189 protein-coding genes, 1 tRNA gene and 1 pseudogene (2 of these 191 cut by a window edge) are annotated in these 230,686 nt (G+C 65.9%); 108 read left to right on the top strand and 83 right to left on the bottom strand.

Annotated elements, in window-relative coordinates; genetic code table 11:
• The 4 genes from extI to WQQ_RS04970 form a co-directional block, all read right to left on the bottom strand.
• On the bottom strand, positions 1 to 245 hold the start of the coding sequence (gene extI / locus WQQ_RS04985) for a selenite/tellurite reduction operon porin ExtI (RefSeq protein ID WP_007183982.1). The gene continues 940 nt to the left of window position 1, outside the view; 245 of the gene's 1,185 nt are visible here — the first part of the coding sequence; the start codon lies at positions 243 to 245; its stop codon lies beyond the left edge, outside the window.
• The gene (locus WQQ_RS04980) at positions 242 to 772 is read right to left on the bottom strand and encodes a hypothetical protein (RefSeq protein ID WP_157534507.1); all 531 of its coding nucleotides are present in this window, start codon (positions 770 to 772) and stop codon (positions 242 to 244) included. Before WQQ_RS04980 ends, extI begins: the two co-directional genes overlap by 4 nt.
• 9 nt (positions 773 to 781) lie before the next feature.
• Positions 782 to 1,081: a hypothetical protein gene (locus WQQ_RS04975; RefSeq protein WP_007183980.1), complete on the bottom strand. Its 300-nt coding sequence runs from the start codon at positions 1,079 to 1,081 to the stop codon at positions 782 to 784.
• Positions 1,082 to 1,157: 76 nt separating this feature from the next.
• Positions 1,158 to 2,633, bottom strand: a complete 1,476-nt coding sequence (locus WQQ_RS04970; protein WP_083844429.1) for a sulfurtransferase — start codon at positions 2,631 to 2,633, stop codon at positions 1,158 to 1,160.
• A 300-nt stretch (positions 2,634 to 2,933) separates the two neighbouring features.
• Here WQQ_RS04970 and WQQ_RS24825 point away from each other — a divergent pair, with 300 nt between their 5' ends.
• The 8 genes from WQQ_RS24825 to WQQ_RS24605 all read left to right on the top strand — a co-directional run bounded on the left by WQQ_RS24825 (position 2,934) and on the right by WQQ_RS24605 (position 14,133).
• Positions 2,934 to 3,347: a PaaI family thioesterase gene (locus WQQ_RS24825; protein WP_007183977.1), complete on the top strand. Its 414-nt coding sequence runs from the start codon at positions 2,934 to 2,936 to the stop codon at positions 3,345 to 3,347.
• Positions 3,348 to 3,427: 80 nt separating this feature from the next.
• Positions 3,428 to 5,350: a hydantoinase/oxoprolinase family protein gene (locus tag WQQ_RS04960; protein WP_007183976.1), complete on the top strand. Its 1,923-nt coding sequence runs from the start codon at positions 3,428 to 3,430 to the stop codon at positions 5,348 to 5,350.
• Between the two features lie 14 nt (positions 5,351 to 5,364).
• Positions 5,365 to 5,802, top strand: coding sequence for an acetone carboxylase subunit gamma (locus tag WQQ_RS04955; RefSeq protein ID WP_007183975.1), 438 nt, complete (start codon positions 5,365 to 5,367; stop codon positions 5,800 to 5,802).
• A complete protein-coding gene (locus tag WQQ_RS04950; RefSeq protein WP_007183974.1) occupies positions 5,799 to 7,934 on the top strand; it encodes a hydantoinase/oxoprolinase family protein in 2,136 nt (711 codons plus the stop codon). The genes WQQ_RS04955 and WQQ_RS04950 overlap by 4 nt, the downstream gene beginning before the upstream one ends.
• Positions 7,935 to 7,957: 23 nt before the next feature.
• A complete protein-coding gene (locus tag WQQ_RS04945) occupies positions 7,958 to 10,207 on the top strand; it encodes a hydantoinase B/oxoprolinase family protein (protein ID WP_007183973.1) in 2,250 nt (749 codons plus the stop codon).
• 34 nt (positions 10,208 to 10,241) lie between these two features.
• Positions 10,242 to 11,060 (top strand): SDR family NAD(P)-dependent oxidoreductase, encoded by an 819-nt coding sequence (locus WQQ_RS04940; protein ID WP_007183972.1) that lies wholly within the window; start codon positions 10,242 to 10,244, stop codon positions 11,058 to 11,060.
• 26 nt (positions 11,061 to 11,086) lie between these two features.
• On the top strand, positions 11,087 to 13,108 hold the full coding sequence (locus WQQ_RS04935) for an acetoacetate--CoA ligase (protein ID WP_007183971.1): 2,022 nt from the start codon (positions 11,087 to 11,089) through the stop codon (positions 13,106 to 13,108).
• A 5-nt stretch (positions 13,109 to 13,113) separates the two neighbouring features.
• Positions 13,114 to 14,133 carry a CobW family GTP-binding protein gene (locus WQQ_RS24605; protein ID WP_007183970.1) on the top strand — a complete coding sequence of 340 codons (1,020 nt, stop codon included), beginning with the start codon at positions 13,114 to 13,116 and terminating at the stop codon, positions 14,131 to 14,133.
• A 163-nt stretch (positions 14,134 to 14,296) separates the two neighbouring features.
• Here the strand turns inward: WQQ_RS24605 and WQQ_RS04925 are convergent, their stop codons facing one another.
• The 4 genes from WQQ_RS04925 to WQQ_RS04910 all read right to left on the bottom strand — a co-directional run bounded on the left by WQQ_RS04925 (position 14,297) and on the right by WQQ_RS04910 (position 22,143).
• The gene (locus WQQ_RS04925) at positions 14,297 to 16,453 is read right to left on the bottom strand and encodes a PQQ-dependent dehydrogenase, methanol/ethanol family (protein ID WP_007183969.1); all 2,157 of its coding nucleotides are present in this window, start codon (positions 16,451 to 16,453) and stop codon (positions 14,297 to 14,299) included.
• 107 nt (positions 16,454 to 16,560) lie between these two features.
• Positions 16,561 to 17,496, bottom strand: coding sequence for a LipP1 family hormone-sensitive lipase (lipP1, locus tag WQQ_RS04920; protein WP_007183968.1), 936 nt, complete (start codon positions 17,494 to 17,496; stop codon positions 16,561 to 16,563).
• A gap of 152 nt (positions 17,497 to 17,648) precedes the next feature.
• The gene (locus WQQ_RS04915) at positions 17,649 to 19,091 is read right to left on the bottom strand and encodes an aldehyde dehydrogenase (RefSeq protein WP_007183967.1); all 1,443 of its coding nucleotides are present in this window, start codon (positions 19,089 to 19,091) and stop codon (positions 17,649 to 17,651) included.
• Between the two features lie 412 nt (positions 19,092 to 19,503).
• On the bottom strand, positions 19,504 to 22,143 hold the full coding sequence (locus tag WQQ_RS04910) for a winged helix-turn-helix domain-containing protein (RefSeq protein ID WP_237715011.1): 2,640 nt from the start codon (positions 22,141 to 22,143) through the stop codon (positions 19,504 to 19,506).
• Positions 22,144 to 22,419: 276 nt separating this feature from the next.
• On the opposite strand from WQQ_RS04910, the gene WQQ_RS04905 reads away from it, so the two are divergent.
• From WQQ_RS04905 to WQQ_RS04885, 5 genes are all read left to right on the top strand, one after another.
• On the top strand, positions 22,420 to 24,039 hold the full coding sequence (locus tag WQQ_RS04905; protein ID WP_007183965.1) for a flavin-containing monooxygenase: 1,620 nt from the start codon (positions 22,420 to 22,422) through the stop codon (positions 24,037 to 24,039).
• A gap of 367 nt (positions 24,040 to 24,406) precedes the next feature.
• Entirely contained in the window at positions 24,407 to 26,857 is a 2,451-nt protein-coding gene (locus WQQ_RS04900; RefSeq protein WP_007183782.1) for an efflux RND transporter permease subunit, read from the top strand.
• Positions 26,858 to 26,940: 83 nt separating this feature from the next.
• Entirely contained in the window at positions 26,941 to 28,323 is a 1,383-nt protein-coding gene (locus WQQ_RS04895; protein ID WP_007183963.1) for a DUF1329 domain-containing protein, read from the top strand.
• Between the two features lie 162 nt (positions 28,324 to 28,485).
• Positions 28,486 to 29,511, top strand: coding sequence for a WD40/YVTN/BNR-like repeat-containing protein (locus tag WQQ_RS04890; protein WP_007183962.1), 1,026 nt, complete (start codon positions 28,486 to 28,488; stop codon positions 29,509 to 29,511).
• Positions 29,512 to 29,559: 48 nt separating this feature from the next.
• A complete protein-coding gene (locus tag WQQ_RS04885; RefSeq protein ID WP_007183961.1) occupies positions 29,560 to 31,608 on the top strand; it encodes a DUF1302 family protein in 2,049 nt (682 codons plus the stop codon).
• 277 nt (positions 31,609 to 31,885) lie between these two features.
• On the opposite strand, the gene WQQ_RS04880 is transcribed toward WQQ_RS04885, so the two are convergent.
• The 4 genes from WQQ_RS04880 to WQQ_RS04865 all read right to left on the bottom strand — a co-directional run bounded on the left by WQQ_RS04880 (position 31,886) and on the right by WQQ_RS04865 (position 36,607).
• Positions 31,886 to 33,487: an acyl-CoA synthetase gene (locus WQQ_RS04880; RefSeq protein WP_007183960.1), complete on the bottom strand. Its 1,602-nt coding sequence runs from the start codon at positions 33,485 to 33,487 to the stop codon at positions 31,886 to 31,888.
• Positions 33,488 to 33,725: 238 nt separating this feature from the next.
• The gene (locus tag WQQ_RS04875) at positions 33,726 to 34,127 is read right to left on the bottom strand and encodes a hypothetical protein (protein ID WP_007183959.1); all 402 of its coding nucleotides are present in this window, start codon (positions 34,125 to 34,127) and stop codon (positions 33,726 to 33,728) included.
• A 74-nt stretch (positions 34,128 to 34,201) separates the two neighbouring features.
• Positions 34,202 to 35,401: a CDP-glycerol glycerophosphotransferase family protein gene (locus WQQ_RS04870; protein ID WP_007183958.1), complete on the bottom strand. Its 1,200-nt coding sequence runs from the start codon at positions 35,399 to 35,401 to the stop codon at positions 34,202 to 34,204.
• A gap of 12 nt (positions 35,402 to 35,413) precedes the next feature.
• A complete protein-coding gene (locus WQQ_RS04865; protein WP_083844427.1) occupies positions 35,414 to 36,607 on the bottom strand; it encodes a glycosyltransferase in 1,194 nt (397 codons plus the stop codon).
• Positions 36,608 to 36,760: 153 nt separating this feature from the next.
• On the opposite strand from WQQ_RS04865, the gene WQQ_RS04860 reads away from it, so the two are divergent.
• The 4 genes from WQQ_RS04860 to WQQ_RS04845 are packed head-to-tail and all read left to right on the top strand — an operon-like array spanning position 36,761 to position 40,799.
• A complete protein-coding gene (locus WQQ_RS04860) occupies positions 36,761 to 37,435 on the top strand; it encodes a heavy metal response regulator transcription factor (protein WP_007183956.1) in 675 nt (224 codons plus the stop codon).
• A 4-nt stretch (positions 37,436 to 37,439) separates the two neighbouring features.
• Positions 37,440 to 38,858, top strand: coding sequence for a heavy metal sensor histidine kinase (locus WQQ_RS04855; RefSeq protein ID WP_007183955.1), 1,419 nt, complete (start codon positions 37,440 to 37,442; stop codon positions 38,856 to 38,858).
• A 34-nt stretch (positions 38,859 to 38,892) separates the two neighbouring features.
• Positions 38,893 to 39,774: a glycosyltransferase family protein gene (locus WQQ_RS04850; protein WP_007183954.1), complete on the top strand. Its 882-nt coding sequence runs from the start codon at positions 38,893 to 38,895 to the stop codon at positions 39,772 to 39,774.
• Positions 39,756 to 40,799, top strand: a complete 1,044-nt coding sequence (locus WQQ_RS04845; protein WP_007183953.1) for an ELM1/GtrOC1 family putative glycosyltransferase — start codon at positions 39,756 to 39,758, stop codon at positions 40,797 to 40,799. The genes WQQ_RS04850 and WQQ_RS04845 overlap by 19 nt, the downstream gene beginning before the upstream one ends.
• A 397-nt stretch (positions 40,800 to 41,196) precedes the next feature.
• On the opposite strand, the gene WQQ_RS04835 is transcribed toward WQQ_RS04845, so the two are convergent.
• A complete protein-coding gene (locus WQQ_RS04835; RefSeq protein WP_007183952.1) occupies positions 41,197 to 42,267 on the bottom strand; it encodes an alpha/beta hydrolase family protein in 1,071 nt (356 codons plus the stop codon).
• 474 nt (positions 42,268 to 42,741) lie between these two features.
• Here WQQ_RS04835 and WQQ_RS04825 point away from each other — a divergent pair, with 474 nt between their 5' ends.
• The 5 genes from WQQ_RS04825 (at position 42,742) to WQQ_RS04805 (ending at position 50,288) form a co-directional block, all read left to right on the top strand.
• Positions 42,742 to 43,143, top strand: a complete 402-nt coding sequence (locus WQQ_RS04825) for an HU family DNA-binding protein (RefSeq protein WP_007183950.1) — start codon at positions 42,742 to 42,744, stop codon at positions 43,141 to 43,143.
• A gap of 123 nt (positions 43,144 to 43,266) precedes the next feature.
• A complete protein-coding gene (locus tag WQQ_RS04820) occupies positions 43,267 to 47,250 on the top strand; it encodes an ATP-binding protein (RefSeq protein ID WP_007183949.1) in 3,984 nt (1,327 codons plus the stop codon).
• Between the two features lie 118 nt (positions 47,251 to 47,368).
• On the top strand, positions 47,369 to 48,751 hold the full coding sequence (locus tag WQQ_RS04815) for a TAXI family TRAP transporter solute-binding subunit (protein ID WP_007183948.1): 1,383 nt from the start codon (positions 47,369 to 47,371) through the stop codon (positions 48,749 to 48,751).
• A gap of 28 nt (positions 48,752 to 48,779) precedes the next feature.
• Positions 48,780 to 49,331, top strand: a complete 552-nt coding sequence (locus WQQ_RS04810) for a DUF4256 domain-containing protein (RefSeq protein ID WP_007183947.1) — start codon at positions 48,780 to 48,782, stop codon at positions 49,329 to 49,331.
• 90 nt (positions 49,332 to 49,421) lie between these two features.
• Positions 49,422 to 50,288, top strand: a complete 867-nt coding sequence (locus WQQ_RS04805; protein ID WP_007183946.1) for a DUF1295 domain-containing protein — start codon at positions 49,422 to 49,424, stop codon at positions 50,286 to 50,288.
• Between the two features lie 15 nt (positions 50,289 to 50,303).
• On the opposite strand, the gene WQQ_RS04800 is transcribed toward WQQ_RS04805, so the two are convergent.
• Positions 50,304 to 50,735, bottom strand: coding sequence for a secondary thiamine-phosphate synthase enzyme YjbQ (locus tag WQQ_RS04800; RefSeq protein WP_007183945.1), 432 nt, complete (start codon positions 50,733 to 50,735; stop codon positions 50,304 to 50,306).
• 492 nt (positions 50,736 to 51,227) lie between these two features.
• On the opposite strand from WQQ_RS04800, the gene WQQ_RS04795 reads away from it, so the two are divergent.
• Positions 51,228 to 53,513, top strand: a complete 2,286-nt coding sequence (locus WQQ_RS04795) for a TonB-dependent receptor (RefSeq protein WP_192812946.1) — start codon at positions 51,228 to 51,230, stop codon at positions 53,511 to 53,513.
• Positions 53,514 to 53,617: 104 nt separating this feature from the next.
• Here WQQ_RS04795 and WQQ_RS04790 read toward each other — a convergent pair whose 3' ends face one another.
• The 4 genes from WQQ_RS04790 to WQQ_RS04775 are packed head-to-tail and all read right to left on the bottom strand — an operon-like array spanning position 53,618 to position 56,721.
• Positions 53,618 to 54,385 (bottom strand): SDR family NAD(P)-dependent oxidoreductase, encoded by a 768-nt coding sequence (locus tag WQQ_RS04790; RefSeq protein ID WP_040453024.1) that lies wholly within the window; start codon positions 54,383 to 54,385, stop codon positions 53,618 to 53,620.
• Positions 54,386 to 54,398: 13 nt separating this feature from the next.
• Positions 54,399 to 55,553, bottom strand: coding sequence for an acetyl-CoA acetyltransferase (locus WQQ_RS04785; protein ID WP_007183942.1), 1,155 nt, complete (start codon positions 55,551 to 55,553; stop codon positions 54,399 to 54,401).
• Positions 55,550 to 55,948 carry a Zn-ribbon domain-containing OB-fold protein gene (locus WQQ_RS04780; RefSeq protein ID WP_007183941.1) on the bottom strand — a complete coding sequence of 133 codons (399 nt, stop codon included), beginning with the start codon at positions 55,946 to 55,948 and terminating at the stop codon, positions 55,550 to 55,552. Before WQQ_RS04780 ends, WQQ_RS04785 begins: the two co-directional genes overlap by 4 nt.
• Positions 55,949 to 55,950: 2 nt before the next feature.
• Entirely contained in the window at positions 55,951 to 56,721 is a 771-nt protein-coding gene (locus tag WQQ_RS04775) for an enoyl-CoA hydratase/isomerase family protein (RefSeq protein ID WP_007183940.1), read from the bottom strand.
• A gap of 211 nt (positions 56,722 to 56,932) precedes the next feature.
• On the opposite strand from WQQ_RS04775, the gene WQQ_RS04770 reads away from it, so the two are divergent.
• The 17 genes from WQQ_RS04770 (at position 56,933) to WQQ_RS04690 (ending at position 74,756) form a co-directional block, all read left to right on the top strand.
• Positions 56,933 to 58,486, top strand: a complete 1,554-nt coding sequence (locus tag WQQ_RS04770; RefSeq protein WP_007183939.1) for a long-chain-fatty-acid--CoA ligase — start codon at positions 56,933 to 56,935, stop codon at positions 58,484 to 58,486.
• A 16-nt stretch (positions 58,487 to 58,502) separates the two neighbouring features.
• Entirely contained in the window at positions 58,503 to 59,657 is a 1,155-nt protein-coding gene (locus WQQ_RS04765) for an acyl-CoA dehydrogenase family protein (protein WP_007183938.1), read from the top strand.
• Between the two features lie 11 nt (positions 59,658 to 59,668).
• Positions 59,669 to 60,760 carry an acyl-CoA dehydrogenase family protein gene (locus WQQ_RS04760; RefSeq protein WP_007183937.1) on the top strand — a complete coding sequence of 364 codons (1,092 nt, stop codon included), beginning with the start codon at positions 59,669 to 59,671 and terminating at the stop codon, positions 60,758 to 60,760.
• Between the two features lie 27 nt (positions 60,761 to 60,787).
• On the top strand, positions 60,788 to 61,969 hold the full coding sequence (locus WQQ_RS04755) for an acetyl-CoA C-acyltransferase (protein WP_007183936.1): 1,182 nt from the start codon (positions 60,788 to 60,790) through the stop codon (positions 61,967 to 61,969).
• 8 nt (positions 61,970 to 61,977) lie between these two features.
• Complete coding sequence (locus WQQ_RS04750; protein WP_007183935.1) at positions 61,978 to 63,144, top strand: NADH:flavin oxidoreductase/NADH oxidase; 1,167 nt, start codon at positions 61,978 to 61,980, stop codon at positions 63,142 to 63,144.
• 36 nt (positions 63,145 to 63,180) lie between these two features.
• Entirely contained in the window at positions 63,181 to 63,600 is a 420-nt protein-coding gene (locus tag WQQ_RS04745) for a Zn-ribbon domain-containing OB-fold protein (protein WP_007183934.1), read from the top strand.
• 31 nt (positions 63,601 to 63,631) lie between these two features.
• A complete protein-coding gene (locus WQQ_RS04740; RefSeq protein WP_007183933.1) occupies positions 63,632 to 64,792 on the top strand; it encodes a thiolase family protein in 1,161 nt (386 codons plus the stop codon).
• Between the two features lie 39 nt (positions 64,793 to 64,831).
• Positions 64,832 to 65,662 carry an enoyl-CoA hydratase gene (locus tag WQQ_RS04735; protein ID WP_007183932.1) on the top strand — a complete coding sequence of 277 codons (831 nt, stop codon included), beginning with the start codon at positions 64,832 to 64,834 and terminating at the stop codon, positions 65,660 to 65,662.
• An 8-nt stretch (positions 65,663 to 65,670) separates the two neighbouring features.
• Positions 65,671 to 66,693 carry a zinc-dependent alcohol dehydrogenase family protein gene (locus WQQ_RS04730; RefSeq protein WP_007183931.1) on the top strand — a complete coding sequence of 341 codons (1,023 nt, stop codon included), beginning with the start codon at positions 65,671 to 65,673 and terminating at the stop codon, positions 66,691 to 66,693.
• Positions 66,694 to 66,713: 20 nt separating this feature from the next.
• On the top strand, positions 66,714 to 67,955 hold the full coding sequence (locus WQQ_RS04725) for an acyl-CoA dehydrogenase family protein (RefSeq protein ID WP_007183930.1): 1,242 nt from the start codon (positions 66,714 to 66,716) through the stop codon (positions 67,953 to 67,955).
• 11 nt (positions 67,956 to 67,966) lie between these two features.
• On the top strand, positions 67,967 to 69,079 hold the full coding sequence (locus tag WQQ_RS04720) for an acyl-CoA dehydrogenase family protein (protein WP_007183929.1): 1,113 nt from the start codon (positions 67,967 to 67,969) through the stop codon (positions 69,077 to 69,079).
• Between the two features lie 27 nt (positions 69,080 to 69,106).
• Positions 69,107 to 70,291, top strand: a complete 1,185-nt coding sequence (locus tag WQQ_RS04715) for an acetyl-CoA C-acyltransferase (RefSeq protein WP_007183928.1) — start codon at positions 69,107 to 69,109, stop codon at positions 70,289 to 70,291.
• Complete coding sequence (locus tag WQQ_RS04710) at positions 70,291 to 71,172, top strand: MaoC/PaaZ C-terminal domain-containing protein (RefSeq protein ID WP_007183927.1); 882 nt, start codon at positions 70,291 to 70,293, stop codon at positions 71,170 to 71,172. The genes WQQ_RS04715 and WQQ_RS04710 overlap by 1 nt, the downstream gene beginning before the upstream one ends.
• Positions 71,169 to 71,621: a Zn-ribbon domain-containing OB-fold protein gene (locus WQQ_RS04705; RefSeq protein WP_007183926.1), complete on the top strand. Its 453-nt coding sequence runs from the start codon at positions 71,169 to 71,171 to the stop codon at positions 71,619 to 71,621. Before WQQ_RS04710 ends, WQQ_RS04705 begins: the two co-directional genes overlap by 4 nt.
• Positions 71,618 to 72,820 (top strand): thiolase family protein, encoded by a 1,203-nt coding sequence (locus WQQ_RS04700; protein WP_007183925.1) that lies wholly within the window; start codon positions 71,618 to 71,620, stop codon positions 72,818 to 72,820. Before WQQ_RS04705 ends, WQQ_RS04700 begins: the two co-directional genes overlap by 4 nt.
• A gap of 37 nt (positions 72,821 to 72,857) precedes the next feature.
• On the top strand, positions 72,858 to 73,703 hold the full coding sequence (locus WQQ_RS04695; protein ID WP_007183924.1) for an SDR family NAD(P)-dependent oxidoreductase: 846 nt from the start codon (positions 72,858 to 72,860) through the stop codon (positions 73,701 to 73,703).
• A gap of 246 nt (positions 73,704 to 73,949) precedes the next feature.
• On the top strand, positions 73,950 to 74,756 hold the full coding sequence (locus WQQ_RS04690) for a transglycosylase SLT domain-containing protein (RefSeq protein ID WP_050997569.1): 807 nt from the start codon (positions 73,950 to 73,952) through the stop codon (positions 74,754 to 74,756).
• Positions 74,757 to 74,787: 31 nt separating this feature from the next.
• On the opposite strand, the gene WQQ_RS04685 is transcribed toward WQQ_RS04690, so the two are convergent.
• Genes WQQ_RS04685 through WQQ_RS04665 form a run of 5 tightly spaced genes read right to left on the bottom strand, consistent with a single transcriptional unit; the run spans position 74,788 to position 79,309 of the window.
• Entirely contained in the window at positions 74,788 to 75,543 is a 756-nt protein-coding gene (locus WQQ_RS04685; protein WP_007183922.1) for a DUF2889 domain-containing protein, read from the bottom strand.
• Positions 75,540 to 76,019: a PaaI family thioesterase gene (locus tag WQQ_RS04680; protein WP_007183921.1), complete on the bottom strand. Its 480-nt coding sequence runs from the start codon at positions 76,017 to 76,019 to the stop codon at positions 75,540 to 75,542. Before WQQ_RS04680 ends, WQQ_RS04685 begins: the two co-directional genes overlap by 4 nt.
• Positions 76,016 to 76,897 (bottom strand): ATP adenylyltransferase family protein, encoded by an 882-nt coding sequence (locus WQQ_RS04675; RefSeq protein WP_007183920.1) that lies wholly within the window; start codon positions 76,895 to 76,897, stop codon positions 76,016 to 76,018. Before WQQ_RS04675 ends, WQQ_RS04680 begins: the two co-directional genes overlap by 4 nt.
• Before the next feature lie 46 nt (positions 76,898 to 76,943).
• Positions 76,944 to 78,197, bottom strand: a complete 1,254-nt coding sequence (locus WQQ_RS04670; RefSeq protein ID WP_007183919.1) for an acyl-CoA dehydrogenase family protein — start codon at positions 78,195 to 78,197, stop codon at positions 76,944 to 76,946.
• Between the two features lie 8 nt (positions 78,198 to 78,205).
• Positions 78,206 to 79,309: an acyl-CoA dehydrogenase family protein gene (locus tag WQQ_RS04665; protein ID WP_007183918.1), complete on the bottom strand. Its 1,104-nt coding sequence runs from the start codon at positions 79,307 to 79,309 to the stop codon at positions 78,206 to 78,208.
• Between the two features lie 166 nt (positions 79,310 to 79,475).
• Here WQQ_RS04665 and WQQ_RS04660 point away from each other — a divergent pair, with 166 nt between their 5' ends.
• Positions 79,476 to 80,444 (top strand): flavin reductase, encoded by a 969-nt coding sequence (locus WQQ_RS04660; RefSeq protein ID WP_007183917.1) that lies wholly within the window; start codon positions 79,476 to 79,478, stop codon positions 80,442 to 80,444.
• Positions 80,445 to 80,601: 157 nt separating this feature from the next.
• Here the strand turns inward: WQQ_RS04660 and WQQ_RS04655 are convergent, their stop codons facing one another.
• The gene (locus WQQ_RS04655) at positions 80,602 to 82,158 is read right to left on the bottom strand and encodes an AMP-binding protein (protein WP_007183916.1); all 1,557 of its coding nucleotides are present in this window, start codon (positions 82,156 to 82,158) and stop codon (positions 80,602 to 80,604) included.
• A 125-nt stretch (positions 82,159 to 82,283) separates the two neighbouring features.
• Here WQQ_RS04655 and WQQ_RS04650 point away from each other — a divergent pair, with 125 nt between their 5' ends.
• A complete protein-coding gene (locus WQQ_RS04650; protein ID WP_007183914.1) occupies positions 82,284 to 83,459 on the top strand; it encodes a thiolase C-terminal domain-containing protein in 1,176 nt (391 codons plus the stop codon).
• 7 nt (positions 83,460 to 83,466) lie between these two features.
• The gene (locus WQQ_RS04645; protein WP_007183913.1) at positions 83,467 to 84,924 is read left to right on the top strand and encodes an aldehyde dehydrogenase family protein; all 1,458 of its coding nucleotides are present in this window, start codon (positions 83,467 to 83,469) and stop codon (positions 84,922 to 84,924) included.
• A gap of 21 nt (positions 84,925 to 84,945) precedes the next feature.
• Here WQQ_RS04645 and WQQ_RS04640 read toward each other — a convergent pair whose 3' ends face one another.
• A complete protein-coding gene (locus WQQ_RS04640) occupies positions 84,946 to 85,728 on the bottom strand; it encodes an SDR family NAD(P)-dependent oxidoreductase (protein WP_007183912.1) in 783 nt (260 codons plus the stop codon).
• Between the two features lie 197 nt (positions 85,729 to 85,925).
• On the opposite strand from WQQ_RS04640, the gene WQQ_RS04635 reads away from it, so the two are divergent.
• The gene (locus tag WQQ_RS04635) at positions 85,926 to 87,149 is read left to right on the top strand and encodes a cytochrome P450 (protein ID WP_007183911.1); all 1,224 of its coding nucleotides are present in this window, start codon (positions 85,926 to 85,928) and stop codon (positions 87,147 to 87,149) included.
• Positions 87,146 to 88,312 (top strand): epoxide hydrolase family protein, encoded by a 1,167-nt coding sequence (locus WQQ_RS04630; RefSeq protein WP_007183910.1) that lies wholly within the window; start codon positions 87,146 to 87,148, stop codon positions 88,310 to 88,312. The genes WQQ_RS04635 and WQQ_RS04630 overlap by 4 nt, the downstream gene beginning before the upstream one ends.
• 4 nt (positions 88,313 to 88,316) lie before the next feature.
• Here the strand turns inward: WQQ_RS04630 and WQQ_RS04625 are convergent, their stop codons facing one another.
• The 7 genes from WQQ_RS04625 to WQQ_RS04595 all read right to left on the bottom strand — a co-directional run bounded on the left by WQQ_RS04625 (position 88,317) and on the right by WQQ_RS04595 (position 99,954).
• On the bottom strand, positions 88,317 to 89,552 hold the full coding sequence (locus WQQ_RS04625; protein WP_007183909.1) for a cytochrome P450: 1,236 nt from the start codon (positions 89,550 to 89,552) through the stop codon (positions 88,317 to 88,319).
• Between the two features lie 23 nt (positions 89,553 to 89,575).
• Positions 89,576 to 91,168, bottom strand: a complete 1,593-nt coding sequence (locus WQQ_RS04620) for a GMC family oxidoreductase (RefSeq protein ID WP_007183908.1) — start codon at positions 91,166 to 91,168, stop codon at positions 89,576 to 89,578.
• Between the two features lie 6 nt (positions 91,169 to 91,174).
• Entirely contained in the window at positions 91,175 to 92,686 is a 1,512-nt protein-coding gene (locus WQQ_RS04615; RefSeq protein ID WP_007183907.1) for an aldehyde dehydrogenase family protein, read from the bottom strand.
• Positions 92,687 to 92,709: 23 nt separating this feature from the next.
• Entirely contained in the window at positions 92,710 to 93,759 is a 1,050-nt protein-coding gene (locus WQQ_RS04610) for a spirocyclase AveC family protein (protein WP_157534504.1), read from the bottom strand.
• Between the two features lie 16 nt (positions 93,760 to 93,775).
• Complete coding sequence (locus tag WQQ_RS04605) at positions 93,776 to 96,352, bottom strand: TonB-dependent receptor (protein ID WP_157534503.1); 2,577 nt, start codon at positions 96,350 to 96,352, stop codon at positions 93,776 to 93,778.
• A 170-nt stretch (positions 96,353 to 96,522) separates the two neighbouring features.
• Positions 96,523 to 97,704, bottom strand: a complete 1,182-nt coding sequence (locus WQQ_RS04600) for a LuxR C-terminal-related transcriptional regulator (RefSeq protein WP_007183904.1) — start codon at positions 97,702 to 97,704, stop codon at positions 96,523 to 96,525.
• A 111-nt stretch (positions 97,705 to 97,815) separates the two neighbouring features.
• The gene (locus tag WQQ_RS04595; protein WP_007183903.1) at positions 97,816 to 99,954 is read right to left on the bottom strand and encodes a 3-hydroxyacyl-CoA dehydrogenase NAD-binding domain-containing protein; all 2,139 of its coding nucleotides are present in this window, start codon (positions 99,952 to 99,954) and stop codon (positions 97,816 to 97,818) included.
• A 352-nt stretch (positions 99,955 to 100,306) separates the two neighbouring features.
• Between WQQ_RS04595 and WQQ_RS04590 the strand changes: the two genes are divergently transcribed.
• The 11 genes from WQQ_RS04590 (at position 100,307) to WQQ_RS04540 (ending at position 112,713) form a co-directional block, all read left to right on the top strand.
• A complete protein-coding gene (locus WQQ_RS04590; protein WP_007183902.1) occupies positions 100,307 to 101,449 on the top strand; it encodes a LacI family DNA-binding transcriptional regulator in 1,143 nt (380 codons plus the stop codon).
• Between the two features lie 17 nt (positions 101,450 to 101,466).
• The gene (locus WQQ_RS04585) at positions 101,467 to 102,570 is read left to right on the top strand and encodes an NAD(P)/FAD-dependent oxidoreductase (RefSeq protein WP_007183901.1); all 1,104 of its coding nucleotides are present in this window, start codon (positions 101,467 to 101,469) and stop codon (positions 102,568 to 102,570) included.
• A gap of 22 nt (positions 102,571 to 102,592) precedes the next feature.
• Positions 102,593 to 104,209 (top strand): GMC family oxidoreductase, encoded by a 1,617-nt coding sequence (locus WQQ_RS04580; protein WP_007183900.1) that lies wholly within the window; start codon positions 102,593 to 102,595, stop codon positions 104,207 to 104,209.
• A 142-nt stretch (positions 104,210 to 104,351) separates the two neighbouring features.
• Positions 104,352 to 105,158, top strand: a complete 807-nt coding sequence (locus WQQ_RS04575) for a crotonase/enoyl-CoA hydratase family protein (protein WP_007183899.1) — start codon at positions 104,352 to 104,354, stop codon at positions 105,156 to 105,158.
• A gap of 41 nt (positions 105,159 to 105,199) precedes the next feature.
• The gene (locus tag WQQ_RS04570) at positions 105,200 to 105,988 is read left to right on the top strand and encodes an enoyl-CoA hydratase (protein WP_007183898.1); all 789 of its coding nucleotides are present in this window, start codon (positions 105,200 to 105,202) and stop codon (positions 105,986 to 105,988) included.
• An 18-nt stretch (positions 105,989 to 106,006) separates the two neighbouring features.
• Positions 106,007 to 107,194 (top strand): acyl-CoA dehydrogenase family protein, encoded by a 1,188-nt coding sequence (locus WQQ_RS04565; RefSeq protein ID WP_007183897.1) that lies wholly within the window; start codon positions 106,007 to 106,009, stop codon positions 107,192 to 107,194.
• A gap of 9 nt (positions 107,195 to 107,203) precedes the next feature.
• On the top strand, positions 107,204 to 108,361 hold the full coding sequence (locus WQQ_RS04560; protein ID WP_007183896.1) for an acyl-CoA dehydrogenase family protein: 1,158 nt from the start codon (positions 107,204 to 107,206) through the stop codon (positions 108,359 to 108,361).
• Positions 108,362 to 108,368: 7 nt separating this feature from the next.
• Positions 108,369 to 109,556, top strand: coding sequence for an acyl-CoA dehydrogenase family protein (locus WQQ_RS04555; RefSeq protein WP_007183895.1), 1,188 nt, complete (start codon positions 108,369 to 108,371; stop codon positions 109,554 to 109,556).
• Between the two features lies 1 nt (position 109,557).
• A complete protein-coding gene (locus WQQ_RS04550) occupies positions 109,558 to 110,673 on the top strand; it encodes an acyl-CoA dehydrogenase family protein (protein WP_007183894.1) in 1,116 nt (371 codons plus the stop codon).
• Between the two features lie 8 nt (positions 110,674 to 110,681).
• Positions 110,682 to 111,476 (top strand): enoyl-CoA hydratase/isomerase family protein, encoded by a 795-nt coding sequence (locus WQQ_RS04545; protein ID WP_007183893.1) that lies wholly within the window; start codon positions 110,682 to 110,684, stop codon positions 111,474 to 111,476.
• A 25-nt stretch (positions 111,477 to 111,501) separates the two neighbouring features.
• Positions 111,502 to 112,713, top strand: coding sequence for a CaiB/BaiF CoA transferase family protein (locus WQQ_RS04540; RefSeq protein WP_007183892.1), 1,212 nt, complete (start codon positions 111,502 to 111,504; stop codon positions 112,711 to 112,713).
• A gap of 46 nt (positions 112,714 to 112,759) precedes the next feature.
• On the opposite strand, the gene WQQ_RS04535 is transcribed toward WQQ_RS04540, so the two are convergent.
• Positions 112,760 to 113,947, bottom strand: a complete 1,188-nt coding sequence (locus tag WQQ_RS04535) for a citrate synthase (protein WP_007183891.1) — start codon at positions 113,945 to 113,947, stop codon at positions 112,760 to 112,762.
• 295 nt (positions 113,948 to 114,242) lie between these two features.
• Here WQQ_RS04535 and WQQ_RS04530 point away from each other — a divergent pair, with 295 nt between their 5' ends.
• The 6 genes from WQQ_RS04530 to WQQ_RS04505 all read left to right on the top strand — a co-directional run bounded on the left by WQQ_RS04530 (position 114,243) and on the right by WQQ_RS04505 (position 122,135).
• Positions 114,243 to 117,218 carry a TonB-dependent receptor domain-containing protein gene (locus WQQ_RS04530; protein ID WP_007183890.1) on the top strand — a complete coding sequence of 992 codons (2,976 nt, stop codon included), beginning with the start codon at positions 114,243 to 114,245 and terminating at the stop codon, positions 117,216 to 117,218.
• Positions 117,169 to 118,233 carry an amidohydrolase family protein gene (locus tag WQQ_RS04525; RefSeq protein ID WP_202800603.1) on the top strand — a complete coding sequence of 355 codons (1,065 nt, stop codon included), beginning with the start codon at positions 117,169 to 117,171 and terminating at the stop codon, positions 118,231 to 118,233. The genes WQQ_RS04530 and WQQ_RS04525 overlap by 50 nt, the downstream gene beginning before the upstream one ends.
• Before the next feature lie 8 nt (positions 118,234 to 118,241).
• Positions 118,242 to 119,585, top strand: coding sequence for a CitMHS family transporter (locus tag WQQ_RS04520; protein WP_083844508.1), 1,344 nt, complete (start codon positions 118,242 to 118,244; stop codon positions 119,583 to 119,585).
• Complete coding sequence (locus WQQ_RS04515; protein ID WP_007183887.1) at positions 119,575 to 120,936, top strand: acyclic terpene utilization AtuA family protein; 1,362 nt, start codon at positions 119,575 to 119,577, stop codon at positions 120,934 to 120,936. The genes WQQ_RS04520 and WQQ_RS04515 overlap by 11 nt, the downstream gene beginning before the upstream one ends.
• Before the next feature lie 24 nt (positions 120,937 to 120,960).
• Positions 120,961 to 121,266: a DUF4387 domain-containing protein gene (locus WQQ_RS04510; RefSeq protein WP_007183886.1), complete on the top strand. Its 306-nt coding sequence runs from the start codon at positions 120,961 to 120,963 to the stop codon at positions 121,264 to 121,266.
• A gap of 179 nt (positions 121,267 to 121,445) precedes the next feature.
• Complete coding sequence (locus WQQ_RS04505; protein ID WP_007183885.1) at positions 121,446 to 122,135, top strand: TerC family protein; 690 nt, start codon at positions 121,446 to 121,448, stop codon at positions 122,133 to 122,135.
• A gap of 117 nt (positions 122,136 to 122,252) precedes the next feature.
• Here WQQ_RS04505 and WQQ_RS04500 read toward each other — a convergent pair whose 3' ends face one another.
• On the bottom strand, positions 122,253 to 123,701 hold the full coding sequence (locus WQQ_RS04500; protein WP_007183884.1) for a FadR/GntR family transcriptional regulator: 1,449 nt from the start codon (positions 123,699 to 123,701) through the stop codon (positions 122,253 to 122,255).
• Positions 123,702 to 123,897: 196 nt separating this feature from the next.
• On the opposite strand from WQQ_RS04500, the gene WQQ_RS04495 reads away from it, so the two are divergent.
• Entirely contained in the window at positions 123,898 to 125,025 is a 1,128-nt protein-coding gene (locus WQQ_RS04495) for an amidohydrolase family protein (protein ID WP_007183883.1), read from the top strand.
• A gap of 87 nt (positions 125,026 to 125,112) precedes the next feature.
• Positions 125,113 to 126,141 carry a phytanoyl-CoA dioxygenase family protein gene (locus WQQ_RS04490; RefSeq protein ID WP_007183882.1) on the top strand — a complete coding sequence of 343 codons (1,029 nt, stop codon included), beginning with the start codon at positions 125,113 to 125,115 and terminating at the stop codon, positions 126,139 to 126,141.
• Positions 126,142 to 126,384: 243 nt separating this feature from the next.
• On the opposite strand, the gene WQQ_RS04485 is transcribed toward WQQ_RS04490, so the two are convergent.
• From WQQ_RS04485 to WQQ_RS04465, 5 genes are all read right to left on the bottom strand, one after another.
• On the bottom strand, positions 126,385 to 126,834 hold the full coding sequence (locus tag WQQ_RS04485) for an acyl-CoA thioesterase (protein ID WP_007183881.1): 450 nt from the start codon (positions 126,832 to 126,834) through the stop codon (positions 126,385 to 126,387).
• 26 nt (positions 126,835 to 126,860) lie between these two features.
• Positions 126,861 to 128,087 carry a cytochrome P450 gene (locus tag WQQ_RS24600; RefSeq protein WP_007183880.1) on the bottom strand — a complete coding sequence of 409 codons (1,227 nt, stop codon included), beginning with the start codon at positions 128,085 to 128,087 and terminating at the stop codon, positions 126,861 to 126,863.
• A 42-nt stretch (positions 128,088 to 128,129) separates the two neighbouring features.
• Positions 128,130 to 129,443 (bottom strand): spinster family MFS transporter, encoded by a 1,314-nt coding sequence (locus tag WQQ_RS04475; protein WP_007183879.1) that lies wholly within the window; start codon positions 129,441 to 129,443, stop codon positions 128,130 to 128,132.
• A gap of 226 nt (positions 129,444 to 129,669) precedes the next feature.
• A complete protein-coding gene (locus WQQ_RS04470) occupies positions 129,670 to 131,016 on the bottom strand; it encodes a hypothetical protein (RefSeq protein WP_007183878.1) in 1,347 nt (448 codons plus the stop codon).
• Between the two features lie 11 nt (positions 131,017 to 131,027).
• Complete coding sequence (locus tag WQQ_RS04465; RefSeq protein ID WP_007183877.1) at positions 131,028 to 131,879, bottom strand: oxidoreductase; 852 nt, start codon at positions 131,877 to 131,879, stop codon at positions 131,028 to 131,030.
• Positions 131,880 to 132,006: 127 nt separating this feature from the next.
• Here WQQ_RS04465 and WQQ_RS04460 point away from each other — a divergent pair, with 127 nt between their 5' ends.
• Entirely contained in the window at positions 132,007 to 133,026 is a 1,020-nt protein-coding gene (locus WQQ_RS04460; RefSeq protein WP_007183876.1) for a GlxA family transcriptional regulator, read from the top strand.
• A gap of 26 nt (positions 133,027 to 133,052) precedes the next feature.
• On the opposite strand, the gene WQQ_RS04455 is transcribed toward WQQ_RS04460, so the two are convergent.
• Positions 133,053 to 133,868: a helix-turn-helix transcriptional regulator gene (locus tag WQQ_RS04455; RefSeq protein WP_007183875.1), complete on the bottom strand. Its 816-nt coding sequence runs from the start codon at positions 133,866 to 133,868 to the stop codon at positions 133,053 to 133,055.
• Between the two features lie 125 nt (positions 133,869 to 133,993).
• Here WQQ_RS04455 and WQQ_RS04450 point away from each other — a divergent pair, with 125 nt between their 5' ends.
• Positions 133,994 to 134,881: an SDR family oxidoreductase gene (locus tag WQQ_RS04450; protein ID WP_007183874.1), complete on the top strand. Its 888-nt coding sequence runs from the start codon at positions 133,994 to 133,996 to the stop codon at positions 134,879 to 134,881.
• Between the two features lie 15 nt (positions 134,882 to 134,896).
• Here WQQ_RS04450 and WQQ_RS04445 read toward each other — a convergent pair whose 3' ends face one another.
• Genes WQQ_RS04445 through WQQ_RS04425 form a run of 5 tightly spaced genes read right to left on the bottom strand, consistent with a single transcriptional unit; the run spans position 134,897 to position 141,120 of the window.
• Complete coding sequence (locus WQQ_RS04445; protein WP_007183873.1) at positions 134,897 to 136,330, bottom strand: DUF1254 domain-containing protein; 1,434 nt, start codon at positions 136,328 to 136,330, stop codon at positions 134,897 to 134,899.
• A 12-nt stretch (positions 136,331 to 136,342) separates the two neighbouring features.
• Positions 136,343 to 137,623, bottom strand: coding sequence for a sulfotransferase family protein (locus WQQ_RS04440; protein WP_007183872.1), 1,281 nt, complete (start codon positions 137,621 to 137,623; stop codon positions 136,343 to 136,345).
• A gap of 35 nt (positions 137,624 to 137,658) precedes the next feature.
• Positions 137,659 to 138,912, bottom strand: a complete 1,254-nt coding sequence (locus tag WQQ_RS04435) for an MFS transporter (protein WP_007183871.1) — start codon at positions 138,910 to 138,912, stop codon at positions 137,659 to 137,661.
• A 43-nt stretch (positions 138,913 to 138,955) separates the two neighbouring features.
• On the bottom strand, positions 138,956 to 139,669 hold the full coding sequence (locus WQQ_RS04430; RefSeq protein WP_157534500.1) for a hypothetical protein: 714 nt from the start codon (positions 139,667 to 139,669) through the stop codon (positions 138,956 to 138,958).
• Between the two features lie 8 nt (positions 139,670 to 139,677).
• The gene (locus WQQ_RS04425; RefSeq protein ID WP_007183869.1) at positions 139,678 to 141,120 is read right to left on the bottom strand and encodes a phenylacetate--CoA ligase family protein; all 1,443 of its coding nucleotides are present in this window, start codon (positions 141,118 to 141,120) and stop codon (positions 139,678 to 139,680) included.
• Positions 141,121 to 141,263: 143 nt separating this feature from the next.
• Between WQQ_RS04425 and WQQ_RS04420 the strand changes: the two genes are divergently transcribed.
• Complete coding sequence (locus WQQ_RS04420) at positions 141,264 to 142,886, top strand: FadR/GntR family transcriptional regulator (RefSeq protein ID WP_007183867.1); 1,623 nt, start codon at positions 141,264 to 141,266, stop codon at positions 142,884 to 142,886.
• A gap of 28 nt (positions 142,887 to 142,914) precedes the next feature.
• Here the strand turns inward: WQQ_RS04420 and WQQ_RS04415 are convergent, their stop codons facing one another.
• Positions 142,915 to 143,709 carry an SDR family NAD(P)-dependent oxidoreductase gene (locus WQQ_RS04415; RefSeq protein ID WP_007183866.1) on the bottom strand — a complete coding sequence of 265 codons (795 nt, stop codon included), beginning with the start codon at positions 143,707 to 143,709 and terminating at the stop codon, positions 142,915 to 142,917.
• Between the two features lie 118 nt (positions 143,710 to 143,827).
• On the opposite strand from WQQ_RS04415, the gene WQQ_RS04410 reads away from it, so the two are divergent.
• Together WQQ_RS04410 and WQQ_RS04405 are read left to right on the top strand one after the other, a co-directional pair.
• Positions 143,828 to 144,613, top strand: a complete 786-nt coding sequence (locus tag WQQ_RS04410) for an enoyl-CoA hydratase-related protein (RefSeq protein WP_007183865.1) — start codon at positions 143,828 to 143,830, stop codon at positions 144,611 to 144,613.
• Positions 144,614 to 144,617: 4 nt separating this feature from the next.
• Complete coding sequence (locus WQQ_RS04405) at positions 144,618 to 145,826, top strand: DUF1214 domain-containing protein (protein WP_007183864.1); 1,209 nt, start codon at positions 144,618 to 144,620, stop codon at positions 145,824 to 145,826.
• Positions 145,827 to 145,837: 11 nt separating this feature from the next.
• On the opposite strand, the gene WQQ_RS04400 is transcribed toward WQQ_RS04405, so the two are convergent.
• A complete protein-coding gene (locus tag WQQ_RS04400) occupies positions 145,838 to 146,275 on the bottom strand; it encodes a PaaI family thioesterase (RefSeq protein WP_007183863.1) in 438 nt (145 codons plus the stop codon).
• Positions 146,272 to 146,697 (bottom strand): PaaI family thioesterase, encoded by a 426-nt coding sequence (locus WQQ_RS24205; RefSeq protein WP_007183862.1) that lies wholly within the window; start codon positions 146,695 to 146,697, stop codon positions 146,272 to 146,274. Before WQQ_RS24205 ends, WQQ_RS04400 begins: the two co-directional genes overlap by 4 nt.
• A gap of 234 nt (positions 146,698 to 146,931) precedes the next feature.
• Here WQQ_RS24205 and WQQ_RS24200 point away from each other — a divergent pair, with 234 nt between their 5' ends.
• The 5 genes from WQQ_RS24200 to WQQ_RS04365 all read left to right on the top strand — a co-directional run bounded on the left by WQQ_RS24200 (position 146,932) and on the right by WQQ_RS04365 (position 153,532).
• A complete protein-coding gene (locus tag WQQ_RS24200; protein WP_050997565.1) occupies positions 146,932 to 147,450 on the top strand; it encodes an RNA polymerase sigma factor in 519 nt (172 codons plus the stop codon).
• A 31-nt stretch (positions 147,451 to 147,481) separates the two neighbouring features.
• Positions 147,482 to 148,498, top strand: coding sequence for a FecR family protein (locus tag WQQ_RS04380; protein WP_040453013.1), 1,017 nt, complete (start codon positions 147,482 to 147,484; stop codon positions 148,496 to 148,498).
• 157 nt (positions 148,499 to 148,655) lie between these two features.
• Positions 148,656 to 151,265 (top strand): TonB-dependent receptor, encoded by a 2,610-nt coding sequence (locus tag WQQ_RS04375; protein WP_007183859.1) that lies wholly within the window; start codon positions 148,656 to 148,658, stop codon positions 151,263 to 151,265.
• 11 nt (positions 151,266 to 151,276) lie between these two features.
• Positions 151,277 to 152,209 carry a TauD/TfdA dioxygenase family protein gene (locus WQQ_RS04370; protein ID WP_007183858.1) on the top strand — a complete coding sequence of 311 codons (933 nt, stop codon included), beginning with the start codon at positions 151,277 to 151,279 and terminating at the stop codon, positions 152,207 to 152,209.
• A gap of 93 nt (positions 152,210 to 152,302) precedes the next feature.
• On the top strand, positions 152,303 to 153,532 hold the full coding sequence (locus tag WQQ_RS04365; protein WP_083844415.1) for an MFS transporter: 1,230 nt from the start codon (positions 152,303 to 152,305) through the stop codon (positions 153,530 to 153,532).
• Here the strand turns inward: WQQ_RS04365 and WQQ_RS04360 are convergent.
• From WQQ_RS04360 to WQQ_RS04335, 6 genes are read right to left on the bottom strand one after another with little or no spacing between them, the layout of a single operon-like run.
• Entirely contained in the window at positions 153,519 to 154,613 is a 1,095-nt protein-coding gene (locus WQQ_RS04360) for a CaiB/BaiF CoA transferase family protein (RefSeq protein WP_007183856.1), read from the bottom strand. The two genes, WQQ_RS04365 and WQQ_RS04360, sit on opposite strands and share 14 nt — an antisense overlap.
• The gene (locus WQQ_RS04355; protein ID WP_007183855.1) at positions 154,610 to 156,244 is read right to left on the bottom strand and encodes an AMP-binding protein; all 1,635 of its coding nucleotides are present in this window, start codon (positions 156,242 to 156,244) and stop codon (positions 154,610 to 154,612) included. Before WQQ_RS04355 ends, WQQ_RS04360 begins: the two co-directional genes overlap by 4 nt.
• Positions 156,241 to 157,380 (bottom strand): acyl-CoA dehydrogenase family protein, encoded by a 1,140-nt coding sequence (locus WQQ_RS04350; RefSeq protein WP_007183854.1) that lies wholly within the window; start codon positions 157,378 to 157,380, stop codon positions 156,241 to 156,243. The genes WQQ_RS04355 and WQQ_RS04350 overlap by 4 nt, the downstream gene beginning before the upstream one ends.
• Before the next feature lie 9 nt (positions 157,381 to 157,389).
• Complete coding sequence (locus WQQ_RS04345) at positions 157,390 to 158,277, bottom strand: SDR family oxidoreductase (RefSeq protein WP_007183853.1); 888 nt, start codon at positions 158,275 to 158,277, stop codon at positions 157,390 to 157,392.
• The gene (locus WQQ_RS04340; RefSeq protein WP_007183852.1) at positions 158,274 to 158,708 is read right to left on the bottom strand and encodes a PaaI family thioesterase; all 435 of its coding nucleotides are present in this window, start codon (positions 158,706 to 158,708) and stop codon (positions 158,274 to 158,276) included. The genes WQQ_RS04345 and WQQ_RS04340 overlap by 4 nt, the downstream gene beginning before the upstream one ends.
• Entirely contained in the window at positions 158,705 to 159,619 is a 915-nt protein-coding gene (locus WQQ_RS04335; RefSeq protein WP_007183851.1) for an SDR family NAD(P)-dependent oxidoreductase, read from the bottom strand. Before WQQ_RS04335 ends, WQQ_RS04340 begins: the two co-directional genes overlap by 4 nt.
• A 150-nt stretch (positions 159,620 to 159,769) precedes the next feature.
• Here WQQ_RS04335 and WQQ_RS04330 point away from each other — a divergent pair, with 150 nt between their 5' ends.
• Genes WQQ_RS04330 through WQQ_RS04305 form a run of 6 tightly spaced genes read left to right on the top strand, consistent with a single transcriptional unit; the run spans position 159,770 to position 164,965 of the window.
• On the top strand, positions 159,770 to 160,600 hold the full coding sequence (locus WQQ_RS04330; protein ID WP_007183850.1) for an SDR family NAD(P)-dependent oxidoreductase: 831 nt from the start codon (positions 159,770 to 159,772) through the stop codon (positions 160,598 to 160,600).
• Position 160,601: 1 nt separating this feature from the next.
• Positions 160,602 to 161,384: an SDR family NAD(P)-dependent oxidoreductase gene (locus WQQ_RS04325; protein ID WP_007183849.1), complete on the top strand. Its 783-nt coding sequence runs from the start codon at positions 160,602 to 160,604 to the stop codon at positions 161,382 to 161,384.
• Positions 161,381 to 162,133 (top strand): SDR family NAD(P)-dependent oxidoreductase, encoded by a 753-nt coding sequence (locus tag WQQ_RS04320; protein WP_007183848.1) that lies wholly within the window; start codon positions 161,381 to 161,383, stop codon positions 162,131 to 162,133. The genes WQQ_RS04325 and WQQ_RS04320 overlap by 4 nt, the downstream gene beginning before the upstream one ends.
• Positions 162,134 to 162,164: 31 nt before the next feature.
• Positions 162,165 to 163,331: a sulfotransferase family protein gene (locus tag WQQ_RS04315; protein ID WP_007183847.1), complete on the top strand. Its 1,167-nt coding sequence runs from the start codon at positions 162,165 to 162,167 to the stop codon at positions 163,329 to 163,331.
• Entirely contained in the window at positions 163,328 to 164,107 is a 780-nt protein-coding gene (locus tag WQQ_RS04310) for an enoyl-CoA hydratase/isomerase family protein (protein ID WP_040453008.1), read from the top strand. Before WQQ_RS04315 ends, WQQ_RS04310 begins: the two co-directional genes overlap by 4 nt.
• A gap of 9 nt (positions 164,108 to 164,116) precedes the next feature.
• The gene (locus tag WQQ_RS04305) at positions 164,117 to 164,965 is read left to right on the top strand and encodes an SDR family oxidoreductase (RefSeq protein WP_007183845.1); all 849 of its coding nucleotides are present in this window, start codon (positions 164,117 to 164,119) and stop codon (positions 164,963 to 164,965) included.
• Here WQQ_RS04305 and WQQ_RS04300 read toward each other — a convergent pair.
• From WQQ_RS04300 to WQQ_RS04285, 4 genes are all read right to left on the bottom strand, one after another.
• Positions 164,937 to 165,758, bottom strand: a complete 822-nt coding sequence (locus WQQ_RS04300) for an SDR family NAD(P)-dependent oxidoreductase (protein WP_007183844.1) — start codon at positions 165,756 to 165,758, stop codon at positions 164,937 to 164,939. The two genes, WQQ_RS04305 and WQQ_RS04300, sit on opposite strands and share 29 nt — an antisense overlap.
• Positions 165,759 to 165,900: 142 nt before the next feature.
• On the bottom strand, positions 165,901 to 166,413 hold the full coding sequence (locus tag WQQ_RS04295) for a nuclear transport factor 2 family protein (RefSeq protein ID WP_007183842.1): 513 nt from the start codon (positions 166,411 to 166,413) through the stop codon (positions 165,901 to 165,903).
• 28 nt (positions 166,414 to 166,441) lie between these two features.
• Positions 166,442 to 167,668, bottom strand: coding sequence for a hypothetical protein (locus WQQ_RS04290; protein WP_007183841.1), 1,227 nt, complete (start codon positions 167,666 to 167,668; stop codon positions 166,442 to 166,444).
• A 9-nt stretch (positions 167,669 to 167,677) separates the two neighbouring features.
• Complete coding sequence (locus WQQ_RS04285; protein WP_007183839.1) at positions 167,678 to 168,871, bottom strand: sulfotransferase family protein; 1,194 nt, start codon at positions 168,869 to 168,871, stop codon at positions 167,678 to 167,680.
• Positions 168,872 to 169,124: 253 nt separating this feature from the next.
• Here WQQ_RS04285 and WQQ_RS24195 point away from each other — a divergent pair, with 253 nt between their 5' ends.
• The 11 genes from WQQ_RS24195 to WQQ_RS04235 all read left to right on the top strand — a co-directional run bounded on the left by WQQ_RS24195 (position 169,125) and on the right by WQQ_RS04235 (position 180,724).
• A complete protein-coding gene (locus WQQ_RS24195) occupies positions 169,125 to 169,289 on the top strand; it encodes a hypothetical protein (RefSeq protein ID WP_157534498.1) in 165 nt (54 codons plus the stop codon).
• Positions 169,286 to 170,719, top strand: coding sequence for an MFS transporter (locus tag WQQ_RS04280; RefSeq protein WP_007183838.1), 1,434 nt, complete (start codon positions 169,286 to 169,288; stop codon positions 170,717 to 170,719). Before WQQ_RS24195 ends, WQQ_RS04280 begins: the two co-directional genes overlap by 4 nt.
• A 46-nt stretch (positions 170,720 to 170,765) precedes the next feature.
• Positions 170,766 to 171,533 carry an SDR family NAD(P)-dependent oxidoreductase gene (locus WQQ_RS04275; protein ID WP_007183837.1) on the top strand — a complete coding sequence of 256 codons (768 nt, stop codon included), beginning with the start codon at positions 170,766 to 170,768 and terminating at the stop codon, positions 171,531 to 171,533.
• Between the two features lie 40 nt (positions 171,534 to 171,573).
• Positions 171,574 to 172,281: an SDR family NAD(P)-dependent oxidoreductase gene (locus WQQ_RS04270; RefSeq protein WP_007183836.1), complete on the top strand. Its 708-nt coding sequence runs from the start codon at positions 171,574 to 171,576 to the stop codon at positions 172,279 to 172,281.
• 76 nt (positions 172,282 to 172,357) lie between these two features.
• Complete coding sequence (locus WQQ_RS04265) at positions 172,358 to 172,783, top strand: VOC family protein (RefSeq protein ID WP_007183835.1); 426 nt, start codon at positions 172,358 to 172,360, stop codon at positions 172,781 to 172,783.
• A 14-nt stretch (positions 172,784 to 172,797) separates the two neighbouring features.
• The gene (locus tag WQQ_RS04260; protein WP_007183834.1) at positions 172,798 to 174,288 is read left to right on the top strand and encodes a FadR/GntR family transcriptional regulator; all 1,491 of its coding nucleotides are present in this window, start codon (positions 172,798 to 172,800) and stop codon (positions 174,286 to 174,288) included.
• 162 nt (positions 174,289 to 174,450) lie between these two features.
• Positions 174,451 to 175,803 (top strand): hypothetical protein, encoded by a 1,353-nt coding sequence (locus tag WQQ_RS04255; RefSeq protein WP_007183833.1) that lies wholly within the window; start codon positions 174,451 to 174,453, stop codon positions 175,801 to 175,803.
• A gap of 115 nt (positions 175,804 to 175,918) precedes the next feature.
• Complete coding sequence (locus WQQ_RS04250) at positions 175,919 to 177,313, top strand: acyl-CoA reductase (RefSeq protein WP_007183831.1); 1,395 nt, start codon at positions 175,919 to 175,921, stop codon at positions 177,311 to 177,313.
• A gap of 10 nt (positions 177,314 to 177,323) precedes the next feature.
• Positions 177,324 to 178,118, top strand: coding sequence for a metalloregulator ArsR/SmtB family transcription factor (locus tag WQQ_RS22835; RefSeq protein WP_007183830.1), 795 nt, complete (start codon positions 177,324 to 177,326; stop codon positions 178,116 to 178,118).
• A gap of 22 nt (positions 178,119 to 178,140) precedes the next feature.
• Positions 178,141 to 179,172, top strand: a complete 1,032-nt coding sequence (locus tag WQQ_RS04240; protein ID WP_007183829.1) for an enoyl-CoA hydratase/isomerase family protein — start codon at positions 178,141 to 178,143, stop codon at positions 179,170 to 179,172.
• Positions 179,173 to 179,317: 145 nt separating this feature from the next.
• A complete protein-coding gene (locus WQQ_RS04235) occupies positions 179,318 to 180,724 on the top strand; it encodes a nicotinate phosphoribosyltransferase (RefSeq protein ID WP_007183828.1) in 1,407 nt (468 codons plus the stop codon).
• 91 nt (positions 180,725 to 180,815) lie between these two features.
• Here the strand turns inward: WQQ_RS04235 and WQQ_RS04230 are convergent, their stop codons facing one another.
• The 3 genes from WQQ_RS04230 to sigJ form a co-directional block, all read right to left on the bottom strand.
• On the bottom strand, positions 180,816 to 181,541 hold the full coding sequence (locus WQQ_RS04230) for an SDR family oxidoreductase (protein WP_202800602.1): 726 nt from the start codon (positions 181,539 to 181,541) through the stop codon (positions 180,816 to 180,818).
• Between the two features lie 64 nt (positions 181,542 to 181,605).
• Positions 181,606 to 182,187 carry a TetR/AcrR family transcriptional regulator gene (locus tag WQQ_RS04225; RefSeq protein WP_040453002.1) on the bottom strand — a complete coding sequence of 194 codons (582 nt, stop codon included), beginning with the start codon at positions 182,185 to 182,187 and terminating at the stop codon, positions 181,606 to 181,608.
• A gap of 186 nt (positions 182,188 to 182,373) precedes the next feature.
• A complete protein-coding gene (sigJ, locus tag WQQ_RS04220) occupies positions 182,374 to 183,264 on the bottom strand; it encodes an RNA polymerase sigma factor SigJ (RefSeq protein WP_007183825.1) in 891 nt (296 codons plus the stop codon).
• A gap of 185 nt (positions 183,265 to 183,449) precedes the next feature.
• Between sigJ and WQQ_RS04215 the strand changes: the two genes are divergently transcribed.
• Complete coding sequence (locus WQQ_RS04215) at positions 183,450 to 183,905, top strand: carboxymuconolactone decarboxylase family protein (protein ID WP_040453000.1); 456 nt, start codon at positions 183,450 to 183,452, stop codon at positions 183,903 to 183,905.
• An 80-nt stretch (positions 183,906 to 183,985) separates the two neighbouring features.
• On the opposite strand, the gene WQQ_RS04210 is transcribed toward WQQ_RS04215, so the two are convergent.
• Positions 183,986 to 184,567, bottom strand: coding sequence for a TetR/AcrR family transcriptional regulator (locus tag WQQ_RS04210; RefSeq protein WP_040452998.1), 582 nt, complete (start codon positions 184,565 to 184,567; stop codon positions 183,986 to 183,988).
• A gap of 113 nt (positions 184,568 to 184,680) precedes the next feature.
• Here WQQ_RS04210 and WQQ_RS04205 point away from each other — a divergent pair, with 113 nt between their 5' ends.
• Positions 184,681 to 185,586: an alpha/beta hydrolase gene (locus WQQ_RS04205; RefSeq protein ID WP_083844409.1), complete on the top strand. Its 906-nt coding sequence runs from the start codon at positions 184,681 to 184,683 to the stop codon at positions 185,584 to 185,586.
• Positions 185,587 to 185,691: 105 nt separating this feature from the next.
• Here WQQ_RS04205 and WQQ_RS04200 read toward each other — a convergent pair whose 3' ends face one another.
• Positions 185,692 to 186,117, bottom strand: coding sequence for a winged helix-turn-helix transcriptional regulator (locus tag WQQ_RS04200; RefSeq protein WP_007183821.1), 426 nt, complete (start codon positions 186,115 to 186,117; stop codon positions 185,692 to 185,694).
• A 55-nt stretch (positions 186,118 to 186,172) separates the two neighbouring features.
• Here WQQ_RS04200 and WQQ_RS04195 point away from each other — a divergent pair, with 55 nt between their 5' ends.
• A complete protein-coding gene (locus WQQ_RS04195; protein WP_007183820.1) occupies positions 186,173 to 186,502 on the top strand; it encodes a nuclear transport factor 2 family protein in 330 nt (109 codons plus the stop codon).
• The gene (locus tag WQQ_RS04190; protein ID WP_007183819.1) at positions 186,499 to 187,287 is read left to right on the top strand and encodes an SDR family oxidoreductase; all 789 of its coding nucleotides are present in this window, start codon (positions 186,499 to 186,501) and stop codon (positions 187,285 to 187,287) included. Before WQQ_RS04195 ends, WQQ_RS04190 begins: the two co-directional genes overlap by 4 nt.
• Before the next feature lie 98 nt (positions 187,288 to 187,385).
• On the opposite strand, the gene WQQ_RS04185 is transcribed toward WQQ_RS04190, so the two are convergent.
• The 16 genes and pseudogenes from WQQ_RS04185 to WQQ_RS04110 form a co-directional block, all read right to left on the bottom strand.
• Positions 187,386 to 188,750: a TolC family outer membrane protein gene (locus WQQ_RS04185; protein WP_040452995.1), complete on the bottom strand. Its 1,365-nt coding sequence runs from the start codon at positions 188,748 to 188,750 to the stop codon at positions 187,386 to 187,388.
• Between the two features lie 64 nt (positions 188,751 to 188,814).
• Complete coding sequence (locus tag WQQ_RS04180) at positions 188,815 to 190,044, bottom strand: condensation domain-containing protein (protein WP_007183817.1); 1,230 nt, start codon at positions 190,042 to 190,044, stop codon at positions 188,815 to 188,817.
• Positions 190,025 to 191,209 (bottom strand): ABC transporter permease, encoded by a 1,185-nt coding sequence (locus tag WQQ_RS04175; protein WP_007183816.1) that lies wholly within the window; start codon positions 191,207 to 191,209, stop codon positions 190,025 to 190,027. Before WQQ_RS04175 ends, WQQ_RS04180 begins: the two co-directional genes overlap by 20 nt.
• Before the next feature lies 1 nt (position 191,210).
• On the bottom strand, positions 191,211 to 192,398 hold the full coding sequence (locus tag WQQ_RS04170; RefSeq protein WP_007183815.1) for an ABC transporter permease: 1,188 nt from the start codon (positions 192,396 to 192,398) through the stop codon (positions 191,211 to 191,213).
• Positions 192,398 to 193,114, bottom strand: coding sequence for an ABC transporter ATP-binding protein (locus WQQ_RS04165; RefSeq protein ID WP_007183814.1), 717 nt, complete (start codon positions 193,112 to 193,114; stop codon positions 192,398 to 192,400). The genes WQQ_RS04170 and WQQ_RS04165 overlap by 1 nt, the downstream gene beginning before the upstream one ends.
• A gap of 17 nt (positions 193,115 to 193,131) precedes the next feature.
• Complete coding sequence (locus WQQ_RS04160; RefSeq protein ID WP_007183813.1) at positions 193,132 to 194,343, bottom strand: efflux RND transporter periplasmic adaptor subunit; 1,212 nt, start codon at positions 194,341 to 194,343, stop codon at positions 193,132 to 193,134.
• A complete protein-coding gene (locus WQQ_RS04155; RefSeq protein WP_007183812.1) occupies positions 194,340 to 195,695 on the bottom strand; it encodes a hypothetical protein in 1,356 nt (451 codons plus the stop codon). The genes WQQ_RS04160 and WQQ_RS04155 overlap by 4 nt, the downstream gene beginning before the upstream one ends.
• A gap of 2 nt (positions 195,696 to 195,697) precedes the next feature.
• Positions 195,698 to 196,471 carry an alpha/beta fold hydrolase gene (locus WQQ_RS04150; RefSeq protein WP_007183811.1) on the bottom strand — a complete coding sequence of 258 codons (774 nt, stop codon included), beginning with the start codon at positions 196,469 to 196,471 and terminating at the stop codon, positions 195,698 to 195,700.
• Entirely contained in the window at positions 196,471 to 197,676 is a 1,206-nt protein-coding gene (locus WQQ_RS04145) for a glycosyltransferase (RefSeq protein ID WP_007183810.1), read from the bottom strand. Before WQQ_RS04145 ends, WQQ_RS04150 begins: the two co-directional genes overlap by 1 nt.
• Before the next feature lie 11 nt (positions 197,677 to 197,687).
• Positions 197,688 to 197,972, bottom strand: coding sequence for a hypothetical protein (locus WQQ_RS04140; protein ID WP_007183809.1), 285 nt, complete (start codon positions 197,970 to 197,972; stop codon positions 197,688 to 197,690).
• Positions 197,969 to 200,929 carry an acyltransferase domain-containing protein gene (locus tag WQQ_RS24595; protein ID WP_192812945.1) on the bottom strand — a complete coding sequence of 987 codons (2,961 nt, stop codon included), beginning with the start codon at positions 200,927 to 200,929 and terminating at the stop codon, positions 197,969 to 197,971. Before WQQ_RS24595 ends, WQQ_RS04140 begins: the two co-directional genes overlap by 4 nt.
• A 74-nt stretch (positions 200,930 to 201,003) precedes the next feature.
• Positions 201,004 to 201,079: transfer RNA gene (locus WQQ_RS04130), tRNA-Ala, on the bottom strand.
• Positions 201,080 to 201,221: 142 nt separating this feature from the next.
• Positions 201,222 to 202,550, bottom strand: a pseudogene (locus tag WQQ_RS25195) (beta-ketoacyl [acyl carrier protein] synthase domain-containing protein); the annotation flags it as partial.
• 6 nt (positions 202,551 to 202,556) lie between these two features.
• Positions 202,557 to 209,762, bottom strand: coding sequence for a type I polyketide synthase (locus WQQ_RS04120; protein ID WP_007183807.1), 7,206 nt, complete (start codon positions 209,760 to 209,762; stop codon positions 202,557 to 202,559).
• Between the two features lie 89 nt (positions 209,763 to 209,851).
• The gene (locus WQQ_RS04115) at positions 209,852 to 210,862 is read right to left on the bottom strand and encodes an ABC transporter permease (RefSeq protein ID WP_007183806.1); all 1,011 of its coding nucleotides are present in this window, start codon (positions 210,860 to 210,862) and stop codon (positions 209,852 to 209,854) included.
• Complete coding sequence (locus WQQ_RS04110) at positions 210,859 to 211,737, bottom strand: ABC transporter ATP-binding protein (RefSeq protein WP_007183805.1); 879 nt, start codon at positions 211,735 to 211,737, stop codon at positions 210,859 to 210,861. The genes WQQ_RS04115 and WQQ_RS04110 overlap by 4 nt, the downstream gene beginning before the upstream one ends.
• A gap of 583 nt (positions 211,738 to 212,320) precedes the next feature.
• Here WQQ_RS04110 and WQQ_RS04105 point away from each other — a divergent pair.
• The 3 genes from WQQ_RS04105 (at position 212,321) to WQQ_RS04095 (ending at position 216,619) form a co-directional block, all read left to right on the top strand.
• Positions 212,321 to 212,680, top strand: a complete 360-nt coding sequence (locus tag WQQ_RS04105) for a hypothetical protein (protein WP_007183804.1) — start codon at positions 212,321 to 212,323, stop codon at positions 212,678 to 212,680.
• 288 nt (positions 212,681 to 212,968) lie between these two features.
• Positions 212,969 to 213,250: a hypothetical protein gene (locus tag WQQ_RS04100; protein WP_007183803.1), complete on the top strand. Its 282-nt coding sequence runs from the start codon at positions 212,969 to 212,971 to the stop codon at positions 213,248 to 213,250.
• A gap of 213 nt (positions 213,251 to 213,463) precedes the next feature.
• Entirely contained in the window at positions 213,464 to 216,619 is a 3,156-nt protein-coding gene (locus WQQ_RS04095; RefSeq protein WP_007183802.1) for a multidrug efflux RND transporter permease subunit, read from the top strand.
• A 46-nt stretch (positions 216,620 to 216,665) separates the two neighbouring features.
• Here WQQ_RS04095 and ilvD read toward each other — a convergent pair whose 3' ends face one another.
• The gene (gene ilvD, locus WQQ_RS04090; protein WP_007183801.1) at positions 216,666 to 218,501 is read right to left on the bottom strand and encodes a dihydroxy-acid dehydratase; all 1,836 of its coding nucleotides are present in this window, start codon (positions 218,499 to 218,501) and stop codon (positions 216,666 to 216,668) included.
• Between the two features lie 118 nt (positions 218,502 to 218,619).
• On the opposite strand from ilvD, the gene WQQ_RS04085 reads away from it, so the two are divergent.
• On the top strand, positions 218,620 to 219,507 hold the full coding sequence (locus WQQ_RS04085; protein ID WP_007183800.1) for a LysR family transcriptional regulator: 888 nt from the start codon (positions 218,620 to 218,622) through the stop codon (positions 219,505 to 219,507).
• 206 nt (positions 219,508 to 219,713) lie between these two features.
• Here the strand turns inward: WQQ_RS04085 and WQQ_RS24180 are convergent, their stop codons facing one another.
• Positions 219,714 to 220,088: a hypothetical protein gene (locus WQQ_RS24180; RefSeq protein ID WP_157534497.1), complete on the bottom strand. Its 375-nt coding sequence runs from the start codon at positions 220,086 to 220,088 to the stop codon at positions 219,714 to 219,716.
• 43 nt (positions 220,089 to 220,131) lie between these two features.
• Here WQQ_RS24180 and WQQ_RS04080 point away from each other — a divergent pair, with 43 nt between their 5' ends.
• Positions 220,132 to 220,422 (top strand): hypothetical protein, encoded by a 291-nt coding sequence (locus WQQ_RS04080; RefSeq protein ID WP_007183798.1) that lies wholly within the window; start codon positions 220,132 to 220,134, stop codon positions 220,420 to 220,422.
• On the opposite strand, the gene WQQ_RS04075 is transcribed toward WQQ_RS04080, so the two are convergent.
• Positions 220,408 to 221,322 (bottom strand): LysR family transcriptional regulator, encoded by a 915-nt coding sequence (locus tag WQQ_RS04075; protein ID WP_007183797.1) that lies wholly within the window; start codon positions 221,320 to 221,322, stop codon positions 220,408 to 220,410. The genes WQQ_RS04080 and WQQ_RS04075 overlap by 15 nt on opposite strands.
• Before the next feature lie 117 nt (positions 221,323 to 221,439).
• Between WQQ_RS04075 and WQQ_RS04070 the strand changes: the two genes are divergently transcribed.
• Both WQQ_RS04070 and WQQ_RS04065 read left to right on the top strand, forming a co-directional pair.
• Entirely contained in the window at positions 221,440 to 222,138 is a 699-nt protein-coding gene (locus WQQ_RS04070; protein WP_007183796.1) for a CoA transferase subunit A, read from the top strand.
• Positions 222,139 to 222,161: 23 nt separating this feature from the next.
• Positions 222,162 to 222,818, top strand: a complete 657-nt coding sequence (locus WQQ_RS04065; RefSeq protein WP_007183795.1) for a CoA transferase subunit B — start codon at positions 222,162 to 222,164, stop codon at positions 222,816 to 222,818.
• A 60-nt stretch (positions 222,819 to 222,878) separates the two neighbouring features.
• Here WQQ_RS04065 and WQQ_RS04060 read toward each other — a convergent pair whose 3' ends face one another.
• A complete protein-coding gene (locus WQQ_RS04060; protein WP_040452984.1) occupies positions 222,879 to 223,523 on the bottom strand; it encodes a TetR/AcrR family transcriptional regulator in 645 nt (214 codons plus the stop codon).
• Between the two features lie 208 nt (positions 223,524 to 223,731).
• Between WQQ_RS04060 and WQQ_RS04055 the strand changes: the two genes are divergently transcribed.
• The 6 genes in view from WQQ_RS04055 to WQQ_RS24685 are tightly spaced (at most 27 nt apart) and all read left to right on the top strand, a layout consistent with a single transcriptional unit that may run on beyond the window.
• Positions 223,732 to 226,182 (top strand): TonB-dependent receptor, encoded by a 2,451-nt coding sequence (locus WQQ_RS04055; protein WP_007183793.1) that lies wholly within the window; start codon positions 223,732 to 223,734, stop codon positions 226,180 to 226,182.
• Between the two features lie 25 nt (positions 226,183 to 226,207).
• Entirely contained in the window at positions 226,208 to 227,452 is a 1,245-nt protein-coding gene (locus WQQ_RS04050) for a cytochrome P450 (RefSeq protein ID WP_007183792.1), read from the top strand.
• Positions 227,453 to 227,457: 5 nt separating this feature from the next.
• Positions 227,458 to 228,651, top strand: a complete 1,194-nt coding sequence (locus tag WQQ_RS04045) for an acyl-CoA dehydrogenase family protein (RefSeq protein ID WP_007183791.1) — start codon at positions 227,458 to 227,460, stop codon at positions 228,649 to 228,651.
• Positions 228,648 to 229,718 (top strand): phosphotransferase, encoded by a 1,071-nt coding sequence (locus tag WQQ_RS04040; RefSeq protein WP_007183790.1) that lies wholly within the window; start codon positions 228,648 to 228,650, stop codon positions 229,716 to 229,718. The genes WQQ_RS04045 and WQQ_RS04040 overlap by 4 nt, the downstream gene beginning before the upstream one ends.
• A 27-nt stretch (positions 229,719 to 229,745) precedes the next feature.
• Complete coding sequence (locus WQQ_RS04035) at positions 229,746 to 230,543, top strand: enoyl-CoA hydratase/isomerase family protein (protein ID WP_007183789.1); 798 nt, start codon at positions 229,746 to 229,748, stop codon at positions 230,541 to 230,543.
• Positions 230,543 to 230,686 carry the 5' end (the start) of a helix-turn-helix transcriptional regulator gene (locus WQQ_RS24685; protein WP_007183788.1) on the top strand. 576 nt of this gene lie beyond the right edge of the window, so 144 of the gene's 720 nt are visible here — the first part of the coding sequence; its start codon is at positions 230,543 to 230,545; its stop codon lies off the right edge, out of view. The genes WQQ_RS04035 and WQQ_RS24685 overlap by 1 nt, the downstream gene beginning before the upstream one ends.

Below are 230,686 nucleotides of genomic sequence, written 5' to 3'. Positions count from 1 at the left end.
AAGGTCAGGCGGTTGCGGCGCAGATAGGTGTCGGTGCTGCTGCCTTCGTGATTGGCCGAGGTGTAGCTGCGATTCTCCGCCCACAGCTGCAAGGCGTAGTTGATCTGCAGCGAGCTCTGGTCATCCTCGCCGAAGTGGAAGACAGGACCGGCCTGTGCGACCTCGGCGAACAGACCGCAGGCCGCAGTCAGGACAGCCGCCGTTGCCGGAGCAACGCGGAAGCGGGAAACAGTAGGCACGGTCATTTACCTGTGGGACTGGCGAAGTGCTGGTAGTTGGCGTTGAGGCTCTGCACGTCACCGCTGGTGTGGCAGGTGCTGCAGCTTTTTTCGGCGTTCTCGCGCGGGTCGGAAACCAGGCCCTGGTGCGCGATCTCCTGCTTGAGGATGCGCGGATTGCCCTGGTGGCAGCCGACGCACGAGAAATTGACCTTGGCGTGATCGGCGTGCCACGGCGCGGTTTGCTTGTCGGCGCTCGGCAGTGCCGCACGTTTGCCGTTGTGGCACTTGAAGCAGCTCGACGCGCCGAGCCCGCAGGCGTTGGCCAGGGCCACGGGCGAGAAGCGCGCGGCGCCTTCCGACAAGCTCGCCAGCGCTTCGCTGCCCCAGGCATTGGCTTCGGTGTCGGCGGTCAGTTGTTGCTGCGATTGCGGAAACAGCAGCGGCAGCACGCTGGCGGTTGCCAGCAAGGCCGTGCACGCGATCGCCGCATACAGGCCAGCGCGGCTCACCCGGCCCAGCCGGGTCGATATGAAGTGGATTACCTTGTTCACGACTCTCTCTTATGGATCGGTGGACTGGGTTTGGGTGTCGGTGTCGTTCGCGCGTGGTTTGGCGGCGCGTATGTCTTTTTCGCGGAGACCGTCCGCGCACATGCAGGTCGGTCCGTTTCCACGAAAGCGCAGACGGCTCTTGGGTTTCAGCAGGCCCTGCTGCTGCGTGTCCGCTGCGTCGGCTTCCGCTGCCGGGCTTTGCTGTTCGGACTCATCGGCCTGCGCGGCAGGCGTGGCCAAAGGCGACGACAGCGCGATCAGCAGCAGCGCCAACGCAAGCCGATGTCGGCGAGTGATCGGTCGATTCATGCGATGCGATTCATGGATTCGAGTCCTGCCGCCACGCCGGGCATGGAGGCAGGGGATCGTGGTTCCTGGTTCCTGATCAGCCGCCGCAGGGGTTGGGCGGCAGGCCGGGGCCGCTGCCGCCGCCCGATCCGCCACCGCCACCGCCACCCGATCCACCGTCGTCGACGGGCGGCTGCTTGTAGGCCTTGTCGGCCTTGATGATCAGATCGGCGCTGGCCGCGTAGGCATCGACGATGCGTGGCCTCACGCTTTCCGAGGTACGCGAGGCGATGTTCGCGGGCTGGTTGAGCTTGTAGAAGCTCAGCTCGTCGGTACGCCACGGCGAGTCGTTCGGCAGGATGCGATTGCCGTCCTTGTCGGTGGTCGCGGTGAGCGAGTTCCACTCGATCATCGAGCCGTCGTACAGGCGTGTCGGCAGGCCGAGGATCACCGCGCTGACCAGCTGCGCCACCGCGGCGCGCGCGGCCGTCTCGCAGTAGATGTAGACCGTGTCGCCCGGGCGATACGCGTTGCCGGCGCCCAGGTGCTGATAGCTGCCGTCGACGAAGCCCTTGCCCGCGGCATCGACCTGGCCGTCGAGATAGGCGCGCAGTTCGGCTTTGGGCTTGAACAGGCCGCCGGTGCCGCCGTTGACCATCAGGTTGGTCCAGTTGAGCTGCGCGGCGCCACGCGGGTGGCCCTGGCGCGAGCCGCCGTTCTGGAAGCTGCGCGTGTAGTCGGCCAGCGGCGTGCCGGCTTCGGAGGTTTCGCCGGCGCTGTACTGGTCGAGGCTGCGGCCGTCCCAGATGAACACGCCGTCGGACGGATCGTTGCGGTCCGTCACCGGCAGCACGTTGATCAGATCGACGAAGGTCGCATGCAGCGCGGTGTTGTCGACCGGCAGGTCTTTCACGCTTGCGAGCGCACGGTTGATCACCGGGCTCGCGGTGTCGGTGAAATCGTCCGCCGTCCACTCGCCGCTGAGGTAATCGTTGCCGCCGTCGAGGATCGCCAGATGCGCCTGGTCCACGCCCCAGTAGCGCAGCGTGTACCAGCAGCGACCGAGGTTCATCGCGTTGCTGCCACCGCCGACACCCTGCGCGCACAGGATCAGATCCTTGCTCGGATCGATCGCATAACGACGCAGCAGCTGATCGACGCGCGCTCCAGAGAGCACGATGCCTTCGACTTCGATCACGCCGTTCGAACGCGATTCGCGCCAGTCGCTTTCGACGTAGGAGAAGACGTTCCTGTTGTCGGGCTTGATCAGGCGCTTGCCCGCGACGCCCTGCACCTGCTGGAAGATGACGAGCTTGCCGGTGATGCCGGCGGGCCGCTCGCGTTCCCAATTGTCCTTCCAGCGCTTGAGCGTCTTGCCGGTGACCAGGCCGTTGACATTGTCGTCGTAGCTCGCGGCCGATTCCTGCACGATCTTCGCAGGCGAGTTGATCTCGATGCTGGGCGCCGTGTCTTCCTCCACCGGAGCCTGGCGTTCACCACCGCAGGCGCTGAGTAGGACCGACGTAAGAAGCGCCGCGAACCGCACGGTTCTGGCGCTGAGATGCTGTTTCATGTTGCCCCCAATGTTGCGAGGCGCGGAAGCTGCCACAGCGTAATTGGGAGGCTAAAAGAACAATCCGTAATGTCGATATGTCATGCGTCGAAATCGCCCTGTTTTTCCTCTGGAGCGCAGGCGCCGAAAACGGCATGAAGATTTTTTCATGCTGTTTCCTATCGACGCGGTTTGTTTGCTGCTGCGCAAAGCGCTGCGCTTTTTCGATCAGTGGAAATACTCAAGCTGACTGATCGATCATGCGAGTGCAGGCGCGCGGCTTTACGCTCATTCAACATTCAAGAGGAGGAACTCAAGCCGATGTCCACGAACGACGACGGTTTCAACCAGCGGGGCCGTAATTCCTTGCCCGGCTATCTCGGCATCGTGTTCACGCAGGTGCAGGCGCACGAGGTGCGGGCCCATCTGCCGGTTCGCGGTGAACTCATGGCGCCGAACGGCTTTCTGCATGCGGCGACCGTGGTGGCGCTGGCCGACACCGCCTGCGGCTACGGCTGTGTCGCCAACCTGCCTTCCGGGGCCAGCGGTTTCACGACCATCGAACTGAAGTCGAATCATCTCGGCACGGCGCGCGACGGAACGATCGAATGCACGGCGACACCCGTGCATCTCGGCAAGACGACGCAGGTCTGGGATGCCACCGTCAAGCATCGGGAAAGCGGAAAAACCCTGGCGCTGTTCCGCTGCACACAGATGGTGTTGATGCCCAAGTAGGGGCCGGCCGCCATTTAGGGTGGGGACGCTTTCCACGCGCAACGACATCTTCTGCTTCTCGGCGAGACAGGAGAGGCGGGGTGGGAAAACTCATCAATATCGACAACGGCGGCACGCTGACCGACATCTGCGTGCTGGACGGGTCCACGGTCTGGCGCACCAAGACGCTGACGACGCCGTTCGACCTGTCGCGCTGTTTCATCGACGGGCTGACCAAGGCATCGAAGGCCATCTACGGCCACGAGGATCTGGTGGCGCTGCTGGCCTCCACCGATCACATCCGCTATTCGACGACGCAGGGCACCAATGCGCTGGTCGAGCGCAAGGGCCAGCGCCTCGGGTTGCTGCTTACGGGCAGCCTGAGCCGCGAGTCGCTGCGGCATGCGGAAAACGCGGCCGGTCTGTTCGATGCGCTGGTCGGCGACCGCTGCGTCACGCTCGACCTGTCCCAGGATGCCGAAGCGCTGGAGATGGCGGCGGTCCGCGCGATCAACACGCTGGCCTCATCGGGTGCGCATCGCGTGGTGGTCGCACACGGCGGCGCGGAGCGCCTGGCCCAGGAGACGCGGCTCAAGAGAATATTCCTGCGCAAGTTTCCGCAGCATCTGCTCGGCGCGGTGCCGCTGCTGTATTCGCACGAGGTGGTGCAGGACGAGGATGACGTGCGGCGCACCTGGACGGCCTTGTTCAACGCCTTCCTGCATCCGGCGATGGAGCGCTTTCTCTACAACGCCGAACACAAGCTGCGCCTGGCCAAGACGCGCAACCCGCTGCTGATCTTCCGCAACGACGGGCACTCGGCGCGCGTCGCCAAGACCATCGCGCTGAAGACCTACAGCTCGGGCCCGCGCGGCGGCATGGAAGGCTCGCGCGCACTCGCGCAGCACTACGGCTTCGAGCACCTGGTGTCGATCGACATCGGCGGCACCACCACCGACATCGGCGAAGTGGCCAGCGGTGGCGTTCGCGAGGAACGTCGCGGGCGCGTCGAGAACGTCGAGGTCTCGTTTCCGCTCTGCAACGTCGTCAGCGTGGGCGTCGGCGGCAGCTCGATCATCCAGTGCCGCGATGGCCGCAACATCGAGGTCGGCCCGCAAAGCGTCGGCAGCGCGCCGGGACCGGCCGCGTTCGGCCTGGGCGGAACGCAAGCCACCATCACCGATGCCTTCGTGCTCACCGGCCTGCTCGATCCCGCGACCTTCTTCGGCGGCGATCTGCGGCTCGACGTGGAGCGGGCACGCGCCGCGATCGCGCAGAACGTGGCGCAGCCGCTCGGCGTGAGCGAGGAGCTCGCCGCCGCCCGCATGGAGGCGGCCTGGGTCGACAAGGTCGCGCAGAGCATCCACGCCTTCACGAAGGTGACGCCGCAGACCACGCTCGCGGCCTTCGGCGGTGCCGGCCCGTTCGTGGTCTGTCGCATCGCCGAGGCGGCGGGCATCGACCGCGTGCTGATTCCGGGCCTTGCGGCGGTGTTCTCCGCGTTCGGCCTGGGCTTCTCCGACATCGAGCATCGCTACGAGGCGCCGCTGGCCGGCGCGGACGATCTGCCCGCCACGCTCGATGAGCTCACGCGCCGTGCGCGCCGCGGCATGCACGCCGAAGGCTTCGCGCTCGAAGACTGCGTCGTCGAGCGCAGGCTGGCGATCAGCGGTGCGGGGCGCGACGAAGAACTGCCGTTGCCGGAGACGCTGCCGCCGATCGCTTCGGGCGAACGCCTATCGCTGGCCTTGAACGTGCGCAAGCCGATCGCGCAGCCCGCCCTGCAAGGCCGCTTCGGCTCGGCCTCGCACGCGGCCGTCGAGGCGGGCCGGCGTCGCGTGGTGCTTGCGGACAAGAGCCAGGAACTGCCGCTGTATCGACTGGAGGATCAGCGCGCGGGCACGCGCGCCGCAGGCCCGGCCGTGCTCGAGGAAGCCTTCTTCACGTGTCGCCTCGATGCGGGCTGGCAGTTCGAATTCAACGATGCCGGCGACGTGCTGCTGAGTCGCAGCGGCCGGGCTTGAGGAGAGAGATCGCGATGAAAAAAGTGTTGATCACCGAGAACCTGCGCATCGACCTGGACAGCGAGCAATGGGAATGCCGTGCCTGCGGCGCCGAGCTGATCGGGGCACGTGAAAACTACAAGCGCGGCCTGCTGGTCTACGACCGCGATCCGCGCGAGATCCACAAGCCCCTGCTCGATCCGGATCACTACGAGTTCACCTACGCGCCGAATCCGCAGTGGTGCCGCATCCTCGAATACTACTGCCCGCGGTGCGGCTCGATGATCGAGACCGAATACCTGCCGCCCGGACATCCGCCGATACACGACATCGAGCTCGACATCGAGGCGCTCAAGCGGCAGTGGAAGGACAGGCCCGAAGTGCAGGAGGCTGCCGTGGGGCAGGAGTATCCGCGCCCGGTCGCGCACGGCGGCCCGCGCGCCGCGCGCCTGTACACCGGAGAAGGCGCATGAAGCGCGTTTCGGTCGACATCGGCGGCACCTTCACCGATTGCTTCGTCGCCTGGGGCGATCGCTACATCGAATCCAAGGCGCTCACCACGCATCAGAACCTCGCGCTGGGCTTCAACGAGGCGCTGAAGACCGCCTGCCGCCAGCTGGATATCAGCGAGCGCGAGCTGCTGTCGCAGGTCGATTCGGTGCGCTACGCCACCACGCTCGGAACCAATGCGCTGATCGAGCGCAAGGGGCCGCGCCTGGGCCTGCTGACGACGGACGGTTTCCGCTCGTCGGTTCCGCTGACGCGCGCCAAGGGCTATGGCACCGGCCTGCCGCACAAGCAGCAGATGGACGTGCCCAACGCGCAGCGCCCCGACCCCATCGTGCCGATCCCGATGATCCTCGAAGTGCGCGAGCGCGTGGATTACGCGGGCGCCGTGGTCATGCCGCTCGACGAAGACCAGCTGCGCGATCGCCTGCGCGAGCTCGTCGATCTCGGCGCCGAGGCCATCGTCGTGGTGCTCGCCAACTCGGTGGTCAACCCGGTGCACGAGCTGCGCATCCGCGAAATCTTCCTCGAGGAATATCCGGGCCACATGCTCGGTGCGATTCCGATGCTGTTGTCGCACCAGGTGGTCGGTCGCAAGGGCGAATACGTGCGTGCCATGTCGACGATCATCGATGGCTTCCTGCACCAGGTGATGTACCACGGGCTCGGCACGCTGGAGCTCAATCTGCGCAACGCCGGCTACGACAAGCCGATGCTGTGCAACCACAACTCGGGCGGCATGGCGCAGCTCAATTCCACCGATGCGCTGCAGACCGTGCATTCGGGGCCGGTGTCGGGCATCGCGGCCAGCGAGCACCTGGCGCTGCAGACCGGGCTCGGCAACATCGTCGCCACCGACATGGGCGGCACCAGCTTCGACATCGGCATCGTCGTCGAAGGTGGCATCAAGCACTACGATTTCAATCCGGTCATCGAGCGCTGGATGGTCAGCGTGCCGATGGTGCACCTGGTGACGCTCGGCGCGGGCGGCGGCTCGATCTGCCACTACGACCGCATGTTCCAGACCGTGCAGGTGGGCCCGGAATCCGCGGGCTCCGATCCGGGCCCGGCCTGCTACGACCGCGGCGGCATGAAGCCCACGGTGACCGACGCCGATCTGCTGCTCGGGTATCTGGATCCGGCCAATTACGCGGGCGGTCACATCAAGCTCAATCCGCGTCGCTCGAAGCAGGCGATCGAAGCGCATCTGGCCGACGAGATGGACGAGAGCGTGGTGGACTGCGCCAAGCTCATCAAGCGCACGGTCGACGCCAACATGGCCAACGGCATCGCGCGCGAGCTGCGCACGCGCGGCTACGAGCCCGAGCATTTCACGATTCTCGCCTACGGCGGCAACGGACCGCTGCACGCCTGCGGCATCGCGCGCGCGCTCGGCGTGAAGACCATTCTCGCGCCGCCGTTCGCCTCGGTGTTCTCGGCCTGCGGCGCCGGCAACATGAGCCAGCTGCACATCCACGAGATGAGCACCTGGACCACGCTGTTCGACGCCAATCGCCAGGCCTTCTTCAGCGACTACGACCGCTTCAACGGTGTCGTCGAAGAGCTCGAGCGACGCGGTCGCGAGGACCTGCTGCGCCAGGGCTTCGAGCCCGCGCAGGTGCGCTATCGCCTCGAGCTCGACATGCGCTACGGCAACCAGCGCGTCGAGACCGCGGTGGTCACCGACCTGAATCGGGTGACCGCGCCGGAGCACGTGCTCAAGCTGATCGAGCAGTTCCACGAGCGCTACGGCGAGCGCTTCGGCGCGGGCAGCCAGACGCCCGAGGCCGGCGTGCGCATCAACACGATCCGCGTGTGCTCGTACATCGAGCATCCGGGCATCCGCTTCCGCAGCATCAGGCCGCCCGAGAAGCTGCTGCCGGCACCGCCGCCGATCGGGACGCGCGACTGCCACTTCGTCGGCGTGGACGGCGCGCGCAAGACCGCGATCTACGGCGAGGCCGCACTGACGCCCGGAACACGGATCGACGGCCCCGCGATCGTGGTCACGCGGGCTACCACTTACCTGATCGAACCGGGCTGGCGCTATACCGCGGCGGACCAGAACGCCGTGTGGTTCACCCGGCTCGACGCCTGAGACGGCAGAGGAATAAAGCGCTCATGAACGACAACAACATCACGCCCGACCAGCAGGCGATGCTCGACCGCTTCGTGCGGCAGAACAAGCTGTTCTACGCGCCGGACCCGGCGATCATGGAGAACCATCGCATCGATCCGCGCAGCGAGATCGAACAGCGGCTGCTGTCGGGCGAAGTGGACCCGCACAAGATCAACGAGGTTCGCGGCCTGATCATCTCGGCGCTCGACGAATCGAACACCATGATCGAGCAGATGGGTGCCGCGCCCGGTGCGAAGTGGGGCGACATGACCACGGGCATCTTCACGGCGGCCGGCGATCTGTCGATGATCGCGCCGCATGGCGTCGGCGGCTTCGCCGCCGCGGTGTTCTACCCGATCAAGTTCATCAACAAGTACTGGACCGACGAACCGACCGTCGGCGTGCGCGAGGGCGACGGCTTCATCCACAACGACGCGCGCTACGGCGGCATCCACAACACCGACCAGTCGATGATGATGCCGGTGTTCTGGGACGGGCAGCTGGTGTGCTGGGTGTCGGCCACCATCCACGAGGGCGAGAACGGCGCCACCGAGCCCGGCGGCATGCCGGCCGCGGCCGAGAGCAAGTTCGACGAAGGCCTGAAGATGTCGCCGTTCAAGGTGGTGGAGAACTTCGAGCTCAAGCGCGATCTGGTCACCTTCCTGCAGAACTCGGTGCGCGATCCCAAGCTGCAGCTCGAAGACATGAAGGTGCGCCTGCATTCCTGTCTGCGCCTGCGCGAGCGCGTGGTCAAGCTGCTCGAGGAGCATGGCGCCGAAGCGCTCATCATGACCTTGCGCAAGCACATCGAGGATGTCGTCGACGAAGTTCGGCGGCGCATCCTCGAGCTGCCGGACGGCACCATGCGCACGGTGTCCTTCGCCGATTCCACGCTGCGCGAGAGCGCGCTGCTCAAGCTCAACATGGCGATCACGGTCAAGGGCGACAAGCTGACCGTGGACATGCGCGGCTCGTCGCCCGAGCTGGTCAATCGCTCGATCAACACCTGCCAGGCCTCGTTCAAGACGATGCTCTACAGCGGCTGGATGCAGAACGTGTGGCCGGACCTGCCGTTCACGATGGCGGTGTTCACGCCGTTCGATTTCGTGTTCGACGAAAAATCCATCGTCAACGGCTCGTTCGACACGCCGCAGGCCATGAGCCTGATTCCGCTGTTCAAGACCATGACCATCGCCAGCATTCCGATGGCCAAGTTCAACTACAGCCTGCCGAACCGCTACACCGCGATGGTCGCGCCGCAATACGACCAGCCGGCCACGCTGATCTACGGCGGCATCACCCAGCACAACGAGTTCACGGGCAATTTCTGCGCGGACATCAACGGCATGGGGCAGGGCGGCCGCAGCCATCGCGACGGCGAGCATTCGGTGTCGCCGCCGTTCGCGGCGCATTGCGACCTCGGCGAAATCGAGCTCATGGAAGAAGACCTGCCGCTCGTGCGCCTGGGCGCCTTCACGCTGACCAAGGATCGCGCCGGCTTCGGCAAGCAGCGCAGCGGCCTGGGCTACGAGCAGATCCACACCTTCCGCGGCTCGGCGCTGTGGGGCTACATGACCGGCTGCACCGGCTCGCTGTTCCCGTCCGCGCAACCCTTGTTCGGCGGCTACGCGTCGCCCGCGTATCCGCTGTGCAAGATCAAGGGCATCAACGTCTTCGACGAACTGCAGAAGAATCCGGAGCGCGTGCCGTTCGACATCGTCAGGCTCATGAACGAGCGCGCCATCGAGGGCGCGACGTATTCGACGCATCCGTCGGCGATGACCTTCGAGCTGGCGCAGCCCGGCGAGGTCTACATGCTGTGCCAGGGCGCGGGCGGCGGTTACGGCGATGTGCTGCAGCGCGACCCGGCGCTGGTGATGAAGGATCTCGAGGAGCAGCTGATCTCCGACGACACCGCGCGCGACATCTTCAAGGTGGCTTACGACAGCGCCTCGCGCCTCGTCGACGAGCAGGGCACGCGCGCGCTGCGCGAGCAGGAGCGCAGGGCGCGCATCGCGCGCGGCAAGCCCTTCGACGAGTTCGTGAAGACCTGGAGCACGCCGGAGCCACCCGCGCATCTGCCGTACATGGGGTGCTGGGGCGCGGACGTGAACACCGTCTACGGCATCATGATGGGCGAGCGCGTGAAGATGAGCGCAACGGCCTTGCAGAGCCAGTTCATGCTCAACCCCAAGGACGTGCGCATCGCGCAGCTCGAAGCCGAAGTCGCGGCGCTCAAGCGTGCGGGATAGCGAACATGGCCATGACTCGCAAAGAGAGCCGCGAATGACCGACTACGCGCGGATGTTCCGGCTCGACGGCAAGGTCGCCGTGGTGACGGGGGGCGCGCAGGGCATCGGCGCCGAAACCGGCCGCGCGCTCGCGCAGGTCGGCGCGGCGGTGCTGCTCACCGACGTGAACGATGTGGCCGGCAACGAGACCGCGGAGCGCATCCGCGCGCAGGGCGGCCAGGCCGAATTCCTGCGTCAGGACGTCACCGACGAAGCCCAGTGGGAGGCGGTGATCGCCCAGGCGAAATCGCGCTTCGGCGGCCTCGACATCCTGGTCAACAACGCCGGCATCGAGCGCATGGGCCTGCTCGGTGATGTGGAGGTCGAGACCTTTCGCGAAGTGCTCGACACCAACGTGGTGGGCGTCTTCCTGGGTTGCAAGCATGCGATGCGCGCGATGCGGCGCGACGGTGGCGCGGGACGTGGCGGCTCCATCATCAACATTTCGTCGGTTGCGGGCTTGATCGGCGTGACGGCGCTGGGCGCCTACAACGCCTCCAAGGGCGCGGTGCGCCTGCTGACCAAGTCGGTCGCGGTGGAATGCGCGCAGTTCAAGACCGGCATCCGCTGCAACTCGATTCATCCGGGTGTGATCCACACGGACATGGGACAGAAGTTCCTGCAGAACTTCGTGGACCTGGGACTGACGCCGGATGTGCCGACCATCGATGCGGCGTTCAAGGCGGTGATTCCGTACGGCGAATACGGCGAGGTCCGGGATATCGCGTGTGCCGCGCTGTACCTGGCGACCGATGCGTCGCGTTACATGAGCGGCGCCGAGATCGTCGTCGACGGCGGCTGGACGGCGACCTGAGCGAAAAGGGGATCGAGATGGCCGTGATGGAAGGTGAAGCGCTCTGGTCGCCTGGGCCCGAGTATGTGGCGCGCTCGCAGATCGCGCGGTTCATGCAGTGGCTGCAGCAGCACCGCGGGCTGCATTTCGAAGACTACGAGGCCCTGCATCGCTGGTCGGTGGACGACATCGAGGCGTTCTGGGCGGCCTTGTGGGATTACTTCGAGATCCAGTCCGACTGCCCGCCGACGCGAGTGCTCGAAGCCAGCGGCATGTTCGGCGCGCAGTGGTTTTCGGGCACGCGGGTCAACTACGCCGAGCATCTGCTGCGATACGAGGCGCGCGCGGCGGAAGACGAAACCGCGATCCATCACCTGACCGAGAACCGGCCGCTGGCCCGCATGAGCTGGCAGGAGCTCGGACGCCAGGTGCGCATCCTCGCCACGCGGCTGCGCGCGCTCGGCATCGCGCCGGGCGACCGCATCGTTTCGTACATGCCCAACGTGCCTGAAACCACGGTGGCGATGCTCGCGAGCATGGCGGTCGGCGCGGTGTGGTCTTCGGCCGCGCCGGAGTTCGGCACGCGCACCGTCGTCGACCGGCTCGTGCAGATCGAGCCGAAGCTGATCTTCGTCTGCGACGGCTATCGCTTCGGCGGCAAGGACTACGAGCGAGCGGACGAGGTGCGGCAGATCGTCGGCAGCCTGCCGACGCTGCGGCAGGTGATCTGGCTGCCGTACCTGAGGCCGGAACGAAGCGAGCCGGCGGTCGCCGGGGCGATGGCCTGGAGCGAGGCGCTCGCCGGCCCCGACGTGCCGCGCGTAGCCTTCCGCTACGAGCGCGTCGACAACCGCCATCCGCTCTGGGTGATGTTCTCCTCGGGCACCACGGGCTTGCCGAAGGCGATCACGCACAACCACGTCGGCCAGCTCGTCGAGCACCTGAAGCTCACCGCGTTTCACTTCAACCTCGCGCCGGGCGGCGTGATGTTCTTCTACAGCACCACGGGCTGGACGATGTACAACCTGCTGGTGTCCGCGCTGCTGAGCGGCGCGGCCATCGTGCAATACGACGGCAGCCCGGTGCATCCGGGGCTCGACTTCTTGTGGTCGCTCGCCGCGGACACGCGCGCGACCAACTTCGGCGCGAGCCCGACCTTCGTGCAGATGATGGAGAAAGCCGGGCTGCGCCCGCGCGAACACTTCGACCTGTCCGCGCTCGAAGCGGTGCTGGTGGCCGGAGCGCCGAGCACGCCCGAAACCTTCCAGTGGTTCTACGACAACGTGAAGCAGAACCTCTGGGTCACTTCGCAATCGGGCGGCACCGAAGTGGGCAGCGCCTTCGTCGGCGCATCGCCGACCTTGCCGGTGCACGCCGGCGAGATCCAGTGCCGTTGCCTGGGCATGGACATCCAGGCCTGGAGCGAGGACGGCAAGCCGCTGGTCGATGAAGTGGGCGAGCTGGTTTGCGTAAAACCGTTTCCGTCGATGCCGATCCACTTCTGGAACGACCCCGGCGACAAGCGCTACCACGAGGCTTATTTCGAGCACTTTCCGGGCGTCTGGCGACACGGCGATTTCATCAAGATCAATGCGCGCGGCGGCTGCTACATCTACGGTCGCAGCGATTCCACGCTCAACCGCTACGGCGTGCGCATCGGCGCGGCGGAGGTTTATCGCGTGGTCGAGCAGGTGGAGGAAGTGGCCGACAGCCTGGTGGTCTGCTGCGAGCTCGACGCGGGCCGGTTCTTCATGCCGCTGTTTCTCAAGCTCAAGCCCGGCATCGCCTTGAGCGAGGCCCTGGCCGACAAGATCGCCGCCAGGCTGCGCGTGGACTGCAGCCCGCGCCACGTGCCGGATCGCATGTACGCGGTCGGGCAGATTCCGTACACGCTCACGGGCAAGAAGATGGAAGTGCCGGTGCGCAAGCTGCTCATGGGCTGGGCGGTAGACAAGGCCGCCAGCCGCGACGCGATGATGAATCCGGCGAGCCTCGACTGGTTCGTCGAATTCGTCGCCACCACGAGCGACTATGCGCGGCCTTCGCAACTCAAGTCCGTGAGCCGCTAGGCGCCGTGCTCAAGCCACTCGATCGCTATCCCGAAGCGCAGCTCGCCGCCGGACGCAGCGCGCTGCCGGTGACCTTGATCGGCGGCTTCCTCGGCGCGGGCAAGACCACGCTGCTCAACAGCCTGCTGACGCAGGGCGATGGCCGCCGGCTCGCGGTGCTGGTCAACGACTTCGGCGAGCTGAACATCGATGCGCGGCTGATCGTGAAGATCGAAGGCCAGCAGGTGGAGCTCGCCAACGGCTGCATCTGCTGCTCGATCCGCGACGATCTCGTCGCCGGCGTCGAAACCCTGCTGGCCTCCGATCCGGCGCCCGAGCAGTTGCTGATCGAAACCAGCGGCGTGTCGGACCCGATCAACATTCTCTGCACGCTGAACCAGTCCAAGCTGCGGCGCCGCATTTTTCTCGAAAACGTGGTGACGGTGGTCGATGCCGTGCATGCGCTCGATGCGCGCGCGAGCGAATACGCCGGGCTGTTCGAGCGCCAGGTTCGCGGCGCGTACATGATCGTGCTCAATCGAGCCGGCGCGGCGGGGGCCGAGCGGCTCCGCGAGCTGCGCGAGGCGATCGGCGGGCTGCTGCCGGGCGCCGCGATCATCGAGACCGAAGACGGCACCGCGCCATTGGCGCTGCTGCTCGGCGACACGCGTGTCGGCCAATCGGCGTTTCGCCCGGAGCCGGTGCCGGACCCGCGCTCGCATCCGTTCGCGAGCATGGTCTGGCGCAGCGACCGGCCGCTGCAGCGCGCCGAGTTCATGCGCACGATGAAGGCGCTGTCCGACCGCGTGTACCGCGCCAAGGGCTTCGTGAATTTTCGGCACTACCCGCTGGCGACGCTGTACCAGAAAGTCGGCAGCTTCGAATCCTGCATCGATGGCGGCGCCTGGGGGCGGACGCGGCCGCATTCCGAGCTCGTGCTGATCGGCTTGAACTCCGCTTTCGATCGGCAGCGGATCGGCCTTGCGCTGGATGCCTGTACGGATTCCGTCGCGCGCCCGGCGTCGGGCCTCGTCGACGGCCCATAAAAAACCCCTTCCGGCCTGGCGACGGAAGGGGGTGAGAGAGAAGCGCCACAAGCGGCCCTTCGGTAGCGGAGCACTCGTCCGAGCCTTGGATCGAGCTTGCCCTTATTGGAAAACGGGCCGGGTGCGGCCGCTCATCGAAGCGGCCGCGCCCGGCAGGAGCCGATCAAGGCTTGGCTTCGGCCTTCGCAGTCGAGGCCTTGGCCAGATCGGCCTTGAGGTCGTGCGCGCGCTTGATCACGTACTGGTGAATCGCATCGACTTGTTCGGCCGACAAGGTGCCGGTGAACGACGGCATGCCCTTGGCCGCGTAAGCACCCGCGACGATGCCGTTGAACAGCGAATGCTTCTCGGGCGTCAGGTAGCGCAGGTCGGGCAGCACCGAGCCGGCGATCGCGGAGATACCGTGGCAGACGCCGCAATGGCCGTTGTAGAGATCGCGGCCTTGCGCCACTTCGCTTTCGCTACCCGTGAGCTCGGGCGGCTCGGGAAGGTTCGCGGCCACCGGCTGCAACGCCGGCAGCGAGGCCGTGCCGCCGATCTTGTAGGTCAGCACGCGGGCGCTCGCGCGCACCTTCGCGGGCTCCGACAGGCCGCCGAGCACCAGCGGGAAGGCGCCGCCCCAGCCGGCTGCGACCGTCACGTACTGCTCGCCGTTGATCTCGTAGGTCATCGGAGCCGCCATCACGCCGGTGTTGGCCGGCGTTTCCCAGAGCTTTTCGCCCTTGTCGGCCGAGTAGGCGACGAAGCGGCCATCGGCCGTGCCCTGGAACACCAGGCCGCCCGCGGTGCTCAGCGTGCCGCCGTTCCAGACGGTGACGTGGTCCTGCCGCCAGACTTCCTTGCGCGCGATCGGATCCCAGGCGATCAGATGGCCCTTGTGCAGCGCGGCGATGCCGGCGAGCTCTTCGGGGTTTTCGGGCAGGGCCAGCGGCTGCGAGCCCATGTGCCAGGTGCCTTTTCCGCTGAAGGTCTGCTTGGGGTCGGGCACGTAGGCGCCGAGGGCTTCCTGCATCGGAATGTAGACGTAGCCGGTCTGCGGGTTGAACGACATCGGCTGCCAGTTGTGCGCTCCGAGCGGGCCGGGCGAGATGACCTGCATCTTGCCGCTCCAGTCGGCGACCTCGGATTCGACCGGGCGTCCGGTCGCCATGTCGACGTGCGTGGCCCAGTTGGCCGGCGCGTACTTGTCGGCCGACAGCAGCTTGCCGGTGGCGCGATCGAGCACGTAGAAGAAGCCGTTCTTCGGCGCCTGCATGAGCACCTTGCGCTTCTCGCCGCCGATCGTCAGGTCGGCCAGCATGATGTGCTGCGTCGCGGTGTAGTCCCAGCTGTCGCCCGGCGTGGTCTGGTAGTGCCAGACGTATTCGCCGCTGTCGGGCTTGAGCGCGACGATCGACGACAGGAACAGGTTGTCGCCGCCGCCCGGGCTGCGCACCTGGCGGTTCCAGGTCGAGCCGTTGCCGGTGCCGATGTAGAGCAGATCGAGATCGGGGTCGTAGGCCATCGCGTCCCAGACCGTGCCACCGCCACCGAACTTCCAGTAGGTGTCGCCGCTCCAGGTCTTGCGCGCCATCTCCATCGCCTTGTCTTCGGCCGGCTGGGACGGATCGCCCGGCACGGTGAAGAAGCGCCACAGCAGCTTGCCGCTGTCCGCATCGTAGGCGCCGACGTAGCCGCGCACGCCGAGCTCGGCGCCACCGTTGCCGATGATGACCTTGCCCTTCACCACGCGCGGTGCGCCGGTGACCGTGTAGCTGCGTTCGTGATCGATGACGGTGTCGGTTTCCCAGACCTTCTGCCCGGTCTTGGAATCGAGCGCGATCAGGCGGCCGTCGTAGGCACCGACGAAGACCTTGCCCTTCCACACCGCGACGCCGCGATTGGCGACGTCGCAGCAGCCGTCGCGATCCTTGTCGCGCGGCACCTGCGGATCGAACTTCCACAGCTCCTTGCCGGTGACCGGATCGAGCGCGCTGACGATCGAGAACGCGCCGGTCACGTACATCACGCCGTCGACCACCACCGGCGTGGCTTCGGTGGCGCGATCGACGTCGAGCTTGTAGCTCCAGGCCAGGCCCAGGCCGTTGACGTTGGCGGTGCTGATTTTCTTGAGCGGGCTGAAGCGCTGCTCGTCGTAGGTGCGGCCGTAGCTCATCCACGAGCCGGGCTCGCTGTCGGCCGCGGTCAGGCGCGCGGCGTCGACACTGGCGGCGGCGCTGGCCTTGGATTCGGCCGGGCTGCCGGCGTCGCTTTGCTTCTTGCCGTTGCAGGCCGTGAGCGCGATGCCGAGCGCCATCATGCCCAGGAGATGCGTTTTCATCGTATGGACCTCATCTGCAGGGAAACGCCGGCGAGCCGAGCGCGCCGACGGTTTCGTGTCGGTATTGTCGAAAAGACTGCGGGGTACGAGCTCGATGGGCGATTTCGCTATCGCGCTCGAGCGAACTGCTGCTTGAGCCACTCGCCGGCTTCTTTCATCACGCGGCCGCTGATGTCGAAGGCCGGGAAGAAATACAGAAAGCCGTGGATCGCACCGTCGTAGCGCGAGTGATCGACCTTCACGCCGGCTTTCTTCAGCGCATCCGCATAGGCATCGCCTTCGTCGCGCAGCGGATCGAACTCGGCGGTGATGACCAGCGCCGGAGGAAGCCCCGACAGATCCTCGGCCCGGCTCAGGTTGAAGCGCGGGTTCTGGCTGTCGTGCGCGGGGCCGAGGTAGTCGCGGGTGAACCAGACCATGTCGCGCTGCGTGAGCAGATAGCCTTCGGCGTTGGCGATCATCGAGGCGCTCGGCGTGCCGACGTAGCCGGCGACCGGATAGACCAGCAACTGGGCGCAGAGCCGCCCCGGCAAGGTCTTGCGCGCCTCGATCGCGGTGACCGCCGCGAGATTGCCGCCGGCGCTGTCGCCGCCGATGGCGATGCGCTGCGGATCGCCGCCGATTTCCTCGCAATGCTCGATCAGCCAGCGCAGCGCGAAGCCGCAATCGTCGACCGCGGCCGGGAAGGGATGCTCGGGCGCCAGCCGATAGTCCACCGAGACGACGATGCAGCCGACCGCGCCGCAGAGTTCGCGGCAGATCCCATCGTAGGAGTCGAGATCGCCGATGACCCAGCCGCCGCCGTGGATGAACAGCAGGACCGGAAACGGCCCGGTTCCGTTCGGCGTGTAGATGCGGGCCGAAACGCGATCGGCCGCCAGCACGCGATCTTCGGTTCCGGCGATCGACTGCGTCGATGGAAACGACGCGAGCAGCTGCTTGAAGCCGGCGCGCGCGGTATCGACGGGCAGGGTGTTGAATTCCGGCACTCCGGCGGCCGCCAGATCGCCCAGAAACTTCTGGAGTTGCGGGTCCAAAGGCATGGTTTTCTCCTCGGTTGGTTCTTGGTTTTGTTGTTTCGATCGAGCGGGGGAAGCCGCCGGAACGCCGCACGAACATGCGACGCTCGGCGGCTTCCCCGCTGCGAGCGAGTGCTTCTACGGCAGTAGCGCCAGATCGCGGACGACGGCAGCGGCTACATCACGTAGGTCGACTTCAGCTGCCAGTAGCCGCTCAGCGCTTCGGGCCCGAGTTCGCGGCCGAGGCCGCTGGCCTTCACGCCGCCGAACGGCGAGCCCACCGACGGCGCATAGCCGTTGATGCCGATGGTGCCGGTCTGGATGCGCGAGGCGACGTTCAGTGCGCGCGCTTCGTCGCGGCTCCAGACCGTGCCGCCGAGACCGAAGGCGCTGTCGTTGGAGATGCGAACGGCCTCGGCTTCGTCGCCGTACGGAATCACGGCCAGCACCGGTCCGAAGATTTCCTCCTGGGCGATGACGGCCTTGTTGTCGACGTCGGCGAACACCGTGGGCTCGACGAACCAGCCGCGGCTGGTGTGCTTGGGCCTGCCGCCGCCGGTGACCAGGCGCGCTTCGCTGCGGCCCTTGGCGATGTACTGCTCGACGCGATCGCGATGCGCCGACGAGGCCATCGGCCCGATCTGCGTTTCGGCGTCGAGCGCCTCGCCGACCTTCAGCTGCGCGGCGACGCTCGCGACCGCGTCGACCACTTCCGCATAGCGGCTGCGCGGCGCGAGGATGCGCGTGCTCGCGAAGCAGGTCTGGCCGTTGTTGAGGAACGAGGCCATCGGCAGGTTCTGCGCGAGCTGGCCGAGATCGGCGTCTTCGAGCACCACGGCTGCGGACTTGCCGCCGAGTTCGAGCGTGACCGGGCGCAGCAGCTGGCCGCATTCGCGCGCGATGATGCGTCCCGCCGCGGTCGAGCCGGTAAACGCCACCTTGTCGACGCCCGGATGCGAGACCAGATAGGCGCCGACATCGCGATCGGCCGCGACCCAGTTGATCACGCCGGGCGGCAGCTTCGCTTCGATCGCCGCCTCCGCGAGGATGTAGCTGTCGAGCACGGTGCCCGGCGAGGGCTTGATGACGATGGTGCAGCCGGCCGCGAGCGCGGGCGCGATCTTGGTCATCGCCAGCGTCACCGGGTAATTCCACGGCACCACGGCGGCGATCACGCCGATCGGGACGCGATCGACCAGGGTCTGCTTGCCCATCTGCGAGGCGCGCGTCTCGCGCGTCTCCTGCTGCTCGGCCAGGCCGGCGTAATACTCGATCAGCGACAGCGCGACGTCGCCTTCGAAAAAGCTGCTGAGCCAGGCCGGCATGCCGTTCTGGCGCGACACGCTCTGCGCGAGCTCGGGTTTGCGGCGCTGCAGGGCCTCGCCGAAGCGCCGCAGCGCGGCCGTGCGCTCGGTCACCGGAACATCGCGCCAGCCGCTGCCGTCGAACGCCGCGCGCGCCGCCGCGACCGCGCGGTCGATGTCGGCCTTCTGTCCTTCGGGAACCGTGCCGATGACCTCTTCGGTCGATGGATTGACCAGCGTGAAAACCTGGTTCGATGAAGGCTCCACCCAACTGCCACCGATGAAAAAGCGGGAGGTGTGATTGATGCTGGTCATGCGGTTCTCCTGTCGTTATGTACTCGGCGCACAAATTGAAACGTCCAACTTCCAAGCAGCTGCGTGCCGGCTCGATGAAGCCAAGCCTGCTGCGTCATCGAGGCGGCCCACCGGGTGGCCCGGAGACAACCGATATCCGGCACCACCGTCGAAACGTCGATGCCGCCCGATACCGGCGGCGGCACGGCGAACGCGAATCCGCGAGCTACGTTAGGAGGCGCCCAGGAGGCCAGCCACTACCCGAAGCGGGTAGCAGGACGGTGCGGCGGCCGCAGGTACGCTGCGGGGCGGGGCCGGCAGGGCCACGAGCGCGCCGCAGGGGGCGGCAGCCGGCCACGGAATTCCGGGCGGCAGCCCTGGAGCCCAGCGCTTGCGGGCTCCCGATTCCGGGTCCGCGGGCGCCGGCTCGTGCTCAGTCCGACCGGATGCCGGAAATCACCGCGAAGGCTTCCGATCGGCGATTGATGCCGAGCTTTCCGAAGATCTTCTTGAGGTGGAACTTCACGGTGTTCTCGGAAATGCTGGTGGCGTCCGCGATCTCCCGGTTCGACATGCGCTGGCGCAGGCACTCGATGATCTCGCGCTCCCGCTCACTGAATGCGGCGAGGTCCGGCGCGACGTTCGAGACCGCGAGCCCGGCGGACGGGCCTCCGCCCTGGATCCGGGCCAGGGCATCGGTCGCGAAGCGACGGATCGCGGTGTCGCCGATCGCCTGGGTCGAGGCCAGAAAGCCCTCCAGCAAATGCCGGATCGACTTGCCTTCGTCGATCACCATGCGCATATAGCCGCATTCGTGCGCCATCTTGAGCGCCGTCGAGAACTGGCGCGCGGCCGGCATCGCCAGGCCGCGTGCTTCGAGCAGCAGGGCCTTGCCGAAGCCCAGCTGCGTGCTGATGAACATCGACTCCGAATGCAGCTCGTGCAGGCGTGCGATCTCGGCCGCGGCCTCCTCGAAGCGCTTGGTGCGGATGGCTTGCCGGATGTATCCGAGCTGGGGGTCCATGGCGAGCTCGCCGCAGGGCATCCAGTGGTCGGCGATGCCGAAGCGATGCTGCGGCCCGTCGCTGAGCACGCCGTGCTTCGGAGCCGCCGAACCGGTGGCGCCGAACAGACGCTCGCGCCGGATCAGCGATGCGATGCGCGGCCAGCGACCCTGAACGCACAGGACCTCGGCTTCGGATAGCAAGGTGTGCGCTTCCGCATCACGATGCAGTGCGCGCAGGCAGCGCGCCGCCGACAGCACGCCGACGGCGAAGAAATCCGGAATCGCGCACTTGAGCAGCATTTCGCGATATTCGGACAGCACCAGCTGCACGGTGTCCAAGTCGTCGGTGACGTAGAGCGCCCAGATGTAGCAAGCCGCCAGCGGAGCCGTCGCGAACGGCATGTCGAGTGCGCGGCGCTGCGATGCGAGCGAGTTGCGCAACAGATCGAGCGCGGCCTGGGTCTGGCCGTGCATCAGCAAGGTCACGCCCTTGACGCAGTCGGTGTAGCCGGAGGTGAACGAGGCATTGGCGAGCTTGTTGAAGGTTCGCGCCGCGGTGATGCGGACTTCGGATTGCTTGAAGTCTCCGATCACCAGTTGCCGGTAGGCATCGAGATTGGCCGCCGCGGCGAGCTCGAAGTTGTTGAAGCGGTCGCTGGCCCCGCTCAGAGACGAGACTTTCTCGACGCTCGAGAATGCCTTGGCCATGTCGTCGGTGCAGACGGCGGCGATCGCGACCACCGGCAGATCCTGCAGCGAGTCGCTGTCCGCATACCAGTCGGATGGATCGTCGGAGCCCATCAGCGAGAACAGCTTGTTGCGCTGGTTCAGGAACATCAGCGCCCAGGCCATGCGCCGCTTGAGCAGCGGACGCCGAATGACTTCGGCCTGCGGAATGCAATCGAGCCAGCGCTCGGCGATCGTCATTTCGCCGTCGGAAACCAGCCTTTCGGACCAGGTTTCGAAGATGTCGGCTGCAAGCGAGTAATCCGAGGCAGCGACCGCGTGGTGCATCGCGTCCTCGAACAGTCCGTTCTGGTAGAACCAGTCCGAGGCCTGGCGATGCAGCGAGCGGAACTTGGCGTGATGCTGGTTGAGCAATTGCTCGCGCAGATGCGTCGCGAGCAGGGTGTGATAGCGAAACCAGACGTGATGATCGTCGAGCGGGCTCACGAACAGCCCCAGCTTCTCGAGCCGCAGCAGCTGCTGCATCGAATCCGACCGTCCGGTCAGCGCGTTGCAGACCTGCGCGCCGAGGCGATTGAGGATGCAGGTGCGTTCGAGAAAGCGCATCGTGTCGGGCGACAGGCCCTCGAGCACACATTCGGTCAGATAGTCCGCGAGTTCGCGCGGACGGTACTGATCGATCCGGCGCAGCGCATCGGACGGCAGCCGGCGCGACAGTCCCAGGCGGAACAGCTGGATCGCTGCGGGCCATCCTTCGGTGCAGCGATGCACGGCTTCGAGATCGCCGTCCTGCATCGACAGGATGCCTGCCGACGAGAAGAAGCGCTGCACTTCGTCCAGCGAGAACGAAAGGTCGGCGGCGTGCAGGACCAGTACCCGGTTGGCGACGGTCAGCCGTGGAATGCCGATGTCGGGCAGCGTCCTGCTGGCGATGAAGACGCGAACATGCGCCGGCAGCTTGAGCAGGAAATCGCGCCAGAACGACAGGATCGCGCGATTCGACAGCACTTCGAACTCATCGACGAACAAGGTGATCGGGCTCTTGTCGCCGTCGAGCTTTTCGACGAACCAGTCGCTGCGCTCCTGATGCCGCGAGGCGGCGGCACCGGCCTCCAGGTGGCCGAGTGCGACCTGGCCGCGGGCATCGAAGATCTGCGCGAGCAATTTCTGCAGATGCGTGGCATGCCGTGTCGAGTCGTTGTCCGATTCGTCCAGGCTGAGCCAGCCGCAACGGATGCCGCGCGATGTGCTCTCGCTGCGGATTTGTTGCAGTGCGGTGGATTTGCCGTGCCCGGCAGGCGCCTGCAGGACCACGATCGGCTCGAACGCGGCATCGAACACGCGGCTCAAAATGTCTTCGCGCAGGATGCGCTGACTCATCATCGCAGGCACCAGCGAGGTGTAGCGGCCCGTATAGGGGCCCGAAGTTCCGCCCGAGGGTTCATTTGGCAAACCGCTCGAAGGATCGTGCGATGCTGGGGCCGCAAGGCGGCTGAGCTTGTTCATCGACCGCATACCCGTAGTTTTAATGTTTTCTCCTGGTACGGACCATATCGCAGTGGGGCCGGGTGAAGCCCTACCCGAAGCGGGTAGTAGTGGCTGGCTAGGCCCCTCAATAGTGTTCGCCGACCAATGTCACCGTTAAGTGGGAAGGCCATGGCCGACGATCTGAACAACACCCCCCCCCGCGCAGACTTCGATGTCGTGATCGTGGGAGCCGGCTGGTCCGGCATGTACATGCTCCATCAATGCCGCCAGCTCGGGCTCTCGGCGCACATCCTCGAAGCCGGGCCGTCCGTGGGCGGAACCTGGTACTGGAACCGCTACCCGGGCCTGCGTTGCGACGTCGAGAGCGTGCAGTACTCGTTCTCGTTCGATGCTGCCCTGCAGCAGGAATGGACCTGGACCGAACGCTACGCGACCCAGCCCGAGATTCTCGAATACGCCAACCACGTCGCGCAGCGCTTCGATCTGCTGCGGGACATCTCCTTCGATTCGAAAGTCTCGGCCGCGCGCTTCGACGACCGGGCCGGCATCTGGAACATCGAGACCCGGCAGGGACGCAAGGTCTCCGGGCGTTTCGTGGTGATGGCGACCGGGTGCCTCACGGTGCCCAAGGACGTGATCATTCCGGGCATGGGCGATTTCAAGGGCGAGGTCTACCACACCGCGCGCTGGCCGAAGACGCCGGTCGATTTCAGCGGCAAGCGCGTCGGCGTGATCGGCACCGGCTCGTCGGGCATCCAGGCGATTCCGCTCATCGCCGAACAGGCCGAGCATCTCTACGTGTTCCAGCGCACGCCGAGCTACAGCCTGCCGGCGAAGAACCGCGAACTCACGCCCGACTACGTGGCCGAGGTGAAGCGCAATTACGAAACGCTGCGCAACGAGGCGCGTGCGCATCTGGTCGGCATTCCGGCGCCGACGTATGCCGCCTCGGTGTTCGACGTCAGCGACGAAGAGCGGCGCGAAATCTACGCCTCCAAGTACGACAACGGCCTGCCGTTCGCGCTGATGGTGTCGTTCGGCGATCTGCTGATGGACGAGAAGGCCAACAAGACGGCACAGGAGTATCTGGCCGAGCGCATTCGCGAGAAGGTCGAGGATCCGGAGATCGCCGAGCAGCTGATCCCGAAGGAACAGTTCGTCGGCACGCGCCGTCTGTGCCTCGACACCAATTACTACGAAACCTTCAACCGTCCCAACGTGACGCTGAAGAACATCGCCAAGAAGCCGATCGATCAGATCACCGAGACCGGTGTCCGCATGGGCGACGAACTCGTCGAAGTCGATTGCCTGGTCTTTGCGACCGGCTACGACGCCATGACCGGTCCGCTGCTGGCTTTCGAGATCGAAGGCAAGGGCGGCATCAAGCTCAAGGACGCCTGGGCCGAAGGCCCGAAGTCCCTGCTCGGGCTGATGGTGAGCGGTTTCCCGAACCTGTTCACGATCACCGGCCCGGGCAGCCCGTCGGTGCTCAGCAACATGTTCTGTTCGATCGAACAGCACGTGGAATGGGTCAGCCGCCTGCTCGGTCATCTGCAACAGCAGAAACTGACGCGCGTCGAGGCGAAGCCGGAAGCCCAGGAAAACTGGGTCGCGCACGTCAACGAGGTCGCCAATTCGACCCTGTTCCCGCGCGGGAACACCTGGTACATGGGCGCGAACGTGCCCGGAAAGCCGCGCGTCTTCATGCCGTATCTGGGCGTGGGTCCGTATCGCCAGATCTGCGATGAAGTCGAGAAGGACGGCTACCGGGGTTTTGCGATTTCGTGAGTGTCGTTCGTCGTGACGATGAATCGATCCGCTACCCGTTTCGTGTAGTTGTTGGGTAGCGAACGAAGATCGATAGTCGATTTATAACAATTGCCGCGTCGGTCGTAAGGGATGCGGAAGCGAATGCGATGAGAGAGACCAAGCCATCATGAACCTTGCGATAAGTCGGTAGCGCCGGAACACGATGTGTCACCGGATCGCATCAAGGTGCGACCGGTGACGATCGGCCAGCAGCGCCTGTCGATCAGGCCAGGCGCCGACCCGCAGACCGCATCGGTCTAACGAATATCAGTGCTGAATGCGTACGGCAGTGAACGCGCCGCGAGGAGGCGTTTGCCTGCACGTCACGCAGTAAACGAGGAAAGCCATGTACTCCCTGCGTCAACGTCTCGCGATGTGGATCATTGGTCACCAGAAGACCAGCTGGGCGGTGTTCATCGTGATCACCGCGTTCTTTGCGGTGGGGCTGAGGAATGTCGAGCTCAAGACGATCTTCTCGGACCTGCTGCCGAAGGACGATCCGTTCGTGCAGGTGTTCAAGGATCACCCGAACTTCGGCAACCCGCTGACCGTCACCCTGATGGTCAAGCGCAAGAACGGCGACATCTTCAATGCCGAGACCCTGAACAAGGTCTGGCAGATGACGCGCGACATCGACCTGGCGCCGGGCGTCGACCACGACCAGATCCTGTCGATCGCGACCGAGAAGGCGCGCTATGCCGAGGCGACGCCCTACGGTATCGACATGCGGCCGCTGATGGGTGATTCGGTGCCCAAGACGCAGGAAGACATCGATGCCTTCCGCAACAACCTCGACAAATCGCCGAACGCGCGCACCTTCCTGGTCTCGCAGGACCAGAGCAGCACGCTGATCAACGCCACCTTCATCGAATCGCGGCTCGACTACGGCGAAGCGTTCCAGTACGTGCAGAACCTCGTTAACAAGAACCGCGACGCCGACCACGACATCTACCTGGCGGGCCAGCCGGCGCTGACAGGCTGGGTCTACGAATACGAAAGCCAGATGATCGGCATCTTCGCGGTCACGCTGAGCCTGCTCGTGATCGCATTGACGCTGTACATGCGCAACGTGGTCGGCGTGGTGACGCCGATCGTGACGAGCCTGGTGGCGGCGGTGTGGGGTTTCGGATTCGTCGGCTGGCTCAAGTCGCCGATCGAACCGCTGCTGATGATCGTGCCGCTGCTGCTGGTGGCGCGCAGCTTTTCCCACTGCGTGCAGTTCACCGAGCGGTACTACGAAATCTACGCGCACGTGCGCGACAAGCAGAAGGCAGCCGAGATCACCATGGGCGTGATGATGGCGCCGTCGGTGCTCGGCATCTTCACCGACATCGTCGGCATCTTCCTGATCGCGCTGGCGCCGATTCCGGCGATGGAGCGCTTCGCGCTGTTCTGCGGCTTCTGGGCGATCTGGCTGATCCCGACCGGCGTGGTGCTGATCTCGCTGCTGCTGGCGGCGCTGCCGGCACCGAAGAATATCGAGAAGCTGGTGGGTGCCGAAGCGGCGCAGACGCCGTTCAACCGCGGGTTCAAGAAGCTGCTCGAATCGATCGCCAACGTCACCTACGGCAAGCGCGGCAAGGTCACCGCGGTGATCGTGGCGGTGTGCGGAGCGGCGGCGATCATCACCGGCCTGCAGATCAAGATCGGCAACCCGGTGGAGGGCAGCAACCTGCTCTGGGACGATTCGGAATACAACGAAGCGGTGCGCCAGATCAACGGCAATTTCCCGGGTGTGAACACACTGGAGATCGTGCTCGAAGCCAAGGACCAGCGAAACCCGGATCGCGTCGGCCGCCAGGCCGAGACGATCATGACGATGCTGCAGCTGCAGAACATCATGGAGAACGGCGGCGAGCCGCCGCGCGCGACGCTGTCGTTCGCGGATTATTTGATGGAAGGCAACCGCCTGTTCTCGGGCGGCAACCCGAAGTGGCTGCCGCTGGACCCGACCAATGAAATGGTCGGAGCGGCCTCGATCGCGGTGATGCTCGGCTCGAGCCCGAAAGCGTTCTCGCACGTCATCAACTTCGACATCCAGAACGGCACCGTCTCGCTCTGGTACAAGGACAACAAGCAGGAGACGGTCGATTCGGCGCTCGCCGCAGCCAAGAAAGCGGTCGAAACCGTCGGCGCCGATCACGACGCGTTCACGGTGCGCCTGGGCACCGGCACCATCGCGCTGCAGCAGGCGATGAACGACGTGGTCGAGCGCTACCACTGGGTCATCATCGGCCTGCTGAATTTCACGATCCTGCTGGGCTGCAGCTACGCATACAAATCGATCGTGGCCGGCCTGATCCTGCTGGTGCCGGTGAACCTGTCGAACTTCGTGCTGCTGTCCTCGATGCATTTGATGGGCATCGGCCTGGACATCAACTCGCTGATGGTGGCGTCGATCGGCGTCGGCGTGGGCATCGACTACGGCATCTACCTGCTGAGCCGCATCTGCGAGGAGTATCACGCGCAGGGCCGCGACATCGGACGCGCGAACACGGCGGCGCTGAGCACGACGGGCAAGGCGATCATGTTCACGGCGTCGATCATGCTGCTGGGGATCACGCCCTGGTACTTCCTGTCGGACCTGAAGTTTTTGGCCGACATGGGCCTGCTGCTCGACCTGCTGATGCTGATCAACATGGTGCTGGCGCTGGTGGTGCTGCCGCTGCTGGTCTGGCTGATCAATCCGCGCTTCCTGCGACGCGAAGACCTGCTGGTAGGCGAAGGCGTCGATCTGTCGCAGTACACGGCCAGCCATGGCGCAGGTCACGGTAATTCGTTGGCCGGCGCAACCTGAAGTCCTACTCGTTTCAATCAACCATGAAAGCGGCAGGGCGAGTCGCTACGGCGATGGGCTATCCGCACCAGAGGAGATGACCGATGCATATCCGCAAGTTCGATTTCAATTACAGCCGCCGCATGTTCCTCGAGAAGACCATGATGGGAGCTGCGACGGCCGGCGTACTCGCGCCGATGTGGCCGGAGCTGGCGCACTCGGCCGATGTGTCGAAGGCCTATCCGGACGAGCTGCTGTCGATCGAGATGTACACCAAGGGCAAGATCAAGCCCGGTGACGTGCTGACGGCCGACAACGTCGACGCGGTGAAGGATCTGCTCGATCCGGTCACCTACAAGCAGGTCAAGACGATGAGCCGGCGCATCAACATCGTCGAATCGACTCGCGATGTCACCAAGCTCTATCCGGCCTCCTATCTTGAAACCACGCTGAAGAACAAAGGCAAGGCCAAGTTCGGACCGGACGGCAACGTCTACAACGCCGACGGCAAGCCGTGGATCGGCGGCAGCCCGTTCCCGGATGCCAAGGAAGCCAACGAATTCACCGCGAACCTCACGCTGAGCTGGGGCCGCCACGACTATTCGCAGTACGCGGTGCGCGACTGGGACATCGGTCCCGACGGTGAAGTCTCCTACCAGTACGACTTCGTCTGGGCCGAGCTCAATGCGACCGCGCGCGTCGACGGCACGACCTGGAACAACCGTGCCGACCTGCTGCGCCTGCAGTCGGTCTGGTTCACCTCGCCGAACGACGTGAAGGGCAGCTCGTTCCTGAACACCTGGTACTATGACCAGCGCAAGTTCCCGGACCTGATCGGCTATCTGCCTGCGTTCAAGCGCGTGCGCCAGTTCCCGACCAACCAGCGCTTCGAGCCGCTGGTGCCGGGCATCACGCTGTTCCTGTCGGACGCCTGGGCGGCCGGCGACCCGATGCAGACCTGGGGCAACTACAAGATCGTCGGTCGTGGCCCAATGCTCGGTGCCATCGGCAACAAGAACTTCATGGGCGGCTCGCATCCGAACTACGAGCGTCCGGTGCATGGCGGCCCGAAGGGCAAGAGCTTCCACGATACCTACATGGAGCTGATCCCCGAGTGCGTGATCATCGAAGCCGAGCCGACGGGTTATCCGCGTGCGCCGGTGGGCAAGAAGCGCACCTGCATCGACGTGCGCAACGGCATGTACGTGTCTTACGTGACCTATGACCGTCGCGGCGAAATCTGGAAGTCGTTCGAGCCGGCTTACGCGCAGTACAGCAACGACAAGCTGACGATCAAGGATGTCGACGGCAAGCCGGCGTGGTCGTGGGTGGCGGTGATCTGCCACGACGTGCAGTCGAACCGTTTGTCGCGCTTCGTGCAGGCCAAGGAAGTGACCGGCGGCTACAAGTCGACGTACAGCGAAGGCGGCATCGACGTCTACAACAAGTACCTGACGCCGCAGGCCATCGGCCGACTCGGCGCGTAAGGAATGGAGATGCCTTCTCCCGCCGGGAGAAGGTGTCGACAGGGCGGATGAGGGACTCGCAGGGATAGCGAAGTCTGGCTATCGCGGCGAGTCCTTCATCCCCGCCTTCTCCCGCAGGAGAGGGACAAAAATGCAGTGCAAATGCAGTGCAGGAGAGAATTCGTGAGCGTCATCGAACGCGGCGTGCGCGCCGCTTGCATCACGCTGGGCATCGCCGGACTGATGTCCGCCGCCTACGCCAATACACCCGCCGCCACGCCGCCGACGGGCGCTGCGCCGGTTGCGAACACACCGGCACCGGCAAGCTCATCGAACAACCCGGTCGTGCTGCAGGGCACGGCGCATCAGGCGCTGTTCAGCGTCGCCTTCGACGGTGATCGTGGCGTCGCGGTCGGCGCGATGGGCGAACTGCTCGAATCGAGCGATGGCGGCAAGAGCTGGAAGGCGACGGCCAAGGGCATCACGCCGCTGTCGCTGCTCGGCGTCGGCCTGCAGGGGGCGCATCGCATCGCGGTGGGCCAGCAGGGCCTGATCCTGCGCAGCGAAGGCGACGCCGCCTGGAGCAAAGTTGAAAGCGGCAGCGAGCAGCGCCTGCTCGCGGTCAGCGTCAACCAAGCGGGGCTGGCGGCCAGCGTCGGCTCGTTCGGCGCGATCCTGGTTTCGGAGAACGGCGGTGCGAGCTGGCAGCCGGTCGTGGTCGATTGGACGCGCTATCTCGAAGAGCCGGTCGACCCGCATCTCTACGACGTCGCGGTCAGCGACGGCGGCGTCATCACCATCGCGGGCGAATACGGGCTGATTTTGCGCTCGGCCGATCATGGCAAGACCTGGGTGTCCGTGCATCGCGGCGAAGCCTCGATCTTCGACATCGCGATGCGGCCCGACGGCGTCGGCTACGCGGTCGGACAGAACGGCCTGGTCATGACCTCGTCGGATGGCGGCAACACCTGGCGCGATCTGCCGACGGGCTCCGAAGCCGTGCTGCTGGGTGTGTGGTCCGCGCCGGATGGCCGCGTGATCGTCGCCGGCATGCGCGAAACCCTGGAGAGCAGAGATGCCGGTGCGACCTGGAAGCGTCGCACCGACGGTGACTTCGGCACCGCCTGGTATTCGAGTATTGCCGCACCGGCGAGTGGTGGCGTGGTGCTGGTCGGGCATACGGGGCGAATTATCAGGATCGATAGCTAGATCAGTTTCGAGCGGTTCATAAAAAAGACAATTGGAGGGAGTCGAATAATGATTGGAAAAAAGCTCAAAAGAAGCGTCTACAAAATCTTGGGTGGAGTGGGGATCGCGGCTCTTCTGGGAGTGGCGGCACCTGCGTATTCGCAGGCCGTCGAAGAGATGCCGGCCGCAGCCGATAGCGCGAGCGCCGGCGGCGGTTTCGATTCAAGCAGCGACGCCTCCTCCCCCGAAATCGAAGGCGGCGGCTGGTTCAGCGGCGTCGGCTTCTCGTTCAGCGGCTTCTCGCGCATCGAAACCGCGATCCGCATGACCGGTGAAGAGAACCCGTTCAACCAGCGCGGCAACCTGTTCAACGGTGTGCCGACGGCGCGCTGCGGCGGCGTACCGCCGACACCGGTCTGCATCTCGCCCGACGTGGCGACGCGCAACGGCCAGAAGGCCAACAACCAGTTCAACCTGCAGCAGTTCCGCACGCACCTCGATTTCCAGGCCACCTTCAACGAAAACTGGTCCGCCCGCGCACTCGTGCGCGGCATCTACGAACTCGGTGAGTACGACAACTTCAGCCGCGATGCAGTCGGCAGCAACGCCGACGGCTACCTGTACGGCAAGCCGAACTTCTTCGAGTACGACAACTACCGCAAGGGCGGCTGCCAGAACCGGCTCGAAGTCTGCGGCCGCAACTACATGGTCGACCTGCCGAACTTCACGGTCGACTACCAGAACGGACCGCTGCTGATCCGCGCCGGCAACCAGCAGATCGCCTGGGGCCAGGCGCTGTTCTTCCGCGTGCTCGACGTACCCAACGGCCTCGACCTGCGTCGCCACCTGTTCCTCGACTACACGCCCGAGGAATACGCCGACGAACGCATTTCCTCGCCGGCCATCCGCGCCTCGTACCAGATCAACAACGAGTGGGAAGCGGACAGCTACGTGCAGATGTTCCAGCCGACGATCTACTCGAACCCGAACACGCCATACAACGTGATCGCCTCGCAGTTCACGGTCCATGACCGCTTCAACCAGGTCGACGACAAGCTCAACTACGGCCTGCGCCTGCGCGGCAGCGTCGCCAACGTGGGCCTGCAGTTCGTCTACGCCAACCGCCTGAATCCGGACGGCGTGTTCCGCTGGACCGAATCGGGCGTCAATCGCGGCCTGCCGGGCGCGCTGCCGAACGTCGTTCCGGGGCTCACCGACACGGTGTCGCAGCTGCTGGGCCTGGCGCTCGACCCGATCGGCGGCGGCATTCCGCTCACCGGCGCGATCCTGGCGCGCACGCCGTTCGAAGTCGATCCGACGGGCGTGGTCTCGGCGACCGAATGGTTCACCTACGCCGGCATGGCGCGGCTGTCGGCCGTCGAAGGGCTCAATGCCTCGATCACCGATTTCCCGGCCACCGCCCTGCTGCTGGCCAACCCGGTCGACTCCAACGAAGCGGCGATGCGCGAACTCGACCTGTTCTTCCAGCTCTCGGGCGGCCTGCGCGGCCACATCGAGCGGCAGTACAAGCGCGAGAACAACATCGGCTTCGGTACCAGTTACGTGATCGAAGCCGAACCGGGCTCGCTGCTCGATCAGCTGATCGTCAACTTCGAAGCGATGTACACGCCGGACCGCACGTTCACCGCACCGTCGCTGGGTGCCGGCTACGACGAGCGCGAAGAATGGGTGACGGCCCTGGTGATGGAGAAGTACCACCGCTTCTCCGACGCGTTCCCGGCGACGTACATGGTGTTCCAGTGGGAACACCGCACCGAGAGCGATCTGTACGGACGCCTGCTCGACGGCATGAACGGCGATTCGCGCAATACCGCGGGCGGCATCGGCGGCAAGTGGAACGGCTGGGATGGCCTGGTGTTCGCGTTCCAGCAGCCGTTCCCGAACCTGGTCTATCGCGTCGACGCCGCGGTGCTGTACGACACGCGCGGCGGCCTGCTGGCACAGCTGGGCCTGCGCTGGAAGCCGAGCGGCCCGCTGTCGGCCGAGGTGTACTACACCTACCTCAACGGCGGCCTCGGCGGAAACGACAACGACAACATCATCTCGACGATCGACTATGCCGACGAACTCGGCATCCGCCTGGGTTATCAGTTCTGATGAGGGACTGATGCCGAGGTGAGGTCATACGTCGCAGTCTCCAGGTTTCTCCTCTGATGTCGTTTTGGCTCCTGCCGGCATGGCTCCTCCAGCTTGCCGGCAGCTTTTTTTGTCTGGCCGGTCGTTAGGACGGGGCCTTGCTCGATCCGCGGTCGTTCGAGGGGAGGGTCGCGGACAGCCGATCGCGCCACGCAGCAGGCAGTGCGCGGAGCGATCGGAGCGGTAGTGGATGAAGGACCGGCGCAGCGCTTGCGCCGGTCCTTTTATTGCCTGGGCACTAAGCGCCCAGGCCGTTGCCTCGATCGGAGAAGCGCTCGCGCAGTTCACGCTTGAGGATCTTGCCACTCGCGTTCTTCGGCAGTGCTTCGATCACTTCGACGAGCTTGGGCGCCTTGTAGCCGGCCATGCGTTCGCGGCAGAACTGCAGCACCTCTTCGGCGCTGACGCTGTGGCCCGGACGCGGCACGACGACCGCCATCACCGCTTCGATCCAGCGCGGATGCGGCACGCCGAAGACGGCCACTTCGGAAACGCTCGCGTGCGTGAAGATCATTTCTTCGACTTCGCGGCTCGCCACGTTCTCGCCGCCGGTCTTGATCATGTCCTTCTTGCGATCGACGACGCTCAGGTAGCCTTCTTCGTCCATCACGCCGAGATCGCCGCTGTGGAACCAGCCGTTGCGGAAAGCCTCCGCGGTTTTCTCGGGGTTCTTCCAATAACCGAGCGTGACGTGCGGCCCGCGATGCACGATCTCGCCGATCACGCCGACGGGCACCGGACGATCCTCATCGTCGACGACGCAGGTCTCGACGTTGATCGCGGGACGGCCGGCCGAGCCGAGCTTGCGCATCTGGTCCTCGGGCTTGAGGATCGTGGCGACCGGCGACATTTCGGTCTGTCCGTAGAAGTTGAACAGGCGGATTCCGGGCAGGCGTGCGCTGAGTTCCTTGATGACTTCCACCGGCATGATCGAGGCACCGTAGTAGCCCTTCTTCAGCGAGGACAGATCGGTCTTGCCGAAATCGGGATGACGCAGCAGCGCAATCCACACGGTTGGCGGGCAGAACAGCTTGGTGACGCGCTCGGCCTGGATCGTGCGCAGCAGGCTGCCGGCTTCGGGTGCCGGCAGCACGATGCTGGTGGCCCCGAGGTAGAGATCGGGCGTCAGGAAGCAGTCGAGCTGCGCGCAGTGATACAGCGGCAGCGAATGCACTTCGATATCGTCGCTGCTCATCTCGCCATCGACGATGCAGCTGGTGTAGTGCGAGTAGAGGCAGCGGGCCGACAGCAGGGCACCCTTGGGGCGCGATTCGGTGCCGCTGGTGTAGAGCATCTGCACGGGCTCGTCGTCGCCGACCTCGACATCGGGCGCGGTGGCGTTACGGTGCTCCATCCAGTCCTGAACGCACTCCCAGCCGCTGGGCGTGGTCTGGCTCTTTTCGCGAATCGCGCCCTTGAGCTTCAGCTCGAGCCTGGCTTCGGCGATCGCCGCATCGGCGGTGGCGGCCAGCGCATCCTCGACGATCAGGCCGCTCGCTTCCGCGTTGTCGAGGATGTAGGCGACCTCGCTGGCGTTGAGCATGAAATTGATCGGCACCATCACCGCGCCGAGGCGCGCGAGCGCGAAGCGGATCACGACGAAGGCGTGGTTGTTGTGCGACAGCAGGGCGATGTGATCGCCCTTGCGCACTCCGCGATCGGCCAGCGAATTCGCGGTCCGGTTCACGACCTCGTCGAGTTCGGAGAAGGTCTGGCGAAGGCCGCCGTAGACGATGGCCGTCTTCTTCGGTGAGCGAGCCGCGCTACGCCAGAGCAGATCGCCGAGGCGATGGCGGCGGGCGCTGTTGAGCAGGCTTTGGGTGTTGGGCGAGGTGTTCATCGGCTGTCCTTGATCGTCCGTTTCGCGAGCGTTGCGGCCCGGTAGGGCCGTTCGTCCAGGAGTCGTCGGGTGCGGAATGCTCGCTGCGAGCGCAAGCCGAGCGACGATGGCATGAGCTGATCTGGGCCAGCCTGATTGCCTTCTCCTGGGCTGCACACTACCCGAGATCGACCGACGGAGGCGCTACCCGAAATGGGTAGCGCCGGGCGCCGGTGTGCGCGCCTGCGCGACGCCGGGTTCAAAGTGCCCGCAGCACCCGTTTCAGCGATTGCAGGTCGCGGCGAACCAGCTCCGCGTCACGCTCGAACATGGCGTCGTCCATGTCCGGCTGGCGCAGCAGCGTGAACAGCACCTCGGTGCCGTCACCGTTGCGAACCATGCGCAGCGGAATGTCGATCGGCGGCTTTCCGTGCAGGCAGACGCGATGGTCCAGCACGCCGTAGGCGTTGGGTGCGGAGAACTCGACCTTCGCGGGCCCTTCGGGAGTATCGGCGACCCAGCCGTCGCCGCTGCGATGCAGGCTCGCGGCCAGTCCGGCCGCCCAGGCCGTGAAGTGTTCGGGTTTCTGGGCATAGCCGTAGGCGCGATCGAACGGAACGTCGATGCTGATGCTCAGGTGCAGCGCGGCGAGCGTAGGCATGGGGCTCTCCAGGTGTCGGGCCTCAAGCCTAGACCAGGATCAACGGCCGCGATCCGAAGCGGCTCCGGTCGGGCTCACGAGCGGGTGAAGGGCGATGCGGCCGTATCCCGGGACAGCGGCGCCACACGGGGCCAGCGCGACGAACGATTCACGAAGCCGAAGATGGCATCGGCGGCACGCGCCGACGACGGAATCTCGTGGGCGCCGCCCTGGCCGATGAGGCCGAAGGTCTCGTCGCGGTAGGCTTCCTGCAGGGCGAGAAAATCCGGATGCGAAGCCACTGCAATGTCGAGCGTCGCTTCGAGTGCGGCCACGTCGTCGAGCACCGGGCCCAGGTTCCACTGCTGGTAGCACGCGTCGGCCTGCCAATGCGCTTTCATCGGATTCAGGAACACGCAGGGCCTCGGGCGCACGAGAAATTCGGCGAGCTGGCTGCTGACGTCTCCAAGGTAGACGTCGGCGGCGAGCGTATAGCTCATGTCGGTCGATCGTTCGCTGCCGAGATCGATATGGAAATGCGGCAGCCCGCGGTAACGCTCGATGAACGCCAGATCGGTCCTGCACAAGCCTTCGCGCAGCCGGATGTGGGGCGCGAAGATGAGGTTGTAGCGCGATGAACTGGCGAACGCCTCGAGCACCGCGCGTCCCGCCGCGGTCCATGACGACAGGCCGCAGCGGAAATGCGGGTTGTAGAGCACCGTGATGCGGCCGTTGTCGAAGAACGGCCGTTGATTGCAATTGCGCCGCTTGAGCCAGTCGAACTTGGCGTAGATGCCGGTGCTGTACTGCCCGATACGGATCAGCTTTTTATCCAGCAGCCGGCGCGCGATCTTGTCGCCGGCCATCAGCACGTAGTCGAAATTTTGCGTGCGTGACGCGAAGCCCGAGGCGCGATCACCGGCGCCGTGGCGCGTCCAGACGAACTTGGGGCGTGCAACGAAGCGCTTGAGCCAGAGCGTGGTCTGTTCGGGCGCGACGATGGCGTCGAAGCTTCCCAGATACGCGCGATTGACGAACAGCGCGAGCTGCTTCCACGGCGTCCAGCCGGATTCCATCCGCCAGCGCTCGAGCGCCGGCAGCCGCAGGCGCCTGAAATGCAGCGGGGCCGCCGCGCTGTATTCGCACAGCAGCCGGCGTGCGAACCGCTCCTGCTCTTCGTTGATGAAGCACACATGCACTTCGGCTTCGGGATAGCGATCGGCCAGTTCGGCCGCGATCGGCAATGCATGCGGAATCTGATGAATGTGTCCGATGAACGGAAAGACGAAGCGCATCGCAGGCTCCGTTCAGACCGAGACCGGGGCTTGCGCCGCGACCCGCTGCGGGCGCCAGAGCGCGAGGTAGTGGTCGACGGCGCGATCCACCGAAAAATGCCGGGCGCGGCGCGCGAGTTCGTCGCGATCGACGTCGGCCGCCTTCAGCGTGGTGCGAATCGCCTCGGCCATGGCAAGCACGTCGCCGACCTCGACGAGCGTTCCCCAGCGGCCGTCGCCGAGAATTTCGTCGGGACCGGAAGGGCAACGGGTCGACACGATCGGCAGCCCGGCGGCGAGCGCCTCGACGAGCACGTTGCCGAAGCCCTCCCGACGCGACGACAGCACGAACATCCGGGCGTGGGCGAACCACGGGGCGATGTCGTTCACTCGCCCGGGCAGGGCCACGCTGCCGTTGAGGCCGAGCTCCTTGACGAGCGCCTGCAGTGAGCGCTCCTCCGGCCCGGCGCCCAGGATGACGAGGCGCACCGGCTGCTCGCGCCTGACGATCGCGAACGCGCGCAGCAGGTCGTCGTAGCCTTTCACCGGATGCAGTCGCCCGGCCGACACGATGACCGGACAGCTGCCGTCGCGCAGCCACGGATGCGGTGGCGGACGATCGGCGTTGCGCATGAACGAAGGCAGATACGCAGGGTTGTGGATCACGTGCAGCCGATCCTGCGGAACGCCCCAGTTCCGGACCAGATCGTCGGCCACGCCATGGCTCACGGCGACCACCGAATCGGCACGCTTCCACAGCAGCCTGACCGAGCGCGTGTTGATCCAGAACTGGCGTGCCGATTTCCACTGGGCATCGGCGCTCAGGTGTTCGTGCTGCGTGACCGTGAGCCGCACGCGATCGCCGAACAGCCACTTCAGCAGCGCGCCCCAGTTGTTGTAGCGGTTCAGCGCAGTGACGAGCCGGACCCCGGGGTTCCGATGGAGATAGGCGGCGAGCCGCAGTTTGGCGGCGAGCCCGGTACCGAGTATCACGCGGCCGGCTTTCGGCGAAAGACCGGGCTCGTCGCGAAAGCGCTTGGCGGGCGCCTCGGTCAGCACGTCGACGTGGTGGCCTCGCTCGATCAGCTCGTTGACCAGGCGCAGGGTCCACGGCCGGACTCCACCACTCGACGGCTTGGGCCAGGCCATCAGGCTGCAGTAGAACGCGATGTGGAGGGGCGGCTCGGACGAAGACGGCTTCGGGGACGGCGCTTGCGCTGACAGCATGTTCCGATGGGAAGGCGTGATCGTGGCCCGACTATAGGAACGCGCTTCCAACCCAACCGTGACCAAAACATTACCGATTTGTCATCCGGTCTGGCGTTAGCGCCGCTGGCGGCACTCGCGCTAATGTGCGCCGCCCATGGACCGTGGACCGCAATGCGCATCCTGATCATCGAAGACGAGGACAAGACGGCGTCGTTTCTCGCCAAGGGCCTCGGTGAATCGGGCTATGTCGTCGACCGCACCGGGAACGGCGAACACGGTTTGATGCTCGCGCTCGACATGGTCTACGACCTCGTCATCCTCGACGTGATGCTGCCGAACCTCGACGGCTGGTCGGTGCTCAAGGAACTGCGCGCCCGCGGCCGTCAGGTGCCGGTGCTGTTCCTCACCGCCCGCGACGCGGTCGACGATCGTGTGCGCGGCCTGGAATCCGGCGCCGACGATTACCTGGTCAAGCCGTTCGCGTTCTCCGAAGTGCTCGCGCGCGTGCGCACGCTGCTGCGTCGTCCGCCGATCCAGACCCGCGAGGATTTGCGGATCGCCGACCTGGAGATCGATTTCATGCGCCAGCGGGCCTCGCGCGGCGGCGCCAGGCTCGATCTCACGGCCAAGGAATTCGCCCTGCTGAGCCTGCTGATCCGCAGGAAGGGCGAGGTGCTGTCGCGCCTCTTCATCGCCGAGCAGGTCTGGGACTACAACTTCGACAGCGACGCGAACGTCGTCGACGTGGCCATTCGCCGGCTGCGTCGCAAGCTCGACGATCCTTACGCGCTCAAGCTGATCCACACCGTGCGCGGCTCCGGCTACGTGCTGGAAGATCGAGGCTGATGCGGTGAACGATCCCATGTCCGATGCCTTGCCGGCGCGTGCCAAGCCTTCGATCGCTTCGCGTCTGACGCTCGGTTACACCTTGTGGGCGCTGGTGATCCTGGTCGCGAGTACCACGGTGCTGTACGCCTTGCTCGCGCACGCGCTCGATCGCGAGAACCGCGATCTGGTCAGAACGCTGCTCAGCGTGCTGACCGAAGATGCCGAGGAGGAGGATTCGCACTTTCTGCTGCCGGGCATGCTGTCCGCCAAGCAGCCGTATCAGCTGCGCGTATTCGACGAACACATGCAGCCGCTCGCCGCGAGCACGGCGATGGAATTCATTCCGGTTCCCGAACGCTCGGCGAGGGCCGACACCATTCTCGAATGGGACATTCCGGCCGGCTACTACATGTCGGCCGCCGGCTGGACACGCGATGCGCCGGGTGTTCCGCGTCGCATGGTGCAGGTCGCGGTCGAGGTGTCGGACGATCGGGAGCTGCTGTCGCGCTATCGCATCGGCACCGTGCTGGTGTTGCTGATCGGGCTCGGAGCCTGTGCGCTGACGAGCTTCGTCATCGTGCGTCGCGGGCTGCGTCCGCTGCAGGAGGTCATGGAGACCACCGAACGCATCACCGTGAACCAGTTGCACGAGCGGCTCGTCGCCACGCAGTGGCCCAAGGAGCTCGTCGAGCTGGCGACCTCTTTCAACTTCATGCTCGCGCGCCTGGATCGCGCGTTCCAGCGAGTCTCGCGAGCCTCGTCGACGCTCGCCCACCAGCTGCGCACGCCCGTCAACAACCTGATCGGCGAGGCCGACGTGGCGCTGTCGCGCGCACGCTCCCCCGAGGAATACCGCGCGGTGCTGGAATCCGCGATGGAAGAGTATCTGCGGCTGTCGAAGATCATCGACACCTTGCTGTTCTTCACGCGCATCGACAATCCGCATCACAAGCTCAAGCTCGAGCGCTTCGACGGCCATGCCGAAGTGCAGAAGATCCTCGATTTCTTCGAGCCGCTGGCGCTCGAGGCCGAAGTCGATCTGGTCCACGCCGGCACCGCGCTGGTCACGGCCAACCAGACACTGTTCGGCCAGGCACTCGGCAATCTGGTCAGCAACGCCTTGCAGCACACGCCGCCGGGCGGACGCGTGTCGGTCCAGGTGGAGGACACCGAACAGGCCGCGGTCATCTCGGTCCGCGATTCGGGCCATGGCATCGCCGCGGACGATCTGCCTTACGTCACCGAGCCGTTCTATCGCTCGGAAGGTTCGCGCTCGACACGCAAGGCCGGCATGGGGCTGGGACTTTCGATCGTACGGTCGATCGTCGAATGGCATGACGGACAAGTGAGGATCGAGTCGACCGAAGGCGTCGGCACCACGGTCACGCTGTGGTTTCCGCACGATGCCGAAAAGCCGAACGCCCCTCACCTTCGTCCCTGATGTTTGCCCGGTTCATTCCCTGGAGTCGCTCAACATGAGTTCGCGGCCTGATTCGTCCTCGGTGATCCGCATCTTCGTCGGCTGCGATCCGAACGATTGCGATCTCGAACAGATGATGGTGCTCGAGCATTCGCTGCGCGCGCATGCCTCGCTGCCGATCGAGTTGCACTGGATGCGGCTGTCGCGCGACCCCGAGAGCCTTTGGTATTCGAACCCGGAAACGGGCGCCGGCTGGCGCACCGAACGCTGGGCGACGCCGTTCTCGGGTTTTCGCTGGGCCGTGCCGGCTGCCTGCGGCTATCGCGGACGTGCCCTCTACATGGATGCCGATACGCTCGTGCTGTCGGACATCGCGCGTTTGTGGAATGCGCCGTTGCATGGAGAGGCGATCGCCATCGCGCGTCCGCAGGCCGGTTTTCCGCGCTTTTGCGTGTCGCTGTGGGATTGCGAGCGGGCCGAGCGGCATCTTCCGGATATCGAGCGTCTGCGGGCCGATCCGCAAGCGCACGCGGATTGCCTGCGCTACTTCAAGCAGCATCCCGAGCTGATCGAGCCGATCGATCCGGCGTTCAACAACATCGATGGCGAGAACCAGCCGGTCGAGCGCATCGCGATTTTGCATTACTCCGACATGGGCACGCAGTTCTCGCATCGTCTGGCCGTGCCACGCGTCGCGAGCGAGGGCCGGCGTCACTGGTTCGACGGTGACATCCTGCCGCATCCACGGCAGGACCTGGCCGCGTTGTTCGACCAGCGTTACAAGGACGCCATGGACAGCGGTCGCAGCCTCGATGAGTATCGCGGCGCGAGCCGCTTCGGCGATTTTCCGAAGAAATCCGAACGGCATTACGCCGGCAACCCGATAACGAGATCGACAATGGGGCGCTTATGGAGGCGATGGCGGTTCGGAATCTGAGTGAGCCTGCCGAGGAGCAGGAACCCTCGGCGGCGGCTCCGGTCTGGCTGCTGACCGGCAACCGTCCCGGTGAAGTCTCGCAGCAGCGGGCGCTCGCCGAAGCGATCGGCGTGCCGTTCCAGGAGATCCAGGTCGCCACGCTGGCCGCTGCGGGCGGACGCGCGCGCTTCGATGATTCGGCGCTGCATCCGCCGTGGCCCCGGCTCGCCATCTCGTTCGGCAAGACGCTGCCGATGGCGCTCGCCCTGCGCAAGCTCAGCAAAGGCGTCACCAGGATCGTGCAGCTCGGACGCCCACGTGGCGTGCACCGAAACGAGATCGATCTGATCGTGCCGATGCCGCAGGACGTCATGCGCGATGCGCCGAACGTCCATCGCATCCGCATGCCGTTCAACGGCGTGCGCCGTCATGCGCGAACCGACGAAGTCGAGCGGCGCCTGCTCGCCGCTGGATTCGCGCGGCCGTACTCGACGCTGATCATCGGTGGCCGCACGCGCCAGCACGCCTTCGCCGAGCACGAGATCACCGAACTGGCCGACCGGATCGGCGAGCGCGTGCGCGAGCGTGGCGGCAGCCTGCTCGTGAGCACGAGCCCGCGCACTTCGGCCGAGACGATCGCGTCGTTCCGCCAGCGGCTTCGCGTGCCGGCGCTGATCTACGAATTCGTGCCCGATGATCGTGACAATCCGCTCGGAGCCTACATGCAGCTGGCCGACGAGCTCGTCGTCACGGGCGATTCGGCGTCGATGATCGCCGAGTGCTGGCGCAGCGGCCGCCCGCTGCTCGTGGCGCCGATGCGCACCAGTTTCAGGTATCGGCTCGTTCGCCGCATGCGCTCGCTGGTGCCGTGGCTGGTCGAGCGCGGCCAGGTGCCGGCCAGCGTCGATATCGAGCGCTGGATACTGCAGCTCGAGCGCCAGGGCGATGTCGGCGTGCTCGGGCGTTCGGAGCCTCGGCGTGCGTACGATGCGCAGCGCGACGACGATCTGCAGCGAACCGCGCAGCGGATCCGTTGCCTGCTTTGAGCGCGCGTTGCGCGGCGGGGACGCAGCCGCGATGGGCGTCTGGCCGCTGCCACGATGCGATGCCGGAATTGATCCCGGTCAATGCGCATGCGCCGGTACGCCGCCAGCATCGAGGCCGCCGGATTCGACCCCGGCCATCCCAGCAACCTACTGGGCGCCTCAAAAAAGGCGGGCTGCGGCCCGCCTTTTCTTTCGCCCCGCGAGGAAAGCCACGGCCAATCCCGGTGTTCGCACACCATCGCCATCGCGGCGGCGCTGCTGCCCGCGGTCGAGGACGTGCTCGGCGATGCGGTCGACGAGCGCACGCTGGCCGCCTGGGGAGAGGCCTTGCTGGTTTCTCGCCGACATCCTCAAGGGCCGCGAAGCCGAACTCCACGTACGGCGTGGCTGAGCGCGTTCACGGTGCCAGCGGGTGCTCGCGCAGGAACTGCAGCATCCGCGCCGTCCACTGGTCCGGCCATTCGTTGTGCCCGGCGGTGCCGGTCAGCCGCGCCTTGAGGTTGAACGCCGAGCCGTTGACCTCGGTGCCACAGGCGCGATCGCAGTTCTGCAGGGGCTGCTGCGCGCGGTCGAGCATCTGCGTGCGCGCGTCGGCGGTGCCCGACTGGATCAGCTGCTCCTGCATCGCCTGCATGTTCGGGCAGCTGCCGTAGACGTCGCAATCGCGGTGCAGAAGGAAGACCGGCGCATCGGTGCGCGTCACCGCGAGCTCGCCATCGTCGGCCGCGGCGACCGCGACCGGGCGCTGCGGACAGGCATCGTCGAGGAAGGCATAAGGATTCGGGCCCGAGTATGTCGCGGCCGCCGCGATGCGGGGCCGGTGCTGCACGTATTCCACGGTCATCGACGCGCCGTTGGAATAGCCGACGATGAAGATCCGTCGTCCGTCCACGCGGCCGCTACGGACCACGCGGTCGATGAAGTGATCGATCGCGGCGAAGTCGACGTTGGGCGCGTAGCGCAGGCCCGCGACTTCGCGCGCACTGGCCGCGAACTGCCGGTACCAGACGTCCCAACCGAGCGAAAAGCCGTTCGGCAGCGGATAGAAGTGCGTGGTGAAACGCGGCATCGGCGCCAGCAGCAGGAAGCCGGGCCGCTGCGGATCGCCGCTCAGATCGGCCGTGAGCCGATGATCGACGAGCCCGGTCTTGGCGAGCTGCCCGTCGAGCGGAGCGAACGAGGCCTGCAGGAACACCACGAGCGGCAGCGGATGCGCGCTGCTTGCATCGGGGTGATCGTAAAAGCAGGCCTGGCGCGGCGTGCCGTTGTCGTCCGTGTAGTCCGCGAGCCGGCTGCCGCCCTTGCAGCGCACGAGCGAGTAGCCGGCCCGGGTCATCATGGCGTTGTGCGGTCTCGGCGTGTTGCCGAAGGCACTGCAAGCCTGCGCCTGTGCGGGCGTCGACAGGCTTTGCGCGCACAGCAGCAACGCAGCCGCGAACGCGGCCGCGCCGACGGATGATCGGCTCATCGGTTTCTCCTCCCGGCATTTCTTCGGCACCGCTCTGCGGCGGTGTGGCCGGAAGTCTAAGGCGCGGTGTTTTCGGCACGAGCCGTCCGTTCGGACGGCGCCTTGCCGGTCATCCGATGTGCGGCTTCGGGCAAGGCCGGTCGCGAAACGGGACAGGCGCGATGCGCGCGAAGCCACCAGGCTCCGTTGGTCACGCGCACCCCGTAGAAACCGCTGTAGCCGTCGCTGTACCGGATTTCCTTGCGATCGGGCGCGAACGCCGGGCTCGACAGCGCCGGCGATCGTCCTGGAGGTCGCAGACATCGACGGCTCCAGATGCCCGGACAGGCGCTCGGCGATCGGCTCGATCGGCGGTTGCGCGGGCGAGCGCTTCGGTGGCGCCAATCGAGCGAAGGTTGGCGCATCGCCGGACTTGGCTTACATTCCACCGCGTCGCCGATTCCCGGCACGAAAAAAGGTCAGCGAAGGGACGATATGGCTAAGAAGACGGCAGCAAAGAAGGCAGCACCCGCGAAGAAGAAAGCGACGACCAAGACGGCAGCCAAGGCTGCTGCCGCGCCGAAGACGATCAAGGCGGCGCTCAGCAAGTCCGCGCTCGTCGCGCATCTCGCAGAAGCCAGCGGCGTCGTCGTCAAGGACGTTCGCTCGATCCTGCAGGCGCTCGAGCATGCGGTCGCCGGTTCGGTGAGCAAGAAGGGCGCGCAGTCGTTCACGCTGCCGGGCCTGCTCAAGATCAGCGTCGTGAACGTGCCCGCCAAGCCCCGCCGCAAAGGCATCAATCCGTTCACCAAGGAAGAGCAGTGGTTCGCCGCCAAGCCGGCCACCGTCAAGCTCAAGGTGCGCCCGCTCAAGAAGCTCAAGGATTTCGCCGCCTAAACGCTCCGCGTCGGCTTGCGATGAGAAAGCCCGGGCCCGTCCCGGGCTTTCTTTTTGGCTCTCGCCCGCGGTTCATCATCGGCTCGCTACTCTGCGCGATCGATGGGTGCAGGGAGGACGTCGATGGGCACGACAGAGAGCATGGAGGCGAAAGATTCGCGGTGGCTGGAGGGCGGTGAAGCCGGGGCGCTGATCCGCGATTTCGACTGGGCGAGCACACCACTCGGACAGGCTGCGCACTGGCCGCACAGCCTGCGTACGGCGGTGAACCTCATGCTCAACTCGCGCCATCCGATGTGGATCGGCTGGGGGCCGGAGGCGAGCTTCCTGTACAACGACGCCTACCTGTCGGTGCTCGGCCAGGCCAAGCATCCGTGGGCGCTCGGCCGCCCGGCGGCCGAAGTCTGGGCCGAGATCTGGGACGTTTGCGGGCCGCTGGCCGACAAGGTGTTCCAGCGCGGCGAAGCGAGCTTCGTCGACGACGTGCGCCTGCTGATGTGGCGCGGCGACTTTCTCGAAGAAACCTTCTACTCGTTCTCGTACAGCCCGATCCGCGACGAAAGCGGGCAGGTGGCCGGCCTGTTCTGCCCATCGACCGAAACCACCGACAAGATCCTCAACGCGCGCCGGCTCGCGACGCTGTCGAGCCTGGCCGCCAAGGCCACCGTCGAGGCGACCACGCTCGGCGCCTGCAACACCGCGATGCGCATCGTCGGCGAGAACCCGGACGACATCCCGTTCGCGCTGCTGTACCTGCTCGAGAACGATCGCCTGGTGTTGCAGCGCAGCGTCGGCCTCGATGCGCAGCCGCAGGCGTTTCGTCCGGCCTGCATCGAGCCCGGCGCGGACGCCGATGCCGCGCCGGTCTGGCCGCTGGCCGAGGTGATCGCGCACGGCCAGCCGCTGACCTGCGCGCTTGCGCAGGGGCTGACGGTGATCGGCATCGGCGACCAGCCGGTGCGCGAGGCGATCGTGCTGCCGGTGGCTTCGAGCTCGCAGGACAAGCCCATTGGCGTGCTCGTGGCCGGCATCAGTCCGGCGCGCAGGCTCGATGCCGAGTACCGCACCTTCTTCACGCTGGTGGCCGGGCAGATCGCCACCGCGCTCGTCAATTCGCAGGCCTACGAAACCGAGCGCCGCCGCGCCGAGGCGCTCGCCGAGCTCGATCGCGCCAAGACCCGGTTCTTCTCGAACGTGAGCCATGAGCTGCGCACGCCGCTCACGCTGCTGCTGAGTCCGCTCGACGACGTGCTCGAGGGCGACATCGAGCCCGCGCAGCGCGAGCGCCTGCTGATGGCGCGGCGCAACGCGCACCGGCTGCAGAAGCTCGTCAACACGCTGCTCGATTTCTCGCGCATCGAAGCCGGCCGCACCCAGGCGCTCTACGAGCCCACCGATCTGGCGCTGCTGACCGCGCAGCTCGCGAGCAGCTTCCGCTCCACCGTCGAACGCGCGGGCCTGCGGCTGACGGTCGATTGCGAGCCGCTGGGCGAGCCGGTCTACGTCGATCGCGACATGTGGGAAAAGGTGGTGCTGAATCTGCTGTCGAACGCCTTCAAGTTCACGTTCGACGGCGAGATCCGGCTGACGCTGCGCAACCGCGGATCGGCCGCCGAGCTCGTCGTCAGCGATACCGGCGTCGGCATTCCGGCGGCGGAGATTCCGCGCCTGTTCGAGCGCTTCTTCCGCGTCGAAGGCACGCGCGCGCGCACCCACGAAGGCTCGGGCATCGGCCTGGCGCTGGTGCGCGAGCTCGTCAAGCTGCACGGCGGCAGCATCGAGGTCGACAGCGTCGAGAGCTACGGAAGCACGTTCACGATCCGCCTGCCGACCGGCAGCGCGCATCTGCCGGCCGAGCATCTCGGCGGGCGTCGCGGCGACAGGGCCGACACGGCGGCGCGCGTCGAGACGTTCGTCGACGAAGCGCGGCTGTGGATCGGCGCGCCGCCGGCGCCGGCCGCGCCGGTGCAGGAACAACAGCGGCAGGCCCGACGTGCGCGCGTGCTGCTCGCCGACGACAACGCCGACATGCGCGAGTACGTGCACAGCCTGCTGAGCGCGCAGCACGAGGTGAGCTGCGTGGCCGACGGGCTCGCCGCCTGGCAGGCGCTGCAGGGCGAGCCGCCCGATCTGCTGCTGACCGACGTGATGATGCCGGGGCTCGACGGCTTCGGCCTGCTGCGCCGGGTTCGCGGCGATGCGCGGCTGCGCGAGCTTCCGGTGGTGCTGCTGTCTGCGCGCGCGGGCGAGGAATCGCGCGTCGAAGGACTCAACGCGGGCGCCGACGACTACCTCGTCAAGCCGTTCGCGGCCAAGGAGCTGCTCGCGCGCGTCGAATCGCAGATCACGCTGGCCCGGCTGCGCCGCGAGGCCCGCGTCGAGGCCGAGACGATCAACGAAGTGTCGCGCAGCCTCGTCGAGCTCGACATGCAGGTGCTCGTGCAGAAGATCACCGACGCCGGCACCGAGCTCACCGGCGCGCGCTTCGGCGCGTTCTTCTACAACATGATCGACGAGAACGGCGCCGCGTATCAGCTCTACACGCTGTCGGGCGCACCGCGCGAGGCTTTCGAGAACTTCGGCCATCCGCGGGCGACGCCGGTGTTCGCGCCGACCTTCAACGGCGAGGGCGTGATCCGCAGCGACGACATCACCCAGGATCCGCGCTACGGCCGCTGGGGGCCGCATTTCGGCCAGCCCAAGGGCCATCTGCCGGTGCGCAGCTATCTCGCGGTGCCGGTGGTGTCGCGCAGCGGCACGGTCATCGGCGGCCTGTTCTTCGGCCATCCCGAGCCCGGCGTCTTCGACGAGCGCAGCGAGCGCCTGATCGCCGGCATCGCGGGACAGGCCTCGGCGGCGCTCGACAACGCGCGGATGTTCGACGAGGTGCAGCGCGCCGCCAGGGAGCGCGAGCGCCTGCTGCAGAGCGAGCGCCTGGCGCGCGGCGAGGCCGAGCGGCTCAGCGCGATCAAGGACGAGTTCCTCGCCACGCTGTCGCACGAGCTGCGCACCCCGCTCAACGCCATCCTCGGCTGGGCGCAGATCCTGTCCAGCCGCAACGCCCGCAGCGACGACCTGCAGCGCGGGGCCGAGGCGATCTATCGCAACGCGCGCGCCCAGGCGATGCTGATCGAAGACCTGCTCGACATGAGTCGCATCACTTCGGGCAAGCTCAGGCTCGACGTGCAGACGGTGGTGCCGATGTCGTTCATCGAGGCGGCGACCGAAGCGGTGCGCCCGGCGGCCGATGCCAAGAACATCCGCATCGAGATGATCGTCGATCCGCTCGCCGGCCCGGTGTCGGGCGATGCCGGACGATTGCAGCAAGTGATCTGGAACCTGCTCTCGAACGCCGTCAAGTACACGCCCAAGGGCGGCAAGGTGCAGGTGCTGCTCGAACGCGTCAACTCGCATATCGAGATCAGCGTCGCCGATACCGGCATCGGCATCGAGCCGGAGTTCCTGCCTCACGTGTTCGAGCGCTTCCGCCAGGCCGATGCCTCGACCACGCGCCGCTTCGGCGGCCTGGGCCTGGGCCTTTCGATCGTCAGGCATCTGGTCGAGCTGCACGGCGGCACCGTGCAGGCGCGCAGCGCGGGCGCCGACCAGGGGGCGACCTTCACGGTCTGCCTGCCGCTGTCGGTGCTGCATCGCCCGGCCGAAGCCGAGCGCGTGCATCCGCGCGCGAGCGTGGCCGAGCCGGTGGACGTGCGCGCGGTCGATCTGAGCGGGCTGCGCGTGCTGGTGGTCGACGACGACCGCGATGCGCGCGAGCTCATCGAACACGCGCTCGCCGATTGCGGCGCCGAGGTGCTCAGCGTCGATTCGGGCGCCGAAGCCCTGCGCGTGATCGAAGAGCAGCGGCCGCAGCTGCTGATCAGCGACATCGGCATGCCCGGCATGGACGGCTACGAGCTGCTCAGGCGCGTGCGGGCGATGCCCGAAGTCATGGCCAAGCTGCGTCCGATCGCGCTGACGGCGTTCGCGCGCACCGAGGACCGCACGCGGGCGATGCTCGCGGGCTTCCACATGCATCTGTCCAAGCCGGTGGAGCCGGCCGAGCTCATCGCCACGGTCGCGGCGATGGCCGGCCGCGCGCAGCTCTAGCCCACATTTTTCACAGGTCGCTCGATCCCCTGTGAGCAATGCGGGCTGGCCCGCATTCCAGTCCCCCGAACGGCGATCTGGTACAAGCTGCGCTGGATCGATCGGGGGACGGGGACGGGTGAGCAAGAGCACAGAGTCGAAAGCCGCGCGGGGCCTGCTGGGCCTGCGCCCGGTGTCGCTGGTGTCGTGGCGCGATGCCTTCGCCACGCTCGCGCCGATCGTGCTGATCAGCGCGGCCGCCATCTTCGCCGCGCTGCACTTCATCCGCCCGGCGCCGCCCGATTCGCTGACCATCGCCGGTGGCCCGGCCGGCAGCAACTTCCAGGCGGTGGCGGAGCAGTACCGCGGCATCCTCGCGCGCAACGGCGTGGAACTCACGGTGCTGCCGTCGCTGGGCTCGGCCGACAATCTCGACCGCATCAGCCAGGGCGAGGTCGATCTGGCGCTCGTGCAATCGGGCGTCACGCGCGAAGGCGGCACCGACGACCTGGTTTCGCTGGGCACCATGTTCCGGCAGCCGGTGTTCATCTTCTACCGCGCCGCCAAGCCGATCGCGCTGCTGTCGGAGCTGGCCGGCAAGCGCGTGGCCGTGGGCCGCGAGGGCAGCGGCACGCACTTTCTGGCGCTGGCCCTGCTCGACGGCAACGGCATCGAGCCCGGCGGCCCGACCACGCTGCTCGATCTCGAAGGCGAGGGCGCCAAGCTCGCGCTGCTCGAGCGCAAGGTCGATGCGATCTTCCTGTCGGGCGATTCGGCGAGCATCGGTACCGTGCGCGACCTCATGCATGCCGAAGGCGTGCAGCTCTACGACTTCACGCAGGGCGAAGCCTACGAGCGTCGCTTTCGCTATCTGAACCGGCTCGACCTGCCGCCCGGCGCCTTCGATCTCGGCAACAACTTGCCCGATCACCGCATCACCCTGATGGCGCCGACCGTGGAGTTGCTCGCGCACAACGACCTCCATCCGGCGCTGTCGGACCTGCTCATCGAAGCTGCAAACGAAGTGCACAACCGCGGCACGCTGCTGCAGAACCCGGGCGAGTTTCCGCACCCGATCGAACACGATTACCCGATGAGCGGCGATGCCACGCGCTACTACAAATCGGGCAAGGGACTGGCGTACCGCTACCTGCCGTTCTGGCTCGCGAGCCTGGTCAACCGCGCGCTCGTGGTGCTGCTGCCGCTGATCGTCGTGGTGATTCCGGCGCTGCGCTTCGCGCCGAACCTGTACGGCTGGCGCATCAAGCGGCGCATCTACAAGCGCTATGGCGAGCTCATGGAATTCGAACGCGGCGCGCTCGAGACGATGACGCCCGAGCGTCGCGACGAACTGCTCGCCAAGCTCGACGAGATCGAGAAATCCATCATCAGCGCGAAGATTCCGGGCATGTTCGCCGACCGGCTCTACATTTTGCGCCGCCACATCCAGTGGGTACGTGAGAGCCTGTCGGCGGGCACGGTGGCGCCGAAGGAGAATCGGGCGACGGTGCTGCTGAACTGAATCCCGAGGGCCACAGGAGTTCGCTGCCATGAGCGTGACGAAGAAACGGGCCGACGAGCTGCTTGGCCTGCTGAAATCGCGGTTCGAGCAAAACCCCGCGCGGCATCCCGGAATCGACTGGGCGCAGGTGCAGGCGCGTTTGGATTGCTATCCCCGGAAATTGCGCGCGCTTGACGAAATGGAAGCCAGCGGCGGTGAGCCCGATGTGATCGGACAGGACGCCGAGACCGGCGAGCTGATCTTTTGCGATTGCTCGGCCGAGAGCCCCGCGGGCCGACGCAGCGTTTGCTACGACCGCGAGGGCCTGGAATCGCGCAAGGAGCATCGTCCGGCCGATAGCGCCGTCGACAGGGCCGCGGCGATGGGCGTCGAGCTGCTCACGGAAGCCGAATACCGGCAGCTGCAGACGCTCGGCTGCTTCGACGCCAAGACCTCGAGCTGGGTGCGGACGCCGGCCGCGATTCGCGCGCTCGGCGGGGCGCTGTTCTGCGACCGGCGCTACGACACGGTCTTCGTCTACCACAATGGGGCGCAGTCGTATTACGCGGCGAGGGGTTTTCGCGCTTCGCTGCGCGTCTGAGCGCGCCGTCTCGTCCGCATAGGGGAGGCTCGCGCTCCCGATGCTGCGCATAGTCGTTCATTGATCGGCTGGCGATCGGGAGGCGGCAGCGTGAAGGCAGGCAAGGATTTCATTCCGATCGTGATCGCGTATCTGCTCTGCATCGCGGCGGGATACGCGGTGCTCGGATACGCGGGGCTGCCGCAGCCCTGGGACGCGTTCGCGGCCGACATCGTCGCCACGCTGGTGATCTTCGCCTTCAGCGTCGCCTTTCGGAACTCGAGTTTCTACGACGCCTACTGGAGCGTGATTCCACCGCTGCTGGCGCTCTGGTGGATGCAGTCGCACACCGGCATGAGCGGCGATGCGCGCGCGATCATCGTGATGGCGCTCGTCTGCGTGTGGGCGATCCGCCTGACGACCAACTGGGCGGCGCACTGGGGCGGCTTGAATCACGAGGACTGGCGCTATCCGCTGGTCCGGGCGCGCGCGGGCAAGGCGGCGCTGCTCGCCGATCTGTTCGGCATTCACCTGTTTCCGACCGTGCAGGTCTTCCTGGGCTGCCTGCCGATCTACGCGGTCATGAGCCGCGGCGGCGCGCCGCTGGGCTGGCTCGATGCGCTGGCCTTCGCGGTCACGCTCGGCGCGATCCTGATCGAAACCATCGCCGATCTGCAGCTGCATGCTTTCGTCGCGCGGCGTGAACCGGGCGCCTTCATGCGCTCGGGATTGTGGGCGTGGTCGCGGCATCCGAATTATTTCGGCGAGCTGGGCTTCTGGTGCGGGCTCGCGCTGTTCGGGCTCGCCGCCGCGCCATCGCAATGGTGGTGGCTGACGCCCGGAGCGCTCGCGATGGCGGCGATGTTCGTTTTTGCGAGCATTCCGTTCATGGATCGTCGCAGCCTCGAGCGCAGGCCCGCGTATGCCGACTACATGCGCCAGACCTCGGCGCTCGTGCCGCTGCCGCCGCGCCGTTGAGGCGACGTCGTCGCGCTATGAGCCTCGCGGCTCTCCGTTGATCGTCGCGATGACGAGCCTGGCGCCGCCGTGGTCGCGGTGCTCGCCCAGGTAGATTCCCTGCCAGGTTCCGAGGCGCAGGCGTCCGGCGGCGATCGGCAAGCTCAGCTGGCAGCCCAGCAGGCCGCTCTTGAGGTGCGCGGGCATGTCGTCGCCGCCTTCGTCGACATGCCGGAAATAAGCGGCGCCATCCGGAACGGCCCGATCGAACCAGCGCCCGAAATCGCCGCGCACGGCCGGATCGGCGTTCTCGTTGAGGCTCAGCGAGGCGGAGGTGTGCTGGAGCAGCAGATGCAGCAGGCCGATCTCGATTGCGCGCAGCTCGGGCAGCTGTGCCTGGATCTCGTCGGTCACCAGATGAAAGCCGCGCGGACGCGGCTTCAAGCGAATTTCGATCTGCTTCCACATGCGGGCAGCATAAACACTCCGTCTCCAGGGACGCGATGAGAGCCGCCGTCGGCGCGCGTCCCCGGCTTCGCGCAGCCTGCCTCGATTTCTCCCGCGGGAACTGACACACGCTTCAGGCTCGAGGGGATGTCGGGCGGTCTGCCGTCTCCCCGAATGACATATTTGAAGCGCTTCAATAAAGGCTCAATGTTTCTTGACAAAGAGTACCCTATCGATCAGTCTTAACTCCGCGACTATAAATATTCCGGGCAATCGCCCGACTGCGGATGGAGGAGAAAGGTGCAAAAAAGCTCGCTAATTAAAGCGGTTACGGGGGTCGTCGGCTTGCTCGCGACCTTGCCGGCGATGGCGCAGGTAGAAGCGCCAATGCCCGAGGCTGCTCCCGGGACCCAAAATGAAAGCGCTATCGATCAGCTGGCTCCGGCTGCCGCCGGGGACCGCGCTGCCCAGCCGGGTGAGGCGACCGCCAGTTTCGGTATCGAAGAGATCATCGTGACCTCGCGCAAGCGCGCCGAATCGATCCAGTCGGTTCCGCTCGCGGTCTCGGCGGTCAGCGGCGATGCGCTCGAACGCGCCAACGTCAGCGACGTCAGCCAGCTGTCGACGCAGGTGCCCAGCCTCACGATCGTGCCGGGCTCTTCCGGCAGCAAGGCGATTCCGACCTTCGCGATCCGCGGCCAGAGCCAGCAGGAGCTCACGATTCTGGCCGATCCGTCGGTGCCGATCTACATCAACGACATGGTGATCGAACGCCAGCAGGGCGTGAACCAGACGCTGTTCGATCTCGAATCGGTCGAAGTGCTCAAGGGTCCGCAGGGCACGCTGTTCGGCCGCAATTCCACGGGCGGCGCGATCAACATCAAGGCCAACCGTCCGTCGAAGATTTCCGAAGGCTACGTCGGCGCCACCTTCGGCAACTTCGGTCGCTTCAACACCACCGGCATGGTCAACGTGCCGATCACCGATTGGGCGCAGCTGCGCGTGGCCGGACAGACCACCGACAGCGACGGCTACATCAAGGACGTGGTGCTCGACGAGAACATCAACCACGAGCACACCAAGGCAGCGCGCGTGTCGCTGGCCCTGCAGCCGGCCGAAGGGCTCGATTCGCTGTTCACGTACAGCCGTTTCATCGAGGACGACGGCGGCACGGGCGTGTTCATCCAGAAGCTGGCTCCGGGGTCGGCTGCGTATTCCACGAGCCCATACGCGACGGCGCTCGGCTATCAGGGCGCGCTCAGCGGCGAGCAGATGCTGGCCGACCAGCAGGCACGCGGCATCTACAAGACCGCCAGCGGCGCCGACCAGTACACCAAGATTTCGACCTGGGACATCGCCAACACGACGACCTACGAGCTCAACGACAATCTGTCGGTGAAGAACATCGCGGGTTATCGCCGGGTGACCGGCGGCAACTTCGACGACATCGACGGCATGCCGATTCCGTTCTTCCAGATCGCGCGCGACTACGACTTCAAGCAGTGGTCGGAAGAATTCCAGCTGTCCGGCAACACCGAGACGCTGAACTGGATCGTCGGTGCGTACTACTTCAACGAGAAGGGCGGCACCAAGGACTACAGCATCACGCTGAAGCCGGCCACCACCTCGCCGGGCAACCAGATTCCGCAGCCGCATCCGAATCGTTTTCCGGGCTGGTCGCTGACCTGGCCGACGGGCGAGAACACCAGCAAGTCGGTGTTCGCGCAGGCCACGCAGAAACTCGATCCGCTGCTCGAAGGCCTGGCGCTGACCGTTGGTGCGCGCTACACCTGGGACGAGCGCATCGCGCGCGTTCGCAACCGCAGCGGCAATTCGACCAATCCGGACGGACCCGAGGTCTGCCGCTTCTCGCGTGACCTGGACGGCGATGGCACGGACGAAACGCCGGCCGGCCAGGTGCCGATCGCCGATTGCGACGTCTCGTTCAAGAAGGACTTCAGCGAGCCGACGTACAACATCAGCCTCGATTACCAGGTCACCAAGCAGAACCTCGTGTACCTGGCGCATCGTCGCGGCTATCGCACCGGCGGCTTCGGTGCACGTGCGGCGACGCAATCGGCGCTGTCGGAAACCTACGATGCCGAAATCGTCACCGACTTCGAGCTCGGAACGAAGAACGACTTCACCGTCGCCGGTCGTCCGCTGCGTGTGAACCTTGCGGCCTTCTATTCGGACTACAAGGACATCCAGCGCCTGCTGACCGATCCAAACACGAATCCGCCGCAGACCGTTCCGGTCAACGCGGGCAAGGCGACGATCAAGGGTGGCGAGCTCGAACTGACCTTCATGCCGACGGATCATCTGACGCTGTCGGGCTTCTACTCCTACGTCAATGCGGGTTACGACGAGTTCCTCGACTGCGGCGTCGATGCCGATCCGAACACGCCCGGCGTTCAGTGCACCGATCGCAAGGACCAGCCGTTCGCCCGTGCGCCGAAGAACATCTACAGCATCACGGCCCGCTACGACCTTCCGGTCGATTCCAGGATCGGTGCTCCGGGTGTCCAGCTGAACTACTACCACACGGATGGGTTCTCCTCGAACGACAGCTACCACCCCGAGCAGGCCGTCAGCGGCTGGAATCTCATGAACCTGCGTGCCGACTGGACGAGCGTGATGGGTTCGAGCTGGAACGTCGGCATGTCGGTCAACAACCTGCTCGACAAGGAGTACGTGCTGCCGGTCGGCGACGTGTACACCAGCTCGATCATCGGTGTCGTCAGCCGCACGCCGGGTGCACCACGCACCTATCTGTTCGACGTGCGCTACAACTTCTGAACCGGAAGTCGAAGCAAACAAAAAAACCCTCGCATCGCGAGGGTTTTTTGTTGGGGTCGCTATTTAGAAAAACAGCGAGCGAAGCGCGCTGGACAAGGTCCCGCTTAAAGCGAGCTCACCAGATGTCCGCCATCGACGGCGAGGATTTCACCGGTGATATAGCTGCCGGCGTCCGAGGCCAGCAACAGCAAGGGACCATCGAGCTGATCGAGCCTGCCGAAGCGGCGCTGCGGCACGCGCGACATGAGCTTCTGCCCGGGCTCGCTGAGCAGGAAATCCTGGTTCAGGTCGGTGACGAAATAACCCGGTGCGAGCGCGTTGACGCGAATGCCGTAGCGGGCCCACTCGAGCGCGAGCGATCTGCTCAGCTGCAGCACGCCGGCTTTCGATGCGGCGTACGGAGCGACGGCGCCGGCGACGCGCAGCGCGAGGATCGAGGCGATGTTGACGATCGCGCCGGGCTTTTTCGCGGCGACGAGCCGCTTGCCGGCTTCCTGCGCCACGCGCCAGACGCCACCGAGATTGGTGCCGACGACCATTTCCCAATCGTCTTCGGTCTGTTGCAGCGCGGGCTTCGAAGTCGTGGTGCCCGCGTTGTTGACGATGATGTCGGCGACGCCGCCCTGCGCTTCGATCGCATCGAAGCCGGCCTTCACCGATTCCGCATCGGTCACGTCGAGCGCAACCGCATGCGCCTTGCCGCCGGCGGCGACGATCTCGTCGACGAGTGTTTGCAGCTTGTCCGCACGCCTGGCGGCGACGATGAGTTCCGCGCCGTGACGCGCGAGCGTCAGCGCGAAGTGGTGTCCCAGTCCGCTCGAGGCACCGGTGACGAGCGCGCGACGGCCGCTCAGATCGAACATCGAAGTCATTCGTGGATTCTCTTCAGTCGATGGAAAGAATGGCGGTCGCCTGGCTCGACAGCAGTCCGCCGTTCGCGTGCGCGAGTGCGAGCCTGGCGTCGGATACTTGCCGCGCTCCGCATTCGCCGCGCAGCTGGCGCACCGACTCGACGAGCAGGAACAGTCCGAACATGCCCGGGTGGCAATACGAAAGCCCGCCGCCGCTCGTGTTCACCGCGAGCTTGCCGCCCGGCGCGATCGCGCCGCCCTCGACGAAACGTCCGCCTTCGCCTTTGGGGCAGAAGCCGAGGTCTTCGAGAAACAGCAGGGTGTTGATCGTGAAGGCGTCGTAAACCTGCACGACGTCGATGTCGGCGGCTGTGACGCCGGCCTGCGCATACGCGCGCGCGCCGGATTCGACTGCGCCGGTCACGGTCAGGTCGGGCATCGACGAGATGTCCGCGTGCGTGACCGCACTCGCGGCAGCGAGCACCGACACGGGCTTGCGTCTGCAGTCGCGTGCACGATCGGCGCGCGTCAGCACGATCGCGGCGGCCCCGTCGGTGACGAGGCAGCAATCGCGCAGGCCGAGCGGATCGGAAACCAGGCGCGCGTTGACGACATCGTCGATCGACAACTCATCGCGTGCGCAAGCCTCGGGATTGAGCTGGGCCCAGCGGCGAGCGGCAACGGCCACTTCCGCCAGCTGGCGCTTGCTGGTGCCGTACTCGTGCATGTGGCGCGCGGCCGCGAGCGCGTAGGCCGAGATCGGCCGCAGCGGCTTGTACTGCGCATCCCAGAACGCGTTCTTCGAGGTCTGCACGAGCGCACCGCTCGCGGTCGCCTGGTTGCTGCCGTAGCAGATCAGGGCCACGTCGCAATAACCCGCCGCAAGCGCAAGCGCCGCGTGTTCGAGATGCAGCAGAAACGCCGAGCCTCCGCTGCGATTGTTGTCGGTGAGCTTGGGCCGTATGCCGAGATACTCCGGCAGGCTCAGGCCCGACAGCGTGTCCTGCGGCTGGGCGACGAACAGCGCATCGACGTCCGACAGCGCGAGCCCCGCGTCGTCGAGTGCAAGCAGGGCGGCGCGTGCGGTCAGGTCGATCGACTCGAAGCCCGGCGATTTGCCGACGCCGAAGGTCGCAGCGCCGACGATCGCCACCTGGCCGCCCGGAAAGCCGTTGCGGTAGGCGCTCATGTGTTCACCTCGGCAGTCGACTCGAATACGACCAGCGGCGAGCCGTTGTCGTCGATGATCTTCGCCTTCACGGCCATGCCGATGCGCACCCGCTCGGCCGGAATGCCGACCACGCGCGACATCATGCGCGGGCCCTCGGCGAGATCGATCAGGGCGACGTTGTAGCTCGGCTCCGGCGGCTTCTTGCGGACGACGGTCGACGAATAGACCACACCGGCTCCGCTGGCTTCGACCCACTCGAGACCGGTGTCGCCGGTCCCGGGCTCGGCGACGCGCGGGTAGAACACGTAGCGGCCGCTGGCCTTCGCGCGCTGGATCATGAAGCGGCCCTGCGCGAGAAAGGCCTTGAACTGCGCTTCCGGGTGGATCGCGGTCGCGGTGCGTTCGTCGCTCATCTTCAGTTGCCGGTGAACTTCGGAGCGCGCTTCTCGAGGAAGGCGCGGGTGCCTTCCTTGAAGTCTTCGGACTGCGCGAGCAGCGGCACCGTGGTGCCTTCGAAATCCATGAACTGATCGAGCGTCATCGTCGATGCCACGTCGAACATCTGCTTGGCGAGGCCGAGCGCGAGCGTCGGTGCCTCGACATAGGTCCTGGCGAGCGCGATGGCTTCGTTCATGAGCGCATCGTCGGCGACGATGCGCGTGATCAGCCCCAGTTCGAGCGCCTCTTTGGCGCCGAACATGCGCGCCGAATAGACCAGTTCCTTGGCCTTGGCCACGCCCAGATAGCGATTGAGGAACCAGACGTTGCCGGCGTCGGGCGACAGGCCGATCTTGCGCTGCACGCAGCCCATGCGCAGCGACTCGGTCGCCAGGATCGTGTCGCAGGCCAGCGCCATCGACAGTCCCATGCCCACGGCCACGCCGCGGATCGCGCCGATGATCGGCTTGTTGACGCGGCCGAGGCCCTTGATCGCCTTCTGCATGTGGCGGGCCTTGAGCAGCGAGCCGTTGATGCCGCCCTTGGCCATTTCGCTGACGTCCGCGCCGGCGCAGAAATCGGTGCCCGCGCCGGTGAGGATCACCACGCGCACTTCGGAATCGTCGTTGATCTGCTCGGCGATCTCGGCGATGCGGTCGCGCATCGCCAGCAACATCGCGTTCTTCTTGTCGGGGCGGTTCAGCGTGATGGTGGCGATGCCGTCCTGGACGGCGTAATCGATCGACATGATGCAGTGACCTCGTCGTGAAAGAGGGAAACAAATGCTTCCGGATCCAGGAATGCCGGCTCGCTGGCGTTCGTGGTTTCGTTCTATTAGGATACCATTTAACAAACCTCAGGAAACCAGACCGGCAGGCTTCGAGGAAGGCACCGTCGGCAGAGCTCGGAAATCCGGGCCGCCGCGTCTTCTGTCCAGCTTCGCTCCGCATCAGAAACGCATGGTCACACTCGGCCACATCATCGAACGCAACGAACGCCTGTTTCCCGAGCGCCCGGCGCTCGTGTTCCAGGATCGTTCCGGCGACCGTCGCAGCACGCACGCGCAATTCGCGCAGCGTGCGCGCCGCCTGGCGTCCGCGCTCGAGCGTCGTGGCCTGCGCCGGCAGGATCGCTTCTCGGTGCTCGCGATGAACTGCGCCGAATACGTCGAGGCCTATGCGGCGGCCGAGTGGGCCGGCTTCCTGATCAATACGGTCAACTTCCGCCTGGCCGCGGCCGAGATCGCCTGGGTGGTTCGCGATGCGGCTCCGAAGCTGCTGATCTTCGAAGAACAGTACACTGAAGTCGTGGCAAGCCTGCGCGAGCAGTTCGACAGCGTCGAACGCTACGTCTGCATCGGCGAGGCGCCGGCCTGGGCGGAGAACTTCGAGGCCCTGATCGAAAGCGGCGACGTGAACGGCTCCTCGTTCCGCTCGCAGGCCGACGATTACCTCTGCCTCATGTATACCAGCGGCACCACCGGCAAGCCCAAAGGCGTGGTGCACCGGCAGAGCTCCTGCCTGCGCATCGCCGAAGTGCTGTCGAGCGAGCTGGGCTTCAACTCGGATTGCCGCCTGCTCGCGATCGCGCCGATGTTTCACATGGGCGCGCGCACGCTCGCGCAGTCCTCGTACTTTCGCGGCGGCTGCATCGTCCTGCATCGCGGCTTCGACGCACAGGACGTGAATCGCTGCTTCGAGCGGGAGCGCATCACCGCCGTGCATCTGGTGCCGACGATGGTGCAGTCGATACTCGATGCTCCGAACTTCGGCCAGCATGATGTTTCGAGCCTCGAAATGCTCATGTACGCGGCGGCGCCGATGCCGGTACCGCTGCTGCGTCGCACGGTTGAGGCCTTTGGCCCGATCACCGTCAACGGCTACGGGCAGACCGAAGTCAACGGCATCAGCTTCCTGCATCCGCACCAGCATGTACTCGACGGGGATGACCGGCAGATGCGCCGTCTCGCCTCGGTCGGACAGGCGCATTGGCAGTGCGAGCTGCGCATCGTCGACGAAGCCGGAAACGAGCTTCCGCGCGGGCAGATCGGCGAAGTCTGCGCCCGTTCGCAGACCGCGATGGCCGGCTACTGGAACAACACGCGCGCGACCATCGAAACCCTGCGCGACGGCTGGGTCCACACGGGCGATCTCGGCTATCTCGACGACGAGGACTATCTGTTCCTGGTCGATCGCAAGAAGGACATGATCATCAGCGGCGGCGAGAACGTGTACTCGCGCGAGGTCGAAGAAGCGCTCGTCGCGCACGAAGCCGTGCTCGAAGCCGCCGTCATCGGCGTGCCCGACTCGCGCTGGGGCGAGGCGGTAAACGCCGTGGTCGTGCTCAAGCATGGATGCACGCTCGAAGCCGAAACCCTGATCGCGTTCTGCAAGACGCGGATCGCCTCCTACAAATGCCCGAAGAGCGTGGCGTTCGTCGCCGAACTGCCGCGGCTCAACACCGGCAAGATCAACAAGGTGGAGCTGCGCATGCAGTTCTCGCCCCAGCACTAAGAGCACCCGGCTCATCATGCAAAGCTTCAGCTTCGATTCCGTCGAGCTCCCCGGCAGCATCCCCGCACTGCGTTCCGAAGTGCGGGCTTTCCTTGCGCAGGAGCGTGATCGCTGGCCGGCCGAGCGCCGCGCCAATTCCTGGGCCGTGTTCGACGCCGATTTTTCCAGGCGCCTCGCAGCACAGGGCTGGGTCGGCATGATCTGGCCCAAGCAGTACGGCGGGCACGAGCGCAACAGCATCGAGCGCTACGTGGTGCTCGAAGAACTGCTCGCCGCCGGAGCGCCGGTCGGCGCGCACTGGATCGCCGATCGCCAGTCCGGCCCTGCGATCCTGCGCTTCGGCAGCGAAGCCCAGCGCGAGCGTTATCTGCCCGGCATGGCACGCGGCGAAATCTATTGCTGCATCGGCATGAGCGAGCCGAACGCCGGCTCCGATCTCGCCTCGGTGCGCACGCGCGCCGAGCGCTTGCCCGACGGCCGCTGGAAGATCAACGGCCAGAAGATCTGGACCACGCAGGCGCAGCGCTGCAGGCTCATCATCGCGCTGGTGCGCACGAGCCCGGTCGACGACAAGAATCGCCAGGCCGGTCTTTCGCAATTCCTCATCGAGCTCGACACGCCGGGCGTGCAGATACGCCCGATTCCGGATCTCGTCGGCGATGTGCATTTCAACGAAGTGTTCTTCGAGGACTGCATCGTCGATGCCGAATGCCTGCTCGGCACCGAAGGCGAGGGCTGGAAGCAGGTCACCGGCGAGCTCTCGCTCGAACGCAGCGGGCCCGAGCGCTACATGTCGAGCCTCGCGCTGCATCTCGAGCTGCTCCGCGCGGCCGGGCCGAATCCATCCGGGATTCTGCGACAGGCCATCGGCCGCACGGCGGCCGAACTGTGGACCTTGCGCCAGATGTCGCTCTCGGTCGCGGGCCAGCTCGCGGCGGGCCGCGATCCGAGCATCGAAGCCGCGATCGTCAAGGACCTCGGCAACAGCTTCGAGCAGGCGCTGCCGGCGCTCGTGCAATCCATCGTGGACGAAGGCGTAAGGCTCGAGGCCGATAGCGATCTGTCGCGCGTGCTCGCGTTTCTGCTGCAGACCTCGCCCTCGTTCTCGCTGCGTGGCGGCACGCGCGAAATCCTGCGCGGCATCATCGCGCGCGGCCTCGGCCTGCGTTGAAAGGAAAGCCCATGAGCGAACAAAGCCAGATGCTCGCCGACACCGTGACGCGCTTGTTGCGCGACACGCCCATGCACGAAGCCGCTGTCAACGAATCGATTTCTGGAGAAGCCGGCGGTGTCGTCTCCCCCGCATGGCATGCCGGGCTGTGGGCTCAGGTCGTCGACCTGGGCCTGACTTTGTTGCTCGTCTCCGATGAACGAGGCGGTGTCGGCGGCGATTGGGAGGACGCGCTCGCGGTGCTGCAGCCGCTCGGCTACTACGCGGCCCCGATTCCGGTCGGCGAAGCGATGCTCGCCAATCGTCTGCTCGCCGATGCAGGGCTCGATCTCGCCGAAGGCGTGACGACGCTCGCGGTCCAGGTGGAAGGCAGCTTGCAGAAGCGCGGCGATGGCTACGTTTTCAGTGGCGCGCTCATCGGCGTTCCGTGGGGGCGCCAGGCCGAAACCGTCGTGACGGTCGTATCGATCGACGGTCGGCCGCACGTCGTCGCGCTGAGTCGCGAACATGCATCCGCGATCACGCAGGCGCAGAACCTCGCATTCGAGCCGCGCGACGATCTGCGTTTCGACGACACCGGCGTGCAAGCCGCCGCGATCGACACTCGCGAAGCCAGGGCGCTGTTCGACTACGCCGCGCTGCTGCGGCTCGCGCAGATCACCGGAGCGCTCGAAGCGGCGCTGCATCGCTCGATCGACTACGCCAAGGAGCGCAAGCAGTTCGGCCGCGCGATCGGCCAGTTCCAGGCGGTGCAGCAGCAGCTCGCACTGTTCGGCGTCGAGGCCGCGGCCGTGGCCTGCGCGGCACGCTCGGCATTCCGCGCTGCGGCAAGAGGCGACGCGGCCTTCGCGATCGCCGCGGCCAAGCTGCGCGCGAACATGGCCATCGGCGTCGCCACCGCGACCGCGCATCAGGTGCATGCGGCGATCGGCTTCACCTGGGAATACGCACTGAGGCAATCGACGCAGCGCCTGTGGTCCTGGCGCAGCGAATTCGGCAACGACCGCTACTGGGCCGATCGCATCGGTAGCGCAGTCGCCGCACGCGGCGCCGATCACTTCTGGTCCGACCTCACGTCGCGCGACGACGCCGTCGCCGTCTGACCGCCAACGAACTCAAAGAGAATTCACATGCAGGACGCTGTCATCGTTTCCGTCGCCCGCACCGGCATCGGCAAGGCCTTTCGCGGAGCGCTCAACAACACGCACGGAGCCACCATGGGCGGCTTCGTGATCGAGCAGGCCGTGCGCCGCGCGCGGCTCGAAGGTGGCGAGGTCGATGACGTCCTGCTCGGCTGCGCCTGGCAGGAAGGCGCAACGGGCTCGAACATCGCGCGCCAGGCCGCCTTGCGCGCGGGCCTGCCGGTGAGCGTTGCGGCCGCGACGGTCGATCGCAAGTGCAGCTCGGGCCTCAACACGATCGCGATGGCGGCGGCGCGCATCATGGCCGGCGAAGCCGAGGTCATCGTCGCCGGCGGCGTCGAATCGGTGTCGCTCGTGCAGGATCATCGCAACACGTTTCGCGGTCGCGAAGACTGGGTGGCCGAACATCGGCCGGGCGTCTACGCGACGATGATCGCGACGGCCGAAAACGTCGCGAGCCGCTACGGCGTCTCGCGCGAAGCCAGCGATGCGTTTTCGCTGCAGAGCCAGCAGCGCACGGCCGCCGCGCAGGCCGCGGGCCGTTTCGACGACGAGATCGTCGCGTTCGCGACGACCCGCCAGCTCAAGGACAAGCAAGGCCAGGTCACCGGCGAAGAAGCCGTCACGCTGACGCGCGACGAAGGCAATCGCCCGGAGACGAATGCAGAAGGCCTCGCCAAGCTCAAGCCGGTGATGGGCGAGGGCTACACGGTGACCGCGGGCAACTCGAGCCAGCTGTCCGATGGCGCTGCCGCCGTCGTGCTCATGAGCGCGAGCGAAGCCGCGCGTCGCGGGCTGCAGCCGCTCGGTGTGTATCGCGGCTTTCAGGTCGCCGGCTGCGAACCCGACGAGATGGGCGTCGGCCCGGTCTACGCGGTGCCCAAGCTGTTGCAGCGCGCAGGCCTGCGCGTGAGCGACATCGACCTGTGGGAACTCAACGAAGCCTTCGCGGTGCAGGCCGTCTACTGCCGAGACCAGCTCGGCATCGATCCTTCCAGGCTCAACGTCGATGGCGGCGCGATCTCGATCGGCCATCCGTTCGGTGTTTCCGGTACGCGTCTCGCGGGCCACGCGCTGATCGAAGGCCGCCGTCGCAAGGCCAGGTACGCGGTCGTGACGATGTGCGTCGGCGGCGGCATGGGCGCCGCGGCGCTGTTCGAGATCGCCTGAGCCTGGTCATGACATCGGCTTCGTCATCAGCCCTGTTCTCATCGTTCGCCTTGCGCGGACTGACGCTGCGCAATCGCATCGTCGTGTCGCCGATGTGTCAGAACAGTGCGGTCGATGGCCTGCCGACTCCCTGGCATGCGATGCATCTCGGCTCGCTCGCGGTGTCCGGCGCGGGCCTGCTGATCCTCGAAGCCACGGCTGTCGAAGCCGATGGCCGCATCACCATCGACGATCTCGGGCTCTACAACGACGCGCAGGAAGCCGCGCTGAGCAAGCTCGTCGCCGACATTCGCAGCTACTCCGACATTCCGCTCGGCATCCAGCTCGGTCATGCGGGACGCAAGGCGTCGACCAAGTCTCCGAACGACGGACGCTTTCGCACGCTCGTGCTCGGCGAAGGCGAAGCCTGGCAGACCTGGGCGCCTTCTTCGATCGCCTTCGGCGAAGGCTGGCCGACCCCGCGCGAACTCGATGCAAGCGGGCTCGCTCGCATTCGCGCAGCCTACGTGCAGGCGGCGAAGCGCGCCGAGCGTATCGGCTTCGAGCTGCTCGAATTCCATGCGGCACACGGCTATCTGCTGTCGCAGTTCCTGTCGCCGCTGACGAACCAGCGCAAGGATGGCTACGGCGGCAGCCTCGAAAACCGCATGCGCTTTCCGCTCGAATGCCTGAGCGCGGTGCGCGAAGCCTGGCCTGCGCACAAGCCGATCGGCGTGCGCATCAACGGGTCGGATTTCACCGACGGCGGACTCACGCCGGACGAGGCCACGATCTACGCGCAGGCGCTGCGCGAACACGGCGCGGACTACGTCACCACCTCGGCCGGCATGGTCACGCCCGAGAGCCGCTTTCCGCGCGTGGAGCCCGGCTATCTGCTGCCGCTCGCCAGGCCGCTGCGCGAGCGGGGCATCGTCACGATGGGCGTCGGCATGATCCTGACGCCGCGACAGGCCGAGCAGGTCATCGCCGAAGGCCAGGCCGATCTCGTCGCGCTCGCCCGCGCGCTGCTCGACGATCCGCGCTGGGTCTGGCATGCGGCCGAAGCCCTGGGCGCCGAGCCTTCGAATTCGCCAACGCCATCGGTGATCCCGCATCGCTACTTCTACGCCCACCCGCGCAAGTGGGCGGGTTATCGCATCGTCCATCCGCCTGCGCAAAGCACCGCGCAGGCCTGAATCAACACGCATCACGAGAACGAGAGCACCACACCTATGGGCAAGCAGATTCCGATCAAGGAAGACCTCTTCACCTGGCCTTCCGATGCGCCGCAGCTGATCGGCGGCAAGTGTCCCGAATGCGGTGAGCATCACTTTCCGCTGCAGCAGAACTGCCCGAGCTGCGCGAGCCGCCGCATCGACGCGGTGAAGCTGAGCCGCCGCGGAAAATTGTGGACCTGGACCACGCAGACCTTCGTTCCGCCGGTGCCTCCGTACACGGGGCCGATCGAGAACTTCAAGCCGTTCGGCGTCGGCTACATCGAGCTGCCCGAAGGGCTTTGCGTCGAAGGCCGCCTGACCACGGCCGACATCGACAAGCTCAAGATCGGCATGGAAGTGGAACTCGTCGTCGAGACCTTCAGGACGGACGAGCAGGGCAACGACATTCTCAGCTACGCCTTCGCTCCGGTTTGAGCGCGACGGACAGACAACACTAGAGACAGCAATGGCAAACGATATTGATATCGCCATCATCGGCGTCGGCCTCTACGGCTTCGGCCGCCACCCGGAAGTTTCGGCGATCCAGATGGGCGTCGAAGCCGCGAACAAGGCGATGGACGACGCGGGGCTGGGCTGGCGCGACGTGCAGGTGGGCTACGTCGGCAGCCTGTCGGTGATGATGCCGGAGACGATGACGAAGTTCTTCGGCTACACCGGTATGGCGATGAGCAAGATGTTCAACGGCTGCGCCACCGGCGGCAACCTGCTGCTCAACACGGCCAACGCGATTCGTGCGGGCCGCGGCGACATCGGCATCTGCATCGGGCTCGACAAGCATCCCAAGGGCGCGTTCTCGGCCGGCGAAAGCATGGACTCCACCGCGCTGCCGCAGTGGTATGGCGACATCGGCCTGACCGTGAACCCGCAGTTCTTCGCGATGAAGATCCAGCGCTACATGCACGACTACGGCATCAGCCCGGCGACGCTCACGCGCACCGCGGTCAAGGCGTTCCAGAACGGCGCGCTCAATCCGGCGGCCTGGCGTCGCAGCGCGCTGACGGCCGAGCAGATCGACAGCTCGCAGATGGTCTGCGATCCGCTGCGCAAGTATCACTTCTGCTCGCCGAGCGACGGCGCGGCCGCGGCCATCGTCTGCCGCGCGGATATCGCGCATCGCTTCCCGGGCACGCCGATCTATCTGCGCGCCGCCGAGTTCCGCACGCGCGAATACGGCAGCATCGACGTGCAGGCCACGTCGTTCTCGACCAAGGCCACGGTCGGTGCGAGCGAAGCAGCGGCCAAGGCGGCGTTCGAGGCGGCCGGCATCGGTCCGGACGAAATCGACATCGTGCAGTGCCAGGACACCGAAGTCGGCCACGAGATCATGCATCTCGCCGAACTCGGCCTGGTCCGGCATGGCGAACAGGAAGGCCTGATTCGCGATGGCGGCACGTCGCTCACCGGCCGTCTGCCGACGAACACCGACGGCGGCTTGCTTGCGAACGGCGAGCCGATCGGGGCTTCGGGTCTGCGCCAGGTGCACGAGATCGTGCGCCAGCTGCGCGGCGTCGCCGGGCCTCATCAGGTTCAGCGCGAGCTCAAGACGGGTATCACGCACGTCTACGGTTTCCCGGGTTCCAGCTGCGTGACGATCCTGTCGAAGTGATCCGACGTTGATGACGTTGATTCGGCCAGGAGCGCGCGCATGAACGAAAACACCTCCGCATCCATTCGCTACGGGCAGATCCGCTACGAGCAGATCGGTGCGGTCGTGCGCGTGCTGCACGACAGGCCCGAGCGTGCGAACGCCGAAAGCGAAGCGTTGCTCGCCGAACTCGACGCCGCGCTCGAACGCGCCAAGCACGACGATTCCGTGCGCGTGCTGATCCTCGGCGGCACCGGCGATCACTTCTCGGCGGGCCATGACCTGCACGATGGCACCACCTCGCGCGGCGCCTACACGCCCGAGCAGCATTGGGTCTGGGAGCAGGAGCACTACTACGGCAATGCGATGCGCATCTGGGATTTTCCCAAGCCCACGATCGCGCAGGTGCAGGGCGCCTGCATCGCGGCCGGCTTCATGGTCGCGAACTCCTGCGACCTGATGGTGGCGAGCGATGACGCCTACTTCGCCGATCCGGTCGTGCACAGCCTCGGGGCCGCCGCGGTCGAAGTGCTGCTGCATCCCTGGGTGCTCGGACTGCGCAAGGCCAAGGAGTTCCTGTACACGGGCCAGCGCATCACCGCGGCCGAAGGCGAGGCCTGGGGCATGATCAATCACGTCGTGCCGCGCGATCGGCTCGAAGCCTTCACCTTGCAGCTCGCGCAACGCATCGCCGAAGCGCCGCCGATGGCGATCCGCATGCTCAAGCGCTCGCTCAATCGCAGCGCGGACATCCAGGGCTATCGCAACGCGCTCGACGCGCACTTCGATACGCACCTGCTGAGTTCTTCGACGCAGGAGTTCAAGGACATCGTCGCCAAGGGCATGCAGGCCTCGATGAGCGCGGCGAAGAAAGTGCAGGGCCGCTCATGAGCCGGACGATGAAAGCCCTGCTGCTGAGTGGAACCGGCTTCGAACACTTCGGCCTGGCCGAATGCGAGGCTCCGCGTCCGCAGGCGGGTGAAGTGCTGCTGCGCATGCGCGCGGCCGGCATCACGCTGCGGGACTACAAGGTGGTCACCGGCGCGTACGGCGCCGACGGCCAGACAAGGCCGCTGATTCCGGGTGGTGAAGGGGTTGGCGAGATCGTCGAACTCGGCGAGGGCGTGCGTGGCCTCGAGATCGGCCAGCGCGTGAGCCCCTTGTTCGTTCAAGGCTGGGTCGACGTGCATCCAAGGCGCGAGACGATCGCCGGCGGAACGCTCGGTGGCCCGCTGCTGCATGGCTGCTATGGCCAATACCTGGCCGTGCGTGCGGACAGCGTCGTCGAAGCGCCTGAGCATCTGAGCGATGCAGAGGCCGCGACGCTGCCGTTTGCCGGTGTCGCGGCCTGGCGCACGATTCACGAGCAGGGCGCGATCGGCCATGGCGATACGGTGGTGATTCAAGGTACCGGCGGCATTCCGCTGTTCGCCTTGCAGTTCGCCAAGCGGGCCGGCGCTCGCGTGATCGTTACCTCGAAGAGCGACGACAAGCTCGAACGCGCCAGGCAACTCGGCGCCGATCACGTCATCAACTACGCGAACACGCCGGATTGGGCGCAGGCCGTGCTCGATCTCACGAACGGCGAGGGCGCGCATCTGGTGCTCGATCCGGGCGGCTCGGCAACGATCGCGCAGTCGGTGCGCGCGGTGCGTCCTTGCGGGGCGATCAGCGTGTTCAACGCGCTCGGCGCGGCCGACATCGGCGTCAACCTGCCGTATCTGCTCGGCCACAACCTGCGCGTCCACGGCGTCAATGCGGGTTCGCGGATCGCGCATCGCAAGGCGGCGCTCGCGATGTCGGCCGGCAAGCTCAAACCCGTCATCGAAAACATCGTAAGCCTGGCCGAAGGCCCGCAGGCCGTGGCACACGCGCCCAAGGCCGAGCAGTTCGGCAAGGTTTGTCTGCAGTTCGACCTGTAAGCGATTCGACAAGAGATTCCATGGACTTCAACGACACTCCAGAAGAAGCCGCGTTTCGCGCCGAGGCGCGCAGCTGGCTCGCTTCGGTGGCCCGCAAGCGCACCGCGAGCAATTCGTTCGCGATCAGCCAGGAAACCGGCGACTTCGACGCCGAATTCCCGAAGCAGCGCGAATGGCAGCGGCAGAAGTACGACGCCGGATTCGGCGCGATCTATTTTCCGCAGGAGGTCGGCGGGCGCGGCGGTACCAGCCTGCAGAACATGACCTTCATGGAGGAGGAGGCGCGCTTCGACGTGCCGGTGACCGCGCATTTCATGATCGTCAATCGCGGCTGCTGCTCGCTGCTCATGCGTCACGGAACCCCCGAGCAGAAAGCGCTCATTCCGGCGACGCTGCGCAGCGATCTGATCTGGTGCCAACTGTTCTCCGAACCCGGCGCGGGCTCCGATCTCGCCGGCGTGCGCACGCGCGCCGAGCGTGACGGCGACGACTGGGTCATCAATGGCCAGAAGATCTGGACCTCCAACGCGCAGTACGCCGACTGGGGCGTGCTGATCGCGCGCACCGATCCGAGCGTGCCCAAGCACAAGGGCCTGACCTTCTTCATCGTCGACATGAAGTCCAAGGGCATCGAGCTGCGGCCGATCAAGCAGCTCACGGGCGCCTCGAACTTCAACGAGGTGTTCTTCAACGATCTGCGCATTCCGGATGCGCATCGCGTCGGCGAGGTCAACGCGGGCTGGAAAGTCACCGTGTCCTTCCTCGCGGGCGAACGCACCAACATCGCGATCAAGGAGCTCATGCCGCTGATCGGCGGCATCGTGAACCTCGCGCGCCAGGTGCAGATCAACGGCAGGCCGGCGATCGAAGACGGTGAGGTGCGCTCGAAGATCGCGAGCTTCTACATTCGCGAAGCCGGCGTGCGCTTCACCGTGCAGCGCATGCTCACGGCGCTGTCGCGCGGCGAGGAGCCCGGGCCCGAGATCACCATCGGCAAATACACGATCGCCAATCTCGTGCAGGAGATGACCGCGTTCGCGCTCGACCTGCAGCATGCCTCGGGCGCGGTGATGACGCCCGATGCGGTGCCGTTCGACGCGATCTTCCAGAGCGAATGGTTCGGCTCGGTGATCGACCGCCTTGGCGGCGGCACCGACGAGGTGCTCAAGAACGTCGTCGGTGAGCGCATTCTCGGCCTGCCCGAAGACGTGCGCGTCGACAAGACCATGCCGTTCAACCAGATCAAGGCCCTCAAGGCATAGGACGATCCGACATGGACTTCGATTTTTCGGACGAACAGAAAGTCATTCGCGACGAAGCCCGCAAGCTGCTCGCGGCCCAGTGCGATCTCAAGCGCGTGCGCCGCGTGCTCGAAGGCGAGGCGAGTTTCGATCGCGAGCTCTGGCAGACCATCGCCGAGGCCGGCTGGATCGGTTCGGCGATCGGCGAAGAACACGGCGGTCTCGGGCTGGGTCGCGTCACGCTCTGCGTGATCGCCGAAGAACTCGGCCGCGCGCTCGCGCCGGTTCCGGTGGCGGCCTCGATCTACCTCGCGGCCGAAGCGCTCGCGCTGTCGAACCACGAGGCGCTCGCCGCCGAGCTGTTGCCCAAGCTCGCATCGGGCGAGCTCATCGGCACGCTCGCGCTGACCGAAGGCGTCAAGCCCCTGCATGCACTCGACGCGATCGAGACCAAGGTGATCGATGGACGGCTCACCGGCAGCAAGCTGCCGGTGCTTTTTGGCCACATCGCCGACTTTGCGCTCGTGGCCGCGAAGAATGCGGCCGGTGTCGTCGGGCTCTATCGGCTCGATCTGAATGCGCAGGGCGTCGAGCGCACATTGCTCGACAGCATCGACCCGACCTTGCCGCTCGCGCGCATCGAGTTCACTCGAGTGGCCTGCACGCTGCTGATCGAAGATGCGACCGCGCTGCTGCCGAAGCTGCTCGATCGGGCTGCCGTGTTCCTTGCCTTCGAGCAGATCGGCGCGGCGACCGCGGCACTCGAAATGTCCTGCGACTACGCGCGCATCCGCCAGGCTTTCGGCCGGCCGATCGGCTCGTTCCAGGCGATCAAGCACAAGCTCGCCGAGATGTATACCAAGATCGAAATCGCGCGCTCGAATGCGTTCTATGCGGCCTGGGCACTCGAAGCCGATGCACCGGAGCTCGCGCTCGCGGCAGCGGCCGCGCGTCTCGCCGCGACGGATGCCTTCGAATGGACGGCCAAGGAAACCATCCAGACCCACGGCGGCATCGGTGCGACCTGGGAGGCCGATCCGCATCTGTTCTACCGGCGCTCGCGTGCACTCGCGAGCCTGCTCGACACTTCACTGGCCTGGCGCGACCGACTCGTGCACGAGCTCGAACTGCATTTCGCTGCCTAGCTCGCGGCGCGAAGAAAGGAATACAACATGCGTGAAGCCGTCATCGTCTCCACCGCGCGTACGCCGATCGGCAAGGCGTTTCGCGGTGCGCTCAACAACATCAAGTCGCCGACGCTCGCGGCGCATGCGATTCGCCATGCGGTGCGGCGCGCCGGCCTCGAAGGTGGTGAAGTCGAGGACGTGGTGCTCGGCAGCTGCCTGACCGCCGGTACGGCCGGACAGAATCTCGGCCGCATGGCCGCGCTTGCGGCCGGCCTCGGCAACTCCGCTTCGGCGCAGACGCTCGATCGCCAATGCGCCTCGGGCCTGATGGCGATCGCGACCGCGGCCAAGCAGGTCATCGTCGACGGCATGGACATCGTCGTCGGCGGCGGGCAGGAGAACATCTCCGCGCTCAATACGCCGTTCAACGATTGGGTGGCGCGCGAGAAGGACGACAACGTGCTGCGTTTCGCCGAGCACGCCTACATGCCGATGCTGCAGACCGCCGAGTTCGTCGCGAGAAAGTACGGCGTTTCGCGCGAGACGCAGGATCGCTACGCGCTGTGCTCGCAGCAGCGCACGGCCCAGGCGCAGGCCGCAGGCCGATTCGACGCCGAGATCGTGCCGATCGACGCGATCATGGCGGTCGTCGACAAGCAGACCAGGGAGACCACGTACAAGTCCGTCACGCTGTCGAAGGACGAAGGCAACCGCGCCGACACGACTTACGAGAGCCTTGCCGGGCTCAAGACCATCGTCGAGGGCGGCTGCATCACCGCGGGCAATGCTTCGCAGCTGTCCGATGGGGCGTCGGCGAGCGTGATCATGGAAGCGGGCGTCGCTGCGCGTCGCGGCTTGCAGCCGCTGGGCGTCTATCGCGGCATGGCGGTGGCCGGCTGCGCGCCCGAGGAAATGGGTATCGGCCCGATCTACGCGATTCCGAAGCTGCTCAAGCAGCATGGCCTGAAGATCGGCGACATCGGGCTGTGGGAAATCAACGAGGCCTTCGCCGTGCAGGTGCTCTATGTGCGCGATCACCTCGGCATCGATCCGTCGATCTACAACGTCGACGGCGGCGGCATTTCGATCGGCCATCCCTACGGCATGACCGGAGCCCGCGTGATCGGCCATGCGCTGCTCGAAGGCAAGCGCCGCGGCGTCAAGTACGTGGTCGCCGGCATGTGCATCGGCGGCGGCATGGGCGCTGCGGCGCTGTTCGAGATCGCCTGATGGGCCTCGACTACGACAAGGTCAAGAACTGGCCGCAGCCGCTGGTCACGCAGGAATACTCCGAGCGCGACAGCATTCTGTACGCGCTCGGCCTCGGCGCCGCGATGAGCAATCCGCCGGCCGCAGAAGACCTGCGCTATGTCTACGAAGGCGTGGCGGGCGGTGAGCTGGTGGCGCTGCCGACGATGTCCGCCGTGCTCGCGCTGCCGCACTTCTGGATGCAGGATCCCGAAGCCGGCATCGACTGGCAGAAGATATTGCACGGCGAGCAGTTTTTGCGCATGCATGCGCCGATGCCCGCGAGTGGTCGCGTGCGCTCGCAATGCCGCATCGAGGAGATCTACGACAAGGGCGCGGACAAGGGCGCGGTGCTGATCCAGACGCGCGACCTGATCGACGACGTCACCGGCACGCTGATCGCGACGATCGGCGCCTCGGTGTTCATGCGCGGCAACGGCGGCTTCGGCGGAAAGTCCGAAGGCGCGCCCAAGCCGCACACGCTGCCGGCCGATCGCGCGCCCGATGCGACGCTGGATTTGCAGACTCGTCCCGAGATGGCCGCGATCTACCGGCTCTCGGGCGACTACAACCCGCTGCACGTCGACGGCGTGGTGGCGAACAACGCCGGCTTTCCGGTGCCGATCCTGCACGGCATGGCAACCTACGGAGTGGCCGGACGCGCGATCATCAAGCTGCTGTGCGCGCATGATGCGAGCCGGCTGCGCGTGCTCAACTGCCGCTTCGCCAACCCGGTGTTTCCGGGCGAGACGATCCGCACCGAAGTCTGGCATCAGGGCGAGGGCATCGCCGGCTTTCGCTGCAAGGTGGTCGAGCGCGACCTCATCGTGCTCAACAACGGTTACGTGGAGTTTTCTTCATGAGCGAAATCACCGACGAACAGCTGCTCGAACGCTATCCGGGCGTTCGCATCGAGCACGACAACAAGGCCTTCTATCGCGGCCTGCTGAACCGGACGCTGCTGATGGACCGCTGCGGCGACTGCGCGCACTGGTTCCATCCACCGCGTCCGATCTGCCCCAAGTGCTGGTCGCGCAACATCCAGCCGACCGCCGTGAAAGGCTCGGGCACCATCCATCTGCTGATCTTCCTGCACCAGGGGCCGCCGGCTCCGGGCGTGAGCTACGACACGCCGCATCCGGTGGCGACCGTCGAACTCGACGAGCAGCCCGGCCTGCGCTTCACGAGCACGATCGTCGGCACGCCGAACGAAGAGCTGGCGATCGGCCAGCGCGTGCGCCTGGGCTGGGTCGATCGTCGCACCGGCGCCGATCCCAAGCCCGTTCCCGTCTTCGAGCGAGTCGATTCATGAGCGCGCGCCAGCCCAACCGCAACACCTATCGCATCCGGGACCAGGTCGCATTCGCGAGCGTGGCGACCACCGAGTTCTCGCGCACGCGCAACGATCGCACGCAGCTGTCGATGACCATCGACGCTTGCGTCGATGCGATTCGCGCCGCGGGTCTCACGGCCGCGGACATCGATGGCATCAGCGGCTCCGGTACTTCGCACGAAGCCAAGGTGCTGCAATCCACGCTCGGCATTCCGCGCCTGAGCTGGTGGGCGCAGCCGCCGCTCACGGGCACGTTCGCGACGACGATCTTCGAGGCCATGCATGCGATCCAGGCCGGCGCCTGCGAAACCGTGCTGTGCTACCACTCGGCTTATCGCCTGCCATGGCAATCGCGCGCCGCAGCGCTCGACCCGATGCGTCGCCGCGTCGGTGAACTCACCGGCATGATGGGCGCGGTCGAGCCCGAGACGATGAGTGGCTCGGTGGGCTATACGGCCTGGGCGAGCCGCTATCTGTATCAATATGGCCGCAAGCGCGAGGACTTCGGGCTCATCGCGATCAACAGCCGTTCGAATGCGATGCGCAACGAGCACGCGGTCATGCGCGATCCGCTGAGCATGGACGATTTCATCAAGGGCCGCATGATCCGCGATCCGCTGAGCGTCTACGACATGGACGTGGCGGTCGACGGTGCCGACGCCTTCATCGTCACCACGGCCGAGCGTGCGCGCGACCTCAAGCTCAAGCCCGTGCTGATTCACGCGCATGCCTCGGGCATGGTCGCTCCGAACGAAGAAGACCAACTGCCGGGCCTGCACGCGCACGGCCAGCAGATCGTCATCGACCTCATGAACCGGCGTAGCGAGATCGGCGTGAACGATGCCGATCTCTACTACCCCTACGATGGATTCACCTTGCTCGCGATCTCGTGGATCGAGAACTCCGGGCTCTGCAAACCCGGCGAAGGCGGAGACTTTCTGCGCGCCAACTGGAATGAGAGCGAGCAGCGTGCCCTGCTGCGCGGCCGGGTTCCGCTGAACTCGCATGGCGGCAGCCTCTGCGATGGCGCGACCCAGGGCTCGGGCCATATCCGCGAAGCGATCCTGCAGCTGCAGGGACGCGCGGGTTCGCATCAGGTTCAGGACGCGAAGTCCGCGCTGCTGCACATCGGCGGCTTCTTCTTCAACTCGCACGCACTCGCCTTGCACACGGCGTAAGCGGCGCATTCAAAGAACGGAAAATCAGGAGCGGCACATGGCGTTACTCGAAGGCAAGGTCGCGGTCATCACGGGAGCGGGCGGGGCGCTCGGCAGGGCGTATTCGCTGTTGCTCGCCAAGGAAGGGGCGAGCATCGTCGCCAACGACTACAGCGCCGAAGCGGCCGAGAAAACCGTCGCCGAAGTGCGCGCGGCCGGCGGCAAGGCGATCGCGGTGGTCGGCGATGTCGGCTCGGTGGCGAGCGGCGAAGCCGTCTGCAAGGCCGCCATCGACGCCTTCGGCGGCGTGCACATCCTCGTCAACAACGCGGGCATCCTGCGCGACAAGTCCTTTCACAACATGGACGAGTCGCTATGGGATTCGGTGATCCAGGTGCACCTCAAGGGTGCCTACGCGATGACCAAGCCGATCTTCACGTGGATGCGTGGAAACGGTGGCGGCGTGATCGTCAACACCACCTCGACCGCTGCGCTGTTCGGCAATTTCGGCCAGGCCAACTACGGCGCGGCCAAGGGCGGCATCTACACCTTCACCAAGACGCTCGCGGTCGAAGGCAAGAAGTACGGCATCCGCAGCTGGACCATCGCGCCGGCCGCGGTCAGCGCGCTGACCGGCGCAGTCGGCATGGACGAGGCGACACAGGCCGCGCTCAAGCCTGAGTACGTCGCGCCCGCACTGCTCTACATGGTCAGCTCGCTGTCGGGCGACAAGACCGGCAAGTGCCTGTACGTGTCGGGACCGAAGATCATGGAGCTCAAGCTCGAGGCCGGTCGCGGCGTGAAGGCGGCAGGGCTCACGGCGCAACAGCTCGCCGAGAACGAATCGCGCATCTTCCGCGACTCGCCGGAGCTGAGCTTCGACGACTTGAGCCGCATCGACTGATGCTGGAGCCGGCGAGCGCAGGCTTGCCGGGAATCCGCGGTTGCGCCGATGGCACAGTGCTTGCTGCCTGCGCTGCCACTACCGCGCTGTAGCGCCCGCCAGGCCCAAAGAAGGGCGCGGCGTGTCCGGACGAAGGCGTCTGGCCCGAGGAATTCCCACTCGGACCAGACGCCTTTTGTGTTTTCGGGCGGCTGTCGGCCGCCCTCGACGGCGGCACGAACGGATTCGAAGCAAGGGAGACGGGGGATGGAACCGACGATACTCGTGGGCTGCCGGTCGATGGAGCTCAGTGTCGACACCAGCGGGCGACGCCTGGTCGCGTGCACGAGCATGCTGCTGCTGATCGCCGCGTTGCTGTGCGTGCCGACGGTACGCGGTCTGGGCGGGGAGCTTTTGAAGACGGCGCGCAGCCTGTTCGAATCCGGCAGGGCCGCACCGGCCGCTGCGCCGGTCGTGCGGCGCGGTTTGCCGCGCAGCTTCGCGGGCGACATCCAACGGCTGCTGCCGCAGTATCGCGATCATTTCCACGCGGCGGCGACGCGCTCCGGCGTCGACTGGCGGCTGCTCGCTGCGATCGGCTACCAGGAGTCGCACTGGAATCCGCAGGCCGTGAGCTATACCGGCGTGCGCGGCCTGATGATGCTCACGCAGGACACCGCGGCGATACTCGACGTGTCGGATCGCGAGGATGCCGAGCAGAGCATCCACGGTGGTGCGCGCTGGTTCGCGCAGCTGCGACGCCGGCTGCCGCGCCAGATCGTCGAGCCCGATCGCACCGCGATGGCGCTCGCCGCCTACAACCAGGGCTTGGGCCACCTGCTCGACGCGCGCCAGCTCGCCGCGCAGCGTGGCGGAGACGCCAACCGCTGGTCCGACGTGCGCAGCGCCCTGCCGCTGCTGGCCCAGCCCGAATGGGCCGCCAAGACGCGCTACGGCCAGGCTCGCGGCGATGAGGCCGTGGACTTCGTCGACCGGGTGCTGCGTTATCACGAGGCGCTGCGTGCCATCGACGGTGCGGCAGGCGCCAAGCCGCAGGTGGTGGCGAGCCGCTAGCTGTGCCGGACGCGCGGCAGCGGCAGCCCCCTCAACCGAGATCGGCGAGCAGCGCGTCGGGCGTATCGGTGAAATCGCGCGTCGAGTTCGGCATGCGCAGCGCATGTTCGGCGATGCCGCTGCGGAACACGAAGCACGATCCGTTGACGTGGCCGGTTTGCGCGGCGTTCTCGAGAGGATCGAGCGTGACCGTGCGCGAGCCCGAGATCATCACCGCGCGGCGCAGCACGACGATGGCTTCGAGTTCGTCCGCATCGCTGAAAGTCTCGCGCGCCCAGGGCAGCATCTTCTGCCAGCTGCGGCCCGCGTAGGGTTCGGGTGCGAGGATGTTCTGGCCTTCGACGGTCCAGTGCAGCAGCTCGCGCCCATCGCGGGAGAGCCGCAATTCGCGCGGGCCTTCGAGCTTCCACCAGGGCGCTTCGATGTCGTACTGACGACGTGCGGTTCCGCGCGCCGCATGCGCGATCGCAAGGCCTGCGGTATCGAACATGTGCGTGCATTGTTCGCCGGCGGGCGTGTGCCGGAAGATCGCGGTCGCATCGGGCGTGAGCTTCATGCCGACCAGGCGCTTGAGCTGATGCGCGGCCGGCACGCAGAGCGTCCACGGCGTGCGGATGGTGATGCCTTCGATCGCGGTCACGCGCTCGCCGTCGTGGCGGATCTCGACGCCGTAGCGATGCGGATCGTCCTCGAGATCGGCGCGTGCCCAGCCGGGGCCGGTGACGATGCGCAGCCGGCGCCGGTAGATGCCGGACCGATGCCGGGAATAAAGCGGAGAAACGCTCATGCGGGCGGCGAGGGCGCTTCGCCGCGACGGCGAAAGCGTTCGCTGACGCCGGCCTCCGACAACACGCGGAACACCGCGTCGGAGGCGGCGATGAGCTTGCCTGCGCTCGTGAACTCCACGTCGACGAAGGCGATGCTGCGGCCCTTGCGCCGAATGCGGCCGCGCGCTTCCACCCAATCGCCGAGACGCGCCGAGGCGATCATCTGCGTCGACAGCTGCAAGGTCACGACGGTGGGCGTCGGCTCCGGGCCGGCGATCAGCGTGTAGGCTGCGGCGAAGTCGGCGAAACCCGCGATGAAGCCGCCGTGCAGCTCCTTGAACGGATTGCAGTGGTGCTCGTCGGCCCGCACGCCGAGCACCGGATAGCCGTTCTCGCGCCTGACCCAGAACGGGCCGATGCGCCCGACATAGGAGCGATTGAAAGTCGGCTCGAGCAGGCTGAAGCCTTCGGGAATATCGGGGCGTTCCGTGCTCATGCGCGGTTCTTCGGGAAGGTCACGGCGGACAAGATGCGCAGCAGGCCGGCCTCGCGCACGAGCGCGATCAGTTCGGGCTGGCGCACGAAGATCGAGCCGCCGAAGGACATCGCGTTGAGTGAGATTCGCTCGTCTCCATGCTCCCAGGTCTCCCGGCTGCGCGGAACCAGCAGCATCCAGCCGCGCATCGCGAGCAGGTTGTAGGGCGGCAGGCGTTCGCCTTCCGCGGCGCGCAGGCCGCAGAACTCGCAGGCTGCGCGATATGCCTCGTGCAGGCGCGCGCTGGCCGCTTCGAGCGAATCCGGCCAGGCGCCGTCGAGCCGCACGAAGGCATGCCGGAACGGCAGTGCATCGAGCTGCTGCACGGCGCCGCCCGCCATCGCACCCGGCAGCAGGGCCTCGATCAGCGGCGCGCTGAACGGTGCGATCTGCAGGTGCCTGTGCTGCACGCTCGCGCCGGCCGTGGTGCCCGAGTTGTAGAAGGCCAGGCCGTCGATATCCCGCATCGCCAGCGCGAGCGCGGCGAAATCCGTGCGCTGCAGCGCAAGCTCCTGATCGACGAAAGCCCGGCTGATCACCAGCACGTGATTGAGCAGCACCGGAAACTTGTTGAGCAGCAGCACGTGCTCGTCGCCGAGGTCGGCGACATGGAGCGCCGGGTCGTAGGGCAGAAACGGATTGAAGCTCGCCGAAGGCTTGGCGCCCGGCTTCGGAATGCTCGCCTGGTCCTTGCGCTCGAGCGAGGAGGCCCATTCGATGCGATACGGCAGGCCGTTGTCGCTGGCGGCTTCGCGCGCGACGTGGAAGGGAACCAGCGCGCCGCTCGCGAGCGCGCGCTGGGTGGTTTCGGCGCTGGCTTTGGCCAGATCGGGGCTCATGCGGTCTTCCGCCAAACGATCGATGGTTGGGAGTAAGCCTGGAAGACTACCGCGAGCCCGCGGGCGGTGCGCTCGGTACGTCCTTGAACGCCCCCTTGTCGACGCGGATCTCGGGCGGCAGGCCCAGCACGCGCTCGGCGAGCACGTTGCGCAGGATTTCGTCGGTGCCGCCTTCGATGCGATGCAGGGCGCCGAAGTGGAACATCCAGTGGAAGCAGTAGGCTGGGTCGTCGCCTTCGCTCCGCACGAGCGCGCGCGAGCCGAGCAGGTCGAGCCCGAAGGCCGCGATCTCCTGCGTCGTATTGGCGCCCACGAGCTTGCCGACCGAGGCTTCGGGGCCGGGCTCGCCGCCTTCAGCGAGCGCGGTCAGCAGGCGCTGTACGCCGAAGCGGACGCCGCAATCCTTCGCGTACCAGTCGGCGAGCTTGAGCCGCACGGCTTCGGAATCGATCGGCCTGGCTCCGCTCGCATCGGGCTGGTTGGCGAGTTCGAAGATCTCCTCGAAGCCCATCGGCGTGCTCGCGCCGATGGTCATGCGTTCGTTCATGAGCGTGGTCAGGGCCACTTTCCAGCCATTGTTCACGCCGCCGAGCACCTGGGCGTCGGGCACGAAGACATCGTCGAAGAACACTTCGTTGAAGTGCGCGTGCCCCGAAAGCTCGGCGATCGGCCGCACCGTGAGGCCGGGCGATTTCATGTCGAGATACAGCATGGTCAAACCCTTGTGCTTGACCGCCTCGGCATCGGTGCGCACGAGCGCCATGCCCCATTCGGCGTAATGCGCGCCGGAGGTCCAGAGCTTCTGTCCGTTGAGCTTGAAGCCGCCCTCGACCTTCTCGGCGCGCAGGCGCACGCCGGCCAGATCGGAACCCGCGGCGGGCTCGCTGAACATCTGGCACCAGACGTTCTCGCCGCGCGCGATCGCCGGCAGGAAGCGGCGCTTGTCCTCGTCGCTCGCGAAGGCCATCAAGGTCGGGGCGATGAAGCCCTGGCTGATCATGAAGGGGCCGTTGAGTTCGACGAACGGGCCTTCTTCTTCCTGGAAGATGACGTTCTCGACGGGCGTCAGTCCCCGGCCGCCGTACTCGCTCGGCCAGACCAGGCAGGCCCAGCCGGCCTCGTGCTTGGTGCGCTGCCAGCGCTTGGACAGCGCGATCCAGTCGGCCTCGTTTTCGAACGGCTTGCCGGCGAAGCGCAGCTTGCGCGCGATCGCGACCTGGTCCCAGGGCGCATGCTCGCGAATGAAGGCGCGTGCACGCGCGCGGAAGTCGGCTTGTTCGACGGTGTCGGCGAGATTCATGGGCGTTCTCAGGCGGCGCAGGCGTGCTGGCGGACGAGCAGGCTGACGAGGCGTTCCTTCCAGAACACCTGCGAGCCCGGCGAATTCGCAAGTGATTGCGCGCGCCGGTAGTAAAGGTGGGCGTCGGATTCCCAGGTCACACCGATGCCGCCGTGGATCTGCAGACACTGCTTCGCGCACAGGCGAAACGCATCGCTCGCCGAAATACGCGCGACGGCGGCCGCTTCGGCGACACGGCTTTCGTCGCTCGCGAGCGCAGCCGCGGCGAAATAGCCATTCGATCGTGCGACTTCGAGCGAAGCGAGCATGTCGGCCATGCTGTGCTTGAGCGCCTGGAACGAGCCGATCGCGCGGCCGAAGGCGTAGCGCGTGCGGCTGTAGTCGCGCGCCATCTCGAGCGCCGCTTGCGCGCCGCCGAGCTGTTCGAAGGCGGTGAAGATGGCGAAGCGATCGAGCATGCGCTGCCAAAGCGCCTGGGCCTGCGCTCCGCTCGCGAGCGATGTCGCGGGCGCGTTCGCCAGCGTGAAAGTGCCGGCCGGATGCAGCAGGTCGAGTGTCGTCTCGGGGTTGCCGATGCGGGTCGCCACCGGCAGCTCGACGAGCAGAAGATGGGCTTCGTTCCCCTCGCCGACCAGCGTGATCGCGACGTTCGCCGAAGCCGCGTCGAGAAGCGGACGGGTGCTGCCGCTCAGTTCGGCCGTTCCGGACGAAAGCCGAGGCGCTTGCTGCCAGTCCTGCGTCAGCAGCAGCAAGCCGGTCGCCGAACCCTCCGCGATTTTCGGCAGCCATGTCGCTTGTGCCTCGGGCGCGTCGCAAAGCGACAGCGCGCTCGCGAAGCCGCAGCTCGATGCGCTGAATGGAATCGCGGCGAGTGCACGGCCGCATTCCTCCGCGAGCACGCAGAGCGCGAGGTCGCCGAGTTCGCTGCCACCGAAGTTCTCGCCGACACCCGCCGCGAGCCAGCCGGTCTGCGCGAGGCGGTTCCAGAGTTCCAGATCGCGCTCGTGTCCGCGTTCGATCTGATGCAGGCCCGAGCGTGCGTCGCTCGACGCGAGCACGGTGCGGAACTCCTCGCGGATGGCGTCGATCTCGGCTGAAAAGGCCAGATGCATGGTGTGTTCTCTCCGGCTTCCCTGTGAAGCCCGAATGCGGGAATAGGGCAATGGCATGCTGCGTTTATCGAATAATAGTGTACCATTTTGACCGCCCGTTCCAGCCGGCCCGATCCGGCATCGAAATCCAAGCCAAATCGCGGGCGCAGAGCAGGAGGAGAGCGCAGTGAATCCAATCGATCCGCGGCAGTTCCGCAACGCCCTCGGCGCGTTCACGACCGGCGTCACCGTGGTGACCACGCGCGATGCGCAGGGCCAGGACGTGGGACTGACGGCGAACAGCTTCAGCTCGGTGTCGCTCGATCCGCCGATGGTGCTCTGGAGCCTGGCCAAGAACTCCAACAGCCTGCCGGCTTTCATGGGCAGCGATCACTTCGCGGTGCACATCCTGTCGACCAGGCAGCAGCCGATGTCCGATCGCTTCGCCAAGCGCGGGGCGGACAAGTTCGGCGGGCTCGACATCGCGCGCGGGCATGGCGAGGTTCCGCTGCTGAACGATTGCGCGGCCCGCTTCGAGTGCCGCATGGCATATCGCTACGAAGGCGGCGATCACATGATCTTCGTCGGCGAAGTGCTCAAGTTCGAGCACTTCAATCTGCCGTCACTGGTCTATCAGTCCGGCGGCTACGCGCTGGCGGTGAAGAAGCCGGCGGAATACGCGGCCGAGGACGCGAGCTATTCGAGCGAGAGTTTCGGGCGCAACGCGCTGACCTATCTGCTCGGGCGCGTGTATCACCAGATGCGCTTCCAGCTCAAGGCGTTTCTCGATGAGCGCGGGATCGATGACGTCGGACATCAGGTGCTCGGCATCCTCGGCATCCGCGACGGGCGCAGCATCGGCGAACTCGATGCGATGGTGCGCGTCACCGGCCCGCGTGTCGATCTCGAATCGCTGGCTTCGCTCGAAGGCCGGGGCTTGGTGAAGATCGAGGGGCAGGGCGCCGGCGCGGTCGTGCATCTGACCGATTCCGGACGCGACCTCAGCATCGAGATCGTGGCCGCCACCAAGTCGATCGAAGACGACGCGCTCGAAGTGTTCGACCCGACCGAAGTGCAGGTGATGACGCATCTCGTGCGCCGGCTCGCGCGTCGCACCTCGGTGGAAACGCCGCCGCTTTGGAAGAAGGCCGACTGAGCATCCCGAGATGCGAGGCTTCGCCCTTCTCCTTCCGGGAGAAGGTGGCGCATGGCGCCGGATGAGGGTTACTCAGTGACAGCAAGACTTGTCGATTGCTGAAGATCCCTCATCCCAACCCTCTCCCCGGGGGAGAGGGAGAAAACAGTGGCTCTCGTCACGCCCCGCGTGTCGCCCCGCCCGGATAGTTTCCGCCACCGAAGAGCTTGTCGAGCGTCGCATAATCCACCGCGCCGGCTGCCGTACGCGGCAGCTTTTCGATGAATTCGACATGGCGCGGTTTCTTGTACGAGGCGATGTGCGCGCGGCAATGCTCGATGAGCTCTTCGCGCGTCGCGCTGCTGCCGGGCTTGAGCTGCACGATCGCCTTGACGCTCTGCACCCACTTGTCGTCGGGCACGCCGATGATGCCGCAGTCGGCCACCGCCGGATGCGAGCGCAGGCAACCTTCGACTTCTGCCGGATAGATGTTCTCGGCCATCGACTTGATCATCTGCGTCTTCGGGCCGACGAAGCTCAGCGAGCCGTCGCTCTCGCGGCGGCCGAGATCGTTCGTGTAATGCCAGCCGCCGCGCTGGCGCTGCGCGTTGAGCTCGGGCCTGCGCCAGTAACCGTGCATGACGGTCGGGCCGCGAATGACGATCTCGCCGGTTTCGCCCGGCGCGACTTCGTTGTCGTCCGCATCGAGGATGCGCACCATCGCGACCGGGCCGGTGCGGCCGTTGCGCGAGGCGCATTTGCCGAAGCCGTAGTACTGCCAGACCACCGGGCCGCCGACTTCGGTCTGGCCGAAACCGAACAGGCTGCGCTCGGGCGTGACCGTGACCATCGCATCCCACTCGGGCGACAGGCTCGGCGAGCGCAGGCATTTGAGATCGTAGAGGCCGCCGCGGTTGAGTTCGACGATCTCGTGCTGGGTCTTGCCGACGAGGAAGGCGAGCGTGCAGCGATGGTTGTGGATGTGCTCGGCCACCGCGCGTGCGTCGGTGCGGCGGATGAAGACGTTGGTGCCGCCGACGTGGAACACGGCGGTGCTGACCATCAGCGTGCCGATATGGAACAGCGGGCCCGAATTCAGGAACACGGTTTCGCTGCGCAGGGCCTGGATGTCGACCAGCGAGAGGTTCTGCCAGAGCAGGGCGGTCTGGCTCATCATCGCCCCGTTCGGGCGTCCCGTGAACGCGGCCGTGTACATGATCATGCAGGGCAGCGACGGATCGCTCGTGCGCCCTTCGGCGGCCATCGCATCGAAGCGCGAACCCGAGGCGACGTAGGCGTCGTAGGAATCCGATCCGTGCGAGTCGAAGGCGACCCACACCGCGGGCTTGAAGCTCGCGGCCTCGCGCGCGGCCAGCACCGTGGCGCCGATCTCCTGGTCCTGCCAGATCGCGACCCTGGGTTCGAGGTCGTCGATCACGAAGGCGATTTCGGCTGCGGTCTGCCGCCAGTTGAGCGGGCAGAACTGGGCGCCGATGCGCGCGCAGGCGATCAGCAGTTCGAGCACCGCATGCGTGTTCTGGCCCATCCACAGCACGCGATCGCCGACGCCGACGCCCGAAGCCTGCAGTGCATTGCCGAGCTGGATCACGCGGTCTGCGAGCTGCGGGTAGGTGAACACGCGGTGCTCGAATACCGCGGCGATGCCATGGGGATGCGTGCGGCGATGCTCTTCGAGCAGGCCGTCGAGCGTGAGGGAATGCAGGACGTCGTTCATCGGAAGGACTCGGTGCGACTGCCGCGGTTGGCATGCCGTGATTTGAATAGGATACCATTTAGGTCGACAGATTCCAGAGTCCGGGGACCGTGCCCGGCACGATCGACATCACGAGGAGATTCCCAGTGTCCCAGGCCTATATCGCCGGCGTCGGCATGATTCCGTTCCTCAAGCCCGGCAAGAGCGAAACCTACGAGAAGATGGCCGAGGCGGCCGTGCGCGCGGCACTCGCCGACGCCGGCATCGACTACTCGCAGATCGAAGAAGCCGCGGTCGGCTACACGATGGGCGATTCCTGCAATGGCCAGGAGGCGTTGTACCGTCTCGGCCTCACCGGCATTCCGATCGTCAACGTCGAGAACGCCTGTGCTTCGGGTTCTTCGGCGGTGTACCTGATGCGCCGCGCGGTCGAAAGCGGCGATGCCGACATCGCGATCGCGGTCGGCTTCGAGCAGATGCCGCAGGGCTCGCCGATGAATTCCTTCGCCGATCGTCCGATGTTCTCGAAGATCAAGGAGGCGACGCGCGCGATCCAGGGCTGGGAGGAAGACACCGCGATTCCGCTGCAGGTCTTCGGCGGCGCCTACAACGAGCTCAAGCGCCAATACGGCTACCAGGACGAGACCTTCGCGATGCTGTCGGTGAAGTCGCGTGCGCATGCGCAGCACAATCCGTACGCGCTGTTCCGCGAGACCACGACGGTCGAAGCGGTGCTCAATTCCAAGCCGATCTGGGGTCCGCTGACCTTGTTCCAGTGCTCGCCTTCGACCTGCGGCGCGGCGGCGGCGATCATCGTGTCCGAGCGTGTGAAGCGTCGCCTGGGTCTCGACCGCGCGGTGCGCATCGCCGGCCAGGCGCTCGCGACCGACGTCGACGAGAGCTTCTCGTCGATGAGCATGTGCGATGTCGTCGGCGCCAAGGTTTCCGCGCGCGCCGCGGCCAAGGCCTTCGATCTCGCATCGGTGGGCCCGGAAGACATCGACGTGGTCGAGCTGCACGACTGCTTCACGTCGAACGAAATCGTCTGCTACGAAGCGCTGGGCTTCACCAAGCCCGGCGAATCCGAGAAGTTCATCGTCGAAAAGCAGAACACCTACGGCGGCCGCGTCGTCGTCAATCCTTCGGGAGGCCTGCTGTCGAAGGGACACCCGATCGGGGCGACCGGCATCGCGCAGATGTGCGAGCTGGTCTGGCAGCTGCGCGGTGAAGCCGGCAAGCGCCAGGTCGAGGGCGCGCGCGTCGCGATGCAGCACAACGTCGGTCTCGGCGGCGCGAGCGTCGTCACCATTCTGCGCAAGTGAGCACGACATGAGCTTCGAAATCGATTACCGGATCGGCGGCAACTGGGAGAAGGGCGAGGTCGGCGAGCCGATCGACGACTTGAACCCCGCCAATCAAGGCGAAGTGCTCGCCCGCTTCAGGCTCATGAGCCGCGAGCAGCTGGGCCGCGCGATGGATGCGGCCGCACGAGGTGCGGTGACCTGGCGCAAGACCTCGGCGATCGCGCGTGCCGGCGTGCTCGGCAAGGCGGCACTGAGCCTGCGCGCGCAGCGCGACGAGATCGCGCGGGTGATCTCGCTCGAAAACGGCAAGACGCTCGCCGAGGCGAGCGTCGAGGTCGAAAAGAGCGCTGATTTTCTCGACTTCTACGCAGCCACTGCGCGCTTGCCGCAGGGCGGACAGATCGCCGACGGCCGTGCCGGTACGCGCGCGATGGCGATGGTCGAGCCGATCGGCATCGTCGTCATGATCACGCCGTGGAACGATCCGATGCTGACGCCGGCGCGCAAGCTCGGTCCCGCGCTGATCAGCGGCAACTCGGTGGTGCTCAAGCCGGCGCGCGAAACGCCACTGGCCGCCTGGTATCTCGTCAAGGCGCTCGTCGATGCGGGCCTGCCCGAAGGCGTGCTCAATCTCGTCATGGCCGATCACGCGGCGCTCGACGAACTCATGCTCGGCGATGCGCGCATCGCGGCGGTGACGTTCACGGGTTCGACCGAAGTGGGTCTCGGTTTGTCGCGCAAGCTCGCCGGTCGCAACGTGCGCCTGCAGGCCGAAATGGGCGGCAAGAACGCCTCGGTGGTGCTCGCCGATGCCGATCTCGATCTCGCGGTGTCGACGATTGTCGGAGCGGGCTTCGGCCAGGCCGGACAGCGCTGCACGGCAACCAGCCGCGTCATCGTCGAAGCGTCCGTGCACGATGCCTTCGTCGCCAGGCTCGCCGATGCGCTCAAGACGCTAGCGCTTGGTGCAGGCACTCAAGCTGGAACCAAGATCGGCCCGGTCGTCAGCCGTCGGCATCAGAAGGAAGTGCTCGCGCACGTGCAAGGTGCGCGTGAATCGAATGCGACGATTCTGCTTGGCGGCAATGCGCCGCAAGGCGAGACGCTGAGCCAGGGCTGCTTCGTCGAGCCGACGCTGATCACCGGCGTGACCGACCAGATGCCGATCTGGCGCGACGAGGTGTTCGGCCCGGTCGTCGTGGTGCGCGCGGTTGCTTCGTTCGAAGAGGCCGTCGCCGCCGTCAACGACTCGCAGTACGGACTGTCGGCTGCGCTGTTCACCAACTCGCTGCGCCATGCGCAACTCTTTCTCGATGAAGCCGACACCGGGCAAGTCAGCATCAACCTGCCGACTTCGGGTTGGGACGTGCATCAGCCGTTCGGTGGCTTCAAGGACTCGGGTTCCGCGTTCAAGGAGCAGGGCCTGGAAGGCCTGCGCTTCTACACGCGCACGAAGATGGCGGCGGTACGCTTCGAGTGGTGAATCAGCAGTCGATGGCGTCTTTCAGCTGAGCAGAAAGCCGCCGTCGACCGCGAGCGCTTGGCCCGTCGTGTAAGCGCCGCCGGCGCCCGCCAGAAACAGCACGGCGGCGGCGACTTCGTCGATCGTGCCCATGCGACCGGTGATCCAGCGTTGCGGGTTTGCGGCCGGCCCGATCACCGGGGGCGCGTCCGGATCGCGTGGACCATCGCTGGCGATCGGGCCGGGCAGGATCGCGTTGACGGTGATGCCCTTGCCTGCGAACTCGAGCGCGGCACCCCGCGTGAGCGCATTCACGCCGGCTTTCGCCGCGCTGTAGTGCGCGTTCGCGATCGTCGCCGGATGCACCGAAGCGACCGATGAAATATTGATGATGCGCCCGCCGCGACCGGCTTCGAGCATGAGTTTGACGGCCTGCTGCATGCAGACGAACAGGCTGCGCAGATTGAGCTGATGCACCGCGTTCCACTGCTCGGCGGTGATCTGCAGGAAGTCGTACTTCGGATAGCTGCCCGCGTTGTTGACGAGGATGTCGACCGTGCCGAAATACCTGCGAGCCGCATCGAACATCGGCGCGATCTCGCTCTCCTGGCTCAGGTCGATGATGTAGGCACGAGCTTCGCAACCGGCCTCGCGCAGCTTCGCGACCGCGATTTCGGCAGCCTGTGCGTCGCGATCGGCGATCACGAGTCTTGCGCCCGCCAGGGCAAGTGCCCGCGCGATGCCGTAGCCCATTCCAGCGGCTCCGCCGGTCACCAGTGCCGTGCGGCCTTGCAGGCCGAAGAACGTATCGAGAATGGAATTCATGCGAAGGCTGCCGGCTTGATCGAGCGATGCGATTCGAGCCCGCAGGATGGCTGGACTCCGATTCGATAGTGCACTATATAAGAGGACAAGAAAAGCGTTGCCCGCATCGGCTGGGCCCACGCTCGAACCCGGCGCAGAACGGGCTGTTCACGATCGCATCCGCATTTAAGGCGATGCAGCACAACGAGGAGAGAAGCATGGCTGATTCATCCGTCGGAGCGGCAGCATCCAAGGTCGCCGTTCCGCCGCACGTTCCGTCGCATCTGGTGGTCGATTTCGATTACGTCAACGACCCGATGTTCAAGCAGGATCCGCGTGCGGCCTACATGCGCCTGCGTTCCGGGCCTGACATCGTCTACACGCCGCATCAGGGCGGGCACTGGATCGCGACGCGCCGCGAGATCATGAGCGAGGTGTTTCAGGATCACGATGCGTTCACCACGTTTCCATACGTGATTCCGCGCAGCGTTTCGAGCCCGACGCCGGTGCCGTTCACCGAGGTGCCGGCGCCCGAAAGCCTCAAGTATCGTCGCCTGCTGTCTCCGCTGACGACGGCCAGGCAGGTCTCGCGCTTCGAAGACTATGCGCGCGAGCTCATGCGCGAGATCCTCGACGAGGTACAGCCCAAGGGCAGCTGCGATTTCTCGGTCGAAGTGGCTCAGAAGCTGCCGATCTTCATCATCATGCGCTGGCTCGATCTGCCGTTCGAAGATCGCTTCATGCTCATGAACAACGTCGACAACGTGCTTTCGCATCCCGACCCGGCCGAGCGCAAGAAGGCGCGTGAATTCACCGTGCGCTACGTGACCGACGTCGTTGCCGAGCGCCAGCGCAACCCGGGCGAAGACCTGATCAGCCAGCTCGTCAACGGCATCGTCGACGGGCGCAAGGTGACGCTCGAAGAAGGCGTGTCGATGGCGCGCAATCTCGTGCATGGCGGGCTCGACACCGTGCGCAACGCGATGTCCTTCTTCGCCTGGTATCTCGCGCAGAACCCGCAGCAGCGGCGATTGTTGGTCGACGATCCGTCGCTGATTCCGGCGGCGGTCGAAGAGCTCATGCGCGTCTACGCGATTCCGAACATGCCGCGCAGCGTCGTGCGCGACATGGAGTTTCACGGCGTTTGGCTCAAGCAGGGCGACCAGATTCTGCTGCCGCTGGTGCTCGCCGGGCTCGACGACAAAGCCTACGACGATCCGCTCACGGTGAATTTCAAGCGCACGAACCTGCGCCATATCAGCTTCGGTCTCGGCGCGCATTCCTGCGCGGGCGCGAATCTCGCGCGCGTCGAACTGCGCGTGTTTCTCGACGAATGGATGCGCCGCATTCCGGACTTCCGGCTCGTGCCGGGCACCCAGCCGACGACGGCGGGCGGCATCATCCTGGCGGTGCGTTCGCTGCAGCTGGAATGGGACCGATGAGCGCCGGCCTCATTGCGCAACCACAGGCGTTTCGCGTCACGGTGGAGCCGGCGCAGGTCGATGATTTGCGCGCGCGACTCGCACGCACGCGCTGGCCCGATCAGCTGCCCGGCGCCGGCTGGGATTACGGTGTCGAACTCGGAGCGCTGCAATCGCTCTGCCGCTATTGGGAGCGCGATTACGACTGGCGCGGCTACGAATCCCGCTTCAACGCGCATCCGCAGTTCACGAGCGAATTCGAAGGCCAGCCTCTGCACTTCTACCTTCGGCGCTCGCCCGAGCCCGATGCCAAGCCGCTGCTGCTCGTGCATGGCTGGCCCGGTTCGGTCGTGGAGTTCCATGACGTGATCGGCCCGCTCGCCGACCCTCGTGCGCATGGCGGCGATCCGCGCAATGCGTTTCACGTCGTCGCGCCTTCGCTGCCGGGCTATGGATATTCCGGGCCGACGAGGCGTCGCGGCTACGGCGCGGACGATATCGCCAAGGCGTTCGACGCGATCATGCGATCGCTCGGCTACGCGCGCTATTTCGTGCAGGGCGGGGACTGGGGTTCGCTGATCGGCACCTTGCTCGGCGCGAACTACTCCGCGCAAGTCGAAGCCCTGCATCTGAACGTCGCAAGCGCTCCGCCGCCCGATCCCGCCGATCCGCGTGCGGGTCTCGATGCAGGCGCATTGGCCGATCTCGAGCACAACGCGCGCATCTTCAAGACCGAGATGGCGTATCGCGAGCTGCAATCGACCAAGCCGGGCTCGCTCGCGGTCGGGCTCATGGATTCACCGGCCGGAATGGCCGGCTGGCTGCTCGAAAAATTCCACGGCTGGAGTGATTGCCAGGGCGATCCCTTGAACGCATTCACGTACGACAAACTGCTCGACAACATCTCGCTGTACTGGCTGACCGGCACGATCGCTTCGTCGATGCGGCTCTACTTCGAGGATGCGCATCCGGATCGGCGGCGCACGCAGCTGCCTTCGGTGAGCATTCCGACCGGCATGGCGCGCTTTCCGGCGGAATTCCTGCGCTTTCCGCGCGCCTGGATCGAGCGCAAGTACAAGGTCGTGCACTGGAGCGAGATGCAGCGCGGCGGACACTTCGCGGCGATGGAACAGCCGCAGGCTTTCGTTGACGACTTGCGGCTGTTCTTTGCGCGTTTTCGCTGAACGCTCAGTCGAAGCGAACGTGTATCGCGGCGGGTGAGCGGATGCCGAGTCCGCGCACCTGCGGTGCCGGGTGATCAGGATCGAGTCGCAGATTCGGCAGACGGTCGAGCAGCGCATTGAGCGCACGGGTCATCTCGACGCGTGCGAGGTGCTGGCCCAGGCACACATGCGGACCGAAGCCGAAAGTCTTGTGCTTGCCGGCCGGGCGGAAGATGTCGAAACGATCGGGATCTTCGAAGCGCGAAGGGTCGCGGTTTGCCGACCCGACCACGACATCGAGCTTGGCGCCTCGCGGAATGTCGACACCGGCGATCTGCACGTCGCGTACCGGCGTGCGGGTCAAGGTCATCACCGGGCAGTTCCAGCGCAGCGCTTCTTCGATCGCCTGCGGAATCAGCGAGCGATCCAGTCGCACCGCTTCGAGCTGATCGGGATGTGTGAGCAGGCCGACGAGCAGATTGCTGGTTCCGCGGTAGGTGGTGTCGCCGCCTGCGTTCATCAGGATGCGCAGGAAGCTGATGACGATTTCGTTCGGCAACACCTCGCCATCGATTTCGACGCGGGCCAGCATGCTGATCAGATCGTCCCCATTCGATGCACGCCGCTCCTCGACGAGCAGCGCGAGGTAGTCGCCCATCTTGCGCGAAGCCTCGACCGCGTGCGGATAGTCGATGGTGATGCACATGAGACCGACTGTGAGCTTGTGGAAGATCAGCAGTTCGTCTTCGGGCAGTTCGAGCTGGCCGTAGATGAAGTGGAACGGGTAGTGCTCGGTGAACTCGGTGACGAGTTCCGCGTGGCCGCGATCGGCGAAGCGATCGATGAATCGATTGACCACGCGCGGAACCAGCGTCTCGCCCCACTTGGCGACTGCGCCTGGCAGGAAGGCTTTCTGGAACAGGCGCCGATAGCGCGTATGCTCCGGCGCGTCCATCACCGGCAGCACACGGCCGAAAGTCGGCAGCATGATGCGTTCGAACAAAGCGCTCGAATAGGTCTGGCTGTCGGACAGCACCTCATGTACCGCGTCGTAGCCGAACAGCATGTACGAGGGCAGATCGAGCATCATCTGATCGAGCGGGGCGCCGAAAGGCTGGCGCACGTCGCCGGCTTGAACTGATCCGCGTGCGCGCAGCTCGTGTAGAACCGGATAAGGATCGGCGACCACCTCTGCGCCCTGTGCGCGGTTGAAGGTGGTGAACGGATCGAAATCGGCGTCGTCGTAGTCTTGGATACGCATGAGGTCTCCTGCGCGAGCGGCTGCTAGTGGATGTCTTCGAGAATGAGGTCGGCGGCGTGCCAGGCCATCGCCATGACCGGCGCATTGGTGTTGCCCGAAACCAGCGTCGGCATCACCGAACAATCCATCACGCGTAGCCCGGCGATTCCGCGCACGCGCAGCCTGGGGTCGGTAACGGCCGATTCGCCCGTGCCCATGCGGCAAGTGCCTGCTGCGTGATAACCGCTGAGGCCGTAGCGGTGAATCGACTCGATGATCTCGTCATCGGTTTCGACGCTCGGCCCTGGAACCGTTTCGGCGCTCAGTAGCGAGGCGATCGGCGGCTGCGCGAACAGCCGGCGCAGGTAACGGAACAGGTCGATCGAGACCCGGCGGTCGTGGTCGGCCGTCAGGTAACGCGGATCGATCAGTGGGGCGACATGCGGCGAGCTCGAATCGATCAGCACGCTGCCTTCACTTTGCGGTCGCAGGCAGTAGCCGAGCGCCTGCAGCCCGGGTTGTTTTTCGAGTGCGCGCTGCTCGGTGTCGAGCTGCAGCGAGAATGGGGCCATCATGAGCTGCGCATCGGGGCGCGGTGCTTCGGGTCGCGTGCGCACGAAGGCGGCGACGTCGTAGGCCCCGCCGGCCATCGCCCCGCGCTTCGACAAGCCATAGCGCAGCACCTGCATCAGCAGGCGCCAGCCCGACAGATCGACGTTGTAGCCGACGTTCTGCTTGAGCCGGAACTGGATCGGAACGCAGCGATGCTCGCGCAGATGCAGTCCCACATGTGGTGAATGCACGACGGTTTCGATGCCGAGCGCAGCGAGTCTTTGTGCATCGCCGACGCCCGAGCGTTGCAGTAGCACCGGCGACATGAGTGCCCCGGCGCACAAGATGATTTCGCGTGCGTGATGGCGAACCGGTGCTTCGCCTTTTCGTCCGATGATCCCGACTGCGCGCGAGCCTTCGAACAGCAGGCGATCGACCTGTACATCGGTGATCACATGGAGATTGCGCCGGCTGCGCGCAGGCGCGAGAAATGCACGCGCCGCGCTCCAGCGTTCGCCGTTCCTGATCGTGCGCTGATGCAGGCCGATGCCTTGCTGATCGAGTCGGTTGAGGTCGTCGCGGCGCTCGAGTCCGAGCTGGGTTCCGGCTTCGATGGTGGCCTCGCAGATCGCATCGCCGCTACCGTCTCCGGATGTCGGATTGCTGATCGGCAGTGGCCCGCCGGAGCCGCGCAGCTCATCGGCTCCGAGGGCGTGATCCTCGATGCGCTTGAAGATCGGCCCCAGCGCATTCCAACCCCAGCCGGTGCAGCCGGCCGCCTCCCAGTCGTCGTAATCCTGCGGCTGTCCACGCACATACATCATGCCGTTGACGGCGCTCGATCCGCCTAGCGTCTTGCCGCGCACCCAGGTTTCGACCGTCGCTCCCGAAGTGCGGAAGCGCCAAGTGTGGCGCGGGTCTTCGAGCAGCTTGCCGAAACCCTTGGGCATGCGGATCAGCGGACTGCGGTCTTCGGGGCCCGCTTCGAGCAGCAGCACGCGATAGCGCGGATTCTCCGACAGCCGATTGGCGAGCACGCAGCCAGCCGAGCCGGCACCGACGATGATGAAGTCGTAGTCGCTCATCGGGACTCAGCTCACGCTGATGCCGACGCCTTTGAGGCGAATGAATTCGTCTAGACCGGCCTTGCCGCCTTCGCGGCCGAAACCCGAGAGCCCGATGCCACCGAACGGCGAGTTCGGATTCGCGCTCGGCGTGGCCCGATTGACGTAGACGGTGCCGGCCTGCAGGCGGCGCACCATGCGATGCGCGATGTTCAGATCGCGCGTCTGCACATAAGCCGCGAGCCCGTATTCGGTCGAATTGGCGAGTTGAACGGCTTCTTCTTCGTTGCGGAACTTCATGCCGACGAGCACCGGACCGAACACTTCCTGCTGCGCGATGCGGCAGTTCGGATCGATGTCGGTGAACACGGTCGGTGGTACGAACCAGCCGTTCGCGAGCGAGCCTTCGGCGCGCTGGCCTCCACAGAGCAGGCGTCCGGCGCGCTGTGCCTTGGCCTCGTCGATCATCGAGGTCACGCGCTCCCGTGCCGCCCGCGTGACCATCGGGCCGATGTAGCTGCGCGGATCGAGCGGATCACCGAGCGGTAGCGATTGCACGACCGCGGCGAGCCGTTCCATGAAGGTTTCGTAGATCGACTCATGCACGATCAGGCGTGTCGGCAAGGCGCAGCCTTCGCCATTGTTCGAGAGACCAAAGGCGGCGCAATATGCGGCGGTCTCGTCGAGATCGACGTCGGGGAAAATCAGGTTGGCCGACTTGCCGCCGAGTTCGAACAGAACGGGCTTCAAGCTCGCGGAGGCGTCGGCCATGATGCGCTTGGCCGCGATCGGGCCGCCGGTGAACGAAATCTTGTCGACACCCGGATGGCGCACGAGCGCTTCACCTGCAGAGGACAGGCCTGGCAGCACGTTGATGACGCCGGCTGGAATGCCCGCTTCGAGCGCGAGCTCGACAAAGCGCTGCGAGGAGAACGGGGTGAACTCGGCCGGTTTGACGACGACGGTATTGCCGGCCGCGATCGAAGGCATCACCTTCATCGCGAGCGAGAGCATCGGCGCGTTCCAGGTGATGATGTGGCCGATCACGCCGTAGGGTTCGGGCAACGTGAACTCGAAGCATTCCGAGGGTGGCGTCGCGGTGACGAGACCATCGAGCTTGTCGGTCCAGCCTGCGTAGTAACGGCACCAGGCGATCACGCGCGGCCGCAGGCCGATGTCGAAAGTGCCACGACAAATGCCGTTTTCCAGCGGGGTGATCGCGGTGAACTCGTCGAAGCGTGCTTCGATCAGATCGGCGAAGCGATCGAGCAGCACGCGGCGCTGCTGCGGCTTCAGGTCGCGCCAGATCGGCAAGGCAGCGCGTGCCGCCTGGACTGCCGCATCGATCTCGGCCCCGCCGGCCAGCGGCACGATCGCTTGGGCCTCGCCGGTCGAGGGATTGATATGCTCGAAGACCCCGCCGCTGCCGCTGCTCAGTTGCTTGTCGCCGATGACCAGGCGTGGCGCAGGCAGGTGTTGGGCTGCGTCACGGTGACGTTCGGGCAATACGGTGCCGCTCCACTCGGTGGAGATGTTCATCTCGGTACTCTCCGGAAAAAGAACTAAGGACGGCTTAGATTGAGATCAGGCGCCATCTGGACGGTAGGAATCGCGGCGCCCTTGGTCGGACACGGATAGCCTGTGCCTTCGCCGCAGATGCCCGAGCTGAAGTAGCTCGGCAGTTCGGGCCAGGTGTCGATGTGCGTCGAAATCAGCAGGCAGCAGAAGATGTAGAAGAACAGCGCGATGTTGATGAAGCCGCCCGCCGCGAGTACACGTAGCAGATTCTCCTTGCGCGTACTCAGTTGCAGCTTGCCGATCGAACGCTCCACCAGCGTGTGTCCGTTCGCATCGGGAAAGCAGAACAGTGCGGCGCAGGCCGTAGTGCCGATCGCCCATAGAAAGCCTTCGTAAACCGGATACTGATACTGCGTGCCCGGGAACAGGCTCCAGTCATGTACGACACCGGGATAGGCGAAGACTTCGCCGAAGACCAGCACGAGCTCGTTGAGCGTGTTGAACGCACCGCAGGCAACGAGCGCGATCAGCAGCGTGCTCGCGAGACCGAGCTGCGGACAGCGCCGCCGCAATGCGTAGATGACGCCCATCGTGAACAGCACGAGCTGCGGCTGCATGATGATGTAGCAGCCCATTTGCCAGAAGATCGGCTCGGGCATCTTCGAGCCGTTCGGGCTCATCCAGAACGGTACGAACTCCGACCACGAACCGCGATTCCAGTAGTGCGAGTTGTAGACGAAGATGGGGCGGAACAGGTTCAGCGTCGGGTCCTGCCAGGTGGCGGTCCAGGTGCCGAGCATCAGCACCTGGAAGCCGCTGAAGCGTTCGCCGCGCAGCAGGCTGCGCCCTAGATTGAACACCGCCCAGACGCCACCGATTCCGAACGATAAACAGATCAACCACTGCATGATCACGGCGACAGCCGACAGCGTGTCGGGCCCCGGATCGCTCGCGACGAATCGGCTCGACAGCATCCAGGAGCCGAGTACCCACAGCTGCAGCACGAGAAAGCAGGCGCCTAGCGTGGCCCACCAGAGGACGGGCCGCGATTCGATGGCAGTCGATGCGGATAGTGTCGAAGTTGCGTTCGTCATGGCGATCGGAACCCGCTCAGAAACCATTGTAAGAGATCGTCAGACCGACGGTGCGCGGCTCGCCTGCGTAGCGCACGATGGCGTCGCCGAGCTGGAACACGCTGATCTGCGAGAACTCGTCGAAAACGTTGCGAGCGAACAGCATCGCGCTCCAATGTCCATCGGTCGTCGTCAGGCGCAGCCGCACATTGGTGAGTCCGTAGGCGCGATGTGCGTAGCGCGGATCGCCTTCTAGCGTCGAATTGGTTTTCGACATGTAGCTGTAGTCCGCCCCGATGCCGAGGTTGAGCCGGGCTCCGATCTGGAACGAGTAATCGGCGAGTACGGAGTACTGGAAGCGAGGTGCGAAGTTGAACGGCCGGCCCGAGAAGTCGTGGTTCTCTTCGCCACTGATCGTGGTGCTGACGAACTCGTCGATGCGTGTATCGATGTACGAAGCGGCACCCGAAATGAACAGACCTTGGATCGGCGTGAGCTGCAGGTCGAGCTCCACGCCTTGTACCGTCGATTTCGGCGCATTGCGCAGGATCGGCAGCGGACCGAAGATCGGATCGGCGAAGCGGGTCAGCAGCTGCTTGTCGGTGTAGTCGTAATAGAAGGCCGCGGTGTTGACTTGCAGCACGCGCGGAATCAGCGCGGTCTTGCTGCCGATCTCGAAGGCGTCGAGACGTTCCTGCGTGACCGGTGTGTACTGAATCTGATCGGACGAGTTGGTGACCGGGAAGCCGCCCGATTTGAAACCGCGTGCATACGAGGCATAGAACAGGTAGTGATTGATCGGCGTCCAGTCGAGCACGGCGCGGCCTGACAGATTGTCTTCGTCGAGCTTGCCGTGAAATTCGTCGTTGTTGCCGTTCTCGTCCAGCGTCAGGCATTCGCCGTCTTTCACGGGAAAGCTCAGATTGCCCTTGGTCGCAGCGAGTGCATTGAACAGCAGTTCCAGGCCGATGCCTTGGCTGTCCGGCCCTTCACGCGAGCAGCCATGGAACTTGCGCGCCTCGTCGCTGTAGCGCATGCCGAGCGTGAGCTTGAGCGTGTCGGCGAAGCGCCAGTCGCCGTTGGCGAAAATGCCGAGCGTTCTCGCACGCGTGCTGCCCGCGACAGTGATGCGGCTCGCGAGCAGCGCTTGTCCGGTGATTGGATCGGGGAATAGCGCGCTCTGCGTGTCGGTGAAGATGTAGTGCGATTCGTTTCCGTCGTCGAATGCGGCGTTGACGCCGAGCAGCCAGTTATTTCCATCGCCCCACTGTCCTGCGAGCCGCGATTCGAGCGAAGTGGTGTTGATGCCGGCGGTGATGATTTGCTCGGAGTTGTAGACCGACAGTCCGGACTGCGGCAGCGACGAACCGTCCGAAGCGACCTGCGCGTACGAGGCGATCGACGTCAGCGTGGTGCTGTCGTCCAGCGTCCACTCGTTGCGCAGCGCGACGTTCCAGTAGTTGTCGTCGAGCATCCAGCGATGTTGCGGGGCCCAGTCGGCGACGCGCATGTCGTCGGTGTTTTGATCGACGGTCGGATGATTCGCGACCTGCGGGGCCAGGATCACGTTGTTGCCGAGCCGGTTGTTGAGCGTCTGCACGAGAGCGCCGACACCCGGAACTGGCGTCGTGAGGTTTTGCAGTACGTCCAGAACCTGGCCGACCGCGGCCGGGGTGTTCGGTACGATCGGGTTCTGCGGATTGATGAAGATGGCTTGCGGGGCCTGCGCATCGCTGCGATCGCTCCAGCCATCCGCGGACAGACGAAAGAACAGATCGGCATCCGGCGTCCATTCGAGAATGCCGCGGAAGGACTGCTTGTCCTTCTTGCCAAGCCGGTCGTCCGGTCGCGTCAGGCTGCGCTGCCAGCCTTCCTGCGAACGCAGATCCTTCACCGCGATGCGGCCCTTGAGGTCGTCCGTCAGCGGGCCGCTCGCATAGCCCTCGATTTCGGTCGTCTCGAAGCTGCTGTAAGTGCCCGTGAGTCCGTATTCGAAAGTGTCGGTCGGTTTGCGCGCGATATAGTTGATCGCGCCGCCGGTGGTGTTGCGGCCGTAGAGAATGCCCTGCGGTCCCTTGAGGATTTCGACGCGCTCCACATCGAGATTCGCGCCCTTGGTCATGATCGAATAGGGCAGTGGCGTTTCGTCGACGTAGACGCCGACGGTCGAGGTCGCCGTGTACGTGGTGTCGTTGAACCCGATGCCGCGCAGCGTGTAGACCGGCGTGTTGTAGCCGCTGTCTGCGGCCGTGAAACCCGGCGTGACGTTGCCGAGATCGCGCGTATCGGTCACGCCGAGCGCGGCGAGCGTATCGCCCGAGAACGCGGTGATCGAAATCGGGATGTCGTTGATCGCCTCGGCACGACGCTGCGCGGTGACGACCACTTCTTCGATGCCGAGCCCGCCGCCGCGTACGGGTGCGGCGGATGACAGCGGCTCGGGCGCAGCTTCGGCACCGACCGCGATCGTATCGAGTTCGGTCGTGGAATCGGTCGAAGGTTCTGTGGCTTGCTCGGCTACAGTCGCAACGACAGGTTCCTGTGCATGCAGATCGGCACTCACGCCGAAAGCCGCGGCTGCCACCAACGGAAGCAGCCTCTTTTTCGAGGGCATTGAATAAGCCTGAGCACACATGAGCTTTGGTCCTCTCCTCACTCGCAATGGCGCTGGCTGCGCCTTCTTGTTCGCGGCCCCGCTGCTGTCGGCAGGGTCTGCGTGCAATCAGTAGAGCGCGGTCGAGGGCAGGACCGATAGGCCCATTTGGTTCTGTATTGCGTGCCGGCTCAGCCGGCCGTGAGGAGCGAGACGCTTTGCAGCATCACGCGCACGAGATCGGCCTGCCGGCTGGTGCCGGTCTTGGCGAAGATGCGCTTGGAGTAGTTGCGTGCCGTGTGCTCGGAGATGCCCATGGTCTGCGCGGCCTGCTGCAAGGTGTGGCCGCGCGCGAGCCAGATCGCGAGCGTGGCTTCGGTGCGCGTGAGCCCGAACAGCTGGGCGACGAGCTGTGCCGGTGCGGCCTGTGCCGACGTGGTGTCCTGCAGATACACCATGATCTGCAGCGGTTGCGTGTTGTAGTAGACCGGGGCGGGTTGGATCGGCTTGAGCATCACGCGCAGGGCCTGGCCGCTACGCGAACTCAGGCGCATGGCGCGAATGCGGTTGGCGCTGCCGGGTGCGCTGAGCTGTTCGATCAGATTGCGGAATTCGGCGCTCTGTGTCCGGTCGCTGAGTTGCAGGCGACCGTCGGTGATGTGCAGCTGCTCGGCCTCGGCGAGCATGCGTTCCGCGCGCGGATTACAGCGCAGCACACGGCCGTCCTGCTCGATCAGCAGCGAGCCGACGCCGAGATTGTCGATGGTGCTCTCGAACAGATCGCGTTCGAGCTCGAGCTGCTTGAAGCGCGAGAAGTGCTGCAATGCGCGGCTCAGGTGCGGCGTCAGCGCTCGCAGCAGCTCCATGTCCTGCGTGTCGTAGGCGCCGGCCTCGCGACTGCGCACGCAGACCATGAGCCCGCCGTAGGAGCCGCCGAGCGTCTGCGGTTTGACGATCGCCAGATGATCGAAGCCATGCGGGGCCATGTAGCCGCGGAAGAACTCCGCGCCGTCGTCGCCGAGTGCCAGATAGTCAGCCTCGCTGTGGACGTGAACCGCACCTTCGGCGAGGTCTTCGTAGCGCAGCGGATCGAGCTTGCGGAAATTCTGTGCGTATTCTTCGGCGAGTTCGGCGTAATCGAGATCGTGATCGCCACTCGTGACGGTGACGGTGCCGCGATCGTCGAAGCCCGAGCCGGTGAAGAACGAGATCGAGCAGTGATGCAGGTCCAGGGTGCGACGCAGATCGTCGAGAAAGCCGCGCCAGGGGGGCTGTTCGAGTGCAGCCTGATACAGCCTCGCGATGAGGCTCGCTTCGGACGGCACATCGACCGGAGCCTTGTCCGGAGCAGCGGAAACCGGGCACTCGCGCATCGTTCTCCTCCATGTCGCTCGGCCCTGACGATCCGGCCGTCGCTGTAGAGACGCTGCCCGGCGGGTGCCGGGCAGCGTGTGATGCTTAGTCTAGCGCGACATCCGATCGATCTAGACCGCGTCCTTCCAGCTGCTCTTGCCGGCCGCAACGATCTTCTCGAGCAATTCCGCCGGCTTCCAGTTGTCACCCTGCTCGGCGTGATACGCGCGGATCTTCGCGAGCACCTTGTCTAGGCCCTGCTGCTCGGCCCAGAACATCGGTCCGCCCTGGTGGCGCGGAAAGCCGTAGCCGAACACGTAGGTGACGTCGATGTCCGACGCGCGGATCGCGATGCCTTCGCCGACGATCTTCGCGCCTTCGTTGACCATCACCGACAGCACGCGCCAGACGATCTCCTCGTCGCTGACCTTGCGGCGCTCGATGCCGAGATCCGCCGACACCTTGACGATGAGCGCTTCGATCTCCGGATCGGGCGTGGCGTTGCGGCCTTCGTACTTGTAGTAACCGGCGCCTGTCTTCTGGCCGTAGCGGCCGAGTTCGCAGATGCGGTCGCCGACCGGCGAGTAGCGCTGGTTCTTGTCGCGGAACTGCTCGCGGTACTGGCGAATGCGCCAGCCCACGTCGAGGCCGGCCATGTCGCGCATCAGGAACAGGCCCATCGGGAAACCGAAGCCCTGCAGCGCGGTGTCGATCTGCCAGGGCGTGGCGCCTTCTTCGAGCAGGAAATCGCACTCGCGGCCGTAGGCGGCGAGGATGCGATTGCCGATGAAGCCGTCGCAATTGCCCGCCAGCACCGGCACCTTGCCGATCTGCTTGGACACCGCCATCGTGCGGCCGATGATCTCGGGCGAAGTCTTGGCACCGCGCACGTTCTCGACCAGCTTCATGACGTTGGCCGGCGAGAAGAAGTGCATGCCGATGACGTCCTGCGGACGCTTCGTCACGTTGGCGATCTGGTCGATGTCGAGCGTCGAAGTGTTGGTGCCGAGGATCGCGCCTTGCTTCATCACGCCGTCGAGCGTCTTGAACACGCCCTGCTTGATTTCCATGTTCTCGAACACCGCCTCGACGACGATGTCGGCATCGCCGATCTGCGCGTAGTCGGTCGTGGTGCTGATGCGGCCCAGGCGCTCGTCCATCTGTGCCTGCGTGGTCGAGCCGCGCGAGACCGAGGTCGCGTAGTTGCCCTTGATGCGGGCGAGGCCGGCGTCGAGCGCTTCCTGCTTGAGTTCGAGAATCTTGACCGGAATGCCGGCGTTGGCGAACGACATCGCAATGCCGCCGCCCATGGTGCCGGCGCCGATGACGGCGGCCGATTTCACCGGCGCGGGCTTGAGGTCGCGCGGCACGTCCGGAATCTTGGCGGCCTCGCGTTCGGCGAAGAACATGTAGGTGAGCGCCTTGCGCTGCGGGCTCGCCTGGGTTTCGCGGTAGACCTTGAGCTCGAGCGCGGCGCCTTCGGCGAACGGCAGCGTGCAGGCGGCCTGCACGGCCTCGACGATCTTGTACGGCGACAGCAGGCCCTTCCACTTCTTCTCGTTCTTCTTGATCGCGTCGGCGAAGATCGCGGGATCGGTGTTCGCCACCTTGTCCTGCAGCTGGCTGGTTACGCGCAGCGGACGGCCTTCGGCGACGATCTTCCTGGCGAACGCGATCGCGCCGGCCAGCAGATCGCCATCGACCAGTTCATCGACGATGCCGAGTTCGAGCGCCTTGGTTCCGTTGACGGGCGTGCCGCTCAGGATCATGTCGAGCGCCTTGGCGCCGCCGACCAGGCGTGGCAGGCGCTGGGTGCCGCCGGCGCCCGGCATGATGCCGAGCGAGACTTCGGGCAGGCCGAGCTTGGCCTTGGCCACCGCCACGCGCCAGTGCGCGGCGAGCGCGATCTCGAGCCCGCCGCCGAGCGTGTTGCCGGCCAGCGCGGCGACGATCGGCTTGGGCGAGGCTTCCATCGCGCTGAGGCTTTCGATGGTGGTGGGCGGCGGCAGCGGCTTGCCGAACTCCTTGATATCGGCGCCGGCGACGAAGGTGTCGTTGGCTCCGATCAGCACGGCCGACTTCACCGAATCGTCGGCGGCCAGGCGGCCCACCGATTCGAGCAGCCCGGCGCGGATCCCCTGGTCGATCGCGTTGACGGGCGGATTGTTCAGAGTGATGACGGCGACGCCGTCGATGACGCGGTAGTCCACGGTGGACACGAGAATCTCCTCGGGGGCGGCCCGCAGCGTGCCGGCGGGCGGCGTCTGCATGGCGGTTATCTAATGGGCTATCGAAGCTTGAAGCGATGAAGCGCTTCTAAATGGGATACTAAAACAATCCGCCAGCTTTTCCCACTACGGATGGGCCGAGCCGCCTGCTTCGAGCTGAAAGTTTCAAACAGGATGCTAAAAATAGGACCGCGATCGGTGCCCGGACGATTTCTCCGGCGATCGGCGCTGTAATTTGTAAACGCTTCAAGTAAGATCGCCGTACGGCTCGGAAGACAGCGGCCAAGGCTGCGATCCAGAAGGCAAACCAGGGTGGCATCGGGCCAAATGAAACGATGATCAGATTCCGCCGCGAGGCGTTCGGGAAGAGCGGTATCAGGGAACTCGACGATATATGAAGCGCACGAAGTCATCAGGCTCGCGTACGGCGGCGGCTCCGACCCGCAAGACCAAAGCCCAGGTCGAGGCGCCGGTGGCGCCGGAGATCGACGCCAGGGCTGAGGACGGAGCAGTCGACGAATCGGCCTCCGGCCGGCCGCGGCTCATCGACGTCGCCCGACTCGCGGGCGTCTCGCTCGGCAGCGCCTCGCGCGCGCTGTCTTCGCCCGACGCGGTACGCGCCAACACCTTGCGCAAGGTGCGCGAGGCGGCCGAGCGGCTCGGCTACGTGCCCGACGGCGCCGCACGCGCGCTCGCCCTGCGCCGCAGCATGACCATCGGCGCAGTGCTGCCGACCATCAACAACCCGATCTTCTCGGACTTCGTGCAGGCCCTGCAGAAAACGCTCGGCCGTGCCGGCTATCACCTGCTGATCGCGGCGCACGAATACGATCTGAAGGAAGAAGCGGCCGTCGTCGAGCGCCTGGTGCAGCGCGGCATCGACGGCATCGTGCTGATCGGCACCGATCATCCGTCCGCGATCTTCCGGCGCATCGAGCAGGCGCGCCTGCCGTACGTCTGCGCCTGGTCGGTCGACGAGGCGCGCGCGCATCCCTGTGTCGGCATCAGCAACCGTCGCGCGATGCATCGTGTCGTGCGTCATCTGCTCGATCTCGGCCATCGCCAGTTCGCGATGGTCTCGGGCGATCCGGAGCACAACGAGCGTGCGCGTTCGCGCATCGAGGGCGTGATGGATGCTTTCGCGCTCGCCGACGTCGAATTCAAATCCGATCGCATTTACTACGGCCCGTATTCGATCGAGGCCGGGCGCGAGGCCCTGCGCAAGGCGATGGCGCTCAAGCCGCGTCCGACCGCGCTGATCTGCGCCACCGATCTGCTCGCCGCAGGCGCGCTCGCCGAGGCGCGTGCGATGGGTATTCAAGTGCCGCAGCAGTTGTCGATCTCGGGCTTCGACGACATCGAAATCGCCTCGCTGCTCGACCCGCCGCTGACCACGCTGCAGGTGCGCACGAGCGAGATCGGCCGCGCTTCGGGCGAGGCTTTGCTGGCCGCGATCAAGGGCAAGGTATCGCCCACGGTCGAGATCGAAACCACATTGAAAGTGCGCGGCAGCACCGGCCCCGCGCCGCAACGCTGACGCGACGGAGAGCGGGCTTGGATTCTGTCGACTGCATCGTCATCGGCGCCGGCGTGGTGGGGCTCGCGATCGCACGCGAGCTCGCACTGGCCGGGCACGAGACCATCATCATCGAACGCGAAAACGCGTTCGGCACCATCACGAGTTCACGCAACAGCGAGGTGATCCACGCGGGCATCTACTACCCGCGCGGCTCGCTCAAGGCACGGCTTTGCGTGCGCGGCCGCGATGCGCTCTACGACTATTGCGAGCGCTACGGCGTCGAGCATCGGCGCAGCGGCAAGCTCATCGTCGCCACGAGCGAAGCGCAGCACGGCGAGCTCGAAAAGCTGCGCCAGGCCGCGATCGGAAACGGTGTCGACGACCTACGCCTGATCGATCGCGCCGAAGCCTTGAGCCTGGAGCCCGCGCTCCATTGCACGGCCGCGCTGATCTCGCCATCGACCGGCATCATCGATTCGCACGGCTACATGCTGTCGCTGCTCGGCCAGGCCGAAGCGGCCGGCGCGATGCTCGCGTACCTGTCGCCGGTGACGCGGCTGGTGCCGACGGCCGAAGGCATCGAACTGCACGTCGGCGACGAGCCGGCCTTGCGCGCGCGTCATGTCATCAACTCGGCCGGGCTCGATGCGCCGGCCATCGCGAGTCGCGTCGAAGGCCTGGCGCCCGAGCACGTGCCGAAGGCGTATTACGCCAAGGGCTGCTACTTCACGCTCGGCGGTCGTGCGCCGTTTTCGCGGCTGATCTATCCGGTGCCCGAGCCCGGCGGGCTCGGCGTGCATCTGACGATCGACCTCGGCGGGCAGGCGCGTTTCGGGCCCGACGTCGAATGGGTTTCCGAGCCCGATTACAGCGTCGATCCGCGTCGGGCCGATCGCTTCTACGACGTGATTCGCCAGTATTGGCCGGCGCTGCAGGACGGCAGTCTGGCGCCCGGTTATGCCGGCATTCGCCCCAAGATTTCCGGTCCCGGCGAACCCGCCGCGGACTTCCGCATCGAAGCCTCCGGCACGCATGGCGTGGCCGGGCTCGTCAACCTGTTCGGCATCGAATCGCCCGGACTCACGGCCTCGCTCGCGATCGCCGAAGTCGTCGCGTCGCTGGTCGCACAGGCTGGCTGAAACGCACATTGAACAGGCGCCCATGAACGACTTCGGCAGTTTCGACTACATCATCGTCGGTGCAGGTTCCGCGGGCTGCGTGCTCGCCAATCGCCTGACCGCGGACGGCCGCCATCGCGTACTGGTGCTGGAAGCCGGCGGCCGCGACTGGAACCCGTGGATCCACGTTCCGCTCGGCTACGGCAAGCTGTTCAACGACGCCTCGGTGAACTGGCTGTATCAGACCGAGCCGCAGCAACACTTGAACGGCCGCCGCATCAGCCAGCCGCGCGGCAAGGTGCTCGGTGGATCGAGCTCGATCAACGGCCTCGTCTACATACGCGGCCAGCGCGAGGACTTCGACGACTGGCGCGACGAGGGCAACCCCGGCTGGGGCTACGACGACGTGCTGCCGTACTTCAAGCGCGCCGAAGACCAGCAGCGCGGGGCCGACGATTATCACGGCGTCGGCGGCCCGCAGGCGGTGTCCGACCAGACCGAGCCGCACGAGCTCTGCGACGCCTTCGTCGCCGCGGGGGAGCAGGTGGGGCTGCCGTTCAATCCCGATTTCAACGGAGCGAGCCAGGAAGGCGTCGGCTACTTCCAGACCACTTCGCGTCGCGGGCGTCGTTGCAGCACCGCGACGGGTTACCTGAAACCGGCGCGCAAGCGCGCGAACCTGCATGTCGAAACGCGCGCGATGACCACGCGGCTGCTGCTCGAAGGCAAGCGCGTGGTCGGCGTGGAATTTCGCGACCGGGCCGGCCAGCTGCGTACGGCGCGGGCCAGCCGCGAAGTGCTGCTGTCGGCCGGCGCGATCAACTCGCCGCAGTTGCTGATGCTGTCCGGAATCGGTTCTGGGCAAAACTTGAAGCGCTTCGAGTTGGAAGTCACACACGAATTGCCGGGTGTCGGCGAGCATCTGCAGGACCACGCGCAGGTGCGCACCACCTATCGCTGCACGCGCCCGATCACGCTCAACGACGACATGGCCAGCCTCTGGCGCCAGCTCTGGATCGGCCTGCGCTACGTGTTCCTGCGCAAGGGCCCGCTGACGGTCAGCGCGGGCTACGGCGGGGCGTTCTATCGCACCCAGCCGGAGCTCACGCGGCCGGACGTGCAGGTGCACTTCATCACGTTCAGCACCAGCAAGATGGGCGATGCGCTCGACCCGTGGTCGGGGTTCACCGCCTCGGTCTGCCAGCTGCGTCCGGAGAGCCGCGGCAGCCTGCGGCTGGCCTCGCCCGACCCGTATGTCGCGCCGCTGATCGACCCGAATTACTTCGACACCGAAACCGACCGCCGCGCCAACGTCGAGGGCCTGCGCGAGCTGCGCCGCATCATGGCCGCGCCCGCGATGGCCGCGATGATCGAATCCGAGATCGAGCCCGGTGTGAATCGCACCGACGATGCCTCGCTGCTCGAATACTGTCGCGAGCGCGCCGCCTCGATCTATCACCCGAGTTCGACCGCGCGCATGGGCAACGGCCCGCTCGACGTGGTCGACGCGCGCCTGCGGGTGCATGGCCTGGCCGGCGTACGCGTGGTCGACGCGTCGATCATGCCGGCGGTGGTCTCGGGCAACTGCAATGCGGCCGTCGTCATGATCGCCGAGAAGGCGGCCGACATGATTCTCGAGGACGCGCGCCGGCCGCTCTGAGGCGCAGCTTTCCTTCGCGAATAGCTGCCCATTTCATAACTCGGATTAAATGGGATACTATTAGTTGCATCGATAGCCGGTTTGGCGATCGTGCAGCGCCGGTCGACGATGAAACCGGCGCCACCCACGCGAGGAGAATCCGATGTCCACCCCGTTCGTGCGCTACGAAAGGAACGGCGCCATCGTGACGCTGACGATGGACCGCGCCGAGTCGCGCAATGCCATCGCCACGCATCAGGATTGCGCCGATCTGGTCGCCGCGGTTCAGCGCGCCCAGGACGACGCGAGCGTGAGCTGCGTGATCCTGACCGGCGCGGGCAGCGCGTTCTCGGCCGGCGGCAATCTCAAGGCGATGAAGGAGCGCAACGGCATCGGCCCGCTCGATGCGCCCGATGCGACGCGCGCCAATTACCGTCGCGGCGTGCAGCCGATCGCGCAGGCGCTGTGGAATTGCGAAGTGCCGATGATCGCGGCGATCAACGGACACGCCATCGGCCTCGGCCTGGACCTGGCCTGCCTCTGCGATATTCGCATCGTCGCCGAAGGCAGCAAGCTCGCCTCGAGCTTCATCAAAATGGGCATCGTGCCGGGCGACGGCGGAGCCTGGATCCTGCCGCGCGCGGTCGGCCTGTCGAAAGCCTCCGAAATGATCCTCACGGGCGACACCATCACGGCCGCCGAGGCGCTCGCTTGCGGCCTGGTTTCGCAGGTGCTGCCGGCCGATCAGTTGCTCGCTGCGGCCAACGCGCTCGCCGAGCGCATCGTCTGCAACCCGGCCAAGGCGCTGCGCCTGTCCAAGCGGCTGCTGCGCGAAGGCCAGCAGCAGCGTCTGTCCGACGTGCTCGAACTGTCCGCCGCGTTCCAGGCGCTCGCGCATGAAACGCGCGATCACGCCGAAGCCGTCGACGCCTTTCTCGAAAAACGCTCGCCTGTCTTCACGGGCAAGTGATCGCAGGCCAGTCAAAACACAAACGTCCAGCAGGAACGAACATGACCGACAAGCTCATCATCAAGAAAGAAGGCCCGATCGGCTACATGATTTTCAACAATCCCGAGAAGCTCAACGCGATCTCGCTGGATATGTGGGAAGGCATGAGCACCGGCATGAAGCAGCTCGAAGCCGATGACGAGGTCAAGGTCATCGTCATCAAGGGCAGCGGCGAAAAAGCCTTCATCGCGGGCGCCGATGTCTCCAAGTACGAAGAAGAGCGCATGGGCGACAACGCCCAGGAGCATTATGCGCAGACCGGCTGGGAGGGCATGATGGCCGTCTACAACAGCAGCAAGACCACGATCGCCGCGATCAATGGTTATTGCTACGGCGGCGGCATCTCGGTCGCGGTCTGCTGCGACATTCGCTATGGCTCGTCGACCACCCAGGTCGCGCAGCCGGCGCTGCGTTACGGCATCGGCTATCGCTACAAATCGCTGCGCCTGGTCGTCGACGTGGTGGGCGCTGCGCCGACCAAGGAGCTGCTGCTCGGCGGCGCGGTCTGGAACGCGGACGAATGCTATGACCGCGGCTTCGTTTCCAAGGTCGTGCCGGCTGGCGAAGAGTTCGACAGCTTCATCAAGAAGACCGCCGAGCGCATCGCCATCGGCGCGCCGCTGACGGCCAAGCAGGTCAAGTTCGCCATCAACCAGATCGTGCTCGACCCGGACAAGCGCGATCTCGACACCGCCGAGAAGATGTTCCTCGATTGCTATGCGAGCGACGACTACAAGGAAGGCGTGCGCGCCTTCGCCGAAAAGCGCAAGCCGGTCTTCAAGGGCCGCTGAGCCAGATCGAGACTTCGCATGGACCTGCGCTTCACCGACGAAGAAAACGCCTTCCGCGCCGAAGTGCGGGCCTTCATCCGCGCCAAGCTGCCCGCGGACATCCACGCGAAGATGCTCGAGCATCGTTCGCTGACGAAGGACGATGTCGTCACCTGGCAGCGCATCCTCAATGCGCGCGGCTGGGCCACGCCGAGCTGGCCCAAGGCCTGGGGCGGCCCGGGTTGGGATGCGGTGCAGCGCTACATCTTTCTCGATGAACTGCATCAGGCGCCGGCGCCCGAGCCCGTGAGCTTCAACGTGTCGATGATCGGTCCGGTCATCGGCACCTTCGGCAGCGAGGAGCAGAAGCAGCGCCTGCTGCCGCGCATCGCCAATCTCGACGATTGGTGGTGCCAGGGTTTCTCCGAGCCCGGTGCGGGCTCCGATCTCGCGGCGCTGTCGACCTCGGCGGTGCGCGAGGGCGACGAGTACCTCGTCAACGGAACCAAGATGTGGCAGGGCATGGGCCATCGCGCGGACTGGATGTTCACGCTCGTGCGGACCGATCCGACCGCGAAGAAGCAGGCCGGCATCACGTTTCTGCTGATCGACATGAAGTCGCCGGGCCTGTCGGTGCAGCCGATCATGACGATCGACGGACGCCACGAGGTCAACTCGGTGTTTCTCGACAAGGTGCGCGTTCCGGTCGCCAATCGCGTCGGTGACGAGAACAAGGGCTGGGACATCGCCAAGTTCCTGCTCGGCAACGAGCGCACGGGCATCGCGCGTATCGGCATGTCCAAGCAGTTGCTGCGTCGTGCGAAGAAGATCGCGGCCGAGACCGGTGCCGACGATGCGGATTTCAAGCTGCGCTGCGCCGAGATCGAAGTGGAACTCAAGGCGCTCGAGATCACGCAGATGCGCGTGCTCGCGGGCATGAAGGAGCACAGCGAGAAGCCCGATCCACGCTCGTCGATCCTGAAGGTTCGCGGCGTCGATCTGCGTCAATCCGCATCGGAGCTCATGCTGCGTGCGGCCGGACCGTATGCGCTGCCGGCCGAAGGCGAGTACGACGAGCCGAACGCCGATGCGCCGCTTGCCGGCAGCACCTGGGGCAGCACGATCGCGCCGGTGTACTACATCCTGCGCGCGGCCTCGATCTACGGCGGAGCGACCGAGGTGCAGAAGAACATCCTCGCTCAGTCCGTACTGGGCTTGCCCAAATAAGAGCCTGCAATGGACTTCAATTTCAACGAAGAGCAGGGCCTGTTCAAGGACGCGATCGACAAGTTCGTCGCCAAACAATACGGCTTCGAGCAGCGTCGCAAGCATCAGGCCGAGCCGGAAGGTTTCAGCCGCGCGATCTGGGCGCAGTTCGCCGATCAGGGTTTTCTCGCGCTGCCGTTCGATGCGGCTTACGGCGGGCTCGGTTACGGCGCGGTCGAGACGATGATCGTGATGGAGGCGATGGGCCGCGGGCTCGTCGTCGAGCCTTATTTCGCGAGTGTCGTGCTCTGCGGCAGCGCGCTGAGCGCGGGCGGCGATACGGCGCAGCTCGAAGCACTCGTGCCTGCCATCGCCGGCGGCGAAGCGGTGTTCGCGTTCGCGCATGCGGAGCGTCAGTCCCGTTATCGCCTGTCCGACGTTGCACTGCGTGCGACGCGCAAGGGCGAATCCTATCTGCTGAGCGGCGAGAAGACCGGCGTGCTCAACGGCAACGCGGCGGATCGCGTCATCGTCAGCGCGCGCACGTCGGGCGAGCGCCGGGATGCGCAAGGCATCAGCCTGTTCGTCGTCGATGCGCAGTCGGCCGGCTTGCGTCGCCGCAGCTACCGCACGCAGGACGGCTTGATGGCGGCGGATCTGCTGTTCGACGACGTCACGGTCAGCGAAGCCGATCTCGTCGGTGCGCTCGATCAGGGCTTGGCGATCGTCGAACGCGTTTCCGATTGCGCCATCGCCGCTCTCGCCGCCGAAAGCGCGGGCATCATGCAGGCCACGCTCGATCTGACCGTCGACTACCTCAAGCAGCGCAATCAGTTCGGTGGTCCGATCGGACGCTTCCAGGCCTTGCAGCATCGCGCGGCCGAAATGCTCATCGAGCTCGAACAGACGCGCAGCATGGCCTGCTACGCCGCGCTGATGCTCGACGAGCCCGATCTGGTCGAGCGCCGCAAGGCGCTGTCCGCGGTCAAGGCGCAGATCGGCAAGGCCGGCCGCATCGTCGGCCAGCTCGCGATCCAGCTGCATGGCGGCATCGGCGTGACCGAGGAGTACGCGGTCGGCCATTACTTCCGCCGGCTCTCGATGATCGAGACCAGCTTCGGTGACAGCGCCTTTCATCTGCAGCGCGTCGCCGATGCGGGCGGCTTCGTTTCCGCCGAACTGGCCTGAGCGCACCATGCATTTTCGACAAGACCCCGAAGACGAACGCTTTCGCGAAGAGGTCCGCGCCTTCCTGCGCGCCAGGCTTCCGGCGGACGTTGCCGAGCGCAATCGCCGCGGCTTTCATCCGACCAAGGAAGACGAGCTCTGGTGGACCCGCGTGCTCTACGAGCGCGGCTGGTCGGCTCCGCATTGGCCGGTCGAATACGGCGGCACCGGCTGGTCGCCGCTGCGGCGCTTCATCTTCGAGGAGGAATGCTTTCTCGCCGGGGCTCCGCCGACCTGCGCGGCCGGTTTCTCGCTGCTCGGCCCGGTGCTCTATACCTATGGCAACGAGGATCAGAAGCAGCGCTTCCTCGAGCCGACGCGTCGCGGCGACATCTTCTGGGGACAGCTGTTCTCCGAGCCCAATGCGGGCTCCGACCTCGCGTCGCTGAAGACCATCGCGGTGCTCGACGGCGATCACTACATCGTCAATGGCCAGAAGACCTGGACCACCGAAGGCCATTACGCCGACTGGCTGTTCTGCCTCGTTCGAACCGACACCGAAAGCAAGCCGCAGCGGGGCATTTCGTTTCTGATCATCGATGCGAAGGCGCCCGGCGTGACCGTGCGTCCGATCGTTTCGCTGGACGAGTCGCACAGCCTCAACGAAACCTTTCTCGACAACGTGCGCGTGCCGGCCGCCAATCGCATCGGTGAGGAGAACAAGGGCTGGTCCTACGCCAAGCTGCTGCTCGAGCACGAGCGCGCGTTCTCGGCCGAAGTGCCGCGCAACAAGCGGCTCATGGCGCAGCTCAAGCAGATCGCCAAAACCCAGCGCAGCGGAGCCGGACGGCTCATCGACGATCCGGTGTTCTCGGCGCGCATCGCCGAGGCCGAGATCGAACTGCGCGCGCTCGAATGGCTCACCCTGCGCGCGCTCGCCGACATGGATCACGGCGCCGATCCGACCAAGCCGGTCGGCTCGGTGCTCAAGGTTCGCGGCTCCGAGCTGATCCAGAAGATCGGTGCGCTGATCGTCGAAGCGCTCGGCGATCACGGGCAGGCTTTTTATCCGGAACACGGCTTCGAATCGCTGCCCGGGCCGGCCGAAGCGCCCGGGCAGGTCGCCGATTTTCTCTATCGCCGCGCGGTCACGATCTACGGCGGTACCAACGAAATCCAGCGCAACCTGATTGCGCGCGGTCTGCTGGGGCTCTGACGTGGATTTCACGCTAAGCGAAGAACAGACGATGTTGCAGGACAGCGTGCGCCGCTATGCGGAGCGCGACTGCGAGCTCGAGACGCGCCGCGACTTGATCGCCAAAGGCGGTTTCGATGCGAAACGCTGGAGCGCGATTGCGGAGATGGGCTGGCTCGCGGCCGGCTTGTCGGAACAGCACGGCGGATTCGGTGGCGGTCTGCTGGACGAGGCGGTGCTGCTCGAAGAAGTCGGTCGCGGTCTGGTGCCGGAGCCGCTGCGGGACTGCGGCCTGCTGCCCGCACGCCTGCTCGCCGCGCATGAGGACTTGCTTGCGCCGCTGCTTGCGGGCGAGGTCGTGTATGCGATCGCCCATGGCGAGGATGCAGCGCGTGGGCGCGCGTCCTGGGTCGAAGCGCGGGCCGAGCGCAGTGCCGGCAATTACCGCCTCGGCGGGCGCAAGACGCGCGTGCTCGGTGGCGCGGCAGCCCAGCGCTTCCTGGTGTCCGCGCGCGTCGCCGGCGATGCGGATGCGACCGAAGGCCTGGGCCTTTTTCTCGTCGAGCGCGGCAGCGCGGGCCTGAACGTGCGCGACTATCGTCTCGTCGACGGAACGCCGGCCTGCGATCTCGAATTCGATGCGCTGGAGCTGCCGCCAAGCGCACTGCTCGACGCCGAAGCCGGCGCTGCGATCGCCGGCCTGATGCAGGGCGCGGCGGTCGGCGCTTGCGCCGAAATGGTCGGGGCGATGGAGCAGGCCATCTGGATCGCTCGCGACTATCTGCGCACGCGCAAGCAGTTCGGCGTCGTCATCGGCAGCTTCCAGGCCTTGCAGCATCGCATGGCCGATTGCCACATGGCGCTCGAACAGGCGCGCTCGATGCTGTATCGCGCGCTGTCGTTCGTCGACGGCGATGCAAGTGCGCGCGCCGTCGCGATCAGCGCCGCGAAGGCGCAGGTCGGGCGCAGCGCCCAGTTCGTGGCGGCGCAAACCGTGCAGCTGCACGGTGGCATCGGCGTCACCGATGAGTACATCATCGGTCACTACTTCAAGCGCCTGCTCGTGCTCGAAGCCTGCTACGGAAGCAGCGCGTTTCACCTCGGCGAAGTGGCGCGCAGCCTGCGCGAGGCGGCTTAGGAGCTCGCATGTACGACCATTACCAAAGCCTCAGGATCGAGCGTCGCGGCCACGTGCTCGTGGTCACGCTCGACAATCCGCCGACCAATGCGGCCGATCTCGGCACGCATCGCGAGCTGTCGACGATCTTCGAAGACATCGCGCGCGACGAGCAGACGCGCGTCGTCGTCGTCACCGGCGCCGGCACGCGGGCGTTCTCGGCCGGTGGCGACATCGACGTGATGATCCAGCAGATCGCCGAGCCCGAAGGGCGTCGCGTGCAGATGGCCGAGGGCATTCGCATGCTGCATGCGCTGCTCGCGCTCGAGAAGCCGCTGATCGCGCGCATCAACGGCCATGCCATCGGCTTCGGCGCGACGCTCGCGGTGTTCTCGGACATCAGCTACGCCGTCGAAACCGCCAAGCTCGCCGATCCGCATGTCGGGGTCGGGCTCACGGCCGGCGACGGCGGAGCGCTGATCTGGCCGCTGCTGATCGGCTATGCACGCGCCAAGGAGCTGCTGCTGACCGGCGATGCGCTGAGCGCGAAAGAGGCGGCCGCGATCGGCCTCATCACGCGCGCGTATCCGAGCATCGAAGCGCTCGACCAGGCCGTCTATGCGATGGCCGACAGGCTCGCCAGCGGCGCGACGCGCGCGATCAATTCGACCAAGACGGCGATCAACCTGGTGCTGCGCAAGCAGATCGAATCGCTGATCGAATCGCATATCGGCTTCGAGTTCATGAGCGCCTTCAGCGAGGATCATCGCGAGGCCGCGATGGCGTTCAAGGACAAGCGCAAGCCGCAGTTCACGGGCCGCTGAACAATAGAATCACCACGAGGCATCCATGGCTTCCATCGCACTCAAAGGCGTCCGCGTACTCGATCTTTCACGCGTGCTCGCGGCTCCGCTCGCGACGCAGCTCCTCGCCGATCTCGGTGCCGAGGTCATCAAGGTCGAGCGTCCGGGCAGCGGCGACGAGGCGCGCACTTACGGGCCTCCGTTCCTGAAGACCCGCGATGGCGAAGCCACCGACATCGCCGCGTTCTACCTGGCCTGCAACCGCAACAAGCAGTCGATCACGATCAATCACGCGCTGCCCGAAGGACAGGCGCTGATCCGCAAGCTCGTCGCGCAATCCGACGTGCTCGTCGAGAACTTTCGCGGTGGCGTGCTGAAGAAATACGGGCTCGACTACGCGAGCCTGCACGAGATCAATCCGCGCCTGATTTACCTGTCGGTGACGGGCTTCGGCCAGACCGGGCCTTACCGCCATCGCCCGGGCTACGACGGTATTTTCCAGGCGATGGGCGGGCTCATGAGCGTGAGCGGCCATCCGAACGAGCCGATGAAAGTCGGCATCAGCATGGTCGACATCCTGACCAGCTTCTACGGCGCGACCGCGATTCTCGCCGCGCTGCGTCATCGCGATGCGAGCGGCGAAGGCCAGCACATCGATCTCGCCTTGCTCGATTGCGGGCTCGCCTCGCTCTCGCATTTCGCGATGAATTACCTGGTCTCCGGCACGGTGCCGACGCGTCGCGGCAACGGCGGCTTCGGCGGCATTCCGTCGCAGGCCTTCCAGTGCAGCGACAAGCCGCTGTTCATCGTCGCCGGCAACAACGCGCAGTTCAGCGCGTTCTGCCGCGTCGCCGGCCGCATGGACATCTTCGAAGACCCGCGCTTCAATTCGACGGCCGGACGCATCGCCAATCGCGAGCAGATCCTGCCGATCCTCGACGAGGTCTTCAAGACCAAGACGCGGGACGAATGGCTCGAACTACTCGACGAAGCCGACATCCCCGCGAGCCCGGTCAACGAGCTACCTGATGTCTTCGAAAACCCGCAGATCCAGCATCGCGGCATGCTCGCCGAGACCGAGCATGCGCTGGCCGGCGCGATCAAGATTCTCGCCAATCCGATCCAGTTTTCGGCCACGCCGATCGGCGATTACACCGCGCCGCCGCTGATGGGCGAGCACACCGATGCGATCCTGGCCGGCAAGCTCGGCTTGCGGGCTGGCGAGCTGGCGGATTTGCGTGCGAAGGGCGTGATTTGATGGGGCAGCATGCCTGCCTTCTCGATTGGTGTTGCGTTGTGTGCCTTCAACCCGGGCGTGGCAGTTGCCCCACGTAGTTTGCCTGCGGTGACCGCCGGGGCGACTGCCGCATTTCTTCCTGTGCATGCGCGATCCAGCCCAGCGCCCGGCCGATCATCCCGATGGCGAGCTCGTTGCCCCTCATTCCCAGCATGTGGCCCAGGAACAGGAGCGGAATGATGACTCCTGGCGCGCGTCCTGTCAGTTCGGTGGTCAGATTGAGCGCACGCATCAGGCGCTCGAACTCGGGCTCACCCTTGAACACTTGTTTGCTTGCGCTCATCAGGGCATCCGCGCGAGCGTCGCCTTGCTGATGGTTGGGCAAGGGCTCGAACCCGGGAATTTTCTCGGCCAACCGAATGCGGCCGATCACGGCTTCTTCGGGATGGTTTGATGAAGCGACTTCGGCGATGAATCGGCGCACGGCATCCACTCTGTTGAATCGAATCGACTGCCCGCCTCCTGCGACCATCCCCACGATCACCGCACCATAGGCCGTCACCCCCGTAATGGCCGCAGCTCTGACAGCCCGTGTCGTGTCGCAGAATTGCTGATCCGCTACGAGAATCATCGCGCGCCGTACAAGATCGGCGATCGCGTCGGATTTGGTCGTAGCCGATGCGACAACCTGGTGGATCGGATCGGCAGACGGCTCGCTCCGGTTGAACAGAAGGGCAGTCAGCCAGCGGACGGCGTCGGCTCCTGCTTGTGCGAATCCTGCCGCCGAAGTGTCGAACGCCCTTGGATTGGCTCGCTCGAGCAAAGGCAGGAGCGCGAGCGCGCGGTCCATGGGAAGCGCAGACGACAGGCTCGCCAGAATTTTCTTTTGATGTGGCGCCGGCTTTGGTAGGCGACCAGAGAATATTTCGGCTGGATCCGCTTGCCACAAAAGCCCCGCGACGGACTCGAGGGATTCGGTTTCGGCAAGTCCGATCACGCTTTGCCCCCGATAGTAGGTGCCGTCTTCGGTCAGAAGAGTGATCGCGGTCTGGCGTGCCTCGGCGCCGGAATCGGTTCGTGTGCCGCCCTTCGTCGCCAGAGCGATGACGTCGGCGCGCCAGTAACGGCTGGACCGTGAATCCGGAGTCTGAAACGACCGCAGCTTCTTCCGACTCACATAAGCGTAGAGCGTTGCAGGTGACACGCCCAACATCGCAGCGGCTTCGCTGGCGGAAAGGTAAAGATCGTTACTCATGGCGGTATGGCTTTTATGTTGATTGTGTAAATCAATATTGAGCTTATGGAAGTCTATTTCAGTTGCGGGAAGAAATGAAATTCATCCGATCAGCGCAGGCCTGGATACTGTCATGCTGCAATAAGGCCAGTATTTTATTGGTACAAGCTTGTCATTGATGCTGGATGCAGGCTTGAGCTACGGCGCCGAAAGTTGTCTATTGATCGTTTTTATCAAGATTGACGATGGTGAAGCGCTACATATCATCTCCTGGCGAGATTCGGCGATAGACGCCGAACGCGGGGAGAGAAAATAAATGCGTACTGCGATATCAGCTGCTGTCTATGCTTTGGGCGCTTTCACCCTGATTGCCGCCCCCGAAGGCTACACCCAGGTTCCGGATCAGACGCCGACCACCGCCGACTCCGCCGACCTGACGTCCGACGGTGAGACGGCCGGCATCGAAGAGATCGTCGTAACGGGATCGCGCATTTCGCGCCGCGATTACACGTCCGACACGCCAATCACGACGATCAGCGAGGAGTCGATTGCGTCCGCCGGTGCGCCCACATTGGAGGCGAGCCTCAATCAGCTGCCTCAGGTGGCGGCATCGGCCGGAGCACAAGCCAGTCTGTTCTCTCGCGCCGGTCAGGCCAGCATCAATCTGCGTGGCCTGGGTCAACAGCGCACCTTGGTGCTCGTCAACGGACGGCGCATGCAGCCGTCCGGAAACGACGGCAGCGTCGACTTGAATGTCATTCCGAGCTCACTGATCGAGAGTGTCGAAGTGATCACGGGCGGCGCCTCCGCCACCTATGGATCGGACGCGGTGGCGGGCGTCGTCAACCTGAAGCTGAAGAAGCACTTCAACGGAATCGAGCTCGACGTAGGGGCAGGCGAGACCGCCAAAGGCGACGGTGAAAACCAGAGCGTGTCGCTGACGATCGGCTCCGACTTCGCCGAGGATCGTGGCAACGCTTATCTGTCTCTGAGCTACGCCAATCGCGACTCGATTGCGTTTCGCGATCGCGACTATCTGCGGGGGCAGGCTTACTCGAGCAATTCACCGGGCGGGCTGATCGCGGTATCGGCCGCCAACCTTCCCACTCAGGATGCCGTGAACGCTGTCTTCGCTCGCTATGGTGTCGCCGCGGGAGCCGTGGGGCGCACTTCGGTGTTGTCGCTGAACCCTGATGGCACGCTGTTTCTGAATGCCGGCGCCGTGAACTTCAAAGGTCCGCAAAGCTCTCTTCAGAGCATCTACAACAACACCGTATTGTCGGCGACCGGTGATTACTTTCTTGCCCAGGTACCGCTCGAGCGCCATTCGATTTTCGGCCATGCCGACTACACGCTCAACGACAAGGTCTCGGTATTCGCCGAGGGTCTTTTCACCAACTACTCGGTGACGACCCAGGCCAATCCGGTGGTGGTGGGGTCGGTTTCCAGCGCGCCCCTGAGTGTTCCAGTGACCAACCCGTTCATCTCGACGGATCTGGCCCAGATCCTCGCTTCTCGCCCGAATCCGAACGCTCCCTTCAACATTGCCCAGATCATCACGCCGGTGGGCAACCGCATGGAGGAGAACCAGTACAACGTTTATCAGTTGACCGTCGGGGCCGAAGGGCGTCTCGACGTACCGGAGCTGTCCTGGAACGTCTACGGTAGCTACGGGCGAACCGAACTTCTCCAGACCGAGATCAACTTCCCGAGCACGCTTGCCTTGCAACGCCTGGCGAACGCCGCAGACGGTGGACGTAGTCTGTGTGCCGGCGGCTATGACTTCAATCGCATCGATACGCTTTCGCAGAGCTGCGTCGATTACATCCGTCGCACGGCTCGCAATACCACGGCGCTCGAACAGAAGGTCGTCGAAGCCACGGTGCAACGTCGACTTTTGACTTTGCCCGCGGGCGAAGTCCGTTTTGTCCTGGGTGCCGATTACCGTAGCAACACCTATGACTACACGCCCGACGCGCTGATCCAGACCGGTGAGTTGGCGAACTATCTTCCGATCATGCCGTCGAGCGGAGAGGCGACCGTTCGCGAATTCTTCGGCGAACTTCTGATTCCGGTTCTGACGGATGTTCCGTTCGCTCAGGATGTCTCACTCGATCTGGGTTATCGCCATTCCGATTACGACACGGTCGGTGGCGTCGATACTTACCGGGCCGACGGCTATTGGAAAGTCAACGACATCATCGGTTTTCGCGGCGGTTATGCACGGGCGGTGCGGGCACCCAGTGTCGGCGATCTTTTTGCCGCTTCCGCCAATGGACTGACCGCACTCGGCACGCCGGGCCCGATCGGATCGGGAGATCCCTGCGATGTCCGCGGCGCCTATCGCGCAGCCAGTTCTCCGAACGCCGATCAGGTTCGCGCACTCTGCCTGGAGCAGGGCGTTCCAGCCGCGGTGATCGACACCTTTACCAATACGGTCAGCCGCACGCCGTACACGACGGCCGGCAATACGGAGCTCAAGCCGGAAGTGGCCGACACCTATTCGGTCGGACTGGTGCTCAAATCGCAGTTGCAGAATGAATGGCTTTCTCGCCTCACCGCATCGGTCGACTACTACAACATCAAACTGGATGGCGCGATCGGCATGGTGACCAATACCGTTGCCGCGACACAGTGCTTCAACGCAGGGGCCAATCCCGGCTTTTCGAACAGCAACTACTACTGCGCACTGATCAGCCGCGATCCTTCAACGGGCCTGGCGGTCAACATCGGCAATCCCTTGCTGAATCTGGGCAGCTATTCGACGTCGGGCATCGACTTCCAGACGGACTGGTCTCTGCCTCTCGGGGCAGTGGGCTTGGGGGACTCTGCCGGTACGATCAGCCTCGGCGTGGTGGTCAATTACCTCGATACCTTCAAGATCCAGACCCTGCCCACCAGTCCCAAGCTGGAATATGCCGGCACCCTGGGCAATACGCAGGTCGATTTCTTCGCGACCGCCCATCCCGAATGGAAGGGCAGCGTCAATGCCGGCTGGCGGATCGGCCCCGTACAGTCCTTCCTCAAGTGGCGCTACATCGGTGAAATGGCCAACGCCAACAACGTCGGAACCGGCGGTGTCGCGCATGGCGTCCCCAGCGTGAGTTATTTCGACCTGGATTTCAGCTGGGATGTAAGCGATACGCTGCAACTGCGGACGGGCGCCGTGAACATCACCGACAAGGAGCCGCCGGTGCTGAACGACAGCCTCATCGGACAAGCGCGCTCCGATCTCTACACCTATGACCTGGCCGGCCGCCGGTTCTACGTGTCTCTCAAGGCCCGTTTCTAGTCTTCCGCAATCGGTCGATGGTGACCGCCCGCCGAATCACCGCTCCTTTCAGTCCTGGTCTCCAATGAACCTTAGTCGTCGCGCCTTCATCGAATCGCTTGGTTCCGTTGCGCTGAGCGCCATCGCGGCACCCGTCTCTGCAGGGGAGCGGACCGCGGTTCCCCATTCCGCCGGAACCGAGCGGCCGCGATCCAGGGCGCCGGCTCATGCCTGTGACGCGCATCTTCATATTGCCGACGCTCGTTTCCGGCACGACTTTCCCCAGCGGTTCGGCGGAGCCACGTTCAACGACTACCGGAAGCTGCAGCAGCGCATCGGCGTTTCCCGCGCGGTGATCGTGCAGACCAAGATTCATGGCGTGGATCACGCCTGCCTGCTCGATGCGCTGAAGCAGCTCGGACCCAATGGGCGTGGCATTGGGGTCGTGACGCCCGAGGTTGACCAGGCCGAGCTGCTTCGCCTCGATGCGGGTGGGGTTCGAGGTCTCAGGTTCAGTGTCTGGAATCCGGCCGACGCCTTCACGACGCTGGACATGGTCGAGCCGCTCGCTCGCCGTATCGCCGATCTCGGCTGGCACGTGCAGATTCATGCGATGGCAGATCAGATCGTCGATGCGGCCCCCTTGCTGAATCGGCTGCCCTGTCCGATCGTGTTCGATCACATGGGCAGGCTGCCTCCAGCCCAAGGGGCGGATCATCCGGCTTTCGGTGTGATCTGCAGGCTGATGGACCAGCGCAAAGCCTGGGTGAAACTGACCGGGGCCTACCTGAACACGACTCAGGGACCGCCCGATTATCCGGACGCCACGCGCATCGCCCGCGCCTTCGTGGCGCAGGCCCCGGATCGTCTCGTCTGGGGCAGCGACTGGCCGCATGCGACCGAAGCGACGCCACCGGACGATGCGCGGCTTTTCGATCTCCTCGGCGTCTGGGCCGGCGACGAGGCGACACGTTCGCGCATCCTGGTCGACAATCCGGTTCGCCTCTACGGCTTCGCCCGAGCGGATGCGGCATGAGCCAGTCCCTGCTCGCCGGTCTGGGATACGGCATGGTTGCCGTGTTCATGACCTTGATCATGACCAAGCGTGCTTCTGCGGTGGTCGCGCTGATCGCGGTTCCCATCGTGTTCGCGCTGGTCTCGGGGTTTGGCGCGGATCTGGGCGGCATGATCATGAAGGGCGTGCTCGCCCTGGCACCCACGGCCGTAGTGCTGTTATTCGCCGTGCTCTACTTCGGCATCATGATCGATGCGGGGCTGTTCGACCCGATGGTCCGCGCGGTCGTTCGGGCCGTCGGCAGCGATCCGCGCAGGGTTACCGTCGGTAGCGCCCTGGTGGCCTTGCTGGTTTCGCTGGATGGTGATGGCGCCACCACGGCGCTCGTGACCGTTACCGCCTTCCTGCCGATCTATCGCCGGCTCGGAATCAACCCGTTGATTCTCGGCCTGCTGCTCGGGGCCGCCAACGGACTGATCAACATCGTCCCCTGGGGAGGCCCGACGCCACGCGTGGCCGCGGCTCTCCGGGTCGATGTCAACGACATCTTTCTGCCCCTGCTCCCCGCGATCCTGATAAGCGCGACAGGAGTTCTCGCACTGGCCTGGTATCTCGGTGCCAAGGAACGCCGTCGCCTGGGTGCCGTGGCGGAACTTGCTCCCATCGAGGGCTTCGGAGGCGTGCGCGACGAGGGAACCGGCCTGGAACGCCCGCAATTCTTCTGGCTCAACCTGATCATCACGCTGGCGGTTCTCGCCGCTGCCGTCGCGCACATCCTGCCGTTGCCGGTTGTTTTCATGATCGGGCTCGTGATCGCCCTTGCCCTGAACTACCCGCAGGTCGGAATCCAGCGCATCCGCATCGCCGCTCACGGCGCCAACGTGCTGCCGATCATTCTTCTGGTTTTCGCCGCCGCGGTGTTCACCGGCATTCTGGACGGGACTGGAATGGTCAAGGCGATGGGCGCCAGCTTCGTCGGCGTGGTCCCGCCATCGATGGGACGTCATCTCGCCGTCATTACGGCAGTCGCCAGCGGGCCGCTGACGTTCGTGATGTCCAACGATGCTTATTACTTCGGCATCGTGCCGGTGATCGCCGAGGCTGCCGCGCACTACGGGGTCAGCGCCGCCGAGATCGGGCGCGCCTGCCTGCTCGGGCAGAACTTGCATGCGCTGAGCCCGCTGGTCGCGGCCGTCTATCTGGTCGTCGGCCTGCTCGATGTCGAGATCGGAGCCATGCAGCGCTTTGCACTCAAGTGGGCGGCGGCGCTCGCAGCCTTGCTGGTCCTATCCGCCGTCGTCACCGGCGCGATCCCTTTCACCGCTTCGGGCCACCCCCAGCATTCCAATCAAGGATCGTTCATTGAACACTGAAAAGTCAGCTGTCGTCGTCGTGCCGGTCGGTGCATTGGGGGCCGGCATCAAGTTCGAGCATCTCGAAGCGGGTCTCGCTGCGGGTGCGCATGCCATGGCGATGGATGCGGGTTCGACCGACAGTGGTCCTGCTGCGCTCGCCACCGGCTTGTCCAAGTACAGCCGGGATGCGGTCAAAAGCGATCTGAAGTTGCTCGTCGCCGCGCAGGCCAAATGGAAGGTGCCGTTGCTGGTCGGATCCTGCGGGACATCCGGTTGCGACATGGCTGTCGATTGGACTCTGGGGATCGTGCTTGAAATCTGCGAGGAGCTGAAGCTGGCGCCGAGGATCGCAACCCTTTATTCGGAACAGCAGCGCGGTGTGATCAGCGACCGCTTGGCGCAGGGGCGGGTTCGACCGCTGGCTCCGTCCGTTGAACTCGGCGAAGCGGTGATCGAGTCCTGCGAACACATTGTCGCACTGATGGGGCCGGAGCCCTACATCGCCGCTCTGGAGGCCGGTGCCGAGATCGTGCTCGGAGGACGCACGACCGACACCGCCGTGATCGCTGCGGTGCCCATCATGCGAGGTGCGGGGGCCGGCCCCGCATGGCATGCCGGCAAGATCGCCGAGTGCGGCGGACTTTGCACGACGAACCCGTTCGAGGGCGGAGTCGTGATTCGCGTCGAACAAGATGCCTTCGAGATCGAGCCGTTGAGCGCGACGAATCGCTGCACCCCGTACAGCGTCTCGGCGCACATGCTCTACGAGAACAGCGACCCGTATCTCCTGCACGAGCCCGGCGGAATTCTCGACGTCACGCAGGCCAGATACGAGCCCGTCAATGACCGCATCGTGCGAGTCACCGGTTCCAGGTTCATCGAAAAGCCCTACACGATGAAACTGGAAGGCGCGGCCAACGGCCCGTTCCAGACCATGATGCTGATCGGAATCACAGACCCCCAGGTTCTGGCTCAGATAGACAGCTTCCTGGCCAACATGCACGCCACCCTGATCGAACGGGTGGACGCTGTTCTGGGCGAGGCCGCCGGCCAGTACGACATTTCGTTGCGCCCATACGGGTGGAATGCGGTTTCCGGACTGCCCGTGCGCGACCAATGGCCGACCCGTGAGCTTGGCCTTCTGCTGATCGCGACAGCCGGAACTCAAGAACTGGCGCTGCAGATCGCCAAGATCTGCAACCCGTATTTCTTTCACTTCCCCCTGCGGCGCGACAAGGAATTGCCGAGCTACGGGTTCACCTTCTCACCGGCGGAAATCCAATTGGGACGGAGCTACGAGTTCGTTCTGAATCACATCGTGGAAACCGTTGACGGACTCGAACTCGTACGCATGGCGTACTGGCCTTGAATGGAAACAATGGAGCGCTCCCACATGCCCAAGCTCAATGACGTCTGCCGCTACGTGCGTTCGAAAGCAGCCGGACCATTCTGGATCACGGTCGATCTGTTCTTTGACGGCCCCGAATCCTTCGATGCCCACAAGGACAAGGCAGGCTTGACGGTCGACAGTATCGCCAAGCGGCTTCATCTGCGTCCGGAGACCGTCAAACGCATCGAGGTGCCGGAGCTGGCAGTGATCAAGTTCTCTTATCCGAGGACGCACGCTCAGGGCGGGGTGTTCGAGCGAGACATGCACGGGGGACAACAGTTCGCGCCATTGCTCGATATCGATCTTTGATGTCGGCTGGCTGTCTTGCGCAAACGCGGTCACACACGGGCTCGGTCGGGATCGGTGTCGACCCGGCGGCGCGGGGCAGCATATTGCACCGCTGGATAGTACGGGGGCATCGGAGCCGACGGATGCGGATTGCCCGGCCACGTGCGGTCTTCGTCGGACCGGCCTCATGACAAGAGCCCATGGATCAATTGACTCTGAGCCCCGAACTGCTGTTGAGCATTGCGCAGATCGTCTTCATCGACATTCTGCTGGGCGGCGATAACGCCGTTGTCATTGCGCTCGCCTGCCGCAAGCTACCGCCCGAGCTGCGAAACAAAGGCATTTTCTGGGGGCTGTTCGGGGCTATCGCCCTGCGCGTGCTGCTGATCTTCTTCGCGCTGCAATTGCTGGCGTTGCCGTTCCTGAAGATCATCGGCTCGCTGCTGCTGTTCTGGATCGGCATCAAGCTGCTCGCGACCGACGACGACGACGACGGACATGCCGCCATCGTGGGCCGCTCCCATCTGCTCGGTGCGATTCGCACTGTGATCGTCGCAGACGCGGTCATGAGCATCGACAACGTCATCGCCATCGCTGGCGCCGCGGATGGTCACATCGGTCTGGTTGCCTTCGGTATCGTCATCAGCGTTCCGATCATCGTGTGGGGCAGCAAACTTGTGCTCGCGCTGATGGATCGCTTCCCATTGGTGATGGTCTTGGGTAGCGCCTTGCTCGGCTGGGTCGGCGGAGCATTGTGGCTGGGTGATGCCTATCTGGCCCCGCGCCTCGGCCAACCACCGCAGTGGGCCCATCTTGGCTCGGCGGCGATCGGGGCGGTGCTCGTGGTGGCCATCGGAAAACTGCTCGCGCAGCATCGCGGCGGGTCGTGAGGGGCGGCGCTTCGATGCGCTGGCCCTGCTCTGGTCCGGAGAATCGTCCGAGGACCCTGAATGGTTCGCGGCTGACGTCGGTGCGTCACGGAGCCGGCATCTCTCTGCCGATTCGATTCAAGACAGCGATCCGAGCTGCAGATCCAGCATCTCCTGCAGCCATTCGAAGTGCTCGTGCGCGATGCGGTGGGCTTTGGCCTCGTCGCGTGCGACCACGGCCTGCGAAAGCTTGAAATGCCGCTGGCGCAGCAGTTCGGCGATGGCGGGAGGTACGTTCGCGTTCGGGTCTTGCGTGAGCGAAAGCAGGATGCGCAGCAGCAGCGACAGCGCACGATTGCCGCATAGCGTGCTCAGATGGCAGTGCCAGTTGACGGCCGCGGCGACCGTCTGCGAATCGTCCGATTGAGCGAGCCGTTTGCCGAGCCGCTTGAGCTCGATCATCTCTTCCTCGGTGGCGCGCGTGATCGCCAAGCCGATGGCGCCGGCTTCGAGCACGCTGCGCATGTCGAGATAGTGCGACTGGCGCAGGTGAGCGCGGCGCAGGTAGCGCCTGGCCGAGTCGATGGTGTACGCCGCATCGGGCCGCCCGATCATGAGGCCGCCGCCGCGCCCGCGGCGCGGACGCGCGATGCCATGCATTTCGAGCAGGCGAATGGCTTCGCGCCAGATCGAGCGGCTGACGCCGAAGCGATCCATGAGTTCGGCTTCGGCGCCGAAACGCTCATCGGGCCAGCCGCGCGCGGCGACGTCCTGCGCGAGCGCGAGCGCGAGGCGCTGGGCGAGCTTGTCGTCGCTGTCGGGCCTTGATGTCTTGAACCACTCGTCGACGCGCGTGCGCCGGCGCCGGCTTTCGATGAACTGCGACACCTTGATCGATCGGGCGGAGAACGCCTCGGCGGCCTTGCGCGAGGCGGCTTCGTCGCCGCGCACGATGGCCTCGACGAGCTCGCGCAGGATGTCGTTGACGAGGTGCATCTCGCGGTCGCGCAGCTCGGGCGAGCCGAGCTCGGACGGCAGGATATCGAGCGTCCAGTCGCTCAGCGCGGACGAGAACAGGCTGATCACCGGGTTGGCGGCGAGTTCGGCGATGGCCGTCGGCAGCGCGAGGTGACGGCGCGCGATTTCACGCGGGAGCGTCGATCCGCGATCGAGCTCCGCAGTCAGCTGGCGCAGTCGGGCCGCGCTGAATTCGTCCGAGCGGCGGCTCGCTTCGACGGCCGCTTCGATGTCGATGAGCGCGCGGGCTTCGACGATCTCGCTCCAGCCGATGTCGCTGAATTCGAGGTGCGCGGTGATCGCATGCACGGCGGTCTGCGAGGCGGCCGCTTCGATCACCAGCCCGCCGCCGCCGCCTCCACCGCCGCGGCGCATGCGCGCGACGCCATGGCGTTCGAGCTGGCGGATGGCGTTGCGCAGGGTCTCTCGGCTCACGCCATATTGCGCCATCAGCACGGGCTCGGTGCCGAGCGAGGCTCCGGGTTGCAGCTGCTCGCGTTCGATGCGCTGCTCGATCGCAGCGACCAGCAGTTCGGCCCGCTTCGGCGGTTTTGCGGCGGCGTCGTTCAAGTGCTGTGCAGGAGCGGTGATGGGATGTGACGAAAGTGTAGGGAAACTCACAGCCGAAAGCAGCGTGCCCGAGGCTTGACCGGCTTTTTTAAATAGGACACTATCGACGCATGCCGCACCTTTTCTGAAGGGTGCCCAACCATCGACCGAGCGCCGCACCAGAGCGCGCCGGGACAGGCAGGAGGAGAAGAAGACTATGGGTGATTTCGTATTCAGCATGGACGCGCACGTCATCGAGCCGAAGACGCTGTTCGCCGAGCGACTGCCGCAGGCGATGAAGGATCGCGGCCCGCGCACCGAGAAGAAGGACGGCTTCCTCAACATCATCTGCGACAACAAGATCGTCCATCGCATGAACATGGGCGACGGCTATCACGGCCAGGAGCGTCACGGCGGCGTGCTGCCGGATCTCAATCCGCGCTTGAAGGACATGGCGCAGGATGGCATCGACGCCGAAGTGATCTATCCGACCGCCGGCGGCGTGCCGTACCTGGTCGAAGACCCCGAGCTCAAGCTCGCCTGCGTCCAGATCTACAACGACTGGTGCCTCGAAACCTTCAAGCCGCATCCGAACCGCTTCGTGCCGACTGCGCTGCTGCCGCTGGCGCCGGGCACCGTTGCGCAGGCCGTCGCCGAACTCGAGCGCTGCGTGAAGATGGGCTACCGCTCCGCGCTGGTTCCCTGCGTGCTGCCGGAGGGCCTCAAGTACAACAGCGCCGAACTCGATCCGCTGTGGGCGGTTGCGCAGGAAGCCGGCATTCCGATCTCCTGGCACGTCGGCACCGGCTCGTCGCCGGTCTACGAGCGCGGCCCGGGCGGCGCGGTCATCAACTACGTGGAAGTGGGCAACTCGGCGCAGCGCGCGGTGTTCCAGATGGTGTGCGGCGGCACGCTCGATCGCTTCCCGAACCTGCAGATGGTGACGGTGGAAGCCGGCGCCTCATGGCTCGCCTTCCTCTGCGAGCGCATGGACGAGGTCTACAACGCGCATCAGTTCTACGTGAAGCCCAAGCTGTCGATGATGCCGAGCGAGTTTGTGAAGCGCCAGGTGAGCTGCACCTTCCAGTTCGATCGCGCCTGCATCCTGTCGCGCTCGGTCACCGGCGTGCGTCCACTCATGTGGGCCGCGGATTATCCCCACCTCGAAGGCACCTTCCCGCACTCGAAGAAAGTCATCGACGGCATCTTCGACGGCATCGAGATTTCGGCCGAAGATCGCGCCGCGATCCTCGGCGGCAACGCGGCGCGCCTGTACAAGGTCGATATCGCCAAGAGCAAGGCCGACTCCGCAGCCATGGCCGCGAAGTTCGCCGCCGCGGCCTGAGCTTTCGCTGCATCGCTTCCAACACCATAGATAACGCGTCAGCGGCCGCCGGCGGCAATGCCGGCGGGTAGCGACCGAGGAGACAGCATGAGTATTTCGTTCGCCGCGTCGATGCCCGCGGCCTATAGCCTCGACCTGCCGGAGCCGAGCTCCGACATCGAACAGAACAAGCGCAATCTCGACGAATACGGCCTGGCCGTGCACAAGGGCCTGTTCAATGCCGAACAGGTCGCCGCGATGCTCGCGCGCCTCAAGGAACAGGCCGAACTCGAAGAAGAGCAGGGCGTGGCCCAGCTCAGCGACCAGAGCTCGACGAGCAAGACCTGGATCGGCCGCGCGAGCGACGGCGAGGCGCCGCCGTGCTGGCAAGGTGTTCCGATGCTCATCAACAAGGGCCGCATCTTCATCGACCTCGGCGTGATGAACCCGGTGCTGCACCAGTACGCGAATCACTGCTTCAAGAACTATCCGATGCTGCTGTCGGGCATGACCGGGCTGATCGTCAAGAAGGGCGCGACGCCGATGGTCATCCATACCGACCAGCAGTTCGTGCCGTTCCCGACGCCGACGCCGGTGTATCTGAACATGATGGTCTGCCTGACCGATTTCACTGAGGAAATGGGCGCGACGCGCGTGGTGCCCCGCAGCCACAAGTGGGGCGTGTACCCGCGCACCGCGCTGGGTCCGAACGGCACGCCGATCAACCCGGACCCGATCAACACCGTGCCGGTGTGCTGCAAGGCCGGCGACGTGATCCTGTTCGAAAGCCGCACCTGGCATCAGTCCGGCGAATCGAGCTCCGACACCGTGCGCTATTCGTTCACGCTGCTCTGGAGTCAGTCGTGGATGCGCCCGATGGACGACATCGTGCAGAGCCTGCACCAGGACGTCTACGAATCACTGCCCAAGGAAGTGCTCTCGCTGCTGGGCTTTCGCGTCGACGCCGCGGGCCGCTTCGAGCCGCGCCATCCGGGCGATCGCCAGTCGCTCAACCGCGGCATGCCGTTCGTGCCCGAGCTCACGCGCGGCGGAACCAAGAAGGCGGTTCCGTTCGGCAATCTCAAGGCCGGCCGCACTTACGGCTACGACGACGACCAGCACAAGAAGCACGTCTGATCGAAGCGGTTCTTTCCGATGTTCCTCTCTCCCGCTCGCGGGAGAGAGTCCCCGCGCAGCGGGGGAGAGAGGGTTCCTTCAAAAAGTGCGCGCACTTTCCGAGCAGCCCCTTACCCGGTCCTTCGGACCACCCTCTCCCGCGGTCGGGAGAGGGGGCTGCGGGCAGCGAATGCGCTCCGCTTTCTCCGCAAGAAGAGACGTTTCCGCGGCTGAGCGCCGCGTCGCCGGATTGCGCGTGTGCCGCTAACCCAGCGTCAGCTCCAGCATCGCCTTGCGCACCGGTTCGACGAGCGGCAGCGGGCGACGCGTCTGCGGATCGACGAACACGTGCACGAAGTGCGCGACCGCCGCGGGCTTGTCCTCGCCTTGCTTGAACAGGGCCACTTCATAACGTAGGCTGCTGCCGCCGACGCGTCCGATGCGCAAGCCCGCTTCGACGATCTCCGGAAACGTGATCGGGGCCGAGTAGACGCACTGGCTTTCGATCACCAGGCCGATCGCGTCCCAGTGCGGGCCGCGCAGCACCTGCTTCTCGATCAGCATCGTCGTCACGACGGTATCGATGAACGAGTAGTACTGCGCGTTGTTGACGTGGCCGTAGGGATCGCCGTCCATCCAGCGCGTCGGAATCGAAAGCCAGTAACGGTAGCGATCGCGCGTCTCGGCGATCTTGTCTGCGGTCTTGTCGGTCATGGATGTTTTCGGTGGTGGCGCGCAGTTTAATCCCAGCGTACCGGCAGCTTGGTCTTGCCCCAGTGCATCCACGATTCGAAGCGCTCCGGCTGGCCGTCCAGGCGCAGCTTCGGCAGCCGCTCGATCAGCAGGCGCATCGCCACCTTGGCCTCCATGCGTGCGACCGGCGCCCCCATGCAGAAATGAACGCCGTTGCCGAACGACAGATGCGCGCGTGCCTCGGCGAGCGGACGATCGATGCGGAAGCTCTCGGGGTCGGTGAACCGCTGCGGATCGCGATTCGCGCCCGTGATGTTGAACATGAGCTTGGTGCGCTCGGGCAATTGCTTGCCGTGCATCGTCACCGGGCACAGGCTCGTGCGGAAGTGTGCGAGCACCGGCGGATCGTAGCGCAGGCTTTCCTCGACGGCCGATTCGATCAGCGACGGATCGGCCTTGAGCCGCTCCCAGCGTTCGGGAGCCTGCAGCAAGCGCCACATCAGATTGCCGATGAGCCCCGTCGTCGTCTCCTGTCCGCCGGTCAGGAAGGCCAGGCAGACGTTGAGAATTTCTTCTTCGGTCAGCGGCCGTCCCTCGACCTTGGCGACCAGCGAGCGCGAGATGTAATCGTCGGGCAGCACGGTGCCGAGCAGCTGCGGCGAGGGCTCGGCTGCGCTGGCTTCGAGCAGCTTGCGGCGCTCGGCGATGAGCCCGCGGAAATGCGGCAGGATCTGGCCGAGAATGATTTCGAACGATCCGGGCGTCGGATCGTGGAACAGCTGCAATTGCAGCTCGTCGGCCCAGTGCTTGTAGTGCAGGTAATCGCTGCGCTTGGTGCCGAGCATCACGCACATCATCTGCGCGGGCAGCGGCAAGGCGAACTCGTCGTGGAAGTCGCCGGAGCCTTTCTCGAGCATGCGATCGATCAGCTCGCCGGCGATGGTCTGGGCCTCGCGCTCGTAGCGCATCACCGCTTTCGGCAGCAGCCCCGGCTGCATCGCCGCGCGAAACGCCATGTGGAACGGCGGGTCGGTCTTGAAGCCGACTTCGCTGATCGTATCCTTGGCCGCGTTGCCGTACTTGAACGACCACACCGGATTGTCGGCGAGGATGTCGCGCTTGATCTCCTCGTAGTCGCTGGTGATGTAGAACTCGTAGTGCTCGCCCTTGTAGTGATGGAAAGGGCAGCGCTCGCGCAGCTCGGAATAGGCCGCGCCGGGGTCGGCGAGCGTCTTCGCGCTCATCGGGTCGAAACGGTAGTGGTCGCCGCTCATGACTTCATCCTCCGAAAAAAGAGCGACGACACGCAGCGTCCCTCAGACGGGCGCGGCGGCCCTCGCGAGATTGTTCTTGGTCCAGCGTGCGGCGAACAGCAGATGGCCGGTCGCCCACAGGTTGCACAGCGCGAGCGCCACCATGCCGTAGGCCAGGGCCTTGCCGCCGAACTGCGGATTCAAGCCATCGCTGAGCCAGCCGACGATCTGCGGCCCCAGGCCGTAGCCGCACATGTTGCAGAGCACTTGCAGCAGCGCCATCGTGGTGCCGCGCATGTTGGTGCGCGTGAGTTCCATGGATAGCGGATAACCGGTGGCGACGATCATCGCGTTGGCGAAGTGCTGAATCGCGAAGCCGGCCACCGTGAGCCACAGCGAGCCCGCGAGAATGCCGTAGACCGCAGCAGGCACGGTCAGAAAGGTCGCGAGTGCGGTGAGCTTGGGCAGCTGCGAGGGATCGCGCTCGCTGATGCGGCTCGCGAGCCAGCCGCCCGCGAGCGAGCCGAGCATGCCGAAGGTGGCGACACCGAACGCGAGCGAAAAGCCCGCGGTTTTGAGGTTGACGCCGTAGCTGCGAATCATCAGTGGGGCGAGCCAGGCGCTCATGCCGGCGGTCACCGCCATCGCGATGACGATGCCGATCATCGTGTGCACCTGCGCACGCTGCGACCAGATGAAGCGCAGCGTCTGCATGAACGGAGGCGGTGGCTGCATGACGCTGGCGCCCGAAGGATTGGGTGTATCGCTGGCCCCGCGACGCGGCTCGCGGATGGTGCCGAGCAACAGCAGCACGAGCAGCAGTCCCGGAATACCGGCGACGAGAAACGCGGCCCGCCAGCCGTATTGCTGCGCGACGATCGCCGCGACCGCAAAGCCCACGATGGTGCCGATCTGCGTGCCCGTGTAGTAGATGCCCATCGCCATCGGCCGCGATTTGCGATCGAAGTAATCGGCGAGCAGCGACATGTTGGTCGGCGTGCCGCCCGACTCGGCTGCGCCGATGCCGATGCGCGCGAGCACCAGCGACAGGTAGCTGTTGGCGATGCCGCAAAGCGCGGTCAGCCCGCTCCAGACGAACAGCAGCGCCGACAGCAGGCGTACGCGATGCACGCGGTCGACCAGCCAGCCGAGCGGCAGCCCGGCGAGTCCGAACGCGATCGCGTAGCTCAGGCCGGCGAGAAAGCCGAGCTGGCTGTCGGACAGCGCGAACTCGTGCTTGATCGGCTCCAGCAGCAGCGTGACGATCTGCCGGTCCATGTGATGCATCGCGTAGATCAGCACCAGCGTGCTGAGCACGTACCAGCGATAGCGTGACGGCGCGGCCGTCGATGCGGCGGGCGCTTGCGAGCTGTTCACCTTGAAGTCCTCCGGGCCGTCGACACCGCCGGCCTGCGTCTGATTGTCGAGCCGGTCTGCATGGCGACCGCTTGCGCGGGCGTCCGAAAGCGATCGCGCCCGTGACGGCGAGTATAGACGCTGGAAAACTCAAACTGAAAGCGCTTCAAATTCATATGATCGGATGATCGAACTGGATATGAAGCGATTTTCATGATGAATGGTGAAACGCTTGCAATGCGCGGGATCAGGCTTCGACGGCTCCGCGCAGATAGGCGTCGATGGTGCCCGCGCAGCCGATGTGGTCGTCCTCGCCGGGCGCCGCGAAGCGCGTGATCGGTTCGAGCAGCACCGGGCCGCGACGACCGCAGGCGCAGGTCGGCGCGAAATCGATGCGCACGCGATCGCCGCCGATCACGCCACCCCAGCGACCTTCGAACAGCAGGTCGACGAAGGCGAAGCGACCTTCGACCACGCCGTCGACCCGGCCGATCAGCTCGTCCGCATTCGCATTGACGACGAGTGGAATCAGGCCGGCTGGCACGTGATAGCGCTGGGCCTCGCAGCGCGGAAGCATCAGCGCCATCTCGGTCATGCCGTAGTTCTTCGGTCGCTTGACGTTGCCGTAGAAGCGGTTGATCTGCTGCTCGTAATCGTCGGGCAGCGCGATGCCCTTGAGCCCGCCGCCCGCGGCGACGAGGCTGTCGGGGTGGAACTCGCCGTCGCCGATGCCCATGGCGCGCGCGGTCTGCATGATGATCCAGTGCTGGGCCCACATGCCCGACAGGAAGATCGGCTCGTGCCGATGCGCGAGGATCTTCTCGACCATCTGCTGAAGCCGCACTTGCGACTGCCGGTTCTTCGCCGCGCTTTCGGCTTCGAAGTCGGCGATCTCGGTCGGAGTGGCGACGCCTTCCTTCATGCGCTTGCGCAGCGTCGCGGCACGGCTCACCTCGGAGATCTTGAGCGGCTCGTCGGAGAGAAAGTGGATGTCGCCGGGCCGCCCCCAGAGCTCCGCGTTCATCAGCGAGGACTGCACGCCGTAGTTCGGCCCGCCTTTGGGAAACAGCTGGAAAACGGGGCGGTCCTGCTTCGGCGTCAGGCCGAGAAAGCCGCCCATGACGACCTTGAAATATTCGCGAAGCTGTTCGCGATCACGCAGGCTGCGATTGAGGAACGAACACTTGCCGGAGGTGCCGCTCGTCGCCATGACCTGGTGGCCTGCAGCCCACAGACGGTCGACCCAGTCGTCGACACCGCTCACATCGCGAATGTCGGTATCGCCGAGGTTCTCCACCGACAGCGTCTGCAGCCACTGCAGCATGCGATCCCAGCGCCCTTGCTCGATGAAGGACGGCGGATACGACTTGTACGCCGTGTGCGGAAGCAGCAGCGGCAGCAGGTCGTCGAGCTTGCCGATGCGCGTGACGGCGCCGTCATCGGCGCGGCGCTTGAGCAGCGGCAATTGCTCGATGCGCTGCTCGAACAGCTCCTGCGCTGCGAGCAGCTGCATTTCGGCGATCTCGCGCGCGTCGCGCTCGTAGTGATCGGGGGCGCTGCAGAGATCGAGCAGCTGGCGTCGGACGGGCGTCATGGCGGGGAGACTCAGCGGGCGAAGTCGGTCGACAGCGTCAGCGCTTCCCAGCGCGTGAGCTCGGCCTTGAGTGCATCGATCTTCTGATGCACGCGCGGCAGCACGTCGCTGCCGAGCACGAGGCGTAGCGGAGGTTCGGGCAGCTCGACGAGTTGCACCAGCACCTGCGCCGCCTTGGCCGGATCGCCGGGCTGCTGCTTGTGGAACTTGCCGAGCATCTCGCGCATGCGTCCGGCCGTCGCCGCGTAATCGTCGATCGCCGGCTGCGAATAGGCCGAGCTGTCGCCCGCGAACTCGGTGCGGAAGCCACCCGGCTCGACGATGGTCACGCGAATGCCGAGCGGGGCGACTTCGCCGGACAGCGCTTCGGACAGGCCTTCGAGCGCGAACTTCGAGGCCGCATAGCAGCCCAGGCCCGGCGAGCCGATGCGCCCGGCCACCGAAGCGATGTTGAGGATGTGGCCCGAGCGCTGCTTGCGCATCTGCGGCAGCACCGCGCGCGTCACGCGCCAGGCGCCGAACAGATTGGTCTCCATTTGCCGATGAAACTGCGCCTCGTCGGCTTCTTCGACCGCGCCGATCAGCGCATAGCCTGCGTTGTTGACGAGCACGTCGATGCGGCCGGTGATCGCGATCGCCTGTTCGATCGCGTCCGGCACACCGTTTACATCGGTCACGTCGAGCCTGATCGCATGCGAGCGTCCGGGCGCGAGCGCCTTGAATGCGTCGATCTGCTCGGGCTTGCGCGCGGTGCCGATCACGCTGGCGCCCGCATCGAGCGCCGCTTGCGCGAAGGCCTTGCCGAATCCACTCGAAATGCCGGTGATGAGCCAGGTGCGGCCCTGCTGCGATTGCGTCGTCATCGAACTCTCCTCGTTATGCGGAGAGTCTAGAAACACGCAGCGCATGCAACCCGTTCGAATCCGCCGGATCACCATGACGAATCGGACATCGCTATAGTGCATCCGTTTCCGTCATTTCGAGCGCTCCATGAGTCGCAGCGTCGCGATCCTGATCCCGCCCCGCGCCGAGTTGTCGAGCGTCGCGCTCGCGACCGATCTGTTGCAGCTCGCCAACCGCTATTCCTGCAAACGAACCGGCGAGTTGCGCGAGCGCCCGACCCGACAGGCCAAGGCGCCGCTGCGTACGCGCTGGCTATCGCTCGACGGCGCGCCGGTACGACTCGCCTCGGGCGCTGCGCTCAACGTCGATGGCGCGATCGGCAACACGTCTTCGGCGAGCTACGACGCGGTGCTGGTCGCCGCATTCGAAACGCGTGGTGCGCGCGACTGGATCAATACGCTCGGCATGCTGTCGCCGGTCGTCGACTGGCTGCGGTTGCAGGCGAAGCGCGAAACCTGGATCGCCGCCTGCGGAGGCAGCATCGGCCTGCTCGCGGACGCCGGCCTGCTCGATGGAAAGCCGGCCTGCGTTCCCTGGTGGCTCGAAGCCGCTTTTCATCGGCGCTATCCGGCCGCCGCGCTGCAGCGATCGACCGCGCTCACGCACGCGCCGGGCGTGCTGTGCGCAGGCCCGATGAGCGCCTGGCCCGCGCTCGCGCTTCGATTGCTGCGTGAAATCACGTCGCCGAACACCGCCGACTGGGTCGAGAAGACCACGCTGATCGACGCCACCGCTCCGGCTTCGCCCGAAGCCCTGCAACTGCACGGCCTCGTCGAAACCGCGTCGCTCGATCCGCTGGTGGCGCGCGCCCAATACTGGTTGCAGCAGCGCTACTCCGAGCCCGTGCGCCTCGACGAACTCGCGGCCAGCCTCGCGGTCAGCGCACGCACCTTGCTGCGCCGCTTTCGCCAGTCCACCGGCCTTGCTCCGCAGGCTTATCTGCAGCGCCTGCGCATGGAGTCGGCGCGCCGCATGCTCGATCGCACGACCTTGCCGGTGGAGCAGATCGGCCGGCAGGTGGGCTACGACGATCCGGCGTTCTTCGCGCGCCTGTTCAAGCGTGAAAGCGGGATGACGCCGAGCGGCTGGCGCAGCAGGGCGAGCTGATTCCGCCGCTGTTGTTGTATCGCGGCTCAGCCTGCGAGCAGGCGCTCGATGGCCTGCGCGTCGGGCTGCGAGATCGGCGAGAACACGATCATGCTGAGTCCTTCGGAGCCATCGACGGCGAAGGCCGAGTATTCGAGTGTCAATGCGCCGAGCGTGGGATGCTGCAAGCGCTTGCGCCCGATGCCGTGTCCGCGCACTTCGTTCTCGGCCCACAGGCGGCGGAACTCGGCGCTGGTCTGCTGCAATTCCGCGGCAAGCGCATGGGCTTCGGCGCTGCCGCCGGTCCGCGTCACGTCGACGCGAAACACGCCGAGCACGAAGCGCGCGTTCTCTTCCCAGTCGAGCAGGCGCGTGCGTGCCTTGGGATCGCAGAACAGCATTCTGAGGACGTTGCGCGCGCGCGCGGGCAGGGCGGCGTAGTCGGTCAGGAGCCTGGTGGCGGCGCGATTCCAGGCGACCACGTCCCAGCAAGGCGTCTTCACGATCGCCGCCGTGTTGGGCATGCCATCCAGCACACGCTGCAGCGCCGGCGTGACCGTGGGCGTCGGACCCGGCGCGATCGGTGGCGGTCTTTGCTGGGCGAGGAAGAACAGCATCTCGCGGCCGACCGCATCGAGCTCGAGCGCACTCGCGAGACGTTCGAGCACTTCCTCGGACGGCGATCCGCCGCGGCCTTGCTCGAGCCAGGTGTACCAGGTGACGCTGACGGCCGCGCGTGCCGCGACTTCTTCGCGCCGCAAGCCGGGTGTCCGCCTGCGGCTCGGGGCGTTCGCGTCGGGCTGCAGGCGCGAGCGCCGGTCGCGCAGGAAGCCGCCGAGCGAAGGGCCCGACGCCGCTTGCATGAGACCCTGCGAAAGAGCCGGTGTCTGCAGAAGCCTGTTAGTCGCCATACCGGTATGCGCTCCCGGCTTTTTCCGATCGTGTGCGCTCAAGAATACTGCGCCTGACTTGAACAAGGAGTCCGGGCATGAAGGTATTGGTTACGGGAGCGACGGGATTCGTCGGCAGCGCGGTCGTCGCGGAGCTGCGCGCGGCGGGACACGAAGTGATGGGCCTGGCGCGCACGGCGGCCGCCGCCGATGCGCTGTCGGCGCTCGGAGTAGGCGCGCATCGCGGTGACCTGCAGGACTTGCGCAGCCTGCGCGAGGGCGCCGCGATGGCGGACGCGGTGATCCACACCGCATTCATTCACGACTTCACGAAGTACGCGGCCAATTGCGAGATCGATCGGCAGGCGATCGAGGCGCTCGGTACCGCGCTCGCGGCCTCCGATCGTCCGCTGGTCGTGACCTCCGCGACCGGTTTGCTGCCTGCCGGGCGGGTTTCGGACGAGCAGGCCAGGCCGGCGGGCGTGCTCCCGCGCATCGCCTCCGAGCAGGCGGCGGATGCGCTCGCGCAGCGTGGCGTTCGCGTTTCGGTCGTGCGGTTGCCGCCGTCCGTGCACGGCGACGGCGACCACGGCTTCGTGCCGATGCTGATCGACTTCGCGCGCCGAAAAGGCGTCTCGGCCTATGTCGGCGAAGGCCTCAACCGCTGGTGCGCAGTGCATCGGCTCGATGCGGCACGGGTTTATCGGCGTGTGCTCGAAACCGGCGCGCGCGAATCGCGCTATCACGCGGTCGCCGAAGAAGGCATCGCGTTTCACGAGATCGCAGCGGTGATCGGCCGGCGCCTGAACCTGCCTGTCGTCGCCCCATCGGTGGCAGAAGCCCCGGCGCATTTCGAGTGGTTCGCCCACTTCGCGCAGCTCGACAGCCCGGCTTCGAGCCGGCAGACGCGCGAATGGCTCGGTTGGTCGCCGACTCAGCCTGGCCTGCTCGCCGATATCGATCGCCCCGCTTACTTCGGCGGCTGATCGCCGCCCGCGGCTTCAGAGCTTGCGCAGGCCCGGCGGCTTGTAGCGACCATCGAGCAATTCCGCCTGCGGCCAGTAAAGCCGCGCGACGACATGAAACGGCTGCTTCGGCACCGGCAGCCAGTTGGTTTCATGGGCGCTGCCGGGTGACTCGTTCTGCACGTAGAGCGTCAGCGAGCCGTCGGGGCCGTAGCGCATCGGCATGCGGTCGCTGAGCTTGTAGCGTCCGCTCGGGTGATCGACGAGCAGGCGCGTCCTGGCGTCGTAGATCGTGTACGACCAGAAGCCCTTGACGGGCGGCGGGCGATCGAAATGCAGCACGTAGCGGTTGTTGCCGTCGAGCGTGTGGCCGTCGGCGTCGAGTGCGGCGCTCATGTAGACCACTTCGGCGGATTCCGGCCCCCAGATCGCATAGTTCGCGAGCGTGGCGCGGCGCAGGAAGGCGTCGTCGCTGCCGGCGACGAGGCTGCGCGGGCCGCGCAGGTCGAGCGGATAGACCCAGCCATTGGTGGGATCGTCGAGATGCGCGACGCGCGCATGCACGCGCGCTCGCGAAGCATCGATGCCGGCCTGCATCGCGGCGCGCTGCGATGCGCTCAGTGCACTCGCATCGAAATCCGCGCCGGGCGCGATACCGATCGCGGCGTAGCGCTGCATGAGTGCCCGCTCGCTCGGGTGAATCGTGCACAGGCCCAGCACGAAGTTCAGATAGCGAACGAACTCGGGCCTGGCGCATTCGAACCAGCGCGGCGCATCAGGCTGCAGCCAGTCGATCTTCGGCGCCGGCTTCGGCGCTGCTTGCTCGAGGTAGCTCGACAGCGGTTGCAGCGAATACCGGTCCTGCAGCTTGTGCAGGGCTTCGAAATCGTCCGGACCTTCGATGGCGATGCGCATGAAGAACTTCAGCAGCCAGGTTTCGAAGACCAGCACTTCGTCGACGCCGGCCGGCGTCTCGCCGCTCCAGCCCGGGCCCGCGAACAGATAGCGGCGCGCCGCATTGCCGTGCGTGCGCGTTCCGCGGTTCAGCACGTTGTGCGTGTACAGATCTTCCATCTGGATGTTCTGGAAGCGATGCGGCTCGAACCCGGGGCTCTCGAACACCAGCGGCTCGGCGCGCAGGTCGAGCCAGCTCGACGAATACACGGTGTCGGTTCCGACCCACGGAATGTAGTTGTTGAACGTGGGCGTGGCGACGCTGCGGAAATGCTTGAAGCGGTTGACCGGCTGGCGCTCGGCCTCGGGCGCGAGTTCGAGCTGCTGCACCATGAAGCCGTAGGCCATCAGCAGCGGATAGGCGTACAGGTAGGCCTCGGCCGCGAGCGCCTGCAGCGCGTCGCCGTCGAGCGTGATCTTCTGCGTTGAAGCCATCGTGATCTCCTGCTGCGCTTGCACGCGCATCGCGGGCAGGGCGGCGAGCGCCATCAGCAACCCGCGCCGTCTGCGATTCATGGGCTCGCGTCTTCAGTTGCGACGTTCGGCCGGCACCTGGTAACGCTGCATGTAGAACGACAGCGCGCGGTAGCGCTCGTCGAGGTCGATGCCGAAATCGTCGGCAGAATAATCGTGGCCGCCGTTCTTGTGGCGCGGATGCGCGTCCAGATACTCGCGAATGCGGGCCTCGTCTTCGGCCGCGAGCGTCTTGCCGCAGACCGCGTAGATGCGTCGCACCATCGTCAGCGGGTCGGCCATCAGTTCGCGGAACTGGATGTCGACGATCGGTTGCTGCGGATGGGCCTGGCGATACGCGTTGATGCCGTTGAGCAGGCGCTCGACCGCGGACGAGATGTAATCGCCGACGACCAGCGGGTTCGGATGATCGAAGTAATTGCGAATGCCCGTGCAGGTCAGGCTGCTCAGCGAGACCGTCGCGGTGACCGGATCGCGATGCGTCTGCACGATCACCGCATCGGGGAACACCGTCATGATCTCGTCGAGATTCTCCATGTGCATCGGCGCCTTGAGCAGCCACTGGCCGCCACCGCGCAGCCACTGCAGCGTCTGCAGCACGCGCTTGAAGTAGGCGTAGCCCTGCGTGTGATCGGCGCGCTTGTAGTAGTCGACGTACGACGGCACCGCGAACGACCACTCGAAGGCCATCGAGCAGAAGCCCAGCGACAGCAGGGCGATCTCCTCTTCGGGTTCCTCGGCCTCGATCTCGTGCATCTTCATCATTTCGGGCGCGACCTGGAACAGCCGGTCGAGCGCGGCCTGGGCCGCCGCGATGCGCGGGTCGGGCTGGGCCACCGGCGCATCGGCCTGGCCGAACGGCAGCGGGAACATGAGCTCCCAGAACGGCGACCAGCGCAAGGTCGAATCGCGTGCCATCAGGCGCTGCAGGTAGGTGGTGCCCGAACGTGGGAGGCCGACGATGAAGATCGGCGCGCTCACGGGCTGATCGAGTATCCGCGGATGGCGCGTCCACAAGTCCTGCAGGCGCAGGCGCGTGACGAGCAGGTTCATCAGGCGGCGATGCGCGTTCTCGCGGCCGGCGGCATTGAGGTCGACTTCGTCGCGCAGCGAGGCGCACAGCACGCGCAGCGGTTCGGCGAACGGCCCGGGGCCGAAGTCGTCGAGGCCGGTTTCCGCGCGGGCGAGCGTCATGAGCTGCTGCGGATCGAGCGTGTAGCGCTGCTCGGCCTCGCGTAGCGCGTTCGGATCGCCCGACTGGCTGGACGGATACGCGAAATCACGCCCGCGGGCCGTGAGCTTTTCGGGCGGCGGGATCGGAATGTTCTTCAGCATGATGACTCCTCCGGAATTCTGTTGGTCTTGTCGTTTTACGCCTGCTCCAGGGCTTCCTTGCGCCCTTTGGCCGCGGTCAGCGCGAGCGCGGTGCCGAGCATTGCGGCGATGTAGGGCAGGCGTGGATCGATCTGATGCAGGCTCATCGCTGCGAGCGGCGCGATGATGTAGCCGGCCGACCACATCGCGCTGTTGAGCCCGGCGACGGCACCTTGTTCGTCGCCGCGCACCGCGTGCGAAGCTCCGGCGACGTTGCCGAGCCGCAGCAATCCATAGCCGAAGCCGCAGAGCGCGGTCGCGATCCAGATGACGAACAGGCGATCGGCGAGAATCAGGCCCAGGAAGGCGACCGCGTTGATGCCGGCACCGAGGATTTCGAGCGTGCGCGGCATGGGGCGCAGGCTCTGGACGAATACCGTCTGCGCGAGCAGCGTCGAAATCGCCGAGAACATCAGCGCGAAGCCGACGGCGCGCGGAACCTCGGCGGTCGCGACGCCGAGATGATCCATCAGGTAGAACCCCAGCGTCTGCAGCAGCGAGGCCTGCGCGAAGCTGCCGCACAAGGCGATGAGCATGGAGCTGCGCAGCCGTGCGTCGAGCGGACTCAGGCGGCCCGCTGGCGTCGCGCCTGCGACCGGCCCTTCGCTGCGCAGGCAACCGCGAACCCAGGCCCAGATCACGAGCGCGAGCGCGGCGGTCGCGAACAGCGGCGTCAGCACGCCGAGCGCGGTCAGCAGGCCGATCACGGCCGGGCCGAGCAGATTGCCGAGATTCCACGAAGCCGTGAGCCGACCGAGCGCGGTCGCGCGCTCGGCAGGCGAAACGCGGCTGACGATATAGGCCTGCGAGGCGGGCAGCGATCCGCTCGACAGGCCGCTGTAGACCAGCCGCGAGAGCAGGATCAGCGCCCACAGCGTGCCGGCTCCGATCCAGCCGGCGTAGCCGAGCAAGGCGGCGCCCGCGAACATCAATTGCGACAGCATGAAGCCGACGATGCCGGTCAGGATCACGATGCGCCGCCCGCGGCGATCGGAGTGGCGCCCCCACCAGGTCGTCATGAACGACCAGGCGATCGCGGGCAGCACATAGATCAGGCTCACGGCCTGATCGGCGATGCCGAGATCGCGCGCGACCGCAGGCAGGATCGCGAAGATCAGCGTCTGCCCGACGCCGTGCGTGAGCATGATCAGCGTCAGCGCGATCGCATCGCGCCGCGGCAAGCCCTCGGCCTTTGAGGGCGCGAATGAGCGCAGCGCATCGGCCGCCGGCGCCGGTGTCTCTGCGATCACGGGTTGCTCCGGCGGCGGCGTCATGGCGCGCGGACGGTTGCGGCTAGTCGAAGAGCACGCGCGCTTCGCGCCTGCCGTCACGCTCGATGCGGCCGACGCGGCCGCGCTGTCCCGTGCGCAAGCGCGAGAACGGAGACATGCGGGCGCTGACCGCGGTCAGCACGAGCTCGCCGTCCAGGCTTTCGACGAGCCATTCGCTTTCGTCGTAGCGCAGACCGCTGCCGTCGGCGGCTTCGAACAGGAAGATCGGTCCGAGCAGGGCCTGCACGCGGCAGGCGATGCCGAGCGAGCGCAGCTTGATCGCGGCCTGCGGCGTCGCCGTGAGTGCCCGCAGATTGCCGAGCATGCCGTGCAGGTCGCGGCCGAGTTCGCCGAGCGCATCGAGTACCGGCAGGCTCATGCCGAGCACCGCATGCGGACGAAAGCGACGCAGCACCATGTCGCTGCGAGCGGTATCGTGAGGGCCGCCTTCGGCCTGGATCCACGGAATGCCCATTCGCATCGCCGCGTTCTCGAACGGCCACCAGACGATCTCTTCGGCGCCGTCGCCGATCATGTGCACGAGTTCGGCACGCGCCAGGCCCAGTTCGGCGAACACGCGCAGCGCATGAGCGGTATCGGCCTCGATATCGCGCTCGCTGAGCGGATACGGCAGCGAGCCTGCGGCGCTGGTCGCAAGACCGACCATCCACGGTGCATCGTCGGGACGGGAGAGGAAGCGGCTGTGCAAGGAGCCTGGGTTGCTGGAAGCGGTCATCGTCGATCTCACTGCTTGGCGGTGCGCGGCATCTTGTTGCGCGGGCCGTATTTGCCGAGCTCCGCATAGGGCAGCAATTCGAGCTCGGGCGTCACGCCGACCGCCGCCTTCACCGAGGCTTCGAGCTTGCGGCGAACCAGATCGAGATCGGGGTTGCCGCCATAGCCGACGCGCAGCCTGAGCGCCGGCAGATCGCGCGCGGGACGAATCACCTGGAACAAGCCGGCCGAACATTCCTCGACGTCCTCGACGGCGCCCCAGACGTCCATCGGCAGAATGGTGTGGCCTTCGACGACGACTTCGTCGCCGGTGCGGCCCAATGTCCAGAAGCGCGCGCCGCTGCGGCCGCAGGCGCAGGGCTCGGTCGTCAGGCGCACCATGTCACCCGAGCGATAGCGGATCAGCGGGTCGACGCCATTGACGAGCGAAGTCACGCAGAGCTCGCCGACGCCGTCGCCTTCGATGGTCTTGCCGGTTTCGGGATCGACGAGTTCGACGAGCGCGATGTCCTCGTGCGCGTGCACGCCGTCGTGCAGCGGGCATTCGTGCGCGACCGCGATGTCGCCGAACGCGGTCTGGTTGTAGATGCGGCCTTGCAGGTTCCAGCTTTCGAGCACGCGGCGCACGCGCGGGCCCATCGGCTCGCCCGCGAACATCACCGCCTTGTAGCTCGACAGCACTTCGGCCATGTCGATGCCGAGCTCGCGTTGCGCATTCTCGAGCGAGTTCACGAACGGATTGCTCGCGGTGAACAGCGCGACCGGACGATAGCGGCGCGACAGCTCGACGAAGGCATAGACGTCGTCGGGCTTGTAGCTGATCAGGATCGGCGTGATGCCGAGCCGGTCGAGGCAGCGATAGACCGGCCCGCGTATGCGCATGTTGAGCATCACGACGGAATCGCCCGGCCGCGCGCCCATGAGCCAGAGATCGCGATGCGTGTTGCTCCAGAACGCCGAAGGCCCGTCGGGATCGAATCCGCAACCGTCGGGCGCCAGGCCGTCGGCGTTCCAGCGCCAGCCGAACACGGTCGGATCGCCGGTGGTTCCGGAGCTCGAGGCGATGAAGCTCAGCTCGCGCGGATCGCAGCAGAGCAGGCCGCCGAACGGATCGTCGTGCTCGTCGCGCCAGGCGCGCGACTGGTCCTTGTCCATGAACGGAGCGAGCCGCTTGAAATCGGCGATCGAGCGAATCTGCGCCGGCGTGACGCCGGCCGCTTCCCAGTTGCACCGCACGAGCGGCGAGTGCCGATAGGCATGCTCGACCATCGCGAGCAGGCGGCGCTGCTGCAGCGCCTGCAGCTCCTCGCGCGGCAGGGTTTCGACAGCGTCGAAAAAGCGCGGCTCGCTTGCGGACGCGGCTTCGAAAGCGGTGTTGCTGGACATGAAGACGATTTCCCGATCGCCCGAACCGCCGGGCTTCTCCTCGCGAATGGTGTGGGCCCGGTTCATGGACGGGGCCGCTGGTGACGCGGTTAGCATGCCACGAATAGGACACCATTTACAGCCGTCTGTGAAACCGGCCTAAACTGGCCGTCCGGAAGAGCCGAGCTGGATTTCGGCCGATAAGAGCCAGGGGACGTTTCCACACATCTATGCCCGCCAAGACCACGCGAAAAGAACCCGCGGACGCGCGCGCCGATGCGCGTACCGATGCACGCGCCGTATCGACGCGCCGGCTCAAGGACAATGCCAGCCGCAAGCCGCGCAGCAGCGACAAGTCGGATGCCGATGCGCGCGAGCGCAAGCTCGGCGAAAAGGTGGCGTTCGCGATCAAGCGCGACATCGCCGAGGCCGGCTGGCCGGTCGGCGAGGTGCTCGGCAACCAGGGCGAGCTCATGAAGCGCTACAAGGTCAGCCGCTCGACCTTGCGCGAGGCGGTGCGCCAGGTCGAACGTCACGGCGTGGCGCGCATGCGCCGCGGCATCGGCGGCGGGCTCGTGGTGCAGCAGCCGGCGCGTGGATCGGCGGTGCTCGCGCTTGCGAGCTATCTGGAGCTCGCGGCGGTCAAGCTGTCCGAGCTGTTCGAGGCGCGCGAGCTGCTCGAAGGCCTGATGGTGGAACTCGCCTGCGAGCGCGCCACCGATGCCGACCTGGCGCGCATGCGCGCGCTCTACGACCAGCTCATGGCGGGGCCGGCGGACGATCTGGCGCAGGAGGTCAAGCATCACTTCGAGCTGCGCTCGGCGATCGCGGCGCTGCCGCGCAACCCGGCGCTCGCGCTGCTGATCGAATCGCTCTATCGCGTGACCAGCGACATGCTCACGGTCTCGGCCGACGACCCGCGCCTGCCCGAACTCGCGCGCGCGTCGCGCAAGGAAAAGCGCCTGCTCGTCGACGCGCTGCTGGCCGGCGACGTCGTCGCCGGGCGGCTCGAAGTACGTAGCACCATCAAGCGCAGCCGCAAGCTCGTCGAAGCCGAGTTGCGCGAACAGGGCCTGACGTTCGAGCAGGCGAGCGCGGTGGATCTGAGCGCCGAGGCCGATCCTTCGGGCACCAGCGGGCTCTACAAGCTCGGACACCGGGTTTCGCTGCGCATCGCGCGCGACATCGCGGCGAGCGATGCGGCGCCGGGCAGCCGGCTCGGATCCGAACCCGAGCTGCGCGAGCGCTACGGCGTCAGTCGCGCGGTGTTTCGCGAGGCGTTGCGTACGCTCGAGCTGCATTGCATCGTGCAGCTGCGCCGCGGCTACAGCGGCGGCATGGTGATCGGTGTGCCTGATCCGAGCTATACCGCCGAGCTCGCGACGATCTACTTTCAGTACGCGCGGCTCAAGCCGCGTCACTTCTACGAAATGTGGCGTTCGCTGCAGCTGGCTTCGGCGCAACTCGCGGCCCAGCGCATCACCGCCGCGGGCAAGCAGCGGCTCGAAGCCGTGATCGCGGCGCAAAAGGCAGCGACGCACGAGCAGATTCCGGCCGTGCACGGCCGCCTGCACCTGGAGATCAGCGATCTGTCGGGCAACCGCGTGCTGGCCCTGTTCACGCGCATCATGTCGGACATCGCGGCCTACTATCCGACCGATATCCCGCCCGCGGAAACCTGGCAGGTGCTGTCGGGCAGCCATGCCGAAGTCGCGGCCGCGATCGGCAAGGGCGACGCGCCGCTGTCGCGCCGGCTGATGGCCCGGCACATGAAGCTCGTCGACGCCTGGTACGGCAATACCGAGCGCGAGAACTGGCTGCACTCGCTCGAAAAAACGCCCGAATCCGCCTGAGCCGGCGCGCGCCCGGGCGCCTGGGGCGTCAGCCGCCGGCGAGTTCGCGCATGTCCGACGTGGTCGGGTTCTGGATGCCGACGCCACCGTCGACCTGGAACATCTGCCCGGTGATGTAGCCCGATTCGTCCGAGGCCAGGAATACCGCGAGGTTGCCGATGTCCTCGGGCAGGCCGAGGCGCGGAACCAGCGTGTGCTTCTTGAAAGTCTCGAGCACCGGCTTGGGCCAGTTCGGAGCGCGCGTGGTCATGATCAGGCCCGGCGCGATGGTGTTGCAGCGCACGCCCTGCTTGCCGTACTGCACGGCCACGCTGCGCGAGAAGGCCTGCACGCCACCCTTGGTCGCCGCATAGGCAGTCGGCTTGTCCATGCCTTGCACGGCCGCCATCGAGGTGGTGTTGATGATCGAGCCGCCGCCGCCTTCGATCATGATCGGCAGCACGCAGCGTGTCGGATACACCGCGCTCATCAGGTTGAGCCGCACCGCGCGGTCCCAGTAGCTCCAGTCCATTTCGGTCACCGTGGTGTCGCGCGCCGAATCGGTGAAGCCGACGTTGTTGTAGAGCACGTCGATGCGCCCATAGGTCTGGTGCGCGAGCTTGACCATGGTTTCGATCGAGGCTTCGCTCGTCGCATCGAGCTGCACGGCCAGCGCTTCGCCGCCGGCCTGCTCGATCGCGTCGACGACGGCCTGCGCGGCCGCGAGATCGAGGTCCGCGACGACCACGCGCGCGCCTTCGGCCGCCATGAGCTTGGCGCTCGCGCGGCCGATGCCGAGGGCGCCGCCCGTGACGATGCAGATTTTGTTCTGAAGTCGGTTCATTTTGTTCTCTTCCAGGGCGCACGGGTGCACGACGCGACGTGCAGCTTATAATGGTGCACTATTTAGCCGCAATCGGGCCGCAGGGCATCGTGCGGATCAGATCGACAGAGGAGATCGCATGTCGTCATCGACATCGGGAAGCGTGGCCATCCTGCGCGAGCGGCCGCACCTGGCCTGCATCGTCATCGACCGTCCGGCCGCGCGCAATGCGATCGATCCGGCGATGGCCGAGGCACTCGAAGCGGCGGCCGAAGTGGTCGAATCCGATACCGACATTCGCGCCGTCGTGCTCACCGGCGCCGGCGGGCTGGCGTTCTCGGCCGGCGCGGATCTGGCGACGCTCTCCGCCGGCCGCAGCGACGAATTGCTGCGACCGCGCGGCGGCTATCTGGGGCTTTCGTCGTTTCCGCGCCGCAAGCCGTGGATCGCGGCGATCCGCGGAGTCGCCGCGGGCGGCGGGCTCGAACTCGCGCTGTCCTGCGATCTGATCGTCGCCGGTGAAACCGCGCGCCTGGGCTTGCCCGAGACGAGCCGCGGCACCATCGCCGGCGCCTGCGGCGTCTATCGCCTGCCCAAGCGCGTGCCGCGGGCGATCGCGATCGAATGGCTGGCGACGGCCGATCTGATCGCCGCCAGGCGCTGCTACGAGGTCGGACTCGTCAATCGCCTGGTGGCCGACGAGCAGGTGATCGAAGAAGCCTATGCGCTGGCCGGGCGCATTGCGCGCAACTCGCCGGTCGCGGTGCGCGAATCGCTCGCCATCGCCCGCATCGCCGCCGAAATCAGTGAAGAAGAGGCCAGAGCCCTGACCGACGCCGCGGTGTCGCGCGTCAACGCCTCGCCCGACAACCGCGAAGGGCCGGCCGCCTTTCTCGAAAAGCGCATGCCGCGCTGGAGCGAATGACCTCATGGGCAACGACAGTTCGTCCGGGCCGCTTGCGCGCCAGACCTTGGCAGCGGCCTGGCAGTCGTTCGCGGACGACATCGCGAGCGGCGCTTCCATCGTCTCGGCAGCGCCGTTCGCGAACGATCCGCGCGATCTTGCCGAAGGCCATCGCTATCTCGCGCGGCTCATCGCGTTTGCGATCCAGGAAGAGTTCGGCTTCGCCGATCCGGAGTTTCCGGCCTTTCACCGGGGGCTCGACCCGCTGGCGCCCTGGGGCGCGCCGAACGTCGACAACATCTACCTGACCGCGACGATCGACGGCCGCAGCGACTATCGCGTCTGGGCCAACGTGAGCACGATCGACGGCTTCATCCTCAATACCAACGAGGGCGTGTTTCCGATCTTTCCGGGCTTCAAGACCACGGGAGAAACGAGTTCGCGCGACCTGGTCATTGGAGAAGACGGGCACTTCGAACTGCTGCTGAGCGCCGAACGTCCGGCCGACTGGAAAGGCAACTGGATGCGGCTGACGCCGGCCGATTCGAAGTTCAGCGTGCGCCAGTACCTGAGCGATTGGGATCGGCACCTGCCGGCCGATTTCCACATCGTCAAGCTCGGCAACGAGGGCCTGACGCCGGCGCCGCTGACGCCCGAGCGCTGCGCCAAGGCGCTCGCCGACGCGGTGCATTGGGCGAAGACGCTCGCCGCCTACTATCTCAAGCGACTCGCCAACGAACTCGCCGCGAGCCGCTACAACGAGCTGCCGGTGCCGCAGAAGCGCGTGCCGGGCTCGGAGTACGTGCACTACGGCGTGACCTTCTTCGACGTCGCCGAAGACGAGGCATTGCTGATCGAGATGCCCGACGAGCCTGCTCCCTATTGGAGCTTCCAGCTCTACAACCTGTGGAACGAATCGACCGATGCGTTTCATCGCACCACCAGCATCAATCGAATGCAGGCGCGGATCGACCCAGACGGCGTACTGCGCATCGTGATCGCGCAGCGCGATCCGGGCGTGCCGAACTGGCTCGATACCGACGGCCAGCGTCGCGGCTACCTGTGGTATCGCTGGATCTGGGCCGACAAGGTTCCGTCGCCGACGGGGCGGCTCGTCAAGCTCGCGGAACTGCGCGAGCACCTGCCGGCCTTCGTTCCGCAGATTGGTGAAGCGCAGCGCCGCGAGCAGCGCGCGCGCCGTCGCGTGCATCTGGAGACGCGGTACTACCGTTGATTTCGGGGCGCTCAGCGAGCAGGCGCGGCCATGAAATAGCTGCCGCTTGCGAGCGCGAGCTTGCGGCCCTGGCGATCGAGTGCTTCGACGCTGACGGACGACAGCCGTCCACCGAGCTTGCGCAATCGCGAGATCAGCAGCACGTCGTCGACCGGTGCGGGTTCGAGTGGATCGAAACGCAGATCGGCGATGGCACCGCCGACGCCGTCGAGGCCCAGCAGCAGATAGCCGAGCGCTGCGTTCATCGCGAAGGCGAGCGCTCCGGCATCGATTCCGTCGCGCCCGCGCTCGGTGCCGAGCTCGGCCCGCCACGGCAGGCGCAACATCAGCGTGTTCGAGGTGATCGAAAGCGCCTGCAGTCCGAGCCAACGATTGCCCGGGCTCTGTGCGATGTGCGCATTGAGCGCAGCGCAATCGAGGCGGGGAGGCGTATCGCCGCCGCCGCTCATGGCTGCGTCAGATAAACCGCGCGCCCGCTCGCCAGATGCTGGCCTCGTTCGTCGCGGATCATCACGTCGACGTTGGCGAGCGTGCGCCCGAGCTTGACCACGTGCGCGGCGACGAGCAGATCGCCGGGCTTGCCGGGCCGATGGAAATCGCAGCGCAGATCGACGGTCGGCACCGTGCGACCGAGCTTGGCCGCCACGGCATAGCAGCCGCAGGAGTTCACGAGCGCGGCGAAGATGCCGCCGTGCGCGTGTCCGGTCGCTGCTGCGCCGACAAACTCCTCGCGCCAGCGCACGCGCACGACGATGCCGTCGTCGCCGATCGACTGGACCTGCTGGCCGAGCCAGACGTTGAACGGGCTCGTCGCGATGATGGCGTCGAGCGCTTCGACGCTCAGCGTGGTGCCGATGGGGTGGGGTTGCATGCAGGTTTCCTGGACTGGGTCGCGGCCGCTGGCGCGTGTCGGAGTGTTCGCGCAAAATGGTATCCCAATAGAAGGCCGTCCGTTTGCAACGGCCTCGACGATCGCGGCGATGCCGTGTGCGATGGAGGAAGACCATGTGTTCAGCCGCTTCAGTCGGGAGAAGCTCGGGTCGTTTCGCGTCTGCGTTGCGGCCGATGTGGCGCTGAGCCGTCGGTCATCGACGCAAGACTGCGCGTGCCGGTCGCGGATGCTGTGACCGAGGCCCGGTTCTCGGCGGTGTTCAACGAGCACCGTCGCGGCCTGCTGCGCTTCCTGCGGCGTCGCGTCGGCAACGAGGAGGACGCCGCCGAGATCGCGCAGGAGGCCTATCTGCGCCTGCTGCGCTATGCCGATCAGCAAGACCCGCAGGCGCTCAAGGCGCTGCTCTACCGCATCGCCATCAACCTCGTCGGCATGCGCCAGCGCGAGGCCGGCAGCCGGCATCAATCCGAGCATCTGCCGATCGAGGATTTGCCGCTGATGTCGGACGAGGCCTCGCAGGAACAGAAGCTCGTCGATCAGCAGAACCTGCAGCTGCTCATGAGCGCGATACGCGAGCTGCCCGAGCGATGCCGCCAGGTGTTCGTGCTGAGCCGCTTCCATGAGATGAGCTATCCGCAGATCGCCGCGCACTGCGGTGTTTCGGTGAAGATGGTCGAGAAGCACATTTCCAGGGCGCTCGCGGCTTGCCGCGAAAAGCTCGGCGAGAGGTAGGTGGGGAGCCGGTTTTCGCATTGACATGAACATGGAGTCGACGACACGGCAGGATCGGGATGGGGACCGCGCGGCGCAGGAGGCGGAGCGCTGGTTCGCACGGCTGCGCGCCGGGACGGGCTTTGCGGAGCGCGCCGCGTTCGAACGCTGGCGCGAGCACCCCGCGCATGCGCGGGCCTACGCCGAGGTCGAACGGCTCTGGAGCGAGCTCGGCAAGCTGTCCGCCGAAGAGGAATTGCGGCGCTGGTCTGCGCAGGCGCTCGCCGCCGATGCGCGCAAACGCCCGCGGCTGGCCCGGCGTTCGGGATGGCGCGCCGGTATCGCGCTCGCGGCGACGATGCTCGTCGCGATCGGAGTCGGCATCGGGCTGGGTTCGACGCGAGGGCCGCGGTCCGGGCCCGAGCCGGCGGGCGAATGGTTCGAGAGCGAAGGCGGGCAGCTGCGCAGCGTCGTGCTCGCCGACGGCTCCAAGCTCACGCTCAACGCGGGCTCCGCGGTCGAAGTCAGGCTCGGCGCACGCGAGCGTCATCTGCGGTTGAGCCGGGGCGAGGCCTTGTTCGAGGTTGCGCACGATGCGCGCCGTCCATTCGTCGTCGAGGCCGGCGCCCGCGCCGTGCGGGCGCTCGGCACGCGCTTCCAGGTGCGTCGCGAGAGCGAGGCCGTGACCGTGACCCTGCTGCAGGGCAGCGTCGCGGTCGAGCACGAAGGCGACGAGGCTTTGCGTCTCGCGCCGGGCGATCAGCTCGTCTACGACGAACGCTCGATCCGCAATCGCCGTCATGTCGATCCGGACATCGCATCGAGCTGGACGCGTGGTCGCCTGATCTTCCGCTCGACGCCGCTCGCCGAGGCGCTCGCCGAAATGAATCGCTACGCGAACCCCCCGCTGCGGCTCGGCGATGCGCGGCTCGCATCGACGCCAATCAGTGGAACACTGCGCGTCGGCGACAGTGCGTCGATGGCGCTTGCCTTGAGCGCGTTGCTGCCCTTGCAGGCGCAACCGCAAGGCGACGGAACGATTTTGCTGACGCCCAAGGTAGGGGGTTGAGCGCCGCCCGCATTTCTCTCATGGACGGACGCGTGCAAAGACCGCGCGCCGCGATCACGACATCGGTGCGACCGGAGAGAAAACGATGCGAAATGCGCAGCAGCGCAAGGGGCCCGGCTTGCCCGGCGCCCATGGGAAACAGCTGGGAATCTGTCTGATGCTCGGAGCGGCCGGCGCCGCGATGGGGCCGGCTTTTGCACAGGAACCTGCCCAGGGGCCTGCACAAGCGGAACAGGCGACGACGAGTTTCGACATTCCGGCCGGCGATCTGGCCGACGCGCTCGATCGCTATGCGGAGCAGGGCGGAACGCAGATCCTCTACACGCCGGAGCTCGTCGAAGGACGGCAGGCGGCTGCCCTGTCGGGGCGCTATCGTCCCGACCAGGCTCTGCGCCTGCTGTTGCAGGGATCGGGCTTGGAAGCTCAGGCGGTCGGTGACGGCACGCTCGTCCTGCGGCGCGGCCAGACGCCCGCGCCGCGCGCGACGCAAGCCGCGCCGGCCACGATGATCGCGGCGGCGGAGCCGGCCGCCGAAGTGTCGGCGATCGAAGAAGTGATGGTCACCGCACGGCGCAAGCAGGAACGCCAGCAGGACGTGCCGCTGGCGGTGACCGCGTTGAGCGGCACGTTTCTCGAAGACAATTCGATCAACGCGCTGTCCGATCTGAACAGCCACGTGCCGGCATTGCACGTCGACAACTTCAACTCGCCGACGACGACCAACATCGGCATTCGCGCGGTGCGCAGCACCGACATCGCGCCGGGCCAGGATTCAGCGGTCGGCGTCTACGTGGCCGAAGTGAACTTCGGCTACACGATCGGCGTGAGCCAGACGATGTACGACATGCAGTCGGTCGAAGTGCTCAAGGGCCCGCAGGGCACGCTGTTCGGACGCAATACCACGGGCGGCGCGATGCTGCTGACGCCGGCCCGGCCGACCGGCGAGACCGGCTATTCGCTGAGCGCCGGAAGCAGCTTCTTCGAGGGACGCTCGGGTTACACGGGCGTCGGCGTACTCAACCTGCCGGTCAGCGACGATCTGTGGCTGCGCGCCGGCGTGAGCCTGATCAATCGCGACGGTTATCTCACCAACGTCGCGAGCCGCACCGACACCGCCGGCTACCAGATGTCGCCATCGGTCGGCATGACCAACTTCAAGCCGCTCAACGACGACCAGTCGACGAGTTGGCGGCTGTCCGCGCTGTGGCGGCCGGCGGACGCGGTCGAAAGCTATTTCCTGTATCAGGGCTCGCATCTGAATGCGAACGGCATCGGCTACTCGATCAATGCGCTGAACCCGCAGGGTTACACCGCGCTTGTGTTCAACGGCGTGACGCTGCCGTCCGCGCAGGAGGCCTACGATCGCATCCAGGCCGAGCGCGCACGCGATTTCTGGAGCACCGAGTCCAACATCAACAGCTTCAACCGGCTCGACATGCACGTGGTGTCGAACGCGACGACCTGGAACATCGACGACGGACTGCTGCTCAAGAACATCGTCGGCTACCGGCACTTCGAGCGCGACGATTCGATCGACTTCGACGGGCTGCCGCTGCAGGTGCTCGAAGTGCGCCATCCCGACAGAGGGCACGAGTTCTCCGAAGAACTGCAGATGCAGGGCAAGAGCGCGGGCGGCGCGTTCGATTGGGTCGCCGGTCTCTACTACGCGGGGCAGGTGATCGACCGGCGCAGTACCCAGGTGGTGCTCGCCGGCGCTCCGATCACGACGCCGGTCGACACCGACAACAAGACCTATGCAGCGTTCGCGCAGGCGACCTGGCGCGTGCCGTCGGTCGAGGGGCTTTCGTTGACCGGCGGCCTGCGCTACACGCGCGACGAGCGCAAGCAGGAGAACCGGCGCATCGGCGCGGATCCGAACACCTGCCTGCTCACGAGCGGTGGCCAGGCCTTGCCGGCGGACGACTGCGTGCTGCGCGGCGAGGCGGATTACGACGAGCCGACGTATTCGCTCAGCGCGGACTACAAGTTCGATCGCGACACGCTCGTCTATCTCGCGCATCGCCGCGGCTACCGCTCGGGCGGTTTCGACTACGCGGCCACCGACACCGAAACCTTCGGCCCGTTCAAGCCCGAGTTCGTCACCGACTTCGAACTCGGTCTCAAGAAGGACTGGCGCCTCGGCGACTCCCTGCTGCGCACCAACGTCGCCGCCTACACGCAGGACTACAAGGACATCCAGCGCTTCATCAGCCGCCCGGGACAGCCCGCCGTCGGTGTGACCAACGCCGCATCGGCGACGATCAGCGGCGGTGAGCTCGAGCTGACCTTCATGCCGTTCGATGGCCTGTCGCTGAGCGGCTTCTACGGCCTCGTGTTCGCCGAATACGACGACTTCCTGACCGGAGAAGGCGATTTCAGCGACAACCAGTTCGCCCAGGCTCCGCGCGAGCAGCTGTCGCTGTCGGGCGACTGGCGGCTGCCGATCGAGACGCGCTACGGCAACGTGCACCTGCGCGCCGACTGGTATCACCAGACGCGCGTGTTCTACACCGACACCGCGCAAGGCCCCGACTACGGGCCGGCCGGCAGCCAGTATCAGAAGGCCTACGGCCTGCTGAACCTGTCGCTGGCCTGGAACTCGATCGTGGGCAGCGACTTCGATCTGTCGCTGTTCGCGCGCAACGTCGGCGAGACCAAGACCAAGCCCTTCGGCGTACAGCTCTATCGCTCGCTCGGCTACAACATCTCCTCGATCGGCGATCCGCGCGTGATCGGCCTCGAGCTCAATTACCGCTTCAATCTCTGAGGAGGATCGCGATGACGCTCAACATCGTGAATCGCATGACGGTCGGGCTCGAAATCGACGCCGACCTGCGCAATCCGCTGTCGGCGCAGGATCGTGCCGAGCTGCGCGACCTGCTGCATCGGCACGGTCTGCTGCTGTTTCGCAAGCAGCGGCTGAGCCATCCGCAGCAGATCGGGATCATGGAGTGCCTGGGCCCTGTGCTGCACGCGCCCGACGGGGTCGGCTACATCTCCACCGACGCGAGCAAGGGCGGGCTCGGCACCGGCGAGCTCGCGTTCCATTCGGACCTGTCGTTCACGCCATCACCGTTCCAGGCGATCTCGCTGCATGCGGTCGATGTCGTCGACGACGGCAGCTCGACGCGCTTCGCGAACGGCATGGCCGGCTACGCCAGGCTCCCGGCCGAGCAGAAGCGGCAACTCGCCGATGCGCGCGTGCTCTGCGCGATGCCGGTCGACATGGGCACCGACCGGCTCAACGAGAGGATTCCGCCGGCGATGCCGCAGCACTGGCAGCCGGCGATCCTTGCGCATCCGCACACCGGCGAGCCGATCCTCTACGTCAACCAGCAGCACGCGGCGCGCATCGAGGGACTCGCGCCCGAGCGCAGCGCCGAGATGCTGCGCGAGCTGTTCGCGCTGCTGTATTCGGACGACAACGTCTACGAGCACCGCTGGCACAACGGCGATCTCGTGATCTGGGACAACCTCGTGCTCCAGCATGCGCGCGGCGATCTGCAGAACAGCGGGCGGCGCACACTGCAGCGCGTCGTCGTCGCCGACAAGAGCTTCTTCGACCTGTGCCCGCAGATCGACGTGCAGGATCCGGACTACCAGCGCTGGATCAAGTCCACCGATCCGGCGGCGGACCGGCATCTGATCGAAGGCGTCGTCGAACGCGGAGCCCGGCGACTCGAGCAGGGCGGAACCCGCGCAGGCGCCTGACCGACGCGCGAACCGGCGAGGGCGCACGCGGCACCGACCTCCATCTCCCCGATTCCGTTGTTGGCATCGGGGTGCTTTTTATCGAGACCTCTCATGCAAACTGCACCGCTTTCGAGTCCGTGGACCATGCTCGGCGTGGCCGCGCTGATCAGCCTCGTCAACACCGGCTTTCCGTATTTCGGTGCGAGCCTGCTCAATACGGCGATGGCGCAGCAACTCGGATTCGAGCGCAGCCTGCTCGGACTCGGCTTCACCGTCATGCTGCTGATCCAGGGCTTGTGCGGGCCATTGATCATGCTCGCGATGCAGCGCCTCGGCATCCGCGCGACGATCACGATCGGATCGCTGATTCTCTGCATCGGTGCGACGCTGATGGCGACGGTCATCGACAGCGCGATCGGCTACATCGTCGCGTTCGGGCTCGTCGTCGGCATCGGCGTCGGCGCCTCGACCTACATCCCGACGCAGACGCTCATCGCGCACTGGTTCGATCGTCATCGGGCGCTCGCGTTCTCGATCGTGATGATCGCGGGCGGCTTCGGCGGTGTACTCGCCCCGGCGCTGCTGAGCCGCATGCTCGAAACCGGCGACGGCGATTGGCGAGCGGGCTGGAAGCTCATCGCCGCCACCGTCTTCGTGATCGCGCTGATCGCCTGGCTGCTGTTGCGCGATCGGCGTTCGTCGCAGGGCGAGGCGTCGGCCGCGGATGCCGCCGTCGCGGCGCAGTGGACGACCGCGAGGCTGCTGCGCACTCCGCTGATCTGGACCATCGTGCTCGGCGAGCTCGCGGTCGGCATGCCGATCATGAGCTTCTTCGCCCACGGCATTTCGCATCTGCGCTCGCTCGGCCACGAGCCTGCGCAAGCTTCGATCGCCGTCGGCCTGCTCGCGGCGACCGGAGCGCTGGGCCAGCTCGCGGCCGGCCTGCTCGGCGACCGGGTCGATCCACGCTACGTCTGGTGCGCCGCGCTGCTCGGCGTGACGGCTGGCCTGTCACTGATGCTGCGTGCCGACAGCGTCGCTTCGATCTATGGTTTCGGCCTGCTGCTCGGTTGCGGCTACGGCGCCGGACTGATCTGCAAGTCGGCGATGATCGGCCGCTATCTCGGCCCGGCCGTGTTCGGCAAGGTCATGGGCACGATGGCGCCCGCGAGCATCGGGCTGACCGCGCTGTCCCCTTATCTGGTCGGGCTTTCGTACGATCGCAGCGGAAGCTACGTCTATGGCTTCGGTGCGCTCGCGCTGCTCGCGCTCGTCGCGGCGGTCGCGCAGTTGTTCGCGCGGCCCGCGATCGCGCCGGTGGCGGGCGCTACGCCGGCTTGAGCAGCGCGTCGTTGGCTTCGCCGAGCGCGGGTGCGGATGCGCAAGCATCGTCGCACAGCAAGCTTCGGCTCAACGGTAGCGGCAGGGCGCCCAGTGTTCGCGCGTCGAAACGCACGCTGCGATCGAACAGGTGCGCGAGCTCGGGCCCGCTCATCGCCTCGCCGACGTTGCGCACGAGCGAGCAGCAGACGTCGAGTCCGTCCAGTCGCGCTTCCCATTCGGCGCCGCTGCGCGAGGCGATGCGCTCGGCGACGGCCTGCTGCGTCGCGGCCGGATCGCGCGCATCGTCGCGAAAGCTCGCGGGCAGCCCGATCGCTTCGCAGAAGTTCCGCCAGAACTTTTCCTCGACGGCCGCGACCGCGAGATGGCGGCCGTCGAGCGTGCGGTAGAGCTGGTAGCGTGGCGAGCCACCCGTCGCCGGACTGTAGCCGGCCTTCGGTTCGACGCCGAGCGCTTGACGGTCGGCGATCGCCTCGTACAGAAACGGCAGCAGGCCGTCGCGCATCGCGATCTCGACGCGGCAGCCACGGCCGCTCGCGTCTCGCCGGCGCAATGCGAGCAGGACGTTGAGCACGGCCGGATAGCTGCCGCCCGCGATGTCGGCGACGAGCGCGGCGGGCAGCACGGGTGCGCCGTCGCCGCCGGCCGCGAGCGAGAGCAGTCCGCTCTCGGCGGCGTAGGTCAGATCGTGCCCGGGCCTGTTGGCTTCGGGACCGTCGCTACGGTAGCCGGCGATGCTCACGTAGATCAGGCGCGGATTGATCGCGGCGAGCGTCTCGTAGCCGAGGCCGAGCCTTTGCATCACGCCGGGGCGAAACTGCTCGATCAGCACGTCCGCGCTCTCGACGAGCGGCCGCAGCGCGGCTCGCGCCGTCTCGGATTTCAGGTCGAGCGCGAGGCTGCGCTTGCCACGGTTGAGCAATGCGAAATAGTGCGGATCGCGGCGCATCGCATCGCCGCCGTCCGGCCGCTCGATCTTGATGACCTCGGCGCCGGCCTCGGCGAGCATCAGCGTGGCGAGCGGCCCGGGCAGCAGCGTGCTGAAGTCGAGTACGCGCAGCCCCGCGAGCGCGGCACTCACGAAGCCGCCTCGCCGAGGATGCGCTTGCGCAGCACTTCCTTGCGCACCTTGCCCGATGCCGTGCGCGGCAGCTCGCTGACGAGTTCGAGACGTTCCGGATACTTGAACTTGGCGACCTGCCGGTCGCGCAGGAAATCGATCAGCTTCGCGAGCGTCGGCGCCGCGCCGGCGGCCGGCACCACGACCGCGCAGGCACGTTGGCCGAGGCGCTCGTCGGGCAGGCCGATCACGGCCACTTCGGCGACGCCCGGAGCCCGATAGAGCAGGTCTTCGATCTCGCGCGGGCTGATGTTCTCGCCGCCGCGAATGATGATCTCCTTGCGTCGTCCGACGATGCGCAGATAGCCGTCGGCGTCGACGATGCCGAGATCGCCGCTGCGGATGTAGCCTTCGTCGTCGAACGCCGCCGCGGTATGCCCGGCATCGAGATAGCCGAGGCAGACGTTGGGGCCGCGATAGACGATCTCCCCGGGCTCGCCGGTCGGCAGCGCCCGGCCTTCGGCGTCGACGATCCTGTAGTCGATGCCCGGATTGAAGCGGCCGTCCGAGCTTGTGATGCGCTCGATGCCGTCGTCGGCGCGATTGATGGTGATGTTTTGCCCTTCGGACTGGCCGAACGCGGCGACGAGCCGCGCCCCGAGACATTCGCGGACCCGCAGCACGAGATCGCGCGGTATCGGCGCACCGGCCGAGAACGCGTAGCGGAAGCGTGCCGGCTTCAGAGCCGAAGCCTGCGCCGCGGCGACGAGATCGGTGTAGAAGGTCGTCGCTCCCCACATCATCGTGCACTTCTCGCGCGCGATGCTCTGCAGCGCGGTCTGCGCGTTCCACTGCTCCTCGAAGACGATGCGCGCCCCGACGAACAGCGCGAGCTCGACGCCGAAGATCGCGCCGGTGCCATGGCCGACCGGGCTCGGCGTGTAGATCGCATCGTCATAGCCGAGTCCGAAGTAGTGCCGATGCAGGCGCAGCGGATAGCTCAGCGTGTTCCACGAATGCAGCACGCCCTTCGGATTCGATTCGGTTCCCGAGGTGAACAGGATCGCGCGCAGCGCATCGGCGTCGACGCGCAGCGCATCGACGACGGCTCCATGCCGTTGCTCCCAGGCCTGTTCGACGAGCGCATCGACCGCCCGCGCCCACGCGGGCACACGTTCACCGACGACGAAGATCTCGCGCAGCTTCGGCAGGCGCTCGCGCAGTTCGGCGGCCATCGCCACGTGATCGAAACCGCGATGTTCGCTCGGGATCACGAGCGCGGCCGCGTTCGCGGTCTCGAGCTGATAGTGCAGATCGCCCGCCCGCAGGTTCGGCGTCAGCGGAAGATAGGCGACGCCGATGCGCGCCGCGGCCTGCTGGAACCAGGCGAATTCGCGCTGGTTCGGCAGCTGGATCGCGAGCACGTCGCCGGGACGCAGGCCGAGCGCCCAGAGCGCGCAGGCCAGGCCTTGCACCACGCGCTCGAGTTCGTCGTAGCGCATCGAGCCGCGTCCGTCGGTGAGCGCGATGTTGCCCGGAGCCGACAGCGCGTGCCGCGTGAGCAGGCGCGGCACCGGCTGCGTGCTCCACCAGCCGGCCTGCCGATACCGTGCCGCCCGCTCGGCGTGATGCGCGGGCAGGGTGGCGCTCATCGGCCGAAGATGCCGCGCGAGATCACCAGGCGCTGGATCTCGGAAGTGCCGTCCCAGATCTCGGTGACCCGGGCTTCCCTGTACATCTGCTCGACGATGCTGCCTTTCTTCGCGCCCCAGGCGCCGAAGATCTGCAATGCCTTGTGCGTCACGCGCGTCGCCATCTCGGTCGCATAGAGCTTGGCCATCGCGGCCTGCGTTCCGAGCGGATGCCCGGCGTCGAGCTGGGCCGCGGCCTGCAGCGTGACGAGGCGCGCCGCATGCAGGTCGACGGCCATGTCCGCGCCCATGAAGGCGATGGTCTGGTGCCTGTGCAAGGCCTGGCCGAAGCTCGTGCGCGTCTTCGCGTGCTCGACCGCGGCCTCGAAGGCCGCTTGCGCGATGCCGATCGCATGCGCCGCGGTCAGCAGGCGCACGAAGTCGAGCGAATGCATCATCTGCGCGAAGCCGCGTCCGACTTCGCCGAGCAAGGCCTCGTCGGGCACGCGCACGTCGTCGAGGATGAGCTCGCCATGCACGGTGCCGCGGGCGCCGAGCTTCGAATAGATCTCGCCGGTGCGAAAGCCCGGCGCGCCCTTCTCGATCACGAAGCTCGACACGCCCTTGGAACCCGCGTCCGGGTCGGTCTTGAGCGAGACCACGGTGAGGTCGGCGCGCCCGAGATTGCCGATCCAGGCCTTCTTGCCGTTGAGCCTCCAGCCTTCGCCGTCGCGCACGGCGGTGCTGCAGATCGCGGCGGCATCCGAGCCGCAATGATCCTCGGTCAGCGCGAAGCTCAGCTTGAGCTCGCCGCGCGCGACTCCGGGCAGATATTTCCGCTTCTGCTGCGGTGTGCCGAAGCCGGCGATCGACATGACGCCGCCGGCCCAGGTCAGCAGCAGCGCGGCGGTCGACGGACAGCCGCGTGCGAGCTCCTCGACGATCAGGCAGGCGCTTGTCGAATCGGCCTGCATGCCACCGTATTCGCGCGGAACCGTGAGTCCGCAGTACCCGCTGTCGATGAGTGCTTGCAAGCCTTCTTCGGGGTAACGCTCGCGAAAGTCGACATCGTGTGCATGCGGTCGCAGGCGCTCGTCGGCGATGCGGCGGGCCTGTTCGCGAACCGCCTGTTGCCGCGGATTCAGATCGAGATTCATGGGCTCTCCTCAGCCGTCGACGCGGAACTGCTCGGGAACGCCGAGCGGCCAGTTGGTGCCCCAGCACTGCATGCCGCCGTCGACCTGCAGCACCTCGCCGGTGATGAACTTGCCGCTCGCCGCGCACAGGTAGATCACCGCTTCGGCGATGTCCCAGACGTCACCTCGCCTGCGCAGCGGGTTGCCCTTGCCTCCGCGCTCGATGGTCTCGGGCGGATACTGGTTGAGCCCTTCGGTTTCGATCGTGCCGGGCGCGATGCAATTGACGCGGATGTCGAGCGGAGCCCATTCCACCGCGACCGACTTGCTCAGGTAGGCCACGCCCGCGCGCGCCGCGGCCGTATGCGCGGACTGCGGAATGCCGCGCTTGTAGTTGGCGATGATGTTGACGACGCTGCCGGCCTGCTTGCGATCGCGCCAGCGCCTGGCGGCCGCCTGCATCATGTACCAGGTGCCGTTGAGATTGGTGTCGACGACCGCGAGCCAGCCTTTCACCGAGAAGTCGATCGCGTTCTGCGGAAACTGCCCGCCGGCGCTGTTGACGAGCGCATCGATCTGCCCGTGGCGTTCGAACAGTTCGTCCATGAGCCTGTCGACGCGCTCGGCGTCGCGGATCGTCATCGCATGGCATTCGAACGATTTGCCGAGCAGGCGCTGCGCATCTGTGCTCGCGCGCTGCAGCTTGTCCGCATCGCGTCCGCAGATGATCACGTTCGCCCCGAGGCGGGCCGCGAGAAACGCGGTGGCGCGCCCCATGCCGCTGCCGCCGCCCGAGACCAGCAGCGTGCGTCCCGCGAGCAGTCCGGGCGCATAGACGGTGGGCTGCTCGGCGAGCTGCTCTGGCGTGAAGCCCCAGGCGCGCGGAGCCATTGGCTGTACGTACTGCGTCGAGCTCATGACGAGGAATCCGGTGTGAGATAAGTGCCGGTGCCGCTCGCGAGCAGGCGCTGCTGTTCGTCGCTGACGACGATACGCACGCTCGAGAGCGGTCTTGTGGAATGAAGGATTTCGGCGCGCGCGATCGCCTCTCCCGAAACGAAGGGACGCAGGTAATCGCTGCGCAGATCGACGGTCACCGCGGGCCGGCCGTGCAGGCTCGCGAGCGCGTAGGAGCCGGCGACGTCGATCAGCGAGGCGATCGCCCCGCCGTGCACTTCGTCGCGATCGGGCCGGCCGCCGAGGTCGGACTTCCAGCGCAGGCGCAGCTCGATCGATCCGGCCTCGGCCTGCGTGACGACGAGGCCGAGCCAGGCGTTGAACGGCGAGGCGCGCAGGCGCGCATTCATCGCTTCGATCGACATCGCGCAGGGGCGACGATCGGCTTTCACGCGTTCGGCATCCGCCCCGGCCCCGGCCAGGGTTTCCATTCGGTGTAGCGCTGCAGTTCCTGGGGCTGGTTCTCGACGAGCCGTGCGGCGTCGGGGTTCATGAATTCGTCGTAGTGCCCGGCAATCGCCTCGGGCGTCGCCTGCGCATCGAACCAGCCGTGCGTGTTGAACCAGGCCGTGCGCGAGATGCGCCCGCCTCCGCAGCTGAAGACTTCGCCGCTGGCCTGCACGGCTTCGGAGAGCAGGAACAGGGCCGGAGCCGCGATCAGCGCGGGCGAAAAGCCCTGGTCTATCCAGTCACGGAAAGGCCCGGGTGGAATGCGCGCGGTCATCGCGGTGCTCGCGACCGGCAGCATCGCGTTGACCTTGATGTCGAGCTCGCGGCCTTCGCGCGCATTGTCCTTGGTCAGCGAGATGAGTCCGCCCTTGGAAGCCGCATACGCCGCGCTGCGGCCCATGCCGAGCGCCGCGTTCGAGGCGATGTTGAGAATGCGGCCGTAGCGCTGCTTGCGAAGACTCGGCCAGGCCGCGTGCGTGAGGGCGTAGGGGCCGAGCAGATTGACCTGCAAGACGCGCAGCACGTCGTCTTCCGCGATGTCGGAGAAGGCCCCGGGCGCGGAAGTGCCGGCGCAGTTGACGAGCAGATCGAGCCGGCCGAAAGCCTGCATCGCGTGATCGACGATCCTGCGTCCGGCCGCAAAATCGCCGACCGCGGTTTCGTCGCCAACCGCGACGCCGCCTGCAGCGCGTATCTCGGCGGCGGTGGCCTGCGCTTCCTGCACGTCGTTGACGAGAACCCGGGCTCCGCGAGCCGCGAGCGCCGCAGCGATCGCGCGCCCGATGCCGCTGGCCGCGCCGGTGACGATCGCGACGCGATCGCTGAAATCGATGACCCCGATGGCTGTCGTCATGTCTTGTCCGCGCCGATCTTTCGAGGCGATCGATACGTGTCGATCGTCGTATGGTGATTTCCCCTTTCAATAGTATACCATTTAGGAAGCGACCGGCGACGCGATCGCGATCGACCGAAAACACGCGCCGTGCGAGCGCGAGGAGAAAGAATGGCTTCTGGCGACATGGCCGACGATGCGATTCCGCGAGGACGCTTGCGCGGCAAGGTGGCGGTCATTACGGGCGCGAGCTACGGCATCGGTCGCGGAGTCGCACTGCGATTCGCCAGGGAAGGCGCGCGACTCGTGCTCTGTTCACGCACCGCTGCTCGCGCCAGCGACATGCTCGACGCGTTGCGTGCGATCACGCCGGCCGTGCATTACGTTCCGGCAGACGTCGGCATCCGGTCCGAGATCGAACACGTGATCGCCGAAGCGGTGCGCGTCTACGGGCGCGTCGATGCCTTGATCAACAACGCGCAAACGGTGATGCCGTGGACACCGCTGGAGGACAAGCCCGACGACGACTGGCAGCAGACGCTGCAGTCGGGCTTGCAGGCGACGCTGTGGGCGATGCGCGCCGCGTTCCCGCTCATGAAGGCGCAGGGCGGCGGACGCATCGTCAACTTCGGTTCGATCTTCGGTGTCAACGGTAGCCGTTGGGCGGCCGATTACGCGGCCTGCAAGGAGGCCATACGCGGGCTGACGCGCACGGCCGCGAACGAATGGGGCCGCCACGGCATCACCGTCAACGTGGTGTTGCCGGCTGCCGAAAGCGACGCGACGAAGTCGTTCAAGCAGAACCATCCGGCCGCATACCAGCTCATGCGTGGACGTGTTCCGTTGCATCGGCACGGCGATCCGGAAGCCGACATCGGCGGCGCGATCCTCGGCCTGGTCGCGGACGAAGGCCGCTTCATCACGGGCGAGACTTTCTTCCTCGACGGCGGACTCGGCATTTCGCGGCCGGTGCAGGCGCATCAGCCGCACCTGAGGCACTGACATGAGCGGACTGCTCGAATACAAGGTCGCGCTCGTCGTCGGCGCGGGACGTCATCCGGGGCTCGGCATCGCCCAGCGATTCGCGCGCGAGGGTGCGAAGCTGCTGCTGATCGATCGTGACGAAAGGGCCTTGAAAGCACATGCCGGGACTCTCGGCGCGAGCGTCTTCGTCGCCGCGCCGGGCGACAAGCGCGCTTTGCTCGGCGCCATCGCCGAGGCGATCGCGGTGCATGGCCGCGTCGACATTCTCGTCAACGCGGCGGCCGAAGCTCCGCGCTGGCAGCGGCTGGAAGCGATGGACGACGCCGACTACGACGCCGCATTCGCGCAAGGCTTTTCGGCCGCGCGCTGGGCCATGCTCGCGGTGCAGCCGTCCATGCGCGAACAGGGCGGCGGACGCATCCTCAATCTCGGTTCGGTCTACGGCGAAAACGTGGCCGAATACATCGGCGCCTACGCGGCCGCGGCCGAGGCCTTGCGGGCACTCACGCGCACGGCCGCGCAGGAGTGGGGCGCCGACGGCATTCTCGTCAACGTGCTGATGGCGAGCGTCGACGACGAGCGCTTTCGCGACTACGCCCAGCGTCATGCAGAGCACGTCGAGCGCAGCTTGCCACTCGTGGCCCTGCAGCGCTTCGGCGATCCCGTCGAGGACATCGGCGGCGCCGCGGTGATGCTCGCCGGCGAAGATGGCCGCTACGTCACCGGCAGCACGATTCATGCGGACGGCGGCTATCACATGGCCGGCCCGGTTTACGTTCCGATTCTGGAGACGATCCCATGACGGCAGCGCTGGCGCGGCGTTTCGAGAACAAGGTCGCGCTCGTCACTGGCGCCGGCGCGGGCATTGGACGCGCGGTCGCACTGAGGCTCGTCGAAGAAGGGGCACGGGTGTTCGCGGTGAGCCGTGGAGACAATGTCGACGAACTCGCCGCCCTGCATCCGCAGCGCATCATCGCGCACCGTGCGGACGTGGGCGTTCCCGAGCAGATCGAGGCGATGGTCGCGGCCTGCGTCGAACGCTGCGGCCGCATCGACGTGCTCTGCAACAACGCCGGAATTTCGCATGGCGGAACGCCGCTGCACGAGATCGATCTCGTGCTCTGGGACCGCATCATGGACGTGAACCTGCGCGGGGCCTTTGTCGTGCTCAAGCACGTGCTGCCGGTGATGATGCGTCAGCGCAGCGGATCGATCATCAACATGTCGTCGGTCGGCGGCATGCGTCCGGCCGTGGGCTCGGCGGCGTACATCGTCGGCAAGGCCGGGCTCAACATGCTCACCAGGATCGCGGCGCTCGAATACGTGGACCACGGCATCCGCATCAATGCGGTCGCGCCGGGCACCATCCGCACGCCACTGGTCGAACGATCGGGAGCCGCCCTGATCGAATTCAAGGAATCGGTCACGCCGATGCACAGGCTCGGAACACCCGAGGAAATCGCCGCGTTGACCGCTTTCCTGGCCTCCGACGAGGCCTCGTACATCACCGGTGCGATCTACGCGATCGACGGTGGACGCTGCGCCGAATAGGCCAGCACACGCGACTCATCCGGAGATTGGCATGACCCAGCAGAACCCGTCCTTCGTCGCCAGCGAAGCCGCCTTGCACGAAGCGGCCGCCAAGCGCAGCGGCATGCGCGATTTCGGTTCACAGGACTATCGTCTCGCGCTGCGCAAGCTGTTGCAGGCGCTCGACCAGGACACGCAGCTCACGCCCGAAGGCTGGCGCAAGTATTTCGACCGCATCGTGCAGGTGCTCGTGAGCCGGACCTGGTCGCAGAAGGGCTGGCGCGAGCATCCCGACAGCCTGTCCTACGAACTCAAGCCGCCGATCGTCATCACCGGCCTGCCGCGTACCGGCACCACCGCGCTGCATCGCGTGCTGGCCATGGACCCGCAGTTCCAGGGGCTCGAATACTGGCTCATCGACAATCCCATGCCGCGTCCGCCGCGTTCGGAGTGGGACGCGAACCCGTTGTTCAAGCGTGCGGTCGACGAACTCGAAACCCTGTATCGCGAAGTGCCGGCGATGAAAGCCGCGCATCCGATCATCGCCGACGAGGTCTACGAATGCCTGCTGCTCACGCGCCAGGATTTCCTCTCGATCGACTGGACCACGAACGCGAACATCCCGAGCTATCAGCAATGGTGGCTCGAGCAGGACACCGAGGCGATGTGGCGCCGCTACCGCGACAACCTGCGCCTGATCGGCCTGCATGAGCGCGACAAGACCTGGCTGCTCAAGAATCCGGCTTCGTTGTTCGGGCTCGCCGGATTCATGAAAGTGTTCCCGCAGGCGACGATCATCCAGACCCATCGCAACCCGATCACATCCGTGGCCTCGGGCGCGAGCCTTGCGCGCATGGCCCGCATTCCGTACGAAGGCGCGGACACGAGCCGCACCGCCGCCGCGCGTCGCGAAGTGGATCTCTGGGGCCGCGGCATCGAAATGGCGATGGAGGTGCGCAGGCAGTATCCGGACCGCTACGTCGACGTCTACTTCTCCGATTTCGCGAGCAAGCCGATGGACACGATCGAGCGCATCTACGCGGGTTGCGGACTCACGCTGAGCGATGCGGCGGCCGCGGCGATGCAGCGCTGGCTCGCCGAGAATCCGCAGAACAAGCACGGCGAGCACAAGTATTCGCTCGAAGGCACCGGTATTACGGAAGACGATATCCACCGCCGCTTCGAGCCCTACATCGATCTCTACGGGCTCGCCGCATGAGTCAGGTGCGCTGCACGATCGCGGACGGTGTTTGCGAGATCCGGCTCGATCGCCCCGAGAAGCTCAACGCGATCACGCCGGGCATGTGGATCGAGCTCAACGAAGCGCTCGATCGCGCGGAAACCGACGACCAGGTGCGCGTGATCCTGTTCAGTGCGGCCGGAAAATCGTTTTGCGTCGGCGCCGATCTGAACGCGTTCAGCGCCGACAACATGGGCGACGAAGTGCCGTCCGGACTCGACAATCCGGGAGGTCGGCTGACGGCACGGCTGCCGCAGATCGACAAGCTCGTGATGGCGGCGGTGCAAGGCCATGTGATCGGCTTCGGCGTGAGCCTGGTCTTGCAATGCGATGTCGTGCTCGCCGCACCGACGGCCCGCTTCGCCTTGCCGTTCGTGCAGCGCGGCTTCGTTCCCGAGGGCGGAAGCTCGATCTCGCTCGTGCAGCGCGTCGGCTATCTGCGCGCCGCGCAGATGATGCTCGCGGGCGAGGCCATCGACGCATCCACCGCGAAGGACTGGGCGCTGGTGACGCATATCGTCGACGAAGCGGCCTTGCGCGAACAGGCGATCGAGACGGCTCGCCGCATCGCCGGATCGCCGCCGGGCGCCTTGCGGCGCACGCGCGAACTGCTGCGCAGGCCTTCGAACGAGATCGCCGAGCAGATGCGGCGCGAGTCCGACGCGTTCACCGCGCAGCTGCGCTCGGACGAGTCCCGGGAAGCGATCGCCGCGTTCCTCGAAAAGCGCAAGCCCGATTTCTCGCGCTTTCGCTGAGGGTCATTGATGAACGCCGAGCGCAAGCGCCTCGCGCTGATCACCGGCGCAGCGAGCGGCATCGGCTACGGCATCGCGCGGGCAGCGGGGCGAGAGGGTTTTCGCATCGTGCTCGCGGACATCGACGAATCCGCTTCGAAGCGGGCGGCGGCGAGCCTCGGCGCCGAAGGCATCGAGGCGCTGCCGCTTCGGCTCGACGTCGGCAGCGACGCCGCCTGGCAGCAGGCCTCGGAGCTCGTCGAATCGCAGGCCGCCGGACTCGATCTGCTCGTCAACAACGCCGGCATCACCGGCACCGGCCGCCCGGTCGCCGAGCTCGAAGCCGCGGAATGGCGGCGCATCATCGAGGTCAATCTGACCGGGCTTTTCCTCGGCACGCGAACGATGCTGCCGCTGTTGCGCAAGCCTGCGGGCGGAGCGCACATCGTCAACACCGCGTCGATGGGCGCGCTGCTTCCGTACGCGGGCGGCGCGAGCTACACCGCGAGCAAGGCCGGGATGCTCGCCTTCAGCGAATGCCTGCGCCAGGAGCTCGAAGGCTCCGGCATCGGTGTTTCGGTGCTGTTGCCGGCGCAGGTTCGCACCCGGCTGTTCGATACGTCCGCCGGAGCGCTCGATCCGGATACCGGCGACGCGATGTCGCGCCGCGCAGCGCAGGTCGCGAGCCTGCAGCGCGATGGGCTCGATCCGCTCGTGGTCGGCGAACGGGTGATGCGCGCGGTACGCGAGCGTGAGTTCTACGTGTTCACGCATCCGGAGCTCGAACCGATCGTCACGCAACGCTTCTCGGCCATGCTGACGGCGATGCGCGATCCGCCGCGTTCGGTCGTCAGCCCGCAGGCGCCGACAAGTTCGTGAATCCACCATCGACCACGAGTTCGTGGCCGTTGACGTAGTCCGCGGCCTCGCTCGCCAGAAACAGCGCGGCATTCGCGATGTCCCAGGCGGTACCCTGGCGGCCGGTCGGCGACAGCCGATGGCGCGCCTCGGTGTAGCGTCGGACTTGCGCTTCGTCGAGCCCCGATGCGAGCAGGCTGTCGCGTACCATCGGGGTGTCGATCATGCCGGGAACGACGCTGTTGCAGCGGATGCCGTCCGCCGCGAACTCGGCCGCGAGTGTCTTCGTGAGCATGCCGAGCGCGGCCTTGGACGCCGCATAGGCGTGCGGGGGCGCAGTCGTGGTGCGCAGCGCGGCGATCGACGAGACGTTGACGATGCGGCCATGAGCCTGCCGCCGCATGATCGGAACGACCGCACGGGCGGCCACGAACACGCTGCGCACGTTGACCGAGAAGCAGCGGTCCCATTCCGCCTCGTCGGACTCGAACAGCCCGCCGCGCGAACTGATGCCGACGTTGTTGACGAGTATGTCGATGCGGCCGAAACGGGTCTCGGCGAGCCGAGTCACGCGCCGCACATCGTCGCCGTCCGCAACGTCGGCGACGAATCCTTCGGCACGCAGCCCCTCGTTGCGCAGCTTCGCGAGGCTGTTGTCGAGTGCCTGCGCATCATGATCGACGAGCAGCAGCTGCGCGCCTTCGCGCGCGAGCAGCAAAGCGATCGCCTGACCGTTGCCGAGTCCTTCACCGCGGCAGCCGGCGCCGCTGACGATGGCGACGCGGCTTTCGAGCCGCTTGCCCGAAGTGCTCATCCGAGCGCGCGATCGTGCCGCCGTCGACCGGCAGCTCGAGGCCAGTGATGAACGAGGCCGCTCGCCGTCGCGAAGGCGAGCGCGCCGACCTGGCCGACGCCCGGGCCATCGACGAGCGCGGTTCGGCCCTCGAGCGAAACCTTCATCTCAGGCGCCGGACTTGAGCGGCGAGGGCAGGGCATTGGCGAGGCCGCGCTCGAACACGCCGCGATCGCCGGTTTCGAACAGCGGGAAGAAGCCTTGCGCGGTGATCTTCCAGCCGCCGTCCTCGCCCGCAGCGCGCACGAGGCCGTCCATCGTAGATGCCGCCGCAGCTCCAGACGTCCTGCCCGATGCGATGGTTCGAGACCACGTAGGCGCGCGACTTCGCGGTGTCGCCGTCCAGCGTCACGACGACGTTGGTGACCCTGTGCTGGGTGACGTCGAAGGCGTCGACGAGGCTCTTCCAGTACGGCATCAGCGTTTCGCGATCGATGCTGCGCACTTCGTCCTTGAGCGTGCTGCTGTAGTCGATGGTGATCCGCTCGGCGTAGCGCCTGCGGTAGCGCTCCCAGTCGCCGGGCTTGCGGCTGTCGCCGAGCATCGAATTGGTGACGATGAACTCGGCCACTTCCTGGCGGTCGAGCGCGGCTTGCAGGCGGTCCTCGAGCGGCATCTCGATACTCCCGTGAGCGCGAGGCGCGCTAGTAGTGATAGCGCCGCATGATCGCGGCGCGGCGCGCATCGATGTTGCGCTTGCGCTCTTCGCGGCTCACGCGAGGTGTCGCGGCCGGCAGTTCCTGGTGCAGGTCGGCGAGCTTGACCTTGCGCACGTCGGGAACGTTGACCTTGCTGGTCTTGTACCAGCGGAACTGCGCGATGCCGTGCAGGCATCCGATCGCGTCGAGCCAGTTCGGCACGCCGGGATCCTGCGTCGACAGCACGAGCCGGGCGTGGCCGTCGGCGTCGACGTGCGCCTGCGCGCCGTTCAGGCAGCTCTGGTGCTGTAGGTAATCCGCGGTGCCGCCCCAGACATCGCCGAGATGGATGTTCCAGTACATCGTCTGCGGAATCTCGACGTCGATGATGAGCGCCTCGTCGGCCTCGATCTCGTAGGGCAGCAGCAAGTAGACCGCGACCGGATGCGAGCCGCCCTTGGTGTTGACGTTGCTCTGGTGGAATCGGTTGATGCCGGTGCGCTGCGGATTCGTCGTGATGTGCGGCTGGAAATGCTCGACGACGAAATTCATGAGCCGCAGGCAGCCATCGAGGCGGCGCTCGAGTTCGGCTTCGGGAAGAAAGCATGGGCCGGCGGGAAGACCGTCGTGGAGTTCGATGTGCAGTTCGGCGCCGCGCGTGTTGACCCAGTCGTAATGCGTGTCACGGATCAGCAGCACGTTGTTGCGTGAGCTCGGATCGAGCTTGATCCAGTGCTTGCCGGGACCGGGATCGGTCGCCGAGAGGATGTATTCGAAGTTGCCGTCCGCGTCGAGGATGCCTTCGGGCTGGTAGTTGCCGAACACGGTCGGCTCGTCGTCGCACCAGTGGCTGCGGTTGACCTGGATGTCGAGCCACAGCGTGTTGCCGCGATGTCCCCAGACCCGATACGTGCGTGTGCCGTCGATGAAGGCCCAGCGATAGTGGAAGTCAGGGTTCGGCAGCGTCCAGGTGAAGATGTTCGGCTCGAAGGTGCTGTGCACGTAGAAAGCCGGGTACGTCTGCTTGGGCGCAAAGCAAGTGGTGAACGCCGAGGCCTGCGCGTTCATCAGAAAATAGTGCGCGGCCGCGTGTGTCTCGGGGCGCCACACCATCTCGGTTGCGAAGATGCGCTGGCGCAGCGCTTCGAGGCCTTCGAGATAGCGCTTCCAGGCCGCGTCCATTGCGGGCGAGATGGCGGCGCCCTGTTGCAGCTGCGATGTCGAAGTCGGCATGGTGACGCCTCAGCGCGCGGACGGCAGGCGGAAGCTTTCGTGCTTGCGCGCGTACCAGTCGAGATAGGGCTTGAACGCGGTGTCGATCTCGTCCGCGCTGTAGCCGACATCGGCCAGCGAATGCTTGTGCTTGCCGTGGCCGTGCGTCTTCTTGGCCTCGTTGTCCGCGTAGTGCTGCAAGCCGCGCTGCGTCGCATCGGTGAACGGCAGATCGAAGCGCGCGTAGAGGCGGCGCATGGTTTCGACCGGCTGCTGGATCAGGTCCTGGAACTCGATGTCGTAGAAGTGGCTGTCGACCGCCGGATCCTTGCGCGCCTCGACCATGCGGCGAGAGCCTTCGGCTTCGGCGGCGAGAAAGCTCGCGGCGACTTCCTTGGGATCGACCTGGTCGGACCAGAGCTTGCGCAGCTCGGTGATGTTGCTCGCGAGCGAGGACATGATCTGCGCGGGCGCGCGATGCGTGTAGAGCAGGATCGCGTCCGGATAGGTGGCGAGCAGGTCGGGCAGGAAGTGCGAATGCTCGGGCGTCTTGAGCACCCAGCGTTCGCCCGCGTAGTTCGCCTGCAGGTTCTGCAGGAACTGCTGGTGGAAGCCGTAGACGCCGCGCCAGTCGGCATCGTCCATCGCGTATTTGGCGAAGGTCGGAATGTTGATGTAGGCCGGGAACACCATGCACGCGAAGGTGTGCTCGAAGATGAAGCCGCATTCCTCGGGCAGCCGCGAGTCGAACGGATGCGTGGCCTGCAGGCCTTCGGAGCCGAAGCCGTCGCTCATGAGCTGGTTCTGCACTTCGGCGATGCGCGGATCGGTCTCGTAGGTGTCGCGGCTCGGCGGCGGAACCGAGCGGAAGATTTCCCACATGCGCGGAACGCGATGCGCCGGATCGAACGACAGCAGCGACAGCAGGTTCGATGTGCCGCTGCGCGGCAGGCCGAGGATGAAGATCGGCCGCGTGATCGTCTGCTGCGCGACTTCGGGGTGCCTGGCGCGCCAGTCGTAGATGCGCAGGCGGTTGCACAGCAGGCCGTCGATGCGGCTCAGCATGCGTTCGCGACCGAGATCGGACAGCCGGGCCTCGCGCTGCATGGTGTCGAGCAGCAGCTGCAGCCCGGTGCGGAAATCCTGCTCGCCCCACTGGTTCATGCCGGTGGTTTTCTCGGCGGCGGCGATGAGGTCTTGGGCGGTGACGGTACGGCTCGACATCGAATCTCTCCTCGGAATCGGGCGGATGGATCGCTCCGGGGCGGAACGTGGCTGCCGCTCTCGATCGAGCATAAATGGTGCACTCAATGAGTGCAACGCTTGAAGCGTTTCAGTCTGTTTAGGCGTTTTAAGCGCCATGGCCTTGACAATTGGTGCACTGTTAACAATGCTGCCGAACATAAGGAGCGGTCGCGCACGATGGGGATCCGGCCCTGGCGCCGATCCGCCGCAGGTGCCCTGTGAGGAGAGCGGAATGAGTCGCTGCACCCCCGATCCGACCGTGATGCCGGTCTCTGCCTTCTCGCCCGCGCAGCTGGCCGCGGGCCGCGGACGGTCTCGCGCGGTGATGTTGCCGAGCCTCGGTGAAAGCGCTTTCAAGTGGCGCGCCGTGGCCGCTGTGACGGAGCGTGGTTCGTGATCGCAATCCAGGCGCGCAAGCCGTGGGCCTTGATCGGCCTGCTCATGTACATCGAGACGATCGCGGCCTTCGAGGTCGCGATGATCTACGGCGCCATCGGCCTGCTCTACAAACTGTTCGGCGATCCGGTGCTGGTCGGCTGGGTCATCACGATCTACCTGCTCGTCTCGGCCTGCCTGACCCCGCTGATCGCGCGCCTGGGCGATCTCTACGGGCGCAAGCTCGCCGTCAGCTGCGTGCTCGCGGTTGCGACGGTGGGTTCGCTGGTCAGCGCGATGAGCCCCGATCTCATGGGGCTGCTGATCGGTCGTGGCCTGCAGGGTTTCGCGGGCTCGCTGTTGCCGCTGTGCTTCGGCCTGCTGCGCGAGCATCTGGAGCCTTCGAAGCAGCGCATCGGCACCGGCATGATCGCGGCGACCGCGAGCATCGCTTCGGGCGTCGGCACGCTGGTCGGCGGACTCATCGTCGATCATCTGCCCTGGCATTCGATGTTCTGGTTCGCCTCGGTGGCATCGTTCATCGCGGTGCTGCTGTCGATTTTCTCGCTGCCGCCTTCCAGGCCCGCCGCGACGCCGGATCGCAGGATCGACCTGATCGGCGGCACGCTCACGGTGCCGATGATCGCGCTGGTGATCTACGCGATCGGCCAGATCAAGTACTGGGGCTTCGGCGATCCGCGCATCTGGAGCATGATCGGTATCGCGGTACTGATCGGTGCGTACTGGTTCCGTCACGAATGGAAGCGCCCCGAGCCGCTCATCGATGTGCGTCTGCTCGGCAATCGTCAGGTGCTGATCGCCAACGCGGTGATGATCATGGCCGCCTATGGGGTTTTCCAGGTCGGGCCCTTCATCAGCATGCTCTTGCAGCAGACGCCGAAGGCCGGCATCGGCTTCGGCTTGTCCCCGACGCTGTCGGGGGCTTTCTTGTTCGGAGCGCAGGTCACTGCGCTGATCGGCGGCCCCATCGCCGGTCGCATCGCCGACAGGGCCGGCCCGCGCCGGGCCTTGCAGATCGGCGCCTTCATCGCCGCGGTGGGCTGGACCGGCATGTACATGGGCCAGCACTGGCTCGAGCTGCTCGTCGTCATGCTGTTCGTGCAGGGCATCGGCTCGGTGATGATTCTCGGTGCAACGCCGATGGTGCTCGCCGACGCGGTGCCGCTGGCACGCACGAGCGAGGCCAATGGCGTGACCGCGGTGCTGCGGCAAACCAATTTCGCGATCGCCACGCAGCTCTGCGCTTTCCTGCTGAGCCTGCACACGGTCGCGGTCGGCGATGCGCATTATCCGGGCTCCATGTCGGTGGGCCTGGCGTTCTCCATGCTCACCGCTGCGACCGTGCTCGGCTTCGTGGTGTCGCTGATGTTGCCGCGCGCCGGTCGTGCGACAGCGCCGGCGGTGCATGGCATTCCCGCGCGGTGCAGCTGAGCGCGGCATCGATCGTTTGACATTCGTTGCGACAGGAAGAATCAGCGTGACTCAATTGAAAGGCAAAGTGGTGATCGTCACCGGCGGTTCCGAAGGCATCGGCTTCGGCATCGTGCAGAAGCTGACGATGGAAGGTGCCCGCGTGGTGTTCTGCTCGCGCTCCGCGGAGAAGGGCGCGAAGGCGCTGCAGCAGCTCGCCGAACTCGGACTCGAGGCCGACTACCTGCAGGCCGATGTCGGCGTGCGCGAGCGTGCCGAGAGCGTCGTCGCGACGACGATCGAGCGTTACGGTCGCGTCGACGGGCTCGTCAACAACGCGCAGGCCGAATGGAAATGGGTGCCCGTCGAGGACAAGACCGAAGACGCCTATGACAAGGCGCTGTCGTCGGGCTTTCACGCCTCGCGCTGGCTCATGAACGCGGTGTTTCCGCACTACCGCGACCAAGGCGGCGGGCGCGTGATCAACTTCGGTTCGCGTCGCGCGGTGTATGGAGCCAAGCTCAGCGCCGAATACAACTCGACCAAGGAAGCGATTCGCGGGCTCACGCTGTCCGCCGCGCGCGAATGGGGGCGGCACAACATCACCGTCAACGTGATCTGCCCGGCCTGCGAATCGGCCGCCACCGTCGAATACATGAAGAACAACCCGGAAATGGCCGCGCGCACGCTGCTCGCCATTCCGATGCGCCGGCTCGGCAAGGCCGTCGAAGACCTCGGCGCGCTCGTCGCCGGCCTGCTGACCGAGGATGCGCGATTCATCACCGGGCAGACCTTCTTCGCCGATGGCGGCCTGCATCTCAAGCGCCCCGAATGAGCGCCCGGACACAATCCAAGACTTCGTGGAGACGCTAACGATGGGACGTTTGAACGACAAGGTGGCCGTGATCTGTGCGAGCCGGCAGGACGCGCAACATGGCGTCGCGGCCGGTATCGCGCAGCGACTGCGCGACGAAGGCGCGCGCGTGGCGCTGCTGGGCTCGCCGGCCAGCAAGGCCGAAGCCGAAGCCGCGATCGCCGATGTACTGACGCGGCATGGACGCATCGACATTCTCGTCAACGGCGCGGATGAATCCACCGACTTTTCTCCGTTGGCGAGCAAGAGCCTCGCGGTTGCTCCATCGGCGCAGGCCGTGCTCTGGAGCCTGCAGGCCGCGTATCCGGCGCTGCGCGAGCGCGGTGGGCGCGTCGTCAATATCGTTGCGACGATGGGCGACAGTCTCAATCGCAAGCTCGCCGATGGCGTCGCCGCGAGCGAGGCGATCAAATCGCTCACGCGCAGCGCGGCCGAGGAATGGGGCGAGCACGGCGTGCTCGTGAATGCACTTGCGGTTGCGGCCGACACCGCCGTGTTCCGCAAGCTGCGCGAGCAAGCGCCCGAAGCGGTCGATGCACTGGTGGCGCAATCGCCGATGCAGCGCATGGGCGATTGCGAGGCCGACATCGGCGGCGCGGTGATGCTGCTCGTCAGCGAGGCCGGACGCTTCCTGACCGGGCACGTGCTCTATGCCGATGGAGGACAGCATCTGACGCCCACGCCTTTCGAGGCGATCGTGCCGATGTGAAGACAGCACTGGCCACGGCGCGCAACAAATCAGGCCAGAGCGCGCCGGGCCTCAACGAAGCGGGAAGGAGAGTTCGATGAAGTTTCTGCACGTGGGATTCGCGGTCAAGGATATCCATCGCTCGATCGGCCTGTACGCCGATCTGTTCGGCATCCGCTGGGAGCCGGTCAAGGAATACGCGATCACGACCTATGTCGAAGGCAAGGCCAATCCGACCAAGGCGCTCGTCACGCACGGGCACACGGACAACGGCTTCGAATTCGAGATGGTCGAGAACACGCAGGGCATCTCGGCGGATTCGCTGATACTCGGCGATCGCGAAGGCCTCTCGCACATGGCCTTCACGGTCAACGATCTCGCGGCCGCTCGTTCCGAGGCCGAAGGCCGCGGGCTCAGGACGGTGACCGAATTCAGCTCGCAGAAGGTGGATTTCATCTTCCTCAAGGACGAGCGGCTGGCCGGAGCGCTCGTGCAGCTCGTGAAATTCCACGGCGAACGCTGAGCGAATCGTCGACGGTGCTGCAACAGCCGGCTGCAACTGCGGTGCAAGCGCGCCTCGCCCCGCCTCGAGAGCCCAAGCTCGGCGAGATCGTCGCCTCGCGCATCAAGCAGGACATCGCCGATCTGGGCTGGCCGATCGGCCACGTGTTCGGCAGCCAGACCGAACTCATGCGGCGCTACGAGGTGAGTCGGGCAACCTTGCGCGAGGCGGTGCGCCAGGTCGAACGGCATGGCATCGCGCGCATGCATACCGGCATGGGCGGCGGACTGATCGTGCAGCAGCCGGCGCGCGAGGCCGCGGTGCTCGCGCTCGCGGCTTATCTGGAACTCGCCGCGGTGAAGCTGCACGACCTGCTCGAAGCGCGCAGCGTGCTCGAAGAGCTCATGATCACCCTGGCCTGCGAGCGCGGCGGCGAGAGCGAACTGGCGGCCTTGTCGATGCTCGTGCGCGAGCTGCGCGACGCGCCGCTGGCCAGCGTCGAGGCCGATATCGAGATGAGCCTGCGCTTCCGTCGCGCGCTCGTCTCGCTGTCGCGCAACCCGGCCCTCATGCTCATGCTCGAAGCGCTCTATCGCGTGAGCAGCGATCTGCTGAGCTCGCCGGCCGAAACGCCGCAGCTGTCCACGCTGATGCTCAGGGCTCGCCGCGAGAAGATCGCGCTCGCCGAGGCGGTGATCGAAGGTGATTCGGTGCAGGCCGGCCTGCGCGCCCGTGCCTCGCTCGAACGTGCACGCAAGGCCCTGGACGAACGCGTGCTCGAGCTCGGATTGCCGGCCGATACGGCGAGCGCGCTCGAGCTGATCGTGCAGTCGGAACGCTTCGGAGGAAGCGCTCAGCTCAAGCTCGGGCACCGCACCTCGCTGCGCATCGCGCTCGACGCCAGGCGCGCAGGGCCGGGCGGCAGGCTCGGCTCGGAGGCGCAGCTCTGCGAGCGCCACGACGTGAGTCGCGCGGTGCTGCGCGAGGCCTTGCGCACGCTCGAGCCGCAGGCCATCGTTCGCGCACAGCGCGGGGCTCGCGGCGGGCTCGTCGCCTGCGCGCCCGATTCCACGTACACGATCGAACTCACCGCGACGTATCTCGAATACGCCCGCCTGCGACCACGGCATTTCTACGAGCTCTGGCGCGCGCTGCAGATCGCCTGCACCCCGATGGCCGCCGCACGCATCGACGCTGCCGGGCGTGCGCGCATGAATCGCCTGCGCAGCGAAGAAGCCCGCCCGATGGCGCCGCAGCAGCGGTTGCCGACGCACGGCCGGCTGCATGCCCTGATCGGCGAGCTGTCGCGCAATCCGGCGCTGGCCTTGTTCATGGGCCTGCTCGATCGCGTCGGCACGCATTACCAGGCCGATCCGCCGAGCGACGAAATCTGGTCACGCATCGTCGCGAGTCATGCGGAACTCTGCGGGCTGATCGGGGCCGGCGAGGCCGCATTGGCGCGCCGGGCGATGCTGCGCCATCTCAAGCTGCTCGATGTCCGCGTCGAGCTGCTGCTCGAAGCCTGAGCGCACGCAGGCACGCGATGCGTCAGTCGCACCTGACCGGTTCCGGTGGGCTCGCTCCGGAGAAACGAGGAAATGCGGCCAGGCGGCTGCATCTTTGCCGAAGGTTTCGCGCGTTGATTAGCGTGCATTGGCGAAAAGACGCTTAAAACATCGAGGAGACCCATGAGCAGCGCACGCCAGCAATTGCTGAATCTCATCACCGATCCGGACGCCGCCTACGATCAGCCCGCGGCCGCGCTCAGGCCCTTGCAACTGCAGGCCGCGCAGGAGCTGTTCGAACAGCGCGCGACGCAGATTCCGCTCGTCAAGCGCCGCGCGGACGATGCGGCCATTACCCGCATTCGCAGCTTCGACGACCTGGTGCCGCTGCTGTTCGCGCACACGGTCTACAAGTCGTATCCGGCTTCGTTCTTCGAGCAGGGCCGCTGGGATCGCATGCTGGCCTGGCTCGACACGCTGTCGGTGGCGGATGTGAAGAACGTCGACGTCAGCGGCGTGCGCAACGTCGACGACTGGCTCGAGCGCCTGTGGGCCGCGGGCCATGCGGTCATCGCCACGAGTGGCACGACGGGCAAGTGCTCGTTTCTCAATCACACGATGGTCGATCGCGAGATGAAATCGCGCCACGCGCGCTATTCGGTCGGCTGGCCGTTCGCGCGTGCGAACGCCGATCGTCCGGTGTTCTGGCTCGGTCCGATCAAGGGCCGCCAGAGCTCGGTCGAGGCGGCGATCGCGAACGCGCAGAACTGGGGCCGTCCGGGCGCCACGTATGCGCTTTCGCAGGAGCCCCTGCTGATTTCCGAAGTCAGCGAGATGGCCGCGATGCGCAACAAGATGGTCAAGGGCACGGCGACGCCCGACGAGATCGCGGCCTTCGAAAGCAAGGGCGCGCAGAAGGGCGAGCGCATGCGCGCGAGCCTGCGCGAGTTCGCGGCGAAGATCTTCGAGCATCGTCACGAGCCGATCTTCCTGAGCGGCCTGTGGGCGCAGCACATGCTGATCATCGAGCGCGCGCGCGAACTCGGCATCGGCGATGGCGAGTTTCATCCGCAGTCGGTGGTCAGCGCGGGCGGTGGGCTCAAGGGCGTGTCGCTGCCGGACGACTACCAGCAGCGTGTCGATCGCTTCTACGGCCCGGTGCTGCGCTTCGCCGCCTACGGCATGACCGAAATGGCGCAGACCCTGCCGCGCTGCGAGGCCGGTCGTTATCACATTCCGCCGGGGCTCATCGTGTTGCCGCTCGATGCGCCGGGCGAGCAGCTCGTCAAGCCCGAGCATGCGAACGGCCAGCCGGTGGAAGCGCGATTCGCGTTTCTCGATCTGCTCTACGAAGGGCGTTGGGGCGGGCTCATCACGGGCGACAAGGTTCGCATCGATTTCGCCGATCGCTGCGCCTGCGGACGCCACGGCCCCACGCTGCTCGACAACATTTCGCGCTACACCCAGCCCGGACAGGACGATCACATCGGCTGCGCCGGAACCATCGACGCCTATATTCGTGGAGCGGTCGCATGAAGCCCGTCCTGTCCGATCCGGCTCGGCTGTTTGGCGGATCCGTCCACGGTCGCGGCAACCGCGACTGCCTACTCTTTGGCGGTCGCTCACCATCCATTCGCGGAGTGCTCCACGCATGAACGCCCCCACGCAACTCCAGTCCGTTCCGCTCTGCCACGTCGTCAAGGGGCGGACCGTCGAAGGCGCCGATCTCGAATTCGGTCCCGCGCATGCGCGCTTCACGACGCCCAGGCTCGATCTCAACGATCTGGTCTGGCCGCGCACCGAGGCCGGTCCCGCGTTCGAGACGCCGCTGTCCGAGATCATGGACGTGCTCGTCGAAACCGGCGCCTGGCTCGGCCGCGATCCGCAGGGCCTGCTCGCGCAGGCGCTCGAATACTCGATCCGCAGCAGCCCGCTGCCGGCCGCGATCCTCGAACGCTCGTACGCGGGCCTGCCGCGCCTGTTCGATCGCAAGAGCATGGAGTTCCAGCTCCAGGCCGAACTCGGCGGCGCGGATGTCGTCGACGGCTGGCGCGAGGTGATCGACGCGCCGAGCGGGCGCAGGCACCGCATTCGCGCGTTTCCGCCGCGGCTCGTGCATGTGATCGCGGGCAATTCGCCGGGCGTGGCGGCGACCACGATCGTGCGCGGGGCGCTGATCAAGGGCCTGCACCTGATCAAGATTCCGTCGAACGACTTGTTCACCGCGACCGCGATCCTGCGCGCGTTGTCGATCGTGGCGCCGAATCATCCGGTGTCGCGCTCCTTCTCCGCCGCGTATTGGCGCGGCGGCGATGCGCAGGTCGAGGGCATGCTGTTCCGCCCGCAGTTCTTCGACAAGCTCGTCGCCTGGGGTGGCGGCAGCACGATCATGAACGCGCAGAAGTACATCGGCCCGGGCTTCGAACTGGTCGCCTTCGATCCCAAGACTTCGATCTCGCTGATCGGACGCGAGGCTTTCGAATCCGACGACACCCTCGCCCAGGTCGCCGATCTCGCGGCGGCCGATTCGACGATGGTGGAGCAGCAGGCCTGCGTGTCGAGCCGCTTCCAGTTCGTCGAAGGCACGCAGGAGCAGATCGATCGCTACTGCGCGCTGCTGCAGCAGCGCATGGGCGTGGAGCGGCCGATGGCGACCGCCGCCGGCCGGCCGCTGCCGCAGGCGATGCGCGAGGAGATCGAAGGCCTGCGCGGCATGGAGGACTATTACCGCGTCTGGGGCGACTACAAGGGGCAGGGCGTGGTCATTCGCTCCGACGAGCCGGTGGAATTTCATCCGGACGGCCGCGTCGTCAACGTGCTGCCGGTGAACTCGCTCGATGAAGGCGTGCGCCATGCGAACGTCGCGACGCAAACGGTGGGCGTGTATCCGCCTTCGCGCAAGGCCGGGCTGCGCAATGCGCTCGCGGCGATGGGCGTGCAGCGCGTCGTCAACCTGGGTTCGGCCGGCGCGATCGAAGGCGGCTTGCCGCACGACGGTTTCATGCCCTTGCATCGCTTCGTGCGCTGGGTCAACGACGAAGGCTGACGCCATCACGATGAGCGTCGATGCCCTGCTCGCCGCACTGGCCGATCCCGCGCGTCGCGGCCTGTTCGAATCGCTGACCGAGCCCGCCTCGGTCAGCGATCTGGCGTCGCGGCATCCGATCACGCGCGGCGCGGTTTCGCAGCATCTCAAGGTGCTCGTCGAAGCCGGGCTCGTCGACGTGCGGCCGCAGGGCCGCATGCGCATCTACAGCCGACGACCGGAATCCCTGCGCGCCCTGGCGCAGTACGCGATTGCGATGGACAAGGTTTCCGAAGCCGGGCCGCAGGATGCAATCGCCAGCGAGCTCGGAAAGTGGCAGGCCGAAGCGCCGAACATCGATTACGGCGTGCTCGCCCTGATGATGTACTTCACGCAGATCGGCCATCACGTCGTGAGTTCGAGCGAGGCGGTGGCCGAGCGTGCCGGCCTGAGTTTCGCCGACGTGGCGCTGCTCGGCGCCCTGCGACGCCTGGGCCCGCCTTACGAGAGCACCTCGAGCCGGCTCGCGCGCACGTTCTGGATCAGCCTGCCCGGCATGACCAAGCGGCTCGGGCGGCTCGAAGCAGCGGGCTTGCTGATCCGCAGCGTCGATGCCGACGACCGGCGCAGCGCACTGCTGCGCCTGACCGACAAGGGCCTGAGCGTGTTGCGCGACCTGGTCGCCAACCAGCAGCCCGCCGAGTATCACGCGCTGCTGCAATTGAGCGCCGCCGAGCGCGAGCAGCTGTCGAGCCTGCTGCCGCGCCTGCTCGATCTGATCGACGCTCAGCATGGCCAGCGCCGGCCGGCGTATCGCGTGCGCTGATGCGACGCCCGGGATATTCAAGATGATTCACATCGAACGGTTCGACGGCGCCGCGGTGATCGCGATCGACCATCCGCCGGTCAACGCGACTTCGCAGGCGGTTCGGCAAGGCCTGCTCGATGCGCTCGCGAGCGCCATTGCGGACGACACGATCGGCGGCATCGTCATCATCGGCCGTCACGATCGCTTCAGCGCGGGCGGCGATGTGCGCGAGCTCGGCAACACCGCGCTCAACAGGCCGAGCCTGCGCGACAGCATCGCGCTGATCGAGCGCTCGCCCAAGCCGGTGGTGGCGGCGATGACCGGCGTCGCGCTCGGCGGCGGCCTGGAACTCGCGCTCGGCTGTCAAGCCCGCGTCGGCGCCGATCCGCTCAAGCTCGGGCTGCCCGAGGTCACGCTCGGCGTGATCCCGGGCGCGGGCGGAACCCAGCGCCTGCCGCGCATCGTCGGGGCGCAGGCCGCGCTCGACATCGCCACCACGGGCCGGCATTTCAGCGCGCGCGAGGCGCATGCGCTCGGCCTGCTCGACGCGCTCTGCGAGCAGGGCCGCCTGCTCGAGACCGCTTTGCTGCAACTGCGATCGGTGCGCACGAACGAGCCGGCGCCTCGGAGCGAGGTGACGGTGGATCCCGATGTGTTCGCTCGCTACCGCGAATCCAGGCGCGCGCAATGGGAAGGCCAGCTCGCGCCGTGGCTCATCGTCGATGCGATCGAATACGCCTGCACCCGCACGCCCGAACAAGGCTTCGCTTTCGAGCGCCAGGCCTACGAGCGCTGCCAGACCAGCCCGCAGCGCGCGGCGCTGGCGTATCTGTTCGCCGCTCGCCGCCGAGCGGGCAAGGACGGACTCGAGGCGAGGGCGCAGGCGATCGCGGACGGTCTTTGCGAGCACTCCGGTTCGTTCGCGGACGCGGGCGACGGCCTGATCGCAAGCGGAGTGGCGCTGAACGCCGAGGAGATCGATATCGTCGCCGTCGATCGGCTCGGCTTTGCGGCGCACCTGGGCGGCCCGATGTATCGCCGGACTCTCCTGAGGGGCGAGCTTGTCCACTGAAGCCGGTCGTCGTGTCGGCGGGCGGGTATCAGAATCGAACAGCCGTGCTCAATAAAGACCGGCCGGCCGTAACGGCGGCGCGCTCCAGCGCATCGCCCCGGGTGGAGTAGACTCGGTCGCCATTCATCAGCCCGGATGAGCGACGGTGAGCCAGCAGTATCGCAGCAGCCTCATCCTCAACACCGACAGCTACAAGCTGAGCCACTTCCTGCAATATCCGCCGGGGACTCAGTACGTCAGCAGCTATATCGAGCCGCGCGGCGGCGAGCTCGAAAGCGTGGTTTTCTTCGGCCTGCAGGCCTTCATCAAGGACGTGCTCCGCACGCCGGTGACGCAGGATCAGATCGACGAAGCCGAAACCATCGCGCAGGCGCACGTCGGGGTGTTCAATCGTGCGGGCTGGCAGCGCCTGATCGAGAAACATGGAGGGCATCTGCCCGTCGAGATCGAGGCCGTCGCCGAAGGAACCGTGCTCGGCACGCGCATTCCGCTGGTGCAGATTCGCAACACGGATGCGGAGTTCCACTGGCTCGGCGGCTATCTCGAAACCGCGCTGCTGCGCGCGGTCTGGTATCCGACGACGGTCGCCAGCCTGAGCTTCGCCTGCAAGCGGATTCTGCTGCGCTATCTGGTCGACACCGCCGAGAGCCCGGACGCGGTGCTGCCGTTCCAGCTGCACGATTTCGGCGCCCGTGGCGCCACCAGCGAGGAGTCGGCCGGGCTCGGCGGAGCGGGGCATCTGCTCAATTTCCTCGGCACCGATACGCTCTCCGCGCTGCTCGTCGCCAGGCGCCACTACCACGAGCCGATGGCGGGCTTCAGCATTCCGGCCAGCGAACACAGCACGATGACGAGCTGGGGCCGCGAGCACGAAGTCGACGCCTATCGCAACATGATCGAACGCTTCGCCGGGCCGAAGAAGATTCTGGCCTTCGTCGTCGACAGCTACGATCTCTGGCATGCCGTCGATCAGCTCGTCGGCATGGAGCTCAAGACGCTCGTCGAAAACACCGGCGGCCGTGTGGTGATACGGCCCGACAGCGGTGATCCGATCGCGGTACTGCCGCGGCTGATCGAACATCTGATGACGCGCTTCGGTCATCGCGTGAACGCGAAGGGCTATCGCGTGCTGCCCGATTTCATTCGCGTGATCCAGGGCGATGGCGTCAACCTCGACAGCCTGCCGCGCATCCTCGAATCATTGAAGATGCGCGGCCTGTCCACCGAGAACGCCGTGTTCGGAATGGGCGGCGGCCTGTTGCAGAAGCTCGATCGGGACACGATGAAGTGGGCGATGAAGGCGAGCCAGGTGGTCGTCGACGGCGAGCTTCGCGATGTCTTCAAAGACCCGGCGACCGATCCGGGCAAGCGCAGCAAGCCGGGTCGCTTGGCCGTGGTGCGCGAAGCCGATGGCAGTCATCGCGGCCTGCGTGTCGAGGAGCTCGGCGGACAGCAAAACCTGCTGCGCCCGGTGTTCCGCGATGGGCAGCTGCTCATCGACGAGGATTTCGCGACGATCAGGGCGCGTGCGGCCGAGGGTTTGCGTGTTTGATGCGGGAGAGTTGCCCGGTGCCTGATGCGAGGCACCGTCGACAGCAATATGGGTCGATGGTCGGGCTCGTGCCAGGACCGGCCGCTCTCGCTTATAAAATGAATCCGCCGTCGATCGTGAGGCTGGCGCCGGTCATGTATCCCGCCTTCTCACTGGCGATGTAAGACGCCAGTTCGCCAATCTCGGAGGGCTCGCCAATTCGTCCTAGCGGCACGATTGACTCCAGCTGCTCCGCCATTGCCGAAGTCATATCAGTGTAGGTCGGGCCGGGTTGGATGTTGTTCACCGTGATCCGTCGCGGCGCCAAATCCAGCGCCAGTCCTTTCACCATTGACGCGACAGCCGCCTTCGTCATTGCATAGACAGTTCCTTCTGGGTTTCCGGTGCGCTCAGCCGTATTGCTACCGATCGTGATTACTCGGCCTCCATCTCGCATCTGGGCAACAGCCGCCTGAATCGCTAGATAGACACCGCGAACATTCACGTCGAGAAGCAGATCCAGATCGACTTCCGACATCGTGCTGATGCTGCCCATACGCAAGACGCCTGCGTTGACGACGACGGTGTCGATAGCGCCGAGCTGTGCAACCACTTGATCGACCGCACGCCGGATCTCCGCACTGTCCACGCTGTTTGCCCGGAGAGCGAACACCTGTTTCCCATTCGATTGGAGTGCAGACACCAGTTCTTCGGACCGCTGTACATCCGACGAGTACGTAAACGCGACCGCGTAGCCGTCTGCGGCCAATCTGCGAACCAGCGCAGCGCCTATGCCCCTCGAACCGCCAAATACCATGGCAACCTTGGACTTCGTCATGTCAATCTCCTATGTGGATCGATCGGTCCATTTGCGATCAAAAAAAGGGCGGCCCATTGTCGCCCTAAGCTTTGAGTCGATCGATTGCGAAGCGCGCCATAGCGCGCAAATTCGTCGGGCTGGAGCCAGCGCGAGCGGCAAGCTGCAAGCCCGTCATCGTCAATCCGATGAAAGCAGCGGTGTCCTGCGCGTTGATTCGGGGATCGAGTTCGCCATTTTGCTGACCCTCCCGAATGCGGGCGACGAGACCGGCGTGCAGAAGCTTCGCAGCTTTTGTCCGCAGATCGGCCACATCGACATCCATTACCCCGAACTCGGACGCCGAGCTGACACCGAGACAGCCAAGCGCGCGTTCTTCGGGATCTTTCGAGATCAGGCCGAACAACAAGGCTTCGATTCCCGTCACTACTGATGAGCCACTCTTGAGGCGTCCCAGATGCTCTTCTATCGACATCCGCTGATACGCGCCCAGCGCTTCGAGATAGAGCCGCCTTTTGTCACCAAACGTGTTGTAAAGGCTCTGCCGACCAATCTCCATCGCACTCAGCAATTCATCCAGGGACGTGGCGGCGTAGCCTTTGGCCCAGAAGAGCTTCATCGCACGCCCAAGGGCGGCATCCCGATCGAACTCGCGTGTCCTGGCCATGACCCATCAGATCACGATATGGATCGATCAGTCAATTATCGGCAGCGACACCTGTGGAGTTGACGGGGAGTGCCGGCCCGTCCGCTGGGGGCTGGCCGGCGACAATCGCGGTGAGCGTCACCGAGGTGCCAAAACCCGACGTCCGCGATCGGCTACCAGCTGCGCTGCTAAGTATCTACAGGCACCTTAACGGGCTGATTGCCCTTTGAGGCTCGCCGCAGAGACATGGGACAGCTTTTCAGGATTGCGGACGATGTAAATAGTGCCGATCTTCGCGCCTCGCATACCGAGGATCATCGTTTGAAGGACGCCGTTGCCGTCGACACTGATGCATCCGGGCAGCCCATCGATTAACGCTGACCTCAGCAGAGTCGGGCGTGCACCATTCTTGCGACTCTGGCTGGCGAAAAGGCGTAGCGCACGATGAAGACCCCGGATGACTACGGGGAAAGCGATCACTTTTCCGCCTCCGTCTGCCTGAATCTCTACATCGTGGGCCAGTATCTCGGATAGCCTGGTCACGTCACCGTCGCGAGCGGCGAAAAAGAAGGCGTCTGCGATCCTTTCGGCCTCGGCTGCTTCGATGCGGTAGCGAGGGCCTGATTCTCGAAGATGTTTGCGCGCGCGTGATGCAAGCTGGCGCACGGCGGCGGGCTGCCGATCGAGAGCGACCGCTATTTCGGCAAGCGCAACGTCGAAGATATCGTGCAAAAGAAAAGCTGCGCGTTCCAGAGGTGACAGCCTTTCCATCGCGAGCATTAGCGTGAAGGTCACCTCGTCGGAAGTCTCCTCCACTTCATCGGCAGCGGAGATGAGTGGTTCGGGAAGCCATGTCCCGAGATATGTCTCGCGGCGCACACGGGCAGACTTCAGCTGGTCGAGGCACAAGCGAGTGACAACACGCGTGAGGTATGCGGCTGGGGAATCGACGCAGTCCGTGACCTCGCTCCAGCGGAGCCACGCATCCTGAACCACGTCTTCCGCCTCACCGATCGATCCGAGCATGCGATAGCCAAGGTGGACGAGGCGCTTGCGTTGCGATTCAAATTCAGCGGTCCTCTGGTCACTCGTGGGCATATGCGATTTCCATACTGAGCTCCGAAGTGTAAGGCCCTCCGGCCGGACTCTGTCTGACGAGCAAAGCCCTGCCAGTGTGACATCGAGTGGGTCAATATTTTCTCTTCGGGCCATGTCACACCCGGCCGCCCAACCTCGTCTATCTCCGGGCGTCATCGATCGACGCTAGTGACGGAGACTTAAGAATGACCAGTAGCAAACGCCTTTCTTGGCATGAAATCTCGCCGGAGGGGGCAAAGGCGCTCTTCGGAGTGCATCACTATGTCACCGCGAAAACGGACCTTCCGGACGAACTCGTCCACCTCGTGTTCCTGCGCGTGTCGCAGATCAATGGCTGTGCACATTCCATTGATCTTCACACCCGAGACCTACTCAAGACGATGCCCATCGACAAGATCGTGCTGGTACCCGTGTGGAGCGAAGTCCCTCAGCTGTTTCCTGATACGTACCGCGCCGCACTGGCGTGGGCCGAGGAAGTCACCCTGCTAAGCGATACACACGCATCGGATGAGGCCTATGCGGCCGTGGCTGCGGCTTTCGGGCCCAAGGATCTGGTCGACCTCACGATCGCGATAGCGGCGATGAACGCGTTCAATCGGCTTGGTGCGCCGTTCCGCCTTCCCGTGAAGGCCCAGGCTTGATTCTGGGTCACTGGCGGCCGGTTCATTCGTGCCAGTTCCGACTGCCGCCAGTGACGGCTTCTCGGCAACAGGAACAATCCTTAGAGACGTCGCCCGAATGTACGTGCGACAAGGTTCCCGTGCGCTGCAGCTTCGCTGACGAGTACCGAGCAAATCTCGCGCTTCTCGGCATCCGTCATCGGGTGGGCAAGCAGACCTTCTATCGTAAAGATCCAGATCTTCATCAGAGCCTTCGCCTTCTTGGGCGGAATGCCTGCCTGCCGAAGTTCGGCAAGGATCAAGTCTTCACTCAGCCTGTGGAAGCGTTCATGCCACGCGTTGATGCTGGATGACTTCAGCATCCGGGCATGGACGGTCGCCACGAGATGGCTGGCTTGCTGTAGTTGGTTCACCGCCATGAGAAGTCGTCCCAGCGGATCGGCGGCGGCTCCGGGGCGGAGTGCCGTCAGTCCCTGCTCCAGTTCCGTATCGAGGACGGCAATCAGCAGTTCGTCTTTGTCCTTGAAGTACCAGTAAATGGTATTGGCAGAGACTCCCGCGGATGTGGCGATCGCGGCCATCGAGGTCGCGTCATACCCTACCTCCATGAACAGTTTTCGGGCGACGTCCAGGATCTCCGCCCGCTTCTCGTTGGAGTCCTGCTGAACCTTGTTGCGTGGCATTCGTCGCTCATCTAGTGAGTGGCCGAAGCGCCACATGGCATTGATTATACGCTCTCTTGAACGCCATTTAAGGCGGTGATAATGTTTCTTGAACGACATTCAAGATAAGCGCCGTGGCAACCAAAACCTTCGTTACGCACTTCCAAAGCAACAACGCCCAGTGCGCCGCCACTGTTCACCTACCAGACGGAGCAGGTCCATTCCCCGCGATCCTCATGGTTCACGGCTGGGGCGGAATACAGGATGCGTTGACCTTGCCCTTCTATGCTCCGTTCAACCAAGCCGGTTTCGCCGTCATGACCTTCGATTATCCCGGCTGGGGAACGAGTGAAGGTGCGATCCGCAACGTCATCAATCCTTGGCATCGAGAGCGTGATGTTGAAAACGCCTTGGAGCATTTGCGCGCACAGCCGCAAATCGATGCACGTCGCATCGTGCTGTGGGGAACGTCTTTCGGCGGCGGACACGTCGTCAAGATCGCGGCGCGACATCCCGAACTTCTGGGGGCCATCGCCCAGGTTCCGATGCTCGACGGAATGGCGGCCGTAAAGGCAGTGCCGTTTCCACGCCTCCTGCGCTTCGGCTTGGCAGGAATTGGTGATCTGTTTCGCGGAAAACGGCCCATCTACCTTCCGGTCGTGGCGCCGCCCGGAGAGTGGTCCAGCATGGATCGGGATGGCGCGTCAGAAGCCTTGCAGAAGGGGTTGCAGGCGATGGTCGAGAGCGGTGGTCCGGAAGCGGGCAAGTACGACAACCGGGTGGCTGCCCGCTCTCTCCTCACCATGGGCCTGTACCGACCATTCAAAAGCTTGAAGGAAGTGTCCATTCCGCTTCTGATCGTAGGAGCGACACGAGATACGGTCGCGCCATTCATCGAAGAAAAAATCCGGGCTCTCAAAAACCCACGGATCAAACTCGAAACGCTGGATGCCAACCACTTCGATCCTTATTTTGAGCCGGCCCTTTCTCAAAATCTTGGCTACCAGATCGCATTCCTGAAGGCGCTGCGCAGCCTATGACAAGGTTAAGAGCACAAGCCGCTCTCACCGTCTTTTTGAATGTCGTGACCTGGCGGGCAGATCACAGTCGCCGATCGTTCGCTTCGGGCCGCAAGCGGTCCCTGACTAAAGAGGAAGCAAGTCAGCTGTCATAGCGTTGGGGTCGATGAGACGTTCCCGAACTTCGTCGGGCGCGGACTCGGCCCAGGTGAGCAGCTTGTCCAGCACGGGGCACAGGGTCTGGCCCCATTCCGTGAGGTGATATTCCACCCGGGGCGGCACTTCGGCATGGACGATACGAGTGACCACGCCATCGCCCTCAAGCTGGCGCAACTGCTGGATCAGCATCTTCTGGGAGATGCCCGGAATGGCCCGTTCGAGCTCGGAAAACCGGCGGATGTTGGCGCCGAAGAGCTGAAACAGAATGACGAGCTTCCATCGACCCTCGAGCACGCGGATCACGTTCTGCGCGCTCTGCGCGGCGGTGTGAGGCGTGTAATCGACACGCTTACCTTTTGGTGTGTACCTGACTTTTTCGTCTGTTCTTGTCATTCCTGCACCCTATCTCCAGTATCGCCGAACCGCAACGGTGCTTCGGAGAACTTTCATGGTTCCAGCATTACCCAAACCCATCGCCGACTATGTCGACGCCAACGCGAAACTCGATCTGGACGGAATGCTGAAGCCTTTCGCGGCTGATGTCGTGCTTCTCGACAACGGAAGCCGTTTCGAGGGCCATGCCGGGCTGCGAACCCTGTTCGAAGAGGCGGTGATCCCCGTCAAGGCGGTCTTCACGCCGGACGCCGTTCGCTACGAGAACGGTCAGGTGGTGGTCGAAGGCCCCGCCCATGGCGATTTCAAGGGCAGCCCAATCCGCTTCACCTACCGCTTCACGCTCGAGAACGACGCCATCAAGGCCCTGGATATCACGGCATGAACTTCAAGCCCGATCCGACCGAGTTCGCGGGAAAGCGTGTTCTCGTCAGCGGCGGCACCAAGGGTTTGGGCCGCGCTACGGTCGACCGCTTCCTTGCCGGCGGCGCCCGGGTCATCACCTCCGCCCGTGGAAACCTGGAGCTCATCGACGGCGTCGAGTTTGTCCAGGCGGACCTGACGACGGCCGAGGGTGGGGAAACCCTGGCCAAGGCGGCACTCGAACGCCTGGGCGGAATCGATATCTTGGCGCACGTTCTCGGCGGCTCGACGACACCCGGCGGCGGCTTCGTCGCCCTGACCGACGACCACTGGCTAGCCGAGTTGAACCTGAACCTGCTGGCGACCGTTCGCCTCGATCGTCTGCTGATTCCGCAGATGATCCAGCGCGGCCACGGCGCGGTCGTGCACGTGACTTCCATCCAGTCGGTCCTGCCTCTTCCCGAGGCGACCACCGCCTATGCGGCGGCCAAGGCCGCGCTCAGGACCTACAGCAAGTCCGTGTCGAAGGAACTGGGGCCCAAGGGCGTGAGGGTCAATGTCGTCTCTCCGGGCTGGATCATGACCGAGTCCTCCGTGGAGTTGTTGAAGCGCCTGCAGGCCGCCAACGGCGGCACGATCGAGGAGGCGCGGCAACTCGTCCTGGACAGCTTGGGCGGAATCCCGATCGGGCGTCCGGCCGAGCCTTCCGAGGTCGCCGACCTCATCGCCTACCTTGCATCGGATCGCGCGGCCGCGATCCACGGCGCCGAGTTCGTCATCGACGGCGGCACCGTTCAGACCGTCTGAGGTGACCGCACCGACGTCGCACCTCGCGGACGTCGGAACGGTGGCCTTGGGCCTCCACCACGCTTATCGGACCCGGCCCATAGCTAATTTGCAGAACTTCAACGCGTCGTCAGCAGCGCATCCACTTCCGCCAGGTCTTCCGGGTCGAGCTGGCCGACCGAGGCCTTGAGCCGCAGCAGCGCAACCAGATAGTCGTATCGCGAGCGCGTGAAGTTGCGCTGCGCCTGGTAGCGCTGTTGTTGCGCATTGAGCACGTCGATCGCGCTGCGCGTGCCGATCTCGAGGCCGGTCTGGCTCGCGTCGAGCGCCGACAGGCTCGAGGTCACCGCGCGCTGGAACGCCAAGCTGCGCGCGGTTCCCGACAGCACGGCCTGATACGCCACGCGCGTCGCGCGCTCGGCCTCGCGCAAGGCGGCGTCGTACTCGGCCATGCGCTCGTCGCGCAGCGCCACGGCCGAGCGCACGCCCGAGCGCGTCGCACCGCCTGCGAACAGCGGCACGGTCACGCCGACGCGGATCGCGGTGCCATCGGCGTCGGTCGGAAAGCTGCCCGATTTGGTCTTGAAGTCCTGGTAGCTCAGCGTCGCGTCGAGCCGCGGAAAGTAGCGTGCCTGCGCAACGTCGACGCCGCGCGAAGCGATGTTGTAGTTGAGTAGCGCGGCGGTGACGTCGAGGCTGCTCGGCACCAGATCGATCCAGGCTTGCAGCACGGCGGGCGCGGCCTTGGGCAGCGCGGTGCCGTCGGGCAGGCGCGCGAGCCGGCGCGGGGCGGGCGCTGGTGTGTCTTCGAGTGAAACCACCTGCACGCCGGGCTCGATCGGCTTGCGCAGCGGCTCGCGCGTGATCGCATCGAGCCCGGCAGTCGCGGCGGTGACCTGCTGCTCGGCTTCGAGTTCGCTCGCCAGGCTCAGGTCGTAGCGGGCCTGCACGTCCTGCACGTCGATGATGCTCGACTGGCCGAGCTCCAGGTTCTGCTGCGCGAGTTCGAGCTGGCTCGCGAGCGCGTCCTTCTCGGCACTTGCGAGCGCCAGGGCATCGTTGGCCGACAGCAATTGAAAGTAGACGTCGGCCGTGCGCAGCAGCAGCGCCTGCCGGCTCGCGCGGAAGTTGAGCTCGGCGAGCGCGGTCTGTTCGCCGGCCTGTTGCAGCCTGCGCCAGCTTTCGAGGTCGAACAGCGGCTGCGTGAGGCTCACGCCGAGGTTCTTGTCGGTGCCTCCGTTGTGGCGCGCGAGTTCGACCGGAATGCCGGTGGTCGGGTCTTCGAAACGCACCGTGGTGTCGGAGTCGTTGAAGGTCTGGCTATAGGTCGCCTGGACCTGCGGCAGCAGCAACGCACGCGCGGCCGGCTCCGCTTCGAGCGCGACGTCGCGCGCGTGCAGCGAGGCGTTGTACTGCGCATCGTTGCGCTGGGCCATTTCGAAGAAGCGCAGCAGATCGCCGGCCTGCGCCGCCGGGGGCAGCACGCACAGCGCGAATGGAAGACAAAGAAGAGGAAGGCGGAAGGTCATGAGGTCGGAGTCTGTTGACTCAGGCAGGAAAGCGTTCGCGCAAATGCGCTTCGATCGCGTCGAAGCGCCCATTGCTGGCGAGCACGCGTGGCAGGTTGAGTGCGAGGTCGACGCGGTCATCGACGCAGGTGAGGATCGAAAACGCGCTGCCCGCGAGCGGCAGCACGAAGAAATCCCTGAGCGTGAAGCCCGGCGCGCTGTAATGCAGCGGATCGATGCGCCCGAGATTCGAGATCACGGCAGTCTCGACTGCGCGCTTGCGATGAAAATTTTCGGGCGTGCGCGACAGCAGGCGATCGAGCCAGGGCATCGGCAGCCAGCGCACCAGATCGAGTGCGCCGGGATAGAAGGCATCGGAGCGCGAAGCGAGCAGGGCAGACAGCTTTTCGCGAAATGCATCGGCGCCTTCGCCGCGCTGCAAGGCGACGTGCAGCATGGCGCTGTAATTGCCGGTGGAGACGATGCCCGGCTGGTGACGACGCAGGTTCACCGGAACCGCGATCAGCGCGGGCAGATCGCTATGGCGATGCATGAATTCGGCGAGCGCGGCGGCGACCCGCGCGAGCTGATTGCGCCGTGGCTTGCCGAGCGCGATGCGCCTCCAGTCGTCGCCACGCTCGAGGCCGGAGGGCTCGCCGGTCAGCCACGTAGTCTTGACGTGCCTGGATTCTGACCGCGGTACGCGCTGCTCTCGCATCAGGTCGACATCGGAATAGGTGCAGTTGCTGCCCAGCAGCGGCTCCGCGCGCAGGGCGCGGAACAGCTCCTGCAGCATGTGCATCGCTCCGGCGCCATCCATGATCGCGTGATGCGTGTGCAGAACCACCAAGGTGGATTCGCCGGCGCGCGGCAGCAGCAGCAGTTCGACGTTGCAGCCCTCGCGCAGCGACAGTGGACGCTCGATCAGGAACTCGGCCCCGAACGACGAGCGGGTGTTCCATTGCCGCGCCGGCAACTGCACCACGCGCGGAGCGGGAGCGTCGCTGATCCAGCGCGTGGCGCGACGCTGGCCATGCAGGCGCAGGCGCAGCCCCGGATTCACCGCGCTCACCGCATCGAGCGCGGCTTGCCAGCGATCGATCGAAATAGCGTGATCGCCTTCGAGCACCGCCACGATCTTGCGCGCCGGCTCCAGCGTGCGCGCATGCGTGCCGATGCTCGCGTGGTAATACTCGGGCGTCGACATCGGCCGGCTCAGTGCGGCGATCGACGCGAGCGCGGGCAAGGAATCAGACCGAGCGGAGCGCATCGACGATTTCCAGGCGAGAGGCGCGTAGCGCGGGCAGGGCGCCGCCCACGGCGCCCATGAACAGCGAAAACAGCAGTACGTCGCGCACGATCTGCGGCGTCATGGTCAAACGGAACACGATCTCCGAAAACGTCTGCACGTTGGTCGTCGAGATCTCGACGAGTTGCATGAACGCCGCCGCGATCAGCCCGACCACGCCCGATACGAAGCCCAGCAGCAAGGCCTCGCGCAAGAACGCGCCCACGATGTTGCCGCGCCGGAAGCCGAGCGCGCGCAGCGTTCCGATCTCGCGCGTGCGATTGGCGACCGCCGCGTACATCGTGATCATCGCGCCGATGATCGCGCCGATCGAAAAGATGATCGTGATGGTCTTGCCGAGCACGCCGATGAAGTTGGCGAGGTTTTGCGACTGGTCGAGATAGAACAGGGTTTCGCGCTTGTGCTCGACATTGAGCTGAGGCTGGCGCGTGATGGCGTCGGAGAAGCGCTCGTAGCTGCCGCTGTCCTGCAGCTGCGCCACCACCGACGAATACGCGGGCCGGCGGAACGCCTGCATGATCTGCTCGCCGTCGGCCCAGAGCTCGGAGTCGAAGCCGCTGTCCTGCGCTTCGAACAGGCCGACGACGGTCCATTCGCGCAAGCCGAAACCGAGCTTGTCGCCGATGCGCAGGCCGAAGTCTCCGCGCGTCATGCCCGAGCCTGCGATGATCTCGGACGATCCGGGCCTGAAGCTGCGTCCTTCGACGATCTTCAGCTGCGGCCGCATGGCGATGCCGGCTTCGCTGGTGCCGCGCACGACGACGTTGGCGAGCTTTTGCGAGCCCTTGCGCGGCAGGTTCACGAGGATCAGCGCTTCGTGCGCGATGCGCGCGTGTCCGGCCGCGTCGGTCGCCAGGCCCGGCAGCGTGTCGAGCAGGCGCGCCTGCTCGCGCGAGATCGTGCTCTGCACTTCGGTTTGCGAGCCCTGGCGGATCACCACCACGTTGTCGAACGAGCCGGTGCCGCCGAGCGTCTTGCGCAGGCCCTGCGCCATCATCAACACGGTTGCGAACACGAAGACGACCAGCGCCATGCCGGTGACGGTCAGGATGGTCGTGAGCTTGCGCGCGACGAGGTTGCGCGCGACATAGGACCACGACAGTCCGCGATAGGCTGCTGCGGCCATATCAGGTCACCGCGCGCAGGCCGTCGACGATGACGAGCCGGGTGCTGTTGATCGCCGGCGCGATGCCGGCGCAGATGCCGATCAGCAGCGACGACGCGAATTGCAGCGCCATCGTCTCGGGCTCGACCTGGAAGACCACGAACAGATCGCGCGTGGCTTGGAAGAAGGCGTCCGAAACCGGAAACGTCAGCAGCATGCCGAACAGGCCGCCCGCGAGCGAGAGCGTCAGCGATTCGGCCAGGATCAGCTTCCAGACGAAGTCGTTGCCGAAGCCCAGGGCTTTGAGCGTTGCGTACTCGCGCGTGCGTTCGCGCGCGGCCATCGCCATGGTGTTCGCCATCACCGCCATGATGATCAGCACGACGACGTAGGCGACGGTCTTGATGGCGACGAGAATGGTATCGACCATCGCGATGAAGCCGAGCTGGAAGGCTTTCTGCGTCTCCGTGCGCGTTTCCGCGAGCGAGTTGCGGAACACCGAATCGATCGCGGCCGAGACTTCGGCCGAGTCATTGGAGTTGTGCAGCCCGACGATGAAGATGCCGACCGAATCGGCCATCGACGGCAGGATGGCTTTGACGCGCTCGTTGAGGTACTGCCAGTGCATCAGGAACAGGCCTTCGTCGGTCTTGTCGTCCGCGCCCGTGTAGATGCCGCGAATCACGAAGTTCCAGGTTCCCGGATAAACCGTTCCCCTGAGCGCGACGCTGTCTCCGAGCTGCCAGCCGTTCTTGTTCGCGAGCTTGCGGCCGACGATGACCGCGCGACGCTCGCGCTGGAAGGCCGACAGCTGGTCGGGCGCGATCACGTATTCGGGATACAGCCCGAAGTAGCTCGCCGCATCGATCGCGTACTGCGGAAAGAAATGCTTCTCGTCGATGTACACGCCGCCGAACCAGTTCGCCCAGGTCACCGCCGACACACCTGGAACGCGGCGGATGCGGTCCGCGTGCGTGACCGGCAGCCGGAAGCTCAGCGAGGCTTCGCTGCGCGTGATCAGGCGTCCGGCCGAACCGAGTTCGGCGCCCGCGTACCAGGAATCGACCACCGTGCGCAGCAGCCCGAACGAGACGATCGCCACCGCGATGCCGGCCATGGTCAGCAGGCTGCGCAGCCGATGCCGCAGCAGGTTCTTGCTCGCCAGCCGCAGCATGTAGACGAACTGCATTGACGACTGCGTCGACTGCATCAGTGCGCGGCCTCGTTGTCGCTGCCCAGCAGCAGGCCTTTTTCGAGATGGATGCGCGTACGCGCGCGCGCCGCGCACTTGGGATCGTGCGTGACCATCACGATGGTCTTGCCGAGCTCGCCGTTGAGCCGATCGAGCAGGTTCAGCACGTCGTCCGCGGACTGGCGATCGAGATCGCCGGTGGGTTCGTCGGCGACGATCAATGTCGGATCGGTGACGAGCGCGCGCGCGATCGCGACGCGCTGCTGCTGGCCGCCCGAGAGCTCGTTCGGATGGTGATCCATGCGATCGGCGAGGCCGACCATGGCGAGCGCGGTTTCGACGTGCTCGCGGCGCTGTGCACGGCTCAGCGTGGTGAGCAGCAGCGGCAGCTCCACGTTCTCGAAAGCGTCGAGCACCGGCATCAGGTTGTAGAACTGGAAGATGAAGCCGACGTTGGCCGCGCGCCAGGCCGCCAGATCGTTCTCGGGCAGAGCGGCAATGTCGACGCCGCCGATCAGCAGCCTGCCCGCGGTGGGCTTGTCGATGCCCGCGATCAGGTTGAGCAGCGTGCTCTTGCCCGAGCCCGACGGGCCCATCAACGACACGTAATCGCCGAGTGCGATGTCGAGATCGATGCCGAGCAGCACCGGCACCGGCTGGTTGCCGCGCTGATAGGTCTTGTTGACGCCGCGCACGCTGATCAGCGTCGGGCTGCTCGCCGAATCGAAGCTCATGTTCGTTAAATCAGTGCTCAGGTTTTGGAGCCGCGTTCGATGCGGCCGCCGTCGCGCAGCTTCTTCGGCGGTGCGAGCACCACGGTTTCACCGGCTTTTAGCGGGCCCTGGATCGCGCGCACGCTGCCGAGCGTCGCGCCGACGACCACCGGCACCGCGCGAACCTTGTCCTCGGCATCGACCGCGTAGACCAGGCTGGTGCCGTCCTGCTCGACGATGGCCTGCGGATTCACCGCGAGAACGGGCTGCTGGTCGGCCTGTGCCGGCTGCGACAGAAAGCTCACGCGAGCGCTCATGTCGGGCAGCACGGCGGAATCCTGGTCGAGGATGCGAACCTTGGTCGTCACCGTTGCGCTCGCGCGATTGATGGTCGGCACGATCACCGCCACTTCGCCGCGCAGGCGCTTGTCGGGGAACGCGTCGAGCACGATCTCGCAAGGCTGGCCGACGCGAATCTGCGACAGGGATGATTCCGACACCTCCGCTGCCACTTCGAGCGACTTCATGTCCGCCATCATCAGCACCGCGCCCTTGGCGTCGGCGGCCGAAGCGAGCGGCGTGACGATGTCGCCGACGTTGGCCGTGCGCGAAATCACCACGCCGTCGAACGGAGCGCGAATCTGCGTGTACTCGGTGTTGCGGCGGGCGAGCAGTTCGTTGGCGCGGGCTGCGTCGAGGCTGGCCTTGGCGCTCGCGACCGCGGCGTCGGCACGCGCCAGGCGCGAGCTCGCATCCTGCAGGTAGAGCTGCGAAACGAGCTTCTTCTTGAACAGCGCGTTGGCGCGATCGAGGTTGCGCTGGGAGTCGTCGAGTTCGGCCGTGGCCGTGCGCACCGATGCCGCGGCGACGTTGACGTTGGCGTTCGCGGCCAGATGGCTCGCGGCGACATCGCCGCTTTCGAGGCGGGCGAGCAGATCGCCGGCCTTCACCTCGTCGCCTTCGGCGACGCCGATCCACTCGACGCGGCCGGTGCCCTTGGGTGCGACCGAAGCCTTGCGGCTCGCGGACACGTAGCCCGTCGCGTTGAGCAGCACGAACTGCTGCGAAGGCCAGGCGCTGACGACCTGCGTGGTCTGCACCGCCGGGGCCTTGGGCCACAGCAGCGCGGCCGCGAGCAGCAGCGCCAGGCCGCCAAGCATGATTTTTCGCCAGGACAGGCCGGCACGCTTGGCCGGTGCGGCGGGGGCGCTGCGATCGACGCGCAGCTTGCTGAGATCGAGGTCTTTCACTGTGAGCTTGACGCCGTGTTGGCAACCGAAACGGTGGCCTTGTTGGGAGCGGAGAATTCCTGGATGAAGGCTTCGACGAGCGCGTCGAGCTGGCCATCCCGGCTGTAGGCGAGCGGCACCAGGAACGAGGCCGCGATGCGCGGCGGCAGCGTCTCGGTGGCCGGCAGGTTCAGGAACACCAGGTTGAGCTTGCCGACCGCGCCCGGAATGCCGCAGATGGTCGTCGCCCGAAAGCCCGGGAACGAATGCTCGTCGAGTTTCATCGCGCCCATCGAGACGATGCCGCCGCTCGGCACGCTCGGCGTCACCGTGTACAGCGCGGCCTCGGCGGCCTGGCGCATCTTGCGCAGCAGATACCAGATCGGAATCCACAGCAGCGTGCGAATGCCCGGCGTGGCGCGGCAGTCGGCGTAGTCGCGCATCTTCTGGTTGAGCTGCGAGACGAGGCTGCGCGGCGTCGCCTCGGGCGGCACGTCCAGGCGCAGGTAGCCGGTCATGTTGCCGATGCCCATTTCCTGCGTGCGCAGCCCGCGAAAATCGATCGGGATGGTGAAGCCGACGTCGCCGGCCTCGCGTTTGCGCGCCCACTGAGCGAGAAAGACGGCAGCCTTGGTGAGGAGCTGCGAGCTCGGGTTGACGAGGATCGCGCGGCGCCAGACGAAGTCCACCGGCATGCGGCCTTCGGCGGCGGGCGAGAGCACCGGGATGCAGTGCTTCGGCGGCTCCGGTGTCGCCGGCGCAGGCGTGGGCGGCAGCTTGTCCTTGTTGAGTTCCTGCACGTCGAGATCGGTGAGCCGCGAATCCGAGCCCAGCAGTGCTTCGCCGCGTGCGGCGCGGCAGACTTCGAGCATCCAGTGCATGAGCCCGCGGCCATCGATCGCCGCATGCACGCTGCGAAACACGATGCGCGTGCGTCCGTCGGCTCCGGGGACCACGAGAATGTCCGCGACCGGGCCGCCGTCGAGCGGCAACAGGCGCTCCTGCAAGAACGGCGCATTGCGTTCGCTGTTGCCGTCCCAGTTGCTCATCGGCAGCAGGCGCACGCGCGGAGACCGGCCGCTGTCGACCCAGCGGCAGAAGCCGAGGAAGCCGCGCAGGCGCACGCGGATCGCCGGATTGGCTGCGGCCGCGAGATCGACCGCCGCCTGCAGGCGAGCCGGATCGATGTCGCCGATGCCCTCGATGACGCAGTCGACGTGGTAGCGATAGGTCTCGTTGAGCCCGAGCGAAAAGCGTTCGAGCGGAGACAGCGGGCGCACGTAGCGTTTGCCCTTCTTGAGCAAGGGCTGGGCGACCGGCGCGGGTGTGGAGGGCGCGCGCTCGAAGGTGACGGCGGGCAAAGGCTGGTTCATGGTCAGGCCGCGAGGGAAGCGTCGTTGAGAGTCAGGAAGCGGGCCAGCTCCGCACGCAGATCGGCGGGCGCTTCTTCGGGAATGTAGTGGCCGCAATCGAGCGCGCTGAGTTCGGCGTTCGGCAGCAGCGCGTGCAGCCGTTCTCCTGCCGAAAAGCACGGCGACCGGCGGCCGTAGACGAGCAGCACCGGCACTTGCAGCTTGCGCAGCTGCTCGTCGGGTTCCGCATGCATCGCGAGCAGATCGGCGACGAGCGTCGAATCGAACAGCAAGGAAGACAGCCGGCGCAGCTGGCGTTCGCGGCGCCGGCCGCTGAGCTCGCCGTTCGCGCCGAAATGCTCGGCGAGCGCCTCGGGCGTCTTCGCGGTGAGCAGGCTCGGCGCGACATGATCGCAGGCCGGCATCGGCGCATCGACGAGCACCAGCCGGCGCAGGCGATGCGGATGGCGCAGCGCATAACGCAGGGCGATCAGCGCGCCCATGCTGTGGCCGACGAGATCGAAACTGTGGTCGACCCGATGATGCGCGAGCACGCGCGCGAGATCGTCGCTCTGGCTGTCGAGATCGAAGCCGCGAGTCGGCATGCTGCTGCCGCCGTGACCGCGCTGGTCGTAGAGCAGTACACGACGGTCGCTCGCGAGCGGCGTGGCGAAAGCCGAATACCAGGTCGCCATGTTGCCCGCGATGAGCCCGTGCAGCATCACGAGCGGCGTGCCCACGGCACCGCCGAGGGTGAGCGTGGAAAGTTCGGCGCCGTCGACGATCACGTTGTCCATCAGGCGACCTCGCTCAGCGTGGACGTGTGCACGGGCTTGCGCGCGAGTTCGGCGATCAGCTCGGCCGCGCCGCTTGCGCCTGGCGCCTGTGCGAGTGCCTGCTGCAAGCGCCGAGCGCCCTCGCGCAGGCTCGTGTCGCTCAGCAACTGCTCGATGAGCTTGCGTGCGGTCGGCGGCGTGACCTTGCCCTGGCGCATGAACAGGCCGGCGCCCGCGTCGATCACCTGGCGCGCGATCACCGGCTGATCGTCGCGGATCGGCGCGACGATCAGCGGCAGGCCCTGGCTCAGGCTTTCGCACACGGTGTTGTGGCCCGCGTGGCAGATCACGCCGTCGACCTTCGTCAGCAGCTCGGACTGCGGCACGTAATCGCGAACGAGCACGTTCGCGGGCGACAGTGCAGCGAGTGAGGCTGGCGCGACCATCACGGCCTGCACCTGCGGCATTTCGGACAGCGCGGCCATCATCACTTCGAAGAAACGCGTGTCGCGATCGCGGCTCACGGTGCCGAGCGAAATCAGCAGCTTCTGCTTGCCGGCTTCGAGCCAGTGCCACGGAAACTCGACGGCCCGTCGGCCCGCATCGCGCGCCGGGCCGACGAAGCGATAGGGCGCTTCGACGCGGGGATGCGCGTCGCCGACGAGTTCTTCGGCCGAGAACACGATCGCGAGCTCGGGCGAAAAATCGGGGCGTTCGACGATGGCGTTCGCAGGCAGATAACGCTGCTGCAGACCGAGATACTGCTCGGCGACCCAGGCATCGAACACCGGCGACAGCTTGAGGATCGAAGCGGTGGTGGTGATCAGGCTCGCCCAGCGCAGGCCGAGCTTGCGCGCGACGAGTGCACCGCCGAGCATTTGATGATCGACCACGAGCACGTCGGGCTTGAAATCGCGTACCGCGGCTTCGAGTGGAGCGAGCATCGCTTCGGCGAGCGGCAAGGCATAGTCCTCGAAGAACACGCGCACGCTTTCGAGTCCCCGCACCTGCGGCGTGCTGGCCGCAAGGTCGGTGTTGGGCGGCTGCGCCGCTTCAGCGACATCGAGCGGGTAGAGCCGCGCATGAGCCGGCAGCTTGGCTGCGATCTCGCGCGCATGCACGGCCCAGGCGACTTCGTGTCCGCTCGTTTCGAGCGCGTGCGCAACCGCGAGCGCCGGGTTCAGATGGCCGGTCAGCGGAGGCACGGTGAACAGGAAGCGGCTCATGGTTCCAGAACTCAGGCCGCGAGCGTCTGTTCGATGTAATCGGTCAGCACGCCGACCGACAGCCCGATCAACTCGGCGACGCTCTTGCCCGACAGCCAGCCCGCGATGTCGAGGCGATCGCCGTAGTGCGCCTGCAGCTGGTCCGCGATCTTCACGAACTCGATGCTTTCGAGTTCGAGATCGTCGTTGAAGCGCGTTTCGCTCGTGATCTCGAAGTCTGCGATCCAGTCTTCGTTGATGGTGCGGCGAATCGTGGAAACCACGAATTCGAAGGTGTCGGCGTCGGCAGCGCTCATGCAGTCAGGCTTTGAGTAGGAGAGTTGAGGAAAGCAGTGCTGGCGCTCGCATCGACCGCCAAGCTCCAGCCCACGATGGAATCACGCAGCGGATGGGTGACGACCCAATGTCCGTTGACTCGCAGGCAATCGCCTTCGCGCGCTTCGATCACGAAAGCCAGCGGCTGTCCGCCGAGCCCGGTGCCCGCAGCCTTCGCCGCGACTTCCTTGGCGACCCAGCCGCGCGTGTATTCGATGTCCGCGTTGGCGCTCGCATCGGCCAGCAACAGCTGGCATTCGTCGGGCGAAAACGCGAGTTCGACGAAGCCCGCCTCGCGCGGCTCGACGTGTTCGATGTCGATGCCGACCGGCACATCGCCGACGATCGCGGCGGCGAGCGAACCCTTGTGCGCGATCGAGATATGCAGGCCCGCATGCACCGTCGTCGTCACGTTCGGCAATGCGACCGGCGCGCCGGTTTCGAGATTGGCGATGCGCACTTCCTGCGGATAAATCGGCGCGTTCGTGCGCTGCCAAAGCAACAGACGAATCGCATCTTTCGCTGCAACGCGACCGGCCAGCCACTGGCGCTTGCGACGCGGAGACAGGCCGTCGTAGATCGCGCGCTCGGGTTCGGCGAGATAACGGCGCACCAGATAATCGCGCAGGATCGCAGTGTCGTAACGGTCTTCGAACAGGGCGACGTTCGGTGGAACCTGCTGTGAAACCGCATTCACGGAGAGCTTGCGGCTCGCCACCCAGAACGACTTGTCCATGCTGTAGCGACGCGTGCGCCAGCCGTCGATGGCGATGCGCAGCCTGCCGCTCGCATCACGCAACTCGTGGCGAGTGACGCAATTCAGCTCATCGAGTTCGTTGATGCGGATGCGCGCCTCGAGCATTTCGCCCGGTAGCGGATCGGGCGTGTGGAAGCGAATGCGATCGACGCCGATCGGCATCGCGAGGCAGTTTTCTTCCTGCTCCATGACCCAATAGCCGGCGAGCTGGCCCATGTTGTCGAGCAGCGCGCCCTTGCCCGTGGGCACGCGCAGCAGGCCGTCGATGCCGTTGTCGCCGATCGCCTGGAATTCGGCGACGCCCTGATACGCCGGGCCATGAAACATCCAGCCTTCGCTGTACAGCTCGGCAGCCGGAACCGCAGTCGCGCGCGGCTTTTGCAGCGCATTGAAGTGGGCTGCGGGCGCCGCGGGATACTCGGCCGCCACACGCAGACGAGCGCGAAAATAGCCGACGATCTCGGCTTCGATCGTCGTTGCATCGATGCCTTGCAGGCGAATCTCGACGTCGAGCGGCTCGGCGACCGCGAGCCAGCGATAGGCCTGGATCTGCTCGACTTCGATGACCTTGAGTTGCGGCAGCACTTCTTCGGCCGCCTCGCGCACGAGCATCACTTCCATCGTCAGCGGAACCACCGGATGGCGATCGGAAGCCACCGGCCAGCCCGGACGCTGCGGATACAGTTCGTGATCGCGCACGTACGGAACGTTGCGCTCGATATCGAGATGACGCGTGACGCGATGTTCGAGCTGGGCGACATTCACGCCGCCGCTTGGCATTGCGACCGCCTGCGCACTGCGCTGCGCAGGCGAGCGATGCTGCTGCCAGGCCGCGAGCACATCGCGGCCCGCTGCCTCGATGTCGGCGAGCGTCTGCTGCACGAACTGGCCGAGCGCATCGTCGCTGGCGACCGCAACGGGGGCGCGCATCGTCTGCGGCAGCAGGTTCACGGGCAGCGGTTCGGCGACGCGAATCAGCGGAACGCCGAGTGCGAGCTGGATCGTCGTCCTGGTCTTTTCGGTTTTGGCAGCTTCTACTGGCGGCGTCGTATCCGAGAGCAAACGCGTATCGAACTCCGCGCCTTCGACCCACAGCGCAGCGCAAAGCTGCTGCAGGGCGGCAAGCCCGCTGCGATCGTCGCGATTGGCCTGGATCGCCTGATGCGGACGGCCGCTCAGGGTGTCGTCGATGAAGCCGGCGAGCGAGCCGGTGCCCACTTGCACGAAGACTCGGGCGCCATCGTCATAGAGCGATTCGATCAGCGAGCGGAAGCGTACGGGTTCGAGCAGATGCGCGATCGCGAGTTGCTGCTTGTCGGCCATCGCGGCCGGGAACTTCGCGGCGGTGGTCGCGGACCAGACAGCGACCTTGGGCTCGTGCAGCGCCGCGCTTTCGAAGAACTCGCGATACGGCTGCAAATGACTCGCGAACAGCGGCGAGTGAAAGCCCGACACGATCGGCAGGGTCTGCACGAACACGCGCGCCTGCTTGAGCCTGTCGGCAACGATCTCGATCGCCGCACGACGGCCGCAGGCGATGACCTGATGCGGGCAGTTGTCGTGCGAGATCGCAACCTCGTCGAGACCTTGCATCGCATCGCGCAATTGCTGCTCGCTGCAGGATGCGGCCAGGAACAGCACGTCGGGGAAATCGACCGCGTCGACATCGAGCGCCGCGTAAGTCCGGTCGGACAGCGCCTGGTCGAGCATGCCCGAGCAGAGCATCGCGCTCCATTCGCCGACGCTGTGGCCGGCGTAGACATCGGCGTGGATGCCGAGATCGCCAAGGCGCTCGAACAGGTAGCGATTGAAGCCGAGCAGGCCGATCACGAGCTTGACGAGCGAAGCGGCTGGATCGAGCGGCTCGCAGTAACGCGGCAGCGGCAAACCGAAATACGTGGCGATGTCTTCTGCGCGCGGCTGGAACTGGCTATCGACGCCGGGGAACACGAAAGCGAGCTTGCCGCCCGCAGTGAGCAGGCCACGCGGCGAGAACCAGATTTGCTGGCGACCGTTCCAGGGCTTGCCCGAGGCGATGGCCTTGCGCGCGGTTGCGAGCTTGCGATCGTCGGGCTCGACGATCGCAAGCCGGCAGACATCGGCGCGCGGCGTGATGTCGTGCTCGCCGCGTTCGAGGCGCGCGAGCAGGTCTTGCGGTGTCGGCGCGGACAGCAGCAGCACATGCGGCAACTCTGAGGCGTTGACCTGCCTTTCCTCTCTCCCGCTTGCGGGAGAGAGTCCCCGCGTAGCGGGGGTGGTGGAGGTAAACGGGATCGAACCGATGACCTCTTGCATGCCATGCAAGCGCTCTCCCAGCTGAGCTATACCCCCCCGCCTGTAAAGCGCGCTCCCTTTCCGACCAGTCCCTCTCCCGGTCCTTCGGACCACCCTCTCCCACGAGTGGGAGAGGGGATTCAAGAGCGGGCCGTCCGCGCAAGACCAGATGGCCATTGATGCCGCCGAAACCGAACGCATTGACGGCCGCGACGCGCTGTTCACGCGCCTGGTTCCAGGGCTCGGAGCTGCCGATCACGCGAAAGCGCGTCTGCGCGAGTTTCTCGTGCGGCTCTTCGCAATGCAGCGTCGGCGGCAGCACGCCGTGATAGATCGACAGCGCGGTCTTGATCAGGCTCGCCATGCCCGAAGCCGGCATCGCGTGGCCGATCATCGATTTGACCGAGCCGATGACGGGCGTCGTGCCGTGCTCGCGCGGACCGCCGAAGAAGCGGGCCAGCGTTTCGAGTTCGGTGACGTCGCCGGCCGTGGTGCCGGTGCCGTGCGCCTCGACCAGGCCGATGTCCTCGCGCGAAATGCCGGCCTGTCCCCAGGCTTTTTCGAGCGCGAGCAGCTGGCCGGTCGCCGAGGGCGCAACGAGGCTGCTGCTGCGCCCGTCGCTCGACGAGCCGCTGCCTTCGATGACCGCATAGATGCGATCACCGTCGGCGATCGCGTCATCCAGGCGCTTGAGCATGGCGAGGCCGATGCCTTCGCCGATCAGAATGCCGTCCGCGTCCTGCGACAGCGGGCGAATCGTACCGGTGCGAGACAGCGCTCCGAGCTGGCAGAACGTGGCCCAGAACGTGAGGTCGTGCGACAGGTGCACGCCGCCGACGAGCATCGCATCGGTCTCGCGGCGAGCGAGCGAAGCGCAGGCCTGTTCGATGGCGAGCAGCGCACTCGCGCAGGCCGCATCGACCGTATAAGCCGGGCCGCGCAGATCGAGACGATTGGCGAGGCGCGAGGCGACGAAGTTCGGAATCGCGCCCGAAATGACATCGGGCCCGTAATAGCTGAGCTGCTGTTGCAGGCGCTCACGCACGATGGCGAGCGTCGATTCGGGCAGATCCGGAAACAGGTCGGTCAGCGATTGCAGCACCTGCGGCAGCACGCGCACATGCTGCTGCAAACGCAGGCCGCCCGCGGTCACGTAATTGCCGCGCGCGATGATCACGCCGGTGCGCTCGCGTGCGAACGGCCTGCCTTCGTAGCCAGCGTCGCGCAGCACCTCGTAACCGAGTTTGAGCGTCAGCAGCTGATCGGGTTCGATCGCTTCGGCCGCCTTCGGCATCACGCCGAACGGCAGCGGATCGAAGCTCGCATGCTCGTCGACGAAGCCGCCGCGCTTGCAATAGAAGCGATCGAGCGCGCTCGACTCCGGATCGTAGAAGCTCGGGTCCCAACGGCCAGCCGGAACCTCGCCGATCGCATCGACGCCCTCGACGATGTTGCGCCAGAAGCGCTCGAGATTCGGCGCTCCCGGGAACAGGCAGGACAGGCCGATAATGGCGATGGGAGTCGACATGCGGGCTCAGGCCAGCGGCGTTGCGGCGCCGAAGCTTTCGGGCTTGCCGCACATCAGCACGATCTGGCTGTCGCCGCGCGCGATCGACAACTCTCGCAGCAGTGCTTCGACGCCGGCCGCCTGCGGAATCAGGCCAATGCCCTTGCGCGCGTAATCGTTGCGCAGCGCATCGTTGACCATGCCGGTGTCGGCCCAAGGCCCCCAGTTGACCGAAATCACGCGGCCACCGATGCGCGTCTGCCAGTGATGCGCGAGCTTGTCGAGCACGTCGTTGGCCGAGGCGTAATCGACCTGGCCGCGATTGCCGAAGGCGCTCGCGACGCTCGAGAAGAACACCACGAACTTCACGTCGTCGCGAATCAGCCGGTTGAGGATCAGCGCCGAACGCACCTTGGTGTCGAACACGCGGCCGAAGCTCTCGTCGGTCTTGTCGCGCACGAGCTTGTCTTCGACCACGCCGGCACCGTGGATGACGCCGTCGATACGACCATGGCGCGAATACGTCTCGGCGATGAAGCTCGCGAAAGCCTCTTCGTCGCGCACATCGAGCGGCGTGTAGTGCACGGTGCTGCCGGCTTCGCGAACCTGTGCAAAGGTCTCGCGAACTTCGCGCTCGGCCAGCACGCGACGGGCGAGACGCTCGATCTCCGCGGGCTTGCGAGTCGGGTCTGCTTGCAGCAACAGCTGGCGCAGGCGACGCGGATCGGCAACGCCGCGCGTGAGCGCATCTTCGTCGCCCTCGGGCGCTTCGGAGCGGCCCACGAGTTCGAGCCTGCAGCGATAGCGGCGTGCGAGCGCCACCGCGATCAGCGCGGTGATGCCGCGTGCGCCGCCGGTCAGCAACACCACGCTTTCGGGCGTCAGCGGCAGGCCGTCGAGCGAGCCTTCGGTCAACGCCACCGGCACGACTTTGCGCGCATAGCGCTGGCCGTTGAGATACGCGACTTCGGCGAGCGGGTTGCCGGCAAGCAGCTCGGTTTCGAGCGCGTCGAGCAGCGCGTCCTGCGGCTCGCCCGCATGCAGATCGACCCAGTGCGCGCGCAGCTCGGGGAATTCCTTCTCGACCGTCTTGATCATGCCGGCGAAGCCGCCGCCACGATTGAAGTGCGAGCCGCCCGTTCCGCTTTGACCGAAGTCTCCACCGAGCGCGCTCGCCACGAGCAGATGACGCGCCTTGTTGAGCAGGGCTTCGCGTGCGAGTGCGAAGAAATGCTTGACCTCGATGACGAGGCTGTCCGGGTTGAGGCTCCAGAGATGGATCAGGCCGTCGACTTCCGCGAGCCCGCTTTCGGCATGGCTCGCCGAGAACTCGACGATGCGCGTGCTGGCTCCGCGTGCCTGCAGGCGCGCGGCGAGCTTGGGCGCGATGCCGAGCTTGTCGTCGGTGATCAGGAACTGCTTGTTCGCCAGATCGATGTCGCCGGCACGCGCGGGCGGAGCCGGCAGCGGACGCAGCAGATAGCGTTCGAGCGGAATGCCGGCATCCGAGTCGGCCGTCAGCTGGGCGGTCGGTTTCGCCGCCACGGGCGCGGCTTGCGGCCGCGTTGCGGGCACCGCCTGCTGCAGGTGCTCGATCATCGCCCGCAGCGTTTTCTGCGCGGACAGGCGCTCCAGCAGCGCGTCCTTGCCCTGGCTCGCATCCAGTCCGAGACCGCTCGCGAGCTGGCCGACGATTTCGAGGCGCTTGATCGAATCGATCGACAGATCGGCTTCGAGGTCGAGATCCAGGTCGAGCGCTTCGGCCGGGTAGCCGGTGCTCTGGCTGACGATGTCGAGCAGCAGTTCGGCGACCGGGCGCGGGGCCGCGACGGTGGCGGGTGCGGGTGTTGCACTGGCTGCGGTTGCGATGGTCTTCGGCAGGCTCGAAGAGAGGAAATCGAGCACCGCGCGCAGCGTCTTCTTGGCGGCGAGCTGTTCGATGAGCGCGTCGGCATTGGCACCGAAGGCTTCGCGCAGCGCGAGCTTCTGCGCGAGATCGCTGATCACTTCGAGGCGCTTGATCGAATCGATCGACAGATCGGCTTCGAGGTCCAGATCGAGATCGAGCATTTCGGATGGATAACCCGTGCGCTCGGAGACGATGCCGAGCAGCACGCTGTTCGCATTCGCGACCGTGGGTTCGGCCTGCAATGGGGCGGAAAGCGCTTGCGCGGCCGGAGCGACGGCGATGGGAGCCGATGCTTTCATCTGTGCGGACGGCGCGATCGTGATCGTCGCAGCCGCACGCGGTGCTGCAGCCGGCGCACCGAAGTAGCCGAGCAGCACGTCGCGCTGCGCGTTCACGAGATCGCGCATGTTGTGCAGATAACTCACGATCGCCTGATCGCCGGCGGCGAGCGTCGTCTGCGCAGGTGCTGCGGCGATGCTGGTGACGGCATTCGCCGTGACGACCGGTTGGAGCACGACCGCCGCCGCATGCGCGGGCGCCTTGCCGCGCAGCGGAAACGCGCGCCCGCCGTTGACGAGCCAGGTGGTTGCACCGAGCTTGCGCGGCTGCGTGAGGTCGAGCGTGCGGGCGCGATCGGCGAACAGCGTGCTCGCGTCGAAGCTGTTGCCGCGCACGGCGAGCTGGGCGACCACTTCGAGCAGGCCGGCGAGGCCGCGCTCTTCGGGATCGAGCGCGATGGCCGTGTGCGTCTGATCCTTGAGGATGCGATTGACCAGGCCCGTGAGCACGCGCTTGGGGCCGATTTCGACGAACACACGCGCGCCATCCGCGTAGAGGCGCTCGACTTCGGAGACGAAGCGCACCGGGCTGACGATGTGGCGCGCGAGGCTGTCGCGGATCGCGGCCGCGTCGTCGAGATGCGGCTCGGCGCTGATGTTCGAGTACACCGGCCAGCGCAGCGGCAGCACGGCTTCGTTCGCGAGCGTGGCCGCATAACGACGCTCGGCAGCCGCCATCAGCGGTGAGTGGAAGGCGCAATCGGTGTCGATGAGCTTGTAGCCCACCGCGTGCTGCTTGAGCAGCTCGCAGGCGGCGTTGACGTCTGCCGTCGGGCCCGAGATCACGGTCTGCACCGGGCTGTTCTGGTTCGCCATCACCACGCCCGGGAAGCCCGTCAGCAGCGGACGCAACGAGTCGACATCGAGGCGCACCGCGGCCATCGCGCCGCTGTCCTCGCCGACCGAGGCGAGAATCGCTTCGGCGCGCGAGCGCGAGAGCTTCACCAGGGTTTGCGCGTCGAAAGCGCCGGCCGCCGCGAGCGCCGCGAGTTCGCCGTAGCTGTGGCCCGCCGCCATGTCGGGCTGCAGGCCGAGGCTGTGCAGCCATTGAAAGCCCGCGAGCTCGACCAGGCCGAGCGCCGGCTGGGTCATGCGCGTGTCGGTCAGGCGCTGCTGCTGCGCCGAGCGCGTCGCGTCGTCGTAGGCGGTGGACGGATAGATGACCGGCAGCAGGTCCGGCGCGAGCGCGAGCAGTTCGCGCAGCGCGGGGAAGTAGACGAACAGCTCGCGCAGCATGCCCGGATACTGGCTGCCCTGGCCCGAGAACAGAAAGGCGATGCGCTGTGTTGCAGGAGCGTCGTCGCGCTTGTGCAGTCCGCCCGCCGGGTTCTGCTGCACCGCATGGGCGAGCTTGGCCGAGAGCTCTTCGCGGGTGCTGGCGACGAACGCGAGTTGCACGACACCCGAACCGTTCGCCCAAACCGTCGCGGCAAGATCGCGCAGTGCAAGCGGCGCATCCGATGCGGCGAGATAGTCGGCGAGTTCGCGAACACGCGGTGCGATCGCCGCCGCGCTATCGCCACGAAACGCGAACAGCTCGGCGGGCCAGTGCAGCGAGCCCTGGGTGTTCCGATGCGCCGGATAGCCCGAAAGCACCGCGTGGAAATTGGTGCCGCCGAAACCGAAGGCGCTCACCGCCGCGCGCTTCGCGCCGCTGTGCGCAAGCCAGGGCTGCGGCGTGCGATTGAGCGCGAACGGGCTCGTCGCGGCGCGATGCCAGGCGTTCGGCTGCGTGATGAGCCCGGTCGGCGGCAAAACGCCGTGATGCAGGGCCTTGGCCACCTTGATGAAGCCCGCGATGCCGGCCGCGCACTTGGTGTGGCCGATCTGGCTCTTCACCGAGCCGAGCGCGGCCTGCTGCGGCAATGCGCCGTAGGCGCTGAACACTTCGGTCAGCGTGCGCAGCTCGGTGCGATCGCCGACGACGGTGCCGGTGCCGTGCGCTTCGACGAGCCCGATTTCGGACGGCAGCACGCCGGCTTGCCAGTAGCAGCGATCGAGCGCGCGCTTCTGGCCTTCCTTGCGCGGTGCGGTCAGGCCCAGCGCCTTGCCGTCGCTGGATCCGGCGATGCCGTCGATGACCGCGTAGATGCGATCGCCATCGGCCTGTGCATCGTCGAGCCGCTTGAGCACGACGATGCCGACGCCTTCGCCCAGCGCGATGCCGTCCGCGTTGTCGTCGAACGACCGGCAGCGTCCACTCGACGACAGCGCGCCGACCGACGAAAACATCAGAAAGTCGGTGATGCCGTTGTGAAAGTCGGCGCCGCCCGCGAGCACCATTTCGCTGCTGCCCGAGCGCAGCTCCTTCACCGCGAGTTCGATGGCGGTCAGCGAGCTTGCGCAGGCCGAGTCGACCGAATAATTCACGCCGCCGAGCCCGAGGCGATTGGCGATGCGCCCCGAGATCACGTTGACGAGCACGCCCGGGAACGAATCTTCGGTCAGCGTCGGCAAAGCTTGCGCGAGTTCGGGCGGCAGGTCGCCGCAATACTGCTGGTAGAGATTGCGGAAGTTGTATTGCGCGGCCAGGTCCATGCCGCCTTCGGCGCCGAAGATCACCGAAGTGCGCTCGCGATCGAACCAGCGTCCGCCGGCCGACTGCGAGTAACCGGCGTCGCGCAAGGCCTGGTTCGCCACTTCGAGCGAGAGCAGCTGCACGGGCTCGATCGCCGCGAGCGACTGCGGCGGAATGCCGTACTGCAAGGGATCGAACGGCGTGTCGTCGAGAAAGCCGCCCCATTTGCTCACGCTCTGGTCGGGGCCGGCATCGGCACCGCGATAGTAACGCTCGGCGTTCCAGCGTTCGGCCGGCACCTCGCGCACGAGGTCGCGACCTTCGAGGATGTGACTCCAGTACGCTTCGAGATCGGGCGAGCCCGGATACAGGCAGGCCATGCCGACGACCGCGATCGGGGCTTCGCGCGCGGGCAGGCGCAAGGTCGGCAGATCGAGCGCCTGCAGATAATCGCGGGCTCCGCGCGAGGCGCGCTCATGCAGGGCCGCGATCGAAATCACCTCGTGCCGCAGCGCGATGATCTGGCCGATCATGTACATGCCTTCGGCACGCTGGCGTTGCAGGTCGACTTCGCCGAGTTTGCCGTTGCCCTGCTTGTCGTAGACGTAGTCGAGGCCTTTGGTTGCGATGCGCAGGCGGCCGACGGTCAGCGATTCGAGATCCTTCCAGGCGTCCTTGGTATCGACGCCGGCGGCTTGCAGCTCGCGCTTGCGTCGATCGAACAGGTCGACGAAGCCCGACCGCAGGCAGCGGATCGCATGGCCCGGCGCGGTTTCGACGAGCACGGTGGAATCGCCTTGCAGCGACTGGCGCTGGAAGTCTTCGAGCACCGCGCCGGCTTCGACCGCCTCATGCGTCGCGATATAGGCGGTGCCCATCAGCACGCCGATCTTCGCTCCGCGTGCCGCGAGCGGAGCCGCGAGCGCCGCGACCATCGCACTCGAGCGCTCGTCGTGGATGCCGCCTGCGAACAGCACGTGCAGGTCTTCGGCGTGTTCGACTTGCGCGAGGCGCGCGAGCGCCTGTTCCCACAATACGAAGCTGTAGCGCGGGCCGACGTGGCCGCCGCATTCGCGGCCTTCGAACACGAAATGCGTGGCACCGTCCTTCAGGAACAGATCGAGCAGGCCGGGCGAGGGCACGTGCAGATAAGTGGGAATGCCGGCTTCGATGAACGGACGCGCCTGCGACGGGCGGCCGCCCGCGAGCAGCAGCACGCTCGGCTTGATCTCGCGGATCAGCGCGAGTTGCGGATCGAGAATCTCGGGAGAGGCGAAGCCCAGCACACCGACGCCCCAGGGCTTGTCGCCGATCTGGTCGCGCGTGTTCTCGAGCAGCGTACGCGAGGCGCTCGCGTTCATGAGCGAGAGCGCGAGGAACGGCAGGCCGCCGTCTTCGGCGACCGCGACCGCGAATTCGGCGGTATCGCTGACGCGCGTCATCGGCCCCTGCGCGATCGGATAGCGGGTGCCGTGCGATCGCGCCCAGGCCGCGTTTTCGTCGAGCGGACGCAGCTCGCGCGCCTGATGCAGCTGGCCGTCGACGCGCAGGCGCAGTGTCTGCACGAGCGCTTCGAGATTCGCGCATTCGGACATCAGTACCTTGCAGAGCGCCGCATCCTGGCCGAGCGGCAACAGCGTGCGAGCCTGCAAGGCCGCACGAACCGTGTCGGCCGACAGCGCGTCGAGCGCCGCGATTTCGGCCGGTGTACGCGCATGGACCTGGTAGCCGCCGCCGACACGCGCCTCGCTGCCATCCATCGCGAGCACCTGCTGCTTGATCGCCTCGTCGAGACCGCTTTCCGGATAGGCGCTGAGCTGCGCGTCGAGCACGACGCCGAAAGCGCCGCCCGCGAAAGCGCTGGCCGCCGTGTGCAAGCCGATGCCGCCCTGGCACCACACCGGAATGCGCCCGGCCGTGAGTTCGACCAGGCGCTGCAGCAGCACGAAGCTGCTTTCGTCACCGACGCGGCCACCGCTTTCCTGGCCCTTCGCGATCAGTCCGGAAGCGCCGAAGGCGATTGCGCGCTGGGCCTCGACGACCGACACCACCTGTGCGATCCATGCGGCCTTGCGCCAGCTCGTCGGCAGGGCGCTGCCGTCGCCGTCGACGATGATGAACTCGACGCTGGCCGGCAGCGTGAGATCGGTGGGCACCTCGACGTGATCGGCCAGGCGAAGGCCGATGGAGGGCTCGCGCTGGATGCTCGCGAACAGCTCGGACCAGCGGGCCGGATCGCGTCCGAGATCGAGCGCCGTTGCGACCGTCAGCTTCCTGAGCGCTTTGGCGAGGCCGAAATCCGCTCGTTCGATCGGGGTGATCGCGAGCAGGCGAAAGCGCTGGGCCTGCTGTTCGAAGCAGGAGCCGCCGACGGACCGCGAAGTCTGGCGGGCGCGGGGCCGTGCCCGTGCTTCCGCGCGCGTGCGCGGAAGCACGGGATCGTTCGATTGAATCGTCGATGAGTCCATGGCCTTCCCTGTGAAGCGATAGATGCAACGTATGCAGTTTGAAAGCAGCGCGGGCAGCGGATCGCGCGTGCGCGCTCCGGTTCGTCGCTTCAGTCCTGGGTCCAACGGAAGCCGGCGGCTCCGATCAGCACGAACAGCGCCGTCATGCCGGCCATCGCAACGAGCGAGCCACTGACGTCCGCGAGCCCGGCTCCATCGATCATGATCGCGCGAGCGGCACCGAGCAGATGCGTGAGCGGCAACAGTTCGGATGCGGATCGAACCCAGGCGGGCGCGCCGTCGAGCGAGAAGAACACGCCCGAGAGCAGGACCATCGGCCAGGACATCAGCGTCATGATGCCGCCGGAGATCTCTTCGCTCGCGAGGCGCGCCGAAACCAGCAGGCCCATCGAGATCATCGACATCGCGCCGAAGGCGGTAACGATGAGCAGATCGAGATAGTGGCCCTCCATGCGCAGGTGCAGCACCGGCTTGCAGATCGCGTAGATCAGCGAAGACAGGCCGACGGTGAGGATCAGGCAGGCGATCAGCTGGGCGCTGACGAATTCGACCGCGGTGATCGGCGTTCCGCGCAGGCGCTTGAGATATCCGGACTTGCGATAGCGCACCACCACATGGCCGATCGCGAACAGGCAGGTGAACATGATGTTCACGCCGAGCAGGCCCGGAACCAGCCAGTCCGCATAGCGCAGCGGCTCGCCTTCGGCGCGTTGCGCGATGGCGGCTGCATCGCTTGCGTGCAGCAGGCGTTCGAGCACCAGGCTTTTGTTCGACTGCGGATTGACCCAGTAGCGAGCGGGCTGCGAACGAGGATCGAACAGCAGGTCGATGCGATGGCGCTGCAGCTTGAGCACGGCCTGCGCTTCGTCGCTTTCGCTGTGGAAATTCACCGCCTCGGTCGCGAAGAAAGCATGCGTCTGCTGCGTGAGCGGCTGTGTGCCGAGCACTCCGACTTCGAACATCGGCTGCTGGCCGCGCGACATCAGAATGGCCACGCCGATGACGAGCACCGGCGCGAGCACGAAATTCCACACCAGTGCGGTGCGATCACGCGCGACTTCGAGCAGGCGGACGCGAACCAGGGCGAGCAGGCGATTCATGCGCGCAGCTCCGCACCGGTGAGACGCAGGAACAGGTCTTCGAGCGTGCGCGGCCGGATCTTGAGCTGGGCGAGCGGAAAGCCCGCCGAGAGCAATTGTCCGAGCGTGCGATTGACGTCGGAGCTCACGATCTCCACGCAATCCTGCTTGCGCACGAGCGGCAGTTCGAGATTGCGGCCTTCGATGGCGTCGAGCGGCAGTTCGAGCACGCTGTCGCTGAAGTGTTCGTCGAGCAGCTTCTTGGCGGTTCCGCGCGCGATGATCTTGCCGTGATCCATGATCGCGATATCGTCGCTGAGCAGGTAGGCCTCTTCCATGTAGTGCGTCGTCAGCAGCACCGTCGTGCCGCGCTGCTTGATGCCGACCACCAGATCCCAGAAGTTGCGCCGTGCCTGCGGATCGAGGCCGGTGGTGGGCTCGTCGAGGAAGACGATTTCGGGTTCGTTGATGAGGGCGATCGCCAAAAGCAATCGCTGGCGCTGGCCACCCGAAAGCTTGCGGTGATCGCGATCGAGATAGTCCTCCAGATGGCAGCCGTGGATCAGTTCGTCGATCGCGGCCCTGCGCTTATATAAGGAAGAGAAGAACTGCAGGTTCTCGCGGACGGTCAGGAAGTCCTGCAGTGCGGTGGCCTGGAACTGGATGCCGACGCGCTCGCGGTAGTGCGAATCGAGCGGCTTGCCGCGAAAGCGCACGCTGCCCGAGGTGGGCTCGACGAGGCCTTCGAGGATCTCGATCGTGGTGCTTTTGCCTGCGCCGTTCGGGCCGAGCAGGCCCAGGCACATGCCTTCTTCGAGGTCCAGGCTCAGGCCGTCGACCGCGGTGACCCGCGGGTAACGTTTGACGATTCGGTCTGCTGACAGGATTGCGGGCATGGAAGGGCCATCTCGCCCTTTTTTGGGGCAAATTTAGATCAAAAAAGAGTCACTTTTATTAAGAAAGCGCGATTGAGCGCTCCGAAATAAAAACTTAATCTGGACGGTTTCTACGGAGAGAGCCCATCCTCGGAAGATATCGGGTCGGATATCCGGTAAAGAAAGGGAAAACTGCAGTTGCCCCTTCCCGCTCGAGTGTCGTCCTGTCCATGGAGTACGAGCTGCCCGGTAGCAAAAAACCTTCCTTCGATGCCCCGCTGGAGGCCCAGAAAGCTGTAAAAACTGTAGCGGAAATGAATGGTTTTCAGATACCGCAAATTTCCTACGCGGTTTGGGGATGCGGATTACATGCCGCCGATCGAAAGGTCGAAAACCGAGGGCGATAGACGCCTCTTCCGGCGCGATGAGCGGTTCGGGAATAAGCAAATCACGTCCGATTCTGATCGGCTTCCACAGCGCGGCGGGCCGCCGCGTTTGGCATAAGCAGCGGTCGCGAAAGTCTTATCGCGGGCCTGCGGCCGCGCACTAAAGTGCGGCGCACACGAGCCAATCGCCGAATCCGTTCGGCGTTATTCCGATCACCATGAAACCCGACCCCTCTCCCGCGCTTGCCCCGCGCCGCGCCGATCGCAGTTCGGTGCCGCCTTCTTCGGCGACGTCGAAAGCACTGATCCCGGCGAGCGCCCTGCTCGATCTGCTCAACGCCCATTTGAGCGTAGCCGAGGCGCAGTGCATGGATGAGATGGCGCTGACGATCACCGGTATCCGCGGCCTGGGACCGACCGAGAGAAAGGTGTTCGGACGCAATTGGGATGTCGTGCGCTTTCTCTGGGATGGTCCCGGTTCTCCGGACGAGCTGCTGTTCGCGCTCACCCATGTGATCGGCGGCCACTACGATGTCGACTGGGGACCCGCGGCGCGGTCCGAGCGCGATCTCCAGTGACGTCGCAGCCGCGTGACCCGACGCGCGCCTAGGTCGACGAATTTCGCGGTCTCCACATCACCGGCGAGCGGCGCGGTCTGCCGGCGGGTCCGCGACGCTCGCGGGCCCGCACGCAGACTCCGCCGAATGACTTCGCTCGCAGGCACGGTATCGCGACCGATTCCATCGCGTGACGAGCGCGGCCCGATTCTTGCCGTTGCGCCTTTTGCACGCTCGAAAGAGTGAACCGTCTTACGGCGGCGGAAGACCGCGGGGACGAGGCCCAAGGCAATGGCTTGAAGACCGATCATGCGCGCGCGCAAGCAAAGAAAACCGCACGAAGACTGGACCCATGGTCTCAAGACCCGGACCGCGAACGCGCTGCGGGCCCATGGTTTCCAGTCGAAAGACCAAGTCGCTGCGACGCCGATCGAAAGCCTGCTGCGCATCGAACATTTCGGCCAGGTTTCGCTCGCCGATCTGCGCACCTGGCTGTTGCGGGACGAGCGCCACGCCGGGCCCGATGCCGCGACGCGATCGAAGCAGGCGGAATCGACGCCGCGCACCGATCGGCCCTCGCCGCGGCGCTGACTCATACGCAGCAAAACGGCGTGCCTGGTTGTTGATTGCTGCGCATGCGCGCTCAGGGAGGCGTGGCCCGGCGGCGCACAATCGCCTTGCGCAACGGGGTTTGCGCAAGGCTCCTGGCCGATCTGCGTACGGGCATACTCCTTGCCCTAGAAGCGGACTTCGAATCAGAGCCGCGAACATGCAGAACATCGTGCGAGCAGTGGAGATTGCTTCATGAACGAAGGCTCGGAAGTACATTTGAGCCGCGCCCAGAGCCAGCTGAGCCGGTCGGGGCTGTCGGCCTGGTTCGTCGGGCATCCGGTGGCGACCGCGCTGCTGACCCTGGGCGTCATCCTGCTCGGCGCTCTCGCGTTTCCGCAGCTGCCGACATCGCCCTTGCCCGAAGCCGATCTGCCGACGATCCAGATCAGCGCCTCGCTGCCCGGCGCGAGTCCCGAGACGATGGCTTCGGCGGTGGCCACGCCGCTCGAAGTGCAGCTCAGCTCGGTGCCCGGCGTCATCGAGATGACCTCCGCGAGTTCGCTCGGCAACACCTCGATCAACCTGCAGTTCACGCTCGACAAGGACATCAACGAAGCCGCGCAGGAAGTGCAGTCGGCGATCAACGCGGCCGCAGGCCGCCTGCCGGCCGATCTGCCGAACCTGCCGACCTGGCGCAAGGTCAACGCGAACGACAGTCCGGTGCTGGTGCTGCGCCTGCAGTCGCCGCTGATGACGCTGACCGAGCTCTCCGACATCGCCGAAACGCTGATCGCCCGGCAGATCTCGCAGATCGACGGTGTCGCGCAGATCGACCTGAGCGGCCAGCGCAAGCCGGCGCTGCGCGTGCAGGCCTCACCCGAGAAGCTCGCCGCGCTCGGGCTCACGCTGGCCGACATTCGCAATGCCGTGCGCACCGCGAGCGTCAACCAGGCCAAGGGCGCGCTGTTCGGGCGCGACCGTGTGTCCACGCTGCAGACCAACGACCAGATCTTCGAGCCGCGCGGCTACGAGAACCTCGTCGTCAGCTATCGCGACGGAAACCCGGTGTTTCTCGGCGACGTGGCGCGCATCGGCTTCGGGGCCGAAAACGACTACGCGCAGGCCTGGCAGAACGGGGTCGCCGGCGTCGCGCTGATCGTGCGGCGCCAGCCCGGCGCGAACATCGTCGACACCGCCGAGCGCATCAAGGCGGCGATGCCGCGCTTGCGCGAGCTGCTGCCGGCGCATGTCGAGTTCGAAGTGCTCAACGACCGCACGCGCACGATCCGCGCGTCGATCCACGAAATCGAGATCACGCTGGTCGTCACCATCGGCCTCGTGGTGCTGATCATGGGCCTGTTCCTGCGACAGGTTTCGGCGACGATGATCGTCGCCTCGGTGCTGTGCGTTTCGCTGGTGGCGACGGCCGCGGCGATGTACGCACTCGGCTTCTCGATCAACAATCTCACGCTGGTTGCGGTGATCGTCGCGGTCGGCTTCGTGGTCGACGATGCGATCGTCATCGTCGAAAACATCCATCGGCATCTCGAAGCCGGCGAGGGCATGCGCGAGGCTGCGCTCAAGGGGGCCGCCGAGATCGGCTTCACCGTCGTCTCGATCAGCTTCTCGCTGGTCGCGGCCTTCATCCCGCTGCTGTTCATGGGCGGCGTGGTCGGGCGGCTGTTTCGCGAGTTTTCGCTGACCCTGACGGCCGCGGTGCTGATCTCGGTGCTCGCTTCGCTGACGCTCGCGCCGATGCTCGCCTCGCGCTTCATGCGGGCTCCCGCGCATGCCGGACACGTGGCCGGCGGGTTCTCCGATCGCTTGCTCGCTTTCTACGATCGCGGGCTGCGCTGGTCGCTGCGGCACCAGCGCCTCGTGCTGGCCGGCTTCGGGCTGACGGTCGCCGCGGCCGCGATGAGCTACGTGCTGGTGCCGAAGGGCTTCTTCCCGTTGCAGGACACCGCCTTCGTCTACGGCACTTCGCAGGCGGCCGAGGACATTTCGTTCGAGGACATGCGCGAGAAGCACCTGCAACTCGCGAAGATCGTCGGCGCCGATCCGGCCGTGCTCGGCTACAACCAGTCGATCGGCTCGAGCTTCGGCGGCGGCTCGCTGTCGAGCGGGCGCTTCTTCATCGTGCTCAAGGATCGCAACCAGCGCGACGTGTCGGCCGAAGAATTCATCGCGCGCCTGCGGCCGCAGCTCGAGGAGGTGCTCGGCATCCAGCTGTTCCTGCGCAGCGCGCAGGACATCAACCTCGGGGCGAGCTCCTCACGCGCGCAATACCTGTTCATGCTCAAGGGCCCCGACAGCACCGAGCTGGCGAGCTGGGCCGCGCGCCTGACCGACCGCCTGCGCGAGATGCCGCAGCTGCGCGACGTGTCGAGCGACCAGCAGCTCGGCGCTTCGATCACGCGCCTGACCATCGACCGCGTCGCCGCGGCGCGCTTCGGCATCAGCACGGAGGACATCGACCAGGCGCTCTACGATGCCTTCGGCCAGCGCCAGATCAGCGAGTACCAGACCGAAACCAATCAGTACAAGGTCATTCTCGAGATCGACGAGCAACAGCGCGGGCGCCGCCAGAGCCTGGATTATTTCCATCTGCGCTCGCCGCTGAGCGGGCAGATGGTGCCGCTGCCGGCGATGGTGACCAACGAGCCCGCCACCAATGGGCCGCTGTCGATCACGCACGACGGCATGTTCCCGTCGGTGAACATTTCGTTCAATCTCGCCAAGGGCGTGGCGCTCGGTGACGCGGTCGAACTCGTCGCCAGGGCCCAGGCCGATATCGGCATGCCGGGCGAATACACGGGCTCTTTCCGCGGCAACGCGCAGGCGTTCAAGGATTCGCTCGCCTCGCAACCGCTGCTGATCCTCACCGCACTGCTCGCGGTCTACATCATCCTCGGCGTGCTCTATGAAAGCTTCGTGCATCCGCTGACGATCCTGTCGACGCTGCCCTCGGCCGGCATCGGCGCGATCCTGCTGCTGTGGGCGCTCGGCTTCGAGTTCTCGATCATGGCGATGATCGGTGTCGTGCTTCTGATCGGCATCGTCAAGAAGAACGGCATCCTGATGGTGGATTTCGCGCTCGAAGCGCAGCGCAAGCAGGGCCTGTCGCCGGCCGAGGCGATCCACCAGGCCTGCCTCGTGCGCTTCCGCCCGATCATGATGACGACGCTCGCCGCGATGCTCGGCGCGGTGCCGCTGACCTTGGGCATCGGCACGGGCTCCGAGCTGCGCCAGCCGCTCGGTATCGCGGTGGTGGGCGGACTGTTGCTGAGCCAGTTGCTCACGCTGTTCACCACGCCCGTGGTCTATCTGGCACTCGACCGGCTGTTCCATCGCCAGAACAAGGCGCCAGCGGCCGCTGCGGCGACGCCGGCCCGGCTCGCGGGTTGAGCTTGCATGACCGAGTGCGATCGCATGGTTCGGAGCTTGCCGGCGCTCAGCCCTCCGGCAGCTCGCGCACGGCTCCGATATCCGCTCCGCCCGCGAGCAGCGCATAAGCCTTCAGGGCGGTGCTGAGCTTGCGCGGCCTCGGCGCGGACGGACGCCAGCCGCGCGCAACGCGCAGACGGCGTCTTTCGTCGAGCTCCGCGTCGCCGAGCTCGACGTTGATGCTGCGGCCGACGATGTCGATGCGAATGCGATCGCCGTCTTCGAGCAGCCCGATCGTGCCGTGCGCGGCTGCTTCGGGCGCGACATGGCCGATCGAAAGCCCGGCGCTCGCGCCGGAGAAGCGACCGTCGGTGATCAGCGCGCAGCGCGTCGCCAGGCCTTTGGTTTTCAGATACGTGGTCGGATACAGCATCTCCTGCATGCCAGGGCCGCCACGCGGGCCTTCGTAACGGATCACCACGACGTCGCCGGCCTTCACCTGGTCGCCAAGTATCGCGGCGCTCGCGGCATCCTGGCTTTCGAAAATGCGCGCCGGGCCTTCGAAGCGAAGCATCTGCGCGGGCACCGCGGCGGTCTTGACGATGCAGCCTTGCGTGGCGAGATTGCCGGTCAGCACGGCGAGTCCGCCATCCGGGTTGTAGGCGTGCTCGCGTGAACGGATGCAGCCGCGCTCACGATCGAGATCGAGCGATTCGTAGCGGCTGCTCTGCGAAAACGCGGTGCGGCTCGGCACGCCGGCTGCGGCCGCCGAATAGAACTCGCGCACCGCCGTGTCTTGCGCCTGACGGATGTCCCAGGCGTCGATCGCTGCGGCCAGCGAGCTTGCGTGCGTGGTCGCCACACTGCCGTCGATGAGCCCGGCGCGCTTGAGCTCGGCGAGTATCGCCATCACGCCGCCGGCGCGGTGCACGTCCTCCATGTGATAGGCGCTCGCGGGCGCGACCTTGCAGAGCGTCGGCACGAAACGCGAAATGCGATCGATGTCGGCGAGCGTGAAATCCACCGCGCCTTCGTGCGCGGCGGCCAGCAGATGCAGCACGGTGTTGGTCGAGCCGCCCATCGCGATGTCGAGCGACATCGCGTTTTCGAACGCGGCCTTGGTCGCGATCTGGCGCGGCAATGTGCGTGGATCGTCGAGTTCGTAATGACGGCGCGCGAGCTCCACGATCAGGCGCCCGGATTCGCGAAACAGGCGCTCGCGATCGGCATGCGTCGCGACGAGCGAGCCGTTGCCCGGCAAGGCGAGACCGAGCGCTTCGAGCAGGCAGTTCATCGAGTTGGCGGTGAACATGCCCGAGCAGGAGCCGCAGGTCGGGCAGGCGGCCTGCTCGATCTGCTGGCGCTCGGAGTCGGCGAGATCGGCATTCGCTCCGGCGACGATCGCGTCGACGAGGTCGAGCGGAATGACACGATCGTCCACCTTGCGCTTGCCGGCTTCCATCGGCCCGCCGGCGACGAACACGGTCGGAATGTTGAGCCGCATCGCGGCCATCAGCATGCCCGGTGTGATCTTGTCGCAATTCGAAATGCAGACGAGCGCATCGGCCGTGTGCGCGTTGACCATGTACTCGACGCTGTCCGCGATCAGCTCGCGCGAGGGCAGGCTGTAGAGCATGCCGTCGTGGCCCATGGCGATGCCGTCGTCGACCGCGATGGTGTTGAACTCGCGCGCGACGCCGCCGGCTCGCGTGATTTCACCGGCGACGAGCTGGCCGAGATCTTTCAGGTGCACGTGGCCGGGCACGAACTGCGTGAACGAGTTGGCGATGGCAATGATCGGCTTGCCGAAGTCGGAGTCGGTCATGCCGGTGGCTCGCCAGAGCGAGCGGGCGCCGGCCATCAGCGGGCCGGCGGTGCTGGTGCGGGAACGAAGGGCGGGCATCGGGGCTTCCTGTGGGCGGTGGCGGTGTGCCGAGGCCGCCATCTTCCCGATACCGCGCCATAGCGGCCAATATAATCGGCATGCGGTCGCCATATCGATCGTAAATAGTGGAGCTACGATGGACCTTCGGCAGATTCGCTACTTCATCGCCGTTGCCGACGCGCGCAACTTCTCGCGCGCGGCCGAGCGCCTGCATGTATCGCAGCCGCCGCTGTCGATCCAGATCAAGCGCCTCGAAGACGAGATCGGCGTCCGGCTGCTGAATCGCTCGCCGCGCGGAGTGGAGCTGACGCCGGCCGGAGCGCTGTTCTACGAGGACGCGAAAGGCGCGCTCGCGAGGCTCGACGGCGCGAAGAAGCGAGCGCGCCAGGCCGAGCTCGGCGAGGTCGGAACGCTGTCGATCGGCTTCGTGTCGATCGTCGACTACGGTGTGCTGCCGCCGGCGCTCAAGGACTTCCGCACGCGCTATCCGCGCATCGAAGTCGAGCTGCACGAGGCGACGACCGACCAGCAGGTGCAGGCGCTGCGCAATGGCCGCTTCGACCTGGCGCTCGCGCTCGGTCCGGTGCGGGAAGCCGATCTGAAGTTCGAGCCGCTGATCGAGGAGGAACTGCTGCTCGCGTTACCGGCGCGGCATCCGCTCGCGGGAGCGGACCGGGCGACCGACCTGCGACGCTTCAGCGAAGAGACGTTCATCGCCCCGCCGCGCGAGCTTGCGCCGGGCCTGCACGATGCGATCGTCGCGCGTTGTCGCAGCAGCGGGTTCACGCCGCGCATGGGTCAGCAGGCCCGGCAGATGCAGACGGTGGTGAGCCTGGTTGCCTGCGGGCTGGGCGTTGCGCTGGTGCCCGCTTCGATGAACAACCTCAAGCGCAAGGGGCTGATCTATCGCCGCTTGCGCGGGGCGTCGGAGGCGCTGCAGATCGGCATGCTGACGCGCGCGGGCGAGAACTCGGCGATCGTGCGGAATTTTTCGGAGGTCTTGCGGGTCAGTGCCGGCGGCTAGCTGTGGCTGAGCATTCGCCGGCCCCTCTCTCCCCTCGCTGGCGCGAGGGACTCTCTCCCGCGCGCGGGAGAGAGGAACGGCGGTGAGTGCGACGCGTCGATTGCCGTGGCGCCAACTGCTGGTCCCCTCTCCCGCTTGCGGGAGAGGGTGGTCCGAACGACCGGGAGAGGGCCTGTCGCCGAGCGCAAATTTCTCGGCCGGGCTTTCTACCGCTTGAGCTTGTGCGCCACCACCGAATCCCAGGTATCGAGCCGCCCGCCGCGATACCACGTACGGCGTGCGGTTCCTCGTACGAACGAGGAAAGAAGATCGTACCCCTGAGGCTTGTGGGCATGAACGCCGGGCCGGAGCTCGTCGATCTTGCGTTTGCCGAGCCACTTGTCGACAAAAGGTGAAGCCCCAGGCGTCGGCGGGTGAAAAGCCCTGCGGAGCGAGCGTCGGCATTCCCTTGGGAACGGCTGCGTCTTGGCCAGCACTTGGCCCTTGACCGCGCCCCGCTGCGGAACCGGGCGCTCCTCGATCGATGCCACGATTCCGTGGCGGCGCCCCTCGCATCGATAACCGTCGGTTATGCGTTCCACGCGACTCTTCATTGGTGGAGCGGGGCATGCCTGTGTGAGGCTTATGACGAATCCACCAATTGTCACACCCGATGATTACCTTTCGGCGCTCGCTCGTCATTGGATCGAACATGAAATCCACCATCGCGCGCATCGCGGTCTGGTCCACCCTGGTTCCGGCGGCGCGCAGGCGCATCCGGGTCACGAGCGGCTCGAAACCGATGCGAGCTCCAATGCCGTGTTCGGCATCGTCCAGCTGCTCGAAAACGGCCATCCGGCGCTGTGGTTGCTGCTGGTGCTGAGCGTCGTCGCAGCGGTTCGCCTGGGCATGAAGGCGCCTTCATCGGCCGCTTGACGCGGGCATCGATCCACGCTCGGCTATCGCGCCGAGCGCGACGCGCATGAGCTCATGCGCGGCCGTGGACAGCTCGGCATCGCGTCGCGTCAGCAGGCCGACACGCCTGCGCACGATCGGTCCCGAAAGGCGCAGGCAGCGCGCGCCCATGCGCTGCATCTGATCGCCGCACAGCGCCGGAACCGCGCTCACTCCGAGCCCCGCGGCGACCAGCGATCCGACCGTCGACAGCTGATGGCATTCGAGCGCCGGAGCAAAGTCGTGGCCGGCGGCCGCCAGCGACTGCTCGAGCAGATGGCGTACGGTCGAGGGGCGTTGCAGCGTGATGAAAGGCTCGGCGCTGAGCGTCTTCCAACTCACGCTGGTCTTCTGCGCGAGCGGTGAGCTGGCCGCCACGACGGCGACGAAGCGATCGTCGAACAGCGAGGTGAACCCGTAGGGCTGCATCGTCTCGGGCTCGAAGCAGAAGCCGATCTCGACGCGTCCGCTGGTGACGAGTTCGAGCACCTGTTCGTTGATGACGTCGTGAATCGTCACGTCGATTTGCGGATGTGCCTCGCGAAACCGGGTCAGCAACTCCGGCAGCCGGTTGGCCGCGAACGAGGGCATGGCGGCTACCGTCACATGGCCCTGTTGCAGCGTGAAGCGCTGGCGCAGCCGATCGGTGGTGCCTTCCCATTCGGCGAGCAGCCGCAGCGCGAGCGGCAGCAGCGTCGCGCCTTCGGGCGTCAGGCGCACGCTGCGCGTGGTCCGGCTCAGCAGGCGCCCGCCGAGCGACTCTTCGAGCCCGCGTATCGCCAGGCTCAGGGCGGGCTGCGACAGATGCAGCAGTTCACCGGCGCGGGCGAAGCTCAGGGTCTGGGCGACGCAGATGAAGGCGCGGAGCTGGCGGATGGTCATTGATAAGCTTCACAAAACAATTCTTCCAAAAAAGAAAATTAACAAATGAGGCCTGCCGGGCCAAACTGGGCCATGAGAGTCCCGATCTTCCGGGGCCAGCAGGCGACGGGGAGCTCCATGGCAGGTTTCGACAAGCGGGTCGGCAGTTACGAGCAGGCGCTCGAAGGCCTCACGGACGGCATGACCGTGCTCGCGGGCGGCTTCGGTCTCTGCGGCATTCCCGAGAACCTCATCGCGCAGATTCGCCGCATGGGCGTGAAGGACCTGACCGTGGTCTCGAACAACTGCGGCGTCGACGGCTTCGGTCTCGGCGTGCTGCTCGAGCTGCGGCAGATCAAGAAGATGATCGCGTCCTACGTCGGCGAGAACGCGGAGTTCGAACGCCAGCTGCTCTCGGGCGAGCTCGAAGTGGTGCTGACGCCGCAGGGCACGCTCGCCGAAAAGATGCGCGCGGGCGGCGCGGGCATTCCGGCCTTCTACACCGCGACGGGCTACGGCACCCAGATCGGCGAGGGCAAGGAGAGCCGCTCGTTCGGTGGCCGTCATTACATCCTCGAAGAATCGATCACGGGCGATTTCGCGATCGTCAAAGGCTGGAAGGCCGATTGGTACGGCAACGTGATCTATCGGCACACGGCGCAGAACTTCAATCCGGCCGTCGCCACCGCGGGCCGCATCACCGTGGTCGAGGTCGAGGAGATCGTGCCGCCCGGCACGCTCGATCCCGCGCAGATCCACACGCCGGGCATCTACGTCGATCGGCTGATCCAGGGCAGTTTCGAAAAGCGCATCGAAAAGCGCACGGTCCGTTCCTAACCGAAGTTCACGGAGACAACATCATGGCTTTGACCCGCGAACAAATGGCGCAGCGCGTCGCCCGCGAACTGCGCGACGGCTACTACGTGAACCTCGGCATCGGCATCCCGACGCTGGTCGCGAACTACATTCCGGACGGTATCGAGGTGATGCTGCAATCGGAGAACGGCCTGCTCGGCATGGGACCGTTCCCGACCGAATCCGAGATCGATGCGGATCTGATCAACGCCGGCAAGCAGACGGTCACCGCGCGCAAGGGCGCGTCGATCTTCTCGTCGGTCGAATCCTTCGCGATGATTCGCGGTGGCCACGTCGACCTGACTGTGCTCGGCGCCTTCGAAGTCGACGTGCACGGCAACATCGCCTCGTGGATGGTGCCCGGCAAGCTCGTCAAGGGCATGGGCGGTGCGATGGATCTGGTCGCCGGCGCCGACAACATCATCGTGACGATGACGCACGCCGGCAAGGCGGGCGACTCCAAGCTGCTGCCCGAATGCTCGCTGCCGCTGACCGGCGCCGGCTGCATCAAGCGCGTGCTGACCGACCTTGCGTATCTCGAGATCGAGAACGGAGCCTTCATTCTCAAGGAGCGCGCTCCGGGCGTCAGCGTCGACGAAATCGTCGGCAAGACGGCCGGCAAGCTGATCGTTCCGGACGAGGTGCCCGAAATGCGGTTTTGAGCTTGACGCCGCGACGACAATGAAATGAAAGGCCGGGCTCGATGTCCGGCTTTTTCGTTTCTACTTCTCGTCGGCCCTGGTCGTCGCGAGCGCATTCCAGCTGATGTGCACCCAAGCCTCGACCACGCGATCGAAGCTGCGGCCTTGCAGCATGTCGGGATGCAGGGTGGAGCAGTGATCGATCGCGAGCGTGAGGATATCGGCGATCAAATCGTCGGCCTCGGGATGCGCGCGCTTGGCCTGTCGCAGCTGTTTAACCGCCTTGCGGCTCTGCTGGCAGAGCTCTTCGCGCATCTGGCTCGATAGACGCGCGACATCTTCGTTGTTCAAAGCGGTCTGCGCCATCGCCGACAGAATGACGTGGTGTTCGCGATAGACGCCGATGATGCCGCGCAAGCTGCGCGTCATGTCGGCGCGCGTGGTCGTCGATGCATCTTCGAACCAGCTGCCGGCGGCGCTGACGATCTCGCGACGAACCTGCTCGAACAAGTGGCTGACGAGTTCGCCCTTGTCTCGAAAATGCTTGTAGAACGTGGCTCTTCCGATGCCTGCGGCTTCTGCGAGCCGCTCCACCGAAACACTCGAAAAGCTCTCGCCCTGCAACAGCAGCTTTTCCATGCCCTCGAGCAGGCGGCTGTCGACGCTCTGACGCTGGCGGAACCGCGTCTTGGGCGCTTCGACGGCTTTTTTCGTGGCTCGGGGCATCGGGAAGATCGGGCTCGAACAGGATGATGGAATCGTATCGTCGGTCGCCAATGACCAATGTGCAAGCTGCGATCGGCTGGTGGTAGACGTAATGTCTCGTGTTGTAGACACAGTGTCTCTTTGTGTGCTTGAATCGTTTCACGGGGCGAAGAACCCGAAAGGCCCGGCCACGATGCCGGGCGATCGTTCGTAGCGAGGAGAGGGGACAATGAAAAAAGTGATCGGCACGGGCGTGCCGGTGGGCTTGCTGTTGCTGGCTCTCGGTGCATCCGCACAGATCGAAGCTTCGACGGTCGAGGTGCCGACCGCCGATTCGGCTTTCGTCGCAACCCAGGAAAGCGGTCCCGCAGAACAAGCCGCGGCACCTGCACCCGATGGCGCATCCGGCCTGGACACGATCGCCGTCCAGGGTCCGCAAGACGAGGCGGCCGAGGAAACCAAGGAAGCCGGCGGGCCGCGCTCGCGACTGGTCGAAGAGATCATCGTCACCGCGCAGAAGCGTGAAGAGAATCTGCAGAGCGTTCCGATCTCGATCCAGGCGTTCAGTGGAGACAACCTCGATGCGCGCGGCGTCACCGATGCGACTTCGCTCGGGCGCATCACGCCGGGCCTGACGATCACGCAGGCCGTCGGCTTCACGCTGATCTATCTGCGCGGCGTCGGCTCGGATGCGTTCCTGCTCGGCGATCCGAGCGTCGCCTACTACATCGACAACATCTACTTTCCGTTCTCGCAGGGCCTTGCGCAGGAATTCGGCGCGGTCGATCGCATCGAAGTGCTCAAGGGGCCGCAGGGCACCCTGTTCGGGCGCAACGCCGTCGGCGGCGCGGTCAACGTGCTGACCAAGGCGCCGGACTTCAGCGAGGCGCGCACGCAGGTCGAGAGCGAGGTCGCGAATTACAACGTCCTCAAGACTCGCGTCAACACCAATATTCCGATCAGCGACGAGCTCGCATTTTCGCTGTCGGCTTTCTACAACACCCAAGAGTTCTACCAGGGCGGACGCATCAACGTCAGCGCGAACTCGAACGGCGAAAGCCTCGATCCCATCGTCAGCAAGGCGGCGCGGCTCAAAGTGCGCTGGGCTCCGACCGAGGACATCGACGCCACGCTCGCGGGCCTGCTCTATCGCTCCGACGGCGCCGGTACGCTGTTCCAGACCAATGCGTTTCCGAGCCCGCTTGCGCGCACGCTCGGCGTGACGCCGCAAACGGGCTATCGCGGCGAACTCGACGAAGGCACGGACCAGTCGATCGACAATCGCGTGGTCTACGGCGACATCAAGTGGAGCCTGCCGTGGGCGAACCTGCGCCTGCTCGGCAGCGACCAGCTCATCAAGACCGCCGCGACCTACGACTACGACGGCTCGCCGCGCCCGCTCGTCGGCTTCGAAGGGCCCAAGCTGTTCGCCGACGTGCAGTCGGCCGAGTTCCAGATCCTGTCGAACGACTCGAGCCCCGAATGGCTCAAGTGGATCATCGGCAGCTACTACTTCCGCAGCGAATCCGGCTACGACGGCGGCCTGCATCAGCGCGTATCGCTCGTCAACGACCTGCGCGGTGCCCTGCTCAACTTCGTTTCGCTCGATCAGCTGCCGAGCTTTCTGCAGACCAACCTGCCGTCCGGCAACGTCGTCGTCTACGGCACGCTCGGCACCAAGTCGATCGCCTACTTCTCGCAGGTCACGGCCGACCTGACCGACTGGATGTCGCTGACGCTCGGCGGACGCTACCAGGAGGAGAAGCGCTACATCGTCGAAGCCTACAACGGACTCGAAACCATGGACGGCGGGTCGATTCCGATCTTCCCGCTCAACCCCGACTCCAACCTGCTGAGCCATACGACCAACAGCTTCAGCCCGAAGGCCTCGATCGATTTCCACGTCTTCGACGACACGCTGATCTACGCCTCGTACCAGGAGGCGACCAAGAGCGGAACCTACAACCCGCTCAAGCTGCTGCAGGCCGTCGACTACGTGAAACCCGAGAAGACGCGTGCCTATGAAGTCGGCGTCAAGCGCAGCTTCTTCGACGGTCTGATGACCTTCGCGGGCGCGGGCTTCTACTACGACATCAGCAATCTGCAGGTGCAGTACGTCTCGCTGCTCAACGGCGGCGTGGTGACCTTCGAGACCGCGCGCGCCGCCGAAGTGAAGGGCATGGACTTCGACATCAGCGCGATCCTGTTCCCCGATCTCGTCGACGATCTCGCAGTGACGTTCAGCGGCGCCTACATCGACGCCAAGTTCACCGACTTTTCGAACGGCAGCGGCTTCAGCGAGAGCACGGGTATTTTCTCGCCCAACAACGACTTCACCGGCAACCACATCTCGCGTTCGCCCAAGTTCACCACCACGCTCACGCTCGCCAAGACCTGGCAGATTCCGGGCGGACCGCTCGAAGTCGGCGGCGACTACTACTACAACAGCGGCTTCTACTTCACCGCGCAGAACTCCGATGTCGCACGGCAGAGGAAGTACGACCTGCTCGGCGTACGCGTGAGCTATCTGTACGAGCCCTGGAACCTGCGCGCGACCGTCTACGGCAACAACATTCTCGACGAGAAATACCAGATCGGCGTGCTGCAGGCCGACTTCGGAACCAACGTCTCGCTCGGCGCCCCGGTCACCTACGGCCTGCGCCTGGCCTGGGAATTCTGATCGGCCGCCATCTGGAGAGCTCACCATGAGTCGTCGCGACAAGCTGCCGATAGCCCCGTTCGAACTCGGTGATCCCGATCTGTTCGCCAACGGATTCCCGCATGCGCTGTTTGCGGAGCTGCGCGATCGCTCGCCGGTGGTCTGGAGTGAATGGTCGGGCGGAGCGGGCTTCTGGTCGCTGCTCAAGTACGAGGACATCACGCAGGCTTCGATGAACCCGAAGCTGTTCTCGTCGGCGTCCGAAAACGGCGGTCACCGGATCTTCGAGGAAGTGGCCTCGGGCGTCGCCGGCACCGGCTCGGAAAGCCCGATCGGCATCCCGTTCATCTCGCGCGATCCGCCCAAGCAGGTGCAGCAGCGCACGATGGTCATGCAGGCGGTGACCTCGCCGCGGCTCGTCGAGATGGAAGCGCGCATCCGGGCGCGCATCGTCAAGCTGCTCGACGCGGTGCCGGACGGCGGCGTGCTCGACGTCGTCGATCGGGTTTCGGCTCCGATCCCGATCAAGACGCTCGCCGAACTGCTCGACATGCCCGAGGAGCGCGAGTCCAAGCTCTACGAATGGACCAATGCGCTGATCGGCGAGGATGATCCGGATTTCCGGCAGTCGCCCGAATACATGGGCCAGGTGCTCGGCGAACTCATGGGCTACACGGGCGAGCTGCGCGCATCCAGGGAGGGCAGCGACCGCACCGACCTGATCACGCTGATCAGCCGCGAGCGCGATGGCAGCCCGGTGCCGATGCGCGACTTCTACGCCAACGTCGTGCTCGTGCTCGTCGGTGGCAACGAGACCACGCGCAATTCGATCTCGGGCGGCCTCATCGCGCTCGCGCAGAATCCCGATCAGTGGGCCGCCCTGCGCGCCGATGCGAGCCTGATTCCGGGCGCGGTCAACGAGATCGTGCGCTGGGTCTCGCCGGTCATGCACATGCGTCGCACGGCGATGGAAGACACCGAGATTCGCGGCGTGAAGATCGCCAAGGGCGACAAGCTGCTGTTCTGGTATCCGTCCGCGAACCGCGATGTCGACATCTGGACCGATGCAAACCGCTTCGACATCACGCGGCCGATCGTCAAGCATCGTGGCTTCGGAGCCGGCGCGCATGTCTGCGCCGGCAGCCGGCTCGCCGAGATGCAGATACGCGTATTTCTCGAAGAGCTCGTGCAGCGCTACGCGCGTTTCGAGATCGCCGGTGAAGTCGCACGCATCCGCTCGAACTTCATCGACGGCATCCGCCATCTGCCGATGCGCTTCGCGAGGGCCTGATCCGCATGCGGAGCGAAGCCATCAAGCCGGCCGGTGTCAGCGACAGGGCGCAACGGATCGGCCAGCGCGTCGAGCGCTTCGTTCGCGATGTCGTCGCGCCCTACGAGCGCGATCCACGTCGAGACTCGCACGGGCCGACCGATGCGCTGGTGCACGAGTTGCGCGGACTCGCGCGAGCCGCCGACGTGATGACGCCGCACGTGCTCGAAGACGGAACGCATCTGACTCAGCGCGAAACCGCCTACGTGCTGCGCATGAGCGGCCTGTCTCCGCTCGGCCCGCTGGCCTGCAATACCGCGGCGCCGGACGAGGGCAACATGTTCCTGCTCTCCAAGGTCGGCAGCCCGCTGATCCGCGAGCGCTTCCTGCGCCCGCTGGTATCGGGCCAGGTGCGCTCCGCGTTCTTCATGACCGAGCCGGCCGCCGAAGGCGGGGCGGGCTCCGATCCTTCGATGATGAAGACGAGCTGTCGTCGGGATGGAAACGACTGGATCGTCAATGGTCGCAAGGCCTTCATCACCGGCGCGGCGGGCGCGGGCGTCGGCATCGTGATGGCCAAGTCCGACGACGGCGCCTGCATGTTCCTGGTCGAGCTGCCGCATCCGGCGATCCGCATCGAGCGCCTGCTCGACACGATCGACGATTCGATGCCGGGCGGGCACGCCGTGGTCGCGATCGAAGACCTGCGCGTGCCGCAGGAGCAGATGCTCGGCCGCAGTGGCAAAGGCTTCGCCTACGCGCAACTGCGGCTCGCACCCGCGCGCCTGTCGCACTGCATGCGCTGGCTCGGCGCCTGCACGCGCGCGAACGAGATCGCGACCGACTACGCCAATCGTCGCCAGGCTTTCGGCAAGCCACTGATCGAGCATGAAGGCGTGGGCTTCATGCTCGCGGACAATCTGATCGATCTGCGCCAGGCCGAGCTCATGATCGACTGGTGTGCCGATGTGCTCGATGCGGGCGCCAATGGAATCGCCGAAAGCTCGATGGCCAAGGTCGCGGTCTCGGAAGCGCTCATGCGCGTGGCCGATCGCTGCGTGCAGGTCATGGGCGGAACCGGTGTCAGCGGCGACACCATCGTCGAGCAGGTGTTTCGCGAGATTCGCGCGTTTCGCATCTACGACGGGCCGACCGAGGTGCACAAATGGTCGCTGGCGAAGAAGATACAGCGTGATTGGCGACGCGGGAGCGCGGCATGAGCGCAGTCGGACAGGAGGCCAACGCGGGCACGACGCCGGTGCGCGAGGCGTATCGCTTCGACCAGGCGGCGCTCGCTCGCTGGCTGCAGGCGAACGTTGCGGACTATGAAGGTCCGTTGACCGTCGAGCAGTTCAAGGGCGGGCAGTCCAACCCGACCTACAAGCTCGTCACGCCCGCGCGCAGCTACGTGATGCGTCGCAAGCCGCCTGGCGAACTGGTCAAGGGCGCGCATGCGGTCGAGCGCGAGGCCCGGGTGCTGTCGGCGTTGTCGGCAACGGGCTTTCCGGTCGCCCAGGTGCATGGCCTGTGCACGGACGCCGACGTGATCGGAACCTGGTTCTTCGTCATGGAGATGGTCGAAGGGCGCATCTTCTGGGACGCGCGCTTTCCGCAAGTGGCGCAGGCGCAAAGACCGCGCTACTTCGACGCCATGAACGAGACGCTCGCGCAGCTGCATCGCCTCGACCACGAGGCGATCGGCCTCGCCGACTACGGCAAGCCCGGCAATTATTTCGAGCGCCAGATCGCGCGCTGGTCGCGCCAGTATCTGGACGATACCGATGCCGGCCGCGACGCCGGCATGGACAGGCTGATCGAATGGCTGCCCGCCAACATCCCGCCGGGCGACGACGAAACCCGCCTGATCCACGGCGATTTTCGCTGCGACAACATGATCTTTCACCCGACCGAGCCGCGCGTGCTCGCGGTGCTCGACTGGGAGCTGTCGACGCTCGGCCATCCGCTGGCCGACTTCGCCTATCACGCGATGATGTACCGCATGCCGCCCGACATCGTCGCCGGGCTCGGCGGCACCGACGTGGAAGCGCTCGGCATTCCGTCCGAACGCGACTACGTGGCCGCGTACTGCGCACGGACCGGGCGTGCGGCGATGCCCGCTTACGACTTCTACCTGGCGTTCAATTTCTTCCGCATGGCCGCGATCTTCCATGGCATCAAGGGACGCGTGATTCGCGGCACGGCCGCATCGAAGCATGCGCAGGAGCGGGCGCGCTGCTTTCCACGCCTCGTCGCGCTGGCGTGCGGGCAGATGGACGCCTGCCGCTGAGCCAGGCGGCGCAACCGGAGCGAGCCGATGTCCGCCGAACCCGCAGCCTTGAAATTCGAACGAAACGGATCGATCGCGCGCCTCGTGCTCGATCGGCCCGCCGCCGGCAATGCGATCGATCTCGACATGGCGGCGGCCCTGCTCGATGCCGCGCAGCGCTGCGAAGCCGATGCCTCGATACGCTGCGTCATGCTGACCGGTGCGGGCCGCATGTTCTGCGCGGGCGGGGACATCACGGCTTTTTCGGCGGCTGGCGAGGCCATCCCCGAGTTCCTGCGCGAGCTCGCGACGACTTTGCACGAGGCGCTCATGCAGCTCGCACGCATGCGCAAGCCGCTGATCACCGTCGTCAACGGCCCGGCCGCCGGCGCGGGCTTGAGCCTGGCGCTCATCGGCGATCTGGTGCTCGCGGCACGCTCGGCGCATTTCAGCGCGGCTTACGGCAGCCTCGGCCTGACGCCGGATGGTGGCATGAGCTGGTGGCTGCCTCGCGTGGTGGGTCTGCGTCGAGCGCAGGAGATCATCCTGACCGGCCGGAGAGTCGGCGCCGAAGAGGCCGCAGCGCTAGGTCTGGCCACGCTCGTGGTCGATGACGCGGCGCTGGCCGAACAAGCGCAAGCCTATGCGCAGCGTCTTGCGCAGGCGCCAACCGCCGCGATCGGTGCCGCACGGCGGCTGCTCATCGAAGGCGCGACTCGCAGCCTGGGCGATCAGCTCGACGCCGAGGTCGAATCCATCGTCACCGCCGGGGCCAGCGCCGAATGCCGCGAAGGCGTGGCGGCCTTCCTGCAGAAGCGCAAGCCGGACTTTATCGGGAGCCGGTGATGAACCTGATCGTTCGCGAAGACGTGGAACTGCTGCGCAGCATCTCCGATGGAGCCGGGGCCAGCAGTGCGACGCTGTTTCTGTTCGATCGCGAAGCGCCGGTTGAGCGCACCCGCTTTCTGTTCAATCTGGGGCCGACGAAC

Source organism: Hydrocarboniphaga effusa AP103 (assembly GCF_000271305.1).
Lineage (GTDB): Bacteria > Pseudomonadota > Gammaproteobacteria > Nevskiales > Nevskiaceae > Hydrocarboniphaga > Hydrocarboniphaga effusa.
This window is presented reverse-complemented; position numbering and strand designations above follow the sequence as displayed.

Bases quoted from the DNA above. Each gene is read 5' to 3' on its own strand.
- WQQ_RS04975 (WP_007183980.1), bottom strand. From the start codon at position 1,081: ATGAATCGACCGATCACTCGCCGACATCGGCTTGCGTTGGCGCTGCTG.
- WQQ_RS04970 (WP_083844429.1), bottom strand. From the start codon at position 2,633: ATGAAACAGCATCTCAGCGCCAGAACCGTGCGGTTCGCGGCGCTTCTT.
- WQQ_RS24825 (WP_007183977.1), top strand. From the start codon at position 2,934: ATGTCCACGAACGACGACGGTTTCAACCAGCGGGGCCGTAATTCCTTG.
- WQQ_RS04955 (WP_007183975.1), top strand. From the start codon at position 5,365: ATGAAAAAAGTGTTGATCACCGAGAACCTGCGCATCGACCTGGACAGC.
- WQQ_RS04950 (WP_007183974.1), top strand. From the start codon at position 5,799: ATGAAGCGCGTTTCGGTCGACATCGGCGGCACCTTCACCGATTGCTTC.
- WQQ_RS04945 (WP_007183973.1), top strand. From the start codon at position 7,958: ATGAACGACAACAACATCACGCCCGACCAGCAGGCGATGCTCGACCGC.
- WQQ_RS04940 (WP_007183972.1), top strand. From the start codon at position 10,242: ATGACCGACTACGCGCGGATGTTCCGGCTCGACGGCAAGGTCGCCGTG.
- WQQ_RS04935 (WP_007183971.1), top strand. From the start codon at position 11,087: ATGGAAGGTGAAGCGCTCTGGTCGCCTGGGCCCGAGTATGTGGCGCGC.
- WQQ_RS04925 (WP_007183969.1), bottom strand. From the start codon at position 16,453: ATGAAAACGCATCTCCTGGGCATGATGGCGCTCGGCATCGCGCTCACG.
- lipP1 (WP_007183968.1), bottom strand. From the start codon at position 17,496: ATGCCTTTGGACCCGCAACTCCAGAAGTTTCTGGGCGATCTGGCGGCC.
- WQQ_RS04915 (WP_007183967.1), bottom strand. From the start codon at position 19,091: ATGACCAGCATCAATCACACCTCCCGCTTTTTCATCGGTGGCAGTTGG.
- WQQ_RS04910 (WP_237715011.1), bottom strand. From the start codon at position 22,143: ATGAGTCAGCGCATCCTGCGCGAAGACATTTTGAGCCGCGTGTTCGAT.
- WQQ_RS04905 (WP_007183965.1), top strand. From the start codon at position 22,420: ATGGCCGACGATCTGAACAACACCCCCCCCCGCGCAGACTTCGATGTC.
- WQQ_RS04900 (WP_007183782.1), top strand. From the start codon at position 24,407: ATGTACTCCCTGCGTCAACGTCTCGCGATGTGGATCATTGGTCACCAG.
- WQQ_RS04895 (WP_007183963.1), top strand. From the start codon at position 26,941: ATGCATATCCGCAAGTTCGATTTCAATTACAGCCGCCGCATGTTCCTC.
- WQQ_RS04885 (WP_007183961.1), top strand. From the start codon at position 29,560: ATGATTGGAAAAAAGCTCAAAAGAAGCGTCTACAAAATCTTGGGTGGA.
- WQQ_RS04880 (WP_007183960.1), bottom strand. From the start codon at position 33,487: ATGAACACCTCGCCCAACACCCAAAGCCTGCTCAACAGCGCCCGCCGC.
- WQQ_RS04875 (WP_007183959.1), bottom strand. From the start codon at position 34,127: ATGCCTACGCTCGCCGCGCTGCACCTGAGCATCAGCATCGACGTTCCG.
- WQQ_RS04870 (WP_007183958.1), bottom strand. From the start codon at position 35,401: ATGCGCTTCGTCTTTCCGTTCATCGGACACATTCATCAGATTCCGCAT.
- WQQ_RS04865 (WP_083844427.1), bottom strand. From the start codon at position 36,607: ATGCTGTCAGCGCAAGCGCCGTCCCCGAAGCCGTCTTCGTCCGAGCCG.
- WQQ_RS04860 (WP_007183956.1), top strand. From the start codon at position 36,761: ATGCGCATCCTGATCATCGAAGACGAGGACAAGACGGCGTCGTTTCTC.
- WQQ_RS04850 (WP_007183954.1), top strand. From the start codon at position 38,893: ATGAGTTCGCGGCCTGATTCGTCCTCGGTGATCCGCATCTTCGTCGGC.
- WQQ_RS04845 (WP_007183953.1), top strand. From the start codon at position 39,756: ATGGCGGTTCGGAATCTGAGTGAGCCTGCCGAGGAGCAGGAACCCTCG.
- WQQ_RS04835 (WP_007183952.1), bottom strand. From the start codon at position 42,267: ATGAGCCGATCATCCGTCGGCGCGGCCGCGTTCGCGGCTGCGTTGCTG.
- WQQ_RS04825 (WP_007183950.1), top strand. From the start codon at position 42,742: ATGGCTAAGAAGACGGCAGCAAAGAAGGCAGCACCCGCGAAGAAGAAA.
- WQQ_RS04820 (WP_007183949.1), top strand. From the start codon at position 43,267: ATGGGCACGACAGAGAGCATGGAGGCGAAAGATTCGCGGTGGCTGGAG.
- WQQ_RS04810 (WP_007183947.1), top strand. From the start codon at position 48,780: ATGAGCGTGACGAAGAAACGGGCCGACGAGCTGCTTGGCCTGCTGAAA.
- WQQ_RS04800 (WP_007183945.1), bottom strand. From the start codon at position 50,735: ATGTGGAAGCAGATCGAAATTCGCTTGAAGCCGCGTCCGCGCGGCTTT.
- WQQ_RS04790 (WP_040453024.1), bottom strand. From the start codon at position 54,385: ATGACTTCGATGTTCGATCTGAGCGGCCGTCGCGCGCTCGTCACCGGT.
- WQQ_RS04785 (WP_007183942.1), bottom strand. From the start codon at position 55,553: ATGAGCGCCTACCGCAACGGCTTTCCGGGCGGCCAGGTGGCGATCGTC.
- WQQ_RS04780 (WP_007183941.1), bottom strand. From the start codon at position 55,948: ATGAGCGACGAACGCACCGCGACCGCGATCCACCCGGAAGCGCAGTTC.
- WQQ_RS04775 (WP_007183940.1), bottom strand. From the start codon at position 56,721: ATGTCGATCGATTACGCCGTCCAGGACGGCATCGCCACCATCACGCTG.
- WQQ_RS04770 (WP_007183939.1), top strand. From the start codon at position 56,933: ATGGTCACACTCGGCCACATCATCGAACGCAACGAACGCCTGTTTCCC.
- WQQ_RS04765 (WP_007183938.1), top strand. From the start codon at position 58,503: ATGCAAAGCTTCAGCTTCGATTCCGTCGAGCTCCCCGGCAGCATCCCC.
- WQQ_RS04760 (WP_007183937.1), top strand. From the start codon at position 59,669: ATGAGCGAACAAAGCCAGATGCTCGCCGACACCGTGACGCGCTTGTTG.
- WQQ_RS04755 (WP_007183936.1), top strand. From the start codon at position 60,788: ATGCAGGACGCTGTCATCGTTTCCGTCGCCCGCACCGGCATCGGCAAG.
- WQQ_RS04750 (WP_007183935.1), top strand. From the start codon at position 61,978: ATGACATCGGCTTCGTCATCAGCCCTGTTCTCATCGTTCGCCTTGCGC.
- WQQ_RS04745 (WP_007183934.1), top strand. From the start codon at position 63,181: ATGGGCAAGCAGATTCCGATCAAGGAAGACCTCTTCACCTGGCCTTCC.
- WQQ_RS04740 (WP_007183933.1), top strand. From the start codon at position 63,632: ATGGCAAACGATATTGATATCGCCATCATCGGCGTCGGCCTCTACGGC.
- WQQ_RS04735 (WP_007183932.1), top strand. From the start codon at position 64,832: ATGAACGAAAACACCTCCGCATCCATTCGCTACGGGCAGATCCGCTAC.
- WQQ_RS04730 (WP_007183931.1), top strand. From the start codon at position 65,671: ATGAAAGCCCTGCTGCTGAGTGGAACCGGCTTCGAACACTTCGGCCTG.
- WQQ_RS04725 (WP_007183930.1), top strand. From the start codon at position 66,714: ATGGACTTCAACGACACTCCAGAAGAAGCCGCGTTTCGCGCCGAGGCG.
- WQQ_RS04720 (WP_007183929.1), top strand. From the start codon at position 67,967: ATGGACTTCGATTTTTCGGACGAACAGAAAGTCATTCGCGACGAAGCC.
- WQQ_RS04715 (WP_007183928.1), top strand. From the start codon at position 69,107: ATGCGTGAAGCCGTCATCGTCTCCACCGCGCGTACGCCGATCGGCAAG.
- WQQ_RS04710 (WP_007183927.1), top strand. From the start codon at position 70,291: ATGGGCCTCGACTACGACAAGGTCAAGAACTGGCCGCAGCCGCTGGTC.
- WQQ_RS04705 (WP_007183926.1), top strand. From the start codon at position 71,169: ATGAGCGAAATCACCGACGAACAGCTGCTCGAACGCTATCCGGGCGTT.
- WQQ_RS04700 (WP_007183925.1), top strand. From the start codon at position 71,618: ATGAGCGCGCGCCAGCCCAACCGCAACACCTATCGCATCCGGGACCAG.
- WQQ_RS04695 (WP_007183924.1), top strand. From the start codon at position 72,858: ATGGCGTTACTCGAAGGCAAGGTCGCGGTCATCACGGGAGCGGGCGGG.
- WQQ_RS04690 (WP_050997569.1), top strand. From the start codon at position 73,950: ATGGAACCGACGATACTCGTGGGCTGCCGGTCGATGGAGCTCAGTGTC.
- WQQ_RS04685 (WP_007183922.1), bottom strand. From the start codon at position 75,543: ATGAGCGTTTCTCCGCTTTATTCCCGGCATCGGTCCGGCATCTACCGG.
- WQQ_RS04680 (WP_007183921.1), bottom strand. From the start codon at position 76,019: ATGAGCACGGAACGCCCCGATATTCCCGAAGGCTTCAGCCTGCTCGAG.
- WQQ_RS04675 (WP_007183920.1), bottom strand. From the start codon at position 76,897: ATGAGCCCCGATCTGGCCAAAGCCAGCGCCGAAACCACCCAGCGCGCG.
- WQQ_RS04670 (WP_007183919.1), bottom strand. From the start codon at position 78,197: ATGAATCTCGCCGACACCGTCGAACAAGCCGACTTCCGCGCGCGTGCA.
- WQQ_RS04665 (WP_007183918.1), bottom strand. From the start codon at position 79,309: ATGCATCTGGCCTTTTCAGCCGAGATCGACGCCATCCGCGAGGAGTTC.
- WQQ_RS04655 (WP_007183916.1), bottom strand. From the start codon at position 82,158: ATGAACGACGTCCTGCATTCCCTCACGCTCGACGGCCTGCTCGAAGAG.
- WQQ_RS04645 (WP_007183913.1), top strand. From the start codon at position 83,467: ATGAGCTTCGAAATCGATTACCGGATCGGCGGCAACTGGGAGAAGGGC.
- WQQ_RS04640 (WP_007183912.1), bottom strand. From the start codon at position 85,728: ATGAATTCCATTCTCGATACGTTCTTCGGCCTGCAAGGCCGCACGGCA.
- WQQ_RS04635 (WP_007183911.1), top strand. From the start codon at position 85,926: ATGGCTGATTCATCCGTCGGAGCGGCAGCATCCAAGGTCGCCGTTCCG.
- WQQ_RS04630 (WP_007183910.1), top strand. From the start codon at position 87,146: ATGAGCGCCGGCCTCATTGCGCAACCACAGGCGTTTCGCGTCACGGTG.
- WQQ_RS04625 (WP_007183909.1), bottom strand. From the start codon at position 89,552: ATGCGTATCCAAGACTACGACGACGCCGATTTCGATCCGTTCACCACC.
- WQQ_RS04620 (WP_007183908.1), bottom strand. From the start codon at position 91,168: ATGAGCGACTACGACTTCATCATCGTCGGTGCCGGCTCGGCTGGCTGC.
- WQQ_RS04615 (WP_007183907.1), bottom strand. From the start codon at position 92,686: ATGAACATCTCCACCGAGTGGAGCGGCACCGTATTGCCCGAACGTCAC.
- WQQ_RS04610 (WP_157534504.1), bottom strand. From the start codon at position 93,759: ATGACGAACGCAACTTCGACACTATCCGCATCGACTGCCATCGAATCG.
- WQQ_RS04605 (WP_157534503.1), bottom strand. From the start codon at position 96,352: ATGCCCTCGAAAAAGAGGCTGCTTCCGTTGGTGGCAGCCGCGGCTTTC.
- WQQ_RS04600 (WP_007183904.1), bottom strand. From the start codon at position 97,704: ATGCGCGAGTGCCCGGTTTCCGCTGCTCCGGACAAGGCTCCGGTCGAT.
- WQQ_RS04595 (WP_007183903.1), bottom strand. From the start codon at position 99,954: ATGCAGACGCCGCCCGCCGGCACGCTGCGGGCCGCCCCCGAGGAGATT.
- WQQ_RS04590 (WP_007183902.1), top strand. From the start codon at position 100,307: ATGAAGCGCACGAAGTCATCAGGCTCGCGTACGGCGGCGGCTCCGACC.
- WQQ_RS04580 (WP_007183900.1), top strand. From the start codon at position 102,593: ATGAACGACTTCGGCAGTTTCGACTACATCATCGTCGGTGCAGGTTCC.
- WQQ_RS04575 (WP_007183899.1), top strand. From the start codon at position 104,352: ATGTCCACCCCGTTCGTGCGCTACGAAAGGAACGGCGCCATCGTGACG.
- WQQ_RS04570 (WP_007183898.1), top strand. From the start codon at position 105,200: ATGACCGACAAGCTCATCATCAAGAAAGAAGGCCCGATCGGCTACATG.
- WQQ_RS04565 (WP_007183897.1), top strand. From the start codon at position 106,007: ATGGACCTGCGCTTCACCGACGAAGAAAACGCCTTCCGCGCCGAAGTG.
- WQQ_RS04560 (WP_007183896.1), top strand. From the start codon at position 107,204: ATGGACTTCAATTTCAACGAAGAGCAGGGCCTGTTCAAGGACGCGATC.
- WQQ_RS04555 (WP_007183895.1), top strand. From the start codon at position 108,369: ATGCATTTTCGACAAGACCCCGAAGACGAACGCTTTCGCGAAGAGGTC.
- WQQ_RS04545 (WP_007183893.1), top strand. From the start codon at position 110,682: ATGTACGACCATTACCAAAGCCTCAGGATCGAGCGTCGCGGCCACGTG.
- WQQ_RS04540 (WP_007183892.1), top strand. From the start codon at position 111,502: ATGGCTTCCATCGCACTCAAAGGCGTCCGCGTACTCGATCTTTCACGC.
- WQQ_RS04535 (WP_007183891.1), bottom strand. From the start codon at position 113,947: ATGAGTAACGATCTTTACCTTTCCGCCAGCGAAGCCGCTGCGATGTTG.
- WQQ_RS04530 (WP_007183890.1), top strand. From the start codon at position 114,243: ATGCGTACTGCGATATCAGCTGCTGTCTATGCTTTGGGCGCTTTCACC.
- WQQ_RS04525 (WP_202800603.1), top strand. From the start codon at position 117,169: ATGACCTGGCCGGCCGCCGGTTCTACGTGTCTCTCAAGGCCCGTTTCT.
- WQQ_RS04510 (WP_007183886.1), top strand. From the start codon at position 120,961: ATGCCCAAGCTCAATGACGTCTGCCGCTACGTGCGTTCGAAAGCAGCC.
- WQQ_RS04505 (WP_007183885.1), top strand. From the start codon at position 121,446: ATGGATCAATTGACTCTGAGCCCCGAACTGCTGTTGAGCATTGCGCAG.
- WQQ_RS04495 (WP_007183883.1), top strand. From the start codon at position 123,898: ATGGGTGATTTCGTATTCAGCATGGACGCGCACGTCATCGAGCCGAAG.
- WQQ_RS04490 (WP_007183882.1), top strand. From the start codon at position 125,113: ATGAGTATTTCGTTCGCCGCGTCGATGCCCGCGGCCTATAGCCTCGAC.
- WQQ_RS04485 (WP_007183881.1), bottom strand. From the start codon at position 126,834: ATGACCGACAAGACCGCAGACAAGATCGCCGAGACGCGCGATCGCTAC.
- WQQ_RS24600 (WP_007183880.1), bottom strand. From the start codon at position 128,087: ATGAGCGGCGACCACTACCGTTTCGACCCGATGAGCGCGAAGACGCTC.
- WQQ_RS04470 (WP_007183878.1), bottom strand. From the start codon at position 131,016: ATGACGCCCGTCCGACGCCAGCTGCTCGATCTCTGCAGCGCCCCCGAT.
- WQQ_RS04465 (WP_007183877.1), bottom strand. From the start codon at position 131,879: ATGACGACGCAATCGCAGCAGGGCCGCACCTGGCTCATCACCGGCATT.
- WQQ_RS04460 (WP_007183876.1), top strand. From the start codon at position 132,007: ATGAGTCGCAGCGTCGCGATCCTGATCCCGCCCCGCGCCGAGTTGTCG.
- WQQ_RS04455 (WP_007183875.1), bottom strand. From the start codon at position 133,868: ATGCAAGCGGCGTCGGGCCCTTCGCTCGGCGGCTTCCTGCGCGACCGG.
- WQQ_RS04450 (WP_007183874.1), top strand. From the start codon at position 133,994: ATGAAGGTATTGGTTACGGGAGCGACGGGATTCGTCGGCAGCGCGGTC.
- WQQ_RS04445 (WP_007183873.1), bottom strand. From the start codon at position 136,330: ATGAATCGCAGACGGCGCGGGTTGCTGATGGCGCTCGCCGCCCTGCCC.
- WQQ_RS04440 (WP_007183872.1), bottom strand. From the start codon at position 137,623: ATGCTGAAGAACATTCCGATCCCGCCGCCCGAAAAGCTCACGGCCCGC.
- WQQ_RS04430 (WP_157534500.1), bottom strand. From the start codon at position 139,669: ATGACCGCTTCCAGCAACCCAGGCTCCTTGCACAGCCGCTTCCTCTCC.
- WQQ_RS04425 (WP_007183869.1), bottom strand. From the start codon at position 141,120: ATGAACCGGGCCCACACCATTCGCGAGGAGAAGCCCGGCGGTTCGGGC.
- WQQ_RS04420 (WP_007183867.1), top strand. From the start codon at position 141,264: ATGCCCGCCAAGACCACGCGAAAAGAACCCGCGGACGCGCGCGCCGAT.
- WQQ_RS04415 (WP_007183866.1), bottom strand. From the start codon at position 143,709: ATGAACCGACTTCAGAACAAAATCTGCATCGTCACGGGCGGCGCCCTC.
- WQQ_RS04410 (WP_007183865.1), top strand. From the start codon at position 143,828: ATGTCGTCATCGACATCGGGAAGCGTGGCCATCCTGCGCGAGCGGCCG.
- WQQ_RS04405 (WP_007183864.1), top strand. From the start codon at position 144,618: ATGGGCAACGACAGTTCGTCCGGGCCGCTTGCGCGCCAGACCTTGGCA.
- WQQ_RS04400 (WP_007183863.1), bottom strand. From the start codon at position 146,275: ATGAGCGGCGGCGGCGATACGCCTCCCCGCCTCGATTGCGCTGCGCTC.
- WQQ_RS24205 (WP_007183862.1), bottom strand. From the start codon at position 146,697: ATGCAACCCCACCCCATCGGCACCACGCTGAGCGTCGAAGCGCTCGAC.
- WQQ_RS04380 (WP_040453013.1), top strand. From the start codon at position 147,482: ATGGAGTCGACGACACGGCAGGATCGGGATGGGGACCGCGCGGCGCAG.
- WQQ_RS04375 (WP_007183859.1), top strand. From the start codon at position 148,656: ATGCTCGGAGCGGCCGGCGCCGCGATGGGGCCGGCTTTTGCACAGGAA.
- WQQ_RS04370 (WP_007183858.1), top strand. From the start codon at position 151,277: ATGACGCTCAACATCGTGAATCGCATGACGGTCGGGCTCGAAATCGAC.
- WQQ_RS04365 (WP_083844415.1), top strand. From the start codon at position 152,303: ATGCAAACTGCACCGCTTTCGAGTCCGTGGACCATGCTCGGCGTGGCC.
- WQQ_RS04355 (WP_007183855.1), bottom strand. From the start codon at position 156,244: ATGAGCGCCACCCTGCCCGCGCATCACGCCGAGCGGGCGGCACGGTAT.
- WQQ_RS04350 (WP_007183854.1), bottom strand. From the start codon at position 157,380: ATGAATCTCGATCTGAATCCGCGGCAACAGGCGGTTCGCGAACAGGCC.
- WQQ_RS04345 (WP_007183853.1), bottom strand. From the start codon at position 158,277: ATGAGCTCGACGCAGTACGTACAGCCAATGGCTCCGCGCGCCTGGGGC.
- WQQ_RS04335 (WP_007183851.1), bottom strand. From the start codon at position 159,619: ATGACGACAGCCATCGGGGTCATCGATTTCAGCGATCGCGTCGCGATC.
- WQQ_RS04330 (WP_007183850.1), top strand. From the start codon at position 159,770: ATGGCTTCTGGCGACATGGCCGACGATGCGATTCCGCGAGGACGCTTG.
- WQQ_RS04325 (WP_007183849.1), top strand. From the start codon at position 160,602: ATGAGCGGACTGCTCGAATACAAGGTCGCGCTCGTCGTCGGCGCGGGA.
- WQQ_RS04320 (WP_007183848.1), top strand. From the start codon at position 161,381: ATGACGGCAGCGCTGGCGCGGCGTTTCGAGAACAAGGTCGCGCTCGTC.
- WQQ_RS04315 (WP_007183847.1), top strand. From the start codon at position 162,165: ATGACCCAGCAGAACCCGTCCTTCGTCGCCAGCGAAGCCGCCTTGCAC.
- WQQ_RS04310 (WP_040453008.1), top strand. From the start codon at position 163,328: ATGAGTCAGGTGCGCTGCACGATCGCGGACGGTGTTTGCGAGATCCGG.
- WQQ_RS04305 (WP_007183845.1), top strand. From the start codon at position 164,117: ATGAACGCCGAGCGCAAGCGCCTCGCGCTGATCACCGGCGCAGCGAGC.
- WQQ_RS04300 (WP_007183844.1), bottom strand. From the start codon at position 165,758: ATGAGCACTTCGGGCAAGCGGCTCGAAAGCCGCGTCGCCATCGTCAGC.
- WQQ_RS04295 (WP_007183842.1), bottom strand. From the start codon at position 166,413: ATGCCGCTCGAGGACCGCCTGCAAGCCGCGCTCGACCGCCAGGAAGTG.
- WQQ_RS04290 (WP_007183841.1), bottom strand. From the start codon at position 167,668: ATGCCGACTTCGACATCGCAGCTGCAACAGGGCGCCGCCATCTCGCCC.
- WQQ_RS04285 (WP_007183839.1), bottom strand. From the start codon at position 168,871: ATGTCGAGCCGTACCGTCACCGCCCAAGACCTCATCGCCGCCGCCGAG.
- WQQ_RS24195 (WP_157534498.1), top strand. From the start codon at position 169,125: ATGAGTCGCTGCACCCCCGATCCGACCGTGATGCCGGTCTCTGCCTTC.
- WQQ_RS04270 (WP_007183836.1), top strand. From the start codon at position 171,574: ATGGGACGTTTGAACGACAAGGTGGCCGTGATCTGTGCGAGCCGGCAG.
- WQQ_RS04265 (WP_007183835.1), top strand. From the start codon at position 172,358: ATGAAGTTTCTGCACGTGGGATTCGCGGTCAAGGATATCCATCGCTCG.
- WQQ_RS04255 (WP_007183833.1), top strand. From the start codon at position 174,451: ATGAGCAGCGCACGCCAGCAATTGCTGAATCTCATCACCGATCCGGAC.
- WQQ_RS04250 (WP_007183831.1), top strand. From the start codon at position 175,919: ATGAACGCCCCCACGCAACTCCAGTCCGTTCCGCTCTGCCACGTCGTC.
- WQQ_RS22835 (WP_007183830.1), top strand. From the start codon at position 177,324: ATGAGCGTCGATGCCCTGCTCGCCGCACTGGCCGATCCCGCGCGTCGC.
- WQQ_RS04240 (WP_007183829.1), top strand. From the start codon at position 178,141: ATGATTCACATCGAACGGTTCGACGGCGCCGCGGTGATCGCGATCGAC.
- WQQ_RS04230 (WP_202800602.1), bottom strand. From the start codon at position 181,541: ATGACGAAGTCCAAGGTTGCCATGGTATTTGGCGGTTCGAGGGGCATA.
- WQQ_RS04225 (WP_040453002.1), bottom strand. From the start codon at position 182,187: ATGGCCAGGACACGCGAGTTCGATCGGGATGCCGCCCTTGGGCGTGCG.
- sigJ (WP_007183825.1), bottom strand. From the start codon at position 183,264: ATGCCCACGAGTGACCAGAGGACCGCTGAATTTGAATCGCAACGCAAG.
- WQQ_RS04215 (WP_040453000.1), top strand. From the start codon at position 183,450: ATGACCAGTAGCAAACGCCTTTCTTGGCATGAAATCTCGCCGGAGGGG.
- WQQ_RS04210 (WP_040452998.1), bottom strand. From the start codon at position 184,567: ATGCCACGCAACAAGGTTCAGCAGGACTCCAACGAGAAGCGGGCGGAG.
- WQQ_RS04200 (WP_007183821.1), bottom strand. From the start codon at position 186,117: ATGACAAGAACAGACGAAAAAGTCAGGTACACACCAAAAGGTAAGCGT.
- WQQ_RS04195 (WP_007183820.1), top strand. From the start codon at position 186,173: ATGGTTCCAGCATTACCCAAACCCATCGCCGACTATGTCGACGCCAAC.
- WQQ_RS04190 (WP_007183819.1), top strand. From the start codon at position 186,499: ATGAACTTCAAGCCCGATCCGACCGAGTTCGCGGGAAAGCGTGTTCTC.
- WQQ_RS04180 (WP_007183817.1), bottom strand. From the start codon at position 190,044: ATGCGCTCCGCTCGGTCTGATTCCTTGCCCGCGCTCGCGTCGATCGCC.
- WQQ_RS04175 (WP_007183816.1), bottom strand. From the start codon at position 191,209: ATGGCCGCAGCAGCCTATCGCGGACTGTCGTGGTCCTATGTCGCGCGC.
- WQQ_RS04170 (WP_007183815.1), bottom strand. From the start codon at position 192,398: ATGCAGTCGACGCAGTCGTCAATGCAGTTCGTCTACATGCTGCGGCTG.
- WQQ_RS04165 (WP_007183814.1), bottom strand. From the start codon at position 193,114: ATGAGCTTCGATTCGGCGAGCAGCCCGACGCTGATCAGCGTGCGCGGC.
- WQQ_RS04155 (WP_007183812.1), bottom strand. From the start codon at position 195,695: ATGAACCAGCCTTTGCCCGCCGTCACCTTCGAGCGCGCGCCCTCCACA.
- WQQ_RS04150 (WP_007183811.1), bottom strand. From the start codon at position 196,471: ATGGACAACGTGATCGTCGACGGCGCCGAACTTTCCACGCTCACCCTC.
- WQQ_RS04145 (WP_007183810.1), bottom strand. From the start codon at position 197,676: ATGAGCCGCTTCCTGTTCACCGTGCCTCCGCTGACCGGCCATCTGAAC.
- WQQ_RS04140 (WP_007183809.1), bottom strand. From the start codon at position 197,972: ATGAGCGCTGCCGACGCCGACACCTTCGAATTCGTGGTTTCCACGATT.
- WQQ_RS04120 (WP_007183807.1), bottom strand. From the start codon at position 209,762: ATGGACTCATCGACGATTCAATCGAACGATCCCGTGCTTCCGCGCACG.
- WQQ_RS04115 (WP_007183806.1), bottom strand. From the start codon at position 210,862: ATGAATCGCCTGCTCGCCCTGGTTCGCGTCCGCCTGCTCGAAGTCGCG.
- WQQ_RS04110 (WP_007183805.1), bottom strand. From the start codon at position 211,737: ATGCCCGCAATCCTGTCAGCAGACCGAATCGTCAAACGTTACCCGCGG.
- WQQ_RS04105 (WP_007183804.1), top strand. From the start codon at position 212,321: ATGAAACCCGACCCCTCTCCCGCGCTTGCCCCGCGCCGCGCCGATCGC.
- WQQ_RS04100 (WP_007183803.1), top strand. From the start codon at position 212,969: ATGCGCGCGCGCAAGCAAAGAAAACCGCACGAAGACTGGACCCATGGT.
- WQQ_RS04095 (WP_007183802.1), top strand. From the start codon at position 213,464: ATGAACGAAGGCTCGGAAGTACATTTGAGCCGCGCCCAGAGCCAGCTG.
- ilvD (WP_007183801.1), bottom strand. From the start codon at position 218,501: ATGCCCGCCCTTCGTTCCCGCACCAGCACCGCCGGCCCGCTGATGGCC.
- WQQ_RS04085 (WP_007183800.1), top strand. From the start codon at position 218,620: ATGGACCTTCGGCAGATTCGCTACTTCATCGCCGTTGCCGACGCGCGC.
- WQQ_RS04080 (WP_007183798.1), top strand. From the start codon at position 220,132: ATGACGAATCCACCAATTGTCACACCCGATGATTACCTTTCGGCGCTC.
- WQQ_RS04075 (WP_007183797.1), bottom strand. From the start codon at position 221,322: ATGACCATCCGCCAGCTCCGCGCCTTCATCTGCGTCGCCCAGACCCTG.
- WQQ_RS04070 (WP_007183796.1), top strand. From the start codon at position 221,440: ATGGCAGGTTTCGACAAGCGGGTCGGCAGTTACGAGCAGGCGCTCGAA.
- WQQ_RS04065 (WP_007183795.1), top strand. From the start codon at position 222,162: ATGGCTTTGACCCGCGAACAAATGGCGCAGCGCGTCGCCCGCGAACTG.
- WQQ_RS04060 (WP_040452984.1), bottom strand. From the start codon at position 223,523: ATGCCCCGAGCCACGAAAAAAGCCGTCGAAGCGCCCAAGACGCGGTTC.
- WQQ_RS04055 (WP_007183793.1), top strand. From the start codon at position 223,732: ATGAAAAAAGTGATCGGCACGGGCGTGCCGGTGGGCTTGCTGTTGCTG.
- WQQ_RS04050 (WP_007183792.1), top strand. From the start codon at position 226,208: ATGAGTCGTCGCGACAAGCTGCCGATAGCCCCGTTCGAACTCGGTGAT.
- WQQ_RS04045 (WP_007183791.1), top strand. From the start codon at position 227,458: ATGCGGAGCGAAGCCATCAAGCCGGCCGGTGTCAGCGACAGGGCGCAA.
- WQQ_RS04040 (WP_007183790.1), top strand. From the start codon at position 228,648: ATGAGCGCAGTCGGACAGGAGGCCAACGCGGGCACGACGCCGGTGCGC.
- WQQ_RS04035 (WP_007183789.1), top strand. From the start codon at position 229,746: ATGTCCGCCGAACCCGCAGCCTTGAAATTCGAACGAAACGGATCGATC.